Below are 226,634 nucleotides of genomic sequence, written 5' to 3' on the forward strand. Positions count from 1 at the left end.
GCCTTCAGGTCGGCGGCGGTCCCCTTGGCGGTGATCTCGTACGTCGTGTCGCCGGTGAGCTTCACCGTGACGTTGCCGTTCTGCGTCTTCACCACGAGCTCGGTCGCCGTCGCCGACACCACCGTGCCGATCGCCGCGCCACCGCCCTGACCGCCGCCACCCGGGAACTGGCCCTGCCCGGCGCCGTTCTGGCCCCGGTAGCCGCCGTACCCGCCGCCGAAGCCACGGCCGCCGGCCTGCGGCTGGTTCGACGTACTGTCCGAGGCGAAGGCCGCGTGCAGGCCCGCGCCACCGGCCAGGCCTACGGCCAGGACCACGATGCCGGCCAGGATCGCCGTCGCCAGCGGGAGGTTGAGGCTCTTCTTCGGCCTCAGCGCCGAGTCGACCTCCTCGTCGGACCCGATCTGGGCGAAGTCGTCGGGCGTTTGGTTGGACATCGGAGAGCCTCTTTCACTCGTGACGTAGTGCATCGATGGGACGAAGACCGGCGGCTCGGTGCGCCGGCATGCTGCCGAAGAACAGGCCGACCGCCGCGGACACGCCGAGCGCGAGTCCGATCGACGACGGCACCAGCACCGGCTCCACACCGGCCAGCTGGAAACGGGTGACGATCAGCGCCACGCCGACCCCGACCGCGCCGCCGATCAGGCTGAGCAGGGTCGCCTCGATCAGGAACTGGCCGAGGATCGTCCGGCGTCTGGCCCCCAGCGCCTTGCGGATGCCGATCTCGCGGGTCCGCTCGGTGACGGTGACCAGCATGATGTTGGTGACCCCGATCCCGCCGACGACCAGGCTGATCGCGGCGACGGTCGCCAGCAGCGCGGTGAACGTCGCCGCGGTGTCCTGGCTGGTCTGCAGGATCTGTGCCGAGTTGGTGATCCGGAACGGCGAGGTCTGGTCGGCCGGCACCTGGTGCCGCGCGGTCAGCAACTGCGTGACCTCCGCCTGCGCGGTGTCGACGCGATCGGTGGCCGCCGCCTGGACCACGATCTGGCTGAGTGCGCCGTATCCGGCCTGGGTCGCGCGGAGCGTGCTGATCGGCATGATCGCGGTCGCGTTCGGATCCGAGAACCCGGTGCTGTCCTTGCTCGCCAGCACCCCGCGAACGACGAAGTCGATGGCGCCGAGCTTGATCGTCTGACCGACCGCGCTCGCGGGCCGGGTGAACAGCTCGGTCGCGGTCGTCTGCCCGAGCAGGACGACCCGTTCGGAGTTGTCGACGTCCTGCTGGGTGAAGGACGCCCCGATCCCGACCGGCGTGTTCGTGGCCGGCAGGTACTCCGGCGTCGTACCGATCACCTGGCCCACCGTGTAGCTGGTGTCGCCGTTCGTCGCCGTCGTACCGCTGCTCGTCATCACCGGAGCGACGGCGGACACGTCAGGTGCCAGCCGATCGTCGGAGAGCGCGGCCACGTCGTCGAGGGTCAGGCTGTACTGCTGGGCCGCCGGCCCGGCCTGGCCGCGCTGGAAGCCGCCGCCACCGCCGGTCGTGGACACCGTGAGCAGGTTGGTGCCCATCGCCTCCAGCCGGGCCTGCACGGCCTTGCCCGAGCCGTTGCCGACAGCAACCAGGACGATGACCGCGCCGACGCCGATGGAGACGCCGAGGATGGTCAGCAGGGAGCGGAGCTTGTTCGCGTTGAGACCGCGCAGGGCGGCCCCGAACAGGTCGCGAGGTGACATCAGCGGGTCACCTCGTCGGCGACGATCCGGCCGTCCGCGACCTGGATCAGCCGCCGGGCCCGGGCCGCCACCTCGTGCTCGTGGGTGATCACGACGACCGTCCGGCCGTCGGCGTTCAACTGGTCGAACATGTCCAGCACCTCGTCGGTCGAGTGCAGGTCGAGATTGCCGGTCGGTTCGTCGGCGAGCAGGATCCGCGGTCCGGTCGCCAGCGCCCGGGCGATCGCCACCCGCTGCTGCTGACCGCCGGACAGCTGGTTCGGCCGGTGGCCGGCCCGGTCGGACAGGCCGACCAGCTCCAGCGCGCGGCCGGCCCGCTGCCGCCGCTCCGCGCGGCGCTGGTGGGCGTAGGTGAGCGGGAGCTCGACGTTCGCGAGCGCGGTGGTCCGCGGGATCAGGTTGAAGGACTGGAAGATGAACCCGATCTTGCGGCCGCGGACGAGGGCCTGCTGGTCCTCGGTCAGCCGGGCCACGTTGCTGCCGTCCAGCCAGTACTCGCCCCGGCTCGGGACGTCGAGGCAGCCGAGGATGTTCATCAGGGTCGACTTGCCGGATCCGGACGAGCCCATCACCGCGACGTACTCGCCGGCCCGGACCTGCAGGGACACCCCGCGGAGCGCGTGGACGGCGGTCTCGCCGCTGCCGTACGTCTTGGTGACGTCCCGGATGTCGATCAGGACGTCAGCGGCCACGGTTACCCCCGCCCGTGCCGACGCCCGGGAACTGGCCGCCGCCGGCGCCGGCGAACTGCCCCTGACCGAACTGGCCCTGCCGGCCCTGGCCGGTCTGGTTCGTGGTCCCGCCGATGGTGCCCTGGAGCAGCTCGATCCGGTCGCCCTCGTTCAGGCCGGAGACGATCTGGGTGTAGCTGTCGCCGCGGACGCCGATCTTCACCTCGCGGGTCCCCGAGCCGTCGGCCATCGTCACGGTGTACGTCGTACCGCTGGTTGCGACCGCCGTGGTCGGGACGTAGAGGGCGTTGGTCGCCTTCGCGGTCTGGACGGTCACGTTCGCGGTCTGGCCGATCCGCGCGTTCGCCGGGAGCTTGGCCAGCGAGAAGGTGGCCGAGTAGGAGACGACGCCGTTGGTGGTGGTCGGGACCGGCGAGACCGAGGCCAGCGACGCGGTGAGCGTCGTACCCGGTTCGGCGTTGAGCGTCACGGTGGCCGACTGGCCGGCCTTGATCTTGATCGCGTCCGCCTCGGCGAAGGCCGCGACGACCTGGAGCGCCTTCAGGTCGGAGATGTCGACGAAGCCGGAGCCGGAGGAGGTCGTCGTACTCGAGGTGCTGGACCCTGAACCTTGACCTGAGGTCGAGCCTGAACCACTGCCGGAGCCTGACCCCGATCCGGAGCTCGAGCCGCCGGTGACGGAGCCGACCGAGCCGTTGATCGCGGTGATCGTGCCGGCGATCGGCGCCTTCAGCGTGGTCGCGTCGACCGCGGCCTGGGCCCCCTCGACGTCCTGGTCTGCCTGCTCCTTGTCCGCCTTGGCCCGGGCCAGGCTCGCCTCGGCGTTGCTCACGGCAACTTCCGGGTTCTGGGTCTGGCCCTGGTTCTGGCTCTGCTGCTGCCCGTTGGTGGGCGTCGGGGTCGGCGAGGCGGAGGCCTCCTCCGCGGCCTGCTCGGCGTCCTCGGCGTCGTCGAGCGACTCCTGCGCGGCGGTGACCGAGTTGGCCGCCGCGATCTGGTTCTGGTCGGCGATCCGGAGCTGGCGCTCGGCGGCGGACGGGTCGACCTTCGCGATCGCGGCGCCCTTGGCCACCACCTGGCCGACCTTCACCAGGATCTGGGTGACCGTGCCCGAGGTCTCGAACTGCGGTGACGCGGTCTGGGAGCTCTGCAAGGTGCCACTCGAGCTGACGCTCGCGGTCACGTCGCCACGGGCCACCTCCGCCGTCGGACGCGTCGCGCTGGCGGCCGGCGGATCCTTGCGGAAGAACAGGAAGTAGGCGGTGATGGCGATGGCCAGGACGATGGCCACCAGGGCCACATTGACGAAGCTGAGGCCACGGAGTTTGTGGCGGGGTAGCACCATGGGAGCAGACGCTAGGGCGGTTTGCTGAGGAACTGATCCTCGATTCCTGGCAACTGCCTGTGAACTGTGCATCGGTTCGGTGCGTCGTACCTCGGTCGGTTCGCGACACACCGTGAGGTGTGAACGCGCGATGACAGGGCGTCACGACGGTGCTGTCAGGTGCGTACAGAGGGCTCGGGCATGCCAAAATGGGAATGATCCGGGCCGGCCGACCGTTGGCACGGATGACGATCTCGGAGGTTTGACATGTCTAATCGCGTACTGCGTGGTTCGGGGCTGGGTGGGGTCAGCTTCGAGGATGACCGCGGCGTCGAGTTCGCTCCGCGCCAGATGATCACGTACGACTGCCCCCGCGGCCATGTGGTCGAGGTCACCATGGCGCACGACGCCGAGGTGCCCGCGGTCTGGGAGTGCCCGCACTGCGGCAGCGAGGCCGCCCGGTCGACCGGCGAGAAGCCGGAGCCGAAGCAGGAGAAGCCGGCCCGTACGCACTGGGACATGCTGCGCGAGCGCCGCAGCATCAGCGAGCTCGAGGAGCTCCTGGCCGAGCGCGTGGAGCTGCTCCGCAAGGGCGAGATCGGCCCGGCGCACCTGCACCGCACCAAGCGCACCGCCTGATTCACGGCCCCGACGGGCTCTCACCGCAATGGCGCAGTGGGAGCCCGTTTTTCATGCCCGTTTCCTGCCCGGTTCCTGCCCCGTTCCTGCCCGGAGAGGTGTCCGACGTGATCACGACTGCCATCACCGCCGAGCTCCTGCGCGGCGCGCTCGACCTGGAGCCGACTTCTCGCGGCCTGCTGCCGCATCGGTTGCCGGGGTGGGCGCGGAAGCAGTACGACGACGGGCAGCTGGAGATGGCCGAGTCTCAGCCGTCCGGCGTACGGCTCGTGTTCGGGACCCGGGCGACGGTCGTGGAGCTGGAGACGCTGCCGACCAAGCGGGAGTATGTCGGGGCTCCCCCGCGGCCGGATGGTGTTTACGACCTCGTCGTCGACGGGAAGTTGACGGCGCAGGCAACTGCCGCGGGTGGTGATGTCATCACGATCGACCTGGTCACCGGGGCGGCCGAGCGCCGGCCGGGTGAGTCGGCCACGCTGCGTTTCGACGGACTGAGCGACGTACCGAAGACCGTCGAGATCTGGCTGCCGCACAACGAGACGACCGAACTCGTTGCCCTGCGCACCGATGCTCCCGTTGAGCCCGTGGCCAGTGGCCGGCGGGTGTGGTTGCATCACGGCAGCTCGATCAGCCACGGGTCGGACGCCACCAGCCCGACCGCGACCTGGCCGGCGCTGGCCGCGGCTCAGGGTGGGGTGGAGCTCATCAACCTCGGCTTCGCGGGCAGCTCGTTCCTGCAGCCGTTCGTCGCCCGGACCATCCGCGACACGCCCGCAGACCTGATCAGCCTGAAGCTCGGCATCAACATCGTGAACACCGACTCACTCCGGCTCCGCAGCTTCACCCCCGCCGTCCACGGCTTCCTCGACACCATCCGCGACGGCCACCCCGACACGCCGCTCCTGGTCATCTCCCCCATCCTCTGCCCGATCCACGAGGACACCCCCGGCCCCACCGGCTGGGACCTCTCCGCCCTCGCCGAAGGCCAACTCCGCTTCACCGCGACGGGCAACCCCGAAGAGATCCCCGCCGGCAAACTAACCCTCTCCGTCATCCGCACCGAACTCGCCCGCATCATCGCCCAACGAGCCGCCGAAGACCCCCACCTCCACTACCTCGACGGCCGCCTCCTGTACGGCGCCCCCGACAACGCCGCCCACCCCCTCCCCGACGACCTCCACCCAGACGCCGAAACCCACCGGGTCATGGCCACCCGCTTCACCACCCACACCTTCACCCCCAAGTCCCCCTTCGCAGCAACCGTGGACTAACCCACGCGTGCTACGCAGCCGCTCCTCCGTCGCGCCCGCTACGCGCGCTCCCACCCACCCGAAGCACCTAGCAGGCTGCCGCCTGCGCCCTGCAGGGCTACCGCCCCGCACCCCGGCGTGACGACGCGCTCATGCCCTCCCCGGACGTACCGTCCGCGCCCGCTTGCCGATGACCGACCGGCCCACAGGCGACCGCACCGATCACATCGGAAGTTGCCTGCACCCTTGTGCGGCATGCGCTCGACCGGGTTGGTGCAATCTGGTCAAGTTCCTCGAGGACGCTCTCCCCGCGCCGTAGGCGTGGACTGCTGTTCCGCCAACCGCTCTCTCTTCTCGCGCTCGCGCCGATCCATCCGCCGGAACAGTGCCCGATCCGCAAAGAACACGTAGATCCTGAGCCCAATCCCGATGACCGCGCCGAGGGGTAGCAGAACGAACAGGACAAAGTAGGTCACTAGCTGGATCACGAGGTCCTCCCCCGCTGACATCTCTGATCAAGCCCACCGTGTTACATCGTCGCGGCGGCGCGGCGACCCACCAACGATCACCAGCGGCACCCGTAGACCTGCCGCGCGGTGCGACTTGGCACCCGGTGGTCGGGCTGGTTAGGCGGCCGCGGCTGGGGTGGGTTGCAGGATTTGGCGGAGGGATTTGCGGCTTCGGTGGAGGCGGGACATGACGGTGCCGGGTGGGACGCCGATCATGGTGGCGATCTCGCGGACGGTGAAGCCTTCGAGCTCGAAGAGGAGGAGGGCGCTGCGGTAGTGCTCCGGCAGGGACGCGAGGGCCTGGCGGAGGTGCTCGTCGAGCATCGGGCCGAGGACCGCGGCTTCGGCTGAGGCCTCGGCGTGGCGGCGGTCGACGGCGTTGTTCGGCTGCCAGGCGCCCGGGATCGTCTTCGGCTCGTGCAGACGCTTGCGATAGCCGTTGATGAACGTGTTCCGGAGGATCCGGTAGAGCCAGGCGGTCAGGTTCGTCCCGGAGCGGAACCCGGAGAATCCGCAGTACGCCCGCAGGTAGGTCTCCTGCAGCAGATCGTCCGCGTCGGCCGGGTTCCCGGTGAGTCGGAGCGCGGCGGCGCGGAAGCGCGGCAGCAGCGGGATCGCCTCGGCTTCGAACCGGGCCTTCAGCTCTTCCGCGGTGGACGACGTCACACTACGAGAGTCACCCCGGTCCGTCTCGTTGTCGTCGCGGAGAGCCTCCATCCCACCCTCCCACTGACCGGACGTCGGACTACCTGCTGGCAGGCATCCCGTCACCTCGGTTAGCGTTCGTCCAAGGGAAGCGTGGTGGGATGGAGCGTGGCCGGACGAATTCAGCGGTCGTCCGCCGGCTGACTGGATTGCTCGCAGCCGGCCTGCTGGTCGCTGCCGTGACCGGGGTCATCAAACTCGCCGAGCCGCACGTCCCGACCCTCAGCCTGCTGGTGCTCTATCTGCTCGCCGTACTGCCCATCGCGATCTTCTGGGGTACGGCGCTCGCCGTCGTCACGGCCGTGCTCAGCGTGTGGGCGTACGCGTCCTTCTTCGTCAGCCCACTCGCCGACGTGCAGAACGCGATCGGCCTGGGGGTGTTCCTCGTGGCGGCGGTGGTCGTCGGCGAGCTGGCGGCCCGGCTCCGGCGGGCGGCACTGCAGGCGCGGCGACTGTCCGACGAGCAGTCCGCGCTCCGGCGGGTCGCCACCCAGGTCGCTCAAGGAGTGTCGCCAGGTGTCCTGTTCGACACCGTAACCGAGGAAGTGGGGCGACTCTGCGACGCCGATCTCGCGCGGATGGAGCGCTACGAACCGGACGGGACGGTCACCGGTGTCGCGGCCTGGAGCCGGGTGCCCGCCCACCTGGTGGTGGGGGAACGCTTCGACCTCGACGGGCTGAGCGTCGCCCGTGAGGTACGCTCCCGCGGCGAACCGACCCGGCTGGACACTTTCGCCGGCGCGTCAGGCACCATCGCGGAGGAGGCGCGGGCCCTCGGGATTCGTTCCTCGATCGGCTGCCCGGTCACGGTCGGCGGCCGCCTCTGGGGCGTCGTCGCCGCCTCCACGACCAGGGACACGCCGTTCCCGGCCAAGACCGAGGCCCAGATCGCGGCCTTCACCGAGCTCGTCGCCACCGCGATCGAGAACGCCGAGGCCCGGGCCGAACTGATGGCATCGCGCGCCAGGGTGGTGGTCACCGCCGACCGGACCCGCCGCCAGATCGAGCGCAACCTGCACGACGGCGCCCAGCAACGGCTCGTCTCACTCGCGCTCCGGCTGCAGACGACCCAGGCGAAGGTGCCGCCTGAGCTGGTCGAGCTGACCGGGGAGCTGGACCAGGTGCATCGCGGACTGACCGACGCGCTGGACGAGCTCCGCGAGACGGCGCGCGGCATCCACCCGGCGATCCTCGCCGAGGGCGGCCTCAGTCCAGCACTGAAGTCGCTGGGCCGCCGGTCGGCGATCCCCATCCGCCTGACGCTCCGCGCGGAGCCGCGGCTGTCGGAGCGGCTCGAGGCGAGCGCCTACTACTTCGTCTCCGAGGGTCTGACCAACGCGGCGAAACACTCGCGTGCCTCGCTGGTCGCGGTCACCACCGACATCACCGGCGACGCACTCCGGGTCGAGATCCGCGACAACGGGCAAGGCGGCGCGGACTTCACCCGCGGCACCGGGCTGATCGGCCTCCGCGACCGGGTGGAGGCACTCGGCGGCCGGCTGGACCTCCACAGCCCTCGCGGCGCCGGGACCACCCTGACCGCGGAGTTCCCGCTCGCCGGCACCTGACAGTCCCTACGGTGGGTGGCCGGACGGACAGAGAGTCGCGTTAGCCGGAATGCGCAGGCTCACCCGCCGCGTGATGCTGGGGCCATGGCCTTGCGCTGCTTCATCGTCGACGACAGCATCGAATTCCTCGAGGCTGCCCGGTTCCGGCTCGAAAGTGACGGGATCACCGTGGTCGGTGTGGCCTCGACGATCGAGCAGGCTCTCCGGCAACTGGACGACGCCGCGCCTGACGTCGTACTCGTCGATGTGAGCCTCGGCAGCGAAAGCGGCCTCGACCTGGCCCGGCGGATAGAGACCGAGACGGACGTGGATCCCGCGCGGGTCATCCTGATCTCCACCCACGCGGCCGAGGACCTGATCGACCTGGTCGAAAGCGTGCCGGCCGCGGCTCTGCTGCCCAAGACAGCGTTGTCGGGCGTCGCAATTCGCCGGATCCTCGACGTCACGTAGAACTGGGTCCTTGCACTGCGGCGGATGATCTCTACCGTGAAGACATGACGATCGACTCGGCCGGCGAGCGCGACGCGGCCCGGACCCGCGTGCTCCTGGCCGAGGACGACGTACTCCTGCGCCAAGGGCTGGCCAGCCTGCTCGAGCAGTCCGGGTTCGAGGTCGTCGGGCAGACCGGCGACAGCGCGTGGATCCTGCCGCTGGTGCGGGAGCTGACGCCCGACCTGGTCGTGGTGGACATCCGGATGCCACCGACGCACAGCACCGAAGGGCTGGACGCCGCGCGCGAGATCCGGCGGGAGTTCCCCGACGCCGGGATCCTCGTCCTGTCGGCCCACGCCGAGGTCGAGCACGCGATGGAGCTGCTGGCGTCCGGCCAGCGGATCGGCTACCTCCTGAAGAGCCGCGTGACGGATGTCGGCGACTTCATCGAGACGCTGGAGCGGATCCTCCGAGGTGGCTCGGTGATGGACCCTGCCCTGGTCCAGGAACTGGTCCAGGCCCGCCGGGCCGACGACCCGCTCGCCGAGCTCAGTCCGCGGGAGCACGAAGTACTCGCGTTGATGGCCGAGGGTCGCTCCAACGGCGGCATCGCGCGCCAGCTCTGGGTGACCGAAGCGACCGTGGAGAAGCACGTCCGGCACATCTTCGCCAAACTGCGGCTTCCCGAGAGCAGCGCCGACCACCGCCGGGTGCTGGCCGTGATCACGTACCTCGACTCGCACTGAGTACCGGTCAGCCAGCCCCGGGGTTCCGGTTAGCGGGTACTCCGTCTGGACGCTGGCCGTGCAGACGCCCGCCGTCCGATCCCGGATCGTAGTGACGAGACCAGCGGCCTGGGGACGACCAGAGGGACCGATCGCGATGTTCACGACAAGGCCCCGGCGCGGAGCCGACTGGTGGCGCACGGCCGTCATCTACCAGGTCTACCTGCGCAGCTTCCACGACTCCGACGGCGACGGTGTCGGCGATCTTGCCGGCGTGCGCGCGAAGCTCCCGTACCTGCGGGCCCTCGGAGTCGACGGCATCTGGCTCAACCCGTTCTACCCGTCACCGCAGCACGACCACGGGTACGACGTCTCCGACTACTTCTCGGTCGACCCCCGCTACGGCACCCTCGACGGTTTCGACCGTCTGGTCCAGGACTCGCACCGGCTCGACCTGAAGGTCCTCATCGACCTGGTCCCGAACCACTGCTCGACCGAGCATCCCTGGTTCGCCGCGGCGCTGGCCGCCGGCCCGGGGAGTCCCGAGCGCGAGCGCTTCCACTTCGCCGACGGCCAGGGAGAGAACGGCGAGCTGCCGCCCAACAACTGGCGCTCCATCTTCGGCGGCCCCGCGTGGCAGCAGGCTCCCGACGGTCAGTGGTACCTGCACAGCTTCGCGCCGGAACAGGCCGACTTCAACTGGCGCCATCCGGACGTGGCGGCGTACTTCGAGCAGGTACTGCGCTTCTGGTTCGAGCGCGGCGTGGACGGCATCCGGATCGACGTGGCGCACGGGTTGCACAAGGCAGCCGGCCTGCCGGACCACGAGCAGGCGATCGACGACGAGCTCACCGGCGACCCGGTCAACCCGCACGCATGGAACCAGCCCGAGGTGCACGAGGTCTGGCGCCGGTGGCGGCAGATCGCGGATGGATACACGGTCTTCACCGGCCGCGAACGCGTGCTGGTCGGCGAGGTCGGCGTACTCGATGCGCGGGAACTCGCGCTCTACCAGCGCCCGGACGAACTGCATCAGACCTTCTACTTCGAGTTCCTGCGCGCGCATTGGGACGCACAGATCCTGTCCGACGTCGTCGACCGCGGGCTGGGCACGATCCAGGACGCCGGCTCCGCGGTCGCCTGGGTGCTGAACAACCACGACATGCCGAGATCCGTCACGCGCTATGGCGGCGGGGCTCCGGGAGCTCACGCCGGTGACGTCGATCTCGGGACGGCTCGGGCGCGGGCGAGCGCGTTGCTGATGCTCGCGCTGCCGGGAGCGGCGTACCTCTACCAAGGCGAAGAGCTCGGTCTGCCCGAGGTCACGGATCTGCCGGAGAGTGTGCTGACCGATCCGATGTTCCACCGCAGCAACGGCGTACGCCGGGGCCGGGACGGCTGCCGGATTCCGTTGCCCTGGGCAGCCGGCGAGGACGCGTTCGGATTCTCCCGGTCGGATCCGTGGTTGCCGCAGCCCGACTGGTTCGCCGCGCATGCTGTGGACCAGCAGTTGAGCGGGAGCGAGTCGATGCTGCAGCTGTACCGCGAGGCACTCAGTTTGCGGGGGCGGCTTCCGGCACTCGCCTCGAATCACTTCGGCTGGCTGGCGACGGAACCCGGCGTACTGGCCTTCACCCGCGGCGATGGTTTCTGCTGCGTGGTCAACTGCTCGTCGCGAGTCGTCGCTCTGCCGGTCGACGGCGAGCTACTGCTGGCGAGTCATCAGGAAGCCGGCGACAAGCTTCCGCCCAACAGCGCGGCGTGGTACCTGCACACGCCGTCGACCCCCACCAGGCTGGCGGGCCTGGCGTCTTGAGAGAACCCCTCCAACACCTCGGCGCCAGGCCTGCCCTCCACAGGAGTTCCCCATGCGACAGATTCGGATAGCGAAGGTCAATCGCAGAAAAGACAGACGGTACGACGACGACGCCGTGCTCCCGCTTGACGCCAGGGACCCGGACATCGTCAAAGCCAAACAAGCCCGCCTCAGACGCGAAGAACACCTCCGGTAGCGCCGGTTCCGTGGACCGGCTGACCAGACACGGCACTGAGGTCAGAGCTGTGTTCGATCTCCTGGGACACGACGAGAACGATCTGACGGCTGCGCTCGGATTCACGCTCGCGAACTGTCCTGCCCTGCTGGAGGCGATCGTCCGCCGGACAGCGCCGGGGCTCGGACGGCTTGCGCCCGACGCGATCACCATCGACCTCGAGGTCCGTGACAAGGTCGGCCGCACGGACTTGGAGATCGTTGCTCCAGGCGCCGTACTCGTCTTCGAAGCCAAGCGCGACTGGCTGCTGCCGTCCGTCGAGCAGCTCGCGAACTACGCGCCCCGGATCCGGGCCCACGGAGGCGGAGTCCTCGTCACCCTGTCGCAGGCCAGCGAGGCTCTGGCCGGAGCTCAGTTGCCGCCCGAGATCGACGGCGTACCGGTGATCCATCTGCCGTGGCGGCGTGTTCTCGCCGACATCGCCGCGGTCCGGTCAGACTGCCGCGGCCGCGAGCGCTTCTGGCTCGACCAGCTCGATACCTACCTTGCGGGAGTGGTCAACGTGCGCAGCGTGGCAGACAGCTGGACGTACTGCGTCGTCCTCAACGAGGAACGTCCTGGCGGCGGAGGCGCGCTCACCTTCCGCCAGTTCGTCACCGACGAGCTGTGCTACTTCCATCCGTACGGCGTCGGCGGCTGGCCGACCGATCCGCCCAACTTCATGGCCTTCCGCTGGGGCGGGTCGGTACACCGGATTCACCGGGTCGTCACCGCCGAGGTGGTGCCCAGCCTCCTTGATCGGTGGCCGGACACCCCGGCGACCGAGGACACGACGCGGCCGCATGCGATCTACGCGCTCGGTCCGCGCATCCCGCCGTTCGACCCGATACCGAACGGCGCGCCGTACCGCGCAAATCGGCTGTGGGTCCTACTCGACCAGCTGCAGACCGCCCCCACTCTCGCGCAGGCACACGAACAGTCGAAGGCATTGAACAGCTGACGATCAGGCTTCGCCGCCGGAGCCTAGTTGGGTGAGGGGATGGCATTCGCCGGCTCCTGCGAACCGCTCCCCCAATCGGCCGATGCGAATTCCGATGCGCGGGCTACTGGTCGCGGTTATGGTCCGTTCGTGGCCCCGACCGACGACGACATCGACGCTTTGCGCCCGATCTCGATCAGGGACGGCATCGTGACCAGACCCGCTTCGTCCTGGTCGCCGACCGTCCACGCATTCCTGCGGTACTTGCGCGGACAAGGACTCGCGTGCGTACCAGAGCCGATCAGTGTCGACGGCAACGTCGAACGGCTCGTGGTCATCGAGGGTGAGGCCGGCGCGGACGGCTGGGCGCACCAGCACTCCGAGGCTGGGCTACGCTCAGCGGCCCGGCTGCTGCGGACGCTCCACGACGCGTCGATCGGCTGGGAGCCACCACCGGATGCGGTCTTCTGCGCGCCCGACGTGGAATCCGAGGCCGAGACCGTCTGGTGTCACGGTGATGTCGGCCCCTGGAACATGGTGTGGCACGGCGACGAGGCCGTCGGCCTGATCGACTGGGACTTTCTGCATCGCGGACCGCGGCTCGATGACGTCGCCTACGCACTCCAGTGGTTCACACCCGCCCGCAGCGACGAGATGGCGCTGACCTGGCACCACTTCCCCACTGTCCCCGACCGGGCCGCGCGCGTACGCGTCTTCCTGCAGACCTATGGCGGACTGCCGTCCTTCGACGTCGCCGAGGCGATCGCCACCCGGATGGAGGCAACCATGGCCATGGAGTTGTCGCTGGCCGAGGCCGGCGTCGAGCCGCAGCGGACCTGGGTCGCCGACGGCAGCCAGGAGTGGGCCGCCGGCGAGGCACGATGGGTGCGCGAGCACGCCCAGCTGCTGACGCCCTGATCCGTTCTAGAAGCCCGGTTCCTGACGACTGCGAAACGTCAGAAGGCCTTCGATCCCGCGCAGGAATGTCTCGCAGACGGGGTTCGGATCCGTCAGGCAGCCGGCGGCCATCGCGCCGTCGCGCAGCATCACGAAGTGCCGGGCCGCCGGTTCTGCGTCGATCTTCCCGGTGCCGGCGAAGAGCTCGGTGATCGTTGCCAGGAACCACTGCCGATGCCTGAGCACGGCCTGGTGGACCGGATGGGCCGGGTCAGGGTATTCGGCGGCGGCGTTGAGGAACGCACACCCCCGGAAGCCGGGTCTCTGGATGTCACCGGCGATGGACCGGCCGACGCTTCGCAGGATGTCGTCCGGGCTCGCGTCCGGAGTCCGCGCGGCGCTCACCTGCGCACGGAGTGCCTCGTCGGCCTGCGTCAGGTAGGCGACGATGAGGTCGTCCTTGCTCGGAAAGTGCCGGTAGAGCGTGGCCCGCGTGACCTGTGCCTTCGCGATGACGCGGTCGACGCCCACGGCATGGATGCCTTCGCCGTAGAAGAGCCCAGTGGCCGTGTCGAGCAGTCGAGCCCGTGCTTCCGACATTCCGTTCCCGTCCGATCTCTGAAGTGCTGTGGCGAGCGTAGCAGATAGAACGATCGGTCTTGACAACGACAGACACGCTGGTGCAAGCTCCCGGTGTACCGATCGTTCTATCTATCCCTTTGAGAGAAGGATCCGATGTCCAGCTCAATCGAAGCCGTCGACGCGGGCCGCGCCGGCACCGCGGCTGATGCCACCAGCAGCACCAAGACGCTCCGCACTCTGTACTACGTCCGCTTCGGATTCGCCGTCAGCTGGGCGATCCTGATGATGGCGATCGGCAAGACGATCAATCCGGGAACTGTCGCCCTGCTGGTGATCTACCCGCTGTTCGACCTCGCCGCGGCCGTGATCGACGTCCGCTCCTCGGGCAGCACTCGGCCGAAAGCGCTGCTCTACATCAACATCGGTCTGAGTCTGCTCACCGCCATCGGGTTGTCCGTCGCGGTCGCCTCCGGGATCCCGAGTGTGCTGCGGGTGTGGGGCCTCTGGGCGATCACCGCGGGCATCGTGCAGTTGATCGTCGCCATCGTGCGCTACCGGCTCGGTGGCCAGTGGGCGATGATCCTCAGCGGCGGCATCTCCGTCATCGCCGGCAGCAGCTTCATCCTGATGGCGGGCGGGCCGAAAGCTTCACTCACCACAGTCGCCGGCTACGCGATCCTGGGCGGCGTCTTCTTCCTGATCTCCGCCATCCGTCTGCACCGCCTTGCTGCGAAGGCGAACTGAGATGACGAACTCCGACTTCGACGTCGTGGTCATCGGCGCCGGACCGGTCGGCGAGAACGTTGCCGACCGGGTGGTGCAAGGTGGCCTGACCGCGGCGATCGTGGAACGCGAACTGGTCGGCGGGGAATGCTCCTACTGGGCCTGCATGCCGACCAAGGCGCTGCTCCGCGACGCCGCCGCCGTACGCGCCGCTCGTGCACTGCCGGCCGCGGGCCAGACCGTCACGAGTGACCTCGACCCGGCCACGGTGCTGGCTCGGCGCGACCGATTCACCTCCGGCTGGAACGATTCCAGCCAGGTCGAATGGCTGAACCACGCAGGGATCGCCCTGATCCGCGGACACGGACGCATCACCGGCACCCGTACCGTCACCATCACCCACGCCGACGGCACAACCACAGCGGTGCACGCACGCCACGCGGTCGTGATCGCCACCGGCAGCAGCGCCCACATGCCACCCATTCGAGGACTGGCGGACGTGGCACCGTGGACAAGCAGGGAGGCCGCCGCCGTCCAGACCATCCCGAATCGGCTGGCCGTCATCGGTGGCGGCGTCGTCGGGTCCGAGATGGCCACCGCGTTCAGCGCCCTCGGCTCGCAGGTGACACTCGTCTCCCAGAGCCGGCTGCTGCCGGGTGTGGAGCCGTTCGCCAGTGACCATGTGGCCGCTGCCCTCCGAACGGCCGGAGTGTCGGTTCACCTGGGCGTCGACGCCATCGAGGCCCGCCGGGACGAGTCCGGCACGGTGCACCTCACCCTCTCCGACGGCACAACCGTCGAGGCTGACGAAGTTCTCGTCGCCACCGGACGTACACCCAACACCAAGAACCTCGGCTTGGATCAGCTCGATCTCTCCCCCGGAGACTGGCTGCACGTCGACGACACGCTCACCGTTGTCGACGACGCGGGCAAGCCTGTGGACGGTGGCTGGCTGTATGCCGCGGGCGACGTGAACAAGCGAGCCGTCCTCACCCATCACGGCAAGTACCAAGCTCGCGCCCTGGGAGACGCGATCACCGCACGAGCCCGCGGCGAGAAGCTCGACCTCGATCCGTGGGGACGCCATGCGGTCACCGCCGACGAACGCGCCATCACCCAGGTGATCTTCACCGATCCCGAAGTTGCCGCCGTCGGCCTGTCCGCCGAGGCCGCCTCGGCGGCCGGCAAGGAGATCCGGGTCGTCGACCAGGACCTCGGGGCGGTCGCCGGCGCCGCACTGCACGCCGACGACTACCGCGGCCAAGCCAGGATGATCATCGACGACGACCGCAACACCCTCATCGGCTTCACCGCCGTCGGCCCCGACGTCGCCGAACTTCTCCACGCCGCGACCATCGCGATCACCGGCGAGGTCCCGCTCGACCGGCTCTGGCACGCCGTCCCCGCCTACCCGACCATCAGCGAGGTCTGGCTCCGCCTCCTCGAAACCGACGGGCGCGACCGGTAAGTCCAGCGCACGAGGGTCATCCACCCGAGGCGGCGAGCCCCGGACGGCTCAGGGGTCGCGTGGACTCATCCACGGTTCCTCTCACCACAGTCGCTCGTGGGAGAGCGCCGACCTCGGCAGTCGACCGCGCGATCAGCGCGCCCGCGGGCGCGAGCCCCGCAGGTCGCGGAGCACGCGTGGGAAAGAAACTACTTGTCGTCGGGGTCGATGACTTCGCCCTGGATCACGTCGTCGGAGGACGACGGCGGCCGGGGTTGCGTGGGGCCGGGGATGAAGTTGCCCAGGTTGGTGGTGCCGAACTGCGTGGCTACGCGGCGGTTGAAGAAGCCGGACAGGGCTCGGCGGGCCAGCGGGCGGGTGAACGGGAGGACGAAGAAGAAGCCGAAGATGTCGGTGACGAAGCCGGGGGTGAGCAGGAGGGTGCCGCCGACCAGGACGAGGGCCGCGTCGGAGAGTTCGCGGCCGGGCATCTTGCCGGACTGGAACGAGGTCTGCAGTGCGTTCCAGGCACGCTTGCCTTCACGCTTGATCAGCCACGCGCCGAGCGCGCTCTCCACGAGCAGCAGCCCGACCGTCGGCCAGCCGCCGATCACCTGGCCGACCTGGATGATCACGTAGATCTCCAGGATCGGCACCACCAGCAGCGCGAGCGCCACGAACCACGGCATGTCCTACCCCTTCCGGCCTAAGACACCAGCGTACGGAACGGGTGGGTACGGCGGACCCTGAGCGGACCCTGGCTCAGACCGGAACCTTCTCGCGGCTGGGCGTCGCAGCCGGCGGAGTTTGCGGACCGTCGGTACGCCGCCGGCGCCGGGCGACCAGCGCCAGCACGATGCCGAGCAGTCCGAGGCCGGTCAGGATCCACTGCGGCCACCCGCCGATCGTGGTGGCGAGCGTGTGCGTGTCGCGCACCGGGACCGTGGCGACGTACACGTCCGGCACGAACTGCGCCGACTTGTGCTCGACGGTCCCGTCGGGCCGGATCACGCCGGAGATCCCGCTGGTGGACGCGATCAACACGGTCCGGCCGGTCTCGATCGCGCGCATCCGGGTGATCGCGAACTGCTGTTCCGGCTGCCCGGTCCCGCCGTACGTCGCGTTGTTGGTCTGCACGATCAGGACCTGGGCGCCACCGTTCATCAGGTCCGAGATCACGTTGTCGTAGGCGAGCTCGAAGCAGATGATGTCGCCGTACGTCACACCGTTGATCGGCATCACGCCCGGGACCTTGCCGGGCGCAGTCTGCCGGCCGATCATCTCCAGCCGCTTGATGTAGGGCAGCAGCTGGTCGCGGAACGGGATGTACTCACCGAACGGCACCGGGTGCCGCTTCGCGTACCGCTGGCCGGGGCCGGTGACCGGGTCCCACACGATGCCCGTGGTCTGCCGCTCGTCCGGACCGGGGCCTTCGGTGACGGCACCGACCAGGATCGGTACGTCGACGGCCTTGACCGCCTCCTCGATGTCGGCGCGGGTCTCGTCGTCCTTGTACGGGTCGATGTCGGTCGAGTTCTCCGGCCAGATCACCAGGTCCGGCTTCATCTCCGTGCCGTCCTGGACCCGCTTCTCCAGGTCGAGGGTCGCGCTCAAGTGGTTGCGCGTGACCGTACGCGCGCGGCCGAGGAACTCCAGCCCCTTCCCGGGGACGTTGCCCTGCACCATCGCGGCCTTCACCGTCTTGCCGTCGCCCTCGGTCGACAGGGTGATCAGCGAGCTGCCGAAGACGATCGCCAGGCCGGCCACGAGCGCGACGGCCCGGAGCCGCAGGCGGCTCGCCGGCCGGAGTACGGCGTACAGCAGGACGCCGACGAACGCGATCACGAAGCTCAGCCCCGGGATGCCCACGAAGGCGGCGAGCTTGCCGAGCGAGAGGTCGGAGAACGCCCAGGCGAGCTTGCCCCACGGGAAGCCGCCGAACGGCACCGAGGCGGTGGCGAACTCGGTCGCCACCCACAGGCACGGGATCCACAGCATCCACAGCTTCAGCTTCAGCACCTGGGTCGCGAACAACCCGAAGACGGCGTAGAAGAGCCCCTCGAGGATCGCCAGCGCGACCGCGGCGTCGCCACCGATCACGGTGATCCACGGGATCAGGACCGCGTAGTAAGTGATGCCGAAGCCCGCACCGATCAGGAACCCGCCCTTGGCGGAGGCACCGTTCAGCGCGGCCAGGAACAGGGGTACGGCGACGATCGCGAGCCAGGGGTGGTCATGCGGTTCGAAGGCCAGACCGAGCAGCGCGCCGGCCGCGACCGCCACGGCAACCCTCGGCAGCAACCGCCCCAGAGCCTTCAACCGGTGCACGCGGTAACCCCTTGTCCTCACTGATCCGGCGGACGCCGGTCGCACGACCGTACAACGTCCCGGACACGCAAATGTATCCGGTCAGTAGCCATTCGGCACCGATCGCGGAACGTGAGGATGTCGTCACGAAAGAGGAAAGAGGCTCGGCGCTCCTTCGGACCAACCGCCGGCCCGCTGGCTGCGAACCGCCCGGCTGTTGTCTACTGGGCGCCGAACCTCTTCCACCTCTGCCCCGCGGGGGGCTCACCACCGGCGATCTCAGCCCCCGTCGACTCAAGCCTGGCTCTGGCCTGGTCAGCGTCGCGGGATCATCCGGTGGCCGAACTTCATGTGACCGTTGATGAAACGGGATATGACGACTCCCAAAACGATGCTCGCTGACGGCGACCGTGTCAACCTCTGCACCGGCTCCTTGAGCCCGTTGTAACACGATCGGCCGCCTCGCAAGGGAAAACGAGAATCTCTCAGCCCCGTCACGTTACAGAGCCGTCTCGGCACTCCACGTGATCGTTACCCAGGGCAACTAATCGTCACCCAACCGGTACGACGACCGTCCCCTTCGCGCGCGTGATCACCAGCGGTTCGGCCAGGACCTCGGCGGCCGACTCGGACCGGTCCGACCGGCCCCGGCAGACGACGTACGCGCTGAAGTCGAGGTCGCGGCTGCGGTTGCCGACCCGGGTGATCGTTGCCGTTACCTCCACCACGTCACCGGCGCGCAGCGGCTGCAGGAACTGGACGTCGGAGTACGACGCGAACAGGCCCTCGTCGCCGTCGGCCTGGATGCAGACCTCGGTCGCCACGTCACCGAACAGCGCGAGCACGTACGCGCCGTCGACCAGGTTCCCGGCATAGTGCGCGTGGCTGTACGGGATGTACCGCCGGTGCGTCGCCGTCAGTCCGATAGTTGCCTTTGACACCTTTTATGCCGTCTTCCTGTGCGGGGTCCGCTTGGTCACGAGTGCGTCGACCAGATAGCTGGCCACCTCGCCAGGCGTCGTACCGCGGCCGAAGACCCGGTCCACGCCGAGCTCGCCGGCCATCTGCTCGGTGAAACGGGGGCCTCCGGCAACCAGCACCGGCCGCGCGTCCTCGGCGTACGCCTCCCGGAACGCGGCCGACATCTCCTTGGTGTTGAGTACGTGCGCCTCCCGCTGGGTCACCACCTGCGACACCAGGATCGCGTCGGCCTTCTCCGCCCTCGCCCGGCGGACCAGCTCCGGTACGGCGACCTGCGCGCCGAGGTTCACCACCTTGAGCTCGCGGTAGTACTCCAGGCCCTTCTCCCCCGCGAACCCCTTGATGTTCATGATCGCGTCGATACCGACGGTGTGCGCGTCGGTGCCGATACACGCACCGACGATGGTCAGCCGGCGGCGCAGCGTCTTGCGGATCGCGAGGTTCACCTCCTTCGGCGACAGCAGCGGGTAGTCGCGCTCGATCACCTCGACCTTGCTGGTGTCGACCAGGTGGTTCACCGGGCCGTAGACCACGAAGAAGGTGAAGTCCGGGCCCATCGCCTTCGAGTGCACGACGAGCGCCGGGTCCATGCCCATCTTGTTCGCGAGCTGGACGGCGGCGCCCTCGGCCCGCTTGTCGTGCGGGACCGGCAGCGTGAACGACAGCTGCACCATGCCGTCGCCCGTGGTGTCGCCGTACGGCCGGATGATGCTCACTGGTCCTCCTCCAACAGCTCGATCGCCGGGTTGTAGTACTCCATGGACCGGCGGGCCACTCCGTCCAGACCGCGGCCCGCGTCCTGCGGGCGCTTCATCAGACCGAAGGTGCCGTCGCCGATCGCGTTCAGCAGACCGTCGTCGACGATCTCCTCGAGCAGTTCCACCGACTCCCCCAGCACCTGCCGGGCCCGGGACGCGATGAAGCCGTCCGGGGCCGGCCGGAAGTCCTCATGAAGGTTGCCGGCGGCACCCAGAACGTAGCGGACGTTCTGCAGGGCCAGGTCCCGGTCGGAGATCCACGGCGTGACCACCGCCTCGGTCATCATGCCGACCAGCAGGATGCCCTGCCCGGTCATCGCGCCGACCAGGTTGAAGAACCCGTCCAGCAGGTACCCACGGAACACGTCGCCGGTCATGTGCCGGGTCGGCGGCATCCACTTCAGCGGCGCGTCCGGGAACAGTTGCCGGGCCAGCATCGCGTGCGCCAGCTCGAGCCGGAACGAGTCCGGCAGGTCGGGGTTGATCTCGAACGCGTGCCCGAGCCCGAGCTGCCAGTCCTGCAGCCCGGCCTCCTTGGCGAAGTACTCGTTCAGCAGCTGCGACACCGTCACCGTGTGGGCGGCCTCGACCGCGTCGGCGGTGGTCAGGTAGTTGTCCTCGCCGGTGTTGATGATGATCCCGGCCCGGGCGTGGATCTGCCGGCTGAACCGCTGGTCGACGAAGGTGCGGATCGGGTTGATGTCGCGGAACAGGATCCCGTACATCGAGTCGTTCAGCATCATGTCCAGCCGCTGCAGCCCGGCCAGCGTCGCGATCTCCGGCATGCACAGCCCGGACGCGTAGTTCGTCAGCCGGATGTAGCGCCCGAGTTCCTTCGACGACTCGTCCAGCGCCGCGCGCATCAGCCGGAAGTTCTCCTGCGTCGCGTACGTCCCGGCGAAGCCCTCGCGGGTGGCGCCTTCCGGCACGTAGTCCAGCAACGACTGCCCGGTCGAGCGGATCACGGCGATAACGTCGGCGCCCGCCCGCGCCGCTGCCTGGGCCTGCGGGATGTCCTCGTAGATGTCGCCGGTGGCAACGATCAGGTAGATCCACGGCCGCTGCTCCGGGTCGCCGTGCCGCTTGATCATCCGGTCGCGCTCACGCCGCCGCGCGTCGACCTTCTTCAACCCGGCGGCGGCCGCCTTCCGCGCCGCCGCTCGCGCCCGTACGGCGTCCCGTCCCTCGGGCAGCCGGAACGTCACCGACCCCGAGGCGGCCTTCTGCGCCAGCACAGCCAGGTCCTCCGCCTCGCCACGGACCAGCGCGTCCCACACCGGCAGGGCAAGGCCGTGCTCCAGCCCCACATCCGCACGGACCGTGTCCGCGAGCCGGTTGACCCACGGGATCCCTTCCGTGTCCGCGCCGGCCAGCCCGGCCAACCGCAGTACCGCTCGCTCGACCGACACCGTCGTGTGCTGCTTGGCCAGGTTGACGATCGGGCGTCCGGCCTTCCGGGCCAGGCTCCGCGCCTTCCGGACGGTGACCGGATCGAGGTCGAGCTTCTTCTCCGCACGCGTCACTGCGACCATCCTTCGGCTTCATAGACCACGCGGCCGCCGACGGCGGTACGCAAACAAGTGGGGATGCCCTCGCTCAGATCCGGCAGCACCGGCACCCCGGCACGCGGGTCGGTCGACCAGGCGGCGACGCGCTCGTCCGGCGTCTGCACGACCAGGTTCGCGTCGCTGTGCCAGATCGCGTACGTCGCTGCCGTGCCCGGCGCGAGGACGCCCGCGTCATCGATCCCGGCCGCCCGCCACCCACCGCGGGTGTGCGCCTGGAACGCGGCCCGCACGGTCACCCGCTCGGACTTCTCGTGATGGAACGCGGCCGCCCGCACCGCCTCCCAGCCACCGAGCTCGGTGACCGGCGAGTCCGAACCGAACGCCAGGACGACGCCGGCCCGGGCCAGTGAACCGAACGGGTTCATCCCCTGCCACCGGTCGCCGACGCGCTCGGCGTACATCCCGTCCGGGCCGCCCCAGAGCGCGTCGAACACCGGCTGCACGCTGGCGACGACACCGCAGCGGGCCAACGTCGCGATCGTTGCCTCGTCGACCATTTCGACGTGCTCGAGCCGGTGCCGGGCGGCGACGAGTGCTTGCACGCCGACCTTCTCGGCGGCGAGCTCGAAGCCGCGGGCGATGTTGTCGAGGGCCTGGTCGCCGATGCAGTGGAAGCCGGCCTGGACGTTCCGCTCGGTGCAGGCGATCACATGCTCGGCGATCTGCTCGGGCGTCAGGTAGGCGTGACCGCGGCGGTCCGCGCGATCGGCGTACGGCGTCCGCAGCGCGGCCGTCCGCGAGCCGAGGGCACCGTCCGCGTTCAGGTCACCTGCCAGGCCCGCCAACCCGTAGGTGCCGATGTGCTCGAAGACACCCGGCTCACCCCAGTAGAGCGTCGCCGACAGACCGAGCTCGCCGGCGATCTCGCGGACGAGCGGCAGCTCCCAGAGCGGCCCGATGTGCGGGGCGGCCATCTCGTGGAAGGCGCCGATACCCTTCGCCGCCATCGCCTGCAGCGCAGCCCGGATGTCCTGCCGGCGCTGATCGGGACCGATCAGTTCGCTCAACGCGTCCCGGACCGCGTGATGCGCGTCCCGCTCCACTCGGCCGCTCGATTCGTAGCCGTCGCCCACAGCCGACGGCACCAGCGCCGAGGAGATCACTCCGGAGTGGCCGTCGACCCGGGACAGGTACACGCGGCGACCGCCCGCCGCACGGTCCAGCTCCTCTGCCGTCGGAGGGCGACCTTCCGGCCACTTGGTCTCGTCCCACCCGGCACCATCGATCACCGCATCGGCCGGGAGCTGCGCCGCGAAGCCGGCAAGGCGATCGAGGGCCTCGGCCAACGTGCCAGTGCCGGCGAGGTCGAGGCCGGTGAGCAGCGCGCCGGTCTGCGCGGTGTGGACGTGGGCGTCGACGAAGGCCGGCGTGACCAGCTTGCCGTCGAGGTCGATCACCTCGTCGGCGCCGTCGGCGTACGAACCCGCGCCGGTGTCGTCACCGAGCCAGGTCACCACACCGTCGTCGAAGGCGATCGCGGTGGCGTGGGGGTCGACGGGTGAGTAGACGGAACCGTTCGTCAGAAGTGTGCGCACGAACTAATCCTCCGCCAGCCTGCTCTCGAACAGTCCGCGGACACCCGGCTCGGCCCGCAACAGCTCGATCGCGTAGTCCGCGTGACCGGGCACGTACCCGTTGCCGACCAGCATCGTCACGTCCGCCGCGAGACCTTCCGCGCCGAGTGCCGCGGCGGAGAAGGACGTGGCCATCGAGAAGAAGATCACCGTCCCGCCGGCCGCCGTCGAAAGGACGGCTCCGTGCTCACAGCCCGGTACGTCGACGCAGACAACGGTGATGTCCGCCGGTCCCCCGGCCTCCTCGACCGCCTTCGCCAGCGCTACCGGATCACGGGCATCGGCCAGGGTGACCGCGTCAGCGATCCCGGCCGCGGTGAGCCGCTCGGCCTCGGCCGCTACGGGAACGATTCCGATCGTGCGAGCGGCGCCGGCGGACCGTGCCGCGGCCAGCGACAACGACCCGGATTTGCCTGCGCCGCCAATAACTGACACGACAGGCTTTGTGCCTTTGTCGACATACTGGCGCACCACGCGAGCGGTCAGCGCCGGTGCGCCGCAGACGTCCATGACGGCGAGCGACAGCTCGGGCTTGAGGTCGTCGGGCAGCTTCGCGACGATTGACCGGGCGAACAGGATCGCGTGGCCCTGCGCCGGCACCTGCTCGCTCTTCCCGTCCCAGCTCGCGAGCTCGTCGGTGATCCGCAGCGGCGTCAGGGTGAGCGACACGAGCGTGGCGACGCGGTCACACTTGCGGACACCGAGGGGCGACTCCGGGCCGACCTCGTCGACCACGCCGACGAGCATGCCGCCGGAGCCGGTAACCGGGTTCTGCATCTTGCCGCGGGTCCCGACGATGTCGAGGACCGCCCGGCGGATCGCCGTACCGTCGCCGCCGTGGGCCTCGGCGAGCTGGCGGTAGGACGCGGCGTCCAGATTCAGCCGCTCGACCGCGATCCGGATCTCGTCCGGCCAGATCTCGGCGCGCGCGTCCAGCGTCTCCGCCGCCTGCGGCAACACGCCGGACGGCGCGAGTACGCGATGCAGTCCTACCGGGCTCGATGACACGGATCCTCCTCGTTGCGGTCAGGCAAAATACTACTGATAGAGCTGTGTGACGAGAATTCTTGCGGCGTACTGTTGGATCTGAGGGAAGTTCTATCGCTATCCTCACATGTGACCGCATCACCCCTGAAGCCCCCCGGAGCCCGAATGACTGACTTGATCAGCCCCGATGTCGCCGTACCGGAGCCTGCCGACCTGGCCGGCCAGCCGTACGCGTACCGACGGGCCGAGCTGGTGGAGCCGGACTGGACCCGGCTGCCCGGGTGGAAGGACGTCACGGCCGAGCAGTGGCGCTCGGTGCAGTGGCAGCGGTCGCATTGCGTGAAGAACGTCAAGCAGTTGCGTGACGTGATGGGGGACCTGCTCGAGGAGCGCGTCTACGAGGATCTGACCCGGGACCAGGCCGAGCGGGCGACGATGTCGATGCTGCTGCCGCCGCAGATGCTCAACACGATCGTGCCGAACGGCGCCGCGGACTACACCGAGGCGTTCTACGCCGACCCGGTCCGCCGCTACATGCTGCCGGTGTTCAGCGACCGTCGCGCCGACTGGCCGTCGCACCCGCACGCAACCCGGGACTCGTTGCACGAGCACGAGATGTGGGCCACGGAGGGGTTGACCCACCGGTACCCGACCAAGGTCCTTGCGGAGATCCTGCCCACGTGTCCGCAGTACTGCGGACACTGCACCCGCATGGACCTGGTCGGGAACTCGACCCCCGTGATCGACAAGCTCAAGTTCGTCGCCAAGCCGCAGACGCGGCTCGACGACATGCTCGACTACCTGCGTCGTACGCCGGGCGTCCGCGACGTCGTCGTGTCCGGTGGCGACGTGGCGAACATGCCGTGGCCGCGCCTCGAGGCGTTCCTGACGAGCCTGCTCGAGATCGAGAACATCCGCGACATCCGGCTGGCCACCAAGGCACTGATGGGGCTGCCGCAGCACTGGCTGTCGGACGACGTCCGCGCCGGGGTCGAGCGGGTCGCTCAGCTCGGACGTCAGCGCGGTGTGATGATCGCCATGCACACGCACGTTAACGCGGCCCAGTCGGTGACGCCTTTGGTGGCTGAGGCAACGAAGGCGATGTTCGAGGCCGGTCTCCGCGACGTCCGCAACCAGGGCGTGCTGATGCGCGGCGTGAACGACTCGGTGCCGCAGCTGCTGGACCTGTGCTTCGCGCTGCTCGATGGCGCGACGATCACGCCGTACTACTTCTACATGTGCGACATGATCCCGTTCTCCGAGCACTGGCGGGTATCGGTCAAGGACGCGCAGCACTTGCAGCACGGCATCCTCGGCTACCTCCCCGGCTTCGCCACCCCGCGGATCGTCTGCGACGTCCCGTACGTCGGCAAGCGGTGGGTGCACCAGTTGTCGGAGTACGACGAGGTCCGCGGCATCTCGTACTGGAAGAAGAACTACCGCACCGGGATCGAGCACCAGGACCCCGAGGCGCTGAACCGCACGTACGAGTACTACGACCCGATCGACACGCTCCCGGCCGAGGGCCAGGAGTGGTGGACGCAGCACGCCGGCACCTCGCTGGCCGAGGCCGAGAAGCACGCCGCCGCCTCGCGCTCCACCGCCGAGGCGCAGAAGTTCCTGCAGATCAACTGACCCCCGTTCCGCCTTCGGTGCCACCAATGCAGGGGGTGGCACCGGGGGTGTTCTCTCGTTGCCTGCCGCAACTTGCTCGCTCCGTCGCCGGCGGTGCACCGGCTGAGCGCTAGTCTTCCGTGTCGTCCATCGTTCGGCATGTCTGGGGCATGCCGAGAGCTCGGGAGTCTGTGTGCGGGTCGTCCGCTCTGTCGTTGGTGTTCTGCTCGCCCTCATCGGTCTTCTCGTCGGTCTGGCCGGCGCCGCGGCCGCGTTCTGGCTGATCGGTCCGGACGACACGGTGAAGTCGGGTGATCAGCACCTGACCAGCAAGGGGCTTGCGATCGCGAGCTCGCCCGAGTTGCTGGACCGGCACGGGCCGGTGCTGCACGTCGAAGCCCGGTCCACTGATGGCAAGCCGGTGTTCGTCGGCGTCGGGCGGGACTTCGATGTGGCCAGCTATCTCAAGGGGTTCGCGCACACGTCGCTGGTGCAGGTGCAGTACCCGATCTCGCTGACCACCCAGGAGAAGAAGGGGACCGCTGGTCCGCTCGCAGCACCGGCTGGGCTCGACTGGTGGGTTGCCAGGGCGAACGGGGCTGGGACTCAGTCGATCGAATGGCCGATCAGTGACGGGCCGTACGACGTGGTGATCATGAGCGCGGACGGGAAGACGGCGCCGGATGTGCAGGTGGATCTGGGGATCGAGATTCCGCACGCGTTCGTGGCTGCGCTCGGTGTGTTCCTGGCCGGAGTGATCTTGGTTGCCGTCGGCATCTTGCTGATCCTGTTCCGGCGGCGGCGGCCGACTTCAGCGCAGCCGGTGTTCGCGGGGTCCGCCGTACCCGGGCCGCCGCCGTACGTCCAGGGGCCTCCGTCCCAGCCGGTGCGGCGGGTTGTGGGGATCGGGGTGGCGTTGAGTCTCGTCACCGGGTGTTCGGCGATCCCGCAGCGGGACACCGTCGAGAGCCTCACCCGTCCGGCGGTTAGCGACGAGACCGCGGCCGCCGTGGTCAAGCACTACAACGAGGTCAACAACGCCGCCAACCGCCGCCGCGACGACAAGCTGATCGCGACCGTCGAGGCCGGGAACGTGGTTCGGGAGAGCCAGGCCGGCTACACGATCAGCCGGACGCTGGACAAGGCCGGCAAGGACCTGATCAAGCCGTTCACGTACACCAAGCCCGTCGTCGGCGCACCGACGTACGGCACGTACCCGATGCACTTCGTCGTGTCCGCGGGCATCTCCGACACCAAGGACTACCGCTACCTCGGCGTGTGGGAACGCACCACCGCGGGCAGCCCGTGGATGCTGACCTTCGCCGCCGCTCCCCCGGTCGCGGTCAAGGTCCCGGACATCACCGGCCTGCGCACCGTCACGAACGCCGACGCCAGGCGACTGACCGCCGCGCCACAAGCCGCCGCGACCGCCCTGGCCGAGTACCTGACGGTCGGCGCGAAGTCCCCGCGCGCGGCGTCGTTCACCCCGAATGCCAGCGTCACCAAGGTCCTCGCGAGCGTCGCCGACTGGCGCAAGAGCGCGGCGAAGGAGCCGAAGATCTACCAGAACGTGACCGAAGAGTTCAGCATCGACACCCCACCGACCGCGTTCGTCACCAAGTCCGGCGCGGCCCTCGTCTTCGCCACCGTCACCGAGGACTTCAAGCTCGAGATCGGCTCCAACTACACCTTCAACTGGTCCAGCGGCGACCCCATCGGCTTCAGCCCTGCCTCCGTCAAGTACCAAGGTGGCCTCACCCGCACCACCCTCCACGACGCCGTCCTCCTCGTCCCCGCCAAGGGCGCCGGCAAGATCACCATCCTCTCCTTCGAATCCCAACTCATCGACGCCGGCGGATACTGATACGAGGCAGCTGAGTACGCCGACGACGTCGATGCCGTCTACCTCGGGCTGGCCCAGTCGTTCTTCCTCGGATCGGACATCAACACCGTCGGCTCCGGGACCGAGGTGTACTCGCTGATCCGCGCCAGCGACCGCGCACCCGGGGACTACCTCAACACGTTCTTCGACACTGGGACGGAGTACCAGCGCGACGTCCAGTAGCCGACAATGGTGGTGTGAGCGCATTCGTGGTGGGCGTCAGCCGGGATTCCGAACATCGGTTCAGCAAGCCGGCCGCCGACTCGATCCGCGTGGTCGAGGGCATCGGCGTCGAGGGCGACTCGCACGCCGGCCGGACGGTCCAGCACCTGCACCCGATGCGCCTCGACCCCACCCGGCCGAACCTGCGCCAGGTCCACCTGATCCAAGCCGAGCTGCACGACGAGCTGCGGGAGCTCGGGTACGACGTGAAGCCCGGCGAACTCGGCGAGAACATCACCACCCGCGGCGTCGACCTCCTCACCCTCCCCCGGGGCACGCGCCTCCGGATCGGAGCCGAAGCCGTCCTCGAGGTCACCGGGTTGAGGAGCCCCTGCCACCAGATCAACGACTTCCGCCCCGGCCTCCTCAAGCAGGTCATCCACACCGACCCCGACGGCAACGTCATCCGCAAGACCGGCGTCATGTCCATCGTCCTCACCAGCGGAGACATCACCCCCGACGACCCGATCGAGGTGGTCCTCCCCGACGGTCCCCGGGTGCCGCTCGAGGTGGTCTAGCCGGGCACGCCCATCAACTCGGGCAACTCGGCGAAGGACTTCACGGTTGGCCCGGGCCAGGCGGGGTGGCTGTCGGCGTGCTCGAGCGTCCGGATCGCGTGCATGCCGAGCCCAGCCGCGGCCGCGAGCTCGTTGTCCCGACCGTCTCCGACGAACACGCAGTCCCCCGGCGACACTCCCAGAGCACCGCACGCAGCCAGGTAGATCGCCGGCTCAGGCTTCGCCGCGCCGATCTCAGCGGAGAAGGCCGTGGTGTCGAAGTACGGCGCCAGTGGACTGTCCGCCCATTGCATCTGCGTCTCCGCCGTGATGTTGCTGACCAGTCCGATCCGCCATCCAGCCGATCTGAAGACCCCCAACGCGGCGAGCGTCCCGGCCGGCGCCGCAGCGAGCAGCCGTCGGGACAGCCCACGCCGCAAGTTCGTTGCCTCCCGCACCTGCTCCTCCGCCGGCGTCACCTCACAACGCCCCACGATCACCCGAACCGTGGCCGCCAGATCGCCGTACGCCCCCACGAACCGCTCGTACGCCGTGACCTCGAACTCGCGAGCGAAGTCCCCAGGATCAACCCCCAGCAACCGCGCCATCTCCGCATGAACCACGTCCCGCTCGGTGTCACCCCCGGGCACCAACGTACTGAACAAATCCGTCAGAAGAACTCGGCGCACGCACCCGACCCTATCCCCGCTTCCCGGAACAAAACCGCCACCCACAGCAAACTACTTACCGCAAACCACCAACACCCCAGCCAGAAACCACCCGTCCGGGACACTGCCCTCCTAGCATCTGCCTGCGCTGCCCCAGCGCCACACACGCACGTCGCCAATACCCTCACCGCCCGACCACATGGCCCTCTCCGATCACGCCGAGCCGTAAACCGATCCGCGCCGCCGGCGGAGCCGGCCGACAGAACTGCCGCCGCCGAAGGCGGTGTCCTTTGGGAGACGTTGGGTTAGAGGGCTGGGGGGCGGCGTTCGTACGGGGTGCTGAGGACGATTGTGGTTGTCGTGGAGACGTTGGCTCGGGCTCGGATGACGGCCAGGAGGTTTTCGAGGGCCCCGGGGGAGGCGACGCGGACTACGAGGATGTAGCTGGAGTCGCCGGCTACCGAGTAGCAGGACTCGATCTCGCGGACCTCACGGAGGCGTTCGGGCGAGTCGTCGGGCTGGGACGGGTCGATCGGGCGGATCGAGATGAGCGCGGTGAGCGGGAGGTCGAGGGCGGTGTGGTCGACGGTTGCGGCGTACCCCTGGATGATGCCGCGCTGCTCCAGCCGCTTGACCCGCTGGTGCACCGCCGACGTGGACAGGCCGGTCGCCTTTCCGAGGTCGGTGAAGCTCATCCTGCCGTCGCTGGCGAGCAGCCCGACGATCTTGCGGTCCAGGTCCTCCATCCTGGAGACACTACTTGAGTACGGCGCGCGCCCGCATGCGTTCTCACGTCAGCGAGACAGCGTCAGCACCACCCCGGCATGGTCGGACGGCCACAAGCCGGTGACCGGATCCTTGGCGCTGCTGTCCGCACCCGTCACCTCGCCGGCGATCACGCGAACGTGCTCACCGGGTGCCGGCCGGGCGAAGATCATGTCGATCCGGTGGTCGAACGACGGCGGCGCCGGTTCGTCGACAGTCTCGTTCAGTCCGGACGTCCACCCCTCCGAGGCGGGCCGCCAGGTCAGCCAGAGATCGGTGAACCCGCCGGGACCGGTGATGAAGTTGTACGGCCCGTTGTGCGGCGTCCTGAGCGGATCCGTCGGTTTGACCGAACTGTTCAGCGGATCGGAGTTGCAGTCGCATCCGATGATCGTGGTCCGCCCGCGATCGCCCGCCGGGCCGGTCAGCAACTCCACCGCCTGGGCCAGCGCCAGATCCGAGCTGAACGCCTCGAGATGAGTGTTCACGAACCGGAACGACCGCCCCGAGCCGTGCGCGACATCCACCCAGTTGAAGCCGCGAACGAACGACGCTTGCAGACCGGCCACCGAGAGCACGAGTTTGTGGTCGTACTGCCCGCTTCCCGAGTCGAGCACCCGCAGGTTGCTCGAGGCACGCAGCAGGATCACATCGCGCATGGTGAGCCGCACGTCCCGCCCGTCGGTCGCCGAACCCGTGAACGGGTTGCCGAGGAAGGCCGGCGCCTCCACGTCGGATTCCTGCTGTACGACGACCGCCTTGTACGGAACGCCTTGCCGGCGGAGATCCTGGAGCAGGATCGCCAGGAAGTCGTAGTCGACCGTGGTCGCGTTGAGCGCCCCTGGACTGCCCGAACCCGGCAGCTCCAGCGGGCCGTGCCGCCACAGCGCCACCTCCTGGACGCCGATCAGATCCGGCTTCGCCCCGGCGATCTCACGGGCGAGGAGTTGACTGCGGCGCGGGAAGTTCGTCCGGTCGACGATGGCCCGGGTGAGGTGGTTCGCGTTGCCGAGGGCGACGAATGCCGCGGCGCCGGTCAGCCCGGCGGTCGCCTCGATCGGTCGCTGGATGTCGGCACCCAGATAGATGTTGCGTGTCATCACGCTGACCGGCTTGTCCACGACGGCTCCGGCAGGTGCGGCCTGCAGGGGTACGGCGATCAGCCCGAAGACTGCGATGGCGACAGTGAACCTGTACAACCGTGACCGGCGCATACGATCCCCTCCCTGGGTGACGCTGACCCGATCCTTGGCCGGTCCTGGCGGTGTGGCAAGAGCTCGTCGCAGTTGTCGGCGCGCTGTGAAAGCATCTGCCCATGGCTGACAGACCTCAGCGGTTGATGCTGCTGGACACCGCGTCGCTCTACTTCCGCGCGTTCTTCGGCGTGCCGGACACGATGAAGGCCGCCGACGGGACGCCGACGAACGCGATCCGCGGGCTGCTCGACTTCATCGCCCGCCTGGCCGAGAACCACCGGCCGACCCATCTGGTCGCCTGCTGGGACGACAACTGGCGCCCGTCGTGGCGGGTCGCCCTGATCCCGTCGTACAAGGCGCAGCGGGTCGAGTTCGTCACGCCGAAGGGTGAGCAGGTCGAGGACGTCCCGGACCGCCTGGAGGTTCAGGTGCCGTACATCCGGGCCTGCCTGGAGGCCCTCGGCATCGCCGTGGTCGGCGCGCCCGACCACGAGGCCGACGACGTGATCGGCACCCTCTCGCACCAGGCGACCATGCCGGTGGACGTGGTCACCGGCGACCGCGACCTGTTCCAGCTGATCGACGACAGCCGCGGCATCCGCGTCGTCTACACCGCCGCGCGCGGCGTCGGCCGGGCCGATGTGTACGACGAGAAGGCACTGCTCGCCAAGTACGACGTCCCCGCGAACCGGTACGCCGACTTCGCCACCCTTCGTGGTGACGCCTCCGACGGACTGCCCGGGGTGAAGGGCATCGGCGAGAAGACCGCCGCCTCCCTCGTCACGGCGTACGGCGACCTGGACTCGATCCGCGCGGCCGCGGCAGACGCGAGTACGCCGATGTCCGCGTCGGTGAAGCGGAAGATCCTGGAGGCGGCCGACTACCTCGATGTCGCGCCGAAGGTCGTCGCGGTCGCCAAGGACGCGCCGGTCGGCTCGTTCGACCCGGCGATCCCGCACGAGGTGAAGGACCCGGAGCGCTGGCTCGATCTGGTCGAGCTGCTCGAGCTCGGTGGGAGCGCGCAGCGGGTCATGACCGCGCTCAACCTGGGACCGAAGGCATGAGCGCTACCCGCGAGCTCGCCGGGCGGTTCGGCGAGGAGATCGTCACGCTCCGGCGCGCGCTGCACCAGGTTCCGGAGTACGACCTCGAGCTGCCCAAGTCCCAGCGTCTGATCCTCGACGCGCTGGAGGGTCTGCCGTTGGAGATCACGCTCGGCAAGGAGCTGTCGTCGGTCACCGCCGTACTGCGCGGTGGTCGCGGACCGGGTCCCGTCGTGCTGCTGCGTGGCGACATGGACGCGCTGCCGGTGACCGAGCGCGTCGACGTACCGTTCGTGTCCCAGCATCCCGGGATGATGCATGCCTGCGGCCACGATCTCCATGTCGCGGGGCTCGTCGGCGCGGCCAAGATCCTCTGCTCGCTGCAGGCGGAGCTGCCCGGTGACGTGGTGTTCATGTTCCAGCCCGGCGAGGAGACGTCCGGCGGAGCGCCGATCATGATCCGCGAAGGGGTTCTCGACGCGGCCGGCCGGCGCGCGGATGCGGCGTACGGTCTGCACGTCGGGTCCGCGGGCCAGCCGTTGGGGATGTGGAGCAGCCGGCCCGGCTCGTTCATGGCCGCGGCCGACCAGTTGCACGTGCGCGTGGTCGGAGCGGGTACGCACGGATCGATCCCGTACCGGGGCAAGGATCCGATCCCGGTGCTCTGCGAGATGGTCGGGGCGTTGCAGACCATGGTGACGCGGCAGTTCGACGTGTTCGACCCGGTCGTCCTCACGGTCGGGCGGATCGCGGGCGGGACGAAGGAGAACATCATCCCGGACGACGCGTTCTTCGACGCGACGGTACGGACGTTCTCCGCCGAGGCTCGCGCCAAGGTGCAACTGGCCTCGGTGCAACTGGTCGAGTCGCTGGCGGCCGCGCACGGGCTGACCGCGGAGGTGGACTACCAGATCGGCTACCCGGTGACGGTCAACGACGCCGCGGAGTTCGAGTTCGCCCGGGACACGATCGTCGACCTCTTCGGCCCCGACCGCTTCCGCGAACGCCGCAATCCGCGGTGCGGCGCCGAGGACATGTCGTACGTCCTGCAGGAGGTCCCCGGCGTCTACCTGAACCTCAGCGCCTGCCGCTCCGCCGACCCGGAAGCCGCCGCCGACAACCACTCCCCCTTGGCCGACTTCGACGACTCCATCCTCCCCGACGCCTCAGCCCTCCTGGCCGAACTCGCCGTACGCCGTCTCGCGCGGACCTGACGCGCCGGAGCCCGGGCCAAAAGCCCCGGCTCAGCGGCCGAGGCCGGCGTTGCGGGCTCGGATGATGGCTTCGGCGCGGTCGGCGACGTGGAGTTTGGCGAAGATGTTCGAGACGTTGTTGCGGACGGTCTTCGGGGAAAGGAAGAGCTCGGTGGCGATCTGGGCGTTCGAGCGGCCGGCCGCCACCAGGGCGAGGATCTCGTGTTCGCGGGTGGTGAGCTGCGGGAAGGGGCTGCCCGGGGTCGCGGCCGGGGCGGCGGCGAAGAACTCGGCGACCCGCCGGGCGATCGCCGGTCCGAAGATCGCCTCGCCCTGCGCGACGGCCGTGATCGCGCGGACGATCTCCGCCTGGTTCGCACCCTTCAGCAGGTAGCCACGGGCGCCGGCCCGCATCGCGGCGAACAGGGTCTGGTCCTCCTCGGCCATCGTGAGTACGACGACGCCGATATGTGGACTGTCCGCGGTGATCGCCCGCGTCGCCTCGATCCCGTCCAGTCGCGGCATCTGCACGTCCATCACCACGACATCCGGCTGCACCTCCCGCGCGCGGTCCACGGCCTCCACCCCGTCGGCCGCCGTACCGACGACCTCGACGCCGTCCAGCGACCCGAGCAACGCGGCCAGCCCGTCGCGGTAGACGGGATGATCGTCGGCCAGCAGCACCCGCACGCTCTCACCCATGAACACCCTCCGGTACGGCGTCGAGCGGCAACCGGACCCGTACGACGGTGCCGCCGCCCGCCGGACACGTGACACTGCAGACTCCCCCGAGCTCGGCGGCCCGTTCCCGCACCGACAGCATCCCCACCCCCGCCTGCACCTCCGCGCCGATCCCGATCCCGTCATCGCTGACGGACAACTCGAGCGCCGATCCGTCCAGCTGCAGGGTGATGTCGCACCGAGCGGCGGCCGCGTGCCGGGCCACATTCGTCAACGCCTCCGAGGCGATTCGGAACGCCGCCACCTCGACGCCCGCCGGCAGCGCGCCGAGCTGGTCCGCGTCGACAGACACCGCCAGACCGCTCAGCCGGAACCGCTCCGCCTGCTGCTCGATCGCCCGTACCAACCCGAGCTCGTCCAGCGCCGGCGGCCGCAGATCGTGAACCAACCGGCGTACGTCGGCCAGCGCGGCGGCGACCTCCATCGTCGCCTGCTCCAGCATCCGATCCGCCTCGGCCGGAGCCGACTTCGCCAGGTTCCGGGCAGTCTCGATGCGCAGTGCCACCGCGCCCAGGCTCGGGCCGAGGCTGTCGTGCAGGTCGCGCCGGAGCCGCCGCCGCTCCTCCTCGCGCGCCGCGACCAACCGACTGCGGCCCTGCTGCAATTCGGTGCTCAGCTCACTGGCCCGCGCAGCCGCAGCGGCCTGCCGGACAAGGTCACCCAGTAACCGCTGGTCCCGCTCAGACAACGCCGTACCGCGGCCCGGGCAGAACACCAGCCGACCGACCGACTCGCCGCGATAGCCGACAGCCAGCGCGTGGGTCGGGCCAACCTCCCGGCCGTGCTCGACGATCGCCAGCCCTCCGCCGGACCGCTCGATCTCCACGCGTACGTACGGCAACCGGAATGCCTCCGCCACCGTGCGGGCGACGGCACGCAGCTGCTCGTCCGGGTCGGCCGCCGACTCCAGCCGTTCGGCCAGCGCGGACATGGTCGCGTACGGATCGTCACGGGAGCCGCGGACGAGACGTCGTACCCAGCGCCAGAGCCGGCTCCGCAGCGGCGCGTAGACCACGGCGACGACCGCGATCGCCACCAGCGCGGCATCGCGCTCACCCAGCACACCGCCGGCCACCGCGAACACGGCCAGGTCGACCCCGACCACGAGGACCGCGAGGACGCCGTACAGGAAGGTGGCCGAGAGCAACCGATCTACGTCGTACAGCCGATGCTTGCTGACGGCGACGACGATCGCGGCCGAGGTCAGCGCGATGGCGAGGGCGAACAGGAGCGCCGAGACCGCGGGTGGATTCTCGAGTGGCACGACCAGCACGATCAGGTCGACCAGGGCGGCCCACATCAGCCAGCGGATCTGCGCCCGGCGTTCTCGCGACGCGGCCCGGTAGCGGTGGACGGTCACGGCGAACGGTACGACCAGGCTGACGATCACCCCGGCGTACGCAACCCGGAGCAGCGCGGCCCAGACGTCGTACGGCAGATCGACGCTGAACGGGTCGAGGTTCAGCGCCCGGATCTCGGGTGGGAGCGCGGCGGACTGATAGCGCTCCATCACGTCGATCGGTGCGACGAGCAACAGCAGCGGGAGCAGGGTGGTGAGGGCGAGGCTGGCGATCGACAGACCGCGCCACAGTCGCGCGGTGGGCAGCCTGCCGTCCGGGAAGAGCAGGATCAGCAGCGGCAGCCCGAGCAGGAGGAACGCACCGAACCGCGAGTAGAACCAGTACGCCGCTGACGCGCCGGGCAGACCCGGCGACGTGTAGATCGCGTACGCCGCCCAGCTCGAGGCGAACCCGTCGACGATCCACAACAGACCCGACCCGGTCAGGATCCAGGCGATCGGGTGCCGCGGGAGCCGATGCAGCAGGAGCAGACCGGGGATGACTTGAGCCAGTCCGGACAGGACGGCGGTCCACCCCGCGTCGAGCTCGGCCGCGGGCGGAATGTCGGTGCCGTTGCGCAGGTCGAGGACGACCGTCGCGACAGACAGCAGGAGCGCGACTGTACCGAGTACAGCCGGCCCCCATCCCCTCCGTGCGTCCTCCCCCATCGCTGCATTGTCACCCAAAGTGTGTCCCGCCGTCCCGGGTCAACTGTCCCGTCGTACGTCGGGACAGCTCGAGGGACCGCGGACCCTGTCTCGCGGGTCAGCCGGCCCCGAAGACTCGGAGGCCATGAGACAGACCTCAGGGGGAGGAACCGGAATGACTACAACACCTGCGAAGGCCCGCACCGATGTGGTGCCGTCGCTTCAGGTGCCGGCCGGTCCGGCCGAACGCACGATCCGCCGGCTCGGTCTCGGCCTGACGGCCGGGACGCTGACGTGGGCCGCGAGCATCTTCGCGTTCACCACGGTGACCGAAGGGGTGCCGGAGCGGATCGGCGATCTGACCGGGCTCGCGTTCCAGCTGGGCGTGTTCTGCCTGCTGGCGATTCAGTACCGGACCCGTGCGACCGGGACGTCGACCGTACTGCTGAAGGTGGAGGCGGTGATCCTCGGGATCGCGAGCGTCTGGTCGCTGCTGCACGGTGTGCTCCCGTCGAACCTGCAGGACGCGGCGTGGCTGGTCCCGATGGACATCTGCTGGCCGTTGTCGATGCTCGGTATGGCGGTGATCTCGGTGAAGATCGCGCTGGCCGGCCGGTGGCGGGGCGTCCTGCGCTGGTGGCCGCTGGTCGCGGAGAGCTGGGCGATCGTGACCGTACCGTCGATGATCCTCTTCGGCGACGGGGCTTCCCGGTGGATCGGCGGGACGCATCTGCTGATCGGGTACGCGACCTTGGGTGTCCTGCTCGCCCTCCGGCCGGACCTCGTCGTACCGAAGAACTGAGAACCGGGCGGCGCCACCCCTCTGTGGGGTGGCGCCCGCTCTAGTTCAGTTGGGCGTCGAGCCAGGACATGAAGGCGCCGTAGTCGGCACTGATCGACATGATGATCTCGGTGCCCTGCTCACTACGGCTCATCCGCGCGATGGAGTCGAGCGCGACCCGCTCCCGGGCGAACCGGATCCCCGGCCACAGAGTCGCGGCCGCGAGCGTGAGCGCGTCATGCTGCATCGAACCGGGATAGTGCTCCATCCACCGGTCGAAGTGCGCTCGCAGGACCTTCGCCCAGGTCGGCGTGTCCGCCTGAGCCCACCGCTGATAGATCGGCGACTCGCGCGTGATCTCCATCGCCGGGTTGAACGTCACGTCGGAGACAACCAGCGTGGGAAGCCAGGGCTCGAGCGCCGGCACCATCCGGATCGCGGCGTCCGGATCAACCCGGAAGTTGTGCTCCGCCCGCGCCGGATCCCGATACTCGATCGCCCCGCCCATCTGCGTGACAACCATCCGCGCAACCAACTCGGGCCGCTCCGCCTGCAACGCCGCCAGATTCGACAGCGGCCCCATCCCGACCCACCGGATCCGTCCCGACACCGACGCGCACACCGCGTCAACCGCCGAAACCACATCATCGTCCTGCTTCGGTACGCCGGCCGGAAACAACCCGTCGACGAAATACAGCCTGCTGTTCCCGAGATCCGACCCGGCCACCACCTTCACATCCGGCCGCCCCACCAGATCCAGCAGATACCGAACGAACCGCGCCCGCTCCCCGCCGTACTCATCACTGGTGATCACCAACGCCAACTCGGCCACCCGCCGAGCCGCCACCACCAACGCCACCGTGTCATCCGGATCCCCACCGGCATCGGTATCGATGATCATCGGCGCCCGCGCGATCGGCGGCGGTCCGGCCGGCGGTGGTGGCCCGCCCGAAGTCAGCGAGTCGGCGAGGTCGCCGAAGTCCTCATGACTCTCGCCCAGCCCAACGAGTGCCAACCAGTCGCTGGTCGGATCCCCTTCGCTCCGGCTGCCACCCATGCGTACCTCCGCCTGTCTGTGCTGAGCTGAGAACATTCTGTACGAACACCCGCTTGTCGTCGTCGCTGCCACAACGGTCGTAGGCAGCCCAGATCCGAGCGCCGGCATTCGCCGGAACCCGTGCGTGCGCCAGCGTTCGCTGGAGAAGCTCCGCGTGTTGCTTGTCGGTCCTGTGGACGAAGGAGTCGAGAAACTCCTTGAGCCGCGGATCGGTCTCGCCGCCGCCGATCCAGGCGCGAATCTCGGCACGGTATCGCCGGGCACCGGTCTCCAGTCCGGTCCGGTAGTCCATGCCCGAGTCCCGGAGCATGGCTGCGTGCTGCGCGCAGTCCGCAACCGCGAGGAGATTCACCACTTTCGCGCCTTCGCGCACTCGCAACTGCCGAAGCCGTGGTGAGACGCGTCCCTCGCTCAAGCCCACGAGCAGAGTCGGCTCGTTGCGTTGCCCGGTCTGTGCCGGGCCATCGGCGCCGATCCGCACCGGACTCGTCATCGGACCGTCGAGCAACTCTTCGACGCTGTTGAGCGCGAGCTGATGAGCGAAGGTCTTCGACTCGTCGGCAGGAAGGTCGTAGAACGGACGGCCTTGCCGCGACTCCGAGGCGGTCAGGTGAACCTCGTAGCCCTTCTTGCTGCCCGGGTGGGGATCGTGCGGTGATTCGCCGAAGAACGCGTACCGCCCCGTGAAGGTCGTCTCGGGGTAGACCGCCGCCAGTAGCTCCTGCACCGTGCCCTTGAAGCTGGTGTCGAACACCGAGACCCGGCTCTGCGGTAGGCCGACTGGCACGTGGTGCGCCTGCAGGTAGTCGCTGAGCACCCGGAATCCGCCGATCGTGTCCGCGGGGTCCACCCGGGGCGCCACGCGCCGGTAGCCGTGGACCTGAGGAAACTCCAGACCCTGGTGGTTCTCCAGATCCTGGAGTGCGTTCTCGACGAGCGCCCGGGACAGCACGACGTTCGAGACGTGCCGCTTGACGAACCGGGGGTCGAGCCTGGCCATCGCCAGCGCGAGATGGTGTCCGTCACGCCCGAGTGCGACGACGCGGCCGGTACGACGTGAGCCGACGTCGGCACGCAGGTCCGCCAGCATGTCGTCGGCGATCCTGACCATCATCGGCGCCGGAAACTCGTACGCGACAACGTAGGCGTCGCGCAATGTGTCGAGGTCGCCGTGGTCGGCGATCCCCAGTCTGGTCGCCACCCGGTACGCAGCCGCGGCGCCTCGGGCGCGGACGGATTCTGGAGCTTCGGTCGCCATGCCTCAAGTAGCGCACATTCGGCGCCGACGCCGCAGAAGTTATCCACAGGCTGCGCACCGAAGCTGCCTTCGCAGCGCCCTGCGGCGCCTCACCCGTCCCGGTCTCTTCCGGCCGCACCGACCGCCACCGCCTCAACCACAGCGCGCTGCCTCAAGCGCTACATCGCCCCGCGAACTCCTACCCCACATCCACCAAGCCCTCACCCCAACTGCTTGACGATCTATAGGAGCGTAGTGAAGATCCGGCTGGACCTCGGTCAGTCGATGCCTTCGACGATGCGGAAGTCGCGCTCGACGCCGTCGGAGAGGGCGACCAGCGCCTCCTGGTAGGCCGCACTCTCGTGCGCCGCGACGGCCTGCTCGAAGCTGTCGAACTCGACCAGGACGGTGCGCTCGGCGATTCCGGCGTCATGCGCCACGACCCGACCGCCACGGACGAGCGTCCGACCGCCCCCGGCCTTCACGGCCTGAGCGGCCAGCTTGTTGTAAGCAGCCAGCTTCTCAGGGTCTGAAATGGTGCGATAGGCGCTGACCCAGTAGCCCTTGGGCATGGAACCTCCAGTGTTGGGATGAGTGCATCTGACTTACGGGTTGGTCTCGGACGAGCGTCGGCGGGCGAGAGCGAGGCTTGTCAGCGTCGTGATCGCCATGGCGCCGATACCGACCAGCGCCGCGGTGGTGTAGGCGCTGTCGTCGGGGAAGAGGTGGCCGGGGCCGGTGCCCGCGGCGAGGATCAGGCCGCCGATGGCGCTGCCCAGGGAGTACCCGACGCTGCGGACGACGTAGTTGAAGCTCATGGCGCTCGACGTCTCGCTCTTGGGGGTGACGGCCAGGATGACGCCGGGCATCGCGGCCGAGAAGCCGCCGACGCCGAAGCCGAGCACGGCCATCGCCGCGAACAGTTCGGCCAGGTCCGACCGGGCCGCCGCGAACAGGGCGAACCCGCCGCCGACCACGACGGCGCTGCCGGCCAGGAGCAGGGGGTCGGCGATCCGCGTCCGGACCCGCGGCGTGAGCTTGCCGGCAACGAACCCCAGCACCGAGAACGGGATGAGGACCAGCCCGGCGACGAAGGTCGTCAGCCCGAAGCCGTAGCCGGCGCCGTGCGGCGTCTGCGCGTACCGGGTGATGAGCGTGAGCAGGAGGTACATGCCGATCCCGCCGACGAACATGGCGAGGTTCGCCCCGGCGACCGCCGGGTGCCGCACCGCCCGCACATCGACCAGGGGCGTCGTGCTGCGCAGCTCGATGACGGCCCAGACGCAGAGCAGCACCATCGCGACGACGGCGAGGCCCGCCGCCACGGCGAGGTGCCGGCTCCACAGATTCCGTTCGCCGGCGAGGAACAGCACCAGGAGCAGCGCAGCGGCCAGGACGGCCGCGCCTGCCACGTCCACGTGGGCGGAGCGGCCTTCGGGGGCTTCGGGCATGGAGCGCCACGCGGTCAGGAAGGCGACGGCGGTGACGACCAGGCCGAAGCCGTAGGCGGCGCGCACCCCGCCGAGTTCGGCGAGCAGCCCGGCGAGGGGGTAACCGACGCCGACCCCGATGATCGAGACCACCGAGATCAGGGCGATGGTGGCCGCGCTGCGCGGCTCCGGGAGATGGTCGCGGGCCACGCCCATCATCAGCGCCGTCAGACCGAGTCCCACACCTTGGGCAGCCCTGCCGACGAGCAGCCATCCGAACGGCAGTGGGAGCACGGTGAGCGCGCTGCCGGCGACGACGACCGCCAGCGTGACGAGAATTGTGGCTCGCCGGTGGGGGCCTGCTCCGAGCCGGCCGAGGACGGGCGTGGCGACGGCGCCGCTCAGCAACGCGATGGTCAACGTCCACTGCGCGCTGCCGAGCGAGACGTGGAACGTGGTCGCCACGCTGGTGATGAGCGGCGCCCCGAGGCTGGCGACCGCTGCCACGACCAGCGCGATGAACATCAGGGCGGGGACCAGCAGCCGCGCCTCGGAACGCGCCACCGGGAACGCCTTCACCGGGACCCCGCCGACCGGCTGCCCGGTCACTGCTTCGGCCCTTCGCGGTCCTGGCTTTCGAGCTCTGCCAGATGCTTCAGCGCCGGAAGGGCCGCCACCAGCGCCTCGACTTCGTCGCCGGTGAGCTCGCCGATCAACCGCTCGAACGCGTCGACGCCCGCCTGGCGCCGCGTCCGGACGTAGGAGGCGCCGGCCTCGGTCAGGCACACCAGCGTGACCCGCTTGTCGGACGCGTCGCCCCACCGCTCGACCAGGCCGGACTCCTCCATCACCCGGACCAGGGCGGTCATCGCGGGCTGGGTGACGCCCTCGACCGCGGCCAGATCGGTGATGCGCCGCGGGCCGGTCCGGTCCAGGGTGGCCAGGGTGGCGGCGGACGTCAGGCTCATGTCCCGGGGCAGGCGTCTCGTGGCCCTGGTGGCCAGGCCGTAGAGGGCTGCCCCGATGGCGGCGGACGCGCCAGGAGCGGTGTCTTGACGACTCATGCTCGAAGCATAACAGTTTTATATTCACAGCTTATGGACATGGTCGACCGGCGCGCCCAAGGCCTCACCCCAACTCCTTGACGATCTACAGGAGCGTCAGGCCTGGAAGGGGACGCCGGACTGGCGTCCCCTTCCTCGGTTATCGGCGGGCGGCTGGGGCTGCTAGTGGGGTGGCGATGGCGGATTCGTCGATGTCTACTACGGCGCCGCTGAACTGGGCGTTGTAGAGGCGGGCGTAGGCGCCGTCGGCGAGGAGGAGCTCGGTGTGGGTGCCTTGTTCGACGATGGCGCCGTTCTCCATGACGAGGATGAGGTCCGCGTCGCGGATGGTGGACAGCCGGTGGGCGATCACGAAGCTGGTGCGGTCGGAGCGGAGCGCAGCCATCGCTCGCTGGACCAGGACCTCCGTGCGGGTGTCGACCGAGCTGGTGGCCTCGTCGAGGATGAGGAGCTGCGGGTCGGCGAGGAACGCCCGGGCGATGGTGAGGAGTTGCTTCTCACCGGCGCTGACGTTGCTGCCTTCCTCGTCGATCACCGTGTCGTACCCGTCGGGCAGGCTGTGCACGAACCGGTCGACGTACGTCGCCTTGGCCGCGGCCAGCATGTCCTCCTCGGTGGCGTTCAGGTTGCCGTAGAGGATGTTGTCCCGGATCGTGCCGCCGAACAGCCAGGTGTCCTGCAGCACCATGCCGATCCGCGACCGCAGGTCGTGCCGGGTCAGCTCGGTGATGTCGACACCGTCGAGGGTGATCCGGCCGCCGTTCAGCTCGTAGAACCGCATCACCAGGTTGACCAGTGTGGTCTTGCCGGCCCCGGTCGGGCCGACGATCGCGACCGTCTGGCCGGGCTCGGCGACCAGGCTCAGGTCGGTGATCAGCGGCTTCTCCGGGTCGTACGAGAACGACACGTGCTCGAACTCGACCCGCCCGCGGGCATCGGTGACCTTCGCCGGTGTCGCGTCCTCCGGCACCTGCTCCTCGGCGTCCAGCACCTCGAAGACCCGCTCGGCCGAGGCGACCCCGGACTGCAGCAGGTTCGCCATCGAGGCCACCTGGGTGAGCGGCTGGGTGAACTGCCGCGAGTACTGGATGAAGGCCTGGACGTCACCCAGCGACATCGTGCCGGAGGCGACCCGCAGACCGCCGACGACCGCGATCACCACGTAGTTGACGTTCCCGATGAACATCATCACCGGCATGATCAGCCCGGAGATGAACTGCGCGCCGAACGCGGCCTGGTACAGCTCCTCGTTCTTCTGCGCGAAGCTCGCCTCGATCTCCTTCTGCCGGCCGAAGACCTTCACCAGCTCGTGCCCGGTGAACGCCTCCTCGATCTGGCCGTTCAAGGCGCCGGTATGACGCCATTGCGCGACGAACCGGACCTGCGACCGCTTGGCGATCGCCGCGGTCAGGATCATCGAGATCGGGATCGTGACCAGCGCGATCAGGGCGAGCAGCGGCGAGACCACGATCATCATCGTGACCACGCCGACCACCGTCAGCAGCGACGTGAGCAACTGGCTCAGGGTCTGCTGCAGGCTGGTCGAGATGTTGTCGATGTCGTTCGTCACCCGGCTGAGCAGCTCACCGCGGGGCGCGCCGTCGAAGTAGCTCAGCGGCAGCCGGTTCAGCTTGTCCTCGACCTCGGACCGCAGGGCGAGGATGGTCCGCTGGACCACGCCGTTCAGGATGTAGCCCTGGGCCCAGGACAGGAAGAACGCGCCGACGTACAGGCCGAGCACCATCATCAGGACGTTGCGCAGGGCATCGAAGTCGATGCCGACGCCCGGGATCAGGTCGATCCCGCCGAGCAGGTCGGCGAGCCGGCCGTTGCCGGAGGCCCGGGTCTGCTCGATCACCTGGTCCTTGGTCAGGCCGGCGGGCAGTCCCCTGCCGATCGCGCCGGCGAAGATGATGTCGGTGGCCCGGCCGAGGATCTTCGGACCGAGCACCGACAGGCTGACGCTGCCGACCGCCAGCAGGATGACGCCGGAGACCTGGAGCCGGGCCGGCCGCAACCGCCCGAGCAGCCGCTTGGCCGACGGGAGGAAGTTCAGCGACTTGTCCCCCGGGATCCCACCGGGTGGCCCGAACGCACGGCCGGTCGTCGGCCGCTCGGTCGCCTTGACGGTCGTCGCGCCGCCGGCCGGCGCCGGCGCCTGACCGTTCGGCGCCTGTCCGTTCGGCGCCTGACCGTTCGGTGCCTGTCCGTTCGGTGCCTGTCCGTTCGGAGAGGCGGCCGGGGCTTGCTTGTCCTCGCTCATGCCGCCTCCTCCGCGGATCGCTGGGACTCGACGATCTCGACGTACGTCGGGCAACTGTCGAGCAACTCCTGATGGGTCCCCTTGCCGACGATCGCGCCGTCCTCGATCACCACGATCTGGTCGGCGTCGATGATCGTGGACACCCGCTGGGCGACGATCACCATGCAGGCGTCCGCCGTGATCGGCCGGAGCGCGGCCCGCAGGCGGGCGTCCGTGGCCAGGTCGAGCGCCGAGAACGAGTCGTCGAACAGGTAGATCTCCGGTTTGCGGACGAGCGCCCGCGCGATCGCCAGTCGCTGCCGCTGACCGCCGGAGACGTTCGTACCGCCTTGCGCGATCGGCGCGTTCAGCCCTTCCGGCATCGCCTCGACGAAGTCCTTGCCCTGGGCAATCTCCAAGGCTTCCCACAGCTCGTCGTCGGTGGCCTCCGGGTTCCCGTACCGCAGGTTGCTGGCCACCGTCCCGGAGAACAGGTACGGGCGTTGCGGCACCAGGCCGATCCGCTCCCAGAGGGCCTCCGGATCGATGTCGCGTACGTCGATGCCGTCCACCAGCACTCGCCCTTCGGTGGCGTCGAACAACCGCGGGACCAGCGACAACAGCGTGGTCTTGCCCGCGCCGGTGCTGCCGATGATCGCCGTCGTCTGCCCCGGTGACGCAACGAAGTTGATGTTGTGCAGCACCGGCTCGGCGGCCCCGGGGTACTTGAACGAGGCGTTGTCGAAGACCAGCTGGCCGCGTCCGGTGAAGGTCGTGATCGGGGTGACCGGCGGCCGGACCGAGGACTCGGTGCCGAGCACCTCGGCGATCCGGTCCGCGCAGACCGAGGCCCGCGGCACCATGATCATCACGAACACGCCCATCATCACCGAGAACAGGATCTGGATCAGGTAGCTCAGGAACGCGGTCAGCGCGCCGACCTCCATCGTCCCGTTCTCCACCCGGGAGGCCCCGAACCACAGCACCGCGATGCTGGACAGGTTCAGGATCAGCATGACGACCGGGAAGACCAGCGCCATCAGCCGGCCCGCTCGGATGGCCGTGTCGGTGAGGTTCTGGTTCGCCACGCCGAAGCGCTCGACCTCGTGCGGCTCCCGGACGAAGGCGCGGACCACCCGGATGCCGGTGATCTGCTCGCGCAGCACCCGGTTCACCCCGTCGATGTTCTTCTGCATCTTCCGGAACTGCGGGACCATCCGGCTGGCGATGAACCCGATCGAGGCCGCCAGCAACGGCACGGCGACGGCCACCAGCCAGGACAGGCCGATGTCCTCGCGGACCGCCATGAACACGCCGCCGACCATCGTGATCGGTGCCGCGACCAGCATCGTGCAGGTGGTGACGACCAGCATCTGGATCTGGGTGACGTCGTTCGTGCTGCGCGAGATCAGCGTCGGTGCGCCGAACTGGTTCACCTCGCGGGCGGAGAACTCGCCGACCCGGTGGAAGACCGCGGCCCGGACGTCGCGGCCGAACAGCGCCGCCGTCTTGGCACCGAAGTACACCGCGATGACCGTGCAGATGATCTGCAGCAGGCTGACACCGAGCATCCAGCCGCCGGTGGCCATGATGTAGCCGGTGTCGCCCTTGGCCACACCGTTGTCGATGATGTCGGCGTTCAGGCTGGGTAGGTAGAGGGAGGCGATCGTCCCGACCAGTTGCAGGGCGACCACCAGGGACAGGTTTCCCACGTACGGACGCAAGTGCGTACGCAAGACGCTAACTAACATCAATCATCCCCAGAGTCGTGATGGCGGCCGCCGTCGAGCGCGGGCTCGGCGACGTCCCCGGTGGCCGGCGGCTGATCTCGATTTGGACAGCTCACCGCGTCCGGGCCGGTCGTGCGCTTGCGGACACCGTCGAAGGCGAAGTCGACGATCTCCTCGGCGGTCAGCGCCTTGCCGCCGGAAATCATTGGGTGGGTGGCCGAGAAGGTGAGCATGCCGATCATCCGGACCACCTCCTCGGGCGAGCACCTCAGCTGGTCCGCGTCCGGCCGGAGCAGCTCGGCGAACGCGGCGTTGGCGAGGTCCGACTGCCGCTTGCGGCGGGCCTCGTCCATCGGTGTGGACTTGAGATCGGGTGGGCGCCGCAGCCGCAGCGCGAACATCAGCTTGAAGACGCCGCGCAGCCGGTTCTGGCCGACCTCGACGGCGGCGATGGTCCGCTCCCGCAGCGGCAGCGAACGGTCGATCCGCTCGAGCGCCGTGATCAGGTCGCTGGTGTCCATGGCGGACGCCATCGTCGCGTCGATCAGCGCGTCCTTGCTCCCGAACGCGCGGAAGATCGTGCCTTCGGCGATCCCGGCCGCCTCGGCGATCTGCTTGGTGCTCACCTCGGTCCCGTACTCCTCCAGCAACGGCAGCGTGGCCCGCACGATGGCGGCGCGCCGTTCTTCGGGTGGGAGTGGAGTCGCTCGTGGAGTCACGCTTCGAGGTTAACTGAGTGAGTACTCACTCACAACTATATTCATACTTGTGGCGCAGACCGGTTCGCCACCAGCGTGGAAACGCCGTCCAGGAGCCGTTCCAGACCGTATTCGAACGCGTGATCGGAGTCGTACGGGGCGTCGAACTCATTCCCGACCGCGGTCCCGACCCGTGACGCCAGCGGGAACTTCTTGCTGTCGCCGATCTGGTCCAGGTGCGGTACGTGCGCCAGCCACCACTCCTTGTCCGTGATCCCGGACCGCTGGATCACCTGCCGCGCCTCCACCGCCGTACGCACGGCGCCGTGCACGTACCCGTTGACCAGGGCGACGGTGTCGTCCATCTCGATGTCGGTCAGCCCGATCCCGTCGACCGCGGCCAGCTCGTACTCGTACTTGGCCATCACGTTCGGGCCGAGCGGCGGCCGGCTGACGGCGACGTGCAGCATCCAGGGATGGCGGAGATACAGCTCGCGGTTCTCGCGGGCGACCTCGTCGAGCCTGGCCCGCCAGTCGCCGTCGACGTCGCGTCGCGGGAGTTCGCCGTACACGGCGTCCAGCATGACGTCGAGGAGCTCGCCCTTGCCGGGGAAGTAGCGGTACAGCGTCATCGCGCCGGACCCGACCTCGTCGGCGACGCGCCGCATCGACAGCGCGGCGAGACCCTCGGTGTCGGCGACCCGCAGTGCGGCCTCGACGATCTGGTCGACCGTCAGGGCCGGCTTGGGTCCGCGCGTCGGCTGCGGACGCCGGCGCCACAGCAGTTCGAGACTCTTCGCCGGGTCCCCGCTGCCGCTGTACTCCTGGTTCATGGGCGCGCTTCTTCCGGATTGGCTAGGTGGTCCGGTTACCTCGTACACTGTACCCAGTTAGGAAAGGGTTTGACCTCAAGGGTTGTCGAGGTTCTAGCGTCGGGTTTTGTCGGTGGTGTCCGGAATCATCGACTTCCCCGATCGACCGATTCATCGGAGCACAGCCGTGAGCATGGAGATGACCGCGTGGAACTCGCTGTACCACGCGATGCACGCCCAGGACGAGAAACGCCCGTTCTCACGGGCCACACTGAAACGCATCCTCGCCTTCGCGCGGCCGCACCGCAAGCAGCTGGTCTGGTTCCTGGTGCTGAGCGTCGTCGCGGCCGTCCTCGCGGTCGCCACACCGGTGCTGGCCGGGAGGGTGGTCGACGCGATCGTGGGCGGCAAGGCGTTCAGCGTCGTGCTGCAGCTGGCTGTGCTGATCGCGGTGATCGCGATCGCCGAGGCGGGGATCAGCATGCTCACCCGATGGCTGTCGGCCGGGATCGGTGAGGGCCTGATCCTGGACCTGCGGACGGCCGTGTTCGACCACATCCAGCGGATGCCGATCGCGTTCTTCACCCGGACCCGGACCGGCGCATTGGTCTCCCGGCTGAACAACGACGTGATCGGGGCGCAGCGGGCGTTCAGCGACACCCTGTCCGGCGTGGTCAGCAACGTGGTGATGCTCGTGCTGACGCTCGTGGTGATGCTCGGGGTGTCGTGGCAGATCACTCTGCTCGCGCTGATCCTGTTGCCGGTCTTCGTCGTACCGGCCCGCCGGATCGGGACCCGGCTGGCCGGGCTGCAGCGGGAAGCGGCCGACTACAACGCGACCATGAGTACGCAGATGACCGAGCGGTTCTCGGCGCCGGGCGCGACGCTGGTGAAGCTGTTCGGACGGCCGGCGCGGGAGTCGGCGGAGTTCGCGATCCGGGCGCGCCGGGTGCGGGACATCGGGGTGCGGACGGCGATGGTGCAGTGGATCTTCGTCACCGCGCTGACGCTGGTCTCGGCGCTGGCGCTGGCCGTGGTGTATGGGCTGGGCGGGTTCTACGCGTTGCGCGATCAGCTCGACGCGGGTGCGGTGGTGTCGATGGCGTTGCTGCTGACGCGGTTGTACTCGCCGCTGACCGCGCTCGCGAGCGCGCGGCTCGAGGTGATGACCGCGCTGGTCAGCTTCGAGCGCGTCTTCGAGGTGCTGGATCTCGAGCCGCTGATCAAGGACAAGCCGGACGCGGGCCGGGTGCCCGAGGGGCCAGTGTCGGTGGAGTTCTCCGGCGTCAGGTTCGCGTACCCGTCGGCGGACAAGGTCTCGCTGGCCTCGCTCGAGGAGGTCGCGAAGCTCGACACCCGCGGCGGGGTCGAGGTGCTGCACGACCTGTCGTTCCGCGCCGAGCCGGGGCAGATGGTCGCCCTCGTCGGCTCGTCCGGGGCCGGCAAGTCCACGATCGCGCAACTCATCCCCCGCTTGTACGACGTCGACGCCGGCGCGGTGAAGCTCGCCGGAGTGGACGTCCGTGACGTGTCGGCCGAGTCGCTGCGGGACACCCTCGGCATGGTCACGCAGGACGGCCATCTCTTCCACGACTCCATCCGGGAGAACCTGCTGCTCGCGCGGCCCGAAGCGACCGAGGACGAGTTGTGGGACGCGCTCACGCGGGCGCGGCTGGGTGAGCTGATCCGGTCGCTGCCGGATCAGCTGGACACGGTCGTCGGCGAACGCGGGTACCGGCTGTCCGGTGGTGAGCGGCAGCGGCTGACGATCGCCCGCCTGCTGCTGGCGCAGCCGCGGGTGGTCATCCTCGACGAGGCGACCGCGGCGCTGGACTCGACCAACGAGGCCGCTGTCCAGGCCGCACTCACCGAGGCTCTCGCCGGGCGGACCGCGGTCGTCATCGCCCACCGGCTTTCCACGATCCGTGCCGCGGACCAGATCCTGGTGATCGAGGCCGGCCGCATCCTCGAGCGCGGGACGCACACCGACCTTCTCGCCGCCGGTGGTCGCTACGAGGAGCTGTACCGCACTCAGTTCGACCAGCCCGACACCGAGGACACCCCGGAGGCACTCACGGTCTAGGCACGGTCCTTCCGTTCGAGTTGTGCCTTCTCCCCGGCGCAGACCAAGGGAGAAGGCACGAGGTCCTGGGGAGATCCCCTGATGTTGGTTGAGTAGGAGGGCGTTGGGTTGGTGGGTACGGGGCAGGAGTTGGCCGGGTGTGCGGTGGTGTTCAAGCCGGCGGATCCACCACGGGAGGGCCGGGTCGCGTTCTGGGATCCCGAGGGTGGGCCACTCCCCCTCGGCGTCGGTGAGCAGACCGAGCTCGACCTGGTCGTCGACGCGTCACCGCGCTCGGTCCGCGCCATCGAGCTCCCGATCGGCCAGGCCGTCCCCATCCTCGGCCGCGCCCGCCAGGCAGCCGCCGCCCACCCGTCCGCCGCCTTCTGGGGCGGCGCCGCCCTGATCGCCCTCCAGCTGGTTGCCCGAGGCAAGCTCCTCCCCGGCCTCTCCCCCACCGGCCACGACGCCTGGCGAGTCGGCCCCCTCGACCCCACCGACATCACCCGAATCCTCGAACTCGCCGAGGCCATGCCGCCGTCGGCCCGAGCCCTCCCCCTCCCGCCCGACGCATCCGTCCGTCCCACCGCCGGCTCCCCCGACAGCACCGGCACCCCTGTCGAGGCCGGAGGCTCCGCCACTCCAGCTCCGACGGCTGTGCGGCTGCCGGTGGCGGAAGATTTGTTGCGGGGGTTTCTGGATGCCGTGGCGGATGGCATGCCCAGGTCGCCGGCGGCTGCGAAGGCGCACCGGACCGGGGTGTTCGCGGGTGCCGCGCCGCAGCGGGCTGAACGTCTTCGGTCGTGGGCGGATGAGGTGTCGGTCGGGCTCGACACCGGGGTGCGGATCTCCTTGCGGATCGAGATGGCCGACTCGCTCGCCTTCAGCGCGGTCGTGCAGCTGCACAGCTTGAAGGATCCGACCCTCGTGCGTGACGCGTACGACGTCTGGGCCGAAGACGTCCCCGGCTTCGGACCGCGGGCCCGGATCGACACCACGCTCGCGATCCGCCGAGCGGCCCGCGTGTGGAACCCACTCGGCCGGCTGCTGGATTCCGCCGTACCGGATCGGATGGAGCTGGCCGACGAGGAGGTCGGCGAGTTGCTGGCCGGGTCCGCGCAGCGCTTGGCGTCGGCCGGCGTGGACCTGCACTGGCCGCGCAGCCTCGGGCGGGCGCTCACCGCGCGAGCGGCGATCACGTCGAAGAACGGACCGCCGAGCAACCTGCCCGGATTCTTCAGCGGCGGCGCGACCCTCGACTTCAGCTGGCAGGTTGCGCTCGGCAACGATCCCGACAGCGAGCCACTCACCGAAGCGGAGCTGGACCGGCTGGCCGAGGCGACCCGCCCGGTGGTCCGGCTGCGCGACCAGTGGATGCTGATCGAGCCCGACCTGGCCCGCAAAGCCCGGGAACGCATCCTCAAACCGGTCACCGCGATCGACGCCCTCGGTGCCGCGCTCACCGGCAGTACGGAGATCGACGGCCACCAGATCACCGTCACCCCGACCGCGTGGCTCGACGACCTGCGCGCCCGGATCGCCGATCCGGAGCGCGCCGACGAGCCGATCGACGCGCCGGCCGGACTCCAGGCCACCTTGCGCGACTACCAGCTGCGCGGACTGCGCTGGCTCGCCCGGATGACCTCCCTCGGCCTCGGCGGCTGCCTCGCCGACGACATGGGCCTCGGCAAGACGATCACGCTCATCTCCCTCCACCTCCATCGACAACAGTCGGACGACACCGCCGGCCCCACTCTCGTCGTCTGCCCGGCATCGCTGCTCGGCAACTGGGAGCGTGAGGTCCAGCGGTTCGCTCCGGGTACGCCGGTCCGGCGCTTCCACGGTTCGTCGCGGTCGCTCGACGATGCGCGGGAGGGTTTCGTGCTGACGACGTACGGGACCTTGCGGCGGGACGCCGTACGGCTGGCTGAGCATCGGTGGGCGCTGGTCGTCGCGGATGAGGCGCAGCACGTGAAGAATCCCTCGTCGGGTACGGCGAAGGCGCTGCGGACCGTCCCGTCGCCGGCGCGGGTGGCACTGACCGGCACCCCGGTGGAGAACAACCTGTCGGAGTTGTGGGCGATCCTCGACTGGACGACGCCGGGGCTGCTCGGACGATTGGGCACGTTCCGGACACAGTGGGCGACGCCGATCGAGGCGGACAAGGACGACGAGGTCGCGCAGCGGTTGGCGAAGCTGGTCCGGCCGTTCCTGCTCCGCCGGCGCAAGTCCGATCCCGGGATCGCGCCGGAGCTGCCGCCGAAGACCGAGACGGATCAGCCGGTGTCGCTCACTCGTGAGCAGGTCGTGCTGTACGAGGCGACCGTCCGCGAGCTGATGGCGGAGGTGCAGGCGAGCGACCGGATGGCGCGACGCGGCGCGATCGTCAAGCTGCTGACCGGGCTGAAGCAGATCTGCAACCACCCGGCGCAGTACCTGAAGGAGGGCGAGGACGCGCGCTTGACCGGCCGATCCGGCAAGCTCGAGCTGCTCGACGAACTCCTCGAGACGATCGTCGCCGAGGACGGTAGCGTGCTCGTCTTCACGCAGTACGTCGCGATGGCGCGGCTGCTCGAACGTCATCTGGCCGAGCGCGGGATCGGGACCCAGCTCCTGCACGGCGGGACGCCCGTACGGCGGCGCGAGGAGATGGTCGAGCGTTTCCAGGCCGGGGAGGCGCCGGTGTTCCTGTTGTCGTTGAAGGCGGCGGGGACCGGGCTGAACCTCACGCGGGCCGATCACGTCGTGCACTACGACCGGTGGTGGAATCCGGCGGTCGAGGACCAGGCGACGGACCGTGCGTACCGGATCGGTCAGACGCGGCCGGTGCAGGTCCACCGCTTGATCGCCGAAGGCACCATCGAGGACCGGATTGCGGCGATGCTCAGCAGCAAACGCGAGCTCGCCGAAGCAGTCCTCTCCGGCGGCGAGGCAGCCCTCATCGAACTCTCCGACACAGAACTAGCCGACCTGGTCCAACTCCGCGGAGGTCTCCGATGAGCCGGGGTCGCGTGGCTGCGCGAGGAGGTCTCCGATGACGGAAGCGCGGGGGTTTGTGGCTTTTGGGGCGCAGCGGCGGAGCACTCGGGGGCGGTCGTGGTGGGCTCAGGCTTGGGTACAGGCGCTCGAGGACACCTCGCTGGATGCGGATCAGCTTCGGAAGGGGCGGCGGTATGCCAACTCCGGGCAGGTCGGCGCGATCACGATCAGCGCGGGGCGGATCGCGGCGATGGTCTACTCACCCGACGACACGTACGAGGCCGTCGTCCACGTGGACGAGCTGACCGAGGACGCGTGGAGCCGGTTCCTCGATCAGGTCGCCGCACGGGCCGGGCACATCGCCGCATTGCTCGACGGTGACATGCCGCATGACCTGGTCGAGGCCGCCGCGGATGCCGGCGTACCTCTCCTGCCCGGCATCGGAGATCTCGACCCGAGCTGCACCTGCGACGGCTGGGAGCTGCCCTGCCAGCACGCGGCCGCGCTCTGCTACCAGGTCGCCTGGCTGCTCGACGACGACCCGTTCATCCTCCTCCTGCTCCGCGGCCGCTCCCGCGAAGACCTCCTGGACCAACTCCAAGCCCGAACCCGGTCCGCGACGACAACACGCGCCGACGGACCGGGGCGCTCACCGGCGGACGTGCGAGGTGACTCACCTGCCGACGGTCTGGGTAGGTCACCGGCCGACGCTCCGGGGGTCTCGCTCGGCGACGTGCTCGAAGCCTCGGTGCGCGCCTTGCCGCCGGTGCCAGATCTGCCGCCGAAGAGCACCGTCGACGACCTGGCCGTGAGCGGGATCGAGCCGCCGCACGGGTTCGCCCCGGCGACCCTCCCGCTGCTCGTCCTCGACGCCTCCCGCCGAGCCCGTGCACTCCTCAGCGCCCTGCTCCACGGCACAACGGAGCCGCAACCACTCGACGAATGGGCGGACGCGGTGCGCCTCGCGGCGGACTTCCCCGAGCTCACCACACCGTTGGCCGAGGCGACCGGACAAGATCTTGCCCTCGGCATCCAAGCCTGGCGGTACGGCGGCGCCCCCGGCCTCGACGTCCTCGAGCACACCTGGACGCCCGACCCAGCCGACCTCGCCCGAGCCCGCTCCGAGCGGCCGACGACGACCTCGCGATCAGCACCACCGGCAACCAGCTCACGGTCGGCAACGACCTCCAGCTCCGGCTGGACCACCTCGGCCGCTGGCATCCCTACCGCCAGGTCGACGGCACCTGGACCCCGTCAGCACCGGCCACGACGGACCCACTCGCCGCCCTGGCCACCGACTGGTAAATCCCGTGCGCCGCCGGCGACAGCCCACTAAGGTGACGAAGACTTCGGAGAAGGAGGTGAGTTGATGATTGCGCCGACCGGTGTCTTGGCATGCCCGATCGTCCAACTCACCGTGGGACCTGCCTGACGCAGCTCCCCCTTGCCCGAAAGGGATTCCGTTGTCCATCACCTGGAACACCCGCGTCGAGACTCCGGCCGACGTCGACACCCTCCGTGACATCACTCGCGATGCCTTCGGCCGGCAGTTCGAGGTCGACTTCCTCGACGCCCACCGCGCCGACCCGATCGCCTGGCTCCCCGGGCTCATGATCGTCGCGACCACCCCCGACGATCGGCCCGTCGCCTACGCGCTCCTCACCCGGTGTCACATCGGCGACACCCCGGTCCTCTCGCTCGGACCGGTCGCCGTGCTCCCGGCGTACCAGAAGCAAGGTGCCGGCAGCGCGGCCGTCATCGCCGCACTCGCCACAGCGCGTGATCGTGGTGAGCAGAGCGTGGTGGTGCTCGGGCACGCCGAGTACTACCCGCGCTTCGGGTTCCGGCAGGCGACCGGGTTCGGCGTGCATCATCCGGAGTACGACGGCCCGAACCTGATGGCGCTCGCGCTCGACGGTCTCGCCGTACCGGCCGGGGATCTGACCTACCCGGTCACCGCCTGACCGACACCCGCGCCGCCGGAGGCCGTGCTGCAGCGTCCGGCGGCCCGGGCGGCCGTCGGGTGTTGAACGTTCCACCCGGAGTACGGCGGGAGATCGTAAAAGGTTCAGCCAAACTCGCCGAATCACTTGCGCAGGTCCCTTGTATACATGAAACAGTCATCGGGACCGCCTACTCAGGAGCCCACGATGACTCGTCGACCTTCGTTCGCACTGAACCGCTCCAGTTGGAGCCACCGCCGCCGCACGGTGACCGCAACCGTCGCGGGGGTGATCGTGCTGGCCCTCGCCGGAACCGCCTGCTCCCCCGTCGAACCGGCCGGCAGCGACAGCGGTGGTGCGACCCAGTCGGCGTCCGGGCAGGACGTGTTCGGCGAGCCGGCCGACGCGGCGCAGGTCAAGCAGGGCGGCACGCTCACGGTCGCCCTGTCCGCCGACCCGGACAAGCTCGACCCGACGCTGTCGCGCAGCCTGTACTCGCGCTACGTCTTCCACACGATGTGCGAGAAGCTCTACGACCTCGGCCCGGACGCGAAGATCGTGCCGCAGCTCGCGACCGCGCTGCCGACCATCTCGGCCGACGGCCTCAGCCTGACCATCCCGCTCAAGCAGGGCGTGAAGTTCGCCGACGGCGGCACGCTCGACTCGAACGCGGTGAAGATCTCGATCAACCGCGGCCTGACGCTGGCCGGCTCCGGCCGCAAGAGCGAGCTCGGCCCGATCACCTCGATCGAGACCCCGGACCCGAACACCGTCGTGATCAAGCTGTCGAAGCCGTTCGCCCCGCTCACCGCGGCGCTGGCCGACCGGGCCGGCATGGTGCTCAGCCCGGCCGCGGTGGCCAAGCTCGGCGCGAACTTCTCCACCGCGCCGGTCTGCGTCGGCCCGTTCAAGTTCGCCAGCCGGGTCGCCCAGAACTCGATCAAGGTGGTCAAGGACCCGCTGTACTACGACGCCGCCAAGGTGCACCTGGACGCGATCGAGTACCGGATCATCACCGACTCGAGCATCCGCTCGGCCAACCTGAAGTCGGGTGACGCGCAGGTCGCCGACTCACTCTCGACGCAGGACGCGCCCACGCTGCAGAAGGACAGCAGCGTGACCGTGCTGCAGTCGCAGTCGCTCGGGTACCAGGGACTGACCATCAACATCGCCAACGCGAACGGGATCGGCAATCCGCTCAAGCAGCTGGACACCCCGATCGCGAAGGACCCGCGGGTCCGCCAGGCGCTCGCCCTGTCGATCGACCGCGAGGCGCTGGTGAAGTCGATCTTCAACGGACTGAACACGGTCGCCTGCTCGCCGATCTCGCCGAAGAGCGAGTTCACCTCCGACGCCGCGCAGGTCTGCCCGCCGCACGACCCCGCGAAGGCGAAGCAGCTGCTGGCCGACGCCGGCGTGAGTACGCCGTACAAGGTCACGATGATCACCTCGAACAACCCCGACAGCCTGCGGCTCGCGCAGGCGCTGCAGGCGATGGTCAAGGACGGTGGGTTCGACCTGGTGATCAAGCCGGTCGAGTACGCGTCGCTGCTGGACCAGCAGGACCGTGGTGACTTCGAGCTCCTGCAGCTGGGATGGTCCGGCCGGGTCGACCCGGACGCGAACATCTACAACTTCGTCGGCACCACCGGCAGCCAGAACGTGGCCGGCTACAGCAACCCCGACGTCGACAAGCTGATGACCGACGCCCGCCAGTCCACCGACAAGGCCCGGCGGATCAAGCTGTACGGCGACGTCGTCACGAAGCTCCAGCAGGACGACCCGCTGATCTACATGTACCGCCAACGCAACCTCACCGGCGTCTCCAAGAAACTGCTCGGCATCCAGGTCTACCCGGACGGCGTGATCAGGACGGCCTTCGCAGGATTCGCCAAGTGAGGGGGTATCTCCTCAATCGGTTGTGGCAGTCGGTCGTCACGTTGGTGCTGGCGACGATCGTGGTGTTCGCCGGCGTCCGCGCCCTGCCCGGTGACCCGGCGCTCGCGCTGGCCGGCGAGGACCGCGATCCGGAGTCTCTCCGCGCGATCCGGCAGCAGTACGGGCTGGACCAGTCGTGGCTCGTGCAGTTCTGGCAGTTCGTCAGCCACGCGGCGCGGGGAGACCTCGGGCAGTCGATCCGGACCGGTGAGCCGGTCCGGACGATGATCGTGAGCGCGTTGCCGGTGACGATCGAGTTGTCGGTGCTGGCGATCCTGGTGGCGAGCGTCATCGGGGTCGGCGCCGGCATCGTCGCCGCCGTACGACGTGGACGCCCGGCCGAGTGGGCCGCCAACGCGCTCGCCCTGCTCGGGCTCTCGGTGCCGAACTTCTGGCTCGGGCTGATGGCGATCCTCTACCTGTCCGTTGCCCTCGGCCTCTTCCCGGCGTCCGGCTTCGTGCCGTTCTTCACCGACCCGGTGGCGAACCTGCACCACCTGATCCTGCCCGCGCTCATCCTCGGCACCGGCCTGGCCGCGGTGATCATGCGCCAGACCAGATCCTCGATGCTCGACGCCCTGAGCGCCGACTACATCCGTACGGCGGAAGCCAAAGGCCTCCCGCCCCGCGAGGTGATCGGCCGGCACGCGCTGCGCAACAGCCTGATCGTGGTCGTCACGATCGTCGGCCTCCAACTGGGCGCGCTGATCTCCGGTGCGGTCGTGACCGAGCGGATCTTCGCGCTCCCCGGCTTCGGCAAACTCACCGTCGACGCCGTCTTCCAGCGCGACTACCCGGTGATCCAGGCCGTCGTCCTCGTCACGGCGACGGCGTACATCGTCATCAACCTGCTCGTCGACCTGCTGTACTCCGTCATCGATCCGCGGATCCGCGTCCGAGGTGATGCCTGATGGCCGTAGCCGAAGCTGTCACCGCCGGCACACCGCTGCGCAGCAATCGCAGCAAGGTGGTACGCCGGATCCTCCGCAATCCGCTCGCGATCACCGGCCTCGTCGTCCTCGGCATCGCCGTGATCCTCGCGGTGTTCGCCCCGTGGCTCGCACCGCACGACCCGACGCAGACGCATCTCGACCAGGCGTTCGCACCGCCGGGCACCGCCGGCCACCTGCTCGGCACCGACGACCTCGGGCGTGACGTCCTCACCCGGATCATGTACGGGCTTCGCGCCTCGCTCCACGTCGGCCTGCTCGCGGTCGCGACCTCGCTGGTCATCGGCGTACCGCTCGGCCTGATGGCCGGGTACTTCCGGGCGATCGACGCACTCATCTCCCGCTTCACCGACCTCGTCCTCGCGTTCCCGTTCCTGATCCTCGCGGTCGGGCTGGCGGCGATCCGCGGCGCGAGCCTCGGCAACGCGGCGATCGCGATCGGCATCGCGCAGATCCCGGGCGTGATCCGGATCGTGCGGTCCGAGACGCTGCGGCTGAAGTCGCTCGACTTCGTCTCGGCCGCGATCGTGGAGGGTGCCGGGGACGCCTGGGTGCTGGGCCGGCACATCCTGCCGAACGCGGCCTCGGTGATCATCGTCCAGGCGACCGTCGCGATCCCGGCGGCGATCCTCGGCGAGGCGGTGCTGTCGTTCCTCGGGCTCGGCATCCAGCCGCCCGCGCCCAGCCTGGGCACGATGCTGTCCGACGCCCAGCAGTTCGCGTCGCGGGCGCCGTGGGCCGCGGTGATGCCCGGCGTGGCGATCATGCTGCTGACCCTGGCCTTCAACATCGTCGGCGACAGTCTCCGCGACGCGCTCGACCCGAAAGCGAGCCGCCGATGACTGTGTCAACGAAGAGGCCAGTCCTGGAGGTCAAGGATCTGTCCGTCACCTTCCGGACCGAGGACGGCCCGCTGTCGGCCGTCGACCGGGTCAGCCTGGACGTCGGCGACGGCGAGGTGCTCGCGGTCGTCGGCGAGTCCGGCTGCGGCAAGAGCGTCACCGCGATGAGCCTGGCCGGCCTGCTCCCCCGGACCGCGACCGTCGAGGGTTCGGTGTCGCTCGACGGCACCGAACTGATCGGCGCGGACAAGCGCACGCTGCGGTCGATCCGCGGCCGCGAGGTCGCGTACATCTTCCAGGAGCCGATGACGTCGCTGAACCCGGTCTTCACGGTCGGCCACCAGATCGGCGAGGTGCTCCGCACCCACGTCGGCCTCGGCCGCCAGGCCGCCCGCGACCGGTCGATCGAGCTGCTCAAGCTGGTCGGCATCCCGTCCGCCGAGCGCCGGATCGGCGACTACCCGCACCAGCTCTCCGGCGGCATGCGCCAGCGCGTGATGATCGCGATGGCCGTGGCCTGCGACCCCAAGGTCCTGATCGCCGACGAGCCGACCACGGCCCTCGACGTCACGATCCAGGCCGGCATCCTCGACGTACTGCGTGGGCTGCGCGAGCGTCTCGGGACGAGCATCGTCCTGATCACCCACGACCTCGGAGTGGTCGCGGACCTCGCCGACCGGGTCGCGGTCATGTACGCCGGTCGCGTGGTCGAAACCGCCGACGTCCACCAACTGTTCGCCAACCCGCAACACCCCTATACAGCCGGCCTCCTCGGCGCATCACCGGCGGCCGGCCGCCATGCCGAGACTCATCGACTGAACGAGATCCCCGGTCTCGTCCCGGTGCTGACGGCGCAGCCCGACGCCTGTACCTTCGCCGACCGCTGCCGCAGAGCGGTCGACACCTGTACGACGTCCCAGCCGGAACTGACGGGTGGTCCGCACCGGGTCGCTTGCTGGAACCCGGTCCGAGAACCAGTGGAGGTGTGATGGACACCCACGCCCTGGAGGTCGAAGACCTCGTCATGCACTTCGGACCGGTTCGGGCCGTCGATGGTGTGACGCTGCGGATCCGGCAAGGCTCGGTCGTCGCACTGGTCGGCGAGAGCGGCTCCGGCAAGTCCACTGTCGGCCGGTGCATCGTCAGGCTGCTCGAACCGAGCGGTGGGACCGTCAGACTCGCGGATGCCGACATCACGCACCTCAACCGCCGCCAGCTCCGGCCGCACCGGCGAGACGTGTCCATCGTGTTCCAGGACCCGGCCGGCTCACTCGACCCGCGGCTGTCGGTCGGAGACATCGTCGGCGAGCCACTCCGGCTGATGCGCCGCAAAGACATCTCCACCAAGGTTGCGGAGTCGCTACGCCGGGTCGGACTCCGGCCGGAGGTCGCACAGCGGTCGCCGCACGAGCTGTCCGGCGGTCAGCGTCAGCGAGTGAGCATCGCCCGCGCACTGATCTCTGAACCGCGCCTCCTCGTGGCAGACGAGCCGACCAGCGCACTGGATGTGTCGGTGCAGGCAGCTGTGCTCAACCTGCTCGCGGACCTCCAGCGAGATCTCGGCTTCGCCTGCCTGTTCATCACCCACGACCTCTCCGCCGTGGAGTACCTCGCCGACGAGGTCGCGGTGATGTATCTGGGCCAGTTGGTCGAGCAAGGACCGCGGTCCCGCATCTTCGGCGCGCCAGCGCACCCCTACACCCAGGCGCTGCTGTCGGCGGCGCCCGTACCCGACCCTGCCGAGCAGCGGGCGCGGAAGCCCGTTCTGCTCGGTGACGATCTCCCCTCCGCCATCGACCCGCCGCCCGGGTGCCGCTTCCACACCAGGTGCCCGGTCGCCATCGACACATGCCGGACAGTCGTGCCGGAGTCGCGGGTGATCGGAGAGGGTGGACACCAGGTGGCCTGCCACCTCGTCAACGACGACGGCACCGGACCCGACGTACGCACAGTTCCCGAAGGAGCAACCCGATGACCTTCACCACCCGGCCCACGCTGCGCGGCACGTTCGGGATGGTCTCGTCCACGCACTGGCTGGCATCCCAGTCGGCGATGCGGATCCTCGAGCTGGGCGGCAACGCGTTCGACGCGGCCGTCGCGGCCGGATTCGTGCTGCACGTTGTGGAACCGCATCTCAACGGACCCGGCGGTGAGGTCCCGGCGATCGTCGCCACCGCGGACGACCCCACACCGCGCGTGCTGTCCGGTCAGGGCGTCGCACCGGCCGGAGCGACGATCGAGCACTACCGTTCGCTCGGTCTGACGCTCGTACCCGGCTCCGGACCGCTCGCGGCCACCGTGCCGGGAGCGGTCGACGCATGGCTGCTCCTGCTGCGTGACCACGGCACGCTGTCGCTGCGCGTCGTACTGGAGCTGGCTATCGAGTACGCACGCAACGGTCACCCCTTGGTGCCGCGCGTCGGTGACACGGTCAGCACGGTGCAGGAGCTGTTCGAGGAGCACTGGCCGACGTCTGCCGCGCTGTGGTTGCGGGACGGTCGCCCGGCGACGGGCAGGTTCCGCAACGAGGCGTACGCCGCGACGCTCGAGAAGCTCGTGACCGAGGGCGAGGCGGCCGGCGCTGACCGGCAGGCGCAGGTCGAGCGGGCGCGGAAGACCTGGCGGGAGGGGTTCGTCGCGGAGGCGGTCGACAAGTTCTCCCGGCTGCCGCACCGCGACTCCAGCGGCGAGGACCACGGCGGCCTGATCACCGGCGACGACATGGCCGCCTTCCAGGCGAGCTGGGAGGAGCCGGCGACGGTCGACTGGAACGGGTACACCGTCGCCAAGACCGGGCCGTGGGGCCAGGGACCGGGGTTGCTGCAGTCGCTCGCCGTACTGACCGAGCTGGGCGACGTCGACCTGGACAGCGCCGAGGGTGTGCACACGACGGTCGAGGTGATGAAGCTGTCGTACGCCGACCGCGAGGCCTGGTACGGCGACGGCGCCGACGTCCCGCTGAAGACGCTGCTCTCCCCCGCGTACGCCGCCGAGCGGGCCAAGCTGATCGGCCCGGACGCGAGCCTGGAATTGCGACCGGGTAGCCCGGACGGCCGCCGGCCCGTCCTGCCGTCGATTGCTGTGGGCAACGATCTCGGCGACGCGACCACCGGTGAGCCGACCGTCTCGTCCGGTGGGGTCACCCGCGGCGACACCTGTCACGTCGACGTGATCGACCGCTGGGGCAACATCATCTCCGCCACGCCGAGCGGCGGCTGGCTGCAGTCGTCGCCGACCATCCCGGAGCTCGGGTTCTGCCTCGGGAGCCGGGCGCAGATGTTCTGGCTCGAGGAAGGGCTGCCGGCTTCGCTGGCGCCGGGCAAGCGTCCGCGGACGACGCTCACGCCGACCTTGGTCCTGCGGGACGGACAGCCGGTGATGGCCTGTGGATCGCCGGGTGGCGACCAGCAGGACCAGTGGCAGCTGCTCTTCCTGCTGCGGCATCTGGGCAGTGGGATGGACTTGCAGGAGGCGATCGACGCGCCGGCCTGGCACACGACCGGCTTCCCGTCGTCGTTCTACCCGCGCACCACGGAGCCGGGCGGTCTGGTGATCGAGAGCCGCGTCAGCGCCGCCGTACGCGATGAACTCGCACGCCGCGGGCACGTCGTCACCGAAGGCGATCCGTGGAGCCTCGGCCGGTTGTGCGCCGTCCGCAAGGAGGCGGACGGCGTGCTGGCCGCGGCGGCCAACCCCCGCGGCATGCAGGGGTACGCCGTCGGTCGCTAAGCGCTTTCGGGCCGGCTGCTCATCGCGGCCTTGGCGGCGGCTGCCACGTGATCGCGTGCCGCGATGGTGGCCGCCGCCGAGTCGCCGGACTCGATCGTGTCGACCAGGCGGATGTGTTCCTCCCACGAGTGCGGGGCGCGCTGGGCGGCGCCGACGCGGAAGACCCAGTGGACGTGGTGGTACATCGCGGCCGAGATCGACAGCAGCCAGCGGTTGCCGCTGACCTCGATCACCGCGCGGTGGAAGGCGCTGTTCAGCTCGGCGACCTGGTCGAAGTCCTTCGCATCGGTCGCCGCGCTGGCCTCGTCGAGCAGCCGGCGCAACCGCGCCACGTCGGCCGTTGTCGCCCGCTCGGCCGCGAGTCCGCCCGCCAGCGTCTCCAACTGCTCCCGGACGGCGAACAGGTCGCGCACCGCGGTCTCGTCGAGGGTCGCCACCACGGCGCCCCGGCGCGGCAGGATGTGGACGAAGCCCTCGGCCGCCACCACGCGCAACGCCTCCCGCACCGGATTGCGCGACACCCCGAAGTCGTCCGCGAGCCGGGTCTCGGTCAGCCGTTCACCTTGCGCGTACTCGCCGTCCACGATCCGCCGGCGCAACTCCGCGAGTACTTGCTCGCGTAGCGCCACATGGTCGGCACCGATCGTACGCACGACGTCGTCACCCACACCCCCACCCGGCTGCTCCACCCCTTGCTCCTCTCCCCGTTCGGCTTCGCGCCACGGTAGCCGATGTGCCGAGCCTCGGCACGTGATCCCGGCGAGCGTTATGTTGACGACTTGAGCATCAGACTGACTCCCCTGGCGGATCCCGACTACCGGCCGTTCAGCCGCCGGATCGCCTGGCTCGCCGCGGACGCCGACGGCAACCCGGTCGGATCCGCCTTCCTCCGGCTCAACAGCCGGGAGACGCTGTCGCAGCTGGCCGAGCTCCAGCTGAACGTCCACCCGGCCGAGCGCCGCCGTGGTGTCGGCTCCCGGTTGCTCGATGCGGTCGTCGAGGCCGCCCGCGAGCACGAGATCCGGACGCTGCTCGCGGACGCGACGGCCGGCTCCCCCGCTGACCGGTTCCTCCAGCACCACGGCTTCGCCATCGGCCTCACGCTGATCTACGCGCGACGCCAGTTGTCAGACGTCGATCCCGTCGTCCCGGACGTGCCCGGCTACCACCTGACCTCCTGGCGAGGCGTCGTCCCCGATGAGCTGGCGGAGACGTTCACCGACGCGCGGACAGGTATGAACGACGCGCCGTCCGGCGACATCGAGTACGGCGACGACCCGTGGGACGTGGCGCGGACCCGGTACGCCGCCGAGGTGATCGAGCAGCGCGGCGAGCACCTCACCACGGTGGCAGCCGTCGAGGACGCCACCGGCACGATCGTGGGCTTCACCGAACTCGTCGTACCCGGTGACGGCAAGGGCGACGCCCAGCACTACGGCACCGCCGTACTCCAGGACCACCGGGGCCACGGCCTGGCTTTGTGGATGAAGGCCGAGCAGATCCGCCAGGCCCGGCGCGATTTCCCCGACCTGTCAGGTCTGCTCACCGACACCGTCAGCACCAACACCCCGATGCGCCGCGTCAACGCCCGCCTCGGCTACACGCCCGCCGAGACGGTCCACCGCCGCACCCTGGAGCTCTAGCTACTGCCCGAGGATCTTCTGGACCGCTGCGGTGGTGATCGGGTGGTAGCCGGGCCGGGCCTTGGCGAAGACCTCGGCGGCGAAGGCCCGGTCGGTGCCGGCGAGCGCCTGGTAGACGGGCAGGACCAGCTTCATCCGGCCGACGTTGGTGAGGAACTCGGCGAGCTCGGCGTACGCCGCCTCGTAGCTGCTGGCGGCGACGACCTGGTACCAGCGCCGGGCGATCTCGCCGTTCGCCGTACCGGTCAGGCCGAAGGCCCGGTCGAGCTGCTGCAGCAGGAGCGGGCTGAGTACGTCGGGGGCCGCGTCCAGGAACCGCAGCCACTCCTGCGTGGTCCACTCCTCGGCACCGGCCGGAAGCTCACCGGTCGTCAGCCACCGGCTCCGGGCGCTGTCGACCACCTGGAAGCGCTCCGACACCGCTCGGCGGGCGAACGACGGGATCCCGGGCTCGTCCAGCCAGGCGGCCAGCTCGGCGTCCGTCACCACGCTCGGGTGCGGATCGAGCAGGTGCTCCCGGAGGTGCTCGACGAAGTCGTCGGTGGTGATGCTGCGGAACGCGAACCGGTCGAAGTACCCGCGGAGGAACGGGTCGAACACCTCGCGCGAGAACCGCTCCTCCAGCCAGGACAGGAACCACGACCCCTTCAGCGGCCCGGTCGACGTCGTCCCGTGGTACTCGGACCGGTGGTTCAGCCCCGGCAGCTCGACCGCCAGCTCGGCCGGTGTCAGCGGGTCCAGCTTCACGACCGTCGCGTGCTGCTTGATCGCGGTCTCCATCACCGCGAACTCGGTGCCGTAGACCGCCTCGACGATCCGGTTCTCGACGTACGACGTGAAGCCCTCGTTCAGCCAGATGTCGTCCCAGCTGTCCTGCGTGACCAGGTTGCCCGACCAGCTGTGCGCCAGCTCGTGCGCGACGACGCTGACCAGCGACTTGTCCCCGATCACCACGGTCGGCGTCGCGAACGTCATCCGGGGGTTCTCCATCCCGCCGTACGGGAAGGACGGCGGCAGCACGAGCAGGTCGTAGCGGCCCCAGCGGTACGGACCGAAGAGCTCCTCGGTGACCCGCATCATCTGCTCGGTGTCGGCGAACTCGGTCGCCGCCCGCCGCGTCATCTCCGGCTCGGCCCACACCCCGGACCGCTCACCGATCGGCTCGAACACCAGGTCGCCCGCGGCGATGGCCAGCAGGTACGACGGGATCGGCTCGGGCATCACCACGTCGTACGAGCCGGTCCGGCGCGACGTCGTACCGTTGTCGGCGCTCATCAGGACCATCAGCTCCGGCGGAGCGGTGACGTGCGCGGAGTAGCTGAACCGCACGCCCGGAGTGTCCTGCACCGGCACCCAGCTGCGGGCGTGGATCGCCTGCGACTGGCTGAACATGAACGGCATCACGCCGCCCGACGTCATCGAGGGCTCGAGCCACTGCAGACCGGTCGCGGTCGGGGCCGTCCGGTAGCTGACCCGCACCCGCTCGTGCAGAGCCGTGCGGATCGTCAGCGCCGAGCCGAGCTCCTGGTCCGGCACCGCCAGGCTGTACTCCAGCGGCTCCCAGCCGTCGGCCGTCGCGCCTTCGACCGTGATGACGGTCAGGTCGCGGGTGTCGAGGACGAGCCGGTCACCGGAACCCGACCAGGCGAGTGTGTGGGTGGCAGTACCGGCCAGCACCTTCGCGCTGAAGTCCAGCTCGACGTCGAGTTCGAGGTGGGTGGTCCGAACCAGGGCAGGTTCGGCGTAGGAGTGGCGATCGTGCGTCACGGATAACTCCCCGAGTCAGGTGTCCGGGGAACAGTACCCACGCCACAGCCCGAACAGGCGGCCATTCTGAGCCAGCCGCACCATGGTGCCAAAACCCTGGTTTGATCCTGACGCCGATTGCGGAAACCGGGGTGGCTGCTAGCAGACTGTGACCATGATGTCGCAGGGAAGTCCCGAGCTGGTGCTCAAGCGGCGGCCGTTCGGTTCCTGGCTGCTCGGGCCGGCCGACCAGAGCACGCGGCTGCTGCGCTTCCGGCTGCAGGTCCTGATGACGACCTTCTCGATCGGGACCAACCTGATCGGTGCGCTGGTCGTGTTCGTGCTCGCCGTCTTCGTGCTGCCCGGGCCTCCCCTGCTCGATCACCTCAAGCTCTTCGAGGCGATCGCCATCCCGCTGTACTTCGTCCTCGCGGTGGCGATCGGCTGCATCTTGAGCACGCGGCTGACCCGGCGGGTGACCCGGTGGGTGGAGCAGGAGCGCCCGGCCACTCGCGAGGAGCAGATCGCCACCCTCCAGCTTCCACTGCGCCTGACGCTGATCGAGGTGCTGCTCTGGCTCGGGGCCGTGGTCATCTTCACGGTGATGACGCTGGTGCTCCAGCCGGAGAACGCGCTACGCATCGCGGTCACGGTCTTCGACGGCATGATCATCACGTGCGCGGTGTCCTACCTGCTGACCGAGTTCGCGCTCCGGCCGGTCGCGGCGCGCGCGCTGGTCGACTCACCGCCGCCGCGCCGCCTGCTCGCGGCCGGCCTGAAGGCGCGGACGGTGTTCTTCTGGGCGGTCGGTTCCGGGGTGCCGGTCGCCGGGCTGATGCTGGCCGCCATCCTCGCGTTGATCGAGAAGGACGTTTCGTCGACCCGGCTCGCGGTCGTGATCCTTGCCCTGGGCATCGTGGCACTGGGCAACGGCTGGCTGCTCACCATGCTGTCGGCGAAATCCGTGGTCGCACCGGTCCGCTCCGTGCGCACCGCCTTGAGTCTGATCGGTGAGGGGCAGCTCGACGTCAGCATCCCGGTCTTCGACGGCACCGAGCTCGGCTCATTGCAGGCTGGCTTCAACCGGATGGCGGAGGGTCTGCGAGAGCGCGAGCGGATCCGGGACGTGTTCGGGCGGTACGTCGGTCCTGGCGTCGTTCAGGAGGCACTCTCCAGCGATCAGCTCGGTGGTGAGGAGCGGTTCGTCGCCGTACTGTTCGTCGACCTGGTCGGGTCGACCGAGCTGGCCGCGGATCGGCCTCCGGCCGAGGTGGTCCGGCTGCTGAACCGCTTCTTCGAGATCGTGGTCGACGAGGTGGACCGGCAGGACGGGTTCGTGAACAAGTTCGCCGGCGACGCGGCGCTGGCGATCTTCGGCGCGCCGGCTGAGCTGCCGGACGCGGCGGGGAGCGCCCTCTGCGCGGGCCGCGAGCTGGCCCGGCGGCTGACCGAGGAGTTGCCGGAGGCAACGGCCGGCATCGGCGTGACGGCCGGGATCGTGGTCGCCGGCACGGTCGGCGACGTACGGCGGCACGAGTACACGGTGATCGGCGACCCGGTGAACGAAGCCGCCCGACTCAGCGAGCTGGCCAAGTCCGTCCCCGGCCGGCTGATCGCCTCGATGACCGCGGTGAACGAATCAGCGCCGGCCGAGGCCGGGAACTGGCAACCCAGCGACCAGGTCACCGTCCGCGGCCGCTCCGCGCCGACCCACCTCGCTATCCCTCAGTGATCAACTGGTGCAGGAGTGCCGCTCCGTGCAGCATCGCCTTGGTCTGGCGGTCGTGGGCGGCGCGCCGTTCCGCGATCGCGTTCCGCAGAGCCTCGGTGCTTCCGGTACGGCGAAGTCCGTCGAGCACCGGCTTGATCTGCTCGAAGTAGTACCGCCCTTGCCGCAGCATGTGAATGACCCGCGCATCCCGCACCTGCTCCGGACCGTACCGCCGGTACTTCGTCCCCGGCTCCCGTGTGGGCGCCAGCAACCCCGCGGCCTCCCAGACCCGCAGCGCCGACGTCCTGACACCCAACCGGTGCGCCAACTCCCCCACCAGCAACGACGGGCCGCTCACCGGCGACTCGTCCACGTACTCCGCGGCCATCGCACCGAGCGCCTCACTCGCCGCATCGGTCGCCAGTCGCTGCTCGTGCAGCGCCGCATGCGCCGCATCCACCAGCCGATAGGCCAGTGCCTCATCCCCGTCGTGCACGGCCCGCATGATCTCCGTGGCGGTGTCCGCACCGAACCCCGGAGCCAACGCCCGATAGGTCAGCAGCGCCGACAGATGTTCAGGACCGTACTGCCGATACCCGGTGTCGGACCGCGGCGCCGCCGGCAGGATCCCGGCCGCCTCGTAGTTCCGCACCAACTGGGTCGAGACCCCGGCTCGCCGCGCCAGGTCGACCGGCCGTAGTCCCATGACGCTAGCGTCCGCCGGACACGTCGACAGTTGTGCCGGTCATGTACGACGAGCGGCTGGAGGCGAGGAAGGCGATCACCTCGGCGACCTCGTCGGCCTTGCCGGGTCGGGCCAGCGGCGGCGTCGTACCGATGCGGTCGAGCCGGCCCGGCTCGTGGATGTCGGTCTCGATCAGGCCGGGGCGGACACCGAGCACCCGGACGCCCTCCTTGGCGACCTCGTTGGCCAGGCCAACGGTGAGCGCGTCGACGGCCGCCTTGCTGGCCGCGTAGTCGACGTACTCGCCGGCTGAACCCAGGACCGCCGCGCGCGACGACACGTTGACGATCACTCCGCCGGAACCGCCGTACGCCGTGGACATCCGTCGTACCGCGGCACCGGCGACCAGGAAGGCGCTGATCGAGTTGATCCGGAACACGCGGTCCAGCCGCTCGGCGTCGTACTCCGCGACCCGGCCCGACGGCGACACGATGCCGGCATTGTTGATCACGGCACCGATCGGCCCGAGCTCGGCGGTGACCGTGTCGAAGAGCCGCTCGATCTGGTCGGCCTCGACCACATCGGCCTGGACGGCGAGCGCCCGCCGGCCGAGCCCCTCACACGCCTTCACCACCCGCGCCGCCTCGTCCGCCCGGGTGCGGTAGTTGACCGCGACGTCCCATCCGTCCGCCGCGAGCGCCACCGCGGACGCGGCACCTATTCCCCGGCTCCCGCCGGTGACCAGCACGACCCCACTCTCAGTCATGCCCCTACCCTGTCATGCCTCAGGAAGCGGGACGCACCGTGAACTGCAGCTGGGTCTCCGTGTCGCTGAATCCGACCGCGCGGTAGATCCGGATCGCGAGGTAGTCCGGGTCCGCGACCATCACCAGCGTCCGCGCCCCACCCTCGGTCAGCCCGTACGTCGACGCGCGGTGGACCAGCGTGCTCGCGAGCCCGCGGCCGCGGTCCTCCGGCGAGGTCTGCACGTTCTGGAACCGGGCCAAGCCCTTGCCGTCGAACATCAGCCCGAGCGAGCTCTGCAACCGGTCACCGTCGAACGCTCCGAACCACTTCCCGTGCCCGGCCTCCACCAGCGCGCGCTTCGCCGCCAGCTTCCGCCGGGTGAACAGGATGTACGCGTCGTCCACCTCCATGTCGGCGGTTGCCAGGCTCTGCTGAATTAGCTGCTCCCAGTCGTCGTCACCGTCCAGGAAGCGGTACGTCGCCTCCTCGTTGGGCCGGCTCGGTGCGACGACCTCGCTCGCGGTCATCACCACGCTCCGCTCGATCTCGAGCCCGGCCGCGATCACATCGTCCTCGGCGCCGATCTCCGCGTCCACGCTGTCGATGCCCAGGGCAACGTGCTGCGCGGCCGGGAACTCCCGGCGGAAGGTCTCCAGGCGGGTCTTCGCGTCACCGGGCGCGAACGGCGTGCGGTAGAGCAGGAAGTTCCCCCACCAGAAGCCCGGGTTGTCCGGCGTGCGCACCACGACGTACTCGCCGGCATCATGGAAGACGCTCCCGCTCAACTCCAGCAGCAACAGGTCGGTCCGGTATCCGAGGCTCTTGATCTCCACGCTGCCATCCTCACCGAGCCGTCAACCGCATTCCGGTCGGCAGCGCGGTCCGGTCGGCATCGCGTTCGGTCGACATGGCGTTCCGGTTGACATGCAGCCAATTGGCTGCCTAATGTGGTTAGGCAGCCAGATGGCTGCATGAACGGATCGGAGCGGGATGGACGACGAGGTGTTCCGCGCGCTGGCCGACCCGAGCCGCCGGCAACTGCTCGACATGCTGAACGCGCGCAACGGGCAGACCCTGCGCGAGCTCTGCGCCGGCCTCGACATGGCCCGGCAGTCGGTGAGCAAGCACCTCACCGTGCTCGAGGCCGCGAACCTCGTCAGCACCGTGTGGCGCGGCCGGGAGAAGCTGCACTACCTCAACGCCGAGCCGATCAACGCCATCGCGGACCGCTGGATCAACCGGTACGACCGGCGCCGGGTCCAGCTGTTCGCCGATCTCAAAACGGCTTTGGAGGCCGAACCCATGAGCGACAACGACTTCGTCTACACCACCTACATCAAGACCACGCCGGAGCGGCTCTGGCAGGTCCTGACCGACCCGAAGTTCACCGATCAGTACTGGCACGTGCACCACGAGACCGACTGGAAGCCAGGCTCCGAGATGGTCTGGCACCTGGGTGACGTCGCGATGGCCGGCCCGGGTCAGGTGGTGCTCGAGCACAAGCCGTACAGCCGGCTCTCGTTCACCTGGCACCACATCACGCCGGAGTTCGCGAAGGCGGTCGACATGGACGACGACCTCTACGAGAAGGCCCGTCACGAGCCGCTGTCCACGGCGATCTTCGAGCTCGAGCCGGTCGACGACCAGGTCAAACTGACCGTCATCCACACCGGCTTCGAGCCCGGCAGCGCCATCCGCGAGATGGTCGGCGACGGCTGGATCCGGCTGATCTCCGACCTGAAGTCCTTCGCCGAGTCCGACCTCGCGGCGAAGTAACTACGAGCGCTTGTGGATGAGCACTACGGGCGCTTGTGAATGAGCAGTGGCAGGACGGCCGCGGCACCGGCCTCCCGGAGCTTGGCCGCGGCCACGGTGACCGGCCACTGCGACGAGCTCGCGTCGACAAGAAGGAGGACCGTCCGGGCAGTGACGGCCTGGGCGGCGGTGCCGTCGACCGACAGTCCGTCACGCCAGACCCTCGCTTCCTCAGCTGAGGACAGGTCATCGGTGAACCCGCTCCGGTCGACCGTCAGCTCCGCCCGGTCCAGGCGTCCGACCGTGGCAACGTGGTCCGCAACCGCGGACGTCAGCTCACGATGACCCGCGGCCGGTAGTGGTACGACGACCTCGGGACGGCCGGACCATGACCCGCGCCAGCGGGACAGCGCGGACACCGCGCCGGCCTTCAGTGCTTCGAGGGCATCCCCTGTCGGCGATCCGTTGAAAGCATCCTGCAGGACTTCGCGCCACTCGGGCGCGTCGGCGTACACGATGATCCGGCCGGGCTCGGCCGCGAGCTCGGCCGGGATCTTGCCCCGCGCTCCGAACGCGCCGCCCGGCCACATCTTGCGCGGCTCCAGCACATGCACCTCGCCGCGCAGCAGCCGCGTGATCGTCGCCACCGTGTCCGCATCGGGTCTGGCCGCCAACGGATCCGGCAACTCCCCCAGGCAGACCGAGCACCGGCCGCACGGCTCGGCCGACGGATCGTCCAGCGACTCCTGCAGAAGTTGCATGAGGCAACGGTCTCCGTGGGTGTACGCGCGCATGATGTCGGCCTCGCGGCGGCGGACCGCGACGATCCCGTCGTAGTGCGCCGCGTCGAAGGTCCACTCCGCCCCGGTCCGGACCCAACCCCGCTCGACCCGGTCGACGACTCCGTCCACCGCCAACTGCTTCAGCATGAGCTCGACGCGCGTACGACGCAGTCCGGTCTCGGCCTCCAGCGCCGGAACGGTGGCCGGTTGATCGGGCCCGTAGCCCTCCAGGCCGCGCAGCAAGCGCTGCACGTTCTCCGGCACCGGGATCGTCGCGGTGGCGAAGTAGTCCCACACCCCGGCGTCCGCGTCCGACGGCAGCAACGCCACCACGGCATGGTCGATGCCTCGACCCGCACGTCCGACCTGCTGGTAGTACGACACCGGCGACGGCGGCGAGCCCACATGCACCACGAACCCGAGGTCCGGCTTGTCATACCCCATACCCAACGCCGACGTGGCGATGAGCGCCTTCAACCGGTTGTCCCGCAGCGCGTCCTCGAGGTTCTCCCGCTCCCCCGCGTCCAAGCCACCCGTGTACGCCGCGACCGGTACGTCGCGACCGTGCACCTCCTGAATCACCGCCGCCAGCCGCTGCGCGTCGGCCACCGTCAGCGTGTACACGATGCCCGAGCCCGGCAGCTTCGGCAGGTGATCGACCACCCACGCGAACCGATCCAGCGGCGACAACGCATCGACCACCGCCAACTGCAGACTCGATCGCGCCAACGGCCCGCGCAGCACCAGCGTCGACTCCCCGAGCTGATGCGCGACGTCCTCGGTCACGCGCGAGTTCGCCGTCGCGGTCGTCGCGAGGACCGGTGTCTTCGGGTTGAGCTGCTGCAGGACGTCGGACACCCGCCGGTAGTCCGGCCGGAAGTCATGTCCCCAGTCCGACACCGCATGCGCCTCGTCGATCACCAGCAGCCCGACCTGACCGGCCAGTCCGTCGAGCACCCGGCGCCCGAAGCCGGGGTTCGCGAGCCGCTCCGGCGAGACGAGCAGTACGTCGATCGCGCCGGAGCGCAGGTCGTGTTCGATACTCGACCACTCGTCGATGTTGTTCGAGTTCAAGGTGGCGGCGCGCAGGCCGGCGCGGCTCGCGGCCGCGACCTGATCGCGCATCAACGACAGCAACGGCGACACGACGAGCGTCGGGCCGGCTCCCTCGGCCCGTCTGATCGCGGTCGCCGCCCAGTACACGGCTGACTTGCCCCAGCCGGTCGCCTGCACCACGAGCACTCGCGCGGCCGGCTCGCAGAGGGCAGCGACCGCGGTCTCCTGATCCGCCCGCAGCCGCGCACTCTCCCCCGCGATCGCCTGGATCACGCCGCCCGCGATCTTGGCGCGCTCGTCGGTCAGAGTGTGCGTCCCGCTGGTGTCAGCCATGCCGAAACCCTAGACGCCTTCACCTACAGTTCGCCGAGCCCGACGGCCGCTCTGTGGATAACCGCCCGGATCAGGCGCACTGGACCACTGCCTGGATCAGGCGCATTTCCCGGGGTGACACGGTTCGCCCTCGGCGGTCACCAGTCGCTGCGGACCCGGGCCCTTCGCCGCCAGAGCGTCGTACGGATTGGCCAGGGCACAGCGGTCGAGGGACAGGCAGCCGCAGCCGACGCAGTCCTTGAAGTCGTCGCGCAACTGCTCGAGGTGCAGGATCCGCCGGTCGAGCTCGGCCTGCCAGCACTCGGAGATGCGTTCCCAGTCCGCGCGCGTGGGCGTCCGGCTCTCGGGGAGCAACGCCAGGATCGCGGCCACCTCGGCGAGCGGGATCCCGACCCGTTGCGCGATCCGGATCAGTGCGACCCGGCGGAGCGTGTCCCGCTTGTACCGGCGCTGGTTCCCCGACGTACGGCGGCTCAGGATCAGGTTCTGCCGCTCGTAGAAGTGCAGAGCCGAGATCGCCACGCCACTGCGCTGCGACAGCTGTCCGACTGTCAACTCACCCGGCTCGATGTCCATCGCTCATCCCTCCAACCTCAACCTAGATCGAGGCTAGCCGACGAGCTAGGCCGTCACGAGTCGGCGCCCGATGCTCGCGGACATGAGCGCGGCCGCGGCGCACAGTCCGCCGGCCAGGTACCAGGCCAGGTTGTAGCTGCCCTGCGCGTCCCGGATCCAGCCGGCACCGGTCGCGGCCAGAGCCGCACCGATCTGGTGCGAGGCGAACACCCAGCCGAACACGATCGGCCCGTCGACTCCGAACCACTCGCGGCACAGCGCCACGGTCGGCGGCACGGTCGCGACCCAGTCCAGCCCGTAGAAGATGATGAACACCCAGACGCTCGGCTGAGCCGTCGGACCGAGTAGCGAAGGCAGCACCAGCAGCGAGAGACCACGCAGCGAGTAGTACGCGATCAGCAGGTACCGCGGGTCCCACCGGTCGGTCAGCCACCCGGAGACGATCGTCCCGCCGACATCGAACACACCGACGAGCGCCAGCAGCGACGCCGCGGTCGTCGCGGGCATGCCATGGTCGTGCGCGGCAGTGACGAAGTGCGTGCCGATCAGCCCGTTCGTCGACGCGCCACAGATCGCGAACCCACCCGCCAGCAGCCAGAACGCCGGCCGCCGCATAGCGGTCCGCAACGCGTTGAGCGCCCGCAGCGCACTGCTGCCGGTCGACTCGACCCGCTGACCGGCCGTGCTGCCCTCAGGGGCGCCGTACGCCCGCAGTCCGACATCGCTCGGGTAGTCCCGCAGGAAGAACAGCACCAGCGGTACGACGGCCAACGCCGAGCCGGCCGCGACGAGCGCCGGGACACGCCAGCCGTACTGGCCGGCCAGACTCGCAATGAGCGGCAGGAAGATGAGCTGACCGGTCGCACCGGCCGCCGTCAGGACTCCGGTGACCAGACCGCGGCGGTGCACGAACCAGCGACCGGTGATCGTCGCGACGAAGGTCATGGACATCGAGCCGGTCCCGATGCCGACCAGCAGACCCCAGCAGAGCAGCAGCTGCCACGACGCGGTCATGAAGACGGTCAGTCCGCTGCCGAGCGCGATCAGGACCAGCGCTCCAGTGACCACCCGGCGCAGACCGAGCCGGTCCATCAGCGCGGCGGCGAACGGTGAGATCAGGCCGTAGAGAAGCAGGTTGATCGACACCGCCGACGAGATCGTGGCATGCGACCACCCGAACTCGTCGTGCAGCGGATCCAGCAGCACACCCGGCACCGACCGGAAGCCGGCCGCCCCGATCAGCGTCACGAACCCCACCGCGGCGACTGCCCAGGCCAGATGCACCCGGGCAGCCTTCTTCGTCTCCAGAATCTGCGTCACGCGGACAGGGTGCCAGTTCGATCATGGTCGAACCAGTGGCCGGAATGCCATCATGTGTCAAGATATGGCCATGCCTGCGAAGCGTCACCTGAGCTCGGTCGGTCCCCACGTCGTCGCCGTCCTGGCGCTCGAGCCCGTCGTCGGGTTCGACCTGACCATCCCGCCGACCGTGCTCGGCGCGGCCACGAAGGCCGACGGCACCCAGCTGTACGACGTCCGGATCTGCGGGCTCGAGACCGGGCAGCCGGTCCGGGCCGGCGCCGGGTTCAACCTCATCCCCGACTACGGTCCCGAAGTCCTCGCCGAGGCGGACACCGTCATCATCCCGGGCACCTACATCGCCAAACCGCGCTACGAAGGCACGCTGCCGGACGAGCTGGCCGACGCGCTCGCGACCATCCGGCCGGGCACCCGGATCGCCTCGATCTGTACGGGCGCGTTCGTCCTCGGCGCGGCCGGGTTGCTCGACGATCGGCCGGCGACCACCCACTGGGAGCGGGCCGAGCTGTTCCGCAGCGTGTACCCGCAGGTGAACCTCGACGAGGACCGGCTGTTCATCGACGACGGCGACATCCTCACGTCCGCCGGGCTGGCGGCCGGCGTGGACCTCTGCCTGCACCTGATCCGCCGCGACTTCGGCAGCGAGGTCGCGAACCGGGCCGCGCGGCACTGCGTCGTACCGCCCTGGCGAGACGGCGGGCAGTCACAGTTCATCGAGCGCGTCGTACCTGAGGAAGGCAGCGAGGGCACCGCGCCGACGCGAGCGTGGGCGCTGGAGCGGCTCGCCGACGAGCTCAGCCTGCCGACGCTGGCCGCGCAGGCGCAGATGAGTGTGCGCACGTTCAGCCGGCGCTTCAAGGCCGAGACCGGGCAGTCGCCAGGCACGTGGCTGTTGCAGCAACGCGTGCGGCACGCGTGCCACCTGCTGGAGACGACCGACCTGTCCGTGGATCGCGTCGCCGAGTCCGCGGGCCTCGGCACCGCTTCCTCCCTGCGTCATCACCTCCGCTCCGAGCTCGGGGTCTCTCCCCTCGCCTACCGCAAGACCTTCCGCGCGGGCTGATCGCTCAGAGCACGACCAGCTCGTGCGGCCGGTTGTTCATCGACTCGACGCCGTCTGCGGTGACGACCACGATGTCCTCGATCCGCGCACCCCACCGCCCCAGCTGGTAGATGCCCGGCTCGACGCTGAACGCCATCCCCGGCTCTAGCGGCAACGCGTTCCCACTCACAACATATGGCTCTTCGTGCACGTCGAGCCCGATCCCGTGTCCGGTCCTGTGGATGAACAGGTCGCCGAACCCGGCTGCCGTGATCACGTCCCGCGCGGCCGCGTCGATCGACTCCGCCGGCACGCCCGGCCGGACCGCGTCCACGGCCGCTTGCTGCGCCTCCTGCAGTACGGCGTACGTCGCGGCGACATCGGCGTCCCGTGGTGCGCCGACGGCGTACGTCCGGGTCGAGTCGGAGTTGTAGCCCTCGGCAACGGGTCCGCCGATGTCGACGACCACCACGTCACCCGCCTCGATCACCCGGTCGGACAGCGCGTGGTGCGGGCTCGCGCCGTTCGGCCCGCTGCCGACGATGACGAAGTCGGCGAGCACGTGGCCCTCCTCGACGATCGCGGCCGCGATGTCGGCGCCGACCTCCGCCTCGGTCCGGCCGGGACGCAGCCACTCGCCGACGCGCGCGTGGACGCGGTCGATCGCCGCACCGGCCTTCCGCAGCGCCTCGATCTCCGCCGCGTCCTTCCGCATCCGCAGCTCACGGACGATCGGCCCGGCCAGCACCTGCTCGGCCTTCGGCAACGCGTCCCGCAGCGCGAGCACGTGCAGTGCCGGGGTGAAGTCGCTGACCGCGACCCGCTCGGCGGCACGCAGGCGATCCGCGGCGACGCCGTACGGATCGTCGCCGTCGACCCAGGTGACCACCTCGACGCCCAGCTCCTCCAGCGGCGAGCCGGCGAATCCGGGCGCTTCGAGCTTCGGTACGACGAGGGCCACCGGACCGTCGGCCGGGATGACCAGCGCGGTGAGCCGCTCGAACGAGCCACCGGCCTGTCCGATCAGATAGCGCAGGTCGGAACCCGGCGCGATCAGCAGACCGGTGCCGGCGGCGGCCTCACGGGCGCGATCCAACCGGGCACGCAGGACATTGGCTTCGGGAGCGGGACCTTGCGGTGTGCGACTCGACATGAGGCGACTCTAAAACTGTCGGCGAGGGTTGCTACAACTGGTCCGGCTTGGACGAGGATTGGCGAGAGGTGATCACGATGACACTGCACTTCGTGTCCTACGGCGACGGCGTTCCGGTGCTCGCGCTGCACGGCTGGACACCCGACCACCGCTTGATGACCGGTTGCCTGGAGCCGATCTTCGCCGAGCTGCCCGGATACCGGCGGCTGTACCCGGACCTGCCGGGCATGGGCAAGAGCCCGGCCGGCGACATCGACAGCTCCGACGGCATCCAGGCCGCCGTCCGGGCGTTCATCGACGAGCAGATCGGCGCCGAGCCGTTCATCCTGCTCGGCGAGTCGTACGGCGGCTACCTCGCGCGCGGGCTGGTCGCCGAGCGACCGGAGCAGATTCTCGGCCTCGGTCTGATCTGCCCCGTCGGCACGCTCAAGCACGCGGACCGGACCCTGCCCGAGCATGTCGTCCTGCGCACCGAGCCGGGCGTCCTCGAGTCACTGACCGAGGGCGAGGACTTCACCGACCTCGCGGTGGTGCAGACGGCGGCCGCACTGGCGGCGTACCGCTCTGATGTGGCACCGGGCCTTGCCGTCGCTGACACCGCGGCGCTCGACCGGATCCAGCAGAACTGGGTGTTGTCGATCGGCCCGGAGAGCGGACCGGTCTACCCGGGACCGACGCTGATCGTGTGTGGCCGCCAAGACTCGGTGACCGGGTACGCGGATCAGTACGCGCTGCTCCCGCACTACCCGCGCGCCACGTTCGCCGTGCTCGACGTCGCCGGGCACAACCTGCAGCTCGAGCAACCACAGTTGTTCGGTGCCTTGATCCGGGAATGGCTGCAACGCCTGCCATCGGCGGCTACCAGCGGGTAATGTCGGGCCCATGGTGACTGGGAAGCGTCCGATCGGGTGGCCGTTGCTGGTAGCACTGACCAACGGACGCGCCCGGATCTCCGACGAGCGGCTGGCCGCCGCCGTCCGGGATCGGGTCATCCTGGTGACCGGTTCGTCGTACGGGATCGGCGAGGCGACCGCGCGGCGGCTCGCCCGGGCCGGGGCGACGGTGCTGCTGGTGGCGCGGACGGCCGATCAGCTGGAGGTCGTGGCCGGTGAGATCCGGGCAGCCGGCGGGACGGCGTATGTCTACCCGGCGAACCTGGCCGACCCGGCGGCGGTCGAGGAGCTGGCGCGCGCGGTGCTGGCCGACCACGGGCGAGTCGACGTACTCGTGAGCAACGCGGGCAAGTCGATCCGGCGGTCGATCGCTGACTCGTACCAGCGCTTCCACGACATCGAACGGACGAACGCGGTCAACTACCTCGGCCCGGCCAAGCTCGTGCTCGAGCTGCTGCCGTCGATGCGCGAGCGTCGGTCGGGGCACATCGTGAACGTGTCGACGGCCGGCGTACGGACTCCGCCGATGGCGCGCTGGTCGGCGTACCTGGCCTCGAAGAGCGCGTTCGACGTCTGGCTGCGGTCCGTCGCGCAGGAGATCCGCGGCGACGGCGTGACCACGTCGACCGTCTACATGGGGCTCGTGCACACGCGGATGAGCGAGCCGACACCGCTGCTGAACAAGATGCCCGGGCTGACCCCGGAGCAGGCCGCCGACCAGGTCTGTACGGCGGTCGCCGAGCGGCCGCACAACATCACGCCGCCGATGGTCCGCCCGGCCGATGCCCTGGGCAACTTGTTGCGCGTCCCCACGGACCGGTTGTTCGAGCAGTACTTCCGACGTACCGGCGGTCGCAGCAAGCGAGGCAAGCCATGAGAACGCTCCGCCCGATCGGGCCGATGCGGCCGCCGGAGTGGCTGCTGCAGGGCGCGGCGGAGGTCGGCGGGCTGTCGCTCGCGCTGATCAAGTCCGGCGTCTGGCGATCGGCCCGGCCGGGGCAGCTGATCGCCGTCGAGCGCGCCCTGCGCACCTGGGGTCAGTCGATGGCCGCGCTCGGGGCGATCGCGGCGATCCGCTACCCCGACCGCGCCGCCCTCATCGAGGGCTCCGACCAGATCACGTACGCCGAGCTCGACCACCGCTGCGAGCGGATCGCGGCCGGCCTCCACGACCGCTACCAGATCGTTGCCGGTAGCAAGGTTGCGGTGCTGTGCCGCAACCACCGCGGCTTCCTGGAGGCGACACTGTCCGCATCCCGGGTCGGCGCGGATGTCTTGTTCGTGAACACCGAGTTCGCTCCCCCACAACTGCAGGCCGTTCTCGAGCGCCACCGCCCGGACCTCCTCATCCACGATGCCGAGTTCGCTCCCCCATCCGGCATCCGGTCCGTCCGCTCAGACCTCAATGACCTGGCTGGATCGACAGCTCCTCCCGCACCGGCGCCGGAGTCGCCCGGTCACATCACGATCCTCACCTCAGGAACCACGGGTACGCCGAAGGCCGCGCCCCGGGTGCCGACCGCGCTCGGTCTGGCCGGGTTGACGGCGAGCGCGCTCAGCCGGTTCGGTCTCCGGTCGGGTGAGCCGATGATCATCTGTCCGCCGCTGTTCCACGGGCTCGGGCTGCTCACCTCGATGCTCGCGCTCTTCCTCGGTTCGCCGCTCGTACTGCGTCCGCGGTTCGACCCGGCCACGGTGCTCGCGGATGCGGACGCGACCCGGGCCGGCGCGATCGTCGCCGTACCGGTGATGCTGCGGCGGATGCTCGACCTCGGGTCGACGGAGATCGCGGAGTACGACCTGCGGTCGCTGCGGGCGGTCATCTCCGGCGCGTCCGCGCTGGGCGCGGCGCTGGCCGAGCGATTCATCGAGCGGTTCGGGCCGGTCTTGTGCGATGCGTACGGATCGAGTGAGGTCGGCATCGCCACGATCGCGACGTCGGCCGACCTGATCGCGGCGCCCGGCACCGTCGGCCGCCCGTGTCTCGGCAGCTCGATCCGGATCCTCGACGACCACGACCGCCCGGTGCCGGCCGGCGAGACCGGGCGCATCTTCGCCGGCGGCGGCCTGGTCTTCGGCGGCTACTCCGACGGCTCCAGCAAAACTGTCGTCGATGGCCGGATGAGCACCGGCGACCTCGGCCACCTCGACGACGCCGGCCGCCTGTTCGTCGACGGCCGCGAGGACGACATGATCGTCTCCGGCGGCGAGAACGTGTACCCGGTTGAGGTCGAGGAATGCCTCGCCACCCACCCCGCCGTCGCCGAAGCAGTGGTCACCGGCGTCCCCGACGAGGAATTCGGCCAACGCCTCGTGGCCTACGTCGTACTGCACGAACCAGCCACCGAGGAAGAGCTCCTCGCCCACGTCAAAGCCAACCTCGCCCGCTACAAGACCCCACGCCAGATCGTCATCCTCGAGGACCTCCCCCGCAACGCCACCGGCAAGGTCCTCCGGAACAGACTCACCCCGCCGTGAACAGGGTGCGGAAACGGGTCATCCGCTCGAGGGCGTCACGCTCGTCGCCGAAGGAGACGGCCAGGGTCTCGGCACCGGCTTCGGCCAGCTCGTAGGCCGACTGGACAACCGGCCCGGGATCCCCGCTGGACCAGTCGAGCCGCGTCCCCACCCGCACCCCGCCGGCCGCCCGATCCGGGCCGCCGAACTCAGCTTCCAGTGCGCGGAGGCGAGCCACAGCCGCGGTGAAGCCGGGCGCGTCCAGGCCGAGGCCTTGCCACTCGTCGCCGAAGCGCGCGACCCGTCGCAACGCGGCGAGCGTCGTACCGCCGATCATGATCGGCAGCGGCCCACGCAACCTCGGCTCGAACACACCGCCCAGATCCTCGCCGGAGAACAAGCCTCGAACGATCGCGAGGCACTCGTCTGTCCGCCGCCCGCGATCCTCGAAGGACGCACCCACCGCGGCGAACTCGGTCGCGTCCCACCCGGCGCCGATCCCGAGGACGAGGCGCTCACCGGACAACCGGTGCAGCGTCGCGGCCTGCTTCGCGACGACGTACGGGCCGCGCATCGGCAGCACCAGCACGGAGGTGCCGAACCGGATCCGCGTCGTCCGGGCAGCCAGGAACCCGATCGTCACCAGCGGCTCGTACACACCGCCGTACGTCGGCCCGAACTCACCCGGCGGCAGCAGATGATCCGGCAACCACGCCGTGCCGTACCCGAGGTCCTCAGCGGCGACCGCGAGTTCGACCAACCGCTCCGGGGGCATCGCCGCCGATTCGTCGGGCAGGACCACCTGAAGCTCCACCATGCGACCGACCCTAACCGCCCGGCCCGAGCGCGGCGGTCGGCCTCGGTTCGGCGAGGACGAGTGACGGACGTGGGAGAGTGAGCCTGTGAAGATCCTGGTCGGTTATGTGCCAACTCCCGAGGGTGAGGCTGCGCTTACCGCGGCGGCCGCGGAGGCCGGGTTGCGGGGGGCGTCCGTACTGCTCCTCAACACCAGCCGCGGTGATTCCTACATCGACGCCCGCTACGCCAACGCCGATGAGCTGGCCGCAGCCGAGGCCAGACTTCGCGAGCTCGGCGTCGAGGTGTCGATCCAGCAGGCCGTCTCCAGCGGCGACGTGGCCGGCGAACTCCTCAAAGCCGCCGCGGCCGAAGACGTCGTCCTGATCGTCCTAGGCCTCCGCCGCCGCAGCCCCGTCGGCAAACTCATCCTCGGCAGCACCGCCCAAAGAGTCCTCCTCGAGTCCCCCGTCCCAGTCCTCGCCGTGAAGTCGACCCACGAGTAACCACCCTGCTCGCCGGCTGGTGGGTAAACCGGGTGAGGGGGTGGGGTGGGGCGCCTAAACTGGGGGGGTTATGCCTGATGCCCGGACCGAGTTGTCGAGTCCTTCCCCAGTCGCCGGTCCCGTGCAGGGACGATCAGTTGACGGTTCTTCGCAGGAGCCTGGTGTACGTCGCCGGCCGCGGCGTCGGCGCAAGCCGGGGGGTGCGCCACGGAGCGGCAACGGCTCGCCGGAGGCTGCCGCCGTGGAGAGTGGCACGACGGACGACCTGCCGGCTGAGAGTTTGGGTGCGGTGGCGGGGCGGCTCGAGGGGCTGACGGCTGCTGATCGGGAGCAGCTGGGGCGGCGGCTCGAGCGGGTTCGGACGACCAAGGACGCGGGGAAGCGCGAGCAGGCCCTGCGGAGTGTGATCGGCGCGGTCGAGCAGGCCGAGCGGCGGGTGGAGGTACGGCGGGCTGCCGTGCCGGAGATCTCCTATCCGGAAGAGTTGCCGGTCAGTCAGCTGAAGGACGAGATCGCGGCGGCGATCCGGGATCACCAGGTGGTGGTGATCGCGGGTGAGACGGGCTCCGGGAAGACGACGCAGATTCCGAAGATCTGTCTCGAGCTGGGCCGTGGCGTGCTGGGGATGATCGGGCACACCCAGCCGCGGCGGCTGGCGGCGCGGACGGTGGCGGAGCGGATCGCGGAGGAGCTCGGGACCGAGCTCGGCGAGACGATCGGGTTCGCCATCCGGTTCACCGACAAGGTCAGCGATCGCTCGCTGGTCAAGGTGATGACCGACGGCATCCTGCTGAACGAGCTGCAGCGCGACCGCGACCTGACCCGCTACGACACCCTCATCATCGACGAGGCGCACGAGCGCAGCCTGAACATCGACTTCATCCTCGGCTACCTCAAGCGGCTGCTCCCCCGCCGTCCCGACCTCAAGGTGATCATCACCTCGGCGACCATCGACCCCGAGCGGTTCGCCGAGCACTTCGCCGACAGCCAGGGCACGCCGGCGCCGATCGTCGAGGTCTCCGGCCGGACGTACCCGGTCGAGGTGCGCTACCGCCCGATCAACGACCCGGACGACCCGAGCACGATCGACCGCGACCAGACCCAGGCGATCCTGGACGCCGTCGACGAACTCGAGTACGAGGCCGACGGCGACGTCCTGGTGTTCCTCAGCGGGGAACGCGAGATCCGCGACACCGCCGACGCGCTGAACGACAAGTTCAAGAGCGATCGGCGGAACACCACCGAGATCCTGCCGCTGTACGCGCGCCTGTCGAACGCCGAGCAGCACCGCGTCTTCCAGCCGCACCCGAACCGCCGGATCGTCCTCGCGACCAACGTCGCCGAGACCTCGCTGACCGTCCCGGGCATCAAGTACGTGATCGACCCCGGTACGGCGCGGATCTCGCGGTACAGCCATCGCACCAAGGTCCAGCACCTGCCGATCGAGCGGGTCTCGCAGGCCAGCGCCAACCAGCGCACGGGCCGCTCCGGCCGGACCAGCGACGGCATCTGTATCCGGCTGTACTCCGAGGAGGACTTCGAGAACCGCCCGGAGTTCACCGACCCCGAGATCCTGCGCACCAACCTGGCGTCCGTCATCCTGCAGATGACCTCGATCGGCCTCGGCGACATCGCCGCGTTCCCGTTCATCGACGAGCCGGACAAGCGCAGCATCACCGACGGCCTGCAGCTCCTCACCGAGCTCGGCGCGATCGAGGCGGCCAAGGCCTCCGACCGCCACCGCCGGCTCACCCCGATCGGCCGCCAGCTGGCCCAGATCCCTCTCGACCCGCGGCTGGCCCGGATGATCGTCGAGGCCGACAAGCACGCGTGCGTCCGCGAGGTGATGGTGATCGCGGCCGGGCTGTCGATCCAGGACCCGCGCGAGCGTCCGACCGACGCCGAGGCGCAGGCCCAGCAGGCGCACGCCCGGTTCCGTGATCCGAACAGTGACTTCCTCGGGTACCTGAACCTCTGGAACTACCTGAAGAAGCAGCAGAAGGACCTCTCCGGCAACCAGTTCCGCCGGATGTGCCGCAGCGAGTACCTGAACTATCTGCGCGTCCGCGAGTGGCAGGACATCTTCGCCCAGCTCCGCCAGGTCGCGTCCCAGATCGGCGTGACGCTCAACAGCGGTGAGCCCGCGGACCCGCAGAGCGTGCACGTCGCGCTGATGTCCGGCCTGCTCAGCCACCTGGGCATGAAGGACCCGGCCAACCAGCACCAGTACCTCGGTGCTCGCGGCACCAAGTTCGCGATCTTCCCCGGCTCCGGCCTGTTCAAGAAACCGCCGCAGTTCGTGATGGCCGCCGAGCTGGTCGAGACGTCCCGGCTGTGGGCGCGGGTGAACGCGAAGATCGAGCCGGAGTGGGCCGAGGACATCGCCCAGCACCTGATCAAACGCTCGTACTCCGAACCGCACTGGGAACGCAAGGCCGGTGCCGTGATGGCCTACGAGAAGGTCACGCTGTACGGCGTACCGATCGTTGCCCGGCGCAAGGTCAACTACGGCAAGGTCGACCCGGAGGTGTCGCGCGAGCTGTTCATCCGGCACGCGCTGGTCGAGGGCGACTGGGACACCCACCACAAGTTCTTCCACGAGAACCGCAAGCTGATCGAGGAAGTCGAGGAGCTCGAGGAACGGACCCGCCGCCGCGACCTGCTGGTCGACGACGAGACGCTGTTCGCCTTCTACGACGAGCGGATCGGCGCCGAGGTGGTCACCGGGACGCACTTCGACACCTGGTGGAAGAAGGCCCGGCAGCGGGACCCCGACCTGCTCGACTTCGAGCGGTCGCTGGTGGTCCGCGAGGGTGCCGAGGTGCGGGCGGAGGAGTTCCCGCTGCACTGGACGCAGAACGGGATGACCTTCGACCTCACGTACGCCTTCGAGCCCGGTACGGACGCCGACGGCGTGACCGTGCACATCCCGCTGCTGGTGCTGAACCAGGTCACCGCGGACGGGTTCGAGTGGAGCGTGCCCGGGTTCCGCGAGGAACTGGTCACGACGCTGATCAAGTCCTTGCCGAAGGCGATCAGGCGGAACATCGTGCCCGCGCCGGACCACGCCCGGCAGATCCTCCCCCACCTCGACCCGGCGTCGGGGCCGCTGACCGACGCGATGGCCCGCGAACTGCGGAACCTGCGCGGCGTCGTGATCGAACCCGCCGACTGGGACTGGACCCGGGTCCCCGAGCACCTGCGGATGACGTTCCGGGTGATCGACGACCAGGGCAAGACGGTGGCCGAGAGCAAGGATCTCGCCAAGCTCAAGGAACGCCTGAAGCCGAAGACCACGGCGGCGATCTCCAAGGTCGCGTCGAAGGCGGTCAGCGGGCTGGAGCGGTCCGGTCTGACCGACTGGACCTTCGGCGATCTGCCGCGCAGCTTCTCCGAGCACCGCAACGGCCTGACCGTGGCCGGCTATCCGGCGCTGGTCGACGAGGGCAAGACGGTCGCGATCCGGCTGCAGGAGACCGAACGCGACCAGGCCGCCGCGATGTGGAACGGCACGCGCCGGCTCCTGCTGCTGACGATGCCGTCGGTGATCGACGTCGTCCAGCGGAACCTGACCAACCAGCAGAAGATGACGCTGATGGCCGGCCCGCACCGCAACGTCGGTGAACTGCTCGACGACGCGATCGCCGCGGCCGTCGACCAGCTGATGGCCGCGGCCCACGGCCCGGCCTGGAACCTCACCGCGTTCTCCGTACTGCGTGACGCCGTACGGTCGGAACTCGCGGACACCGTCCTGACGATCCTCCGCCAGGTCGAGCAGGTGCTGGCCCACGCGCGCGCCGTGGACAAACAGATCTCGCGAGCATCGAGCCCGGCGCTACTCGCGGCGTTGTCCGACGTCCGCGGTCAGTTGGAGAGTCTGGTCCACGCCGGCTTCATCACCGAGACCGGAGCCCAGCGGCTGCCCGACCTGGTCCGCTACCTGCGCGGGATGGAACAGCGCCTGGACAAGATCGGCGCCAACGCGATGCGCGACCGCTCCGGCATGGCGATCATCCAGAACCTCACCGACGAGTACCAGAAACGCCTCCAGGCTGTCCCCACCGGCAAGTACCCGAGCCCCGAACTCCTCGAAGTCCGCTGGATGCTCGAGGAACTCCGGATCAGCCTCTTCGCCCAGACCATCGGCACGCCGTACACGGTCTCGGAGAAGCGCATCCGCAAGGCACTGGCGGCAGCCTGACGGTCGTCGAGCCCGTGACGCGCCGCGGCTTGATCGATCGTTGATGTCGGGGCGGGATCGTCGGGAGATGACTGGACGGATGGTGAAGGTGCGGGCCCTCTGCGCGCTCGCTGCGCTTGTCATGACGCCGTTGGTGGCTGTGCCTGTGGCCCCGGCGAGCGCCGTCACGACCGGTGACTGGACCCAGTTCCGCAACGGGGCCGCTCACCAGGGCGTCAACACCGCCGAGGCCGCGCTCTCGGTGTCGACTGTCAGCGGGTTGCGGCAGGAATGGGTGACGAAGATCGGGGGCAGCGTCTGGTCCTCGCCGGCGACCGCCGACGGCCGGGTGTACGTCGGCGGGCTGGACGGCCGGCTGCACGCGCTCGCCGCGACCACGGGCCAGCAACTGTGGGCGAAACCGGACGACGCGTTGAGCGGCGACTGGACGTTCACGTCGCCGGCCGTCGGCGACGGCCTGGTCTACCTGGGAATCAACCGGCCCGCGGCCGAGATCTGGGCGTTCGACGCCGTCACCGGCGCGACCCGGTGGCGCACCGGAGCCTCGGTCAGCAACATCAACGGGTCGCCGGTGGTCGCCGGCGGAGTGGTGTACGCCGCCACCACCGAGGACCAGGTGCTCGCCCTGGACGCCGCCACGGGTGCGCGGATCTGGGACGTGAAACCGAACGGCGGCAAGGGATCCGGGTTCTACTCGGCCCCGACCGTTGCCGATGGCAAAGTCTTCGCGGCGTCGCTCAACCAGCGCGTCTACGCCCTCGACGCGGCGACCGGCGCAGTCCTGTGGTCGTTCCAGACCGGCGGCCACAACTCCTCGACACCGGCGGTCGTCGACGGCACGGTGTACTTCGGCTCCCGGGACGGCAACGTGTACGCCGTGAACGCCGAGACCGGCGTACAGCGGTGGAAGGTGCGGTACGGCACGAACATCCTCGCGTCCTTCCAGTCCTCACCGGCGGTCGCCGACGGCACGGTCTACATCGGCACGAACAACGACCGCCGGGTGCTCGCCCTGGACGCGGCGACCGGCGCCGTGCGGTGGAGCTTCCGTACCGGCGGCGTGGTGATGTCGTCGCCGGCGGTGGCGAACGGGGTGGTGTACGTCGGCTCGGACGACCGCGGCGTCTACGCGTTGCGGGCCACCAACGGGCAGCGGCTCTGGTCCGCCCGGGTGTCCGGCGCGGTCGACTCCGGTCCGGTCGTCGCCCAGGGCAAGGTCTACGCGGGGACGTACGGCGACAGCGGCGGCGGGAACGTCTACTCGTTCGCACTCAGGCGCTGACCGCTGCCGTGCGGTCCGGCCTGCTGAAGCGTCTCCCTGAGCAGTCGCAGGCACCGAGCCGCACCGCGCCGATCGTCGGTGCGTTCACAGATCGCCAGTGCGGCCCGCAGGCACTCCAGGGCCCGGCCGGACCGCCCGAGGTCGCGGTGGACGAGACCGAGGTGGGTCAGGCAATGCGCCTGGCCCGCCTCGTCGGTCAGCTCGCGGAACATCGCGAGCCCCGCGCTGAGCCCCGCGAGGGCCTCGCCGGGTGAGCCCGCAGCCTCGTAGACCTCACCGAGATTCGTCAACGCGGCCGCGCGCCCGCGGCGGTTGCCGAGTTCGGCGAAGATCGCCTCCGACTCGGCGAGGCAGCTCAGTGCCTCGTCGTACCGGCCCAACTGCCCCAGGACCGGTCCGAAGTTGTTCAGGTAGACGCCCTGGCTGTGCGGGTCACCGAGCGTACGGGCGATCGACAGCGCCCGCGACAGGCACTCGGCGGCCTGGTCATAGCGTTCGAGGCTGTCGTAGATGGTGCCGAGCCCGTTCAGACACGAGGCCCGGCCGCTGTCGTCCCCGGCCTCGGTGAACAGTTTCAGTCCGGCCCGCAGGTGATCGCTTGCCTGGTCGAAGTCGCCCTGCAGTTCGTGGGCCGCGCCCAGATCGCGGTGCGCGAAGCCTTCGCCGTACGCGTCCTTGGTACGACGTGCGACCGCCAACGCGGTCTGGTTGAGCCGGATCCAGTCGGCCCGATGACCGCGGATGTGGAAGAACGCGAACAACGCCCGGGCCAGCTGTCCCGGAATCTGGTCCGGCACACCGTCGGTCGTCGCCGCCTGCTCGGCCGTCGCGAGCAGGTTCGCCCGCTCGCTCTCGAACCAATCCAGCGCCGCCGTGACCCCGGTGAACGCCGAACCACCTTCAGCCCACGCACCGGCGGTACCCCGCCGCGGGTCGCCGGGCCGCAGCGTCGCGGACCCCGACCAGGCGGTCGCAACCTGCCAGCGCATCGCCCGGGTCAGTACCGCGGTGAGCTCGTCCTGCGAGCGCTTCGCCGCGACCTCGCGGGCCAGGAGTCGGAGCAGCTCGTGCAGCCGGTATCGGCCCGGCGCAGGGCTCTCCAGCAGTTGCGCGTCGACCAGCAGCTCCAGCACCGGCGTCGGATCAGTTGCGCCGAGCAACCGTTCGGCGAACGGCGGGCTCAGGTCCGCCGCATCGGGCAGGCCGAGCAGACCGAACGCCGCCGCGGCCGCACGCTCGTCGGCCGACCCGGCGGCCAGCGACCGGTGGCCGACCAGCAACGACGCCCGGACATCGAGGTCTCCGGCGCGCAACTCGTCGAGGCGGCCGCGGGCGTCCGCGAGCCGCCCCGTCAGGGTCCGGACCGGCCAAGCCGGGCGAGCGGCCAACCGCGCGCCCGCGATCCGCACCGCCAACGGCAGTCCACCGCACAGCGCGACCAGCTTCCGCGCGGCGGCCGGATCCGCGGCGATCCGGTCCTCCCCAGTGAGCCTGGCCAGCAGTGTCAGCGACTCCCTGGGAGCCAAGGGCCGAAGGTGCAGATACCGTACGCCGTCCACCGTCGCAAGCACCCGCCGACTCGTCACCAGGACCGCACACCCGGGTCCGGCGGGCAGCAGCGGCCGGACCTGGGCCGCGTCCGTCGCGTTGTCCAGGACGACCAGCACCCGCCGGGTCGCCGTCTCGGCCCGGAACCGGCCGGCTGCCTCGGCCACGTCGTACCGTCCGGCATCGGGGACGTCGAGCGCCCGCAAGAACCGTCCGAGGACTCCGATCGGCGTCCCGTCCGAGGACAGGTCGGCGTACAGCTGGCCGTCCGGGAAGCTGGTCGCGACGAGGTGCGCCGTGTGCAGGGCGAGCGCGGACTTGCCGATTCCCGCGACGCCGTCGATCGCGGCGATCGGCGGGGCGCGGTCGTCGGGCTCGCCGCACAGGATGCCCGCGAGCTCGGTCACCTCGGTGCCGCGGCCGGTGAAGGTGGCCACGTCCACCGGCAGATGGCGCGGGACCACGGTCCGTCGGGCCGATGACACCTGGTCCGGTAGATCGAGGACCGGGTCCGCGGCCAGCATCCGCTCGTGCAGGTCGCGGACGGCGCGAGCCGGTTCGGTGCCGAGCTCGCCGGCCAGCCGGTCGCGGAGCCGCCGGTACGCCGCGAGTGCGTCGGCCTGGCGGCCGGCCCGGTACAGAGCCAGCATCCACTGCTGCCAGAGCCGTTCGCGCAGCGGGTTCTCCTCGACCAGGGCGTGCAGCTCGGCGGCGAGCTCGGCGTGCTGGCCGAGGGTGAGACGGGCCTCGACCAGCGCTTCGCTGGCCGCGAGGCGGCGTTCCTCCGCCACGACGAGGCGGCCGTCGGGGTCGGCGTCGACGGGGACGTCCTCGAGCGGGCGCCCACGCCACAGGGCAAGTCCCTGGGTCAGCTGATGGGTGGCGGCGATCGGGTCGCCGTCGCGCAGCGCCTGCTCGCCGCGGGTCGTGAACTCCTCGAACGCGAGCAGGTCCAGGTCGGCGGCGCTCACGTCCATCCGGTACCCGGCGGCCTCGGTGACGAGTTGCGGGGGCCCGGCACTGAGTTGCAGCTCGCGGCGGAGCGTCGACACATAGGTGCGGAGCGCCCCGACGGCGGTCGGCGGCGGGCGTCCGGGCCAGACGGTCTCGACCAACCGGCCGGCGGTCAGCGGGCGGTTGGCGCTCACCAGCAGCACCGCGAGGACAGCACGCAGCTTCGGCGAGCCGAGCCGGACCGGATCGCCCTGCCCGTCGCGAATCTCCAGCGGTCCGAGCACCTTGAACCGCACAGTGCGCCCCTCCCGTCCTCACCTTCACCAACGAATCACCGTGCCGAGGGGTTCAGCGCCCGCATCCGCGAGAGTCAGGAATCGAGCAGGCGGCGGCCGTGGTCGTGGACGGCGGCTCGTAGTTCGGGCGGGTCGAGGATCTCGAAAGGCCAGTAGAGACGGGCCACTTGGGCTACGAGGGGGCCGAGCTCGTTCGCGGCGAAACGGACCTCGCAGGTGCTGGCGTCGATCGGGTCGACCACGCCTTGGTGGGGTGGGATCACCCTGCTCACCGTTGCGGCGCCGGCGTGCACGCGGATCCGGGCGACAATGTCCCAGGGCGCCACTCCGGTGCCTTCGGCAACGAGTGTGACCGGGTCGGGCGGGTTCTCGAAGCGGTAGCGGGCGCCGGTGAGGACCGGGTGCGCGATGCGGTCGACGCGAAAGGTTCGCCAGGCCTGCCGATCGCGGTCGCGCGCGACGAGGTACCAGCGCCGGCCGGTGTGGACGATCTGCAGTGGCTCGACGCTGCGCTCGGACTCGGTGCCGTCGTGGGTGCGATAGCGGAAGCGGATCCCTTCGACATCACGACAGCCGACGGCGAGCGTGACCAGCACCTCGCCGTCGACGGTCGGCAGCTCGCCCTGCGGCAACTGGGTGGTGTGCGCGCCGATCGCGGCGACCTGCGCGCGCAACCGGGCGGGCAGCACCTGATGGAGTTTGGTCAGCGCGGAGATCGCCGCTTCCTCGACTCCCGACACCGTCGTGGTCGTCGCGACGCGCAGGCCGACCGCGATCGCCACCGCTTCCTCGTCCTCGAGCAGCAGGGGTGGCAGCCGGCCACCGGGTCCGAGACGGTAACCACCGCCGATCCCGGCTTCGGCGTCGACCGGGTAGCCGAGTGATCTGAGCCGGGTGACGTCACGCCGTACCGTGCGGGGCGTGACGTCGAGCCTCGCCGCCAGTTCGGCGCCGTCCCACTGCGGGCGCGACTGGAGCAAGGACAACAGGCGGAGCAAGCGGGCCGCGGTATCCATCGCATCGTCATTCTGCCCGACCTGCGGACCGATCCTGTCCGCAGGTCGTCCTACGGTGGCCCCATGACGACGCTCTCGCAGAATCTCCTGGACCTCTCCGACTTCGCCTGGCAGCGGCTACGTGGCCGCGTCGAGGGCCTGACGGACGAGGAGTACTTCTGGGAACCGTTCGACGGCTCGTGGTCGGTCCGGAAGTCCGACGCCGGTTTCGTCGCCGACTCGGCCCGGATCCCACCGGAGCCGCCGCCGTTCACCACCCTGGCCTGGCGGATCACCCACATCGTCGACATGTTGCAAGGCGACCGGACCGCGACCTGGTTCGGCCACCAGCCCGCAGCGGAGGACGGCGTACCAGGCGTGCCGGAGAACGCGAAGAGCGCGCTCGCTGCTCTCGACCACGCGTACGACGTCTGGCGCCGGCGCCTCTCCGCGCTCAGCCAAGCGGACCTCGACCGGCCGATGGGTGAGATCGCCGGTCCGTACGCCGAGAGCGACGGCACCTCCTTCGCCCTGCACATCCTCGACGAGCTCATCCACCACGGCGCGGAAGTGGGAACCGTCCGCGACTTCTACCGAGGAGTGCGAGCAGAGGATCCCTTCGCGGCTGCCCTTGCCTGCGAGGTGACACCCACTGAGCGCCCGGCGCTGCTCGCCGAGGCCGCCGCGGCCCAGCGGTGGGAAGTCGTCCCGCAGCTCGCCGATCTGGGCTTCGGCATCAACGAGCGGACGGCGGACGGGGTCTCCGCGGCTCACCTGGCCGCGGGAACCGGCTCGCTCGAGACGCTGCGGTTCCTGGTCGAGCACGGCGCGGACCTGTCGGCGACGGATCCGCGGTTCGGTGCCGACGTCCTCGGCTGGGCCAAGTGGTTCCAGCAGCCGGAGGCGGTCGCGTATCTGGAGACGCTCTGATCAGGGCACGAACGCTCGTTGGGAGCGGTGGCGGAAGTCGCGCGGCGAGAGCTGGTGGGCTGTGGTGAAGCAGCGGGTGAAGTAGGACTGGCTGCTGAAGCCGCAGCGGGTCGCGATCGTGGCGACCGGAGCATTGGTTGCCGCTAGCAAGGAAGCGGCGTGCTCGAGGCGGAGGTCGGTGACGAAGGCCGTCGGCGTCACGCCATATGCCGAGCGCATCGAACGCGACAGGTGTGCCGGACTGACGCCGGCCAGTTCCAAGAGGCGCGGCACACCGCCACGGAGGTTGTCCTCGGCCCGCATCGCCGTACAGGCCTTGGCGAGCCAGCTCGGCGTGCCCGGACCCGCGGCGTCGTCCGCCGGCGCGAGCAGCTCGAGGAGGTCGATCCAGAACCGGACCAGGTCGTAGGGACCTGGATCGTCCTGGAAGCGTTCCAGTGCGCGATCGAAGACGGCGATCGCCTCAGCAGCGCGGAAGGTGACCGGCCGCCGCGCCGACGCCCAACTGGCGGTCGGGTTCGTCCGGGTCAGGTCGAGGAACCCCGACCAGGCCGAGCTCGGGAAGGCGACGTTGACGAACTCCAGCCCGTCCGGCGCCGAGCCACGGACCGCGTGCCGGTCGCTCGGCCGGACCAGGACCACGTCCCCGGCGCGGAGCTCCTCGACGCCGGTCGGCAGCAGGTGTTCGCCGCGGCCCGACACCACGCCCATGAACTCGTGGAAGTCCGCATGGGTGTGCAACTCGGTGTCCCGGGCCCGGGCCGGGATCCGCACGCGGGCCGCGTGATACGGCCGGCCGAACGCGTGCGACTCGAACCGCAACGCCTGATCCACATCAACACGCTACAAGTTCTCGTCAGTTCGCTGCTAGTGGGCGACCGGCCCCGGACAGCAGCATGGAGGCATGTACGAGACCGACGGCTATGTCATCTTCCGCACTGTCATCGACGACCAGCTGATCAAGGAAGTGAACGACCATGTCGAATGGTTGCAGGCCCGGCATCCCGACGTACGGCCCGAGCAGCTCGGGCACGTCTACCTGCGCGACGATCCGTTCTGGGTCCGGCTGATCAGCGACGAGCGGCTGCTCGACATCGCGGAACAGTTCGTCGGGCCGGATCTCGCGTTGTTCGCGTCGCACTACATCTCCAAGCCGCCGTACTCCGGTCAGCCGGTGCTGTGGCACCAGGACGCGGCGTTCTGGCCGCTCGATCCGATGAAGGTCGTGACGCTGTGGCTGGCCGTCGACCACTCGACGCCGGAGAACGGCTGCGTCCGGGTGATCCCCGGGAGCCATCGGGGCGAGGTGGCCGGGATGCGGGACAACACCGAGGTCGAGAGCGTGCTCGGGAAGGAGATCGCGGTCGAGGTCGACGGGTCCGCGGCCGTCGACATGGTGCTCGCGCCCGGCGACGTCGAGGTGCACCACCCGAACATCGTGCACGGGAGCAACGCCAACACCTCGCCGAACCGGCGATGCGGGCTGACGATCCGGTACATCCCGACCTCGACGCGGATCACCGACCCCGAGGTGCCCTACCCGAGTGCCTTCCACCTGCGCGGCGAGCCGGGCGTGAACAGCTACCAGCCACGACCGACGTACGTCGAGGGCCGCCACTTCGCGTTCACCGGTAGCAGCGAGTGGGCCTGAGACAGGCAGAAGCCCGCCCCGGCCGGGTGGCCGGGGCGGGCTCTGTGCGAAGGACTACTCGAGACAGATCCTGAACGGGTGTCCCGCGGGGTCGGCGTAGATACGCCAGCCGCGGGCGTTGTCGGCGGGTGGTGGATCCAGGGGGTCGAGCGGCTCGGCCCCGAGCGCGACCACGGTGGCGTGGCCGCTGGAGAGATCCTCGACGATCAGGTCGAGGTGGAGATCCTGCGCGTCGGTGCCGGGCCACGTGGCCGGCACGTACTCCTCCGAGCGCCGGAAGGCCAGCGTCGAGAACCCGAGCGACGAGCCGGGGCCGGTCAGGCTCCGCCAGTCGTCGTCACCGTTCTCGTCGATGTCCAGCCCCAGCAGCGCCGAGTAGAACTGGGCTAGCTCGAGTGGGTCCAGGCAATCCAGCACCACCGAGCCGAGCCGCCCGGCAGTACTGCCCGGCTGCTCTGCCACCTGCGTCATCTGTCCTCCAGCTTCTGTTTCATGACTGCCCGCCCGCGTCGGGGCAGGACCGGCCAGGGCCCATCTGGTCGGAAGGCCCGGCCGCCTACGATGACAGGTCGGACGGACAGTTCGCATCTTTCGACACGCCTTCTTGACCGGTCAGCCGGTCGCGGACAGTGAACGGCCGTTCCGATTACCGGTGAATACCCTCTACGGAGGTAGCACGGCGGCGCTCGGAGAGCTTGCGGATCTTGGCCCTGGTGCCGCAGTCGGCCATCGCGCACCAGCGGCGCGAACCGTTCCGGCTGCGGTCGAGGAAGAGCCAGCCGCAGCCGCCCTCGTCGACCGGACAGGTCCGCAGCTGCCGCGGCTCGACGGTCCGCACCAGGTCGACCGCGGCGAACACGAGCCGGTCCGGGATCATCAACGCCGGCGCCGTCCCGACGCGCAGGTCGGCGACCCCGGCGGCTCCGGTCGCCACATCGGTCCGGCCGACCATCATGGACCGGGCCGCGGCCGCGGCCCAGCGCAGCATCAGCCGCTCGTACGTTGACTCCTGGGCGGTTTCCGCCAGCACGGGTACGGCGCCGGCGGCACGCGGAGCCAGCACGAGATAGGCCGCCTCGCGGATCTCGCCGGTCGCGCGCAACGCCTTCTCGGCGAGGTCCGGCGAGCGCTCCCAGACGGCCGCGATCGCCTCCTCCTCGGCCGGATCTACGAGCTCGATCCGGCGGCTCCAGGCGAGCAGCTCGGCGGGCCGTCTCAGATAGTCGTAAACGTCGAGACTGCCGGGAACGCGGGGCGTTACCGTGTTCACGAGGTCCAGGGCGGGATGCCCACCGACAATCCTGAGCTCGTCGTGAAAACTGTCGGTCATGGGTGAGATGCTACCACCATAACGTCGTTCACTGGAATCACAGGTGAGATCATGCCCATCACATCCCGCCGGGCCAACGCGGCCCTGCTCATGCTCGCGCTCAGCACGTTCTCGTACGTGACCATCGAAGTCCTGCCGATCGGCCTGCTCACCGTCATCGCCGCCGACCTCGGCCGGTCCCGGTCCGACGTGGGTCTCCTGGTGACCGGGTACGCCACGGTCGTGGTGATCGCCTCGATCCCGCTCGCCCGGCTCACCCTCCGGCTCCCCCGCCGGCTCGTGCTGGGCAGCACCCTCGGCGTCCTGACCGTGTCCACCGCGCTCTCCGCCCTCGCACCGACGTACGAGATCCTCTTCGCCAGCCGGCTGCTCACGGCGCTGTCGCAGTCGCTGTTCTGGGCGATCGCCCCGCCGATCGCGACCAGCCTGTTCCCACCGCAGGTCCGCGGCCGGGTGGTGGCCCGCCTCGCGATCGGCACCGCCCTCGCGCCCGTCCTGGGCATCCCACTCGGCACCTGGCTCGGCGAACAGGCCGGCTGGCGGGTCCCGCTCGGCGTGATGGCCGGGCTCGGGGCCGTGGCCTGCGCAGGGATCCTCTGGCTGCTCCCGGCCGTCGGTGGCCGCAACGGTGCCACCGGTCTCGGCAGCTCGCCGGACCTCCGTCGGTACGTCGTGATCCTGGCCAGCTCGGCGATCGGCGTGACCGGCTTCCTGACGTTCAACACCTACGTCACGCCGTTCCTGCTGGACATCACGGGCCTGGCCCGGGATGCCCTCGGCCCGATGCTGCTCGCCAGTGGAGTGGGTGGCCTGGCCGGGACGCTGATCGTCGGCCGGATCCTCGATCGCTACCCGTGGGGATCGGTGGTCGTCTCGTACGCCGTTCTCAGCTGTGCACTCGCGGGCCTCTACGTCTTCGGCGGCCACCTGGTGGCCACCATCGCGCTGCTCGCCGTGACCGGCCTGGCCTTCAGCGGAATGGCCGTCGCGGTGCAGAACCGAACCCTCCTGGTCGCACCGGGCAGCACCGATCTCGCTTCGGCCGGCACCAGCTCCGCCTTCAACGTCGGCATCGCCGCCGGCGCCTTTGTGGGCGGTGCACTGATCGACAACGCCGGCGTGCGCAGCGTGGCCGTTGTGGGCGCTCTGCTGGCGGCCGCGGCGGTCCTGACACTCCTGTTCGAGCCGATGCTGGCTCGTCGCCGGGTGGCGGTGGCAGAGTGCGAGCATGACCGACCTGGGCGACAGGTTTGTGAAGAGGCGGCCTGACGCCCCGGCGGGGTTCTTCGAGGTCGAGGCGGCCGGCCTGCGGTGGCTCGCCGTACCCGCTGGTGCCGCCGTCGCGGAGCCGCTCGACGTCTCCCCCGGCCGGCTGACCACGGTCAGGCTCGACCTCGTTCCGCCGACCGGAGCCGCGGCTGACGACTTCGGCCGGCGGCTGGCCGTCACACATGACGCCGGCGCTCGGCACTTCGGCGTACCGCCGGACGGCTGGGACGGCGACGGGTACATCGGCACGATCGGACTGCCGCACGCGGCCGAGCCGTTGAAGTCGTGGGGCGAGTTCTACGCGAACCTGCGGCTCCGGCCGTACCTGCGGACGGCGTACCAGCACGGTGCGATCGACGGGCACCAACTGCAGGTCTTCGAGCGGGTCTGCACGCGGTTGGAGGCCGGGGAGTACGACGACCCGTCCGACGAGCCGTGCCGGATCCACGGCGACCTGTGGTCGGGGAACGTGGTCTGGGCGGCGAGCGGCGTACACCTGATCGACCCGGCCGCGCACGGCGGTCACCGGGAGACAGACCTGGCCATGCTCGGCCTGTTCGGCCTACCGCATCTCGAACGGGTGCTGCGCGCGTACGACGAGGCACACCCGCTCGTGGACGGCTGGCGTGACCGGGTCGGGCTGCACCGTCTGCACCCCCTCTTGACCCACGTGGTCATGTTCGGTGGAAGCTACGTTCCACAAGCCATTGCGATGGCTCACAAGTATGGCTGAGTCACGACCTCCGGAGGCCACCCTGATCCCCCAGCCCGTCACCCAGACCGCCCTGCCCGACCAGACCTTCACACTGCAGTCCGCTGCGACTGTCGGACTGGTCGGCACCTCCGAGGATGCAAGCAGGGTGGCTGACCAGTTCGCCGCCCAGCTACGCCTCTCCACCGGCTTCCCACTGCCCGTCGAGCCGGGCGCCGGCACCATCACGCTCTCCGCCGACGGACCGGACTCACTCGGCGCGGAGGGCTATGAACTCCGCGTCGACAGCACGGCAGTGACCGTCACCGCCGCCACCGCCGAAGGCCTCTTCCGCGGAGTGACCACCCTCCGGCAGCTCCTCCCGGCCAAGGCTGCCGCCGACACGGAGCAGGCGGGTCCGTGGGAGATCGCAGGCACCGAGATCTCCGACGCTCCGCGCTACCCCTACCGCGGCGTCATGCTCGACGTCTCCCGGCACTTCTTCGCGGTCGCCGACGTCAAGCGCTACATCGACCTCGCGTCGCTGTACAAGCTCAACCGGCTCCATCTGCACCTGTCCGACGACCAGGGCTGGCGGATCCAGGTGGACTCCTGGCCCGAGCTGACGAAGTTCGGCGCCGACTCCGAGGTCGGTGGCGGCGAAGGCGGTCACTTCACCAAGGCCGACTTCGCCGAGATCGTCCTGTACGCCGCCGACCGGTTCATGACCGTGGTCCCCGAGATCGACACACCGGGACACACGAACGCGGCGCTGGCGTCGTACGCGGAGCTCAACGCCAACGGTGAGGCACCGGCGTACTACACCGGCACCGAGGTGGGGTTCAGCTCGCTCACCGTGGACAAGGACCTCACCTACGAGTTCCTGGACGACGTGTTCCGGGAGGTGGCCGAGCAGTCCCCGGGCGACGTGATCCACCTCGGCGGGGACGAGGCGCACTCGACTCCGCACTCGGACTACCTCACGTTCGTGCCGAAGGCGGCCGAGCTGGTCGTCAAGCACGGCAAGCGGGTGATGGGCTGGCACGAGATCGCCGATGCCTCGCTGCCGGACGGCAGCATCGTGCAGTACTGGGGAACCGACGACCCCCGGGCCCAGGAGCTGGCCCACAAGGCCGTCGCCCAAGGGGCCGAGATGGTGATGTCACCGGCCAACCGCGCGTACCTGGACATGAAGTACGACCAGGACACGCCGTACGGCCTCGACTGGGCCGGGCTGATCAGCGTGGAGAAGTCCTACAGCTGGGATCCGGCCACGCTGATCCCGGACGTCCCGGAGAGCGCTGTGATCGGCGTCGAGGCGCCGCTGTGGACGGAGACCCTCGACGAGATGGCGAAGGTCGAGTTCATGGTGTTCCCGCGGCTGCCGGGGGTCGCCGAGCTCGGGTGGTCACCGGCGTCCGCGCTGGACTGGACGACGTACAAGGACCGGCTCGCCGAGCAGGGGTCGCGCTGGGACGTGCTCGGCGTGAACTTCTACCGCGCGCCGGAGATCGACTGGCGTTAGCGCTGCAGGACCCGCTCCAGGAGCCACGCCGTGGTCTGGTCCAGGTCCTGTTCGGCGATGGTGTGGTGCGTGGCGTCCGCGTCCGGGGCGGCACGCACCTCCAGCCGGTAGACGTACCGATCGGGCTGCGGCCGGCCGGATCCCAGGTCGGCGGCGTCGAGCGCCTGCACGGCCGCCTCGAGCCGGTCCGCGTCCGGCTCGGCGCTGGTGTCGAGCTCGCCGTGTGCCATCAGGCCGGCGAATCCTCCGCTGCGAGTCACTGTGACGATCAATCCAGCCTCCTTGCGGCTCACCCTTGCGTCCCGCGCAACGAATGTCCAGAGTCGCGCGACACGCCGGAAAAGTCGATCAGAATCACACGCCCATCACCCGGCGTACCGGTGGATTGTCCTTCGTTGCCATCCCGCCGCCCCGCGGTGGAACGGCGAATCAGCAGGTCGGCGCGGGGTTTCCGGGTCCGGGCCGGCCACGCCGGGACTGGATCCGGTCGGCCACGAAGCGTAGCGGGCGGCGACAATCAGCGACACGTGTTCGTGGTCACCCCTTCCACCAGGCCCCAGATCGGCTACAGTTATCGCGTTGCACTTTTGGACTCCCACTGACTTTCGCTGTGCTGCATGGCCGGTTCTGTCTTCTGGGGCCTTTCGGCGACACGTGGCTCATGAGGTGTGGGTCGCGGTTTGTTACAAGCCATCAAGGAGATAGACACAAATGGCTGTCGGTACTGTCAAGTGGTTCAACGCTGACAAGGGCTTCGGCTTCATCACCCCGGATGACGGTGGCGCGGACGTGTTCGCGCACTACTCGGCCATCCAGACCTCGGGCTTCCGTTCGCTGGACGAGAACCAGCGCGTCGAGTTCGAGATCACCCAGGGCCAGAAGGGCCTGCAGGCGGAGAACATCCGTCCGATCTGATCCTGGATCACCCTTCTAGCAAGTGATCGAAGGGCCGTACACCACACCGGTGTGCGGCCCTTCGCCAGCTCCGGGCGCCCGGTGCCCAACAATGGGACCGTGACCGAGCGCTACAGCCGCCCCGACGAGGACCCCGGCGAACGGCTGGACCGGCAGTGGAACGAGCTGCTCCAGGAGCTCCGGCTGGCCCAGACCGGTACGCAGATCCTGTTCGCCTTCCTACTCAGCATCGCCTTCCAGACCAAGTTCCAGGACGCCGACGCGTTCACCCACCACACGTACGCCGTGACGCTGATCGCGTCCGCGCTCGCGGTCGGCCTGTTCCTCGCGCCGGTGTCGTTCCACCGGATCGTCTACCGGCACATGCTCCGCGACCGGATGCTGCCGATCGCGAGCCGGATGGCGATCGCCGGCCTGGTCTTCCTGGTCCTGGCCACGGCAGGCGGCGTCCTGCTCGCCCTCGACGTCGTCCTCACCCGGATGGCGGCGATCATCATCACCGCCATCGTCCTGCTCTGGTTCGGCGTCTTCTGGTACGCCGTCCCCGCCTGGGTCCGCCGTACTAGCGCAACCGCGAACGGACGCACCTAGAAACGGCGCGCTCCAGGATCCAAATGCTCGAGCAGTGCCCGCACGTCGTCTTGGTCCATTCCTGCGGCCAACAGGGCCGGCTCTTCTTCCGGATCAGCTAGTTGTTTGACCGATGGGTCGTCCAGGATCTGCCCCATGAAGTCGAGCTTCTTGGCCAGCCGCTGCGCGACGATCTCGTCAACTGTTTCCGCCGATGCGAGAACAGTGACGCTGGTCTGAGTGCCAGGCGCGAGCCCCAGGCGGTGGATGCGGTCGAGGCTCTGCAGGTACCGGCCAGCCTGAAAGTCGCGGTCAACGAAGACAGCGTCGTGACAAACATGATGCAAGCTGATGCCTTCGCCGAGCGTGGCCGGGTTGGACACGAGGACTGCACAATCCGGGTCCTCCCGAAAGCGCTGGATCTCCTCGTCGCGGTTCGCCGTACCACCGTGTACCGCGGCCGGCTGGTACCGGCTGAGCAGCGCCTGGAGGGTCGCGATACTGCGGACGAAGCTGGCCCAGACGAGCGTCTTCCGTCCAGCAGCAGCGTTCGCCGCCACGATTGACATCGTCTCTTGATACTTGGGAGGGACCTCGTACTGCGGCAGGCGACGGAACAGGATCGACAGCGGGCCACCTTCTGGCACCTCGAGCGGCGGCACCTGGAACGAGAGAGGCTCGTACGGGCTCGATCCTTCGACGAGCAGGGCCGGACTCGTCGCAGCCATCAGCAGTCGGAGGACGGCCCGGCCGAGCGACTCGAAGTCCTTACTCTCTGCCGCCGCGCGGGCGGACATGTTGCCGATCAGCGCGTCGTAGATTTCTCGATGCAACGGAGGCATAGGCAGCTTGCGGATCCGGGTCTTCGCCGGCGGAAGACCAAGCTCGTGCTTCGTAGTGCGTGTATACAGCGGCCGAAGCACAGTGCTGGCGTAGGCAAGGTCACCACCATCGACCGCCTGCGTAACGACCCGGCGTCCGTATCCAGGCCAGACGAACGACAGCAGGTTCTCAAGGTCCTTTGCGCCGTTTGGAGCGGGCGTGCCGCTCAGGATCATCCGCACCCGACTGAGCGGACCGAGCGCCATGCACGCAGCTCCGTAGACGCCTGCACCGCCGAGCTTCATCCGATGCGCCTCATCGAGCACGAGCATCGCGGGGGCAGCCTTCAACCATTCGGACAGCACGCTGAGCGACCTGTCTAGCCGCTCATAGTTGATTAGCACGATGTCCACCCCCGCAGAAGGCCTCTTGTCCACAATCTCGACCGACAGAGGGTGCTCAAAACAGACCTCAGCCTCCTCTGACCACGCCTGATACGCGGACTTCGGACCGACCACGAGCATGCGTGACACCTGGCTGCGTTCCCGGAGGGCAGCGAACACGGCCAGGGAGACCCTCGTCTTCCCAGCACCCGGGACGCTGAAGTTCGCACCATGTTTGATCGACAGCAGCCTGGCTACGTCCCGTTCCTGAAACTTCGTGAGATCGCCAGTCCACCCCGAGCCCAGCATGCTCCGTACGCTCGCTGGGTCGATCTGCTCGCCGAGCGGAGCCCCGCTCAAGAGCTTGCCGACATCGTCAGCTGAGTCCAGAAGGTCCTGAATCAGGACAGCGAAGTCGGGCTCCCAGACCACACCCTCGGGATCCGGCCACTCCGCAAGTGCCGAGATGCCCGCGACGAACCCGTCGATGGGCACGGCCGCCGAGAGCTGGTCAACCATCCGGCCAGCCGGAAACCTCGACATCAAGCGGCCGAGCGCCGACCGATGAGCCACCACGCATCGCAGCAGAGCCTGGGTACGAGTGAAATCGAACCCGATGACGAGTCCTGCGCCGGGACCTGGTTCCACTCAGATGCCCTTCCCGAACTCCTCGAGCAGCCACGACACACCATCGCCCGGGTCCTGCACGGTGCGACGGGTTTCGAGTGCCAGCTTCTGAAGACTCTTGCGCAGACTCAGCAGGGCATCATCGAAAGCATCTTCATCCAGGCTCTGGGTGGCGCGCGAAAGCACCACATCAGTCACGCACTGATCGACGTCCGCGCTGGCATCCAGCAAGCGTCTCGGCGCAGCTTGCTTCCGCTTCATGACGCGTCCATCCCGGCCAGCCTTGTCGATCGCCTGTTCCATTGCCTGCCTTAGGTCACGAAGGTCGGGGCCGCCTTCGGCCTGTGGCCGGCCTGCGCCACCGTCGCTCGCCGCCCGAGCTCTAAGGATGGCGTCCGTGAATGCCTTCGCACTCTTCAAGGAGCCTGACTCCTGCCTGACCGAGCGACCAAGACCAGGGATTGCAACGCCCCCGGCGGGCGAATTGGAGGTCACGTCGGCCGGCACGAGCGACGCGAGGTACCTGTCCTCGAAGCCTGGCTCGATGAATCGCACGTCGGTCTTCGAGAAGCCCAGCATGATCGCAGCCACGCGGCTTTCGAGCAGGAGCTCTGCCTTCTCGGGGTTGGTGGCCTGAGTCTTCTCGTATGCGCGGTGCAGCTCGCGCAGCTTCTCTTGGTGGTCCTCGAAGGAGATCAGGGGAAGGCGAGCACCATTCACCTCGCTCCTCTGGATCATCGACTGGATGCATGCAAGAACCCACTGATCTTGCTTGCAGCGCGCCGCAGTGGTCCGGAACGTCGTCGCGATCATCGCCAGCGGCGTGCCGGCGTCGACCAGCTCCTGGACCGCCAGAAGACGGTTGATATAGGAGTAGTCCCGCCGGTGCTCCTTCCGGAGCTGCAGGGACAACTCGACGGCCGCGATGTCATCCCAGTCGCACGATCCCGGCAACACGGCAACCCGCATCTGGTGGGTGGGGCCATGCAGGTCGAGCAATGCCGCTCGGCGGGTGTTGCCGTTGACCAGCACTCCATCGTGCGTGACCAGACCGGGCTCGCTCTGGCCGTACTCTCGCAGGCTCTCGGCCAGCTCGATGAACTCTGGGTCTATGCGCGACGGATCCGAAGGCTGGGCCTTCAGCAAGCTTTCCAGATATGCCTGACTCCCCGTGCTCCAGGGGTCAGCCTCAAGCACCGCATCGCGGCTCGCATCGTGGCTTCGCTGAGCGCGGACCCGATGGGTGGCCGGGTTGTAGTGCAAGTCGCCAACTGGGAGCTGGATGACATCGAGGTGCCTCGGCAATCCACGCCACTCAATCGTCAGTGTCTCGCGCGGACCATCGCCCTCGTTAAGCTCCTTGAGCCGCCGCTTCACGAGTGCACGGTTCTCGTCCGCGTTGGCCGGCCGGCCGTAGTCCTTCGTCACGTGTGATCCTTGCCTGTCGTTCTCGTCAGCGGAGCTTCTCACAGATCAGCACTAGTCCACCCCGAGTTCGGCTCGGACCGCTGCGCGAGACTCCCCCGGCAGTGTTCTGTAGTTACTCCACAGCCGTTCCAGCCGGCTGAACTCCCGGGCGTCGGCGCCCACCCAGCCTGCCAGGATTCGGCGCTCAGCGACGCTCAATGCTCTGACGCTCGCTATCACCGTTGCCGCGCTCGCGTCGAGCTCACGTCCCCCGACGCGGCAACGGTTGCACTCCGTGATGAGCTCGATGTCCACACTACCGTCCGGTCTCACGACCTTGCGCCGTGCGATGTCAAGCTGAGCAGCCTCGTAGGTCCCGGCGTACAGCTCGCCCGGGGTGATGCCGCACGACCGGCACATGTGCCCGTCCGCGGAGAGCACCTGCCGGCGCCGGGTCGCACCGATCGCAGCGGTGCTCTTCGAGCGCTCGCCGGCCCGGCCCGGCTCCCACACCGCAACTCCGGGCGTCACGAAGCGTTGCTCGTGCGAGCCGAGGGCTGGGTCTTCTCGGTTGGTGTCGATCCGCCAACCGAAATCCCGCAGATCACGGAGACGGCGATCCACCTGCGATACTCCTGGAAACGCCCGCCGGAGCGACTCCTTCGTGAAATCATTCCCCTCGCCGACCACCTGAATCAGCCACAGTGCGACCCGCTTCATGGTGCCAAGCGAATCATCCTGCCACGACGGCGCGGCCATCTGTCCTCCACTGGTCAGTAACCGGTCACGCCCTCCGGCGCGAACGTACGAAGCAGTTCTAACACATCACACAACCCCCGGGAGCGGGTTTACAGCAAGTGTAAACACTTCTAGCCGCAAGCACCGTCTCCTAGTAGTTCAATTCCTCACTACAAACTCTGTCGCCACTGATTCCCGTGTCCCGCCGGAGATTGTCCACGACAGGGTCTACGATGCTGCAGGACAGGTGATCTAGGGCCTGCTGTGCAGAAGGGAGAACGATGGCTGCTCGCGGACAGATCGCCGCGCCGTACGCAGCGGATGCAACGCCTGAACAGTGCGAGCTCGCGGGCGCACTCCGCCTGCTGTACGCCGCCATCGAGCCGGCCAACATGCGTGCCTTTAGCAACGATCTCGGCTACTCCGTAGCCGCGGTCTCACACTACTTGCACGCGCGCCGGATTCCGTCGATGCGGACGATCGAGCGGATGTACGCTCTGGCGCTCAAGAGTCAGGCCGCGCGCGGGAAGGCCCGACTTCCTTGCAGCATGGACGATCTCCGTCAACTTGAGGCTGCGGTACGGCTCGAGGCTACGGTACGGCGCCACCGCTACTCATCCGGCCTTGTCAAGCTGGCCGTCCCGGTGTCACAGAAGGGGGACCGGCGCAACAGCCTGGCCGTCGACACTGGAGCGTCACGGGGGGACCGGCGCAACGGCATATCGCCGGGTCCGCCAGCCGCAGCACCGGCCGCGCCAAGCCTCTCGTCGGACTCGGTCGTAGACGAACTCCTCGACGCTCCGCCGGGCGATCGACTCAGCGCTCTGTGGCATCTCGGCGGCAGCCTGTCCGACGAGGAGCTGGCCGCCGCGCTCAGGAACCTCGTCCGCGCCGGGCTCAGCGATGAAGTCGACACGCTTCTGGGTGGCGCGCGGGACCACGGGAAGAACATTTCCGGGGTAATCAAGGTACTGGTACTGGTGGCGTAGAATCAGCCGGACAACCGAAACACGGATGGAGGAATGCTGGCAGCCAGGCAAAGCTGGATAACTGAATAGCGCAAGTGCGAGTCGGAATAGACATTGCCGATTTGCCTTGAGTTCATGCTCTCTCAAATATTGAGTTAGTCAGAGAGTTAATGCTACATGCCCTTCTCCAGAGCAAGAGAAGTGCCCAACCGTATAGGCGTGCAAACCACCGGCTGGGCACTCCCTTTTCTGGTCACTCATCCTCGCAATGGAAAGAGTAACCATGTCCAAGTATAGGCGGCGCAGGTCAAACGCCCGCTCGAACACCCGGCAGTCTGGCTCGGCTATCCGGCAGTCAGGGCGACGCCGGCGTCGCCAGACGCTCCTGCGCGGGATCCACAGCTGCTACTCGGCCCCGGGTGAACGTCTGCCGGACCGTATCGCCCGCTTCGTTGCCGGCGCCGTTGTTAAAGCGGCGGCGCTCTATCTGATCAAAGAGTTGGTGGAGTGGCTCCTGCCGATGCTCAGTCACTGACTGCGATCACGGTCCGGTGCTCCGGGTATGGCACCCGGGGCACCACTCCGTGCCCTAACCCTGCAGGAACCGGGCAGCGACCTCCTCGAGCACACGCTCGGAGCCCGCGTAGACGCCGTCAGGGCGGGGCCAGTGGGTGATGACGTCGGTGAAGCCGAGGGCGGCGGCGCGGCTGACGACGTCTTCGAAGGCGTCGGGGCCGGCCAGGGAGTAGCGGGCCGAGTCGAGGGCGAGGTACCGGTCGAACGGGCGGCCCTCGAGGACGTCGTCCAGCCGGTGGCTCAGGTCGGTGACGGCGGCGAACCAGGTCTCGAAGTCCGGGGATTTCGGGCCGGTCGTCACCCAGCCGGCGCCGTACTGCACGGCCAGGCGGAGTGACCGTGGTCCGTTGGCGGCCATGATGAACGGCACCCGCGGCTGCTGCACGCACCCGGGCAGCGTTCGGCCGTTGCGGGTCTCGAAGTACTCGCCCTTGAAGTCGACGCCGTCGGTGGTCAGCAGCTTGTCCAGCAGCTCGACGAACTCCGCGAACCGGTCCACCTTCTGCCGCGGACTCAGGTCCGGGCCGCCCTGGATCGTCGCGTCGAGGCTGCCGCCCGAGCCGATCCCGCAGAGGAACCGCCCGTCGGAGACGTCGTCGATGGCGAGGATGTCCCGGGTCAGCGCGAGCGGGTGCCGGAAGTTGGGTGAGGTCACGAAGGTGCCGAGCTTGATCGTGCTCGTGACCAGCGCGGCCGCGGTCAGCGTCGGCGTCGTCCCGTACCAGGGCGAGTCCTGCAGGCCGCTCCAGGTCAGGTGGTCGTAGGTCCACGCATGGTCGAACCCGTACTCCTCCGCCCGCCGCCACAACGGCGCGGCGTCCTTCCACCGGTACTCCGGCAGGATCGTGATCCCGAATCGCATGCCCGCACCCTAACGAATCTGCCCGGGACCACGATTCGTCGCGGTCAGACCCCCGGACGGCCAGGCGTCTCGAAGGTGGCCAGGGAGCTCGTGCCGATGCTTCCCAGCCACACCTTGCCGTCGCGTTCGCGGACGCCGGTGGGCATGTGGAAGCTGGGGTGCTTGGCGCGGAGGTCGTGGACCACGGCGCCGGTCTCGTCGTACGCCTGGATCTCGATGATGTCGGCGGCCTTGGGCTTCAACGCGTCCGGCAGGGCCCAGACGGCCTTCCGCAGGACGGGATGCTTCGGCAGCAGCAGATCCAGCAGCGCGTTGCGCGGCGAGCCGACGGCGACCCAGATGAGTCCGTCGGAGCCCCGGGCGATGTTGTCCGGCAGTCCCGGGATCGAGGCGACCTGCACAGGCTCGGCGTCGTCGACGGTGAGGTCGAGCTTGAACAGCCCGTACGCCGCTGTCTCGGCCCAGAAGAGGGTACGGCGGTCCGCACTGAGCGCAACGCCGTTCGGGAAGGCACGGCCGGTCGTCAGCCGGGTCACCTGCCCGTCCGGGGTCAGCCGGTACACGCTGCCGGTCGCGGAGTGTTCGAGCAGGTCGGCCATCCACTCGTCGATGCCGAACCGCGTGGACGAGTCGGTGAAGTAGATCGTGCCGTCCTCGGTCACGTCCGCGTTGTTGCAGAAGCGCATCGGCCGGCCGTCGATCTCGGCCAGCAGGGTCGCGATCCGGCCGTCCTTGTCCAGGGTCAGCAGGCCGCGGTTCGCGTCGCAGACCAGCACCTTGCCGTCGGGCAGCCACTCCAGCCCGAGCGGTCGGCCGCCGGTGTCGGCCACCGTGGTGATCGTCTTGCCGTCGGCGCTGACCCGCAGGATGCGTCCGTCGTACAGACCGGTCAGCACGCTGCCGTCGTCGTCGATCAGCGTGTCCTCGGGGCCCTCCCCCGGCAACGCGACCGTTTCCACGTCGACGTTCTTCGGGTGCCGCACCGGCGGCGTCGGCGGCGGAGTCCAGCGAACGGGCGCGATCGACGACTTCATGCCGCAGACCTTAGCGCGCTGCGTCCGGATGACCACAAGACGCCACAGCCCGGACCGATCCAGGATCGGTCCGGGCTGCGAACGACGTGCTTAGAAGATGACCTCGCCGCGGGCACGCCGGGCGCGGAGCTTCTCCAGGGCCTCCTCGAGGATCTCGGCCGCCTCCTGCTCGGAGCGCCGTTCCTTCACGTAGGCCAGGTGGGTCTTGTAGGGCTCGATCTTCGGCGGTGGCGGTGGGTTGTTCACATCGGTGCTGGTCGGCAGACCGCACCGCGGACAGTCCCACGCCTCCGGAATCGACGCCTCGACCGCGAACACCGTCGCGGTCTCGTGCCCGTTGGCACAGAAGAACACGATGCGCTGCCGGGGCGCGCTGTCGCCGCGCTCCGCCTCGCCCATCGGGCCGGCACCGACCCGGCTGCCACGAATCGCACTGCCACCACCCGCCACGGGAACCTACTCCCCCTCAGCCGAGCTTGTAGAGCAGGCCGAGCGCGACGATGGCGGCGAACCAGACCAGACCGATGCCGATGGTGATCCGGTCCAGGTTCCGCTCGGCGACCGAGGAGCCGCCCAGGCTGGACGACACACCGCCACCGAAGAGGTCCGACAGACCGCCACCGCGGCCTTTGTGCAGGAGCACGAGCAGCGTGAGCATGAGGCTGCAGACGATCACGACGATCGAGAAAGCGAGAATCACGAGGAGTAGCCTAACTGAAGGTCCAGGTAACGGCAGATACCGGCGAACTCGTCGGCCTGAAGGCTCGCACCTCCGACCAGGCAGCCGTCGACATCCGGTTGGGCCATGATGCCACCTGCGCTGGCCATCTTCACCGATCCGCCGTAAAGAATCCGTACCGAGTCGGCCACCGAGGGTGAGATCGTCTCCTCGATCCGGCTCCGGATCGCCGCGATGACCTCCTGCGCGTCCTCCGGGGTGGCCACCTCGCCGGTGCCGATCGCCCAGACCGGCTCGTAGGCGATGACGAGCTTGCGGACGTCGTCCGGCTTGATCCCGGCCAGCGCGCCGTCGATCTGCCCGATGCAGTGGTCGACGTGACCGCCGGCCTTGCGGATCTCCAGGCCCTCGCCGACGCAGACGATCGGGGTCAGGCCGGCCTCGAGCGCCTTGGCCGTCTTGGCGTTGACCAGCGCGTCGTCCTCGTTGTGGTACTGGCGGCGCTCGGAGTGACCGGTGAGCACGTAGGTGCAGCCGAGCTTGCTCAGCATGGCCGCCGAGATGTCGCCGGTGTAGGCCCCGGCGTCGTGGGTCGACACGTCCTGCGCGCCGTACTTGATCTTCATCCGGTCACCGTCGACCAGCGTCTGCACGCTGCGGATGTCGGTGAACGGCGGCAGCACCGCCACCTCGACCCGCTCGAAGTCGTGCTTCTTGTCCTGCAGCGTCCACGACAGCTTCTGCAGCAGGTGCACGGCCTCGACGTGGTTGAGGTTCATCTTCCAGTTGCCCGCCATCAACGGAGTCCGGGCAGCTGTGGTGTCAGCCATGTGGGTCAGTCCTCTTCCAGTACGGCGAGCCCCGGGAGCTCCTTGCCCTCCAGGTATTCGAGCGAGGCCCCACCACCGGTGGAGATGTGCCCGAACTGCTCGTCGGCGAAGCCTAGCTGGCGCACGGCCGCGGCGGAGTCACCGCCACCGACCACGCTCAGCCCGGTCACCTCGGTCAACGCCTGCGCGACGGCCTTGGTTCCGCCGGCGAACGCGGCCATCTCGAACACACCCATCGGGCCGTTCCAGAACACGGTCTTCGCGCCGGCGATCTCGGCCGCGAACGCCTTGCCGGACTCCGGGCCGATGTCGAGGCCGAGCTGGTCGGCCGGGATCGCGTCCGCGCCGACCACGGTCGCCGGCGAGTCCGCCTTGAACTCGGGCGCGACCACGATGTCGGTCGGCAGCACGATCTCGACGCCCTTGGACCTCGCGGTCTCCAGGTAGCCCTTGACCGTGTCCAGCTGGTCGTCCTCGAGCAGGCTCTTGCCGACCTCGTGGCCCTGCGCCTTCAGGAAGGTGAAGACCATGCCGCCGCCGATCAGCAGCTTGTCGGCCTTGGCCAGCAGGTTGTCGATCACGGCGAGCTTGTCCGACACCTTCGCGCCGCCGAGCACGACGACGTAGGGACGGGCCGGCTCCTCGGTCAGCTTCTTCAGTACCTCGACCTCGGCGAGCACCAGGCCGCCGGCGGCGTGCGGCAGCTTGCGGGCCACGTCGTACACGCTGGCCTGCTTGCGGTGCACGACGCCGAAGCCGTCGCTGACGAAGACGTCGGCCAGGGCCGCGAGCTCGTCGGCCAGCTGGTCGCGCTCGGACTCGTCCTTGCTCTCCTCGCGCGGGTCGTACCGCACGTTCTCGAGCAGCAGCACCTCGCCCTCGTCCAGCTCCTGTACGGCGGTCTGCGCGGAGTCACCCGTGACGTCGCCGGCGAAGTGCACGGTGATGCCCTCGGGCCGCAGCAGCTCACCGAGCCGCTCGGCCACCGGGGCCAGCGTGTACGCCGGGTTCGGCTCGCCCTTGGGGCGGCCGAGGTGCGCGATGACGATCACCTTCGCGCCGGCCTTGGCCAGCTTGATCAGGGTCGGCAACGAGGCGCGGATGCGGCCGTCGTCACCGATCACCTCGTCCTTGATCGGCACGTTCAGGTCGGAGCGGACCAGCACCCGCAGGCCGGCCAGGTCGCCGAGGTCTTCGATGGTCTTCACAGTTCGGCTTTCCTCAAAGAGACGCGCCTGCGTCCGGAGCCAGCACCAGGCTGTCCGGACGCAGGCTGTGGGTGAACGTCAGAGCGAGGCGCCGACGTGGTTGACCAGGTCGACGAGGCGGTTGGAGTAGCCCCACTCGTTGTCGTACCAGCCGACGACCTTGACCTGGTTGCCGATCACCTTGGTCAGGCCGGCGTCGAAGATGCAGGAGGCCGGGTCGGTGACGATGTCGGTCGAGACGATCTCGTCCTCGGTGTAGGTCAGGTAGCCCTTGAGCGAGCCCTCGGTGGCGGCGGCCTTGTAGGCCTCCTTCACCTCGTCGACGGTGACCTCGCGGCCGACGGTGACGGTGAGGTCGGTGGCCGAGCCGGTCGGCACCGGCACGCGCAGCGCGTAGCCGTCGAGCTTGCCCTTGAGCTCCGGCAGCACCAGGCCGATCGCCTTCGCGGCACCGGTCGAGGTCGGCACGATGTTCAGCGCGGCGGCGCGGGCGCGGCGCAGGTCCTTGTGCGGGCCGTCCTGCAGGTTCTGGTCCTGGGTGTACGCGTGGATCGTGGTCATCAGACCCTTGTCGATCGTGAACGCGTCGTGCAGGACCTTGGCCAGCGGGGCGATGCAGTTCGTGGTGCAGGACGCGTTCGAGATCACGGTGTGCTTCTCGGCGTCGTACAGCTCGTGGTTCACGCCCATCACCACGGTCAGGTCCTCGTTCTTCGCCGGGGCGGAGATGATGACCTTCTTGGCGCCGTTGTCGGCGTGCGTCTTGGCCTTGGTGGCGTCGGTGAAGAAGCCGGTCGACTCGATCACCACGTCGGCGCCGACGTCGGACCACTTCAGGTTCGCGGGGTCGCGCTCGGCGAACGCCTTGAAGCTCTTGCCGGCCACGGTGATGTCGTCGTCGGTGGCGGAGACCTCGCCCGGGAAGCGGCCCAGGATCGAGTCGTACTTCAGCAGGTGAGCGAGGGTCTGGTTGTCGGTCAAGTCATTGACGGCGACGACCTCGATGTCGGCACCGGACGCCTGCGCGGCGCGGAAGAAGTTACGGCCGATCCGGCCGAAGCCGTTGATACCTACGCGTACGGTCACGGGACTGCGTCTCCTCAAAACTAGCTGTCGAGCACTGCCGCTACAGCCCGAAGACTAGCCCAACAGCCCACTGGACCAACTGGTACCGTCCACATCAGACCACCATGACCGGCCGGTAGCTCCACGAGCAGACCACCCGCACGCGACACTGCCCCGGAAACCTCCCGGGGCAGTGGTTTGCATACCAGTTCTCCGCTGGTGACGTGGGATCAGGCGGGGTCGAGCATCTCGGGGGTGAGGTTGGCCTCGGTGTTGGGGATGCCGAGGTCGGCGGCGCGCTTGTCGGCCATCGCGAGCAGGCGGCGGATCCGGCCCGCCACCGCGTCCTTGGTGAGGGCCGGCTCGTGCAGCTGACCGAGCTCCTCGAGGCTGGCCTGCTTGTGCTCGAGCCGCAGCTTGCCGGCCACCTGCAGGTGATCGGGTACGTCGTCGCCGAGAATCTCCAGCGCTCGTTCGACCCGCGCGCCCGCCGCGACCGCCGCGCGGGCGGAGCGGCGCAGGTTCGCGTCGTCGAAGTTGGCCAGCCGGTTAGCGGTCGCGCGGACCTCGCGGCGCATCCGGCGCTCCTCCCAGGCCAGCACGGACTCGTGTGCGCCGAGCCGGGTGAGCAATGCACCGATCGCGTCGCCGTCGCGGATCACCACGCGGTCGACGTTCCGCACCTCGCGAGCCTTCGAACCGATGCCGAGCCGACGGGCCGCACCGACCAGAGCGAGCGCCGCCTCCGGACCCGGGCAGGTCACCTCGAGCGAGGACGATCGGCCGGGCTCGGTCAGCGAACCGTGTGCCAGGAACGCACCGCGCCAGGCCGCCACCGCGTCACAGGACGCACCGGACACGACCGCCGGTGGGAGACCCCGCACGGGCCGGCCGCGGTTGTCGACGAGACCCGTCTGTCGCGCCAGCGCGTCACCGTCGCGGACGACGCGGACGACGTACTTGGTCTGCTTCCGGATTCCGGACGGGGAGATCACCACGACGTCCGACGGGTGCCCGAAGATCTCGGCGATGTCCTTGCGCAGCCGCCGGGCCGCGGCACCGCTGTCCAGCTCCGCCTCCACGACGATCCGGCCGGACACCAGGTGCAGCCCGCCCGCGAACCGCAACACGGAGGACACCTCGGCCTTGCGGCAACAGGGTTTCGTGACCTGGATACTGGTCAGCTCGGACTTCACCTGTGCTGTCATCGCCATAGAAGGCATCCTCCCACCGTTGTCAAAGACCCTCGGGGGCCACATCACTCCAACGGAGTGACTAGTCACCCGTTACGCCGGTCTGCAACCTTTCGTGTGGCTGGTCGCGTTTCTCCGCCGACAGTGTGACAGGAGGGGCATGAAAGCACGGGACGAAGCCGAGTTCACCGAGTTCGCCGCGATCACCTTGCGCCGGCTGCGGCGTACGGCGTACTTGATGTGTGGCGACTGGCACCGGGCGGAGGACGCGGCCCAGGACGCGTTGGTCAAGGTGTACCGGCGCTGGAACCGGATCGAACGCAAGGAGAACCTGAACGGCTACGCGCACCGCGCCGTCGTGACGGCGGTCTTCGACCAGTCCAGGAAGCCGTGGCGCCGCGAACGCCTGCACGACCCGGACGACCACCACACCGCGGTGCCCGATCTGGCCGGACCGGTCGACGACCGCCTGCTCGTCGTGCAGGCACTCGCAACACTTCCGGCCAGCCAGCGGGCCTGCGTCGTCCTGCGGCACTACGCAGACCTCAGCCTCGAACAGACCGCCGATGTCCTCGGGATCGGCGTCGGCGGCGTCAAGAGCCAGACCTCCCGCGGATTGGCCCGCCTCCGCGAACTACTCGGACAGACCGAAAGGAGCGCCTCATGAGCACGGACATCGAACGCATGCTGGCCGCCGCCGCCGACGACTCGGACCGGCCACTGCGGACCGACGTCGACGACATCCTCGTCCGCGCGCGCCGGTCGGTCCGACGCGGCCGGATCGCCACCGTCTCCACCGCTGCGGTCACCACGGCCGCGATTCTCGGCGGCCTCGCGGCCTGGTCCGCGAACCGTCCCGAGAGCGCGGGACCGGCGGGCCAGACCATCACGATCGACGTGCAGACCGGCCGGATCATCGACAACGAGACCGGCAAGACCGCCACTCCGGCGCCTCCGGTGAGCCCGCTGTCCGATGCCGAGGTCCTCAGCCGCTGCACGAAGTACGACCACAGCTGGGAGCACCTCGTCCAGTCGCACAAGAAGACCATCGACATGGCCGGCCCGGTCGACGCGCGGTGGAAGCTCGTGGTGAAGAGCGGCGACCAGTCCGCGCTGAACGCTCTGTTCCTCTCGCCGGACCAGTCGATCGTCTCGATGTGCACCATGGCCGGTCCGGCGAAGCCAGAGAGCTTCGGGCGCACGAGCGCCTCCGAGGTCGTGGCCAGGAGTCAGATCCGGATGCCGGTGACCATGAACGACGGGCTCCGGATTCCGGTCCCCGGCGTCGCCCGCGTGCTGGTGGACGTCGCCGGCGAGAGCAATCCCCGGGAGGCCCTGGTCGGAACCGACGGATTCGCCACCCTCAGCCACCCCGGCCAGGACGACAAGCTGATCGTCCTGAACCGGGTTCGGGCCTACGACGCCGGCGGCACGAAGGTGTACGACCGGGTCACCAAGCCGCCCACTCCCCCGGCGCAGCCGACGGTCGACCCGTCGGTGACCGTCAAGACCGTCGCGCCGATCACGCCGCGGGTCGTGCTGACCAAGGATCCGCGGACCGGCAAGCCGCTCGCTGCCATGCCGCCGGTCAGTCCGCTGACCGACGAGCAGGTGACCACCCGGTGCCGCGGCGTCGACGACATCTACTTCAAGGACCTGGGCTCGCACGGAGCATCGACCCCGAGCACCGCGGTGATCAAGGCTGCCGGGCCGGTCACGAAGAACTGGCAGGTCGCGCTCAAGACCGGCACCGGCGACAAGCTCACCGCCGTCCTGGTCTCGCCGGACAAGCGGGTCTACGCCTGGTGTCACATGCTGACGCCGACGGCCAAGGGCGCGTACGACTACACCCGGGGGACCGTGCAGGCCAACGGGAAGTTCGCGGACGGCTTCGACTTCGCGATGGTGCCGGACGGCGTCGCGCAGATCATCGTCGACCTGCCGCAGGGACCGACCCGCGCGCTGCTCTCGAACGGCTACTACATCTGGGGTCTGACCGGCGGGAACTCGGGGATCAAGACCGTCCGGGTCCGCGGGTTCGATGCCGAGGGCAAGCAGGTGTACGACGCGAAGAAGTCGGTCGACGCCGACTTCGACTGAGCCGGCTAGGCGAAGATCTCGCGGTAGACCTTGGCGAGTTTGTCCGGGGCGTGGTGGAGGTGGCGGTCGTCGTCGGCGATGTCGGCGATGACCACCTCCGCGCCGAGGGATTCCGCCGTACGGCGCAGGGACGCGGGATCCGGGACGTGGCCCGCGTCGGCGAGGACGACGTCGATGCGCAGCTCGGGGGCGTGCGCGGCCAGCACCTCGAGGTGGGTCTCGGGTGAGAAGCCGTCGGTCTCGCCCTTCTGCTCCCCCAGGTTGAGCGTCAGCAGCCGGCGGGCGCTGGTCTGCTCGAGGGCGCGGGACAGCGCGGGCACCAGCAGGTTGGGGATCACCGACGTGAACCACGAGCCCGGGCCCACCACGACCCAGTCGGCTTCCGCGATCGCCACCAGGGCCTCGGGGCACGCGGGCGGGTCGGCCGGATCGAGCGCGACGTCGACCACCTGCCCCTCGGTCGTCGCCACCTCGGCCTGACCGCGGATCTCGGTGATCACCTCCGGATGCTCCGGATCCAGCCCGAGCACCCGCGCGGTGATGTCCAGCGGTACGGCGGACATCGGCAGCACTCGCCCTTGCGCGCCGAGCAACCGGGCCACCCAGTCGAGTCCGTCGACTGCTTCGCCGAGCAGCTCCCACAACGCGACGATCAGCAGGTTGCCGACCGCGTGGTCGTGCAGCTCACCGTTGCTGCGGAAGCGATGCTGCAGTACGTCGGCCCACGTCCGGCCCCACTCGTCGTCGCGGCACAGCGCGGCCAGCGCCATCCGCAGATCACCCGGTGGCAGGACGCCGAGCTCCCGGCGGAGGCGTCCGGACGATCCACCGTTGTCGGCGACGGTGACGACCGCGGTCAGCTGGTCGGTGACGTGACGAAGCGCGGACAGGGAGGCGGCCAAGCCATGTCCCCCACCCAGTGCGACAACCCTGGGAGCCCGAGTCACTCCCGCCCCAGATCCCGGTGTACGACCAACGTCGGTGACCCTCTCTCACGCAGCCTGCGGGCGATCTCCTCGGCCATCGCGACGCTGCGGTGCTTTCCCCCGGTGCAGCCGATCGCGACGGTGACGAAGCGCTTGCCCTCGTTCAGGTAGCCGGTCCGCAGGGTGTCCAGCACGTCCACGTAGTTGCGCAGGAACTGCTGGGCCAGCGGATGGCCGAGGACGAAGTCTGACACAGGCTTGTCCTGCCCGGTCATCGGGCGCAGGTCGGGCTGCCAGTACGGGTTCGGGATGAAGCGCATGTCGGCGACCACGTCGGCGTCGACCGGGATCCCGTACTTGAACCCGAACGACACCACGGTCGCCCGCAGCTCGGCGTTCTCCTCGTCGCCGAAGGCGTTCACGATCTTCGCGGCGAGCTGGTGGATGTTCAGGTTCGAGGTGTCGATGACCAGGTCCGCGCCGGCCCGGATGTCGCCGAGCAGCTCGCGTTCGCGCTGGATGCCGGTCAGCAACCGGCCCTCGCCCTGCAGCGGGTGCGGCCGCCGGACGCTCTCCTGCCGGCGCACGATCACGTCGTCGGAGGCCTCGAGGAACAGCGTCAGCGGCCGGTAGCCCTTCAGCCGCAGGTCGTGGATCGCCGAGCTCAGCTCCTCGAAGAACAAGCCGGTCCGGACGTCGACCACGACCGCGAGCCGTGGTGCCGCGCCGCTGCCGACGACCTGCTCGACCAGGGTGGTCAGGAACATCGGTGGCAGGTTGTCCACGACGAACCAGCCGAGGTCCTCCAGTACGTCGGCGACGGAGCTTCGTCCCGCGCCGGACATCCCGGACACGATGATGAGGTTGCCGCCAGTGTCGTCCATCAGCTCTCAGTTCTCCCTGGGTCCCCGTCGGGCGCCCCGGCCGGCGCCGGGACGTCGTCGCCCAGTATCTCGCCCGTGGCCGTGTTCACCGACGGCGCCCGGCCGGTTTCGGCCTTCGTTGCCGCAGCGTTCACCGCGAGTACGACGGACTCCGCGGTCCGCCGGCCGAATCCGGGCAGGTCGGCGACCTCGTCGATGGTGGCCCCACGCAACTTCTTCAGCGAGCCGAAATGCCGCAGCAGCGTCTTCCGGCGGACCTCGCCGAGCCCGGGGACCTCGTCCAGCACGCTCTCCACCATCGACTTCGACCGCCGGTTGCGGTGGTGGGTGATGGCGAACCGGTGCGCCTCGTCGCGCAGGCGCTGCAGCAGGTACAGCCCTTCGGACGTGCGGGAGAAGATGACCGGGTCCTCCTCGTCCGGCACCCAGACCTCTTCGAGTCGCTTGGCCAGGCCGACGACCGGGATGTCGCCGAGCCCGAGCTCGTCCATCGCCTGCCGTGCGGCCGCGACCTGCGGCGGACCACCGTCGACGACGACCAGTCCGGGCGCATAGGAGAACTTGCGCGCGCGCCCGGTCTCCGGGTCGATCAGGGCGGCCGAAGGATCCTCGTCCTCCTGCAGCGTGGCCCGCTCGTCGAGCAGTCGCCGGAACCTCCGGGTCAGCACCTCGGCGATGGACGCGACGTCGTTCTGCCCGTCCACCCCCTTGATCACGAACCGGCGGTACTCGCTCTTGCGAGGCAGGCCGTCCTCGAAGACGACCATCGAGGCGACCACTTCGGTCCCCTGCAGGTTCGAGACGTCGTAGCACTCCAGCCGCAGCGGCGCCTCGGGCAGGTCGAGCGCGGCCTGGATCTCCTCGAGCGCCTGGTTGCGGGTGGTCAGATCGCTGGCCCGCTTGGTCTTGTGCATGGTCAGCGTCTGCAGCGCGTTCCGCTCGACCGTCTCCATCAGAGCCTTCTTGTCGCCGCGCTGCGGGACCCGGATCGAGACCCGCGCGCCGCGGATCCCCTCGAGCCACTCGGTCAGCGCGTCGGCGTCCTCCGGCATGGTCGGGACCAGGATCTCCCGCGGGATCGCGTCGACCGAGTCGTCGGCGTACATCTGCTGGATGAAGCGGGAGACGAGGTCGCCGGTGGTCGCCGTACCGTCGGCCTTGTCGGCGATCCAGCCGCGCTCACCGCGGATCCGGCCGCCGCGGACGTAGAAGATCTGGACGGCGACCTCGAGCGGGTCCTCGCTGAGCGCGATCACGTCGGTGTCGGTGCCGTCGCCGAGGACGACCGCGTTCTTGGCCAGCGCCTTCTCCAGGGCGGCCAGGTCGTCGCGGATCTTCGCGGCCCGCTCGTACTCCAGCTCGGCCGCCGCGGCCTTCATCTCCTTCTCCAGCCGACGCACGTACGTCGCGGTCTGGCCGGAGAGGAACGCGGCGAAGTCGTCGACGATCTTGCGGTGCTCCTCCTGGCTCACCTGACCGGTGCAGGGCGCCGCGCACTTGCCGATGTAGCCGAGCAGGCAGGGCCGGCCGATCTGGCGGTGCCGGTTGAAGACGCCCTTGCTGCACGAGCGCATCGGGAACACCCGCAGCAGCAGGTCGACGGTCTCCCGGATCGCCCACGCGTGGCTGTAGGGACCGAAGTACCGCACGCCCCTCTTCTTCTGGCCCCGGCCGACCATCACCCGCGGGTAGTCCTCGTTGAGGGTGATGGCGAGCCACGGGTACGACTTGTCGTCGCGGTACTTCACGTTGAAGCGCGGGTCGTACTCCTTGATCCAGGAGTACTCCAGCTGCAGCGACTCGACCTCGCTGGCGACCACGGTCCACTCGACCTTCGAGGCCGTCGTCACCATCGCCTGGGTGCGCGGGTGCAGGTTGACCAGATCCTGGAAGTACGACGACAACCGGGCCCGCAGGTTCTTCGCCTTGCCGACGTAGATCACCCGCCCGGCGGAGTCGCTGAAGCGGTACACACCAGGCGAGTCGGGAATCGACCCGGGAGCGGGACGGTAGGAGGACGGATCAGCCACCCGACCACCCTAGTTCGGGATGCCGACAAATCCGGAATTCCGCGAAAGTCTCAAAGGCGACTTCAATGACAGACTTGAAGGCATGACTGTTGAAGAGATGGATCGACTGATCCGCGCCGACGACGGCATCCGGGTCCTCGAGGCCCCCGGACGCGATGAGCTGTCCCAATGTGCACTGCACGACTTGTTCTACCTTTACGACCCGGCGGCCGACCTGCCGCCGGAGCGGCAGCAGCCGTTCGCCACCATCGTCACCGGCGACCACTACGAGCACGTCTCCCGGCTCGACGAGCCCGGCGCCTGGCGGCTCAACCTCGGCCTGACGAAGGCGACGTACACGTCGTTGTTCGGTCCGGTGCCGACCGAGCGCGACGCCGACTGGGTGCTGGACTCCGGACATGACTACTCCGAGCGGGACAAGTTGATGCCACATCCGTTCTACGCCTCACAGCACTGGGTGTGCATCGTCTCCCCCACCGAACTGGCGCCACTGCGGCCACTGCTGACGGAGGCGTACGAGTTCGCCGCCCGCAAGTACGCCAACCACGCGGCCCGCCAAACCCAGTGAACGTTGCGGTCGTGTTGCGGGTTGGACCATAAGCCCGGTTTGACCCCCGGTTGGGATGAGCGCGGAACCTAGCCTGTCACGCAGGGTAGATCGGCAGGACCTTTGCGTGAGGCAACCGGGCCTTGCGCTGACTCGAGGGAGTTCCGCCCATGTTCCCCACCATCCGCGGACCGCGTGCCGTGCTGGGCGCGGTCGCCGCGTCCGCGCTCGCCGTCACCGGGATCGTCGCCACCGCGGCCGGGAGTGACGCAGCGCAGACCACCGCGGTCACCATCCGCGGCGCCGGCAGCCCGGAGGCCGTCCCCGGCAGCTACATCGTCGTTCTGAGCGGCCGGCGTTCGCAGGCCGAGACCAGGGCCACCAACGCGAGCCTGGCGACCAGCTACGACGTCAAGGTGCGCGATCAGTACGACGCCTCGATCAAGGGCTTCTCCGCGAACATGAGTGAGGACCAGGCCAGGAAACTGGCCGCGGACAAGCGCGTCGCCTACGTGCAGCAGAACCAGCGGATCACCGTCGCCCAGGACGACCCGCCGTGGGGCCTGGACCGGGCCGACCAGCGCGACCTGCCGCTGGACAAGAAGTACGAGGCGTCCACCACCGCGGACAACGTCAACGTCTACGTGATCGACACCGGGATCTACGCCGCACACAAGGACTTCGGCGACCGGGCCTCGGTCGGCACCGACACCGTCGGCGACGGCCAGAACGGCGTCGACTGCATGGGCCACGGCAGCCACGTGGCCGGCACCATCGCGGGATCGACGTACGGCCTGGCCAAGGGCGCCAAGGTGTTCGGCGTCCGGGTGCTCGACTGCAAGGGCTCCGGCACGACCGAGACCGTGGTGGCCGGGATCGAGTGGGTGACCAAGAACGCGAAGAAGCCCGCGGTGGCGAACATGAGCCTGGGCGGCGGCGCCGACGACGCGCTGGACGCGGCGGTGAAGGCGTCGGTCGACTCCGGCGTCACCTACGCCGTTGCTGCCGGCAACGAGAGCGCGGACGCCTGCCAGAGCTCGCCGGCCCGTGAGCCCTCGGCCATCACCGTCGGCGCGACCGACGACCATGACCAGAAGGCGACGTTCTCCAACTGGGGCAAGTGCGTGGACCTGTTCGCGCCGGGCGTCGACATCACCTCGGTCGGCATCACCGACCCCGACGCGACCGCCAAGATGAGCGGTACGTCGATGGCCACGCCGCACGTGGCCGGTGGGGTCGCGCTCTACCTGGCCGACCACCCGGACGCGACGCCGGCCGATGTCGCGACCACCCTGGTCGGCGCGTCCACGCCGGACAAGGTCGGCGACCCGGGCACAGGTTCCCCGAACAAGCTGCTGTTCGTCGGCAAGGTCGACCCGACGCAGAAGTAACCGTCACCTGACCACGAAGGGCCCGGCCTCGGGGTGGCCGGGCCCTTCGCGTGCGCTCAGGCGGACTGAACGATATTGCTGCCTTCCACGGCCACGGCCACCGCGGGGAGCGGCGACTGGGCCGGCCCACTGACCGGGCTGCCGTCGGCAATGCTGAAGTGGCTGTTGTGGAACGGGCAGACGATCTGCCCACCCTCGACCGATCCGATCGGGTTGCCCTGGTGAGTACAGACCGCGGAGAAGCCCTTGTACTGGCCCGCGGTCGGCTGGGTGACCACGACCTTGGCGTCCTTGAACACCTTCCCGCCACCGACCGGTACGTCGGACGTCGGGCCGAGGACCGTCCCCCCGCTGGCCGGCGCGCTGGAGGACGGCGCACTCGAGGACGGTGCGCTCGAGGACGGCGCGGTGCTCGTCGGGGCCGAACTGGTGCCGGTCGTGGCCGGCGCGGCGCTGGCGCCGCCCCCGCCCGCTTCGTCGCTGCCACCGCAGGCGGCGAGGATCGGGGCGCTGGCACCCGCCAGCGCGACCATCGCCGCGCAGCGGAGCACCGACCGCCGATCCCGCAGCGCCTCGGGCGCGGCTGCGCCGGACGGCTGCGTCGTGGGTGGTGCCGACATGGTGTCATCGCTCATGAATCTGGACCTCCAGGAGCCTGCGGGTCAAAGTAGTTGAACGCTTTTGCATCTTTGTTGTAGCCGACCCATCCAAACCGGCCGGATACCGAGTCAAACGACCGGATCAGCCGATCGGTTCAACCATCCACGGATTCAACCGCCGTTTGAGAGTTCGCTGTGAATCAGCTGACAGCGCGCGTGACCGGCCCGCGGGACGCGGGCGGCCTTCGTCCTCCTTGTGGAACCGATGCGCGAGACACTGCAGTGGTGGCAGAGGTCGAGACATGACGAGCACGAGCGAAAGTTTCGCTGTTGTCGAGGTGATCGCGGATCTCGCGCCGATCTGGCTACCCGGCTGTGTCGTGGACACCGAGGAGCGTACGGTCGAGGTCGGTTGGGGACGAGGCGCAGTGCAGATGTCCGCGGTCGTGGGCGTCGGCGAGATCGTCGATCGTTGCCTTCAGCTCCCCCATCGACGATGGCCGGAACAGATCGAGGCCTGGTTGCGGGCCGTCGTCGCCGAAGGCGAGCTCGCCACCGAGGAACACCGGTACGGCGACGTCGCCGAGCGGCAGCGCGCTCTGCTGGTGCAGCGCGGCTGGTCGGCGCGGACAGCCGGCCCGGTCGCGGACGCGTTGATCCCGTTCGGCGAACACTTCGAGGTGGTGGTGTTCATCCGAACGGGCGTGGAGCTCCGGCGACTGACCGTCGTACGGCGGTCGATGCTCGGGCTGGGCGATCCGGGCGTGCCGTCGCCGGTGCAACTGAGTCTGACGGAGATCGCGGACCTGGAGCCGGTCGACCACGACGGGTTCGCCGTCCTCAGCCGGGACGGCGATCCGCTGGTGTCGATGGCGATCGTCGACCGGGAGCACTTGTTGCCGCAGGCGGCATTGGGGGCGGGGGTGCTGGTCGGCGTGCCACGGTTGTGCACCGTTGCCTACTGCGCCGCCGATGCCGGACAGGATGAGGCCGACGCGTTGGCGCGGTTCGTCACCCAGACCTACCGTGACGCGCCGGACCAGTGCTGCCCGGATCTCTTCTGGTTGCAGGGTGACCGGATGGTTCAGGTGCCGGTGACGCTGGCGACACCGCCGACCGTCGTACTGCCGTCTGCCTTGAAGCCGCATCCGCGCCGGACCTGGCTGCGGCAACTGTTCGGCCAGGTCTTCGGCCGCTGAGCGTCAGCTGGCGGCGCGTCTCCTCGCCGGCGCCTTCTTGGCCACGGTCTTCTTAGCAGTGGCCGTCTTCTTCGCAGCCGTTGTCTTTGCGGGCGTGGTCTTCTTGGCCGCCACCGTCTTCTTGGCGGGTGCCGACTTCGCCGCCGCGGCCTGCTGCTTCGCGCTCGGCTTGGCCGCGCGACCCGCGAGGATCTCCGCGAGGAACTCACCCGTGTACGACGCCGGGTTCGCCGCGACCTCCTCCGGCGTACCTTCCGCGACCAGCGTGCCGCCCCGGCGTCCGCCGTCCGGGCCGAGGTCGATGATCCAGTCCGCGGTCTTGATCACGTCGAGGTTGTGCTCGATCACCAGCACCGAGTTGCCCTTGTCCACCAGGCCGCCGAGGACGCCGAGCAGCTTGCGGATGTCCTCGAAGTGCAGGCCGGTCGTCGGCTCGTCCAGCACGTAGACCGTCCGTCCGGTCGAGCGCCGCTGCAGCTCGGACGCCAGCTTCACCCGCTGCGCCTCACCACCGGACAGTGTCGGCGCGGGCTGCCCGAGCCGGACGTACCCGAGGCCGACCTCGACGAGCGTCGTCAGGTGCCGCGAGATCGCCGGGATCGCGGCGAAGAACTCCGACGCCTCCTCGATCGGCATGTCGAGCACGTCCGCGACCGTCTTGCCCTTGTAGTGCACCTCGAGCGTCTCGCGGTTGTACCGCGCGCCGTGGCACACCTCGCACGGCACGTAGACGTCGGGCAGGAAGTTCATCTCGATCTTCAGCGTGCCGTCACCCGAGCAGGCCTCGCACCGGCCGCCCTTGACGTTGAAGGAGAACCGGCCCTGCTGGTACCCGCGGACCTTCGCCTCCGGCGTGTCCGCGAACAGCTTGCGGACGTGGTCCCAGACTCCGGTGTACGTCGCGGGGTTGGAGCGCGGCGTCCGTCCGATCGGTGACTGGTCGACGTGGATGACCTTGTCGACCAGCTCCATCCCGGAGATCTTCGTGTGCCGGCCCGGCACCGCGCGAGCGCCGTAGATCTGCCGCGCGAGCGATGTGTAGAGGATGTCGTTGACCAGCGTCGACTTGCCCGAGCCCGACACTCCGGTGACGGCGACGAACACCCCGAGCGGGATGGTCACGTCGATGTCCTTGAGGTTGTTCTGCCGGGCGCCGTACACGGTCAGCTCGCGGCCGTCGGTCAACGGGCGCCGGACCGGGGGGATCGGGATCTCCCGCCGGCCGGACACGTACTGACCCGTGATCGAGTCCGGGTGGTTGCGCAGGTCCTCGACCGTGCCGGACACCACGACCTGGCCACCGTGCTCACCGGCACCCGGGCCGATGTCGACCACCCAGTCGGCGTGGTCGATGGTGTCCTCGTCGTGCTCGACGACGATCAGCGTGTTGCCCAGCTCCTTCAGCCGGATCAGGGTGTCGATCAGCCGCCGGTTGTCCCGCTGGTGCAGACCGATCGACGGCTCGTCGAGCACGTACAGGACGCCGACCAGTCCGGAGCCGATCTGGGTCGCCAGCCGGATCCGCTGCGCCTCGCCACCGGACAGCGAACCCGCCGGCCGGCTCAGCGCCAGGTAGTCGAGCCCGACGTCGAGCAGGAACCGGAGCCGCTCCCCGATCTCCTTGACCACCCGCTCGGCGATCTGCTTCTCCCGCGGCGACAGCTCCATCTGCACCAGGAACGCGTGCACCTCGTCGATCGACATCGCGCTGATCTCGGCGATGTTCTTCCCGCCGAGGGTGACCGCGAGCGAGATCGGCTTCAGCCGCGCACCGTTGCAGGCCAGGCACGGCACCTCGCGCATGTACTCCTCGAAGCGCTCCCGGCCGGTGTCGCTGGACGCCTCCGCGTGCCGGCGCTCGACGTACGGGATCACGCCTTCGAAGGTGGTGTAGTACGAGCGCTCGCGGCCGTAGCGGTTCTGGTACGAGACGTGGACCTGCTTGTCGTGGCCGGTGAGCAGCGACTTCTTAGCCTTCGCCGGCAGCTCGCCGAACGGCGTGCTCGTCTTGATCTTCAGGTCCTTCGCCAGCGCGGTCAGCAGGCGCTCGAAGTACTGCGAGACGTTCTGGCCGGACCAGGGCTGGATCGCACCCTCGTCGAGGGACTTCGACGGGTCCGGGATCAGCAGCTCCGGGTCGACCTCCATCCGGGTGCCGAGACCGGTGCACACCGGGCAGGCGCCGTACGGCGAGTTGAAGGAGAAGGACCGTGGCTCCAGCTCGTCGATCGCGAGCGGGTGATCGTTCGGGCAGGCGAGCTTCTCGGAGAACCGGCGCTCGCGGTGCGGGTCGTCCTCCGGGAGGTCGACGAAGTCGAGCACGACCAGACCGCCGGCCAGACCGAGCGCGGTCTCGACCGAGTCGGTGAGCCGCTGCTTGGCCGAGCTCTTCACCGCGAGCCGGTCGACGATCACCTCGATGGTGTGCTTCTTCTGCTTGTCCAGCTTCGGCGGCTCGGTCAGCTGGATGACCTCGCCGTCCACGCGAGCGCGCGAGAACCCCTGACCGGTCAGCTGGCGGAACAGGTCGACGTACTCCCCCTTGCGGCCGCGCACGACCGGCGCGACCACCTGGAAGCGGGTGCCCTCCTCGAGCTCCAGCACCCGGTCGACGATCTGCTGCGGGGTCTGGCGCGCGATCGGCTCACCGCACTCCGGACAGTGCGGGCGACCGGCCCGGGCGAACAGCAGCCGGAGGTAGTCGTAGACCTCGGTGATCGTGCCGACGGTGGAGCGCGGGTTCCGTGAGGTGGACTTCTGGTCGATCGAGACCGCCGGCGACAGACCTTCGATGAAGTCGACGTCGGGCTTGTCCATCTGGCCGAGGAACTGCCGCGCGTACGCCGACAGCGACTCGACGTACCGCCGCTGGCCCTCGGCGAAGATCGTGTCGAAGGCCAGGCTGGACTTCCCGGACCCGGACAGGCCGGTGAAGACGATCATGGCGTCCCGCGGCAGGTCGACCGAGACGTCCTTCAGGTTGTGCTCACGCGCTCCGCGCACGATCAGACGGTCAGACACAAGCTCACTCTCAGCCGTTCTCGAGGGGTATGCGGGACATGCCCGGTCATGCTAACGAGGCCCACCGACAAAAACTTCCGGCGCCGGATCCTGCCATCACCTTCGAAAGTATATTCGATCGCGGAGAGTGGTTCTGGCAACCCGGCCGGATGTGACCTGGCGGGTCCGGAGTGCGAGGATCGGCGGTATCACCGACATCTTGGGAGGGCGCATGCCGGAGTACCACGGGAACGTCAAGGTCGGCGGCCCGGCGCAGACGCACGAGCTGGCCAATCTGATGATCACCAAGGTCGCGGTCGGGCCGATGGACAACAACGCCTACCTGCTGCGCTGCCGGCAGACCGACGAGCAGGTCCTGATCGACGCCGCCAACGAGGCGGACACGCTGCTCACGCTGATCGGCGACGGCGGCATCGCCCGGGTCGTCACGACCCACCGGCACGGGGACCACTGGCAGGCGCTCGCCGAGGTCGTCGCCCGGACCAGCGCCACCACGGTCGCGGGCCGGTACGACGCCGAGGGCATCGAGGTCCCCACCGACCAGCTCGTCGACGACGGCGACCACATCTCGGTCGGCAAGTGCACCCTGCGCGTCATCCACCTGGTCGGCCACACCCCCGGCTCGATCGCCCTGGTGTACGACGACCCGGACGGTGCCCCACACCTGTTCACCGGCGACTCGCTGTTCCCCGGCGGCGTCGGCAACACCCAGGGCGACGCCGAGCGGTTCACCTCACTGCTCGACGACGTCGAGAGCAAGCTCTTCGGCACCCTCCCCGACGAGACCTGGGTCTACCCCGGCCACGGCTCGGACACCACCCTCGGCACCGAGCGCCCGCACCTGAAGGAGTGGCGCGAGCGCGGCTGGTGAGAGGTTCGATCGGGACTCGAGCGCGTCGAGTCGTCGCTCGGGACCGCACTGACGATCCGGCGTGACGGCGCGTCGCGATGAGATCACCCACAACGGACGATGCACGCCGGTCCGGAGGCTCCTTATCGTCGGGGCAACGGCGCGATGGCTGCGCAGGGAAGGAAGCCTCCGATGCGTTCCTCGTTCGACAAACTCATCTCGTGGACCGGCTTGTTGCTCGCCGTGACTCTGTTGCTGGCCGGCGCCCTGCTGACCTGGGCCTACGTGTTCATCAACAACGAGGTCGAGGGCCAGCTGTCCATCCAGGGCATCACGATGCCTCAGGGGCAGGCGCTGGAGTCGCTGCCCCAGGAGGACCGCGACGCGCTCGAGCAGTACGCCGGCAGCCCGCTGGACACCGGCCCCGAGGCCAAGGCCTACGCCGACCACTACATCCTCGTGCATATGAACGCCGCCTCCAACGGCCGCACCTACCAGGAGGTCAGCGGCGCGTACCAGGCCATGAGCCCCGCAGAGAAGGCCTCCCCGCAGGGTCAGGTGGTCGCCGGACTGCGCGAGACCTTGTTCCAGGGCAACACGTTGCGCGGTCTGCTGCTCTACGGCTACGCGTTCGCGACGATGGGCACCATCGCCGGCATCGCGGCGATCGCTGCGTACATCGTTGCGATCATCATGCTGGTTCTCGGCGTGCTGGGCCTACGCCACGCCCGCCGGGCCGCGGCAGCGGAGCAGGCGAGCCCGACCGGCTCGCGGGGTGGCGAGTCCAGCGCCCAGGCCTCACCGCCCATCACGACCTGAGACACCTCAGAACGGGACACGATGAGTGCGACGCCGGTGCCGGATCAGCACCAGCGTCGCCCCTCCGCACTGAGCGCCCCCACCCCGCCGATCGGCTGGTGAAGCGCTAGATCCGCGAGCGCGCCGCTTCCACCTGCTCGCGGACGTTCACAGCGCCGACCGAGGCCGCCAGCTCGGCCGCCTCGTCAGCCAGTGCATGTGCGTCGTCGGAGCGCCCTTGGGCGGTGGCCACGTAGACGAGGCCGACCAGGTTGGCCGCCACGCCGGCAGTGAAGCCGAGGGTACGGCGGAGTGCGGTGGACTCCTCGAGGAGCGCGCGGGCGTCGTCGAGATCACCGGCCATGTGGGCGGCGACGCCCAGGTGGCGGAGGGCGTAGGAGAGGGTCAGCTGGTCGCCGGTCTTTCTGGCCAGTTCGCTCGCAACAGTGAGGGGTGGGACGGCGGAGGTGTTGTCGTCGCGGACGACCTGGTGGAAGCAGCCGACCCAGAACTGGGCGTCCGCTTCGCCGCGCTCGTCACCCAGGGCGCGGTAGAGGTCGGCCGCCCGCTCGAAGGCCGGCAGCTCCTCGGAGTTCTCGACATGGGTCTCCAGGTAGCGGCCGTGCATGATCCGGCCACGACCGATCAGCAACGCGGCCTCGACCGCGTCGAGCTCACGATCGGCCTGCGGCAGTCCGGCGTACTCGCCGTTGAAGATCGCTCGCTCGTACAGTTCCTTGGCCCGCACCAACTGTTCCATCCGGCAGATCCTAGGCTGCCGGCGTGAGCAACTTCGCCGAATACGAGCCGGACGCCGGCCGGCAGGTCCCTGACAGTCCGGTCGAGATCCGCCCGATGGGCGCCGACGACCTCGACACCTGCGCCGAACTGATCGTCTCGCGCACCGGCGGACCCGTCGCGGAGCGCCGAAGCCGCCTGCTGTCCGACCTCCACGATCCGACCCGCTACTCCGTCGTCGCTTGCGTCGGGACCGAAGTCGTCGGCTACGCCGCCGTGATCCACCACGAGATCTCCCCCGACGACCCGCCAACCACCGCCCCCACCGGCTACTACCTCGTCGGGCTGATCGTGTCCCCCCACTGGCGACGCCACGGCATCGGCGAGCTTCTCACCACCGAACGCATCCGCTGGACGGCAGAGCGCTCCGACGCCGTCTACTACTTCGCGAACCTCGCGAACAGCCCAATCCTCGACCTCCACCAGAGCTTCGGCTTCACCGAGGTCACCCGCGACTTCACCTTCCCCCGCGCCCCTCTCAAACCCGGCACCGGCGTCCTCCTCCGCGCCGAACTGAGCTAGCGGTCGGTCAGTTCGGTGGGGTGGGCTATGACATCCACGAGGGCGTTGTTGCGGATGGCGGTGATTTCGGTACGGCGCGAGATGGCGTCGGCGAAGAGCAGTCGCTGGAGGGACTGGGCGTCGCGGAGCTGTACGCCGTCGACGGCGAGCACCAGGTCGCCGGTGCGGAGGCCCGCGTCGGCGGCCGGGCTGTTCGCGATCACCTCGACGACGCGCAGGGCCGTGCGCTGGTCGAACCGCTCGGCCAGCGCGGGGCGCAGCGGCGCCGGCGTCGTGACGAGTCCGAGGTACGCGCGGCGCACCCGGCCGTCATGCAGCAGTGAGTAGATGATCCGGCGCGTGGTCGGGTTGACCGGAACCGCCAGACCGAGCCCGATACCGGCCACCGCGGTGTTGATGCCGACCACCCGGCCGTTGCCATCGGCAAGCGCTCCGCCAGAGTTGCCCGGATTCAGCGCCGCATCCGTCTGGATCACGTCCTCGATGATCCGCTGCGCCGATCCGCTCCGCACCGGCAGCGCCCGGCCGAGCGCGCTCACCACACCCGCGGTCACACTCCCGGCCAGCCCCAACGGGTTGCCCACGGCAACGACGAGGTTCCCGACCTTCAGGTGGTCGGCGTCGCCGTACTCCGGCGGATCCGGGATCTCCCGGTCGGCCCGCAGTACGGCGAGATCGGACAGCCGGTCGACCCCGACCACCCGGGCCTGTGCCGTCGTCCCGTCCGCGAAGTCGGCGGTCGCCTGCTCACCCTCACCGACCACATGCGCGTTCGTCAGCAGGTGCCCGTCGCCGGTCAGCACCACGGCCGACCCGGACGAGTCGCCGCGCCGGCTGTGGATCCGCAGGCTCGCCACCCGCGGGATCAGGTGCTCGGCCACGCCCGAGACCACGCGGGAGTAAGCGTCCAGTACGTCGTCGTCGGCCATCTCGTCAGCCATGATCCAACCTCCCGAATTACATCATTACACCGCAAGCAAGCCCGGGCCATCGAGTGAGGCGGCCCACAATCCTGACCGATCGGTTGAAAACTGGCCGATCGGTCAGGATCATGACTGACATGGCAGTCACCACCCCGGCCCGGGAACGGACCCGGCACGAGATCGTGCGGCAGGCGATGGACCTGTTCCAGGCCAAGGGCTACAACGCGACGTCGCTGCAGGACATCGCGACCGCGGCCGGCTGCTCGAAGGCGACGGTGCTCTACCACTTCAGCGGCAAGGCCGCCGTCCTGGCCGCCGTGCTCGAACCGGCCACCGCCGACCTCGCCGAGCTCGTCGCGGCGGCGGAGAAGCTGTCCGGCGCCGCGGCGCAGGAGTTCGCGATCCAGCGCTTCATCGACCTGGCCGTGGTGCACCGCGGCGTGATCGACGTGCTGCAGGACATCATCCCGGTGATCGAGCAGGTGCCCGAGATCGCCGGACTGGTCGCGGACGGCATGCGCCTGACCGACTACCTGGCCGGCTCGGACGACCCGCTCGAGCGCGACCTGGCCAAGTTCGCCGTCAACGGCCTGCTCGGCGAGTGCCGGCATCCCGGCGAACGCACCGACGACGAACTGCGGAGACTCTGCGACATCGCCCTGCGGCGACTGCTCAGACGCGGCTGACCCGATCCCCCGGCCACCGGCACAGCGCCGGCGGACGGTTCCCCCTGCCCGTACGCCGTACCGACTCGAAACGGACGCACTTCCCGATGGCCACTCTGCTGTACCGGCTCGGCCGGTTCTCCTACCAGCGCCGGCGCCTCGTCGCCGCGGTCTGGACGTTGTTCCTCGTGCTGCTGGGTGTCGGCGCGCTGACGCTGGGCGGCAAGACCACGAACACCTTCTCCATCCCGGGCACCGAGTCGCAGCGCGCACTGGACGCCCTCAAGCAGGAGCTGCCGGCGGCCAGTGGCGCCTCGGCCACGGTCGTGGTGAAGGCGCCTGACGGCAAGACGCTCGCCGACCCGGCCGTGAAGGCCGCCGTCGGCACGATCGTCGCCGAGGTCGCGAAGGTGCCCGAGGTGGTCGCCGCGATCGATCCGTTCACCAGCAAGGCGATCAGCCCGGACGGCAGGACCGGTCTGATCAGCGTCCAGTTCGCCAAGCCCGCCGACGAGCTCGCCAAGGACAGCACCAAGGCGTACGACGCACTCAGCGGACTGAGCTCCGGCGATCTTCAGGTGGTCCCGGGCGGCCAGGTGGTCGGCGGCGTACCCGAGGTCGGTGCGACCGAGGTGATCGGGGTCGCGGTCGCGGCCGTCGTCCTGGTCGTCACGTTCGGGTCGCTGGTCGCGGCCGGGATGACGTTGCTGACCGCGCTGCTCGGCGTACTGGCCGGCATGGCCGGACTGTTCCTGGTCACCGCCTTCGTGGATGTGTCGTCGACCGCGCCGATCCTCGCGCTGATGCTTGGACTCGCGGTCGGCATCGACTACGCGTTGTTCATCAGCTCGCGGCACCGCAGCCAGCTTGCCGAGGGCATGGATCCGGAGGAGTCGGTCGGCCGCGCCACCGCGACCGCGGGGTCGGCGGTGTTGTTCGCCGGTGCGACCGTCGTGATCGCGCTGGCCGGGCTGAGCGTGGTCGGCGTACCGTTCCTGACCGCGATGGGCTTCGCGGCCGCCGCGACCGTCCTCACCGCGGTGCTGGTCGCGCTCACGTTGCTGCCGGCCATGCTCGGGTTCGTCGGGAACCGGGTGCTCCCCCGCAAGATCCGCAAGGCGCCGACGGCGGCGCCGGTCAAGGAGGGCTTCGGCTTCCGCTGGGGCCGGCTGGTGACCCGGTTCCGCGTCCCGATCGTTGCTCTCGGCATCATCGGGCTCGGAGTCCTCGCGATCCCGGTCAAGGACATGCAGCTCGCACTGCCGGACGGCGCCTCGGCCGCGGCCGGCACGAACCAGCGGGTCGCCTACGACCTCACCGCCGCCGCCTTCGGCCCGGGTGCGAACGGTCCGCTCGTCGTCGTGGTCAAGACCGACAACGCGGCGACCTCCGACGCACTGGTCAAGCAGGTACTCGCGAAGTCGCAAGGGCTCACGGATGTCGTGGCGGCCCAACCCGGCCCGGCGAGTGCGGACGGAACGACCCGGCTCCTGCAGGTGATCCCGAAGAGCGGGCCGGCGTCCGAGGAGACCTCAGCGTTGGTGAAGAACCTCAGGTCCGCGGTACAGCCGCTCGCCACCGGCGACGCGAGCATCTCGGTGACCGGCAACACCGCGGTCGGCGTCGATGTGTCGAACAAGCTGTCCGACGCGCTGCCGACGTACCTGCTGGTCGTCATCGGGCTGTCGTTCCTGCTGTTGCTGCTGGCGTTCCGGTCGCTGCTGGTGCCGCTGAAGGCGACGCTCGGGTTCGTGCTCACCGTCGGTGCGACGTTCGGCATCACGGTCGCGGTGTTCCAGCTCGGCTGGGGCGCGGAGCTGCTCGGGGTGGACTCGCCCGGTCCGCTGGTCAGCTTCCTACCGATCATCATGCTCGGCGTGCTGTTCGGGCTGGCGATGGACTACGAGGTGTTCATCGTGTCGCGGGTCCGGGAGGAGTTCGTGCACGGTAAGCACGCGACGGAGGCGACCATCGAGGGTCTCGGCCACGGCGCCCGGGTGGTGACGGCGGCCGCGCTCATCATGGCGTCGGTGTTCGCCGGTTTCATCATGGTGCACGACCCGATCATCAAGGCGATCGGCTTCGGCCTCACGATCGGCGTGCTGATCGACGCGTTCGTGGTCCGGATGACGCTCGTACCCGCGGTCCTGTCGCTGCTCGGCGACCGGGCCTGGTTCTTCCCGAAGTGGCTCGACCGGATCACGCCGACGGTCGACATCGAAGGCGACAGCCTGCGCGTGCCCGACGAGCCCGAGCCGAAGGAACTCGCCGGCGTCCACTGAGACGGCTGGAGCCGGGACGACGAGAGGGGCACCGACCGAAGTCGGTGCCCCTCTCAACGTCGGGCTGCCGAGATTTGAACTCGGGATCTCCTGTCCCCCAGACAGGCGCCTTACCCGGCTAGGCCACAGCCCGCAGCTCAACTCCGGGGAGGTGAGCGAAGTAAACCTTACCCCATCCGAGGGACCGGTTCTGACCGGGTCGGGTCAGCGCTTCTTGTTCTTCTGCCGGGCCCGGATCTGGACGTGCACCGGGCTGCCGACGAAGCCGAAGTCCTCGCGCAGCCGACGCTCGATGAACCGCTGGTACGACGCCTCGATCTGGCCGGAGGTGAAGATCGCGAAGGTCGGCGGCATCGTCGTCGCCTGGGTGCCGAACAGGATCTTCGGCTGCTTGCCCGACCGGACCGGGTGCGGGTGCGCGGCCACCAGCCGGCCGAGGAACGCGTTCAGCTGGCCGGTCGGGACGCGGGTCTGCCAGCCGTCCAGCGCCGCTTCGACGGCGGGCACCAGCTTCTCCATGTGCCGGCCGGTCAGGGCGCTGATGTTCACCCGCGGCGCCCACCGGAACTGCACCAGGTCGCGGTCGATCTCGCGCTCCAGGTAGTACCGCCGGTCCTCGTCGACCAGGTCCCACTTGTTGTACGCGATCACCAGCGCCTTGCCGGCCTCCTCGACCGCGTTCATGATCCGCAGGTCCTGCTCGGACATCGGCTCCGACGCGTCGATCACGACCACGACGACCTCGGCCCGCTCGATCGCGGCGTTGGTCCGCAGGGAGGCGTAGTACTCGTGGCCCTGCGCGTTCTTCACCTTGCGGCGGATGCCGGCGGTGTCGATGAACCGCCACTCCTTGCCGCCGAGCGTGATCAGCTCGTCGACCGGGTCGACCGTCGTGCCCGCGACGTCGCTGACCACGACGCGGTCCTCCTTGGCGACCTTGTTCAGCAGGGAGGACTTGCCCACGTTCGGCTTGCCGACGATCGCGACCCGGCGCGGACCACCGGACTCGGGGTCACGCTCCGGCGGCGCCTCGGGCAGCGCCGCCAGGACGGCGTCCAGCATGTCGCCGGTGCCGCGGCCGTGCATCGCGGAGACCGGGAACGGCTCGCCGATGCCGAGGCTCCACAGGTTCATCGCCTCGGACTCGACCCGCTGGTCGTCGACCTTGTTGGCCGCCAGCACGACCGGCTTGCCCGACTTCCGCAGCACCCGGACGACGGCCTCGTCCGCGTCGGTGATGCCGACGGTGGCGTCGACCACGAACAGGACCGCGTCGGCGGCGTTGATGGCGACCTCGGCCTGGGCGGCGACCAGGGCGGCCATGCCGACCGCGTCCGGGTCCCAGCCGCCGGTGTCGACGACCGTGAAGCCCCGGCCGGCCCAGTTGGCGTCGTACGACACGCGGTCGCGGGTGACGCCCGGGGTGTCCTCGACGACCGCCTCGCGGCGGCCGATGATGCGGTTCACCAGCGTGGACTTGCCCACGTTCGGCCGGCCGACGATCGCGAGCACCGGCAGCGGTCCGGCGTCCTCACGGTCGTGCGTAGGCTCGGCGAAGTCGTAGCCGGTGGGCAGGTCAGTCATCAGGGTCCTTCTTGTCTGGCACGCCCGGGAGGGGGTGGCCGGTGGCTGCGACGGCCGCCCTCACATGGGCCCGCAACACGTCGCCGATCTGGTCGGCAACCGCCCGTACGTCGGAATGCCTCCTGGGAAAGGGTACGCGGTCGATCGTGAAAGGCTCGCCATAGACCACGTCGACCCGGCTCCCGGCCGGTGGAAAACCCTCCACGTCGCCGTGCGGCAACCGGGTCCCGAGCAGGGCCACCGGCAGGATCGGAGCGCCGGTGACCATGGCCAGATAGGCCACTCCGACCCGGATCCGGCCGAAGTCGCCGGGGCCCCGGGTCCCCTCCGGGTAGATGTTCAGCACCCGGGCGTCGCGCAGCACCTTGATCGACTTCCGGATCGCGAGAACGTCGTACGACGACCGGTCGACCGGGATCTGGCCGATCCGGCGCAGGATCTTGCCCTGCAGGCCGCCGAAGGCCTCGATCTTGCCGAGCTGGTGCAGCATCCGGGGCGCGATCGCCCCGAGCAGCGGCCCGTCGAGCAGGCTCAGATGGTTCGGCGTCATCAGCACCGGACCGGTCCGTGGGAACCGGTCCTCGTGGTGGATGGTCAGCCGGTACTTGTGCCGGAAGTACGGCTTGGCGACCAGCCGCGCCGGCAGCGCGAGCCGGTAGGGCAACGAGGCCAGGTCGTCTGTGCGAGGCAACTCCAGGTGCCCCGTCAGTTCTGCTGTCATGACTCCCGGTCGCCGGTGACGGTGTGGGCCGCCTCGGCCTCCTTCGCGAGTCGGCTGATCACGTCGACGACCTCCTCCAGGGACAGATCGGTGGAGTCGATGGTGACCGCGCCGTCGGACGCGACCTGGAACTCCGAGACGGTCGCGTCGTCGGCGTCGCGGCGGACGATCTGGTCGCGCAACTGCTCGGCGGTGACCGACCCGGTCGCCAGCTCGGCGCCGCGGCGGGCCAGCCGGGCGTCGGTGTCGGCCGTCAGCAGCACCTTGAGCTCGGAGTCGGTGGCGACCACGGTCGCGATGTCGCGGCCCTCGACCACGATCCCGCCGCTCGGCTGGGCGGCGTCGATGATCGCCCGCTGGCGCGGGATCAGGTCGGCACGGACGTCCAGGTTGGTGGCGATCTTGGAGACCGCCTCGCTGATCCGGGGCTCCCGGATCGCGGCCGTCACGTCGGTCCCGTCGGCGATCACGAACTGCCGCTCGGGGTCGGTGCTGATCTCCAGCCGCAGCTCCCGGGACCGCTGCGCGACGGCCGCGGTGTCGTCCAGGTCGAGGCCGTGCTCGAGCGCCGACCAGGTCACCGCCCGGTAGGTCGCGCCGGTGTCCAGGTAGCGCAGACCCAGCCGGCTGGCGACGCCTCGCGCGGTGCTCGACTTGCCGGATCCGCTCGGGCCGTCCACAGCGATGATCATGCCCGAAGATTACCTGGGCCTGGGGACAACCCGGGCATCTACCGCCTGCCGGGGACTACCGGTGGACGACCCAGCCCCGCTCGGTCAGTACGTCGACCAACTGGTCCACCGATCCCGGTTTGACCGCCAGCTCGACCTCACCGACGGGGCGCCCCGGACTGTGGTCGATCCGCAGGTCTTCGACGTTCGCCCCGGACTCGGCCGCGTCGGCGAACAACCGGGCGAGCTGACCGGGCCGGTCGGGGATCGTGACCAGAACGGTGACCAGGTCGATGTGCGGCGTCCCGTGCTTGCCCGGCACGCGGACCGCACCCGAGACCCCCAGCCCGAGGATCGAGGTGAGCTCCTCGGCGGCCTCTTCCTTGCCCAAGGCAACGAGTAGGCGGTCGAGCTCGCCGCGGATCTGCTCCAGCAGGCCGGTCAGGGCGGTCGAGTTCGCGGACACGATCTGGGTCCACAGCTTCGGGTCGCCGGCCGCGATCCGGGTCACGTCCCGGACGCCCTGGCCGGACAGCTGCAGGTGCGAGCTCGGCGCGTCGGCCAGCGTGCCGGCGGCGAGCGCCGACATCAGGTGCGGCAGGTGCGACACCCGGGCGACGCCGAGGTCGTGGTCCTCGACCGACAGCTCGACCGTCCGCGCCCCGGCGGCCTCGGCCAGCCGCCGGACCAGCTCGACCGCCTCGGGCGCGCTCGTCTCGTGCGGGGTGATCGCCCAGGTCGCGCCGTCGAACAGGTCCGCCCGACCGGCCAGCGGACCGTTCCGCTCGGAGCCTGCCATCGGGTGACTGCCGACGTACCGGCTGAGGTCGCCGGTCAGCCGGCGGGCGTCGGCGAGCGGCTTGGACTTCACGCTGGCGGCGTCCGTGACGACCGCGTCGGTCTGCTCGAGCTGCTCGGCGATCACCGCGCCGACGTGATCCGGCGGTACGGCGACCACGACCAGCTGCGGCTCGATCTGGACCAGTCGCGATCCCGCGCCGATCCGCTCGGCCATCAGCGCGTTGTCCGGGTCGGCGTCGACGAGCTCGACCACGACTCCCAACCGCGCCAGCGCCAGGCCGATCGACGTACCGATAAGTCCGGTGCCGACGATCCGCACCGGCCCGCGCAGCTCACTCACTGGGCGCCTGTCAGGTCTGGACGGAGAGCGACGGCGCCGTGCAGGTAGACGTGCTGGATCTTCTCGCGGGACCGCGGGGTCTCGGTGTGCACCATCAGCCGGACCACCCGCGGCAGCGCGTGCGGCACGTCGATCTCCTGCATGCACATCAGCGGTACATCGGTGAGCCCGATCTGCCGGCCCGCCACGGCCGGGAACTCCGAGTGCAGGTCCGGCGTGACGGTGAACAGGATGCTGATCAGATCCTCGCTCTCCAGATCGTTCGCCTCCAGGACCGCCTTCACCAGCTCCGCGGACCGCGTGAGCAGATGCTCGCGCTCGTCCACCTCGAGCTGGGTAGCACCCCGGATCGCCCGTACCGCCACGTGCTCGCCTCCTTGGTTCGTCTACCTCAACCCTAGGGCAGAGTAGTCAAGGAGTGGACAGCCGTCTCGGATCCACGGATCCGGAAACCCCCCTCCCCGGATGGAGCACCTGATGCAGACCCTCCCGACCGGACCCGTCGACGCCACCGTGCAGCGCTTCCCCGAGGTCACCGACGAGTTCGTCGGGTCCTTCCGGCGGAACGGCTTCGCGGTCCTGGACCACGCCGTACCGCCTGAGCAGGTCGCCGCCCTGAACGCCGCCGCCGAGCAACTCTGCCGCGGGGAGCTCGGCCGGATCGCCGACGGGCCGCGGATCGGCCCGGGCGACGACGTACTGCGGCAGTTCCTGTGCATCCACTATCCGCACAAGGTGTCGGACGCCGCGCTCGAGGCGCTGCACGCGCCGCGGATCGTCCGGGCCCTGACCGCGGTCATCGGCCCGAACGTCAAGGCCATGCAGTCGATGCTGTTCATTAAGTCCGAGGGGAAGCCGGGGCAGGCCTGGCACCAGGACGAGTTCTTCATCCCGACCCGCGACCGCTCGCTGACCGCGGTCTGGATCGCACTCGACGACGCGACGGTCGAGAACGGCTGCCTGTGGGTGCTCCCCGGATCACACCACCGTGGCGTCATCTACCCCGACCGCGAGCAGGACGACCCGCGCTTCGACTGTACGTCGGAGGCGTACGACTTCCCGTACACCGACGACCAGGCGGTCGCCATCGAGGTCCCGGCCGGCTCGGCGGTGATCTTCAATGGCTACCTGCTGCACCGATCGCTGCCGAACAGCGGTCGGCACGGGTTCCGCCGGGCGCTGGCGAACCACTACATGAGCGCGGAGTCGCTGCTCCCCTGGCACTCGCTGCCACCCGGCGTTCACATCGCCAACCACGACTTCCGCGACATCGTCATGGTGGCCGGGACCGACCCGTACGCCTACAAGGGCATCGACGACGTGGCTCGGCCACACTCACGCCCGGACAAGGACGGTGGCTGCCACCGATGAGCTAGGAGGCAGCCGCCTCGGCGGCGTCGACGGCCTGCTCCAGCAGCAGGGCGATCGTCATCGGCCCGACGCCGCCGGGGACCGGCGTGATCAGGCGGGCGACCTGGACCGCCTCCTCGAAGTGGACGTCGCCGACGTTGCCCTCGTTGTAGCCGGCGTCGACGACGACCGCGCCCGGCTTGAGCCAGTCACCGCGGACGAAGTTCGGCTTCCCGACCGCGGCGATCACGATGTCCGCGGTCCGGACGATGTCCGGCAGGTCCGTGGTCCGCGAGTGCGTGTAGGTGACGGTCGCGTTCGATGCCAGCAGCAACATCCCGACGGGCTTGCCGAGGATCGGGCTGCGGCCGATCACCACCGCGTGCGCCCCGGCGATCGGTACGTCGTACGCCTCCAGCAGCCGGATGATCCCGCCGGGCGTCGCGGACCGGAACCCGGGATCGCCGAACGCCATCGCGGCGAACGACCGCATCGTCACGCCGTCGACGTCCTTGGCCGGGTCGATCGCCTCGAACGCGGCCCGCTCGTCGATCTGCGCCGGCACCGGGTGCTGGAGCAGGATTCCGTGCACCTCGGGGTCGTTCGAGAGCTTGTGAATCTCGGCGACCAGTTCCTCGGTGGTCGTCTCCGCGGGCAGGACGACGCTCCGCGACGCGATCCCGGCCTTCTTCGACCGGTTCTGCTTCATCCGGACGTACGTCGCCGACGCGGGGTCGTCGCCCACCAGTACGGTCGCCAGACACGGCTGCACGCCGGTCCGCTCCCGCAGTACGCGGGCTCGCTCGGCCGCCCGCGCCACCATCTCGGCGGCGAGGTCGGTCCCGATCATCAGTTCAGCGGTCATGGCGCGCTCCTTCGGGCGTCGACTACAGGTCAGCTGCCCAGGCGCGCGGCGCGGCCGGATGTCCGGCAGACCGTTCCCCGGTGGTCGTCCACCTCAACGCCAGTCGCGGTCCACCGCTCAGGATACCGAGTCGGTCACTCTGCTGATGAAAGCGTCGGCAACGCCGTCGCCGATCCGCGGGTGGGTGGTGGAGTGCGGGAGCCGGATGTCGCGAATCTCCTCGGCCTGCGTGACCAGGTGGCTGATCTGGTCCCGGCCGGTGGCGACATCCGAGCTGTTGCCCTCGGCGCCGGCTTCGAGGACGCGCAGGGCCTGGCGCAGCGCCTGCCCCCAGTAGAAGGCCGCGTCGAGCCAGGCGTCCGCCTCGTCGGCGAAGGCCGGGTCGATCACGCCCTCGCGGATCTGGGCCGGAGCGTTCTCGATCGCCTCGCAGTACGGCTCGAGGTCCGCGATCGCGCCGGCCAGGTCCCCGGCCTCCCAGGTCCGCCAGAACGCGGCGGTCTTCGCGGACAGCACCGGCGCGTTCACCAGGTGCAGCTTCCCGTCGTACGTCGTGAGGTCGGCGAAGACCTCCAGCGCCGCGATCGTCGCGGCGTCTCCCCCGGCGCGTTCCGCGATCGCCGCATGCCAGGACGCCTGCTCGTCGTACGTCGCGGGGTTCCAGCCGAACTCCGCGAACGAGTAGAGGGCGAGCTTGCTGGCCGCGGCCTGGTTCATCGGGTTCGAGATCACGCCGACGACCTGGTCGGCGAGGCCCGGCTCACGGCCGCTGTACGCCGCCAGCGGGATCCGCCCGTGCGCGTAGTCGTTGACCGGGTAGTTGTCCCAGATCAGGATGTCGTGCCCGAACACGGCCTTCGCCTCGGCCGCCTGCGCACTGGTGATCGTCTCCGGGACGACGCCGATACCGGTCCAGTGCACCACCACGGCACTGTCCATCTGCTCCCGCAGCGCCTGCTTGTACGGCGTCTCGTCGACGTTGTAGTACTCGGTCGGGACCATCTGCAGGGGCGCGAGGTCCGGCTTGGTCTCGACCCACTCGCGCTGGATCCGGTTCAGCAGCTCGCTCTGCGCCAGCCCGGCCCCACCGCCGCCGGGGCCGAACTTCTGCTCGTCCTCGGGGCTGTGCCACTGCTCGTACTCGATGTCGTCCAGCGCCACGTTGAACGCCCGCGCACCGAGCGCGTACAGCGCCTCGAACTTGGCGATCAGCGCCTGGAAGTCGGCGTCGTCGGTGTAGCGGATCGACAGGCCGGGCGAGAGCGCGAAGGTGAAGTCGACCTTGTTCCGGGCGGCGCGGTCGATCAGCTCGCCTAGCTCGGCCAGCTTGTCGGCCGGATACGGGTCGCGCCACTGCTCGCGGTGGTACGGGTCGTCCTTGGGGGCGTACTCGTAGGTGTTCATCCGGTGCGCGCCGAGGTAGTCCAGGTGATCGAGCCGGTCGGCGTGCGACCACGGCGTCCCGTAGAAGCCCTCGATCGAGCCGCGGTACCGCATCGTCGGCCAGTCGCGGATCTCGACGCCGTCCACCTGGTTGCCCTGGACAAGCTGTGCGAAGGCCTGCGCGGCGTAGAAGGTGCCGCGGGCATCGACCCCGTCCAGCACGACCTGCTGGGCGCCGACGGCGACGACGTACCCCTCGGCCGGCAGCAGACCCGCGGGCGCGACCCCGAGCTGCTCGAGCGTGTCGGCGCTCCCCCCGAGCCAGACGGTCACCTCCGCCTGTCCCTCGAAGACGGTCCGTACGCCGGCCTTCGTGAGCGTCTCGCGGACGACGCGCTCGGCGTCCGCGTCGGTGGTCGGGCCGTACATCAGCCCGACGGTGTCGCCGAGGCCGAAGCCGTCGTCGCGCGGGGTGGTCTGCTGAGGCTCAGGTGTCATCACAGCTCCTACGACCTAGAGAAGCCCTGCATGATCGAGGGCGAGGTAGGCGGCGTCGATCCCCGTCATCGCGCCAGGGGTGCGCAGCTCGGCGCGGAACGCGTCCAGCGTGAGCTCGACCGGGACACAGTCCTCGGTCTCGTCGAGCGCTTGTTTCCCGTCCGGACGGCAGCCGCGCGCGATCGCGACGTACTTGCGGTAGATCGACGACGCCGACGACCACTGCCACGTGACCAGGTCGAGCGACTCGCAGGTGTACCCGGTCTCCTCCTCGAGCTCCCGCGCGCCGGCGAGCGCCGGGTCCTCGCCCGGCTCGACCAGTCCACCCGGCAGGTTGGTGACGACCCGGTCAGGTCCGGCCCGGAACATCCGGATCGTGACGATCCGGCCGTCGGGGGTCAGCGGCAGCACGGTGATGCCGGAGGTGATCCCCTCCGCGGACTTCGGGCCGAAGACGTCCCACTCGACCTCGCGCCCGTCCGGCAGCCGGTACCGCCGCAGGTTCACGGTCAGGAACCGGTGGAACCCCGGCTCCTCGTCGAGCAACTCCCACGGCAGCGGGTCGCCGGGGCGAGACAGCGCAGCCGCCGCGGAGTCCGCGGCGGCTGCGCCATCGATCTGCTTGCTCACAGCGGCCGGTTGTCGCCGCCGGGCTCCTCCGGTGGAGCGACGGGAGCGTCGTCCTCCGGCGGGGCCACCGGTGCGTCGTCAACCGCGGCAGGTGTCGTGCTCTCCTCGGCGACCGGCGCGTCCTCGGTCGTCTTGGTGGGCTCGGAGTCCGGGCGGGACTCGGACAGGATGCGCTCGAGGGTCTCCTCGGAGATCCGCTTGAACTTGCGCACCTGGGTCCGGGTCCGGTCCAGGACCGCGACCTCGATCTGGTCCGGGGTCAGCTGGCGGACCTCCGTGCCGTCGTGACCGAGCGCGTCCACCGCCAGCCGGAGCGCCCCGGCCAGCGAGATGCTCTCTTTGAAGTGCTCGCCGACATAGTCCGCGACCTGGTCGGCCGGGCCACCCATCACGGCGTACCCGCGGACGTCCGCGATCGAGCCGTCGTAGGTGAGCCGGTAGATCTGGTCCTCGGCCGCGCTGGCGCCGATCTCGGCGACCAGGATCTCCACCTCGAGCGGCTTCTCACCGCCGGAGGAGAAGATCGCGCCGAGAGTCTGCGCGTACGCGTTGGCCAGCGCCCGGCCGGTGACGTCGCGCCGGTCGTAGGAGTACCCGCGCATGTCGGCGAGCCGGACGCCGGCGATCCGCAGGTTCTCGAACTCGTTGTACCGGCCGACGGCGGCGAACGCCATCCGGTCGTAGATCTCGGCGACCTTGTGCAACGCGGGCGAGCGGTTCTCCGCGACGAACAGGATGCCGTCGGCGTACTGCAGGGCGATCGCGCTGCGGCCCTTGGCGATGCCCTTGCGGGCGAAGTCGGCCCGGTCGCGCATCAGCTGCTCGGGCGAGACGTAGAACGGAACGCTCATCGAAGGTGTCGTCCTCTAATCAGTCGGTCGATCGGGATCAGGTCAGTGACGCCGAGGCCGGGCCGTCGGGACGCTGGTGCCGCGCGGCCCAGGCCCTGTCGACGATCGCGGCGACCTCGTCCTCGGGCAGCCGCTGGTAGCCGTCCGCGGTGACCACACCGACCACGGGGAAGATCCGCCGCAGCATGTCCGGACCGCCGGTCGCGGAGTCGTCGTCGGCGGCGTCGATCAGGGACTGGATCACGGCCGTGACGCACTCGGTCACGGACGCTTCCTCGTGGTAGAGCTTCTTCAGCGCGCCACGGGCGAACACCGAGCCCGAGCCGACACTGTGGAAGTGGTGCTCCTCGTAGCGCCCGCCGGTCGGGTCGTAGGAGAAGATCCGGCCACCCTTGATGTCCGGGTCGTAGCCCGCGAACAGCGGGACCACGGCCAGACCCTGCAGCGCCATCGCCAGGTTGCCCCGGATCAGCGCGCTCAACCGGTTGGCCTTGCCGTCCAGGCTCAGCGTCGCGCCCTCGAGCTTCTCGTAGTGCTCGAGCTCGACCTGGAAGAGCCGGACCATCTCGATCCCGAACCCCGCCGTGCCCGCGAACGCGACCGCGGAGTACTCGTCGGCGGGGAACACCTTCTCGATATCACGCTGGGCGATCACGTTGCCCATCGTGGCGCGCCGGTCGCCGGCCATCACCACGCCACCGGGGAAGGTGGCGGCGACGATCGTCGTACCATGCGGGACGTCGTTGGAAAAGTCGGCCTGCCCCAGGCTGCGCCGCCCGGGCAACAGGTCGGGCGCGTGCCCGGCCAGGAAGTCCATGAACGACGAGCCGCCCGGGGTCAGGAAGGCTTCCGGCAACCGGCCGGAGGCATCGAAAGTCATCGAGCGGTTCACTCCCCACCCTTTTGCACGAAGCCGCGGACGAACTCCTCGGCGTTCTCCTCGAGCACCTCGTCGATCTCGTCGAGGATCGAGTCGACGTCCTCGTCGAGTCGCTCCTTGCGCTCCTGGACGTCCTCGGACGCCTCGACCTGCTCGACCTCTTCCTCGGTCGACGAACGCTTCGGCTGCTTGTGCTGCTGACCGCCGTCCTTCGCCATGACACACCTCCTTGAACCGCTGGAGAGGCCGCCCAACCGACCTCTCTACAGCGACCCTACCCGGCCGCACCCCCAGTAATGGTGCGAACCAGGTCACTCGCGGTGTCGCATTGGTCGAGAAGGGCCCCGACATGCGCTTTCGTGCCGCGCAGCGGGTCCAGGGTCGGGATCCGCTGCAGCGATTCCTTGCCCGGCAGATCGAAGATCACCGAGTCCCAGGAGGCGGCCGCCACCTGCGGCGCGTACTGCTGCATGCAGCGACCGCGGAAGTACGCCCGGGTGTCGGTCGGCGGGTGCGAGACCGCCATCCGGATCTCCTCGTCGGTGACGAGCCGCTGCATCCGGCCGGACTTCACCAACTTGTAGTAAAGACCCTTGTCCGGGCGCAGGTCGGCGTACTGCAGGTCGACCAGGTGGAGCTTGGAGTCGTCCCAGTCCAGGCCGTCGCGGTCGCGGTAGGACTGGAGGAGTTTGTACTTCGCGACCCAGTCGAGCTGGTCGGACAGCTTCATCGGGTCCGTGGCCAGCTGGTCGAGCACCTGCTCCCAGCGGTGCAGCACGTCCTTGGTCTGCCGGTCCGCGTCGTCGCCGTACTTGTCCTCGACGTACTTGCGGGCCTGCTCCAGGTACTCCGTCTGCAACTGGACCGCGGTCAGCTTGCGGCCGTCCTTGAGCGTCATCAGGTGCGCACAGGTCGGGTCGTGGCTGATCTCGTGCAAGGCCGTGACCGGGCGGTCCACGCCGAGGTCGTCGGTCAGCCAGCCGTCCTCGATCATCGCCAGCACCAGCGACGTGGTCCCGACCTTCAGGTACGTCGAGATCTCGGAGAGGTTCGCGTCGCCGATGATCACGTGCAGGCGGCGGTACCGGTCCGGATTCGCGTGCGGCTCGTCCCGGGTGTTGATGATCGGGCGTTTCAGCGTCGTCTCCAGGCCGACCTCGACCTCGAAGTAGTCGGCCCGCTGGCTGATCTGGAAGCCGTGCTGGGTGCCGTCCTGGCCGATGCCGACGCGGCCGGCGCCGGTGACCACCTGACGGCTCACGAAGAACGGCGTCAGGTGCCGCACGATCGACGCGAACGGGGTCGACCGGCGCATCAGGTAGTTCTCGTGGGAGCCGTACGACGCGCCCTTGTTGTCGGTGTTGTTCTTGTACAGGTTCAGCGGTGGGGCGCCGGGAATCTGGCGGGCCTGCCGGGCGCCTTCCATGATCACCAGCTCGCCGGCCTTGTCCCACACCACGGCGTCGCGCGGATTCGTCGTCTCGGGCGCCGAATACTCCGGGTGGGCGTGGTCGACGTACAGCCGGGCGCCGTTGGTGAGGATCACGTTCGCCAGGCCGGTCTCCTCGTCGGTGAGCTGGCTGGAATCGGCCACCTCCCGGCTGAGGTCGAAACCTCGCGCGTCCCGCAGCGGGTGCTCCTCGTCGAAGTCCCACCGGGTCTTGCGCGCGAGCGGCTGCGTCTGGGCGTAGCCGTTCACCACCTGGCTGGAGGTCAGCATCGGGTTCGCCCCGGGCTGGCCTGGAACCGAGATGCCGAACTCGGTCTCGGTCCCCATGATCCGCCGAACACTCATGCGAACGAGCCTACGCGGTAGGAGCCACTAAAGCGGTTGCTGTGTCCACAGGGTTACGTGTGAAACTTCCCGCGTGGACGAAATGGTGGCGATTCTGGACGAGGACAACGTGGTCATCGGAGCGCGGCCCCGATCGGTCATGCGCCGCGAGAATCTGCGCCACGCCGCCACCGGCGTGGTCGTCCGGAATCCGGCCGGCGACATCTACGTGCACCGCCGTACGCAGACCAAGGACGTCTACCCGGGCCGGTACGACTTCGCCGCCGGCGGGGTCGTCGCGGCCGGCGAGGACCCGTACGACGCCGTCGTACGGGAGCTGGCCGAGGAGCTGGGGATCTCCGGCGTGGAGCTGACCGCGCTGCCGGAGGGTGACTACGCCGACGACAACACGACGTACCACGCGTACCTGTATACGTGTGTCTGGGACGGTCCGGTGGAACACCAGCCGGAAGAGGTCGAGTGGGGCGCCTGGATGTCCCCGGCGGAGCTCGTCGCGCGACTGGACGACCCCTCCTGGTCCTTCATGCCCGACGCCATCGGGCTGCTGGGAGCCTGGGTCCGGAGTCTGGTGTGACCATCGTCCAGGGCTGGGACAGCCACGCCTGGATCGACGGCCCCTGGATCCACCGCTCGCCGCGCCGCGCGGAGGTCCGCCCCCGGCTGCTGGCCGAGGCCACACTGCTCCCTTGGCTCGCCCCACAGCTCCCCCTGCCCGTCCCGGTGCCGGAGCTGACTGCGGACGGCGTACGCCATCTGATGCTGCCGGGCACGCCGCTGGAGGACGGCAGTACGGCGCTCGGCCGCGAGCTCGGCGCCTTCCTCAAGGCCTTGCACGCCGTGGACCCGGCGGAGGCGGTGGCCCATGGTGCCCAGGACGCCGAGACCGCGTTCGCGGCCAAGGACGTGTTCCTGTCGGAGTGCCGGGAACGCGTGGTGCCGCTGCTACCGGGCGAGCTGCGGACCAAGGCCACCGAGTTGCTGGACCGTGTGGCCCGCCGTCGGACGGCTCTCGTCCACTGCGACTTCGGTCCCGACCACATCCTGGTGACGGACGACCGGGTCACCGGCATCATCGACTGGACGGACGCCGAGATCGGCGACCCCGCGCTGGACCTGTGCTGGCTCTTGAACGACGCACCGGCCACGGTCCGCGACGGCGTGGCGGAGACCTACGAACCGACCGCTGAGCTGCGCGAACGATCCTTCGACTGGTCCAGGCTCGGTCCCTGGTACGGCGTACACCGCGGGCTCCTGCTGGACCTCCCCGAGGATGTCGAGCACGGACTCGGCGACATCCTGGCCGCGCTCTGATGCAACCATCGGGCCGGTATCCGGTCATTACCCGATGTGAAGATCATCCTGACTGACGATGTGGAGCCGGTCATGGCCACGGGATCCGATCCGGAGCTGTGGGACCGGTTGCGGAGCGGGGACCACTTCGCGCTGGGCGAGCTGTTCGACCGCTACGCGGACGACGTCCACGCCTTCGCGTTCCGGCGGACCGCGTCCTGGAGTACTGCCGAGGACGTCGTCCAGGCGACGTTCCTGAACACCTGGCGGCGCTTCCAGCGCAACCCGCCGGGCCCGCTGACCGGGCCGAGCGCCCGCGGCTGGCTGCTGATGGTGGCCGGCAACGAGTGCCGGGCCCTCTTCCGTACGGCGAGCCGGCTGCGCAGACTCCTGGACCGCCTGCCCGACCCGGCACCCGACGACGATCACGCCGGGGAGGTCGCCCGCCGGCTGGACGACGAGCGCCGGATGTCGGCGATCCGTCGTGCCACGGCCAAGCTCCCCCGGCACGAACGCGAGACCCTCGAGCTCGTCGTCTGGTCCGGCCTCACGATGGCCGAGGCCGCCGACGCCCTCGGCGTACCGGTCGGAACCGTGAAGGCCCGCCTGCACCGCACTCGTCGCCGTTTCCCCGACCTGCTGACGCGGGTCGCTCTCACCGAGGAGCTCTCATGACCACGCAGCTCGACCCGCCGCCCGTCCCCCCGCTGGACTCGTCCCGGCGGTCCCGGCTCCGCAACCAGGTGATGGACAAGTCGATGCCCGAGCGCGGCCACTCGACCCGGCGCTGGGTCGCCCCGGTGGTGGCCGTCGGAGCCGTCGCGGCCGTGGTGGCCGGCACGCTCGTCATCACCAGCCGGTCTTCGAGCGACCCGGGAGTTGCCGGAGTCGCCGCGACTCCGGCCCGGGTCGGAGTCGACCTCGGAGCGGTTCCGCGGGCCGACTGGTCGAAGCTCGGCAACGAATGCACGTTCCCGAGGGAGACGGGCACCGCCAGGGTGCTCTGGAGCCGCCACGTGCGAGGGATCACCAAGGACAGCACGGCGTCGGTCGCGGTGGCCGTGAACACGGCGGGAAGTCACCCCTCCATCGCCAAGCTGGGGTTCAGGGTCTGCATGACGCGTACGCCGGAGTCCGCCCGGCTCGGCGCTGTCGGAACGGTCGCTGTCATCGCCGACAAGGCCTGGAACGCCCGCCCGACGGCCGCGCAGGGCCTGGTGGTGCTCGGCATCAACGACACCGACCTGACGGCCGACAGCGGCACCCTGCAGGCGTGGACCATCTACCGGGCCCGCCCGGAGATCGCCAGGGTCGAGGCCCGGTACGTGTGGAAGGGTCAGGTCGGCGAGTGGACCAGCGGCGTCGTCGACCGAGGCTTCGCCTACACCGAGGTCCAGGCACCCGGAAAGTTCAAGAACGGCGACCGCCTCAAGCAGGAGGTCCGTGCCTTCGACGCCGCCGGCCGGCCGGTCCCGGTCAAGCTCTAGTCGCGTGGGGCGGGTCAGCGCCGGCGGTAGGCCGACCTGCCCGCCAGCCGCGAGAACGAGCGCGCCAGGTTGACCCCGACCAGACCACCCCAGCAGACGATCACCGCGATCGTGCCCTCCTGAGTGGCCGCGATCGCGGTGATCGGAACCCCCATGACCACGGACACGATGGCGAGCGCGAGACCACCCGGATCGTTCTCCCGGCTCTCTTTCACCGGCCTGGCCGGCGCGGCGACGGGGACCTGGGCAGCACGCGCATCCAGCTTCTCCAGGAAGCTGTCGATGAGCTCCGCTTCGTACTCCGGCCCCAACTCCTGCCGCGCGGCCACCGCCGCCCGCAGGTCCTTCCGCACCTCATCCGTCGCCATACCAGCAAGCTAAGCCCGGCCCACCATCCCCGTAATCAGGGAAACCCCGGTCGCACCCCTCAGGTGAGCCCGGACATCCGGTGCGCGATCGCGGCGGCCTCGATCCGGTTGGCCGCGCCGAGCTTCCGCAGGATGTGCGACACGTGGACGCCGACCGTCCGGACACTGATCACCAGCGCGGCCGCGATCTCGCGGTCGGTGCAGCCGCGGGACAGCAGGGTCAACACCTCGGCCTCGCGGGCTGTGAGCCCGAGATCCAGACCTTCGGCGGGTTCCGCCTCGGCCCCCGGGACCATGAGCCGCAGTCGGGCCAGTTCCGCGAGCAGTTCGAGTTCGCGCCTCAAGGGCTGCGCACCGATCCGGACCGCGACCTGATAGGCCGAGCGGGCCGGAATGCTCGCTTCGTCCCGGGACGCTCCGGCCGTGACCAAGGCCTCCGCCTGGCGCCACTGACAGTAGGCGGTGAGCGGTGCACGGTCCTGGTGCGCCCACCGATCCGCGGCGTCGGCCCACAACTCTGGACCGGCGCCACCCCGAGCGCGCTCGTACTCGGCCTCGGCCAGCCCCAGCCAGGCAGTGCTGACCGGCGTGACCGACACCGCGTCCTCGGCTGCGCGACGGGCGTTCGCGACCAGTTGGTCAGCGCGGTCGAGCACGCTCCGCTCCGCGTCGGCATCGCGCCGGGTCCTGGCCACCGCGGCGAGCTCAGCCTGTGCTCGCAGCCCCTTGGCACAGAACCACACCCGAAGCTGGCCGGCCTCGACGGAGCCCATCCGTTCCAGCGCCGCGCTCGCGTGCTCCGCAGCGTCGGCCCATCGCCGTTCGCATAACGCCAGTTCGGCCAGGTCGATGTCGTAGATGCCCAAACCCCGGTCCGGACGCAGCGTCTCGAGGGCGGCGTCGATGTGCTCCCGAGCCGCCTCGAAGTCACCACGGCCGACCTCGAGATCGGCGCGCAGCATCAGCAGCATGTACGGGAAGCTCGCCATCGTCGACCGCAGCGCGGCCGCGCTCAGCGCATCGGCCTCGTCCCACTCGCCCAGCGCCAGCAATGCCTCGATCAGATTCGAGACCAGTACGGCGCTGTCGATGCCGTACCGGTGGATCGCCTCCAGACCCCGGCGGCCGACCTGGACGGACTCCCGGAGCCGACCGAGCATCGTCAGGGCGTCGGTCAGATTGACGTACACCCGATCCAGCCCGACCCGGTCGCCGATCTCCTCGGCCAGCCGCAGCGCCTCGCGGAGATCGGCCAGGCCTTCCTCCGTCCGGCCCAGATAGACGAGGTCGGCGCCATGCACGGTCAGCGCCCGAACCAGAGCCTCGCCGGCATCGGCCTCACGCGCGAGCGCCAACGCCTTCTCAGCGAGCAGGACGGACTCCGCATGGCTCCAGGCGACCATCAGTCCGCCGGCCAGCGAGGCGAGCACGTACGCCCGATCCGGCAACGGCTCAGCCGGTGCGAGCTCGACCGCCCGCGCCAGCGCCGCGAGTCCGGCCAGATCGCTGCCGATCTCGTGGAGGTATTCCCCCAGGCGCACCTGCAGCAGCGCCGCCCGACGCCGATCGCGGACGCCGGCCAGGTCGATCGCGCGCCGGGCGAGCTCGACCGCCCGCGGGCCCTCGCCGGTGTCGCTGGCGAGCTCGGCGGCCCACGAACAGAGACCGCCCAGATCGGACCCGGCGAGCTCGGCCGCGTTCGCCACCGCCGGCCACAGCGAGATCGCTCGTTCCAGATGCGCCCGCGCCTCGGCGAGACCGGCGACCGCCACCGCCTCATGGGCAGCGGCGACCGACGCGGCCAGCGCCTCCGCCGCGCGCCCCGCGGCCGCCCAGTGCGGTGCCAGCTCGGCCGGCGCGACCGAGCCGCTGCGAGCGAGCTCCTCGGCGAGGCGTTCGTGGATCTCCTCGCGCTCCCCCGGCAGCAGGGTCGAGTACACCGCCTCGGCCAGCAAAGCGTGCCGGAACCGAAAGCTGCTCGTCGCCGCTTCGGCGACCAGTACGCCGTGCTCGACCGCCTGCCGCAGCGCCGCACGAACGTCCTGTTCGGGCATCACCGCCACCGCTCGCAGCAGCGAGTATCCGACCTCCCGGCCGGCGGCGGACGCGATCCGGACGACCGCCCGGGCCTGCTGGTCGAGCCGGTCGACCCGTTGTAGCAGGAGCTCGCGCAAGCCTCGCGGCAGAGCACCACCGCCGGCCGCGGCGATGAGTTCTTGCGCGAAGAACGGGTTGCCCTCGGACCGGGCCACGATCGCATCGGCGTCGGCCCGGGGCGGGACGGCGTACGACGTGACCAGCGCGGCCACGTCGGCACGGTCGAGCGGCCCGAGGTCCACGAGCAGCGCCGATCCCGAACGCCGTACTCCGCTGGCGAGCCGGAGCATGCGCTCGGCCGACGACGGCTCGTCCGCCCGGTACGTCGCGACCAGCAGCACCGGCCGGTCGTCGACGTACTGCGCGAGATACACCGCGAGATCGAGCGTGGACGTGTCGGCCCAGTGCAGGTCCTCGAGGACGAGCATTACCGGCGCGGACTCCGCCCGGTCCGTGAGCAGATCCAGGATGTCCTCGAAGACACGGAACTGCTGGCCGTCCGCCCGCGGAAGGTCACCGAACGGACGCAGCGCCTGCGCGAACGGCTGGTACGGCAGTTCCGTGCCGACCAGGTCGATCGAGCGCCCGAGCAGAACTTCGAACCCGGCGTCCCGGGCGCGGGCGCACAGCTCGGACGTCAGCCGGGTCTTCCCGATGCCGGCTTCGCCCGCGATCAGGACCGCCCCGCCCCGGCCGGCCCGGGCAGCGTCCAGCACGCCCTCGAGCGCCTCGAGTTCACGGGCGCGCCCGACGAACACGTCGCTCGCGCGAGCCTTCATCCGGCCAGTATCACGCGGCCATCGCCGGATACGTAGGCGGCGAAGCAGGGATACGTAGCTCGTTCCCGATGCCGCACCGGCCGGCCCACGGTGACGATCGAGTCGACCGGACGAACCGAGGAGGGGCCATGACCGCAGTCATCGAGCAGCCGACGATCCACACCCTGCGAGGCGGCGGCGGTCTGCGCCTGCACGTGCGCGAATGGGGCCGGCCGGACGGGCCACCGATCGTGTTCATCCACGGCCTGTCGCAGAGCCATCAGTGCTGGTGGAAGCAGTACGAGAGCGCGCTCGCCGGCGAGTTCCGGCTCGTCGCGTACGACCTGCGCGGCCACGGCATGTCCGAGGCGCCGCTGGAGCAGGAGCACTACACCGGCGCCGGTCTGTGGGCCGACGACCTCGCCGCGGTCATCGAGCAGTTGCGCCTCGACCGGCCGGTCGTGGTCGGCTGGTCGTACGGCGCGTTCGTCATCTGCGACTACGTGCGCGCGTACGGCGAAGACCGGATCGGAGGCATCGACTTCGTCGGCGGCGCGGTCCGGCTCGGCCCGGCGGCGTTCGGCACCTTGATCGGCCCCGGCTTCCTGGACAACTTCCCCGATCTGATCGCGGACGACCTGCCGTCCAACATCCGCGGTGCGCGCGGCCTGATCAAGGCCTTCCCGGCCACCCCGTTCGCCGCCGACGACACCGAGTTGTTGCTCGCGGCGAGTATGTCCGTCCCGGCCCGGATCCGGGCCAACCTCGCGGCCCGCGAGATCGACGAGGACGACGTACTGCGGACCCTCACGGTGCCGCTGCTGGTCACCCACGGCCGGGCCGACACGGTGGTGCTCCCGGCGATGGCAGAACACGTGCTGGCGACCTGCCCGACCGCCGAGGCCGCCTGGTACGACGGCGTCGGCCATACCGTGCACCTGGAACAACCCGGCCACTTCAACCGCGAACTCGCCGAGCTGAGCCGCCGGGTCACCGGGTAGGCGGGCTCCTGGAATGCCGAACGGCCGCCGGCAGTCGAGAGACTGACAACGGCCGTTCGCCGGGTTTCGTTACAAGTACTGACCGGTGTTCGTGGCGGTGTCGATGGAGCGGCCGGGCTCGGTGCCCTGCTTGCCGGAGATGAGGGTGCGGATGTAGACGATCCGTTCGCCCTTCTTGCCGGAGATGCGGGCCCAGTCGTCGGGGTTCGTGGTGTTCGGGAGGTCTTCGTTCTCCTTGAACTCGTCCACGCACGCCTGCAGCAGGTGCTGCACCCGCAGGCCCTTCTGGTTCTCGTCCAGGTAGGCCTTGATCGCCATCTTCTTGGCCCGGTCGACGATGTTCTGGATCATCGCGCCCGAGTTGAAGTCCTTGAAGTACAGGACCTCCTTGTCGCCGTTGGCGTAGGTGACCTCGAGGAACCGGTTCTCGTCGGCCTCGGTGTACATCCGCTCGACGGTGCGCTGGATCATCCCGTTCACACACTCCGCCTTGTCGCCGCCGAACTCGCTCAGGTCGTCGGTGTGCAGCGGCAGGGTGGTGGTCAGGTACTTCGAGAAGATGTCCCGGGCCGCCTCGGCGTCGGGGCGCTCGATCTTGATCTTCACGTCCAGCCGGCCGGGCCGCAGGATCGCCGGGTCGATCATGTCCTCACGGTTCGAGGCACCGATGACCAGGACGTTCTCGAGACCCTCGACACCGTCGATCTCGCTCAGCAGCTGCGGGACGATGGTGTTCTCCACGTCGGAGGAGACACCGCTGCCGCGGGTGCGGAACAGCGAGTCCATCTCGTCGAAGAACACGATCACCGGCATGCCCTCGGAGGCCTTCTCCCGGGCCCGCTGGAAGACCAGCCGGATGTGCCGCTCGGTCTCGCCGACGTACTTGTTCAGCAGCTCCGGGCCCTTGATGTTGAGGAAGAAGGACTTCTGCCCGTCCACCCCGGTCCGCTCGGCGACCTTCTTGGCCAGTGAGTTCGCGACCGCCTTCGCGATCAGCGTCTTGCCACAGCCCGGCGGGCCGTAGAGCAGGACGCCCTTCGGCGGCTTGAGCTCGTGCTCGAGGAACAGGTCCTTGTGCAGGTACGGCAGCTCGACCGCGTCCCGGATCTGCTCGATCTGACCGCTCAGACCGCCGATCTGCGTGTAGTCGATGTCCGGGACCTCTTCGAGGATCAGCTCCTCGACCTCGGACTTCGGGATCTTCTCGTAGACATAGCCGGAGCGGGGCTCCAGCAGCAGCGAGTCACCGGCCCGCAGGGCCTGGTCCATCAGCGGCGAGGCGAGCCGGACGACCCGCTCCTCGTCGGCCTGCGCGATCACCAGCGCCCGCTCGCCGTCGGCCAGCAGCTCCTTCAGCATCACCACGTCGCCGACGACCTCGAAGTCGCAGGCCTCGACCACGTTGAGCGCTTCGTTCAGCATCAGTTCCTGGCCGAGCTTGAGTGCGTCCAGGTCGACCGACGGGCTGGCCGCGACCCGGAGCTTGCGGCCACCGGTGAACACGTCCAGCGTGTCGTCTTCGTTGCGTCCGAGGAAGGTGCCGAATCCGGACGGCGGTTGGGCCAGTCGGTCGACTTCCTCCTTCAGGGCGATGATCTTCTCTCGCGCCTCCCGCAGCGTGTCGGCCAGCCGCTCGTTCTGAGCGGTGACACTCGCCAAGGAGGCCTGGGTTTCGGACAGTCTGCTCTCGAGCGACCGGCTGTCCGCCGGGTGCTCGAGCAGCCGACGTCGCAACGCCGCGACCTCGGCTTCCAGGTACCGGACCTGGTTACGCAGCTCTGCCGCGGTAGGACTCTCGTCTCCAGCCACGATCATCACCTCACCATGTGGGGCTCGACCCTATGGACCTTACCCAGAAAACCTCGCCGGGCAAGCTGTATCCCATCACGTGTCGGTTGCGGATGAATCCGTTGCTCCCGGCATGTCTTCGGACTTTTCCGTACGACGAGGCCCTTGGTAATCGTCGCCGTACGCGCCGGGCGCCGGACGCCGCTTCTTCCGGGGTGCCTGCACCCCGTGCGCCATCCGCCGAGCCGTGACCAGGAACGCCGTGTGACCCTGCATCCGATGGCCCGGCCGCACTGCCAGGCCCTCTACATGCCAGTCTCGCACGAGCGACTCCCACGCGCGCGGCTCAGTGAACTCGCCGTGTGCCCTCAGCGTCTCCACGAACCGGCTCAGCTGCGTCGTGGTGGCCACGTAGGCACAGAACACCCCACCGGGTGAAAGTGCCTCAGCGACGGCGTCAACGCACTCCCACGGCGCGAGCATGTCCAGGACGACCCGGTCCACGTCGCGCTCGTTCAGCTTCTCGACCAGGTCGCCGACCTCGAGCCGCCAGGCCGGGTGCTCGCCGCCGAAGAAACCGGTCACGTTCTTCCGCGCCACCTCGGCGAAATCTTCCCGCCGCTCGAACGAGACGACCTGCCCGTGGACGCCGACCGCCCGCAGCAGCGCGGTGGTCAGCGCACCGGAACCGGCACCCGCCTCGACCACCTTCGCACCTGGGAAGATGTCGGCCATCGTGACGATCTGCGCGGTGTCCTTCGGGTAGATCACGGCCGCGCCCCGCGGCATCGAAACCGAGTAGTCGGCCATCAGGGGCCGCAACGCCAGGTACTCGACGCCGCCCTTGGACTTGATCACCACCGCGTCCGGCCCGTCGATCAGGTCGTCGTGGGCGATCCCGCCCTTGGTGGTGTGGAAGATCTTCCCGCGCTCCAGGAACACCGAGTGCCGGCGGCCCTTGGAGTCCTGCAGGGTGATCCACTCCCCCGCCTGCAACGGGCCGTGGTGGACCCCGGAGAACGCCTGGTCAGGAAAGTCACGCAAGTCAGCCATAAGGCGCTCACCTTAACTTCGGGCCGCCCGTCGGCAGTAATTCAGCGCCCGCGGAACGCGCGTTCGATATCCGTGGTGGCGAGGACGCCGTACACCGCGCCGTTCGCGTCGAGGACCAGGTACTCCGAGGCCGGGTGCTCGCGGAGCGTGGCGAGGATCTCCTCGCCGGTGTCGTTGATGCCGATGATGTGGCCCGCGCCGATGCGGGTCGCGACCTCGCTCACGGTGGTCCACGGACGCTGGTTCGGCGCGACCGCCGCGACCGCGGACTCGGACACCAGCGCGTGCGGCTTGCCGTCGCCGTCGATGACCACGACCGCCCCGGCCTGGGCCTCACCGGCGAGCCGGACCGCTTCGGAGATCGGCGTACCGGAGTGGACCGCGATGGCGCGGCGCGCCATCGTGCGGACCTGCAGCGCGGGGAGCTTGCGGCGCAGCCGGGCCTGCATGAGCGACGCCGTCGAGCCCATCCAGAGGAACCAGCCGACCAGCACCGCGATGACGAAGTCGATCAGGCTCGGTTGGCGGTCCCAGATCTCCTCGATCAGGACGGGCGCCGCCAGCACCAGCATCGCGAGCACCCGGCCGGCCCAGGCGGCCACGACCGTGCCGGTGTGCATGTTGCCGGTGATCTTCCAGACGACGGCCCGCAGCACCCAGCCGCCGTCCAGCGGCAGGCCCGGGAGCAGGTTGGTCACGCCGACGATCAGGTTCGCGATCCCGAGCTCCCAGAGCGCGACGTACCCGACGCCCTCGTCGATGGCGCGGGAGCCCAGGTAGGCGAGCCCGCCGACGACCAGTGAGGCGAGCGGGCCGACCACCGAGACGGCGAATTCCTCGAGTGGTGACTTCCGCTCGCCCTCGATGTGCGTGCCGGCCGCGAAGAAGCCGAGGTTGATCTCGGAGACCGGGATGCCGAACCGCATCGCCATCAGCGCGTGGGCCAGCTCGTGGAGCAGGATCGACAGGGTGAACGCGACCACGAACGCGAACGCGGCCAGGTAGCGCCAGCCGCCCAGGTCCGGGAACTGCTGGCCGATGATCGCGGCGAACCCGATCGCCAGCAGCATCGCCACCGGCAGCCAGGTGAACCGCATCGTGAGCTTGATCCCGCGGATACGACCGAGAACCCAGGTCCCCGGCGGTGGGCCGGCGGGCTGGGCGGGGTTCTGAGGATCACGCGGTTCTGGCATCGACCCAACGCTACTTGCCCGGAGGTAACACCGTGCTACATACCCGCCTCAAACGCCCACGTCGAGCGTGGCGACGTACCCCTTGCTGGTGTCCCCGGTGACGGTCGCGAGCTGATGTACGCCGTCGTCGTCGCCGAACACGTTGTCGTTCTCGAGCGATGTCTGCGCCAGGTTCTGCGCGCTGCCGTCGTACCCGTCGGTGGCGTACACGGTCTCGCAGGCGTCCTTGGGGAGGGCGAGCTGGGAGGTCCGGGTGATCTTCCCGGCCGCAGTCGCCTCGTTCAGGCTCGCGTAGACCTCGAAGTGGATGTGCGGCCAGCGGCCCATGTACGCGGCCGGGAAGATCGTGGTGAAGGTGACCTTGCCGGACCCGTCGGCCGCCTGGACGCCGCGGAGGTAGTTCTCGTCGGTCGCGCCGTCGGAGTAGAGCGAGTACCGGCCCTCGGCGTCGCAGTGCCAGAGATAGACGGCCGCGCCTTCCAGTGGCGTGTCTTTGTCGGCGTCGAGCACGGTCAGCTCGACGGTGAGCGGTACGCCGGTCGCCACGCCGGAGGCGGATCCGAAGGACTTGGTGATGTCGCTGCGGACGATGCCGGACTCGGTCAGCACGTTCGGCCCGTTGGAGCCGTCGCCCGGATAGGGTCCGCCGGTCTCCTCCGGGATCTCGTCGACCTCCGTCGTACCAGTGGTAGTGGATGCGGTCGGCGTACCGGACGTGGCGGTCGGCGAGGTCGTGGTCGTGGTGGGGTCGGCAGTGACCGAGTCGGTGTCGTCGGCCGAGCAGCCGGCCACCGCGGCCAGGCCGGCGCCGGCGAAGAGGCCGAGGAACCGCCGGCGGTGCAGCGTGCCGAGGTCGTACTCCAGGCCCAGATCGTGTTCACGGGGTGGCTTCGGTGGTGGCGTCATGCAACCAGCCTGACAAGCGCGGCCGATGGTCTTCCGAAAGTTCGCTGGGAGTTCGCTGTGAACGGTTTTCCACAGGTCCGGGTGGTGCGTACACGAAGTGTCGGTCGCAGCGCCTAGGGTTTCGGTATGAGCGTTGCAGCCGAGGTCGATGTGCATGGGCACCCGCGTGGCGCGTTGTCGCCGTCGCGGGCCGCGGACTTCATGAGCTGCCCGCTGAAGTATCGCTTCCGTGTCATCGACCGGCTGCCGGAGAAGCCTTCGTCCGCCGCGGTCCGCGGCACGGTGGTGCACGGGGTGCTGGAGCGCTTGTTCGACCTGCCGCGCGGTCAGCGGACGCTGGAGCACGCGGCCGAGATGCTCGAGCCGCAGTGGCAGCAGGTGCTGGAGGCCGAGCCCGAGGTCGCCGAGCTGTTCGCCGAGGACGCGAGCGGCGAGGAGCTGGCGAAGTGGCTGGCCGAGGCGCATCAGCTGCTCGGGAAGTACTTCACCCTCGAGGACCCGAACGCTCTCGAGCCGGCCGAGCGAGAGCTGTACGTCGAGACCGCCCTGGAGTCGGGCCTGGTCCTGCGGGGGTATGTCGACCGCCTGGATGTCGCGCCGACCGGTGAGATTCGCGTGGTCGACTACAAGACCGGCCGGTCGCCGTCGGAGTTCTTCGAGGCCAAGGCGCTGTTCCAGATGAAGTTCTATGCGCTCGTGCTCTGGCGGCTGCGCGGCGTCGTGCCCGCGATGCTCCAGCTCGTGTACCTCGGCAACGGCGAGATCGTTCGGTACGTGCCGGACGAGGCCGACCTGCGTGCCTGCGAACGCAAGGTCTCAGCACTGTGGACGGCGATCACCCGGGCACTCGAGTCCGGCGACTGGCGGCCCAGCCCCGGTCCGCTCTGCGAGTGGTGCGACCACAAGGCCCTCTGCCCGGCCTGGGGCGGCACGCCACCGCCGCTCCCGACCCGCTCGGTCGAGGAGGTCGCGGCCGAATCCGCCGGGGTGGATCTGGTCGGCGTCGACGGCTGAGGCCAGCCACCCGGCCGCGGAGGAACCCTGGGTGGATAGCGTTCGTCGCATGAGTGTGGGCGACACGGCTGCGGTGCGAGCTGTTGGGGTGTGGAAGCGGTACGGCGGCGGCCAGACACAGGTCGACGCGCTCGCCGACGTGACCGCCGACATCGGCACCGGCCGGTTCACCGCGATCATGGGTCCTTCGGGGTCCGGCAAGTCGACCCTGCTGCACTGCCTGGCCGGCCTGGACAAGCCGACCGAGGGACAGGTCTTCCTCGGCGACGTCGACCTCACCCGGCTGCCCGAGAAGCAGCTCACGCACCTGCGCCGGGACCGGATCGGATTCGTGTTCCAGGCGTTCAACCTGGTCCCGACCCTGACCGCGCTGGAGAACATCACGCTGCCCGTCGATCTGGCCGGCCGCAAACCCGACCACGACTGGCTCACCACGGTGATCGACACGATCGGCCTGTCCGACCGCCTCGGCCACAAGCCGTCGGAGCTCTCCGGTGGCCAGCAGCAGCGGGTGGCGTGTGCCCGCGCCCTCGTCTCCCGGCCGGACGTGGTGTTCGCCGACGAACCGACCGGCAATCTCGACTCGCGCTCGTCGGCCGACGTCCTCGGTTTCCTGCATCGCTCGGTCCGTGACTTCGGCCAGACCGTCGTGATGGTCACCCACGACCCGACCGCGGCCTCGTACGCCGACCGGGTCCTGTTCCTCGCCGACGGACGGCTCCAGTCCGAGCTGCACGACCCGACGGCCGACGCCGTGCTCGACACCATGAAGCAGCTCGACCCGGCCGTGGCCGGCTGATGCTCAAGCTCGGCCTCCGCTCGGTCCTCGCGCACCGGCTCCGCTTCGTGCTGTGCACGGTCGCGGTCCTGCTCGGCGTCGCGTTCGCGAGCGGCGCGATGGTCTTCACCGACACACTGTCCACCGCCCTGAAGAAGAACTTCACCACCAGTACGGCGGACATCACGGTGACGCCGGCCAGTCCGATCGAGGCCGCCACCAACCGGCCCGCGACCTTCCAGTCCTCCGTGGTCGACCGCGTCGCCGCCGTACCGGGAGTCGCTAGCGCGAACCCGCAGTTGCTGGTGAGCGACGTACAGATCCTCAGTCCGGACGGGGAGCCGATCGAGACCTACGGTCTGACCAGCTTCGGCGCCGCGTGGCCCCGGGACACCCGGAACGCGCCGTTCAAGGTGGTCGACGGCCAGGCGCCTTCGGGGGTGGCTGAGCTCGGCCTCGACCAGTCCACCGCGACGCGGGAGGGCTACGACCTCGGCGACCAGGTCCGGGTCGTCACGCCGACCAGAGCCGTCACCGCCAAGCTGACGGCGATCACCACGCCCGGTCTGTCCGGGGTGTCGGCCGGTGCGCCGCTGGTCACGTTCGACTCCGTGACCGCCCAGCTCCTCCTGCTCGGCAAGCCGGGCTGGACCTCGATCAGCGTGGCGGTCGCACCTGGCTCGGACCCCGGCACAGTGAGCAAGGCGATCGCCCGGACCGTCGGCGACTCGGTCAAGGTGCGTACTGCGTCCCAGGTCGCGGCCGACGGGGAGCACGACCTGGACAACACCTTCGGCGGCTTCAGCACCGTGCTGGTGATGTTCGCCGGCCTGGCCCTGTTCGTCGGCACCTTCCTGATCGTCAACACGTTCGCGATGGTCGTCGCGCAGCGATCCCGCGAGCTGGCGATGCTGCGGGCGATCGGCGCGTCCCGCGGCCAGGTCACCGGTGCGGTCCTCGCCGAGGCGCTCGTCATCGGTGTGGTCGGCTCGACGCTCGGCCTGCTGATCGGCATCGGCGTGGCCGCGGGCATCCGGTTCTTCTACCAACGTCTCGACCTCCAGATTCCGACGGCGGCGCTCCAGATCAGCCCGGCCACGGTGATCACGTGCTACGTGATCGGCGTCGGCGTCACCATCGCGGCGGCATTCCCGGCCGCTCGCCGGGCCGGGAAGCTCCCGCCTGTTGCCGCGATGCGCGACGACGTGGCGCTCCCGGAACGCTCACTGCTCGTCCGTGTCCTGATCGGCGGGTTCCTGCTGCTGATGGCACTCGTGCTCACCCTGATCGGCCTGAACGCCGGTGACCTTCCCGGCGCCGTACTGATCGGGCTCGGCGCCGGCCTCGCGGTCCTCGCCGTCGTGATGGTCAGCCCACTGATCAGCAAGTACGTCGTGCGCGCGCTGATGTGGCCGCTCGGTCGCAAGGCCGCGGTGACACTCGGTCGACGCAACGCGGAGCGCAATCCCCGGCGCACGTCCGCCACGGCCTCCGCGCTGATGATCTCGGTCGCGCTGGTCAGCGGCCTGCTCGTGATCGCCGCGTCGGCCAAGGCATCGATCGACAAGAACATCGCGGACGCCCTCGGCACCTCCGAGCTCGTCATCACGTCCGACGGCCCGGACAGCTTCAGCACAGAGGTCGCCGACCGGGTCGCGAAGGTCTCCGGCGTTCAGTCGGTCCACCAGGTCCGGCAGCAGGCGGCCCAGGTCGGCGACACGTCGGTGCAGGTCAGTGGCGTCGGAGACGGCACGCTCGACGGACCGATCGTCACGAAGTTCGACGCCGGCTCGGCGGCCGCGCTGCGCGACGGCCAGGCCGTGCTCCCCCGGAATCTGGCGAAGACCCTCGGCCTGAGCGTCGGCAAGACGTTCGATCTCGCCATGACCACGGGCAAGCACCGGCTCACCGTCGGCGGCATCCTGGCCCCGAACCGGCAGCTGAACACGATCGTGCTCTCGCTCCCGGCGTACGAGGCCGTCGGCGGCACGCCGAGCGACACGGTGCTGTACGTCGAAGTTGCCCAAGGCACCGAAGTGGGGCCGGTCGGGGCCGCCGTCCTCGGGCAGCTGAAGGACTATCCGTCGATCCAGGTCCGCGACCAGCAGGGGTACGCGGCCGGCGCGCGTGGACCGGTCAACGGCATCCTCGCCGCGATCGGCCTGCTGCTCGCGCTGGCGATCCTGATCGCGATCCTCGGCATCGTGAACACGCTCGCACTCGGCGTGGTCGAGCGGACCCGTGAGATCGGCCTGCTGCGGGCGATCGGGATGGACCGCCGGCAGCTGAACCGGATGCTGCGGGTCGAGTCGATCGCGATCTCCCTGCTCGGAGCCCTGCTCGGGCTGGTGATCGGCGTGGTGTTCGCGGCGTCGATCCAGTCCGCGATGGTCGACAACGGGCTCAACGTCCGCGACATCCCGGTGCTGCAGCTGGTCCTCGCGGGAGTGGTCGCCGCCGTTGTCGGCGTACTCGCTGCGGTCTGGCCGTCACGGCGTGCAGCCCGTCTCGACGTCCTGCGAGCGATCGCCTCGGAGTGATCGTGAAGTAAAGCCAGGCACTGTTTTCACAGGTAGCCTGCGATTGTGCCGGGGACTGTGCAGTCGATCGAGCGGGCTGCGGCCGTGCTGCGACTGCTGGCTGCGGCGCCCGACGGACTGGGGGTCGCCGACCTCGGCAACGCACTGGGGCTGGCCAAGACGACCGTGCACGGCATCCTCCGCACCTTGCACCAGGTCGGCTTCGTCGAGCAGGACCACAGTGGCGCGCACTACCACCTGAGTGACGCCTTCGGCCGGCTCGGCGAGAGCTATCTCGATCCGAACGAGCTGCGCAGCCGGGCGATCAACTGGGCCGACTCCCTCGCCTCCCGCAGCGGCGAGGTGGTCCGCGTCGGCCGCCTGCTCGAAGGCAAGGTCGTGGTCGTCCACCACGTCTTCCGCCCGGACGACAGCGACCAGGACCTCGACGTCGGTACGACGCTCCCGCCGCACGCGACCGCCCTCGGCAAGGCCGTGCTGGCGTTCGACACCAGCGGTGCCGCGCGGCCGCACAAGCTGGAGGCGTTCACCACCCGCACGATCACCGACCCGGCCCGGCTGGCCGACGAGCTGGCCGCGGTCCGCGCCCGCGGCTGGGCCGGTGAGTTCGAGGAGTTCACCGTCGAGCTGGCCGGCATCGCCGCTCCGATCCGCGGGCTCGGCGGCCTGGTCGTCGGCGCGGTCGGGCTGACCGGGCGGATCGAGCGGATCTGTGACAGCCGCCTGCGTCATCGCGCCGACCTGGTCAGCATGGTCCGCGCCACCGCCGAGGCGATCGGCCGAGACCTGCGGGAGGACACCTGATGGTTCGACGGGGGTGGCACGATGGCTGAGCAGTACGTGGCGGCCGTCGACCAGGGGACGAACTCGACACGGTGCATCCTGTTCGATCGGCGCGGCCGGCTGGTGTCCGTGGCGCAGCGGGAGCACCCGCAGCTGTTTCCACGGCCGGGGTGGGTGGAGCACGACGCCGGGGAGATCTGGAACAACGTGACCCGGGTGGTCCCGGCGGCGATCCGGCAGATCGGCGCCGTACCGTCCCAGATCGTTGCCATCGGCATCGCCAACCAGCGGGAGACCAGCCTGCTCTGGGACCGGATCACCGGCCGGCCGATCGGCCATGCGGTGGTCTGGCAGGACACCCGGACCGACCGGCTCGTCACCGAACTGGCCGGCGACGAGGGCCCGGACCGGTACGCGGACCTGTGCGGCCTGCCGTTGACGACGTACTTCTCGGCGCCGCGGATCCGGTGGATGCTCGACCACACGCCCGGCCTGCGGCAACGGGCCGAGCGCGGCGAGATCTTCTTCGGCACCATGGAGAGCTGGCTGATCTGGAACTTCACCGGCGGCGCGTCCGGCGGACTGCACGTCACCGATGTGACGAACGCCAGCCGGACCATGTTGATGAACATCGAGACGCTGGAGTGGGACGACAGGTTGCTGGAGGCGTTCGACGTACCGCGGGCGATCCTGCCGGAGATCCGGCCGTCGTCCGGGGTCTTCGCGACCGCGACCGAGGTGCTGCCCGGGGTCCGGATCGGGGCGGCGCTGGGCGACCAGCAGGCGGCGCTGTTCGGGCAGACCTGCTTCAGCGCGGGCGAGGCGAAGTGCACGTACGGCACCGGCTCGTTCCTGTTGCTGCACACCGGGCAGGAGATCGTCCGGTCGAAGCACGGCATGCTGACCACGGTCGCCTACCAGATCGGTGACCATCCGGCGTCGTACGCGCTGGAAGGATCGATGGCGGTGACCGGCTCACTGGTCCAGTGGTTCCGGGACGGGCTCGGGATGATCCACACGGCGGCCGAGATCGAGACACTGGCCCGGACCGTCGAGGACAACGGCGGCGCGTACATCGTCCCGGCATTCTCCGGCCTGTTCGCGCCGCACTGGCGCAGCGAGGCGCGAGGGGTGATCGCCGGGCTGACCGGCTACATCACCAAGGGACACCTGGCCCGCGCGGTGCTGGAGGCGACCGGGTTCCAGACCCTCGAGGTGGTCGACGCGATGAACGCGGACTCCGGGATCGCGCTGACGGCGTTGAAGGTCGACGGCGGGATGACGGCCAACAACCTGCTGATGCAGTTCCTCGCCGATCTGCTCGACGTCCCGGTGGTGCGCCCGATGGTGACCGAGACCGTCTCGCTCGGGGCGGCGTACGCGGCCGGCCTGGCCGTGGGGTACTGGCCCGATCTCGAAGGGCTGCGCAGCAACTGGCATCGCGCCGGGCAGTGGGTGCCGCACATGGATCCGGCCCGGCGGGCGACGGAGTACGCGAACTGGAAGGCCGCGGTGCAACGCACGTTCAACTGGATCCGCCCCGAGGACCAGGAGCTTTAGCAAGTCTTTCGGCGTGCCTCGAAGAGCGTCAGCCGTGATGCCGTTGTCAAACGCTTGATATCTGCCGCCGACAGCCTTGGGGAGGGCCGTCCCAGCCGGCCCTCCCCAACGAGTCGTCAGGCCGGCGAGACGATGTCCGGTGCCTCGAGGCGGACCTTGTCGGCGGACTCGTCGTCCGGCTGGTCCTGGGAGTCGCGTTCGGACTGGACGCGGCGGAGGTAGACGGACACCTCGCGCTCGATGGTCGCCTCGTCCCAGCCGAGGATCGGGGCGACCAGGCGGGCGGCGGCCTCGGCGGCGCCGACACCACGGTCCCAGGCCTCGATCGAGATCCGCGTCCGGCGGGCCAGGATGTCGTCGAGGTGCCGGGCGCCTTCGGCCTTGGCGCCGTACACGATCTCGGCCTTCAGGTAGTCCTGCGTGCCGGGCAGTTGCTCGCCGAGCGACGGGTCCTCCTCGACCAGGGCGAGGACCTCGTCGATCAGAGAACCGTACCGGTTCAGCAGGTGCTCGATCCGGGCCACGTGGAGGCCCGACCGCTGCGCGATCAGGTGCCGCTGGTTCCACTTCGCGTGATAGCCGTCGGCGCCGACCAGCGGGGTGGTCTTGGTGACCGACTTCGGCACTCGGCCGTCCAGGGCCGCCGCGGCCGCGTCGATCGCGTCCTTGGCCATCACCCGGTACGTCGTGTACTTGCCGCCGGCAACGACTACCAGACCCGGCGCGGCGTGCGCGACGACGTGCTCGCGGGACAGCTTGGACGTGCTCTCCGACTCACCGGCGAGCAGCGGCCGGAGTCCGGCGTACACACCTTCGACGTCCTCGCGGGTCAGCGGCGTCGTGAGTACGGCGTTCACGTGATCGAGCAGGTACTCGATGTCCTTGCTGGTCGCGGCCGGGTGGGCCTTGTCCAGGTGCCAGTCGGTGTCCGTCGTACCGATCAGCCAGTGCCGGCCCCACGGGATGATGAACAGCACGGACTTCTCGGTCCGCAGGATCATCCCGGTGCTGGACTGGATCCGGTCCTTCGGGACGACGAGGTGGATGCCCTTCGAGGCGCGGACGTGGTACTGCCCGCGCTCCCCCACCATCGCCTGGGTGTCGTCGGTCCACACACCGGTCGCGTTCACGACCTGCTTGGCCCGGACCTCGAACTCGCGGCCGCTCTCCAGGTCCTTCGCCTGCACTCCGGTGACCCGCTCGCCCTGGCGCAGGAAGCCTGTGACCTTGACCCGGTTCGCGACCAGAGCGCCGTACGACGCCGCCGTCCGGGCGACTTCCATCGTGTGCCGGGCGTCGTCGACCTGGGCGTCGTAGTACTGGATGGCGCCGACCAGGGCCGACTTCTTCAGGCTCGGCACCAGCCGCATCGCACCGCTCCGGGTCAGGTGCCGGTGGAGCGGCAGGCCGGCGCCGTGACCCGAACTGACGGCCATCCCGTCGTACAAGGCGACGCCGGCACCGGCGTAGAACCGCTCCCACCAGCGGTGCTGGAGCGGGTAGAGGAACGGCACCGGCTTCACCAGGTGCGGTGCCAGGCGTTGCAGCAGCAGCCCACGCTCCTGCAACGCCTCGTGCACCAGCCGGAAGTCGAGCATCTCCAGATAGCGCAGACCACCGTGCATCAGCTTGCTGGACCGGCTGGAGGTGCCGCTCGCGAAGTCGCGCGCCTCCAGCAGTCCGGTGGTCAGGCCCCGGGTCGCGGCGTCCAGGGCCGACCCGGTGCCGACCACCCCGCCACCGATCACCAGGACGTCCAGTTCCCGTCCGTCGGCCATCGCGTCGATCGCTTCGGCCCTCGCTTGCGGTGACAGAGCCACTACGCCCACTGTGCTGTTCCTTCCGATTCCGTGTCCTGCTGTACCGAACTGGCGTGCGTCAGTCGACGTCGACCCAGTCAAGGGTGCGCTGGACGGCCTTCTGCCAGCCGGCGTACCCCTTGGCGCGCTGTTCGTCGTTCCACTGCGGCTCCCACCGCTTGTCCTCGTTCCAGTTCTGGACGAGTTCTTCCTTGTTCTTCCAGAAGCCGACCGCCAGGCCGGCCGCGTACGCCGCCCCGAGCGCCGTGGTCTCCGCGACGACCGGCTTGCTCACCGCCACGCCGAGGATGTCGGCCTGCATCTGCATGCAGAGCTCGTTGGCGGTGATGCCACCGTCCACCTTGAGCACGTCCAGCTTGACGCCGGAGTCCTTCTCCATCGCGTCCGAGACGTCCTTGCTCTGGTAGCAGATCGCTTCCAGTGTTGCTCGGGCCAGGTGGGCGTTGGTGTTGAACCGGGACAATCCGACGATCGCACCGCGGGCGTCGGACCGCCAGTACGGCGCGAACAGACCGGAGAACGCGGGCACGAAGTACACGCCGCCGTTGTCCGCGACCTGCCGGGCCAGCGTCTCGGTCTCCGCCGCGCCGGAGATGATGCCGAGCTGGTCCCGCAGCCACTGCACCGCGGACCCGGTCACGGCGATGGAACCCTCCAGCGCGTAGACCGGCGCCTCGTCGCCGAACTTGTAGCACATCGTGGTCAGCAGGCCGGCCTTCGACCGGACCAGCTCGGTACCGGTGTTCAGCAGCATGAAGTTACCGGTGCCGTAGGTGTTCTTCGCCTCGCCCGGGTTGAAGCAGACCTGGCCCACGGTCGCCGCCTGCTGGTCGCCGAGGTCGCCGGTCAGCGGCACCACGCCTCCCAACGGGCCGTTCGCGAGGGTCTCGCCGTACTTGTTCGGGTCCGACGACGGCCGGATCTCCGGCAGCATCTGGCGCGGGATGTTGAAGAACGAGATCAGCTCGTCGTCCCAGTCGAGCGTCTCCAGGTTCATCAGCATCGTGCGGCTGGCGTTCGTCACATCGGTGACGTGGACGCCGCCTTCGGTACCGCCGGTGAGGTTCCACAACACCCAGGTGTCGGTGTTGCCGAAGACGGCGTCACCGGCCTCGGCGGCGGCGCGGACCCCGTCGACGTTCTCGAGGATCCATTGGATCTTGCCGGCCGAGAAGTACGTCGCCGGCGGCAGGCCGGCCTTCTGCCGGATCACGTCGCCCTTGCCCTCGCGCTCCAGCGCGGAGGCGATCCGGTCGGTCCGGGTGTCCTGCCAGACGATCGCGTTGTAGTACGGACGTCCTGTCTTGCGGTTCCAGACCACCGCCGTCTCGCGCTGGTTGGTGATGCCGAGCGCCGCCAGGTCGCTGGCCTGCAGACCCTGGGCGTTCATCGCGGTCCGGATCACCGAGCTGGTCCGCTCCCAGATCTCCACCGGGTTGTGCTCGACCCAGCCGGCCTGCGGCAGGATCTGGTCGTGCTCCAGCTGGTGGATACCCCGCTCGTTGCCGGAGTGGTCGAAGATCATGAATCGGGTGCTCGTGGTGCCCTGATCGACGGCACCGACGAAGTCAGCCATGGAAAGTCCTCTCCTCACAGTGCGCTGTGGTGCGATGCGTCATGCCGCGGTCTCCTCGTCGGGCACCCGGCCCGGCTCCTCGTCCACGTCGCTGACCGGCAGGTTCCGGCCGACCAGCAGGTCGTAGAGGAGCGCGCCGATGAGCGCGCCGATGATCGGTCCCACGATCGGGACCCAGAAATAGGGATCCCCGAACTGGTCTTTGAAGGCCCCTCCGTAGCCGGTCAGGTAGGAGGCGAGCCGCGGCCCGAAGTCACGGGCCGGGTTGATCGCGTAGCCGGCCAGCGTGCCCCACGCCATGCCGATGCCCACGACCAGCAGGCCGATGATGAACGGACCGAGATTCGCCGCGGGGGCGGTGTTGCGCAGGTCGACGATGGCCAGGATGACCATCATCAGGATCGCGGTACCGATGATCTGGTCGAGGAAGCCGCCCCACATGCCGACCCCGAGCTCCGTGCTGCCGTTGCCCGGCAGGGTGGAGAACACCCCCTGGCTCTTGATGGTCAGGCCGGGGTCGAACTTCTCCAGGACCTTGTCGTAGTTCCAGCGGACCACCAGAGCCGCCGCGAACGCGCCGAGGAACTGTGCACCGATGTACGGCAGCACCTTCCGCCAGGCGAAGCCGCGGAACGCCGCCAGGGCGATCGTCACCGCGGGATTGATGTGGGCGCCGCTGATCCGGGCCGACACGTACACGCCCATCGTCACGCCGATACCCCAGGCCCACGCGATCGAGTCGTGATCCCCGATACCCCCGGCCACCACTTGAGCCACCACGCCCACACCGAACAGGATCAGGATGAACGTTCCGGCGAACTCCGCGGAACACTCCCCCAGAAGGGTTCTTGCTTTGACCGCTTCGGTCGTAGCCATGCCGAACCTCCCTTCCACGCCGTGACGACCACGGCTGGCTGGAATGTAGAAGCGTTCGCGAGGCGGCACAACGCTCGTCGTTCGACATTGTCGAACGCTCTCCGCCCGGCCGGTCGCTGCGACACTCGGTGACGTCACAGCAGCGAACAGGTACCTCCCGGCCCGGCGATCACGGCCCGCAGCCCCGGCTCGCCGGCATCGACGGGCAGCTCCACCCGCAGCGCGTCGAGTACGGCGCGCACCTCGTCCGGGTGTGGATGCGTGGCCCCGAACTCGACCAGCTCCGCCGCCGGCAGCCCGGACGCGGCCGGATGACGACTCGAGCCCCAGTCGATCAGGAACGGCACGATCCCGTCGTACGGCGCCCGCTCTGCGACCGTCAGCCGCCAGCTGAGCACGTCACCGGTGGGAGTGGTCCGCGACATCGGCACGATCGGCCCGAGGTCCGCGCCCGCCTGCCGGGCGGCCGCCGCCGCGGCCTCGATGTCGTCCGGGTGGATCGCCCAGGTCACCAGCCGCTCGCCCTCGAGCTCGTCGACGCCGAACGGCACCGGCTCCGTCGTCGCCGGGTGTTCCAGGTCCGGGCCGATGATCTCCAGGTAGGCGGTCGGACCGAGCCCGACGAGGTAGTTCCGGGTGCCGCGACCCTCGTGCCGCCCACCGTCGGCCGGCTGGACCCCGGTCGCCTCGGCGAACCAGGCGACGGTCGCGGCCAGATCGTGGGTGGCGAAGGCGAGGTGATCCAGCGGACTCGGCATGTCCCGACAGTACGACTCCGGGTGGACCAACCATTTGAGACGCTCAGGACGTCAGGGCAGGTGACGATGTCCGACGGAGGGGACTTGATGGGCGACGCCGGGGAGTTCGCGGAGTTTGCTCGGGGGCGGCACGGCGCGTTGTACCGCTATGCGTACCTGCTGGCCGGAGAACGCGGGCTGGCCGAGGACCTGGTGCAGGAGGCGCTGGTGAAGACGTACGTCGCCTGGCGGCGGCTGCGGGACCCGGGGAACGCCGAGGCGTACACGCGAAGGGTGATCACCACGACCGCGATCAGCTGGTGGCGGCGGAAGTCGTGGAACGCCGAGCGGCCGAACGACGATCTGCCCGAACAACTGGCGCCGTCCGAGGACACCACCGCGCGGGTCTGGCTCTGGCACGAGCTGCGGCAGCTGCCGCCCCGGCAGCGGGCGGCGATCGTGCTCAGGTACTACGAGGACCTGACCGAACCGCAGACCGCCGAAGTCCTCAACTGCTCCGTCGGCACTGTGAAGAGCCAGGTCTCGGCCGCGTTGAAGAAGCTCCGCGCCCGCCTCGGCGACGACGCAATCCTCCTGGACAAGGCCGGAGTCACCCGATGACCGATCTGCTCAAGGACACCCTCACCGACCGGGCCGCCGGCGCCGAGCCGCCGGAGCTCGACCTCGACGCGGTCATCGCGCTGGGCGAGCGCCGCCTCCGCCGTCGCCGCACCGGCACCCTCCTCGGTACGGCGTTCGTCGCGCTCGCCGTGATCGCGGCCGGGCTGACCGCGGTCCGGATCATCCGGGCCGACCCGGAACCGGCGGCCAAACCACCCCTCACGTTCACCGACCGGCGGGTGACGTACGCGCTGAACGGCATCATCCACTACGGCGACGCGGAGATCGCGACCGGCACTGCCCGCCTCGCGCGCTTCGTGCAGACCGACGCCGGCTTCGTCTTCGCCGACGGCGGCGAGATCAAGCTGGCCGACGGCCGGACCACCCGGAAGCTGGCCGACGCCACCAGCACCAGCCCGTTGGCCGCGTCCGGCCCGCTGGCCGGCTGGGAGGAGCCGACGAGCACCGGCTCCCGCACCGTCATCCGGGACCTCCGCACCGACAAGGTGGTGTACGACGTCAACCACCCGGGCGGTCTGCACACCACCCCGGCCGACGCGCCGACCAGCCTGGTCGCCATCGACGGCGACTCCGCGTACTTCACCACGGCCGGCGGACTGCTGCAGCTGGACGTGCGCACCCATGTCGGACAGGTGATCCGGCCGACGCACACAGTGTTCAAGTCCCTCACCGTTTCCTCCAGCATCTACGTCTACCTGACCAACGGTCCGGAGGGCATCGGAAAGTACGTCTCCATCAAGCAGCCTCCGAATCAGCGCGTCGGGCGGGCCCTGCAGGAGTACAGCTCCGCCCCGCTCACTGTGGGCGTCTCGACCGTGGGCTCGTCCATCGTTGTCGCCACCAGCGCCAGCCTTCGGGTCTACGACAGCAAAGGCCGTCCGCATGTGACCGTCACCGGCGCGCAGCCGAAGACGTTCGGGCAATGGCTGAACGACACCACCTTCACGGCCGCCGACGCGCCGGGGCGCGACCAGCCCGTCAACCTGCTCAAATGCTGGGTGCCCGCAGGCCTCACCCTGAGCTGTGGCATCGCGAAGTCCGCTGTCGCCGCGAACCCGGAAGATCTCACCTTCCCGTCGAACTGATCGCCGCTGCCAACCGATCGGCCCGGCTCCGCGTCCAGGGAGTTGGATCTTCTCGGCTTTGGAGGGGTTGGATGAGTGTGTCGCTGCTCGGAGGCTGGTTTCCGGCGCTGCTGGATGTCGTGGCCGCCGGGACTCTACTGGCCGCGGTGGGGTGGCGGGACGGGCGGTGGCGCCGGCGGACCGTCCCGCTCGTCGCGGGCGGTGCGGTGCTGGGGACGCTGCTTGCGGCGTACCCGGGAGCGCGACTGGTCGGGATGAACGATCCGCTGCCGTTCCGGGTGTGGCTCTGGTTCGGTTTCGGCCTGGCCGCACTGGTCGTGCTGGCCGTCGGCTGGCGCAGTGCGCGGTGGTGGCGGCGCGGAACGGCGGTCGTCGCGATCGCGCTCGCCTCCCTGGTCTGCGCGAACCAGATCAACCAGTTCGTCGGGTACTACCCCACCATCTCAGCGGCTGTGAACGACTGGACCGACACTCCACTGCCCGGTCAGGAGTCGATGGCCGGGCTGGCTCACCAGGCCGGTACGGCGAAACTCCCGCGGGCCGGTCGACTGGTCGCGGTCAACATCCCCGCGACGTACAGCGGTTTCCGGCACCGGCAGGAGCTCGTCTACCTGCCGCCGATCTGGTTCCGCGGCCGGCATCGCCCGGCGCTGCCGGTGGTGGAGATGATCGGCGGCGAGCGTGGTGGCCCGGGTGACTGGGTCCGGCTCGGCAACGCCGTACAGGTCTCGGACGCGTACGCCCGCCGGCACCACGGGTACGCGCCGATCCTGGTCTTCACCGACCCGATCGCGAGGTTCGACAACGACACCGAGTGCGTGAACGGCCCGCGCGGCAACTCCGCCGACCACCTCGACCAGGACATCCCGCACTTCCTCCAGAACACCTTCGGCGCCTCGAAGAATCCGCACCAGTGGGCCGTCGCCGGGTTCTCGATGGGCGGCACCTGCGCCCTCGACCTGGTGGTCGAGCATCCGTCGATCTTCACCCACTTCATCGACATCTCCGGCGACCTGGCCCCGTACACCGGCGACCCGGCCCAGACCCTGTCCGACCTGTACGGCGGCAACGTCGCGGCCGAGCACGCGAACGAGGCGCTCCTGGTGATGCATGCCCACGGCCCCTACCAGGGGGTCAGCGGCCAGTTCCTCACCAGCACCGCCGAGCTCAGGCATCAGCACGAGGCCGCGGAGCTGTCCAAGGCGGCCGCCAAGGTCGGGATCTGGTCCCGGGTCACAGTCTCCCCCGGCACCCACGTGTGGCAGTTCGCCGGGCCCGCCTTCGCGTCGGCCTATCCCTGGCTGGCGAACCAGCTCGTCACGAAATCGGCGTGATCCCCAGACTGCGACGGTTCACCACCGCGCTGCTCCTCGCCGTCCTGGTCAGCACCCTGGCCGGCGGAGCGCCGCCACAATTGCCGATAGCAACGACCACGCAGCTCCAGGTGGTGGCACTCGGCGACTCGGTCACCTCCGGCACCGCCTGCCGCTGCGCCGCCTTCCCCGCGATGTACGGCGTACTCCTGCACGAGCACACCGGCGACACCGTCTCGGTCGACAACCTGGGCGCCGGTGGGCTCGACTCCACCGGCCTCCTCAATCGGCTCGACCAGGCCGGCTCCCGCACCGAGACAGCGACCTCGACGGCCGACGTCGTACTCCTCACCATCGGTGCCAACGACTTCGGCGACCACCACGACGACATCACCACCGGCCGGTGCACCGACACCGACTGCGTCGCCGACGAGCTCGAGCAGCTCAGCACCAACCTGCACCGGATCCTCGACCGGATCGGAGCACTCCGCGCCGGCCGCGCGACCACCGTCCTCGTTACCGGCTACTGGAACGTCTTCGAGGACGGCGAGGTCGCCCGCCGTACCTTCCCCGCCACCGGCCGGGCCGCGACCACCGACCTGACCCTGCGCGTCAACGCGATCATCGCCGACGTCGCCGCCTCGACCGGTGTCACCTACGTCGACCTCTACGCAGCCTTCGAGCGACCCGGTACGGACGTCACAGCCCTGCTAGCCCCGGACGGCGACCATCCCAACGCGGCCGGCCATCAGCTGATCGCCCAACGGCTCGCGAACACAGGCTTGCCCAGGGCAACCTTCCACTGACCGTCAGCTGGGGTCGGTGTCCGGGCTCGGGGCTGGGGCGACCGGCTTGTCGCTGGGCTGGTTCTCCGGGAAGTGGCACGCGGTCTGGTGCCCGGGAGCCAGCTGGAGCAGCGGCGGCTCGGTGGTCTTGCAGATGTCCTGGGCCTTCCAGCACCGGGTGTGGAAGCGGCACGCGGGCGGCGGGTTGATCGGGCTCGGGACGTCGCCCTGCAGGCGGATGCGCTCCTGCTTGCCCTTGCGCTTGGTGTCCGGGACCGGGACGGCCGACAGCAGCGCCACAGTGTAGGGGTGCATCGGCTTCTCGTACAGGTCGACCCGGTCGGCGAGCTCGACGATCTTGCCGAGGTACATGACCGCGACCCGGTCCGACACGTGCCGTACGACGGACAGGTCGTGGGCGATCATCACGTAGGTCAGGTCGAACTCGGTCTGCAGGTCCTCCAGCAGGTTGACGACCTGGGCCTGGATCGACACGTCCAGCGCGGACACCGGCTCGTCGGCGACGATCAGCTTCGGCCGGAGAGCGAGCGTCCGGGCGATGCCGATGCGCTGGCGCTGCCCGCCGGAGAACTCGTGCGGGTAGCGGTTGTAGTGCTCCGGGCTCAGGCCGACCAGCTCGAGCAGCTCCTGGACGGACTTCTTCACGCCGTGCTCGGTCTTCACGTGCTGCAGCCGGAACGGCGCGCCGACGATCTTGCCGACCGTGTGCCGCGGGTTCAGCGAGCCGTACGGGTCCTGGAAGATCATCTGCACGTCGCGCCGCAGCGGACGCATCCGGCCCTCGCGGAGGTGGCTGATGTCCTGGCCTTCGAGGATGATCGTGCCCGACGTCGGCTCCAGCAGGCGGGTCAGCAGCCGGCCGGTCGTGGTCTTGCCGCACCCGGACTCCCCCACCAGCGACAGGGTCTCGCCGCGGGTGACGTTGAACGTCAGACCGTCGACCGCCTGGACGGCGCCGACCTGGCGCTGCATCAGGCCCTTGCGGATCGGGAAGTGCTTCACCAGGCCGCTGACCGACAGCAGTTCCTCGCCGATCTTCGGCGCGACAACGCCCGGGACGGCGGTGGGGTCGGTGCTCGCAGTCGTCACAGTCGTCGTCCTGTTCACAGCTTCGGCTTGATGTCGGTCTCCCAGGCTTGCTTGCGCTGCTCCGGGGTGAGATGGCAGGCGACCATGTGACCGTCGCCGATGTCCAGCAGCTCGGGACGCTCGGTCTCGCTGGCGCCGCGGGTCAGGTGCGCGTAGTCGCAGCGCGGGTTGAAGGGGCATCCGCTCGGCACGTTGATCAGGCTCGGCGGCGTGCCCTTGATCGGGATCAGTCGCTCGCTGCGCTCCCGGTCGATGCGGGGCATCGAGCCGAGCAGACCCCAGGTGTACGGGTGCTGCGGGCGGTCGAAGATGTCCTCCGCGGTGCTGTACTCGATCGCCCGGCCGGCGTACATCACCTGGATGTCGTCGGCCAGTTCGGCGACCACGCCCAGGTCGTGGGTGATGATGATGACCGCCGAGTTGAACTCGCGCTGCAGGTCCCGGATCAGGTCCAGGATCTGCGCCTGCACGGTCACGTCGAGCGCGGTGGTCGGCTCGTCCGCGATCAGCAGGTCGGGGTCGCAGGACAGCGCCATCGCGATCATCGCGCGCTGCCGCATACCGCCGGAGAACTCGTGCGGGTACGCGTCCACGCGCTTGTCCGGCTGCGGGATGCCGACCCGGTCGAGCATCTCGATCGCGTGCTTGCGCGCGACCTGCTTGCTGACGTGGTTGTGCACCCGGTACGCCTCGATGATCTGGTGCCCGACGGTGTAGAACGGATGCATCGCGGAGAGCGGGTCCTGGAAGATCATCGCCATCCGCTTGCCGCGGAGCTGCCGAACCTCCTCGGGCGTCGACGAGACCAGGTCCTGGCCGTCGAGGAAGATCTCGCCGCTGATCTTGGCCGCACCCCGTGGGTTCAGGCCCATGATCGACAGGCTGGTCACACTCTTGCCCGAGCCGGACTCGCCCACGATGCCGAGCGTCTTCCCGCGCTCGAGCTTGAACGAGATCCCGTCGACCGACTTCACCACTCCGTCGTCGGTCGGGAAGTGCACTTTCAGATCGCGCACGTCGAGGAACGCCTCGCCTCGCTCGATCCGCTGCACGGTGTCTTGTTTCGGCTCGGTCACGAGATGCGCACCCTCGGGTCGACGATGGCGTACATGAGGTCGACGATCAGGTTCGCCAGCACGATGAAGAACGCGGCGACCAGAGTCACGCCGAGCACCTTGGGCAGATCGTTGGCCCGCAGTGCGATGACGGCGTACTGACCGATGCCGGGCAGCGAGAACGTCGTCTCGGTCAGGATCGCACCACCCAGCAACAGGCCGAGGTCCAGGCCGAAGATGGTCAGAATCGGGGTCAGTGTCGCCCGCAGGCCGTGGCGGGTCACCACGGTCCGCTCGGTCAGGCCCTTGGCCCGAGCGGTCCTGACGTAGTCCTCGTTCATGGTCTCCAGCATGCCCGCCCGGGTGAGTCGTGCATACGCCGCGGCGTACAGGAACGCGAGTGTGGTCCAGGGCAGGATCAGGTCGTAAGCCCACTCGAGCGGATTGGACGCGTCCATCGGGTTGGCCCCGCCCTGCGCGGTCCAGCCAAGACCGTAGCTGAAGATCGACAGCGCGAGCAGACCGGTGAAGAAGATCGGTAGCGAGACACCGGCCAGCGCCACTGACATCAGTGATCGGTCCAGCACCGATCCACGTCTGAGCGCCGAGATGACACCGGTGCCGACACCGGCGATCAGCCAGATCACGGCAGCACCGACCGCCAGCGATATCGTGACCGGTATTCGGTCGACAAGGTCCGGCCAGACCGGCTGCTGGGTGAGGAACGAGTAACCGAAGCACGGCGCCGGGCAGCGCTCGGTGGAGGGACCGTAGTTGTAGTCCTGGCCGACGACCAAGCCCTTGATGAAGCGGCCGTATTGTTCGTACAGCGGGTCGGTGAAGCCCAGCTTGACCGCCGTCTCGTGGATCTGCGCCTCGCCGGCGCTCTTGCCGACATAGCGCGACGCCAGGTCGTCCGCTGTCGCGCCGCCGAACCGGGGAACCAGGAAGAAGATCGAGAACGTGACGGCCGTGACGATGAAGAGCAGGACCACTGCTCCGATCACCCGGCGGACTAAGTATGCAAACACCTGGTCGGCGTGGTGGCCGGTGGTCCCTGGGGATCACCGGCCACCGCTAGCCTTCACCTACCTCTGATTGGGAAGTGTCGATCGAACGGCGGGCCGACTACTTCGGAGCCACGCCGAGTGCGGTGTAGTCGTACATGTTCTGGCTGTCGCTGATGAACACGTTCGTGAGCGTATCCGGCCGGTACAGCAGGCCCTTGGCCCAGATGCCCGGCAGGACGGCGGCCTGCTCCATGACCTTCTTGTCGACGTCGACCCAGATCTTCTCGCGGGCCGTCTTGTCGGTGGTCTCCAGGGCCTTGTCGATCAGCTGGTCCACCTCAGGGATCTTGATGCCGAGGTTCGTGTTACCACCGGCGGCCCGAATGACCCGGCTGTCCACGATCTGGCTCAGGAAGCCGAAGCCGTCCGGCCAGTCAGCACCCCAGCCGTAGACGATCAGACCGAGGTTGTTGGCCTTCGCGAAGTCCGGCTTGCCGGCGTACAGCTTGGTGTAGTCACCGGTCGGGTAGGGCTTGGTGGTCACGTTGATGCCGACCCGCTTCAGCGACTGCTGCAGCGACTCCGCGGTCGCCTTCTCCTTCGGCCGGTCCGCGCGGTAGCTGATGTTGGTGCTGAAGCCGTTCGGCATTCCGCACGCCGTCAGCGCTTCCTTGGCCTTGTCCAGGTTGCCGTTCTTGTCGGTCTCGAAGCCGTAGTCGTCGAACTTCTCCGCGCCCGCGACCAGCGGCGGCATCAGGTTGGTGGCGATGTCACCACCGACCGGACCGCCGTACGCGCGCTGGTAGCCCTCGTGGTCGGCGGCGTACAGCACGGCCTTGCGGCAGTTGATGTTGTCGAACGGCTTGACGTCGCTGTTCAGCACGGTGAACCACAGCCGGGGGGCTGCGGCGTTGTCGGCGTGAGCCTTGAGGTCCGGGTTCGCCAGGACCTTCGCCTGGGTCTCCGCGGTGACGCCGGTGCCTGCGATGTCGACGTCGAGGTCACCGGACTGCAGCCGGTTGTCGATGTCGGCGCTGTTCACGTTGTACGCGACGGTGATCTTGTCCGGCAGCGCCTTGCGGCCCGAGTCCGGGTCGGTCGCCGGGTCGTACTGATCGTTGCGAATCAGCGAGATGCCCTTGTTCGGGTCGTTGCTCTCGAACTTGTACGGACCGGTGGCGATCGGGTGCAACTGGTACTTCGTTCCGGTGTCCTTGGCCTGCGGCACCGGAGCGGTGGACGGCAACTGGGCGAAGTAGTCGAAGCCGGCGAACGGCTTGTTCAGGTGGAACACGATCGTCTGGTCGTCCGGCGTCTCGATCGCCTTCGCGATGCCGGCGAGCGCAGTGTCCTTGTAGGGGCTGAAGTCCTTCGGAACGTCCAGCAGGAAGTCGTTGAAATACGTCGGGCCGTTCGGGAAGGTCGTCTTGTCCATCGAGCGCGCGACGGCGTACTTGACGTCCTTGGACGTCACCGGCGTGCCGTCCTCGAACTTCACGCCCTTGCGGATCTTGTAGGTCCAGGTCTTCGCGTTGTCGCTGGGCACGCCGAGGGTCTCGGCGAGGTCCGGAACGACTTCCGTGCCGCCCGCGCCGGGAGCCGACTTGAAGACCGTCAGCGGCCGGACGTAGTTGCGGATGAGGTTCCAGGACAAGCCGTAGTAGGTGTCACCCGGGTCCGTGGAGTCCCACTTCTCGGTGATGGCCATCCGGAGCGTGCCGCCCTTTTGGTCGGTCGGCTTGAACACCTTTCCGACGGCCGCGTTGTACTCGGCCTTGGTGGCACCGGCGGTGCTGGTGCCGCCCCCGGCGTCGTCGGAGCCCCCGCAAGCCGCGAGGCCCAGTGCGACGACCGCACTGACGGCGGTTGCCGTCGTGATGCGATTCCATCTCATCTCTTGTTGCACCCCTTTTTTCGTGAGAGCCAGGCTCCCTGGTTGGAGGTAGGTCTCAGTGCGAGCGTGGGTCGAGGGCGTCCCGCAGCCCATCACCGAACAGGTTGAAGGCCAGCACCGTGATGAAGATGGCCAGGCCGGCAGGCACCATGTAGAGCGGCTCGACCTGGTACCAGTTCGCGGCCCCGGACAGCATGTCGCCCCAACTGGAGGTCGGCGGCCGGACCCCGACACCGAGATACGACAGACCCGCTTCGAACAGCACGTTCGTCGGAATCAGCAGAGTCGCGTAGACCAGGATCGGTGCGACCAGGTTCGGCAGCAACTCGGTGAACAAGATGTACGGGCGCCGCGCACCGAGGCTGCGGGCGGCGTCGACGAACTCCCGTTCGCGCAGCGACAGCGTCTGGCCGCGGATGATCCGTCCGATGTACGGCCAACTGAAGAACCCGATGATGAAGACGATCAGCGCGACCCGCAACGAGTCTCCCTGGAGGCCGAAGGCCGAGTCCGGGATCGCACCGACCAGGGCCAGCGCGAACAGCACCAGCGGGAAGGCGAGGAAGATGTCCATCAAGCGACTGATGAGGGTATCCACCACGCCGCCGAAGTAGCCCGCGATGACGCCCATCACGACCCCGATCACCACCGCCACCAGAGTGGCCAGGAAGGCGATCAGCAGTGAGATCCGGGCGCCGTACACGATCCGGGCGAAGATGTCGCGACCGTTCACCGGCTCGATCCCGAACGGGTGGTCCCAGCTGATCCCGTTCCACTTGCCGATCGGCGTCTGCAGCGACGGGTCGACGAGGTCCTGGTGGAAGTCGTTCGGTGTGACGCCGACGATCTTGCAGATCAGCGGCGCGAAGACCGCGACGAGGATCAGCAGGAGCACCACGACGCCGCCGGCCATCGCGACCTTGTCACGCTTGAGGCGCATCCAGGAGATCTGCCAGAGCGAGCGGCCTTCGATCCTGCGTACACCCGCGACGACGGCCTCCGGCTCGGCTGCCGACGATCCGGGTTCGACGTCGAGTGGGGTAGTCACGCGATGGGTTCCCCTGCCTGATTCAGTACGGACCGGTACGAGACCGGTTTGGCTGGCTGCCGCCTAAACCTGCCGCCATTACAGTGCGGAGTCAAACGCCGGAAGGGCTGCGTTGCCCGATCGTGATCGTCAGGAAATCGTCCCGTATCGTGGACAATCCGCAGTAAACCACGGCGCCACACCCACGGTCGCCGCCACCTCGCGAACCGTTACTGTCATGGCATCTTTGTGTCATTTCCGCAGCGCGGACAGATGCAGGAACGAGAGCGGGTCGACCGCCGCCGGGATATTCTCCACATCCTTGCCCGCAACTACGGTGAGTCGCCCCTGCCAGCTCGGGACGACCGGCGCCTCGTGGGCGAGCACGCCCTGGAGCTGCCCGACCAGGTCGTCGCGCTTCAGCCCGTTCTGCTCGGTCGCTTCCTGCTGCAGCAGCTTCGCGGCCGCCGCCGAGCGGTAACCGTTCTGGAACGCTCCGTTGCCGGCGACGAACGGCGCCAGGTAGTCGTCCGCGTCCGGGTAGTCCGGGATCCAGCTCCCCTGGAACAGGTCGTACGCCCCGGCCCGGGTCAGCTGCTGGTACTGCGGCCACTCCGCGCTCCGCAGCGTCACCCGGAACAGCCCCGAGGCCTCGAGCTGCCGTTTCAGCTCGAGCACCTCGGCCTTCGCGCCGGCGCCGTACTGCGTCGGCGTCCAGCCGACCGTGAGCGGCACCGGCACGGTGATGCCCGCGTCCTTGAGGATCGCGGCGGCAGCCGTCTTGCTCGGCTGCTTGTACTCGGTCTTGAACGCGTCGACCTGCCCGCCGAACCCCGGCGGCACCACGGAGTACAGCGGACTGACGTGGTCGCCGTACGCCTTCTTGGCGATCGCCGGGCGGTCGATCAGCTGGGCGACCGCCCGCCGGACCGCCGGCTGCCGCGCGACCAGGGACTTCATGTGGAAGGCGAAGAACCGGATCTCCGCGTAGTCCGACTCGGTCACCTGAACCTGGTCCGACTTGCGCAGCTTGTCCAGCAGGCTCGGGCCGAAGCCGTGGAAGGCGAGGTCGGCCTTGCCGGTGGTGATCGCCTGGTAGAGCGCGGTGGAGTCCTTCAGCTGGTCGATCTGAACGCCGTCGTTCTGCGCGCCGCGCGGACCGCGGTACCCGGTGAACTTCGCCAGGGTGAGCTCCTCGCCGGGCTTGTACGCGGTCAGCTGGTACGGGCCGCTGCCGATCGCCTTGCCCTCGAGCAACTTGTTCGCCGGGTACGACTCCTCGTCCACGATCGACGCGGCGGTCGTGGTCAGCAGGTACGGGAGCCGGGCGTCCGGGGACTTCAGGTTGAACACCGCGGTCAGGTCGTCCGGCGTACTCACCGACTTCACCGAGCCGAACAGGCCGGCCGCGCCACCGGGCGTCTTCAGCCGCAGCATCCGGTCGAAGCTGAACTTCACGTCCGACGAGGTCAACTCGTGCCCGTTCGGGAAGGTCAGGTGCTCCTTCAGGCTGCACGTGTACGTCGTCGGCGAGTCGAACTGGCAGTCCGCGGCGTCCGGCACCGGGGTCGGCTTGCCCGGCATGATCGTCAGCAGGGTCTGGTACAGGTTCGCCTGCACGGTCCGCGAGCTCACGTCGTACGGCCCGGCCGGGTCGAGGGACCCGATCGCGTCGGTGGTGACGAGCCGCAGCACCATCAGCTTCGGCGTCGGGTCACCCGGGTGCGGCGCGTTGTCGTCCGGCTGCCCGCACGCCGCCAGCGACACGCCCACCGAGCCCACCGCGACGGCCGCCGCAACCCGGCGCACCCACTCGCTCACCATCTCTCCCATCCCCAGCCCATGACCCGTTCAACGCCCCAAGTGTCCCGTGGTGATGGTTGCTCGAACGATTGCGGTGTCCAGGTGCGTGCATCGCAAGGCGGAGCGGCGTCCTCGATGCGGGTTTCATCGTGGACGCTGCTCCAACGCCGCGAGGCGCGTGCCTGGGTGCCGCAAGCGTCGAGCAACCATCACCACGGGACACTTCGGCACCAAGTGACGGTAGCTCGTCAACGGAGCAGGTCGCGAAGGGACTCCGGGGTGAGGGGTTCGAGGGAGGTGACCACGAGCCGGCGGGGCGCCTCCGGGATCGACACCCACTGCGGTACGGCGACGACGTACATGCCGGCCGCCGTCCCGGCCTGGGTCCCGGTGACCGAGTCCTCGATCACGACGCAGTGGGCCGGGTCGACGCCGAGCTTCGCCGCGGCGGTCAGGTACGGCTCCGGGTGAGGCTTGCCCAGCGTCACCTCGTCGCCCGCCACGATCACGTCGAACGGATCCGGCGGCAGGTGGCCGAGCACCGCGTCGATCATCACCCGGTACGACGCCGACACCAGCGCGCACGGTACTTCTTCCTTGCGCAGCGCCTGCAGCAGCTCCATCGCGCCCGGCTGGAAGGTCACCTCCCGGCGGAGCGACTCGACCACCTCGGAGAACATCCGGTCGGCCAGCTCCTCCGCGGTGATCACCCCGGCCGGGATCCGCGACATCCACACCTGCACCGCGTCCCGCAGATCGCTGCCGATCAGCCCGACGCAGTCCTCGACCGTCCAGGTCGCACCGAGCTCGGCCAGCAGCCGCAGCTGCACCTCCGCCCAGACCTTCTCGGAGTCGACCAACGTCCCGTCCATGTCCCACAGCACCGCTTGCAGGGGTGGCAACTCCAGCTCCTCCGAAAGGTCTCCCGCCCGAACACGTCGTACCCATTCTCCCGTCCCACCCCAGGTCAGGACATTCCGGGTCTCACCGACACGTTCCGCTGGACGTGAAACCCGGCGCAGCGAACCGTCCGAGCACGTAGGCTGGCAGTCCGGTTTCCGGCGACCCCGCCGGATGGCTACAGAGACGACAGGGGGCCTGCGAGTGGTTGACCTCGCGAACCTGAGGGACCCGGTCGTGATCGCCGCGTTCGAGGGCTGGAACGACGCGGCCGAGGCGGCCACCGGTGCGGTCGACCACCTGATCGACGAGTGGGACGCGGAACTCGTCACCGCGATCGACCCCGAGGACTACTACGACTTCCAGGTGAACCGCCCCCAGGTCGGCTTCGACGAGGACGGCGTACGGCGGCTCACCTGGCCGACCACCCGGGTGTACCTGGCCCGCCCCGAGGACAGCGACCGCGACGTCCTGCTGATCCGCGGCATCGAGCCGAACATGCGCTGGCGCGGCTTCTGCCAGGAGTTGCTCGAGGTCGTCGACGAGTCCAACGCGCAGATCGTCGTCGTCCTCGGCGCCCTCCTCGCGGACTCCCCCCACACCCGCCCGATCCCGGTCTCGGCCAGCTCGTCCGACCCCGAGCTCAGCGCGTCCTGGAGCCTCGAGCCGTCGACGTACGAAGGCCCCACCGGCATCACCGGCGTCTTCGCCGACCTCTGCGGGACCCTCGGCGTACCGTCGGTCTCGATCTGGTCCGCGATCCCGCACTACATCGCCGGCACCCCGTGCCCGAAGGCGTCCCTCGCACTCCTCGGCAAGGTCGAGGCACTGCTCGACCTCCCGATCCCGGAGGGCGAGCTGCCGGAGCTGGCGCGCGCCTGGCAGCGCGGGGCCGACGAGCTCTCCGAAGAGGACCCGGAAGTCGCCGAGTACGTCCAGTCGCTCGAGGAGCAACGCGACACCGCCGACCTCCCCGAGGCGACCGGCGAGGCGATCGCGGCCGAGTTCGAGCGCTACCTGAGGCGGCGCAACAAGAACCACCCGAGCGACTAGAGGTACTGGGTCCTTCCCACGCGAGCTCCAGCAGTCGCTCCTACGTCGCGCCCGCTCCGCGCGCTCCCACCCACCCGAGGTTCCTTTCGGGCTACCGCCCGCGGTGCGCGGGCTTGCGCCCGCCGGGTGGGCTGGCTTGCGCCGCCGGGTGGGCTGGCTTGCGCCCGCCGGTGTGCGGGCTGCCGCCCGCGTGTTTGCGCTCCTGCGTCGCGCGGTCGGCTGCCTGGCCGGCGCCGGTGAACGCGGCGACCCGGTCACACCGACCGCGCTGACGGCGTGACCCACGGAATCACCCACACCCAGCCTGCGGCTGCCCAGCGGAGCCGCTCGGCGCGCGGCCGGGTCTACAGCTCGCGGGCGGCGGTGGTGATGACGTCGTCCAGGACTGCTCGGGAGGTGGTGAGGTCGGCGATCATGCGGTCGATGCGGTCGCGTTCCGCCGTCAGCGACGTGACCAGCTCCGGGGTGGCGCGCTCGTTGGGGCCGCCGTCGGGGTCTCGCATGCACGGGAGCAGCTCGGCGATCTTCCGGCTGTGGAGGCCGGCCGCGAACAGCTCCTGGATCAGGATCACCCGGTCGACGGCGCGTTCGGCGTACTCGCGTTGGCCGCCGGGACTGCGGTCCGACACGAGGAGGCCCTGCTGCTCGTAGTACCGCAGCGACCGCTCGCTCACCCCGGTCCGCCGGGCCAGTTCCCCGATCCGCATCGCCGATCCTCCCGAAGGGACTTGAACCTGACACTGATGTCAGATTTTACCGTGCCGGTATGACGCTCTTCGACTACAGCCCGATCACCGAACGCCCGCGGCTGACCTGGCCCGACGGCAAGCGGGTCGCCTTCTACGTCGGCCTCAACATCGAGCACTTCCTCCCCGACCAGCCGTCGACCAGCATCTGGCCGCTCGACCTCACACCGGACCCGTTGAACCACGGATGGCGCGAGTACGGCGCCCGCGTCGGCATCTGGCGCACGATCGACATCCTCGACCGCCACGGCCTCCGCGCCAGCGCCCTGGTGAACTCGATGGTTGCCGAGCACAATCCACAGATCATCAAGGCCGGCGTCGAACGCGACTGGGCCTGGCTGGCGCACGGCTCGACCAACTCGATCCTGCACACCGGGTACGCACCGGATGAGGAACGCCGCATCCTCACCGAGATCACCGGCACCATCGAGACCGCCACCGGCCACCGCCCGCGCGGCTGGATGGGCCCGGGCCTGACCGAGACCCACAACACCCCGGAACTCCTGGCCGAACTCGGCTACCAGTACGTCCTCGACTGGACCAACGACGACCAGCCCTACCGCCTCAACGTCCCCGGCATGCTGAGCGTCCCGTACACCGTCGAGCTCAACGACCTCGGCCTGTTCCTCCGCGGCCTCACCGGCCCCGACTTCCTCCAGATGGTGAAGGACCAGTACGACGTACTCCGCGCGGACTCCGAGCACACCGGCCGGGTGATGGCCCTGGCGCTGCACCCGTTCGTGATCGGGCAGCCGTTCCGGGCGAAGTACCTGGACCTGGCGCTGGAGTACATTGCGTCCCAGAGCGACGTCTGGTTGACGACGAGTGACGACATCGCCGCCCACTATGAGACATAGTGACTGTGTCACCAACAGTGGCGCAATGGTGGTGATCGGCCTATTCTCGTCCGGACGAGGGGCCAGGGATCACGGGGAGCACGGACATGCGCAACGAGCGGGGCGGGAGCTCGGTCCCGGCCTTGGCGGTGCTCGTCCTGCTCGGCGTCGTCGCGGTGGTCGGGGTGTTCGGCGGCAAGAAGCACGAGGACGTCGACCTCACCACGCTGACGGCCTCGACGACCGCGACCACGATCACCACCGCGCCGCTCGACACTCAGCCCTTCGCCGGTACAGACGGTCTCGTTGTCCACCCGCGGGCGGAGACCGCGCTGTACAGCGCACCGGACGCGGACGCCTTCGCCAAGATCGAACCGACCCAGTTCGGACCGACCTGGCTGCCAGTGGTCGAGCGGACCGACGGCTGGGTCCGGGTGCTGCTGCCGTCCAAGCCGAACCGCTCCACCGGCTGGCTACCGGACGAGGATCTCGATCGCGCATCCTCGTCGTACCTGATCCGGGTGCACACCAGCTCGCGCACCATCGAGCTGTTCCAGCAGGGCAGGCGGCTCGGTGAGTGGAAGGCCGGCGTCGGCGCGAAGAAGACGCCGACTCCGCCGGGACGCACGTTCCTGCTCGGTTCGATCATCGACAACAAGCGGTCGGCCTCGCCGATCGTGCTGCCGTTGGGTGCGCACAGTCCCACTCTGGACACGTTCGGTGGCGGACCTGGTACGGTCGCGATCCACGGCTGGCCGCGTCCGGACGTGTTCGGAGCGGCGATCAGCGCCGGGTGTGTCCGCGTGCCCAAGATCGCGCTCGCCCATCTCCAGAAGGTTCCGCTCGGGACGCTCGTCCTGATCGACAGCAAGTAGAGAGCTGAGGACACCCGTGATGCGACCAGATCTCGCCCGGACCGTCACCACGGTCGCGGCCGTCGGCGGCGTCGTGGCGTTCACCCTGGTCGCGAGTGCGCCCGCGGGCAACGCGGCCGCCCGGCCGTCCTCGGCGTACGCCGTCAGCGCGGAAGGCCAGTTCCCGATCGCCAAGACGCCGTACGCCGAATCCCTCGACGGGAAGCGCCAGACGTCGTCCGCGCTCGAGCTGCCGAAGAACCCGCTGCTCTCGGTCCGGGCCGGGAACGCGACCGCCGGCAACGACTCGGCCTCGGTTGAGCTCTTCGACATCGTGGTCGGTCCGGACATCCTCAGTCAGGTGAAGATCCCGCCGGAGCTGAAGCAGAGGTGTGCCAACCTGCCCGCCCAGGGCGCTGACGACCTGCCGATCCCCGACCTGCCGCTGCCCGATCTCGGCCTACCGCTGCCGAAGCTGAATACGAAGGACCTGCCGGTCAAGAACCTGCCTGACCTGTGCAACCTGCTGCTCACGCCGCCGAGCTCGCTGCTCGAGATCGACGCCGTGAACGTCTACTGCTCGGGTGATGAGGGTGGTGTCGACATCGGCTCGCTGACGCTGCTCGGCCAGAAGCTCGCGCTGCCGTCCACGAAGCAGGGTGCGACGATCCCGGCCGCTCCGCTGGCGACGATCAAGGTCAACGAACAGGCCCAGCACTCGGACGGTTCGTTCACGATCACCGGCCTGACGATCGACCTCGGCGGCGGTACGCAGGTCATCCGGCTGGCCTCGGCCACCTGCGCCAAGCCCGCGGCGGAGCCGAAGCCCACGCCGAAGCCGACGCACCCGAACAACCCCGCTCCCCCGCAGCTCGACACGCCGCCGGCCGCGCCGGTCCCGACGCCGGTCAAGACCCACCAGCCGGTGACCGGCTAGAGCTTCACTCCGAGGAGAGCGTCGACGGCCTGGGCGACCAGGCCGGGCGCCTCGGTGTCGTCGCCGTTGGTCGAGGCCCAGGTGTCCACGGCCGACAACGCCGCGACCGTGTCGAGGTCGTTGGTGAGAGCCGCGCGTACGGCGTCAACCGTGGCGGCACCGTCGGGACCCGAACCGCGGCCGACCGCGCCGCGCCAGACGTCGAGGCGCTCCTGCGCGTCGAGCAGATCGGACGACGTCCAGAACCAGTCTGTGCGGTAGTGATGCGTGAGCAGCGCGAGCCGGATCGCCATCGGGTCGGCACCGGCGAGGCGTTCCTTCGACACCAGCACGAGGTTGCCCTTGGACTTGGACATCTTCTCGCCGTCCAGACCGACCATCGCCTGGTGCACGTACGCCCGCGCAAACGGGAACTGGCCCGTCGCCACCTGCGCACCGCTCGCCGACATCTCGTGGTGGGGGAAGATCAGGTCCGAACCGCCACCCTGGACGTCGAACGTCATGCCGAGATGTTCGAGCGCGATTGCCGAACACTCGACGTGCCAGCCCGGGCGACCACGGCCGAACGGCGAGTCCCATGCCGGCTCCCCCGGCCGCTCATGCCGCCAGAGCAGGCTGTCCAGCGGGTCGCGCTTGCCGTCGCGATCCGGGTCGCCGCCGCGCTCGGCGAACAGCTCCGCCATCGTCTCGCGGTCGTAGTTGGAGACGCTGCCGAACGCCGCGTCCGCCTTCACCGCGAAGTACAGGTCGCCGTCGACCGAGTAGACCGCACCGGCCCGCTGCAGGTCCTCGATCGCCCTCGACACCAGGTCGATCGACTCGACCACGCCGATGTAGTGCTGCGGCGGGATCACCCGCAACGCGGTCATGTCGTCGCGGAAGAGCTGGATCTCGCGGTACGCCAGCTCGGTCCAGTCGATGCCGGTCGCCGTCGCCCGCTCGAGCAGCGGGTCGTCGACGTCGGTGATGTTCTGCGTGTAGTGCACGTCGTACCCGGCGTCCCGCCAGAGCCGGTTGACCAGGTCGAACGTCACGTACGTCGCCGCGTGGCCCATGTGGGTGGCGTCGTACGGCGTGATGCCGCACACGTACATCCGGGCGGTTCCGCCGTCGGCCGGCGGCACCTCGACCAGCCCGCCCGAGGCGGTGTCATAGAGGCGCAGCCGCCGGGCCGGGCCCGGCACGACCGGGATGTCTGGTTTCGTCCACGCCTGCATGTGTCGGAGCTTATGCCAGTCCGGTTTTCAACGACGCGACACGGTTCCATTCCCTGGTCCGGCGGCCGGTGCGCACCTCGCGGCGGTTAACCTCGCCCCCGATGAGCGCAGACGTCAGCCCCGAGTTCCAGGCGCACGGCGGCTGCCCCGGCCGTGGCGCCAACCACGCCCATCCGCGACTTCGGCCCTGAACACGGCATCACCGAGTTCACCACCGACAGCCCCGACCTGAGCGCCTTCCCGCAAACGGCACCACCATCACCACCGACTTCGACCCCCACGGCCGCCTAGCAAACGTGAGCGTCCAGCCCGCCTAGAACGCCGGCCAGGGGATTGCGGGCCAGTCGTCGCTGGGTTGCGGGAAGGTGCCGGTCTTCAGGAGGGTTGAGCAGCGTTCTCTGGTTGCGGTCAGTTCGACGGCGGTGATGAGGTCGCAGAGTTGTTGGCCGAGGCCGCCGGCTAGTTGGTCGGCCAGGCGGCGTACGTCGTCCAGGAGGTCGGGCGGGATCGGGTCGCCCGCCCAGCCCCACAGGACAGTGCGCAGTTTGTCGTCGGCGTTGAAGGTGACGCCGTGGTCGACGCCGTACACGCGGCCGTCGCCCGGGTTCAGGACGTGGCCGCCCTTGCGGTCGGCATTGTTGACCACGGCATCGAATACCGCCATCCGCCGCAACGCGTCGTTGTCCGCGTGGACGAGCGTCACCGGGTTGTGCCGCCCGTCGAGCGCGTCGAGGACGCCGACCCAACCGTCGGGCACGCGACCCTGCGGGACGATGTCGACCAGCTCGGTCTCCCCCGGCCCGGCCTCGGCCTCGTCGATCCAGAGCTGCACCATGCCCTCGCCGAGCGGCCCGTCCCGCAGCAACGTCGGCGGCACGATGGACCACCCGAGCGCTTCGGAGACGACGTACGCCGCGAACTCCCGCTGCGCCAGCGTCCCGTCGGGGAAGTCCCACAGCGGCCGCTCCCCCTGGACCGGCTTGTAGACCACCGTCGCAGACTCGCCGGCGAGGCTCACCGAACCCTGGAAGGTCCCGTTCGACGCGGCCACCAGGCGTCCGTGCAAGGACAGCTCCCCGGTGGCGAGCAGGTCCGGATCGATCATTCCGGCAGGTGCCTGCGGTAGCCGTTGGCGCGGGGGCAGATATGGCCCTCGGCATCGATGGGCCGGCCGCAGAACGGGCAGCTCGGCCGCCCGGACGCGACCAGCGCGACCGCCCGCCGGGCGAACGCGCGGGCCTGCTCCTCGGTGATCCGGACGATGAACACCTCGGCGTCCTCGGACTCCATCGCGGCCGTGACCGGATCGGTCTCCTCCAGGTCGGCCTGCTCACCGGTGACGACCGCGAAGACCTCGATCACGACTCGCTCGGCATCGGCCTCCCAGGCCAGCGTCATCGTGCCGGCCCGGAACTCCTCCTCGATCGGCTGCTCGAGCGGATCGGTGTCGTCCACCGAGCCGGGCGTGATCGGGTCCCGGTCGAACCGCCGGGCGACCTCGTCCAGCATCACGTCCAGCCGCTCCGCGAGCGCCATCACCTGTTCCTTCTCACAGGCCACCGAGGTCAGCCGGGCACCGGCCCGGGCCTGCAGGAAGAACGTCCTCGCACCGGGTTCCCCCACGGTGCCGGCGACGAACCTGTCGGGTTCGTCGTACGAATGAACAACGCGCGCCATGTGTAGACCCTATTACCGTCCGCCGACCACCGCGTCGGAAGACTGTTTCTTGGTCCGGCCCTTGGCCGGGGGCTTCGGGATGAGGGATGCCAGTTCGCTGCCGGAGTCGTTCAGCCGGACCAGGAACGGGCGGGTCGCGGTGTACGTGATGATCGTGGTCGACGCGGTGTCCACCACGATCCGCTGGAAGGTGTCCAGATGCTGACCCAGCGCGTCCGCCACGATCGACTTGATCACGTCCCCGTGCGACACGGCGACCCAGATCGCGCCGTCGCCGTGGCTCTTGGCCAGCGCCGCGTCATGCGCCCGTACGGCGTCGACCGCGCGCTGCTGCATCGCCCGCATCGACTCGCCGTTCGGGAACGTGACCGCGGACGGGTGCTGCTGGACCACGGCCCACAGCGGGTCCTTCGCCAGGGTCGCGATCTTCTGGCCGGTCCAGTCGCCGTACCCGCACTCGGTCAGCCGCCGATCCGTTGCCGGACGCAACCCATCGTGGTGTTTCGCGATCGCGGCCGCGGTCTGCTTGCAGCGATCCAGCGGTGAGGTGACGAGCGCGGCCAGCGGCAGCTCGGCCAGCCGCTGCGCGACCGCCTCCGCCTGCTTGACCCCGGTCTCGTCCAGCTTCACTCCCGGCGTCCGGCCGGCCAGTGTGCCGGACGTGTTCGCGCCGGTGCGTCCGTGCCGGACCAGAATCACCGTGGGCATGAGGTGCACGTTATCCGGTCTGCTCAAACGGCGGTGCCATGATGGGGGCGTGATCGTGGACTGCGGCGTGTACGCCGAGGGGGAACGGCAGGACCTGCCCCGGGATCCCGAGACCGTTGCCCAGGCCATCGACGACGACGGCGAGTGCTTCGGGTGGGTCGGGCTGCACGAGCCGACGGACGCCGAGATGCGCCGGGTCCAGCGGCTGTTCGGCCTGCACGAGCTCGCGGTCGAGGACGCGCTGAAGGCCCACCAGCGGCCGAAGATCGAGCGTTTCGGTGACGCGATCGTCGTCGTCCTGCGGACGCTCTGGTACGTCGACGAGGGCGACGCGGTCGAGACCGGCCAGCTGAGCGTCTTCATCGGTCCGCGGTACGTCGTGACCGTCCGGCACGGGGAGGGCGGGGAGCTGGCCACGGCCCGGCACCAGCTGGAGGAGCGTGCGTCGCTGCTCGGCCATGGTCCGGCCGCCGTACTGTGGGCGATCTGCGACTCGGTGGTGGACGACTATGAGACCGTCGCGGAGTCGGTCGAGATCGACGTCGACGAGATCGAGAGCTCGGTCTTCTCGCCGGAGCGTACGAGCGACGCCGAGCGGATCTACAAGCTCAAGCGCGAGGTGCTGGAGATGCGGCGCGCGGTCCAGCCGCTCCGGGAGCCGATGGAGCAGTTCGCCCACGGTGTTCCCGGCATCAACCCGAAAGCCGCGCCGTACTTCCGCGATGTGGCCGACCACGTCAACCGCGTCTCCGACCAGACCGAGGGCCTCGACACGCTGCTCAGCTCGGCCCTGAACGCGCACCTGGCCCGCGTGTCGGTCCAGCAGAACGACGACATGCGCCGGATCTCCGCCTGGGTCGCCATCGCCGCGGTGCCGACCATGGTGGCCGGCATCTACGGCATGAACTTCGACAACATGCCCGAACTCCGCTGGCACTTCGGCTACTACGCCGTCCTCCTCCTGCTGGCTGTCACCTGCACCACCATGTACCGCTTCTTCCGCAAGGTCGGCTGGCTCTAGGTCGCCGTGATCGTGCTGGTGGCCAGGAGGATTATCAGGACGATGCCGAGGAGGATTCGGTAGAAGGCGAAGACCTCGATGGTGTGTTTGGCGACGAAGCGGAGGAGCCAGGCGATGGAGGCGTAGGCGACGATGAAGCTGACCACGGTGCCGACCAGGAGGGGGACGGCGCCGACGCTGCCGTTGAGGGCGTCTTTCAGTTCGTAGACGCCCGCGCCGACCAGGGCGGGGATGCCGAGCAGGAACGAGATCCTGGTGGCGGCCACCCGGTCGAGTCCGCGGAACAGGCCGGCCGAGATCGTCGCGCCGGACCGCGAGATGCCGGGGACCAGCGCCAGGCACTGGACCAGCCCCATCACCAGCGCGTCGACGAACGTGATCCGCGTCAGCGGCCGTGACTTGGTGCCGACGCGCTCGGCGGCGACCATCACGAACGACCAGCCGATCAGTGCCGCGGCCACCCACCACAGGCTCCGCAACGGCCCCGAGATGATGTCGCGGGCAAGGAACCCGACGAGGACGATCGGCATCGATCCGACGATCACGTACCAGCCCATCCGGTGGTCGAACTCGCCACGGTGCTCGGGCTTGACCAGCCCGCGCACCCAGGCGACCGCGATCCGCCGGATGTCTTTCCAGAAGTACAGGACGACGGCCAGGATCGCGCCGATCTGGATCACGGCCGTGAAGCCGGTGATCGCCGGATCGTCGATCTTCAGGCCGAGCATCTTCGACACGATGGTGAGATGCCCGGTGCTCGACACCGGGAGGAATTCGGTCAGACCCTCGACGATGCCGAGGATGATGGAGTCCCAGATCGTCATCAGTGGCCGGCTCCGGACAGCTCGAGGGCCTCGGCGACGGTGCGCAGGTCGGCGATCCGCTGGTCGACGGTGGAGGCGAACGGCGTGATCGCGACGGTCGTCGCCCCGGCCTCGGCGTACGCCGTGAGCTTCTCGGCCATCCGCTCCTTGCTGCCGAGCAGCGAGATCGAGTCGATGAAGCCGTGCGGTACGGCGGCCATCGCCTCGCGGTGCTTCTTGTCCAGATAGAGGTCCTGGATCTCCTTCGCCTCGTCGGCGTAGCCCATCCGGACCGCGAGCGCGTTGTAGAAGTTCTTCTCCCGGCTGCCCATGCCGCCGATGTACAGCGCGGCGTACCCACGGATCGGGTCGGCCGCGGCCTGCAGGTCGTCTCCGGTCATCACCGGTACGGACGCGACGACGTCGAAGCCGTCGAGCCCTTCCTGACGGACCTCGCGGCCCGTCTTGATGTGCTTCAACTGCTCTCCCAGATAGGCGGGGTCGTTGAGGATGCCGAGCCAGCCGTCGGCGATCTCGCCGGCCAGCTCGAGGTTCTTCGGGCCGACCGCGGCCAGGTAGATCGGTACGTGGTCGCGGATCGGCCGGACGGTCAGCTTCAGCGCCTTGCCGGGTCCGTCCGGCAGCGGCAGCGTGAAGTACTTGCCCTCGTACGCGACGGTCTCGCGGCGGAGGGCGGAGTTCACGATGGCAACGTACTCACGCGTCCTGAGCAACGGCTGAGAGAACCGGACGCCGTGCCAGCCCTCCGACACCTGCGGCCCGGAGACGCCCAGTCCGAGCCGGAAGCGGCCGTTCGACAACCGGTCCAGCGTGGCCGCGGTCATCGCGGTCATCGCCGGCGTCCGGGCGGGAATCTGGAACACGGCCGCACCGACGTCGATCGTGGTGGTCTGGGCCGCGATCCAGCTGAGCACCGTGGCGGCGTCCGAGCCGTACGCCTCCGCGGCCCAGGTGACCGAGTACCCGAGCCGCTCGGCCTCCTTCACCAGCCTCAGGTGGTCCAGATGGTCGTCGCCGCCGAAGACGAAGCCGATGTTGAGTCCGAGTCGCATGACTGGCGAGCCTAGCGAGCCGTTGTCGGTGGCCCGCAATAGGCTCGGGTCATGCAGCAGCGCTATCTCGGTCACAGTGGACTGGCGGTGAGCAGGCTCGGCCTGGGCACCATGTCCTGGGGCCGCGACACCGACGAGCACGAGGCGCGCGAGCAGCTCGCCGCGTTCGTCGCCGCCGGCGGCACGCTGATCGACACGGCGGCGGCGTACGGCGACGGCGACAGCGAGCGACTGATCGGGTCACTGCTCGGTGACGTCGTGGAGCGGGACGACCTGGTCATCGCGACCAAGGCCGGGTTCAGCGTCCGCCGGGGCGAGCGGATCACCGACACCTCCCGCGGTGCCCTGCTGCGTGATCTGGAGGGCTCGCTGCGACGGCTCGACGTCGACCACATCGACCTGTGGCAGCTGCACACCTGGTCGGACGACGTACCGCTGGAGGAGACGCTCTCCGCGCTCGACCACGCCGTCAGCTCCGGCAAGGTCCGGTACGTCGGAATCTCGAACTACGCCGGCTGGAAGTCGGCCCGGGCCGTCACCTGGCAGCAGGCGTGGCCCGGCCGCGCCGTGCCGGTGTCCAACCAGGTGGAGTACTCGCTGCTCGCCCGCGACGCCGAGGCGGACGCAATCCGCGCGGCCGGCGGGCTCGGGATCGGGATCCTGGCCTGGTCGCCGCTTGGCCGCGGTGTGTTGACTGGGAAGTACCGGACCGGGATCCCGGCGGACTCCCGGGCGGCGTCTCAGCATCTGTCCAGATTCGTCGACCCCTATCTCGACGGCCGCGGTTCGGGCATCGTGGAAGCGGTCGCACGAGCCGCCGACGGGCTCGGCTGGACCCCGCTCGAGGTGGCGCTGACCTGGGTGCGGGACCGGCCGGGAGTGTCGGCGGCGATCGTCGGGGCCCGGACGGCGATGCAGCTCAAGTCGGTCCTGGGTGTGGAGGAGCTCACGCTCCCGCCCGCGATCGTCGCTGCGCTGGAGGATGTGTCATAGGCAGTTGGAGGTGCGGATGGCCGAATACGAGTTGCAGCAGTTCGAGGTGTCCAGGACGGAATCGCGTGGCGCGGTCCGTCGTTTGCTGACCGAGCACGCCGAGTACGGCGGCTGGGAGCTGGCCCGGCTGAGACGCTACCCCGACGGCACCCGGCGAGTGTGGCTCCGCCGCCGCATCATCCGCGTGATGCGGACCCTCTGAGCAACGCGGTCACCAACTCCCGGCGACCGCCGACGCCGACCGCGTCGTACGCCGCTCGCACGTGCTCCTGCACCGTGCGCGGCAACAGCCACAACCGCCCGACGATCCGCCGCGCGGAGAACGTAGACCGACGGCTTTGTTGGTCTCAGTCGTGTTCATGGCACCGATGCTCCGACCGCCCGGCCTCCCGGCGTACCCCGATTAGTTGGGGTTTCGTGTCGCTGGAATATCTCTGCGACAGAGGTATTCTGAGGGGCATGAGCACCGACGTCCTCGCCGAGGAGTTGCTGGCCGCCATCGGCCTGGTGCGTCGTCACCTCCGCCGATCCGCGGGCCGGCCCGGGGCGCTGTCGACGCTGACCGCCTCGCAGGCCGAGCTCGTCCGGACGGTCCGCCGCAACCCGGGCATCTCGGTGACCGAGGCCGCCGCCGAGCTGGGCCTGGTCGCGAACACCGTGTCGACCCTGGTCGGCCAACTCAGCGAGCGCGGGCTGCTCGTGCGCGCCCCCGACGAGTCCGATCGCCGTGTCGCCCGGCTGACCCTGACCGAGCCGGCTCGTGAGCAGGTCGAGGCCTGGCGCGACCGGCGTACGGCGCTGGTCACCGAGGCGCTCGACGGCCTCGAGCGGGACGAGCGCGACGCACTGCGGGCCGCTTTGCCGGTGCTCGGCGTACTCGCGGAGCGGTTGCACCCCCAGCAAGATCAACGTGCCCTGGTCCAGCAGGGAGAGGAGCGAGGATGAGTGCGGACGCAGCGCCCGACGCAGTCCCGGCCGTCCAGATCGACGGCCTCAGCCATCGGTTCGGAGACCATCTTGCCGTCGACAATCTGGACCTCACCGTCTCACCTGGCGAGTGTTTCGGGCTGCTCGGTCCGAACGGTGCCGGCAAGACCACCACGCTGCGCGTCCTCAACACGCTCTATCCGCCGCAGACCGGCACGGTCCGGGTGTTCGGGCTGGACGTCCACTCCGACGCGATGTCGGTACGGCGGATGCTCGGGTACGTCCCGCAGCAGTTGTCGATCGAGGGGGCGCTGACCGCGCGGGAGAACGTGTCGTGGTTCGCCCGGCTGTTCGACGTACCGCGTCGGGAGCGGGCCGCTCGAGTTGCCGAGGTGCTCGAGATCGTCGACCTGACCGACGCGGCCGACCGGCTCGCGTCGACGTACTCCGGTGGCATGGTGCGCCGTCTGGAGCTGGCTCAGGCGTTGGTCAACCGGCCGGCTCTGCTGGTGCTGGACGAGCCGACGGTCGGGCTCGACCCGGTCGCCCGGGACTCGGTGTGGGCGCGGGTTCAGGAGATGCAGGAGCGGTACGGGATGACCGTGCTGCTGACCACGCACTACATGGAGGAGGCCGACCTGCTCTGCGACCGGGTCGCCCTGATGCACGAAGGCCGGCTGCGCGCGGTCGGTTCGCCGGACGATCTCAAGGCCGAGCTCGGACCGGACGCCAGCCTCGAGGACGTGTTCCGTCACCACACCGGCGAGAGTCTCGCCGCTGCCGAGAAGGGAGGCCTGCGCGATGTCCGTGGCACCCGTCGTACCGCCCAACGCATGGGCTGAGACCAGGCCCCGGGCCGCCGTCCGGCTGCTCTCCCGGATCGCCACGTTCTGCCTGGTCGAGCTGCAGAAGCTGCGGCACGACCGGACCGAGCTCATCACCCGCGCGATCCAGCCGATCCTGTGGCTGGTCATCTTCGGCCAGACGTTCAGCCGGATCCGGGCCATCCCGACCGGCGACGTCCCGTACCTGGACTACCTCGCGCCGGGCATCATCGCGCAGTCCGCGCTGTTCGTCGCGATCTTCTACGGCATACAGATCATCTGGGAACGCGACGCGGGGATCCTCACCAAGCTCCTCGTCACGCCGAGTCCGCGGTCCGCGCTGGTGGCCGGGAAGGCTTTCGCGGCCGGCGTACGGACGATCTCGCAGGCGATCGTCGTCATCATCGTCGCCGCACTGCTCGGCGTCAGCATGACGTGGAACCCGCTGAAGCTGCTGGCGGTCCTCGTGGTCGTCGTCCTCGGCGCGGCGTTCTTCTCCTGCCTCTCGATGACCATCGCCGGCCTGGTCCTCCGCCGCGACCGCCTGATGGGCATCGGCCAGGCCATCACGATGCCGCTCTTCTTCGCATCCAACGCGTTGTACCCCGTCAGCCTGATGCCCGACTGGCTCCGCGTCATCAGCCACGTCAACCCCCTCACCTACGAGGTCAGCGCCCTCCGCGGCCTCCTCATCGGCCAACCCACCAACTACTGGCTCGACTTCGGAGTCCTCACCGTCGCCGCCATAGCCGGCATCTGCGCCGCCGCTTCCCTCCTCGGCCGCCTCGCCCGCTAGACCTCCCGCACACACCCCCGCGTGCCACGCGGCCACTCCTCCTTCGCGTACGCCCACGCGTGCTACGCAGCCACTCCTTCGTCGCGGCCGCTCCGCGCGCTCCCACCCACCCCCGGCTCATCGCCGGTCTATCCCTTGCGGGCTGTCGCCCGCGCCCAGCGCGCTGCCGCGCGCGACCAACCACACCCGGGGAGCGCCCGTCGCGAGACGACCGCCGTCACGAGGACGGGTGACCGGTGACCGTGGACCGGGAACGGGGACCGAGAACGGGGACCGGTGACCAGGAACCAGGAACCGGGAACGGTGACCAGGAACCGGGAACGGGGACCGGCCACCGGTGGCCGGTGGCCGGGGTTCACAGGTCGTGCTGGATCCAGACGTTGGGCTCAACGTAGACGGCGTGGTTGTGTTGAACGTCGCAGTGGACCGGGACGAGGGCCTTGGGGACTATGACGTCGCCGGTGGTGTCGAAGGGGAGGCCGGTCCAGTCTCGCCACTCGGCCAGGGTGCCGGCGATAACCATGGACCTGGGGGCGATCTGGAGGATCTTGCCGCCGGCTTTGACGTGGACGCGGAGCCACGGGTCCGTGGGGAGGCCGTCGGGTCTGAGTTGCTGGATGTAGTCGGTCATCGGCTGGTTGGCGTCGGTCTTGCCGTTCGGGCGGACCGGCGCGAACAGGATCTGGTGGCCCTTGGCCTGCACCGCGGCGCGCATGGCCGCGAGCATCTGGTGGGAGAGGCCGCGGCCTAGGTGGCTGGGGCGGATCAGGATCTCCAGGGCACTCGACACGTTCGGGCGGCGGTCGTTGCGCAGGTCCCAGAAGCCCCAGTGCAGGACGCGGTCCCAGCCGCCGGTCGGCAGCTCGGTGCGGTTCTCGTCCGGGAAGACGAACGGGATGCTCCGGCCGTGCGCGACCAGCTCGCCGTCCTCGGTCGCGACCACGCACTGGTCGGGGAACTGGACCGGCACCTGCCCCATGAACGCGTTGCCGATCGGATCGTTGTGCATGAACTCCGGCCAGGCGTCGCCGAACTCGTACATCCGCTCGAGGTACTCAGGCCGCTCGGCCAACGTGGTGATCACGATCTCGGACATGTCTCGCAGTCTGGCACCGCAGCAGGACCACTGCCGCAACCGCGGTGGTGATCACGCCGGCTCCGACAAACGAGTGCTCGGCACCGGCCGCGGCGATGATCGGTCCGCCGGCCAGCAACCCCGCCGAGCTGCTCGCGCTCACCACCACGCTCTGGCCGGACAACAACGTCCGCCGCTCGGCCCCGGCCGACGACTCCGTGATCAGGACGGAGATCGCGGCGATCCCCAGTACGACGGTCAGCCCGGAGAGCCCGCCCATCACGGCGATCACCGGCGGGGTGGTCCACAGGCCCATGCCGACCCAGCACAGCCCCATGGTGGCCCAGGCGATCGACGCCACCGGGACCGGCCGGATCCGCCGGACGACGGCCAGCGAGATCGCGGTCCCGATCACCGAGCCCACGCCGTACCCGGTCATGCCGGCGGCCAGGTAGATCCCCGGCCGGCCGCGCTCCTCGCCGATCACCGACAGGCCGAGGGTGAACGCGAACCAGGTCACGCAGCCCGTGCCACGGACGATCCAGCCGTACCGGACATCCCGGCGTTCTCGGAGGCTCGCCCGGATCGACGGCGTCGCGAGGGCGTCGGGAGCACGCTCTCCACGAACACTGCACGCCAGCAGACCGGCGACGAGCACGGTGACCGCTTCCACCCACAGGAGCCCGTTGGTAGAGCCGGTGGCTACTGCCAACGCGCCGAGGACCGGTCCGAGCATCATGCCGATCCGGCGCAGACCGTCCTGCCAGGTGAGCAGTACGACGGCCTTGCCCGCACCCCAACGGTCTCCGGTGTCGGCCAGGAGGGCCGACCGTCCCGGGTTGGACAACGCGTCACCGCAGCCCAGCAGGAGACCGCTGACGACGAGCAGCGCTGGAGTCAGCAGACCGAGCGCTGCCGCCGTAGGCACCATCGCGAGGGCCACCGCCGACACTGCGGCAACCACGGCCAGCCTCGGGCCCGAGTCCACCCACTGGCGCGCCCTGCGTGCCCACCATGGCGAGAGCAGGACGGGTACGCCGGCGGCACCGCCGACCAGCCCGGTCGCCGCGACCGAGCCCGTCTCCCGCAGGATCACCAGCGGCAACGCGACCTGCGTGAACCGGAGCGCGAAGTCCGCCGCTCCCCCTCCGGCCAGCAGCGCCAGTGCCGCGGACCTTGGTCTCATGCCCTTGATTCTTCGGGTTCGGGGACACCTCAGGTACCCATCCGGTCTTTGGTGGTTGCCATAGGCTGAACCTATGGCTTCATTACCATCGGTCGACGACCTCCGGCTGGTCCAGGCCGTCACCCGGACCGGGGCGGTCGGTACCGCCGCCCGCGAGCTGCGCATCTCGCAGCCGTCCGCGTCCCAGCGCCTGAGCCGGCTCGAGCGCCTGTGCGGCACCAAGCTGTTCGAGCGCGACACCCGCGGCGCCCGCCCGACCCCGGCGGGCGCCGAGCTCAGCCGCCGGGCCGACCACATCCTCGGCCACCTCGAGGAGGTGTACGCCGCCACCCGGGCAGCCGCCGCCGGTCACCGTCTGGTGATCGGTACGTTCAGCAGCATCGCCCCGATCCTGTTCCCGGTCCTCGACGCGGGCCTCCCCGATCTGGAGATCGAGCAGCAGGTCGACCACGGTCATTTCCTGGTCGAGCGCGTCGCCGAAGGCACCATGGACGCCGCCTTCGTCGCGATCGCCGAGCAGATGACATTGCCCCGCGGCACGATCGCCCGTCGCGTCGGCCGCGACGAGCTCGTCCTGTTCACCCCGCCCGGCGCCCGCCCGCCGGGCCGCGGCCGGCAACCGCTGAAGGACCGCCCGATCGCCTTCTCCACCTAAGACCGAGGGGCCGAGGACATCCACGCCCGCCTGGTCGGCCTGGGTGCCATCCCGCGCCGCGGCGTCACGCTGAGCACGACAGTCGCGATGGCCCGCCGCCGCGCCCACCTGGCCATCGTCCCCCGCAGCGCCCTGGCCACCGAACTTCGCCCCGGCGAACACCTCACCCCCGCCCCCTTCCGGTACCGCCTCACCCTCTCCGTCGTCACCACCCCCACTCCACCCAAGCCACTGATCCGCCACCTGCCCCAACTCCGGACCACGTTGAACTTGTCGTGAACACCGGTGAGCCGCGGCCCGGTGTACGGCACACTCGGCCCTATGAACCTGGGGCGGTTGGCGCGCGGGCGACGGCTGTTGACGGCGTTCTCTGGTACGACGGTCGTGCAAGTGGCAGCCGTCGCCTTCGACGTCAAGATCCTCAAGCAAGCCAGCAAGGTGTCCCTGATGCCGCTGCTCTGGTCGTGGTCGCGGACCCAGGACGCACCACCACTCCTCCAAGCCGCCCTGCTCGCATCAGCCGCCGGTGACCTGCTCCTCGAAACCGACCTCCAACTCGCCGGCATCGCCGCCTTCGCCGCCGCCCACACCTGCTACCTCGCCGTGTTCCTCGCCACCCCGGCGGAACGCCCGTGGCGCGTGCTGGCGGCGTACACCGCTCTCTGGGCAGCCCTGATCGCAATCCTCTCGCCGGGCTTGGGCAACCAGCGGGTCCCCGTCGCCGCCTACGCCTTGTTGCTGACGGCAACCGCCATCGCCTCCCGCTGGCACAACCCGCGGAGCGGGCTCGGCGGCACGCTCTTCCTCATCTCCGACGCCCTGATCGCGCTGCGCCTGGCCGGCCGCGACTTCCCGGGCCGCGGTGCGCTCACGATGTCGACGTACGCCGTCGGCCAGTACCTCCTGACCTCCGGAGTGACCGCATCGCGAGCCGATCCTGACCGGTAGTGGTCACCGGCGTTGACCCTGCTCCGGGATCGCGATGGGCTGGCCGCATGGCGACCGTGAACGAGGTACGCAACCAGTTCCGGACACCGCCGCCCGAGGGGCGGCCGATGATGCGGTGGTGGTGGTTCGGGCCCTCGGTGGACCGGCGTGAACTCGACCGCCAACTGCAGGCGATGGCCGCGGCCGGGCTCGGTGGCGTCGAGGCCGCCTTCGTCTATCCCCTCGGCCCGGTCGACACGCCCTTCGGCTCGGACAAGTTCCTCGGCGACGTCGGCTACGCCGCCCAGCGAGCGCGCTCTCTCGGTCTCAGGTTCGATCTCACCCTGGGCAGCGGCTGGTCGTTCGGCGGTGGGCACATCGGACCGGACCTGGCCGCGCGCCGGCTCCACTGGGAGCGGCGAGAGATCACTCTCCAGGCGTACGACGTACCGGTGGTGGAGGCCTGGCCGGGAGACGAGCTGGTCGCCGCGTTCGTGGGCGATGGGTCCGCCGGCGTGCCCAGGACGTACGTCGAGGTTCCGGTGACGGACGGGATGATCCGGGTCCCGCGCGGAAACGGGCCGCGCGAGGTGTTGCTCGCGTACTCCCGGTTGACGGGCCAGAACGTCAAGCGGGCCGCGGCCGGCGCGGAAGGACCAGCGCTCGACCACTACTCGGCGGCCGCGGCGGAGGAACACATCAGGTGTGTCGCCGAGCCACTGCTGATGGCGGCCACCCCGGAGCTGGTCGGCTCGGTGTTCTGCGACAGCCTCGAGGTCTATCAGGCCGACTGGACCCCGGCCGTCATGGAGGAGTTCGAGCGCCGGCGTGGTTATGCGTTGCGACCGCGACTCTACGAGTTGCTCGTCGACACGCCCGGCTCGAAGCAACTGCGCATCGACTTCCACCGGATGCTGTCGGAGCTGTACGAGGAGAACTTCGTCGCCGTCTTCCAGCGCTGGGCCTCCGGCCATGGCGTACCGTTCCGGATCCAGAGCTACGGCGAACCGCCGGCGACGATGAGCAGCTACCGCTTCGCCGACCTGTTCGAGGGCGAAGGCTGGGGCTGGACCCGGCTGCCGGAGACCAGATGGGCCTCGTCGGCCGCGAGCATCCACGGCCGGTCGGTGGTGTCGGCGGAGGCCTGGACCTGGATCCACTCGCCGTCGTTCCGCGCGACCCCGCTCGACCTCAAGGGTGAGGCGCACGAGCACTTCTTGTCCGGGGTGAATCAGCTGATCGGCCACGGCTGGCCGTACTCGCCGTCCGGCGAACCCGGGCTCGGCTGGATCTTCTACGCCGCCGGCGCACTGGACGACCGCAACCCTTGGTGGCCGGTGGCAACGGATCTCTTCGGCTACCTGCACCGCCTGTCCTGGCTGCTGCAGCAGGGAACCCCGGTCCGCCCGATCAAGGTCTACGTCCCTGCTTCGGACGCGTACGCCGCGATGCGCGGAGACGTCGGCGAGTCACTCAACCTGTACCGCGTCGTGCGGCGGCTGATCGGTGACGAGATCCCGCGGATCATCCGGTCGGCGGGACTCGACTTCGACCTGATCGACGATGACGCGATCAGCGTGATCGATCCGGCTGGCGTCGAGCTGGTCGTCGTACCCCCGGGCGCGACGATGCCGACGGCAACCAAGCGCTGGCTCGACGCGGTCGGTGTGGTCGTCAGCGATCCTGCTGAGGCGGTGGCTCAGCTGCCGGGACCGAAGGTGGCCGCACACGAGGACATCGGTGTCGTGCACCGGCGACTCGACGACGGCGACGTGTACTTCGTCGCGAACACGGGCAACCAGACGCGGACCTTCCGCTTCGACGGGCCTGTTGAGCGGTGGGACGCATCCACCGGCGGTGTCGAGGTCGCCGACGGAGCGGAGGTGACCTTGCATCCGTACGAGGCGACCGTCCTTGTCCCGGTCGACTCGGCCGCCGAGCGCACGTCAGTCGACGAGGTGACCGTGGGCTCGGCCGGTGGCGCGTGGGTGGTCGAGTTCGCCGGCGAGACCACGCCCGTGACGCTTCCGCACCGCTGGGAGGACGACCCCGGACGGTCGGCGTACTCGGGGTCGGCTGCCTACGAGACCGAGATCGACCTGCCAGAGCTCGACACGACCACGCGCGTACTGCTCGACTTCGGCGCCGGCGACGCCGTACCAGACGGGACCGAGGACTACCTGCCGAGTAGCTCCTACCGGGCGATGCTGGTGCCGCCGATCGGAGTCGCCGCTGAGGTCTGGCTCAACGGCGGCCCGTGCGGTGTTCTCTGGGCGCCGCCGTACCGGCTCGATCTGACACCGGCAGCGAAGCCCGGGCCGAACGCCCTGCGCATCGTCGTCCACAACACCGCCGCCAACGCCTTGGCCGCGGATCCCCACCTCGCACCGCTCGTCGAGGCGGCGACAGTGCACTACGGCCGCCGCTTCGACCTGCAGGACATCGAGCACGCTGGGGACTTCCTGCACTCAGGCCTGCTCAACCCACCGGTGGTGGTCCTCCGGCATCAGGCCTGATCGAGGAAGCGGTCCAGGACGCGGGAGCCGAACTCCAGGGAACTCGTCGGCACGCGCTCGTCGATGCCGTGGAACATGCCCATGAAGTCGAGGTCCGGCGGCAGCTGCAGCGGTACGAAACCGAAGCAGCGCACGCCCAGCCGGCTCCACGACTTCGCGTCCGTGCCGCCCGACATCAGCAGCGGCGCGGTCCGGGCCTGCGGGTCCTCGGCCTCGAGGCACGCCTTCATCGCCTCGACCAGGCCACCGCTGAACTCGGTCTCCAGCGCGATGTCCTCGACCACGGTCTCGCGCTGGACCTTGTCGCCGATCAGCTCGTCGATGGTCGCGAAGAACTCGTCCTCGTACCCGGGCAGGAACCGGCCGTCGATGTGCGCCTCGGCGTCGCCGGGGATCACGTTCACCTTGTAGCCGGCATTCAGCATCGTCGGGTTCGAGCTGTTGCGGATCGTCGCGCCGAACATCCGGGCGAAGCTCCCCAGTTTCGCCACCGTCGCGGTCATGTCGTCCGGGTCGAGCTCGATCTCGAGCACGTCCTCCAGCGTCTTCAGGAACTCGCGGACCGTCGGCGTGATCCGCAGCGGCCACTCGTAGGTGCCGATCCGGGTGACCGCCTCGACCAGGTTGGTGACCGCGTTGTCGGTGTTCACCATCGACCCGTGCCCCGCCGTACCGCGGGCCTTGAGCCGCATCCAGTTCATGCCCTTCTCGGCCGTCTCGATCAGGTACAGCCGCAGGTCGTCCCTGATCGTGATCGAGAACCCGCCGACCTCGCCGATGCCCTCGGTGCAGTCGGCGACGGTGTCCGGGTGGTTGTTGATCAGCCACTGCGCGCCGTACACGCCGCCGGCCTCCTCGTCGGCGGTGAAGACCAGCCGGACGGGTCGCCGCGGCTTCGCGCCGGCCCGCTGCCGGGCCCGGACCACCGACAGCACCATCGCGTCGAAGTCCTTCATGTCGACCGCGCCGCGACCCCAGACGCAGCCGTCGAAGATCTCCCCGGCGAACGGGTCGACCTTCCAGTCCTTCGGATCCGCGGGTACGACGTCCAGGTGACCGTGGACGAGCAGCGGATCGGCCGACTGGTCCTCGCCCTCCCAGTGCGCGACCAGAGTGGCCCGGCCGGGCTCCGCCTCGTAGATCGTGGACTCGATCCCGACCTCGTCCAGCTTGGCCGCGACGTACTCCGCGGCCACCCGCTCACCGTTGCTCTTGCCGTTGCCGTAGTTCGTGGTGTCGATCCGGATCAGGTCGCTGCAGAGCTCCACCACCTCGGCGTCGGGGGTGTACGCCGTACGGTCGCTGGGGGTCGGAGTAGTCATGCGGCCCATCCTCCCCCACCGGGCGGTCCGGAACCGAGTCAGGTCAGGGTGATCGAGTCGCCGGTGACCGTGATCTGCTTCGGCGGGAGGGGTTTCGGCGCCGGCCCGTCGACCACGGAACCGTCGGCGATCGCGTACTTGCTGCCGTGGCAGTCACAGTTGATGGTGCCGTTCTCGACCGACGCGACCGGGCATTGCAGATGGGTGCAGATCGAACTGAACGCCTTGAACGTGCCCTGGGTCGGCTGCGTGACCACGACCTGGTTCGGGGCGAAGATCTTTCCGCCGCCGACCGGGATGTCCGCGGTCTTCCCGAGGACGGCGTTGGCGGGCGCCGAGGCCGCCGGCGTGTTCTTGGGTTCGCCGTACTTGGCGCAGCCGGCGACAGTGACGCCGAGTACGGCAGCAAGGACGGTGCGGCGAGCGGGTTCGTCCATGGCTCGTCCCTTCACCGGATGACTCCGAATGTGTTGAAGAACCAGAGCGACGAGGTCAGCCACAGTCCGACCAGGCCGGTGAACACGGCGCCGCCCACGACGGGCAGCAGCCAGGACGGCGCGTCCGTACGACTCAGTGTGAGCATCTTCGCGACGAATGCGCCGTAGAAGAAGCAGCCGAGGAGTGAATGGATCAGTACGCGCGGTTCGCCGTACTGGAAGCCCAATGCATAGAGGCAGTGGGCGACCACGGGGAGCGTGACCGCAACCGCGGCGCGACCCGACCAGCGGTGCACTGGGCCGACCCAGGCTCGGCCGGACAAGCCGCGGAAATGTCCGAACAGGGCCATCGCCGTCACGACCTGCAGCAGGCCGAGCACGAGCGCGAGGGTCGCCAGCCAGGCCTTCACCGACTGGAAGCTCGAGAACCCGGCGATGTTGATCGCGACACCGGTGGGATCGTGGACCCGGCCGTAGACGCCCAGAGCGACGGCGACAAGGGCACCGACCGAGAGGGGGATTGCGACCCTGCTCACGTGGTGGACCTGCACCGTGGTCATAGCACTCCTCAGAAGGTCTCGTCGCCGTTGATCGACCGCGCCGGGGTCGGTACGCCGGTGGCGAAACCAGTGGACGGATCGAGTTGCGGGGCCGGAGCGGGTGAGCCGTCGTTGTCGACGCCGACCTGGCTGCCGTCCGGCAGGACGATCCATCCGATGGTCCGGCTGCTGCCCGACGATCGGTAGAGGCCGGCCGGCGGCCCGGCCAGGTCGACTGCGAACTGCAGGGTGCGGCCGTCGAGCGTGAGCGATCCGGTCGCGGTGTTCGCATCGACTGTGGCTACCAGCTGTTCACCGGTGCGGGATCGCAGGGCGATCTGGCCGTCGGCGACCGTTCCGGTCAGCCAGGCCTCCAGGCGGCGGCCGTCGCAGACGTAGGCGACGGCCTGCTCGCCCTTCACCGCGATGGCGATAGTCGCCTCACGCTCAGTTGTCTTGCCTACGTAGACAACTGTGAGGTGCTGGGGGGTTGTCTGGGTGGCTGACGGCGGCGTGGGCTCGGTGGTCGGCGTCTCCGTCGTTGGTGGCTCTGTGGTCGGCGGCTCCGTGGTCGGCTCGGTGGTCGGCGGGGCCGTCGTTTGGGTCGCGGACGCGGTGTCCGTGGCGGTCGGCGTACCCGTCTGGGTGCTGTTCACCAGGAGCAGGGCGACGAGGCCCACGGCCGTGGCCGCGAGCGTCACCAACGGACTACGTTGCCCCATCTCGTGTCCCCCCGGAGCGCGTTGAGACGAGGATCCCGCCCAGCGCGCAACCGGTCAACGCCTGAGGTCAGAGCACCTTCAGGCCGTACATCTCCCCCAGCGGGTCGGCGATCAGCTCGATCCGCGCGCCATCGGGGTCCCGGAAGTAGATCGACGTACCGCTCTCCTCCATGTACTCCACGCCGGCCTCGTCGAGGTTCTTCTTCAGCTGCTGCCACTTGGCCGGCTCCACCGAGATCGCCATGTGGTGCAGTCCGCCCAGGACTTCGGCGTACGGACCGAGGTCGAGGCCCGGAAAGTCGAAGAACGCGAGCAGGTTGCCGTTGCCGATGTCGAAGAAGAAGTGGTTGGAGCCCTCGTAGTCCCGGTTCCCGACGATCTCGGTCAGCGGGAACTCGAGGACGCCCTGGTAGAACTTGACGGTGCGCTCGACGTCCGCGCACAGCAGCGCGGTGTGGTGCAGCCCGCGCGCGGAACTGGTCCCACCCGGTTTCAGGTACGTCGTTCTGATCCGGTCACGCTCGGCCTCGATCGCGGGCAGGTCGATATCGGTCATGGGTCCCCTCAGATCCGGAAGAACAGGTTCAGATAGCGATCGGCGACAGCCCGATCGCCCCGGATCGTACCGGCGTTGCTCCGGCCGAACGCGGTCAGGACGAAACTGCCCGGGTCGAACTCGAGCACGGTCGGCAGACCGGTCGCATCACCGGGCTCGTAGTCCATACCGTCCTCGCCGACCTGCACACGGGTGTCCCCCGCGTTCGGGCCGCTGGTGATCCGGATCCCGAGCTCGCACGGGTCCTTCGCGCCGGTGGTGTACTTCCACAGCACGAACATGAACGGCACCAGCAGGTCCGCGGCGTCGCCCGACAGCCCGTGCGCCCGCCCGGTCCCCTGCCGGATGTCCCAGGAGTGGACGCCGTAGTCCATCAACTGGAACGCGGGGAAGAAGAACGACGGCAGCGGCCCCATGTAGAAGTGCGGGACGTTGAACCCCGTCCACTCCTCCGGGCCCAGCGCGTCGAAGATCCCCATCATCTTGTCGAAGTCCACCCGCAGCCGGTCGACCAGTTCGGCCCGCGGCACGTTCCGCAGCGCGAGCGCCTGCTTGTCCACCCGCTCCGCCATCCCCGGCAGCCCGTACGCCGGTGGCACGTCCTCGCCACCCCGGGCCGCGTCGAAGGCCACGAAGTACGCCTCGGTCGTGTCCGTGATGTGCGCCACCACGTCCCGCACCTGCCAGTGCCCCGCCCCGGTCGGCGCCTCCCAGACGTCGTCGGAGTCCACCATCTCGAAGAACCGCCCGGCCTCCGCCCGGACCACCCCGAGGATCGTCTCCTTACCCTCGAAGGACATGCCGTTCCACCCGCTCACGCCCGCTCACCTCCCACCCGAGGACAACCACTTGAATTTCAAATTACGCCCCCACCACGCCGGCGTCACCACCCCAACCACCCGATGTGAATTCCACCCCTGGAGTTTGCTACTGTTCTCCGGTCGGCACCGCTGAGGCGGTCAGACCACTCGTCCGGGTGGCGGAATAGGCAGACGCGCTAGCTTGAGGTGCTAGTGCCCTTCGCGGGGCGTGGGGGTTCAAGTCCCCCCTCGGACACGCAGGCTAACCACACGCGGAGTTGGATTGATGGAAACATCAGCCACCCGCGTTTTGTGGTTGTAGGACACTTCCAGGGCCAGGGCGCCGTACAACTCAGCCAGGTCCGCTCGATCGGCCTGATCCAGCACCGCCTTCACAGCGCCCAGCTCCTGCACCATCGCACGGACGTCCACCGCACTCAGCCGCTCGGCCGGCTCCAACGCCTCCAGCCCCGCCAGCGCAGCCTTCTTCTCCGCCGTGGCAGCGTTGTATTGACTCGTCAATGCCTCGGGATCCCAGCCGGCCTCCAGAGCACGTTGAAGCCGCGTCATCGTCGCATCCGCGCCCGGGATCCTTCAACGCCCTCAACAGCCGGCTGGCCTCCTGACGCCGCTCCCAGGGCAATGACCGCAACTGGCCGATGTCGAAGAAGTCCTCGACGATCACCCCACCCAGCGGCCCCACAAACCGCTCCGCCTCCCCACCTGCCACGCGTTCGACGTCCTCGGATCCTGGTTGTCCTCCGTCGAACACCGCCCGTAGAACGCCAGCCGCCTGATCCCCTCCCCCGACACCGGCGTCTCAGCCAGCGCCTCATCCCCGACAAGTCATCCAGCGTCGACCACTCGTCGACCTCATCGCCGCTCAAGACGCCTCTCCTCCATCGCGGAAGCGTCGTCGGTCCCGCGCTCCACCTTCGCCAGCCGTACAACAATCCGGCACAGCACACGAGCCGCCTGTGGACAAAGCACCGGCACCACCACAGTTATCCACAGATCCGGGTTCCGGCTCGGCTCTTCTCGTTCGCTCGGGGACCGCCCAACCGTCATATCCGCTCAACGCCACCCAGCCGGCACGGTGCCCAACCATTCGCGTCGCTGACCATCGGAGTCCGAAAGCATGCGGTCCGCGACGACCCTTGCCGGGCCCTCACCGCGGCCGCATCGTGGGAAGCATGGACGTCAACGCGGCCGCCGTCGAGCTGTACGGGCTCACACCCGAGCAGTTCATTGCTGCCCGCAACGACCTCGCCAAGACAGCGACCGCCGCCGGCGACCCGCAGACCAGCGCGGCCGTCAAGGGACTCCGGAAGCCGACACTCGCCGCCTGGCTCGCCAACCAGCTGGTGCGAGCCGATCCCGACGGCATCAACAACCTCACCGAACTCGGCGAGGAACTACGCCAGGCCCACCTCACAGCCGACGGAACTCGCCTACGCCGACTGACTCCCCGCCGCCACGCTCTCGTCGCAGAACTGGTCAAGACCGCTCGGGCACACGCTCAGGAACTAGGCCATCCGGTGAGCGAACAGATCGCCCAGAAGCTCACAGAAACCCTCGACGCAGCCCTGATCGACCCCGGCGCCGCGCAAATCCTCCGCACCGGACACCTGACCAGCGCGCTGCGCCACGTCGGCTTCGGAGTCGTCGACGAAACCGGCCAACCAGCCCAGCTCGCGCCCCTCAAACCCAGAGTCGTACGCAGCGCCCGCCCAAAGCCGCCGGCGAAGCGGGTGGCACGGCGGGCGCGCTCGACCAGCACAGCCGACGATGCCCTGAACAGGCGCCGCGCAGAACTCGAGTCCCGCGCGCAGGAGGCAGAGGCTGACTACGCCCACGCCGAGTCCGAACGGGCGCAGGCCGAGGCAGAACTCGACGCACACGACCACCTCAAATCCGACCTCAAGGCGACCATCGAGCGCCTCACCGAGGAACTCGAGCACGCCCGCCAACAGCTCCGCGACGCCGAACGCCGCACCAGGCGCCTCCAACTCGAACGCGACCGCACCACCCGCAACGCAGCCGCCGCTCAGCGCCGCCGCGACACCAACCAGCAGCGCCTGGCGAACCTCGAAGGCTGATGGTAGCCATAAGACCGAGTAGAACATATGTTCGAACCCAAGCTATCGTGGACCCACGCTTGGTCGGTTCACGGTGCGCCCGTCCGACGACGGATCGACAGATTCGGCGTCTGGGACGGAGCGGTCAACGGCGAGTGGCTTGGCCGCGTCCGCGACAAGGACGGCCGGGTCACCTGGATCCCGGTACCGACTTTCGTCCTGCTGCCAGATAGGAGTGTCGGGTAGCACTTGAGTCACCGCGTCGATCGAGAAGCTGCGCATCCGTGCTGGCCTCGCCGCTCACCAAGGCACGTTGGCGGTCTTCTAGTCCGTTGGTCGCAGGTTCGAGTCCTGCCGGGCGCTCTAACTAATCCCGCTGGTCAGAGGCCGGTCTACCGACAAGCGCCTTCGCCACTACTGCTCCGCGTGGGGCTATCTGTGGTGCGAAGTGGGCGTGACATGGGTCAATTGGACCATCACCGGCCGGGTCTGACGACGCGCTCATGCCCGGCGGGTCTCAGTAGCGTGGTGGCATGAGCGCAGATGGGCGGACGCGGGCGTGGCGGTTTCGGCATGTCGCCACGCGGTACCTGAATCCTGTGTTGCGACATGTCGCGGGACGACTGCCGGGGTTCGGGATCGTGACTTACCGCGGACGGCGCAGCGGGCGGATCTACAGCACACCGCTGAACGTGTTCCGGCGAGACGACAAGTACGTCTTCTTTCTGACGTACGGGTCCGAGGCGCAGTGGGTGAAGAACATCCTCGCGGCCGGTTCGTGCTCGCTGAAGACCCGTGGCCAGGTCGTGCATCTGGTTGACCCCGAGCTGGTCACCGACCCCGAACTCCGCCCGGCACCGTTCCCGGTCCGGCTCATCGAACGCCGTGTCGCCGGAGTCACGCAGTACCTGACGATGCGGCCGGCGCCGAGCATCTGAGCGTGCCCTGCCAGGTACGGGAGCCCCGCTCCGATCCGAAGCACTACCCCGAAGCCGCCAACCACTCCGCGGCGACGGGCGCGTGAGGGGTCACAGAACGGCGATCGGGTTGATCGGCGACCCGGTCGCGGTCGGCAGCCGCAGCGGCGCGATGACGCACAGGAAGGTCCAGCGCGCCGTTTCCTCGCATATCCGCGCGAGGTCATCGAACTGGAGGTAGTCCAGCAGCATCACGCCGAGCGCGTGGACGGCAAGGACGTGGACGGGAAAGGCCACCCCTTCGGTCAGGCTCGGCGCGGTGTCATTGTTCCCATCACCGCCCAGAACCGCGATCTGCCGCTCGGCCAGCAGCGCCATCACCTCCGGGTGCAGCCCGGCCCGGACCGCGGCCGCATCCCAGGGCCCGCGCACTTCCCGCCGCTGCCGGTGACCCACCCGCACCAGCAGAATGTCGCCACGGCGGACGTGGACGCCTTGGTCGCGCTCCGCGGACAGCAGGTCGTCGACGGTCACGTGGTCGCCGGGGTCCAGCCAGGCCACCCCGCGAGACCGTGGTACATCGAGGAGCACCCCGCGGCCGACGATCCCGTCGGCGGCCACTCCGACGGACAGCTCGGTCGCGCCGCTCTCGGTGATGGTGTCCGCGGGCACCCCGTTGTACAGCTCGCCGTCGAAGATCACGTGGCACAGGGCGTCGAGGTGGCTGTCGGCGTTGCCGTGAATGTTCATCTCGATCCGGTCCATGCCGAACGCGACACCTCGGCCGGCCTCCGCGGCCGGTGGCCCTTTCATCTGGTGCCGGGCGGGTTCGGGGTCGTCAGGCGTCACCCGTCCCTCCACCGGTGCGGCGAGCGACACCGCGCGACCCAGCCTGACTTCACCTGCGCCGGCCACGGTTCCGGCGGAAGTGAGATAGTTCAACGCCCCTCGCCGGTCGTCCGGCCCCCAAGGCCGCTGGTTGCGCAGTTGCTCGTACAACGAACGGAACTCCGCCTCGGTCATCCGGCCCGGCGGGAGTCTGGCCTCCCCGGTGCCCGTAGGTCCCCTACCGGTCATGTCGTCAGCCTCCCCGTTTTGCGCGCCTGTGGGTAGCCCGTCGCCAGATGGCCTCTGCACCAGCGAGTCCGGCGATCGCACGGCCACCCAGAGCAGGCGCCGAACGACGCCGACGTCAAGCCCCCTCGGCCACTACGCGGTCGGGCCACGCCCGAGCCCCGACCCCGACGCCTCACTCGGCACGGCCCAACCCGGCCAAGAAGCAGAAACAGTCAAGCACCCCTGACCGGCCCCACTCCTTCAGGGATGACCTGGGGGTTTGGGTGGAGCCACCTGTCGGAATCAAACCGACGACCTTCTCATTACAAGGAGGAACGACAACGCCTCATGCGGCTCTCGACCAGCGACTTCAGTTACATTCGCGACCGCACCACGCCCCGGGGATCTCCATGAATGACACCATTTCGCACCACGAACAGCACCACGGCCGTGGGAGACACGGTCGGCGGCGCGGACTGCTCACGGCAACGTATGCGGCTCCCCTGATCTCCGGAAACGCCTCGTCCAATGTGATCCGACAGCAGGTTGATGTGGGGCGTCAGCGGTCCTTGTCGCTCGAGGATCCTCGGTGAGGCCTCGTGTTCGCTGACGTCGTGCGGCGTCTCGTCGGTGACCGATGAGCGGGTCGTCTTGGTGGTCCGGGCGGTGGCCCAGCGCGGGCGCGGCCCACGATCTACGCCAACGTCCGCTGGGGGTTGCTTCCGCCAGTGTGCTCGTCGATCCAGGTCTCGGTCGTCACGGTCCCACAGACGACGACGTGATTACCCTTCGCCAAACGACTCCACGACGTTCTCCGCCAGGATCTGGAGCGACGCGGGGCGACTGGGCTCGGGATCGACATCGCCAGGCGGTGCGCCGAGGCGAGCGGAGGGCGGGTCGACACGGTCGTGAGACCTCGAGTGGCCGCGTAGAGAGGTCGCTGGGTGGCAGACAGCGGTGACGACCCCGGCGTCCTCTCAGCCTGGTATCAACAGAAACTTGAGCTCGACTTGACGTCTTCTTGGGGTCGACCTGACCGCTCGGGCGGGACCTTGGTCGCATGACTGGCACAGGAGATCACTCCGACGGCGGCCGGGAGCGTGCCGCCGACGCGTCCCACGCTGCCTGCCGCCGCCGGCGCAGGTGGCTTCGCCGGTCGGCCGCGGCCGCGGCCGGTGTCACAGTCACCGGTGTGGCCGGCACCGGTCTGATCGTGCTGGGGTTGGACCAGGGCCCGCCGCCTTCTGGCTCCCAGGCAGGGGTCACCGCCACGCGCGGGGCTGACGACCAGCCGAACGCCGATTCGTCGCCGGCCACGATGCCGACGCCGGACTCCACATCCAACCAGCCGGTCTGCCCGCCGCCACAGGTGGCGACCGGACCAACGCCGGACCGAACCCGCACCGACCGGCCGGCTCAACCTCGCCACGACGGCGATCGTGACAGCGATGAGGGCGACGAGGATGGCGAGGACGCCGGCGCGCGCGACGCCGGTTACCGCGCGGCACCGACCAGCGTGGCGCGCGACCCTGTGGCGGCGATGCCATCGGTACCATCCGCACCGTCCGCGTGCCTGTCGCCGGCTCCGACCCAGGGCGGTCGATCCCAGCAGCCTTCCACGTCGCAGCCTCAGGTTCCGAACAACACCTCCGGGCTCGGTGGCGTCGGGCGCAACCAGCAGCCACCGGCAGGCAGGAGTAACGGATCATGACCGCGACCAGCAGGTGGTCGGACTGGAGTTGCACGGTCAGGCTGACCGTTGACGACCAGGCCGCGCTCGCCGCCACCTGTCGCGATCTGCGCGACCTGATGGGCCCGGTTGACCGCACGGGCAGCCGATTTCGGCCGGATTCCGATCTGTCCAAGGGCAACCGGAATGCCGGGATGCTGGTACCGGTCTCACGGTTGCCGACCCGGCTGGTCGGCACCGACGGCATGATCCGCGAACTCGGCGGCTGGTCGTCGGAACGGCGGGCCGCCTGATGACGTTGTGGCACCTGGCCCGCGCGGCCGGTGCGATGGCGCTGGTCTGCTTGAGCTTGTCGACCGTGCTCGGTGCGCTCGCACCGGCTGTGCAAGGCGCCGGCATGCGGTTCGGGCTCGGCTACGTTCACCGCGGGGCCGCGGTGACCGGTCTCGTGCTGATCGCCGCTCACCTTACCGCGGTGATCTCCGACAGTTACGTCGACATCAGGCCGAGCGCGCTGCTGTGGCCGCTCGGCTCCGGCTACCGCCCGGTCGCGGTGCTGGTCGGCGCGCTGGCGTTGTACGCGTTCGTGGTCGTGACCGTGGTCGGCGCGGCCCGGGGCCGGCTGGCGACGTCCCCCGTGTTCAGCCGGCGCTGGAGGCTGGTGCACGGCATTGCGTACGCCGGGTGGGCGCTGTCCATCGTGCACGGCCTCCTGGCCGGCACCGACCGCGGCTCCAGCTGGATGCTCGGACTCGACCTGGCCTGCCTGGCGGCCGTCGCGGTCGCAGTCACCATCCGGCTAAAGGCCGGCGCGGATCACCGCCGGTACCCGCTGACCGTCGCACGAGCGCGTGCGGGCCGAGATCCTAGGGAGTCAGCGATGACAGCGATCGCAGAACTGCGCCGTCCGGATCCCAGTGTGGACCATCGGTAGGCCGAGACTGCCGACCTGCTCGGACCGCAACGGACGGCTGCGATGGCCCTGCATCATGACCTGCACGGCCCGCTGCCGCAGATCGGCCGTGCTGCCCGCAGAACCTGACCGACGCCTCGGGCTTCGCGGCCGCGGCGACGCCGGCCTCCGGGTGTCGCGAAGCCCGCTGTGGGACCGCGTGGACGACCGTACGCGAAGTCAGCGCCGGGGCATCGCCGGGTTGAACCCATCCGCTTGGCCGTACCGAATGCACCGTCGGCCCGGGAAGATGAGAGCCGTCCAGGTGGATCGGCCCCCCTGAATTGCGGTCGAGGCTAGGGGGTGACGACGAAGGGTCGCATCATGTCGTTGTCCTCGTGCTCGACGATGTGGCAGTGGTGGACGTACTTCTGCGGTGTGGTGAGGCCTGCCGGGATGTCGAACTTGGCGCGGATGATCGTCACCTGGCCCGGGTTGGCGCGGACGGTGTCTTTGAATCCGCGCTCGCTGGGGTCGGCGGGCAGCATTGGTCCGGTATAGAAGGGACTTGGGTCGATGCCGCCGGATCCGCCCGGCCCACTCGGGGCGGCGGCCAGGTAGGCGGCGACGTTGAACGGGAACCGGGCCACGACCTGGAAGCCGACCAGGTGCGTGTGCATCGGGTGCGTGTCGCCGGTGAGGTTGATGTAGTACCAGTCCTCGATATCGCCGGCTGCAGGGGTCTCGGTGACCGGCGCGTCGGGATCCATGAAGCCGGACCCGTTCAGCGTCAGACGCCAGGCGGCGGTGTCCACGTTGACCTCGTTGAGGGTGATGAAGCGGCGTTTGCTCGCTGGTGGCGCCGGCAGATCCGCCTTGCGGCCGCCGACGAGCGCGGTCGGGATCGTGGGGACGACGGGTGTGCCCGCGGCGACCCGGATCTGCATCACCTGTCCCAGTGCCGGGGCCGGGGTCACGGCCGGTCTCGGCGGGTTGGTGTTCTTGACGACGAGTGTCTGTCCGGCCATGGCGCTGAAGTCGACCAGCACGTCGGCCCGCTCGCCGGGTGCCATGATCAGCGCCTTGATCGGTACCGGTGTGTCGAACATGCCCACCTCGGCGCCGATCTGCCACGTCCTCGCGCCGCCGAAGTTCATGTCCAGGATCCGCGAGTTGCAGCCGTTGATGAACCGGAACCGGTACAGCCGTGGCTGGACGTCGAGGAACGGCCAGACCATCCCGTTGACGAGCATGACGTCGCCGAAGTACTCGCCGATCCACGTCACGCCCGGGATCGGGCTGGTCGGGTACAGGAATGTGCCGTTCGCGTTGAACTGGCGGTCCTGCACCACGAGTGGGATCTCGAAGGGGCCTGACGGGAGCCCGTTCGCGTTGTCCGCGCCGCCCGTGTCGAACTGGTCGTAGATCAGGTAGGCGCCTGCGAGGCCGGCGAACACGTTCAGTCGGGTCGTCCCGAGCCCGTGATCGTGGAACCAGATCAGGCTCGCGGGCTGGTTGTTCGGATAGTGCGCGCTCTGGGTCTCGCCGGGGCGGTACAGGCCCGGCGTCGCGGCGGGGTTGCCGTCGCTGTCGCCCGAGACCACGCCGCCGTGTAGGTGGGTCAGGACGCGCACCTCGTTGCCGAACGGCGTCAATCGCGTGTCGACCGGGACCCAGACCGGATACGTTGCCGGCAGTTGGTGGGTGTAGCTGACGTCGATCGCGGCGCCGGTGCGCGCCACGATCGCCATCCCGATCGAGCCGACCTGCCCACCGAGGCCACTGCCGTCGTCATAGGCCCACAACGGCGTCGCCGGTAGCTGCGGGTGCAGCTGGCGACTGATCTCGCGCTGCGTGAACGCATACGTGTTCAGCGCTCCCGGCGACGCCACCACGATCCCGTTGCCAGGCACCGGCAGACGCGTCACGTACTTGGTGAGCTTGCCGCCCATCGCGGCCATCGCCGGGCTCGGGAGCGCCGACGGTGCGGCGAGCACGACGCCAGCCCCTACCCCATATTGAAGAAACCGCCTCCGTGTCAACTCAGACATTTCGGCCTCCCCTTCCACGCCACTTTCTTGAGAGATGTCATCCATGCCATTTGCTAAACCCGCGCCGGACAAGTCCTGACTCGGAGGTAAATCGGCCGCCAAGAAGCCACAGGACACGTACGGAGGCGGCGGCGCGCGCGGGAAAACAGTGGCGGGTCTCGAGCGCCACTCCTGCACGAGCTACGGCGGCCGCGACCAGGAACGTCGAAACCGGCTCGCGATGGTGGCAGGAGCATCACCGTTTGGCCGCGGGGTATGAATCGCCAGGTACGGGATTCCGGGATACGTCGACGGTATGCGCCCTGGTGGACCTTCGGTGGTGTGCATGCTCAGCCTTTGACAGCCTGTACCAAGAAGGCGCGGCCGTGGCGGTCGACGACCAGGGTTCGCTCCCCTCCCCCGGGATGGTCGTCGATCACCCTGTGACATGTCCCCTCCGTGGGGCCGCCAGGCCCTCAACCGACTCCCTCGCCGATGGGCCGGAATCCTGTCATTGCACAATGACACCGGCGGCGGAACTTGGGGCGAAAGTCCTCAGGAAAACCGACATTCGGCACTACCGCTGGAGGGCCGCCGAGTTTCTGCCCACTGGTTGAGTGACGGGATCATTGCAGCCGAGGAATCGGACGGATGGCAGCAACAGGCTCCGCAAAGGGAAATTGGAATACATGCGCAGTCAGGGACAGCACGATCGTCGATCCTGTCCAACTGCCCCTGCTTACCCAGCACGCGGACCACCCTCACCGACCAGGTGCACGCCCGCCGCGCGCCGCGTCTGATCGACAATCTTCCAAGCCAACAGCTGCGCGGCCCCACTGTCCTTCACTACGCGGGCGACGGTGAGCCGACCGTCTACCTGTGAGTCGATGACGTGACAGCGCATGTCGTCGCGGCCGGAGGCACTGTGGAGGAGTTCGTCGGCGACGGGTGGCGGCCCTCCGGAGAACGCAGAGAACAGATTGACTTGACCGAGCGGCGGATGCTGAATCGCCCGGGGTTTCGTGGAGACTCGGTTACTTGGATCCGACCTTGGTGAGGACGGGTGTTTCACGGTAGTGCCTGGTCGTGATGTCGGATCGGTGATTGGCATCGAACTCGGCCGGCGGGACGAGCCCGATCTCGCGGTGAAGGCGTCGATGGTTGAACCAGTCGATGTACTCGGCGACGGCGATTCCGACGTCGGCCACGTTCTTCCAGCCGCCGTTCGGACGGGTGACCGGGTTGCGGATCAGTTCGGCCTTGAACAGCGCGTTGAACGCCTCGGCCAGCGCGTTGTCGTAGCTGTCGCGCTTGCTGCCGACACTTGCGACGGCGTCGGCCTCGGCCAGTCGCTCGGTGTAGCGGACAAAGCGGGGCAACTCCACCTCGTACAAGCCCAGAGCCACCGTCGAGCGGCCATCCACCGGGGCGCAGCACGAACGGCTGCTTCAGCTTCTTGCCTCATTTGCCGACCTCGTCGGTCTCTACCACTCGTAGAAGGTGTCGACCGGGATCAGCGCCCGCTGCGACTTGAATGCGCGCCGGTAGGCCGACCAGCTTCGGGAGTTCCAGGCCGTTCAGCAGGCACATCTCCAAACCTTGCTGACACACCAGCCCAGAGCCCTCAGTTGACAGAGTTCGGTGACGGAGAACGTCCCGTTCGACTCGAAGGGGGCTCCCGCCCGGCATGCCGGGCTCGCCATGCAGCTGCCACCGCCATGACGGGCAGTGGCCAGGCTCATCCGTGCATCTCGCTCAACGTGGGTTACCGGGTCCGTACCAGGAAGTCCTCGAAAGAATTCCGGAGGCGGTGTCGGATCCGGCCAAAGGTGTTCGTAGCAGGGGTGAGCGGCCGCCCACGAGGGCGCCACACATCACAGGAGATGACACCATGTTCGGAACACCGTTGACGCCAGACTCGATCAAGGCGGAGACGGCGTACCGGCTGGAGCGGACCAAGCGTGCGTTCCGGTCGGCGCAGAGGCCCCCGGAGCAGGCCGGCCCGGCCCCAGCCGCGAAGGGCTCGCCGGCCCACCGCCGCGGCATGACCGGCTCGAACGCCGTCCCTGATCCGCCGCCCGAGATGAGGGACGGCGTTCTCACGTCCTGGGGTGCTGGTACAGGAACGTGTCACCAGCACCCCCTATTGCCGTCGCTTCCTCCGAGCCCGAAGCCACGAACGTGCTCTGGTGAGGACGACTCCGCATATCACGTAGGTGAAGAACACAGCAAAGCCGATCGCCTGCAGCAGCGAACTTCCGATCGAGTCTCCTGAGAACCACCCCAGGCAGAAGCCGATCAGTGCACCTAGTGGAGCACCGACCCGGACCAACGGGTCTCTGCCAGGAGGATTGTCAAAGGCAACCAAGAGCATGCGCACTCTTCTCGCTCTCTTCCTTCCACACGCGCTGCGTTACCTGACCCTGCGCCGGAAACACTAAACGTTCGCAGTCGGCATCGAGCAACCGCAACTCGCGCACTGCTGCGACTGTATCGGGTCGTGTCAGCCTTCAGCGGAGAGCGACTCCAGCAGCTCGGGGCCATTGTGCTTCACGTTGTTCACGGCCGGCCTTCTACACCGCGTACATGTCGAGGCTGTCGTCGACCGGTGGAGCCATCAGATCGCCGAGCTGGTCGACGTCGTGGTTGCGGGGATCGAGTCAATCAGCCCACCCGTCAGGGGTGATCGCCACGGGGCATGCGGTCGTGGATCCGGCCGAGTCACGGGGTATACCCGGAGATCAGGTCGGCGAGCTGCTCCGGGAGGCCTGGGGAAAAGTAGACGTGGCCCATGCCAGGGACGACATGCAGGTGTGCACCCGGGATGGCGGCGGCCAGAGCCTCGCCGTGGGCCAGCGTGAAGATCGGGTCCTGGTCACCGTGGACGATCGTGGTCGGGGCGGTGATCGTCGACAAGGGAGTGAGCAGGTCCGGGCCCTTCTTCCGGCCGATCAGGCCATGGTGGGCAGCGGCGGACGGGACGGTGGCCCTCGCCCAGCAGCGCTGGAGCATCGCTCTGACGGCCGGTTCGTCGAAGGGGCGGACATCGCCGTTCATGACCCGGAAGGTGGCTATGTCGGTTTCCACGCCCGGCGGGGCGCCGTCCGAGTCGGCCAGGTGCTGCAGGAAACGCGGGGTCGGCGGAGGCAGGTCGTCGGGGTCGGCGGGTTGCCCGGCCAGGGCTCGTTGCCAAACCGGACCGGGATCCTGACCCATGGGGGTGGTGGAGAGCAGGGTCAGGGAGCGTACGCGGGCCGGCTCGTGCACGGCCAGCCACTGCGCGATCACGCCGCCCATCGATGCCCCGGCGACGTGGGCCGACGGCAGCTCATAGGCGTCCAGGATGGCCAGAGCGTCGGCGGCCAGGTCGGACAGGCCGTACGGATGCCGGTCGAAGTCGATGATGCTCGAGCGCCCGGTGTCGCGATGGTCGAACCGGATCACCTGCACGCCGCGAACGACGAGGCGGTTGACCAGCGCGTCGGGGAAGGTGATGCCCTGAGCCGACGCACCCGCGATCAGCAGGACGGCGGGATGATCGGGGCTTCCGGTCCGTCCGGTCCACAAGCGCAGCGGACCGGAGGTCACGAAAGTCTCGGTCATGACACGTGACAATAGGCGATCCATCGGCGTGAGCCGACGGCATTTCCACCTCTACGGGCAACTCGCGAGCAGGCGCCGCTCACCACGAGGGTTCACCGTCCAGGCGGGCTAGGGACGCTCCTCCGGCTCCGTGGTCGAGGGTGCGGACCAGCTCGATGGGGCGGCCGCACGACAGGAGTTCGATGGCCTTGGCCACATGGCTGCTCATCTGGACAGCCAAGCCGGCAACTGACACAGACCGCCACGAGATAGCCGGCGAACTGCGGAGAGACTGCCCGGTGAACGGACCTTCCCTGTGATCGCAGGCACCCCGACGAGGGGATCAGGCGCGGACTCGGCTCTGCGGCTACAACGTCGACTCCCCGGTCACAACGGAGTACGCGGGCCCCTTCAAGTTCGCCGGCATCCTCCACGGGGTGACGGTGGACGTCAGCGGCGCCCTCATCGAGGACCCCGAGTCCGAACTACGAGCCCACATGGCGAGGCGGTAGTGGGACGCCATCATGACGGGGTGTCCGGCTGTTCAGCGGCGACTTCACGGGTTGGCGGGCGGGTGAAGAGAATGACCACGCTGACGAGGAGAACCCAAGCGGGAAAGGCTAGTTGGATCCACCGGTGTTCACCGGCGGCCACAAGTAGCGCCGCTGCGACGAGATAACCGAGGATTGCCACCCACCGGGGGAAGGCTGAAGTGCGCAGACCCACGGTACTCACCGAGATGGTGAACACTGCGGCCATGCGCATGGCGTAGACGGAAATGAGCGCCTGCGTGCTGGTCTGGCCGTACGCCCAGACGTCGGCGTTGACCTCAGCTCCCGCGAGCATCGCCGTCATGCTGGACGCGTTGACGGCGCCGATGAAGAGCATGGCCAGGAAGAGAAGCCCACTGCCCAGGAAGACGGTGGAGAACAGCCGGTCCTCGACATCGCCCAGCTGATCGCGAACGACCCCGATGAACCACAGAAAGGCGATTCCGGCGAACGGCACGAGGTGGAGACTGATCTGGATCAGCCGACGTCGCGCTGCGTCGGATTCGAGCGACTGAAGGCTGTCCGCAGAGAGTGCGACGCGGACCATCGTCAACGCTGCCAGGAGCAGCACCCCAAACACGATCCCGGCGACGGCCGCTGACCGTCGAGTTCGCCAGAATCGTGCCTCCAGCCTCGGCGCGGCGTTCATCTCGGCCCTGCCCGCGCAGTCAGCAGGGAGGCTTCGTGAAGCCCATCAAGCCAAGCAGAACCACGTGACCGAACCATGTGCCCCCCGTTCGTCAAGCTACGCCGAAGCGGCCTCCAGGGGCAACGGTCCGCCGATGTCCGGCCGACGGGGAGACGGACTGCTGCTCGGCTTCGTCGTGTCCGGACTCGGCAGGGTTCTGCTGCAGTGACATCAGATCGACCGTGCGACGGACACCAGCATGCGGTTGGTGTCCGTGAGAACCACGTCCCACGCGTCCTTCAGCGCCTCGACGCACACCGTCACTGTGACGTTGTGGATCGACTCGACCCCAGTCATCGTCGTACACCGGCCGACGATCGAGATGACGGCGCCGTTCTGCGCGTACCGGCCTGAGAAGTCCATCCGCGCCTGGCCTGCGATGTTCGAGTTCGCCGGGCTGAGGCTCTTGACGGGGTTCATCCGGACAGCGCTCAGGCGGTCGGTCTCGACCAACTGCCGCGTGACCGACCGCACGGCGGTGGTCGCCGGGTAGCCGATTGGGTTCACCAAGACGATGACCACGCCGTGTTTGGTCGGGGAAGCGACGTCGACCGAGTACTTCGTTCTGCGGTCCTTGCGCCACCCACTCGCCGGGTTCACGTACACGTCGTCGTACACCTGGATGCCCTGATCGATGTCCCGCAGCGTCCGACGGCGCTCCGCCGTCGGAGTGGGCGTCGGGGTCGGTTCAGGCGTGTACGACGGCGGTGCGGTTGGCGACGGGGTTTCGCTGGATGTCACGCCGTCGGAGTACGTCGCGGTCGGCATCGGACCGCCGACGACGGCGTCACCGCTTCCGCGCGTCGTCAAGACGACGACAGTGCCGGCTACCAGTGCGAACACCAGGGTGAGCGCGCCGGCCAGCAGCCATAGGGTCTTGCGCTTGGCGGGCGGCTGGTGGGGTGGCGGGTATTGCGGTCCACCGGGATGCAGCTGGGGCGGCGGCGGACCGCCGTACTGCGGAGGCTGGCCGCCGTACTGCGGAGGCTGGCCGCCGTACTGCGGAGGCTGGGTGTACTGCGCAGGCTCGCCGTACTGCGGTGGTCGGGCGGCGTACTGCGGTAGCGGCGCAGTGTGCGGCGGCGGTGGAGCGCCGTACGGGCGGTTCGGGTCGTTCTCCGGGGTCCAGGCAGGCGGCTGGGGGTCGCTCACTGCGAAGCCTCACTAGATCGTTCACATTTTGGGCTGGACCGGTCCCCGGCACCGGCCGCCTGAGGCTATCTCAATCGACAGACATTGGCCTGCGCTTTGCAGCAACTGGCAATGCTCAGCCGTAACCGAGCTCGTGGAGGCAGGCGTCCTCGATGCCGAAGTGGTGGACGATCTCGTGCATCACGGTGATGTGCACCTCGTCGATGACGTCGTCGACCGTGTCGCAGATCCGCAGCGCCGGTCGTGATGCGGTCCCGGAGAACGCCGCCTTAGCAGTGACCGCGTTCGGTCAGCGGGATGCCCTCGTAGATCCCGAGCGTGGCCAGTGGTTGTCCCCGGCCTCCCACGGGAGTTGGACCGGACGACTGGATGCTGCGCTGCGCAATATTGGCTACCTCTTACCCCGTGGCAAGATCTCGTGATGCTACAACTCACGGATTTCATCATCGACTGCCCGGATCCGATGAAGCTGGCGGCCTTCTACGCCGCGGTGTCAGGCCGCCCCATCAAGAACAGCCACGACAAGGACAACTGGGCCGGCATCGCCTTCGGCGAGATCGAGCTGGCCTTCCAGCGGGTGGACGGCTACCGCGCCCCGCGCTGGCCCGACGACGAACACCCCAAGCAGTTCCACCTCGACTTCGAAGTGGACGAGATCGAGCCCGAACAGCGCCGCGTCGTCGAACTCGGCGCGACACTGCAGAAGGACTTCATCGGACCCGAGGGCTACGGCTGGCGGGTCTACACCGACCCGGTCGGGCATCCCTTCTGTCTGTGCCGCAACAAAGGGGTCACGTGGACCGACAAAGGGGCGGTGTTTCCCCACTAAAGAGCTCGTTTCCTCCCCTCCTGTCGACTCCATCATGACCCGACACGTCCGGGGTGCACCGCCCGCCTTCGCGGTCCCTACGAGGTTCCAGCAGTTGCGCCCCGGCCGCTTACGGGTCCGGATTCCGCTCGCCAGGAGGGACCGGAAACAGTCGGCCAGACCAGAGCGTCGACGGCCCGCCATCTGGCAGGAACAGGAGTCCCGTGACTTCCGGATCTGCAGCGACGACCACGATGGCGCGTTCTGGGCGACTGGGCATCGACGCAGTACAAGTTCCCCGCACTGGCCCGCTGGATCGAGGTATGTCGGCGCCGCGGCCAGATCCCCACGGCCGAGAACTACTGGCAACACGTCCAAGTCAACCCCGACGACCAGTTCACCGAAACATTGATGATCTCGTTCACTCCGTCGGCGGCGAGTTGGTGGATCGGGGTCCGACCGACCTCGACTACCGCTACGTACTCCGCAGCGAGTCGTCAGCATCGCGCAGCATCCGCAGAAGGCCCGGTGAATATGCAGCGCGGCGGGACCACGACCTAACCAGCAGCGAGCGGGAGTCGGCCTCGACCGAAACGAGGCCGACTCCCCGAGCATCGAGCGAAGCTGGCCCGGTTCGCAGCCTCGGGCATCGAGCCCTCACCAGGGAGCTACGGCCCTCCAACTCCCTCTGAACAGCCGCACCAGCCCGCCAGGTGGCGCGGGAAACAGATCCAGCCGCCGGCGACCAGGAACCCGTCGGACTACGCAGCGACTCGGCGTCTCCTGGGCGGGCGCGTGCGGTCACTGCACGGCCGTTGGTTGGCCAAGCTCTCATGCCGGTAGGTGGGTGCGGAACCAATCGCGAGCCAGTTCGGCGACCCGTTCGAGTGCGCCGGGCTCGGAGAAGAGGTGGGTAGCACCGGCCACTACCTCGAGCTGGTTGACACACCGTAGCTTCCGTTGCGACTCACGATTGAGCTCGAGTACGTCGGTGTCCCGCTCGCCGACGATCAGCAGGGTCGGCGCCGTCACGTGGGGCAGGCGTTCTCCGGCCAGATCGACCCGGCCTCCGCGGGAGACCACAGCGCTCACGTCGTCGGAGCCGCCGCCCGCCGACCACACCGCGGCGGCTCCTCCGGTACTGGCGCCGAAGTACCCGACCGCGAGATCGCCGACTCCGTTCCTTCCGAGGGCCCAGTCGTGCGCCGATGTCAATCGCTCGGCCAGCAAGGGGATGTCGAAGACGTTCCTCCGATCGGACGCCTCCTCGCTCGACAACAGATCGAACAACAAGGTGGCGAGGCCTGCCCTGTTGAGGACGTGGGCGACGTACTGGTTCCGAGGACTGTGACGGCTGCTGTCACTGCCGTGCGCGAAGATCACCAGGCCGTTCGCCGGTGAGGGCACGACCAAGTCGCCGGGGAGGGTCCCGCCCGGGATGTCGATGGTCACCCGCCGACTCGTCACGATCGCTGCTGCGGTCCAGATCCGTCGGGAGAGGGCCGGCCGGCCGGGTGCTCCACTAGTGCGACTACCCGGGAGGTGATGAAGCGGGCGGTCCGGACCGGCGTACCAGAGCGGGTGACCTCGACGACCTCGGTCAGGTTCCGGGTCGTGTTGATCTCCACCCGGCGGCCGGCCTTCGTCGCGGTGATCTCGTACGTCGACACGCCGCTGCCCGTGTCAACGACGATTTCAACCCGGTCACCTTTCATGCCGCACCTCCATTGCCCACCACGCGGCGTGCGACCGCGACACATCCACTTTGCGCTTGTCGGCGCGCATTCAGATTTTCGGGGTGCGGCGCGATGCCGAGCAACCAGGCAAGGAACAGGCAGAGCGGCCACCGCCCCGGCTGCTGCCGCAGCCACCGCTGCAACCAGTGGCCCATTTTCGGCGTCCGCGCCGGTCGCGTTCGCGGCGGCGGCGGCGCGGGATCGCCACTGTCCCCTTCCGTCTCGCTCGGGCACAGTGAAGCTGCACCCCCGAATCCAGCGTGCCCGTGCGGACAATGACTGTCTACTACCGGCGACTTCGGTCTCGGCCCGACCGCCGTGCAGGTCGGGGCAGTTCCGTAAACCATCGAGAGGAAGAACGTCGACTGACCAGCCAGGCCTCGGCCACGTCGATCGTCAATGCATATTGACGTTGGTAACAGCTGTCCGCGACACCCTCCTGCCGAACAACGGCAGCAAGGTGTACTGCGGCAAGTGGAGCGCGGCGACGAGGTCCGCAGGCGTCCAGGTCAAATGGATGCGGGTTGCCACTGAGGGAGGGTCACTGTGACGAGGACGTCGTTCCACACCGACTCGCCGTGGCGGCTCTCGCTGCGAAATCGCACTTGGGCGCCTTCGGCCCGGTCGTAGTTCGACGTCCACAGCGACAGTGAGTGGTGGGTGCGGTCAGGGCTGACGGCTGTGATGGCGCTGCCGAAGGGAGGCGCCGATCAGTCCGGCGGCGGGGCCGGCGGCGAGCAGGATCGCCAGCGAAGCGTAGCCATAGTTCAGGGCTGCGGCCGTGGCGATCCCCGCGACCAGGAGCGGCCCGCCGGCGTCGCCGAGCTCGCGACCGAGTTCGGCGGTCCCCATGGTTTGACCAAGTCGTTCTGGCGGCGTCGATGCTGCCAGGGCAGCGAACCCCAACGGGGTGATCATGCCCGTGCCGACGCCGATCAGCACCGCCGCGAGGAGGACACCGACCAGGCCGGTCAGAGTCGCACACGCCAACCCGGCCGCCGCGAGTACCAGGCCGGTGCCGATGCCGGTCCGCGCGCTCAGGCGCCCGGTGTCCAGAGCCCTGCCGGCGCGGGGCTGGACCAGCGCCGCTGTGGCGGCCAGCACCGACACTGCGGCACCGGTCGCGACCGGCCCCAGACCCGCCGCCGCGCCAGTCACCGGGAGGAAACCGACACCCACCGACAGAGCCGCGGTCGCACCAGCCAAAGCGGCCGTCGGCCGCAGGAACAGTGGATCGGTGACCCGGCGAGCCAGGTCCAGCACCGTCTGCCGGGTCCGCGGTAGCGGCGGCACAACAGGCACGGCCACCAGGGCCCAGGCAGCCACCGCCAGGCCGAGCGCCGTCATCACCGCGAACAGCAGCCGGAGCCCACCGAGCCACACCAAGGCGCCGCCGAGCAGCGGGCCGAGGGTGTAGCCGATGGTCTTGTAGAAGCCGTAGCTGCCGAACGCCCGGCCATGCTTGGCGGCTGGGTTCAGCCTGGCGACCAGCGCCGAGGCCGCCGGTGAGAACGCCGACGCCGCGGCACCCTGGCCAAGGCGCGCTGCCCACAGCCAGCCGGGGCTATCGGCGATCACGTACAGCGCAGACGCCAGCGCGAAGCCGACCAGCCCGGCCAGCAGCACCGGACGCGCGCCGATCCGGTCGGCGATGGTGCCGAACACCGGCTTCAGCAGCACCTCGGCACCGTCGTACAGGGCAAGCAGGGCTCCGAGCGTCAGCAGCGATGTGACCGCATCCCCGGAGAACCCACCGAGGTTCGCTGCGACCGCATGCGCACCGAATGCCGTGGTGAACCCGGCCGCATAGAGCGGCCACATCCACCCGCCCGGTGCTGCAGCCGTGGAAGTCGTCGGCCTGGTCATCCTTGGCCGCTATGGCGCGAGGAGTTGTGGGAGGTTGCGTGCGGTGAGGGCGACGCGGGTGAGGCTGGCTGGAATTGCGCATGCCATCGTCCAGGTTGGCGACGGCGCGGCGGCGACCAGCGCGATGAGCATGCTCAGGTCGAGCAGGATCAGCCCGAGGCCGGCGGGTGCGGCGCGGCGCATCGTCGACGGATCATTGCTTCTGACAACTGTTACGAGCGTCGCCACAACGGCGAGGAGAATGACTCCGAAGGAGATGGCGGCGGCGAGTGGGATGTGCCATGTCCAGACCTTGCTGCTGATCAAGGTGGATCCCCACAGGACGGCGAACGCTGGGCTCGTTGCCAGTAATGCGAATGCGGTACGTCGCCCAGCGGATTGGCGGGCAAAGGCCGACGTGACCTGAGCCGGCCGGCCGAACTCCTCGATCGCAGCGGCGACCGCAGCCGCGGGCGCCAGGCCGCGCCGGAGGTAGTCGTCGACTGTCTCCTCCAGACCGTCCGCCAACTCCTCGACCGCGTCGGGTGGCAGTCGCCGGGCGAGCGCGGCCAGGTAGCCATCGATCAGGTCGCGGTCGGCCATGGCTCCGGCTCCAGCAGCCTGGTGACAGTCTGTGCGAACTCGCGCCAATTGGCCCGCTCCCCCGCGAGCTTGCGCCGGCCGTCTGGGGTGAGTTGGTAGCTGCGGCGCCGCCGGCCGTCCACCACTGACCATGATCCGCTGATCAGTCCTGCTCGTTCGAGGCGGTGGAGCGCGGGATAGACGGTGCCGGTGGGCAGGTCGAAGCGGCCGTCGCTGCCGTCCCGTAGCGCTTCCTTGATCGCATAGCCGTGTCGCGGTCCATCACCCAAGGTGGCGAGCAGAAGTACGTCGAGATGACCCTTCAGCACTTGCGCGTCCACCCTCATAGGTAGCTATGCTACACCAATCGGATAGGTAGTAATGCTAGCTATGGGTGGTATGTGATGAGCGAGCTCGCGATCGCGGCCGACGGGGTGGTGAAGCGATTCGGCGCGGTTGAAGCACTGCGTGGGGTCGACTTGCACGCTCCGGTCGGCGCAGTACTCGGCCTGCTCGGCCCGAACGGTGCCGGAAAGACCACGATCGTGCGAATCCTGGCGACGCTGCTCCGGCCCGACGCCGGCACCGTCCAGGTGGCAGGCCTGGACGTCGTCAGGCAACCCAAGGCAGTCCGCCGATTGATCGGCCTGTCCGGTCAGTACGCCGCGGTCGACGCTTACCTGACGGGTCGGGAGAATCTGCGGATGATCGGCCGCCTGTCCGGTCTGGGCCGCATCGACACCGCTCGCAGGGCGATCGAACTGCTGGATGCGTTCGATCTCCTGTCCGCGGCCAACCGAGTCGTTCGCGGCTACTCCGGCGGGATGCGCCGCAGGCTCGACGTGGCCGCGAGCTTGGTGGCAAAGCCGTCAGTACTGTTCCTCGACGAGCCGACCACCGGATTGGACCCTCGCGGCCGGATCGGGCTGTGGGCAACGATCCGGGCGTTGGCTGCCGAGGGAACCACCGTGCTGCTCACCACGCAGTACTTGGAGGAGGCAGACCAATTCGCGGACAGCATCGTGGTGATCGACGCCGGCCGTGTGATCGCCGCTGGAACAGCCGACGAGCTCAAGGCTCAGGTGGGTGGTGACCGGCTCGAATTGCTTCCGGCGCCAGGCATCGATCCGCAACTCCTGGCGGCAGCAATCGGCGACCTCGGATCGGGTTCGCCGATCGTGGACGAGATCGACGGACGAGTCGTCCTGCCGGTAGCGAACGGGCGGGATCTGCTCGGCGAAGTCGTGGCCCGCTTGACGGCTGCCGACGTACAGATCACCGACCTCGCGCTGCGCCGCCCGTCTCTCGACGACGTGTTCCTCGCCCTCACCGGAGAACCCGCAAGTGCTTCAGCGGCGGCACAATCCGGGAGCCGGCCATGACGACCGCGATCTCCGAGATGCAGGTCGCGTCGGTCGGTGACATCCGCGGGCTCACCTGGCTGCTGGGCGATGTGACCGTGATGACCGGGCGAAATCTGCGTCGACTGGTGCGGGTGCCGACCTTGATCGCGTTCGCGACCGTGCAGCCGGTGATGTTCGTGCTGCTGTTCACCTACGCCTTCGGAGGCGCGATTCACCCACCGGGGGTGGACAAGTATGTCGACTACCTACTGCCCGGGATCTTCGTCCTCGCGATCGCCTTCGGAGCCTCCCAAACCGGCGTGGCGATCGCCGACGACCTCGCCACCGGCATGATCGATCGCTTCCGCGCGCTGCCGATGACCAGGTCGGCGGTGCTGGCCGGGCGGACGCTGGCCGATGCCGTCCGCAACGTCTTCGTCCTGTTGCTGATGACCGGCGTCGGGTACGCGATCGGCTTCCGATTCCACGCGGGTACGGCGAACGCCGCTGCCGCGATCGGGCTCGCAGTACTCGTAGGTGTGCTCTTCTCGTGGATCAACGCCCTCGTCGGGTTGCTCGTCCACGACCCCGAATCTGCCGGGCTGGCCGGGTTGATGCCCGTCATAGCGCTCGTCTTCACCAGCTCGACGTTCGTCCCGGTGGCGACCATGCCAGGCTGGCTGGAGGCATTCGCGAAGGTGAACCCGATCACGATCACCGTCGACGCTCTCCGAGCCCTTGTCCTCGGCGGACCAACCGCCCAGCCGGTATTGCGAGCACTGGCCTGGATCACCGGTCTACTCCTGGTGACGGTTCCGGTAGCGGTGCACCGCTACCGACGTACCACTGCTGATTGAGCTCAAGGCGACCGGATGGCCGTGCATGTGGCCCTCTCAGCTGACGCGCGTGTTCAGCCCCGGGGTGCGTACATGATGATGCCGACGCCAGCCAGGCAGATC

At 69.2% G+C, this 226,634-nt stretch carries 210 protein-coding genes, 2 tRNA genes, 2 pseudogenes and 1 riboswitch (2 of these 215 only partly in view); of the genes and pseudogenes, 92 read left to right on the plus strand and 122 right to left on the minus strand.

Annotation, left to right across the window (positions count from 1 at the left end; all coding sequences use genetic code 11):
• The 4 genes in view from ACZ6O0_RS01670 to ACZ6O0_RS01685 are tightly spaced (at most 13 nt apart) and all read right to left on the minus strand, a layout consistent with a single transcriptional unit that may run on beyond the window.
• A protein-coding gene (locus tag ACZ6O0_RS01670; RefSeq protein ID WP_465762876.1) for a hypothetical protein crosses the window boundary here: on the minus strand, positions 1-437 show its 5' portion. The gene continues 121 nt to the left of window position 1, outside the view; the window shows 437 of its 558 coding nt (coding positions 1-437); it begins with the start codon at positions 435-437; its stop codon lies beyond the left edge, outside the window.
• Between the two features lie 13 nt (positions 438-450).
• On the minus strand, positions 451-1,683 hold the full coding sequence (locus ACZ6O0_RS01675; protein ID WP_465762877.1) for an ABC transporter permease: 1,233 nt from the start codon (positions 1,681-1,683) through the stop codon (positions 451-453).
• Positions 1,683-2,375 carry an ABC transporter ATP-binding protein gene (locus ACZ6O0_RS01680; RefSeq protein WP_465762878.1) on the minus strand — a complete coding sequence of 231 codons (693 nt, stop codon included), beginning with the start codon at positions 2,373-2,375 and terminating at the stop codon, positions 1,683-1,685. Before ACZ6O0_RS01680 ends, ACZ6O0_RS01675 begins: the two co-directional genes overlap by 1 nt.
• Entirely contained in the window at positions 2,365-3,720 is a 1,356-nt protein-coding gene (locus ACZ6O0_RS01685) for an efflux RND transporter periplasmic adaptor subunit (RefSeq protein ID WP_465762879.1), read from the minus strand. Before ACZ6O0_RS01685 ends, ACZ6O0_RS01680 begins: the two co-directional genes overlap by 11 nt.
• A gap of 246 nt (positions 3,721-3,966) precedes the next feature.
• On the opposite strand from ACZ6O0_RS01685, the gene ACZ6O0_RS01690 reads away from it, so the two are divergent.
• Entirely contained in the window at positions 3,967-4,338 is a 372-nt protein-coding gene (locus tag ACZ6O0_RS01690; RefSeq protein ID WP_130448290.1) for an RNA polymerase-binding protein RbpA, read from the plus strand.
• A gap of 107 nt (positions 4,339-4,445) precedes the next feature.
• Entirely contained in the window at positions 4,446-5,609 is a 1,164-nt protein-coding gene (locus tag ACZ6O0_RS01695) for a GDSL-type esterase/lipase family protein (protein ID WP_465762880.1), read from the plus strand.
• A 605-nt stretch (positions 5,610-6,214) separates the two neighbouring features.
• On the opposite strand, the gene ACZ6O0_RS01700 is transcribed toward ACZ6O0_RS01695, so the two are convergent.
• Entirely contained in the window at positions 6,215-6,814 is a 600-nt protein-coding gene (locus tag ACZ6O0_RS01700) for a sigma-70 family RNA polymerase sigma factor (RefSeq protein ID WP_465762881.1), read from the minus strand.
• Between the two features lie 89 nt (positions 6,815-6,903).
• Here ACZ6O0_RS01700 and ACZ6O0_RS01705 point away from each other — a divergent pair, with 89 nt between their 5' ends.
• From ACZ6O0_RS01705 to ACZ6O0_RS01730, 6 genes are all read left to right on the plus strand, one after another.
• Complete coding sequence (locus ACZ6O0_RS01705; protein WP_465762882.1) at positions 6,904-8,370, plus strand: sensor histidine kinase; 1,467 nt, start codon at positions 6,904-6,906, stop codon at positions 8,368-8,370.
• Between the two features lie 84 nt (positions 8,371-8,454).
• Complete coding sequence (locus ACZ6O0_RS01710) at positions 8,455-8,820, plus strand: response regulator (RefSeq protein ID WP_465762883.1); 366 nt, start codon at positions 8,455-8,457, stop codon at positions 8,818-8,820.
• A 44-nt stretch (positions 8,821-8,864) separates the two neighbouring features.
• Positions 8,865-9,548 (plus strand): response regulator, encoded by a 684-nt coding sequence (locus ACZ6O0_RS01715; protein ID WP_465762884.1) that lies wholly within the window; start codon positions 8,865-8,867, stop codon positions 9,546-9,548.
• A 136-nt stretch (positions 9,549-9,684) separates the two neighbouring features.
• On the plus strand, positions 9,685-11,343 hold the full coding sequence (locus ACZ6O0_RS01720; protein WP_465762885.1) for a glycoside hydrolase family 13 protein: 1,659 nt from the start codon (positions 9,685-9,687) through the stop codon (positions 11,341-11,343).
• A gap of 245 nt (positions 11,344-11,588) precedes the next feature.
• A complete protein-coding gene (locus ACZ6O0_RS01725; RefSeq protein WP_465762886.1) occupies positions 11,589-12,518 on the plus strand; it encodes a hypothetical protein in 930 nt (309 codons plus the stop codon).
• Between the two features lie 129 nt (positions 12,519-12,647).
• Entirely contained in the window at positions 12,648-13,415 is a 768-nt protein-coding gene (locus ACZ6O0_RS01730) for an aminoglycoside phosphotransferase family protein (protein WP_465762887.1), read from the plus strand.
• Positions 13,416-13,421: 6 nt separating this feature from the next.
• On the opposite strand, the gene ACZ6O0_RS01735 is transcribed toward ACZ6O0_RS01730, so the two are convergent.
• Complete coding sequence (locus ACZ6O0_RS01735) at positions 13,422-13,994, minus strand: TetR/AcrR family transcriptional regulator (RefSeq protein WP_465762888.1); 573 nt, start codon at positions 13,992-13,994, stop codon at positions 13,422-13,424.
• A 135-nt stretch (positions 13,995-14,129) separates the two neighbouring features.
• Between ACZ6O0_RS01735 and ACZ6O0_RS01740 the strand changes: the two genes are divergently transcribed.
• Positions 14,130-14,720, plus strand: coding sequence for a hypothetical protein (locus ACZ6O0_RS01740; protein WP_465762889.1), 591 nt, complete (start codon positions 14,130-14,132; stop codon positions 14,718-14,720).
• Between the two features lies 1 nt (position 14,721).
• Positions 14,722-16,167, plus strand: coding sequence for a dihydrolipoyl dehydrogenase family protein (locus tag ACZ6O0_RS01745; protein WP_465762890.1), 1,446 nt, complete (start codon positions 14,722-14,724; stop codon positions 16,165-16,167).
• 188 nt (positions 16,168-16,355) lie between these two features.
• Here ACZ6O0_RS01745 and ACZ6O0_RS01750 read toward each other — a convergent pair whose 3' ends face one another.
• The 7 genes from ACZ6O0_RS01750 to kdd form a co-directional block, all read right to left on the minus strand.
• Entirely contained in the window at positions 16,356-16,835 is a 480-nt protein-coding gene (locus ACZ6O0_RS01750) for an FxsA family protein (protein ID WP_465762891.1), read from the minus strand.
• 73 nt (positions 16,836-16,908) lie between these two features.
• Positions 16,909-18,474 carry an apolipoprotein N-acyltransferase gene (gene lnt / locus ACZ6O0_RS01755; protein ID WP_465762892.1) on the minus strand — a complete coding sequence of 522 codons (1,566 nt, stop codon included), beginning with the start codon at positions 18,472-18,474 and terminating at the stop codon, positions 16,909-16,911.
• A 530-nt stretch (positions 18,475-19,004) separates the two neighbouring features.
• The gene (gene kal / locus ACZ6O0_RS01760) at positions 19,005-19,394 is read right to left on the minus strand and encodes a 3-aminobutyryl-CoA ammonia lyase (protein ID WP_465762893.1); all 390 of its coding nucleotides are present in this window, start codon (positions 19,392-19,394) and stop codon (positions 19,005-19,007) included.
• Positions 19,395-19,397: 3 nt separating this feature from the next.
• Positions 19,398-20,150 carry a lysine 5,6-aminomutase subunit beta gene (kamE, locus tag ACZ6O0_RS01765; RefSeq protein ID WP_465762894.1) on the minus strand — a complete coding sequence of 251 codons (753 nt, stop codon included), beginning with the start codon at positions 20,148-20,150 and terminating at the stop codon, positions 19,398-19,400.
• Positions 20,147-21,715 carry a lysine 5,6-aminomutase subunit alpha gene (gene kamD, locus ACZ6O0_RS01770; protein ID WP_465762895.1) on the minus strand — a complete coding sequence of 523 codons (1,569 nt, stop codon included), beginning with the start codon at positions 21,713-21,715 and terminating at the stop codon, positions 20,147-20,149. Before kamD ends, kamE begins: the two co-directional genes overlap by 4 nt.
• A complete protein-coding gene (locus ACZ6O0_RS01775) occupies positions 21,712-23,295 on the minus strand; it encodes an amidohydrolase (RefSeq protein WP_465762896.1) in 1,584 nt (527 codons plus the stop codon). Before ACZ6O0_RS01775 ends, kamD begins: the two co-directional genes overlap by 4 nt.
• 3 nt (positions 23,296-23,298) lie before the next feature.
• Positions 23,299-24,342, minus strand: a complete 1,044-nt coding sequence (gene kdd / locus ACZ6O0_RS01780; protein ID WP_465762897.1) for an L-erythro-3,5-diaminohexanoate dehydrogenase — start codon at positions 24,340-24,342, stop codon at positions 23,299-23,301.
• A gap of 144 nt (positions 24,343-24,486) precedes the next feature.
• Here kdd and ACZ6O0_RS01785 point away from each other — a divergent pair, with 144 nt between their 5' ends.
• The 3 genes from ACZ6O0_RS01785 (at position 24,487) to ACZ6O0_RS01795 (ending at position 28,557) form a co-directional block, all read left to right on the plus strand.
• On the plus strand, positions 24,487-25,956 hold the full coding sequence (locus tag ACZ6O0_RS01785; protein ID WP_465762898.1) for a KamA family radical SAM protein: 1,470 nt from the start codon (positions 24,487-24,489) through the stop codon (positions 25,954-25,956).
• Positions 25,957-26,128: 172 nt separating this feature from the next.
• Positions 26,129-27,799 (plus strand): resistance to Congo red protein, encoded by a 1,671-nt coding sequence (locus ACZ6O0_RS01790; protein ID WP_465762899.1) that lies wholly within the window; start codon positions 26,129-26,131, stop codon positions 27,797-27,799.
• A gap of 215 nt (positions 27,800-28,014) precedes the next feature.
• A complete protein-coding gene (locus ACZ6O0_RS01795; RefSeq protein ID WP_465762900.1) occupies positions 28,015-28,557 on the plus strand; it encodes an MOSC domain-containing protein in 543 nt (180 codons plus the stop codon).
• On the opposite strand, the gene ACZ6O0_RS01800 is transcribed toward ACZ6O0_RS01795, so the two are convergent.
• From ACZ6O0_RS01800 to ACZ6O0_RS01810, 3 genes are all read right to left on the minus strand, one after another.
• Positions 28,554-29,225, minus strand: coding sequence for an HAD family hydrolase (locus tag ACZ6O0_RS01800; RefSeq protein WP_465762901.1), 672 nt, complete (start codon positions 29,223-29,225; stop codon positions 28,554-28,556). The genes ACZ6O0_RS01795 and ACZ6O0_RS01800 overlap by 4 nt on opposite strands.
• A gap of 284 nt (positions 29,226-29,509) precedes the next feature.
• Positions 29,510-29,950, minus strand: a complete 441-nt coding sequence (locus ACZ6O0_RS01805; RefSeq protein WP_137256794.1) for an Lrp/AsnC family transcriptional regulator — start codon at positions 29,948-29,950, stop codon at positions 29,510-29,512.
• 48 nt (positions 29,951-29,998) lie between these two features.
• Positions 29,999-31,183, minus strand: a complete 1,185-nt coding sequence (locus ACZ6O0_RS01810) for an endonuclease/exonuclease/phosphatase family protein (protein WP_465762902.1) — start codon at positions 31,181-31,183, stop codon at positions 29,999-30,001.
• Between the two features lie 125 nt (positions 31,184-31,308).
• Here ACZ6O0_RS01810 and ACZ6O0_RS01815 point away from each other — a divergent pair, with 125 nt between their 5' ends.
• On the plus strand, positions 31,309-32,229 hold the full coding sequence (locus ACZ6O0_RS01815; RefSeq protein ID WP_465764050.1) for a 5'-3' exonuclease: 921 nt from the start codon (positions 31,309-31,311) through the stop codon (positions 32,227-32,229).
• Positions 32,226-33,422 (plus strand): M20 metallopeptidase family protein, encoded by a 1,197-nt coding sequence (locus ACZ6O0_RS01820; RefSeq protein WP_465762903.1) that lies wholly within the window; start codon positions 32,226-32,228, stop codon positions 33,420-33,422. The genes ACZ6O0_RS01815 and ACZ6O0_RS01820 overlap by 4 nt, the downstream gene beginning before the upstream one ends.
• Before the next feature lie 30 nt (positions 33,423-33,452).
• Here ACZ6O0_RS01820 and ACZ6O0_RS01825 read toward each other — a convergent pair whose 3' ends face one another.
• On the minus strand, positions 33,453-34,103 hold the full coding sequence (locus ACZ6O0_RS01825; protein WP_465762904.1) for a response regulator transcription factor: 651 nt from the start codon (positions 34,101-34,103) through the stop codon (positions 33,453-33,455).
• The gene (locus tag ACZ6O0_RS01830; protein WP_465762905.1) at positions 34,096-36,150 is read right to left on the minus strand and encodes a sensor histidine kinase; all 2,055 of its coding nucleotides are present in this window, start codon (positions 36,148-36,150) and stop codon (positions 34,096-34,098) included. Before ACZ6O0_RS01830 ends, ACZ6O0_RS01825 begins: the two co-directional genes overlap by 8 nt.
• A gap of 154 nt (positions 36,151-36,304) precedes the next feature.
• Between ACZ6O0_RS01830 and ACZ6O0_RS01835 the strand changes: the two genes are divergently transcribed.
• On the plus strand, positions 36,305-36,931 hold the full coding sequence (locus tag ACZ6O0_RS01835; protein ID WP_465762906.1) for a hypothetical protein: 627 nt from the start codon (positions 36,305-36,307) through the stop codon (positions 36,929-36,931).
• Positions 36,932-36,971: 40 nt separating this feature from the next.
• On the opposite strand, the gene ACZ6O0_RS01840 is transcribed toward ACZ6O0_RS01835, so the two are convergent.
• Complete coding sequence (locus tag ACZ6O0_RS01840; RefSeq protein ID WP_465762907.1) at positions 36,972-37,967, minus strand: nucleoside hydrolase; 996 nt, start codon at positions 37,965-37,967, stop codon at positions 36,972-36,974.
• Positions 37,894-39,225 carry a hypothetical protein gene (locus ACZ6O0_RS01845; protein ID WP_465762908.1) on the minus strand — a complete coding sequence of 444 codons (1,332 nt, stop codon included), beginning with the start codon at positions 39,223-39,225 and terminating at the stop codon, positions 37,894-37,896. The genes ACZ6O0_RS01840 and ACZ6O0_RS01845 overlap by 74 nt, the downstream gene beginning before the upstream one ends.
• A 47-nt stretch (positions 39,226-39,272) precedes the next feature.
• Here ACZ6O0_RS01845 and ACZ6O0_RS01850 point away from each other — a divergent pair.
• Positions 39,273-39,452 (plus strand): annotated as a pseudogene (locus ACZ6O0_RS01850) (hypothetical protein); the annotation flags it as partial.
• A gap of 30 nt (positions 39,453-39,482) precedes the next feature.
• On the opposite strand, the gene ACZ6O0_RS01855 reads toward ACZ6O0_RS01850, so the two are convergent.
• The 7 genes from ACZ6O0_RS01855 to ACZ6O0_RS01885 all read right to left on the minus strand — a co-directional run bounded on the left by ACZ6O0_RS01855 (position 39,483) and on the right by ACZ6O0_RS01885 (position 47,201).
• Positions 39,483-39,776, minus strand: coding sequence for a DUF1330 domain-containing protein (locus ACZ6O0_RS01855; RefSeq protein WP_465762909.1), 294 nt, complete (start codon positions 39,774-39,776; stop codon positions 39,483-39,485).
• Between the two features lie 33 nt (positions 39,777-39,809).
• Positions 39,810-41,243, minus strand: a complete 1,434-nt coding sequence (locus ACZ6O0_RS01860; RefSeq protein WP_465762910.1) for an MFS transporter — start codon at positions 41,241-41,243, stop codon at positions 39,810-39,812.
• Complete coding sequence (locus ACZ6O0_RS01865) at positions 41,240-41,698, minus strand: MarR family winged helix-turn-helix transcriptional regulator (RefSeq protein WP_360456572.1); 459 nt, start codon at positions 41,696-41,698, stop codon at positions 41,240-41,242. The genes ACZ6O0_RS01860 and ACZ6O0_RS01865 overlap by 4 nt, the downstream gene beginning before the upstream one ends.
• 139 nt (positions 41,699-41,837) lie before the next feature.
• Positions 41,838-43,961, minus strand: a complete 2,124-nt coding sequence (locus ACZ6O0_RS01870) for an ABC transporter ATP-binding protein (RefSeq protein WP_465762911.1) — start codon at positions 43,959-43,961, stop codon at positions 41,838-41,840.
• Positions 43,958-45,691 carry an ABC transporter ATP-binding protein gene (locus tag ACZ6O0_RS01875; protein WP_465762912.1) on the minus strand — a complete coding sequence of 578 codons (1,734 nt, stop codon included), beginning with the start codon at positions 45,689-45,691 and terminating at the stop codon, positions 43,958-43,960. The genes ACZ6O0_RS01870 and ACZ6O0_RS01875 overlap by 4 nt, the downstream gene beginning before the upstream one ends.
• On the minus strand, positions 45,691-46,389 hold the full coding sequence (locus ACZ6O0_RS01880) for a TetR/AcrR family transcriptional regulator (RefSeq protein ID WP_465762913.1): 699 nt from the start codon (positions 46,387-46,389) through the stop codon (positions 45,691-45,693). Before ACZ6O0_RS01880 ends, ACZ6O0_RS01875 begins: the two co-directional genes overlap by 1 nt.
• A gap of 41 nt (positions 46,390-46,430) precedes the next feature.
• The gene (locus ACZ6O0_RS01885; RefSeq protein ID WP_465762914.1) at positions 46,431-47,201 is read right to left on the minus strand and encodes a TetR/AcrR family transcriptional regulator; all 771 of its coding nucleotides are present in this window, start codon (positions 47,199-47,201) and stop codon (positions 46,431-46,433) included.
• A 178-nt stretch (positions 47,202-47,379) separates the two neighbouring features.
• Between ACZ6O0_RS01885 and ACZ6O0_RS01890 the strand changes: the two genes are divergently transcribed.
• The 10 genes from ACZ6O0_RS01890 to ACZ6O0_RS01935 all read left to right on the plus strand — a co-directional run bounded on the left by ACZ6O0_RS01890 (position 47,380) and on the right by ACZ6O0_RS01935 (position 61,623).
• Positions 47,380-49,263, plus strand: coding sequence for an ABC transporter ATP-binding protein (locus ACZ6O0_RS01890; RefSeq protein ID WP_465764051.1), 1,884 nt, complete (start codon positions 47,380-47,382; stop codon positions 49,261-49,263).
• A gap of 111 nt (positions 49,264-49,374) precedes the next feature.
• Positions 49,375-52,242: a DEAD/DEAH box helicase gene (locus ACZ6O0_RS01895; protein ID WP_465762915.1), complete on the plus strand. Its 2,868-nt coding sequence runs from the start codon at positions 49,375-49,377 to the stop codon at positions 52,240-52,242.
• Positions 52,243-52,276: 34 nt separating this feature from the next.
• Complete coding sequence (locus ACZ6O0_RS01900) at positions 52,277-53,557, plus strand: SWIM zinc finger family protein (RefSeq protein ID WP_465762916.1); 1,281 nt, start codon at positions 52,277-52,279, stop codon at positions 53,555-53,557.
• A gap of 127 nt (positions 53,558-53,684) precedes the next feature.
• Positions 53,685-54,185, plus strand: coding sequence for a GNAT family N-acetyltransferase (locus tag ACZ6O0_RS01905; RefSeq protein ID WP_465762917.1), 501 nt, complete (start codon positions 53,685-53,687; stop codon positions 54,183-54,185).
• A gap of 186 nt (positions 54,186-54,371) precedes the next feature.
• The gene (locus tag ACZ6O0_RS01910) at positions 54,372-56,063 is read left to right on the plus strand and encodes an ABC transporter substrate-binding protein (protein ID WP_465762918.1); all 1,692 of its coding nucleotides are present in this window, start codon (positions 54,372-54,374) and stop codon (positions 56,061-56,063) included.
• Positions 56,060-57,013: an ABC transporter permease gene (locus ACZ6O0_RS01915; protein ID WP_465762919.1), complete on the plus strand. Its 954-nt coding sequence runs from the start codon at positions 56,060-56,062 to the stop codon at positions 57,011-57,013. The genes ACZ6O0_RS01910 and ACZ6O0_RS01915 overlap by 4 nt, the downstream gene beginning before the upstream one ends.
• Positions 57,013-57,894, plus strand: a complete 882-nt coding sequence (locus tag ACZ6O0_RS01920) for an ABC transporter permease (RefSeq protein ID WP_465762920.1) — start codon at positions 57,013-57,015, stop codon at positions 57,892-57,894. The genes ACZ6O0_RS01915 and ACZ6O0_RS01920 overlap by 1 nt, the downstream gene beginning before the upstream one ends.
• Positions 57,891-58,883: an ABC transporter ATP-binding protein gene (locus ACZ6O0_RS01925; protein WP_465762921.1), complete on the plus strand. Its 993-nt coding sequence runs from the start codon at positions 57,891-57,893 to the stop codon at positions 58,881-58,883. The genes ACZ6O0_RS01920 and ACZ6O0_RS01925 overlap by 4 nt, the downstream gene beginning before the upstream one ends.
• Positions 58,883-59,869 (plus strand): ABC transporter ATP-binding protein, encoded by a 987-nt coding sequence (locus tag ACZ6O0_RS01930; RefSeq protein WP_465762922.1) that lies wholly within the window; start codon positions 58,883-58,885, stop codon positions 59,867-59,869. The genes ACZ6O0_RS01925 and ACZ6O0_RS01930 overlap by 1 nt, the downstream gene beginning before the upstream one ends.
• Entirely contained in the window at positions 59,866-61,623 is a 1,758-nt protein-coding gene (locus tag ACZ6O0_RS01935; RefSeq protein ID WP_465762923.1) for a gamma-glutamyltransferase family protein, read from the plus strand. The genes ACZ6O0_RS01930 and ACZ6O0_RS01935 overlap by 4 nt, the downstream gene beginning before the upstream one ends.
• On the opposite strand, the gene ACZ6O0_RS01940 is transcribed toward ACZ6O0_RS01935, so the two are convergent.
• Positions 61,620-62,312: a GntR family transcriptional regulator gene (locus ACZ6O0_RS01940; RefSeq protein ID WP_465762924.1), complete on the minus strand. Its 693-nt coding sequence runs from the start codon at positions 62,310-62,312 to the stop codon at positions 61,620-61,622. The two genes, ACZ6O0_RS01935 and ACZ6O0_RS01940, sit on opposite strands and share 4 nt — an antisense overlap.
• 90 nt (positions 62,313-62,402) lie before the next feature.
• On the opposite strand from ACZ6O0_RS01940, the gene ACZ6O0_RS01945 reads away from it, so the two are divergent.
• Positions 62,403-63,266: a GNAT family N-acetyltransferase gene (locus ACZ6O0_RS01945; RefSeq protein WP_465762925.1), complete on the plus strand. Its 864-nt coding sequence runs from the start codon at positions 62,403-62,405 to the stop codon at positions 63,264-63,266.
• Here ACZ6O0_RS01945 and ACZ6O0_RS01950 read toward each other — a convergent pair whose 3' ends face one another.
• Positions 63,267-65,033: a M1 family metallopeptidase gene (locus tag ACZ6O0_RS01950; protein ID WP_465762926.1), complete on the minus strand. Its 1,767-nt coding sequence runs from the start codon at positions 65,031-65,033 to the stop codon at positions 63,267-63,269.
• Between the two features lie 154 nt (positions 65,034-65,187).
• Here ACZ6O0_RS01950 and ACZ6O0_RS01955 point away from each other — a divergent pair, with 154 nt between their 5' ends.
• Entirely contained in the window at positions 65,188-66,744 is a 1,557-nt protein-coding gene (locus tag ACZ6O0_RS01955; protein ID WP_465762927.1) for an adenylate/guanylate cyclase domain-containing protein, read from the plus strand.
• On the opposite strand, the gene ACZ6O0_RS01960 is transcribed toward ACZ6O0_RS01955, so the two are convergent.
• Genes ACZ6O0_RS01960 through ACZ6O0_RS01970 form a run of 3 tightly spaced genes read right to left on the minus strand, consistent with a single transcriptional unit; the run spans position 66,731 to position 68,988 of the window.
• Positions 66,731-67,429, minus strand: coding sequence for a MerR family transcriptional regulator (locus ACZ6O0_RS01960; protein WP_465762928.1), 699 nt, complete (start codon positions 67,427-67,429; stop codon positions 66,731-66,733). The two genes, ACZ6O0_RS01955 and ACZ6O0_RS01960, sit on opposite strands and share 14 nt — an antisense overlap.
• 4 nt (positions 67,430-67,433) lie before the next feature.
• Positions 67,434-68,174 (minus strand): SDR family oxidoreductase, encoded by a 741-nt coding sequence (locus tag ACZ6O0_RS01965; RefSeq protein ID WP_465762929.1) that lies wholly within the window; start codon positions 68,172-68,174, stop codon positions 67,434-67,436.
• A 19-nt stretch (positions 68,175-68,193) separates the two neighbouring features.
• On the minus strand, positions 68,194-68,988 hold the full coding sequence (locus ACZ6O0_RS01970; RefSeq protein WP_465762930.1) for a GNAT family N-acetyltransferase: 795 nt from the start codon (positions 68,986-68,988) through the stop codon (positions 68,194-68,196).
• Between the two features lie 157 nt (positions 68,989-69,145).
• On the opposite strand from ACZ6O0_RS01970, the gene ACZ6O0_RS01975 reads away from it, so the two are divergent.
• Positions 69,146-69,931, plus strand: coding sequence for an ArsR/SmtB family transcription factor (locus tag ACZ6O0_RS01975; protein WP_465762931.1), 786 nt, complete (start codon positions 69,146-69,148; stop codon positions 69,929-69,931).
• Positions 69,932-69,954: 23 nt separating this feature from the next.
• On the opposite strand, the gene ACZ6O0_RS01980 is transcribed toward ACZ6O0_RS01975, so the two are convergent.
• From ACZ6O0_RS01980 to ACZ6O0_RS01990, 3 genes are all read right to left on the minus strand, one after another.
• Positions 69,955-72,081: a RecQ family ATP-dependent DNA helicase gene (locus ACZ6O0_RS01980; RefSeq protein ID WP_465762932.1), complete on the minus strand. Its 2,127-nt coding sequence runs from the start codon at positions 72,079-72,081 to the stop codon at positions 69,955-69,957.
• Between the two features lie 96 nt (positions 72,082-72,177).
• On the minus strand, positions 72,178-72,657 hold the full coding sequence (gene soxR, locus ACZ6O0_RS01985; RefSeq protein WP_465762933.1) for a redox-sensitive transcriptional activator SoxR: 480 nt from the start codon (positions 72,655-72,657) through the stop codon (positions 72,178-72,180).
• Between the two features lie 45 nt (positions 72,658-72,702).
• Positions 72,703-73,977, minus strand: a complete 1,275-nt coding sequence (locus ACZ6O0_RS01990) for an MFS transporter (protein ID WP_465762934.1) — start codon at positions 73,975-73,977, stop codon at positions 72,703-72,705.
• 70 nt (positions 73,978-74,047) lie between these two features.
• Here ACZ6O0_RS01990 and ACZ6O0_RS01995 point away from each other — a divergent pair, with 70 nt between their 5' ends.
• Complete coding sequence (locus ACZ6O0_RS01995) at positions 74,048-75,040, plus strand: GlxA family transcriptional regulator (protein WP_465762935.1); 993 nt, start codon at positions 74,048-74,050, stop codon at positions 75,038-75,040.
• Between the two features lie 4 nt (positions 75,041-75,044).
• Here the strand turns inward: ACZ6O0_RS01995 and ACZ6O0_RS02000 are convergent, their stop codons facing one another.
• Positions 75,045-76,172 (minus strand): M24 family metallopeptidase, encoded by a 1,128-nt coding sequence (locus tag ACZ6O0_RS02000; protein WP_465762936.1) that lies wholly within the window; start codon positions 76,170-76,172, stop codon positions 75,045-75,047.
• 77 nt (positions 76,173-76,249) lie between these two features.
• Between ACZ6O0_RS02000 and ACZ6O0_RS02005 the strand changes: the two genes are divergently transcribed.
• Genes ACZ6O0_RS02005 through ACZ6O0_RS02015 form a run of 3 tightly spaced genes read left to right on the plus strand, consistent with a single transcriptional unit; the run spans position 76,250 to position 79,543 of the window.
• Entirely contained in the window at positions 76,250-77,044 is a 795-nt protein-coding gene (locus ACZ6O0_RS02005) for an alpha/beta fold hydrolase (protein ID WP_465762937.1), read from the plus strand.
• Positions 77,045-77,054: 10 nt separating this feature from the next.
• Complete coding sequence (locus ACZ6O0_RS02010; RefSeq protein ID WP_465762938.1) at positions 77,055-77,942, plus strand: SDR family NAD(P)-dependent oxidoreductase; 888 nt, start codon at positions 77,055-77,057, stop codon at positions 77,940-77,942.
• On the plus strand, positions 77,939-79,543 hold the full coding sequence (locus ACZ6O0_RS02015) for an AMP-binding protein (protein ID WP_465762939.1): 1,605 nt from the start codon (positions 77,939-77,941) through the stop codon (positions 79,541-79,543). The genes ACZ6O0_RS02010 and ACZ6O0_RS02015 overlap by 4 nt, the downstream gene beginning before the upstream one ends.
• Here the strand turns inward: ACZ6O0_RS02015 and ACZ6O0_RS02020 are convergent.
• Positions 79,530-80,339 carry an LLM class flavin-dependent oxidoreductase gene (locus tag ACZ6O0_RS02020; RefSeq protein WP_465762940.1) on the minus strand — a complete coding sequence of 270 codons (810 nt, stop codon included), beginning with the start codon at positions 80,337-80,339 and terminating at the stop codon, positions 79,530-79,532. The genes ACZ6O0_RS02015 and ACZ6O0_RS02020 overlap by 14 nt on opposite strands.
• Positions 80,340-80,424: 85 nt before the next feature.
• On the opposite strand from ACZ6O0_RS02020, the gene ACZ6O0_RS02025 reads away from it, so the two are divergent.
• The 3 genes from ACZ6O0_RS02025 (at position 80,425) to ACZ6O0_RS02035 (ending at position 86,306) form a co-directional block, all read left to right on the plus strand.
• On the plus strand, positions 80,425-80,823 hold the full coding sequence (locus tag ACZ6O0_RS02025) for a universal stress protein (RefSeq protein ID WP_465762941.1): 399 nt from the start codon (positions 80,425-80,427) through the stop codon (positions 80,821-80,823).
• 241 nt (positions 80,824-81,064) lie between these two features.
• On the plus strand, positions 81,065-85,024 hold the full coding sequence (hrpA, locus tag ACZ6O0_RS02030) for an ATP-dependent RNA helicase HrpA (RefSeq protein ID WP_465762942.1): 3,960 nt from the start codon (positions 81,065-81,067) through the stop codon (positions 85,022-85,024).
• Positions 85,025-85,091: 67 nt separating this feature from the next.
• Positions 85,092-86,306, plus strand: coding sequence for an outer membrane protein assembly factor BamB family protein (locus tag ACZ6O0_RS02035; RefSeq protein ID WP_465762943.1), 1,215 nt, complete (start codon positions 85,092-85,094; stop codon positions 86,304-86,306).
• Here the strand turns inward: ACZ6O0_RS02035 and ACZ6O0_RS02040 are convergent.
• Complete coding sequence (locus tag ACZ6O0_RS02040; RefSeq protein ID WP_465762944.1) at positions 86,282-89,104, minus strand: AfsR/SARP family transcriptional regulator; 2,823 nt, start codon at positions 89,102-89,104, stop codon at positions 86,282-86,284. The genes ACZ6O0_RS02035 and ACZ6O0_RS02040 overlap by 25 nt on opposite strands.
• A 74-nt stretch (positions 89,105-89,178) precedes the next feature.
• Entirely contained in the window at positions 89,179-90,120 is a 942-nt protein-coding gene (locus tag ACZ6O0_RS02045; protein WP_465762945.1) for a helix-turn-helix transcriptional regulator, read from the minus strand.
• A 63-nt stretch (positions 90,121-90,183) separates the two neighbouring features.
• Between ACZ6O0_RS02045 and ACZ6O0_RS02050 the strand changes: the two genes are divergently transcribed.
• On the plus strand, positions 90,184-91,029 hold the full coding sequence (locus ACZ6O0_RS02050; RefSeq protein ID WP_465762946.1) for a DinB family protein: 846 nt from the start codon (positions 90,184-90,186) through the stop codon (positions 91,027-91,029).
• On the opposite strand, the gene ACZ6O0_RS02055 is transcribed toward ACZ6O0_RS02050, so the two are convergent.
• Positions 91,030-91,863 carry a helix-turn-helix transcriptional regulator gene (locus ACZ6O0_RS02055; RefSeq protein WP_465762947.1) on the minus strand — a complete coding sequence of 278 codons (834 nt, stop codon included), beginning with the start codon at positions 91,861-91,863 and terminating at the stop codon, positions 91,030-91,032. It abuts the gene before it with no gap.
• 70 nt (positions 91,864-91,933) lie between these two features.
• Between ACZ6O0_RS02055 and ACZ6O0_RS02060 the strand changes: the two genes are divergently transcribed.
• Complete coding sequence (locus ACZ6O0_RS02060) at positions 91,934-92,680, plus strand: phytanoyl-CoA dioxygenase family protein (RefSeq protein WP_465762948.1); 747 nt, start codon at positions 91,934-91,936, stop codon at positions 92,678-92,680.
• Between the two features lie 54 nt (positions 92,681-92,734).
• On the opposite strand, the gene ACZ6O0_RS02065 is transcribed toward ACZ6O0_RS02060, so the two are convergent.
• Complete coding sequence (locus ACZ6O0_RS02065) at positions 92,735-93,151, minus strand: VOC family protein (protein ID WP_465762949.1); 417 nt, start codon at positions 93,149-93,151, stop codon at positions 92,735-92,737.
• 175 nt (positions 93,152-93,326) lie between these two features.
• On the minus strand, positions 93,327-94,010 hold the full coding sequence (locus ACZ6O0_RS02070; RefSeq protein ID WP_465762950.1) for a CGNR zinc finger domain-containing protein: 684 nt from the start codon (positions 94,008-94,010) through the stop codon (positions 93,327-93,329).
• A 51-nt stretch (positions 94,011-94,061) separates the two neighbouring features.
• On the opposite strand from ACZ6O0_RS02070, the gene ACZ6O0_RS02075 reads away from it, so the two are divergent.
• The 3 genes from ACZ6O0_RS02075 to ACZ6O0_RS02085 are packed head-to-tail and all read left to right on the plus strand — an operon-like array spanning position 94,062 to position 97,495.
• Positions 94,062-95,279, plus strand: a complete 1,218-nt coding sequence (locus ACZ6O0_RS02075) for an MFS transporter (protein WP_465762951.1) — start codon at positions 94,062-94,064, stop codon at positions 95,277-95,279.
• Positions 95,239-96,012, plus strand: coding sequence for a fructosamine kinase family protein (locus tag ACZ6O0_RS02080; protein WP_465762952.1), 774 nt, complete (start codon positions 95,239-95,241; stop codon positions 96,010-96,012). The genes ACZ6O0_RS02075 and ACZ6O0_RS02080 overlap by 41 nt, the downstream gene beginning before the upstream one ends.
• The gene (locus ACZ6O0_RS02085) at positions 96,005-97,495 is read left to right on the plus strand and encodes a beta-N-acetylhexosaminidase (protein WP_465762953.1); all 1,491 of its coding nucleotides are present in this window, start codon (positions 96,005-96,007) and stop codon (positions 97,493-97,495) included. Before ACZ6O0_RS02080 ends, ACZ6O0_RS02085 begins: the two co-directional genes overlap by 8 nt.
• On the opposite strand, the gene ACZ6O0_RS02090 is transcribed toward ACZ6O0_RS02085, so the two are convergent.
• Positions 97,492-97,767, minus strand: coding sequence for a protealysin inhibitor emfourin (locus ACZ6O0_RS02090; RefSeq protein ID WP_465762954.1), 276 nt, complete (start codon positions 97,765-97,767; stop codon positions 97,492-97,494). The genes ACZ6O0_RS02085 and ACZ6O0_RS02090 overlap by 4 nt on opposite strands.
• A 439-nt stretch (positions 97,768-98,206) precedes the next feature.
• On the opposite strand from ACZ6O0_RS02090, the gene ACZ6O0_RS02095 reads away from it, so the two are divergent.
• Entirely contained in the window at positions 98,207-98,410 is a 204-nt protein-coding gene (locus tag ACZ6O0_RS02095) for a cold-shock protein (protein WP_012921273.1), read from the plus strand.
• Between the two features lie 99 nt (positions 98,411-98,509).
• The gene (locus tag ACZ6O0_RS02100) at positions 98,510-99,001 is read left to right on the plus strand and encodes a DUF6328 family protein (protein WP_465762955.1); all 492 of its coding nucleotides are present in this window, start codon (positions 98,510-98,512) and stop codon (positions 98,999-99,001) included.
• Here the strand turns inward: ACZ6O0_RS02100 and ACZ6O0_RS02105 are convergent.
• The 3 genes from ACZ6O0_RS02105 to ACZ6O0_RS02115 all read right to left on the minus strand — a co-directional run bounded on the left by ACZ6O0_RS02105 (position 98,998) and on the right by ACZ6O0_RS02115 (position 102,978).
• Positions 98,998-100,704: a DEAD/DEAH box helicase gene (locus ACZ6O0_RS02105; RefSeq protein ID WP_465762956.1), complete on the minus strand. Its 1,707-nt coding sequence runs from the start codon at positions 100,702-100,704 to the stop codon at positions 98,998-99,000. The genes ACZ6O0_RS02100 and ACZ6O0_RS02105 overlap by 4 nt on opposite strands.
• A 129-nt stretch (positions 100,705-100,833) precedes the next feature.
• Positions 100,834-102,240 carry a hypothetical protein gene (locus tag ACZ6O0_RS02110; protein WP_465762957.1) on the minus strand — a complete coding sequence of 469 codons (1,407 nt, stop codon included), beginning with the start codon at positions 102,238-102,240 and terminating at the stop codon, positions 100,834-100,836.
• A gap of 51 nt (positions 102,241-102,291) precedes the next feature.
• Complete coding sequence (locus ACZ6O0_RS02115; protein WP_465762958.1) at positions 102,292-102,978, minus strand: hypothetical protein; 687 nt, start codon at positions 102,976-102,978, stop codon at positions 102,292-102,294.
• Positions 102,979-103,238: 260 nt separating this feature from the next.
• Here ACZ6O0_RS02115 and ACZ6O0_RS02120 point away from each other — a divergent pair, with 260 nt between their 5' ends.
• Positions 103,239-103,946: a hypothetical protein gene (locus tag ACZ6O0_RS02120; RefSeq protein WP_465762959.1), complete on the plus strand. Its 708-nt coding sequence runs from the start codon at positions 103,239-103,241 to the stop codon at positions 103,944-103,946.
• A gap of 568 nt (positions 103,947-104,514) precedes the next feature.
• Here ACZ6O0_RS02120 and ACZ6O0_RS02125 read toward each other — a convergent pair.
• The 8 genes from ACZ6O0_RS02125 to whiA all read right to left on the minus strand — a co-directional run bounded on the left by ACZ6O0_RS02125 (position 104,515) and on the right by whiA (position 111,393).
• The gene (locus tag ACZ6O0_RS02125) at positions 104,515-105,363 is read right to left on the minus strand and encodes an LLM class flavin-dependent oxidoreductase (RefSeq protein ID WP_465762960.1); all 849 of its coding nucleotides are present in this window, start codon (positions 105,361-105,363) and stop codon (positions 104,515-104,517) included.
• Positions 105,364-105,407: 44 nt separating this feature from the next.
• On the minus strand, positions 105,408-106,397 hold the full coding sequence (locus ACZ6O0_RS02130) for an SMP-30/gluconolactonase/LRE family protein (RefSeq protein ID WP_465762961.1): 990 nt from the start codon (positions 106,395-106,397) through the stop codon (positions 105,408-105,410).
• 90 nt (positions 106,398-106,487) lie between these two features.
• Positions 106,488-106,847, minus strand: coding sequence for an RNA polymerase-binding protein RbpA (locus ACZ6O0_RS02135; protein WP_465762962.1), 360 nt, complete (start codon positions 106,845-106,847; stop codon positions 106,488-106,490).
• A gap of 16 nt (positions 106,848-106,863) precedes the next feature.
• Positions 106,864-107,097 carry a preprotein translocase subunit SecG gene (gene secG, locus ACZ6O0_RS02140; RefSeq protein ID WP_209695429.1) on the minus strand — a complete coding sequence of 78 codons (234 nt, stop codon included), beginning with the start codon at positions 107,095-107,097 and terminating at the stop codon, positions 106,864-106,866.
• Entirely contained in the window at positions 107,094-107,906 is an 813-nt protein-coding gene (gene tpiA / locus ACZ6O0_RS02145; protein WP_465762963.1) for a triose-phosphate isomerase, read from the minus strand. The genes secG and tpiA overlap by 4 nt, the downstream gene beginning before the upstream one ends.
• Positions 107,907-107,911: 5 nt before the next feature.
• Positions 107,912-109,114, minus strand: coding sequence for a phosphoglycerate kinase (locus ACZ6O0_RS02150; protein WP_465762964.1), 1,203 nt, complete (start codon positions 109,112-109,114; stop codon positions 107,912-107,914).
• Between the two features lie 78 nt (positions 109,115-109,192).
• Positions 109,193-110,200, minus strand: coding sequence for a type I glyceraldehyde-3-phosphate dehydrogenase (gene gap / locus ACZ6O0_RS02155; RefSeq protein ID WP_465762965.1), 1,008 nt, complete (start codon positions 110,198-110,200; stop codon positions 109,193-109,195).
• Between the two features lie 209 nt (positions 110,201-110,409).
• Positions 110,410-111,393, minus strand: coding sequence for a DNA-binding protein WhiA (gene whiA / locus ACZ6O0_RS02160; RefSeq protein ID WP_328520667.1), 984 nt, complete (start codon positions 111,391-111,393; stop codon positions 110,410-110,412).
• 139 nt (positions 111,394-111,532) lie between these two features.
• Here whiA and ACZ6O0_RS02165 point away from each other — a divergent pair, with 139 nt between their 5' ends.
• Both ACZ6O0_RS02165 and ACZ6O0_RS02170 read left to right on the plus strand, forming a co-directional pair.
• Positions 111,533-112,039 (plus strand): SigE family RNA polymerase sigma factor, encoded by a 507-nt coding sequence (locus ACZ6O0_RS02165; protein WP_465762966.1) that lies wholly within the window; start codon positions 111,533-111,535, stop codon positions 112,037-112,039.
• Positions 112,036-113,472 carry a hypothetical protein gene (locus tag ACZ6O0_RS02170; RefSeq protein ID WP_465762967.1) on the plus strand — a complete coding sequence of 479 codons (1,437 nt, stop codon included), beginning with the start codon at positions 112,036-112,038 and terminating at the stop codon, positions 113,470-113,472. The genes ACZ6O0_RS02165 and ACZ6O0_RS02170 overlap by 4 nt, the downstream gene beginning before the upstream one ends.
• 5 nt (positions 113,473-113,477) lie before the next feature.
• Here ACZ6O0_RS02170 and ACZ6O0_RS02175 read toward each other — a convergent pair whose 3' ends face one another.
• From ACZ6O0_RS02175 to uvrC, 3 genes are read right to left on the minus strand one after another with little or no spacing between them, the layout of a single operon-like run.
• The gene (locus ACZ6O0_RS02175; RefSeq protein ID WP_465762968.1) at positions 113,478-114,419 is read right to left on the minus strand and encodes a gluconeogenesis factor YvcK family protein; all 942 of its coding nucleotides are present in this window, start codon (positions 114,417-114,419) and stop codon (positions 113,478-113,480) included.
• Positions 114,416-115,282, minus strand: a complete 867-nt coding sequence (rapZ, locus tag ACZ6O0_RS02180) for an RNase adapter RapZ (RefSeq protein WP_465762969.1) — start codon at positions 115,280-115,282, stop codon at positions 114,416-114,418. The genes ACZ6O0_RS02175 and rapZ overlap by 4 nt, the downstream gene beginning before the upstream one ends.
• Positions 115,282-117,312 carry an excinuclease ABC subunit UvrC gene (gene uvrC / locus ACZ6O0_RS02185; protein ID WP_465762970.1) on the minus strand — a complete coding sequence of 677 codons (2,031 nt, stop codon included), beginning with the start codon at positions 117,310-117,312 and terminating at the stop codon, positions 115,282-115,284. The genes rapZ and uvrC overlap by 1 nt, the downstream gene beginning before the upstream one ends.
• A gap of 82 nt (positions 117,313-117,394) precedes the next feature.
• Here uvrC and ACZ6O0_RS02190 point away from each other — a divergent pair, with 82 nt between their 5' ends.
• Together ACZ6O0_RS02190 and ACZ6O0_RS02195 are read left to right on the plus strand one after the other, a co-directional pair.
• Positions 117,395-117,880 (plus strand): DUF6194 family protein, encoded by a 486-nt coding sequence (locus tag ACZ6O0_RS02190; RefSeq protein WP_465762971.1) that lies wholly within the window; start codon positions 117,395-117,397, stop codon positions 117,878-117,880.
• A gap of 149 nt (positions 117,881-118,029) precedes the next feature.
• Complete coding sequence (locus tag ACZ6O0_RS02195; RefSeq protein WP_465762972.1) at positions 118,030-119,250, plus strand: S8 family peptidase; 1,221 nt, start codon at positions 118,030-118,032, stop codon at positions 119,248-119,250.
• 56 nt (positions 119,251-119,306) lie between these two features.
• Here the strand turns inward: ACZ6O0_RS02195 and ACZ6O0_RS02200 are convergent, their stop codons facing one another.
• On the minus strand, positions 119,307-119,885 hold the full coding sequence (locus tag ACZ6O0_RS02200; protein WP_465762973.1) for a Rieske (2Fe-2S) protein: 579 nt from the start codon (positions 119,883-119,885) through the stop codon (positions 119,307-119,309).
• A 266-nt stretch (positions 119,886-120,151) separates the two neighbouring features.
• Here ACZ6O0_RS02200 and ACZ6O0_RS02205 point away from each other — a divergent pair, with 266 nt between their 5' ends.
• Positions 120,152-121,048, plus strand: coding sequence for a hypothetical protein (locus ACZ6O0_RS02205; RefSeq protein ID WP_465762974.1), 897 nt, complete (start codon positions 120,152-120,154; stop codon positions 121,046-121,048).
• Between the two features lie 3 nt (positions 121,049-121,051).
• On the opposite strand, the gene uvrA is transcribed toward ACZ6O0_RS02205, so the two are convergent.
• Entirely contained in the window at positions 121,052-124,069 is a 3,018-nt protein-coding gene (uvrA, locus tag ACZ6O0_RS02210) for an excinuclease ABC subunit UvrA (RefSeq protein WP_465762975.1), read from the minus strand.
• A gap of 211 nt (positions 124,070-124,280) precedes the next feature.
• Here uvrA and ACZ6O0_RS02215 point away from each other — a divergent pair, with 211 nt between their 5' ends.
• Positions 124,281-124,940 (plus strand): MBL fold metallo-hydrolase, encoded by a 660-nt coding sequence (locus tag ACZ6O0_RS02215; RefSeq protein ID WP_465762976.1) that lies wholly within the window; start codon positions 124,281-124,283, stop codon positions 124,938-124,940.
• 171 nt (positions 124,941-125,111) lie between these two features.
• Positions 125,112-125,738 (plus strand): hypothetical protein, encoded by a 627-nt coding sequence (locus ACZ6O0_RS02220; protein ID WP_465762977.1) that lies wholly within the window; start codon positions 125,112-125,114, stop codon positions 125,736-125,738.
• A gap of 106 nt (positions 125,739-125,844) precedes the next feature.
• On the opposite strand, the gene ACZ6O0_RS02225 is transcribed toward ACZ6O0_RS02220, so the two are convergent.
• Positions 125,845-126,477, minus strand: a complete 633-nt coding sequence (locus ACZ6O0_RS02225) for a tetratricopeptide repeat protein (RefSeq protein WP_465762978.1) — start codon at positions 126,475-126,477, stop codon at positions 125,845-125,847.
• 23 nt (positions 126,478-126,500) lie between these two features.
• On the opposite strand from ACZ6O0_RS02225, the gene ACZ6O0_RS02230 reads away from it, so the two are divergent.
• The gene (locus tag ACZ6O0_RS02230) at positions 126,501-127,037 is read left to right on the plus strand and encodes a GNAT family N-acetyltransferase (RefSeq protein ID WP_465762979.1); all 537 of its coding nucleotides are present in this window, start codon (positions 126,501-126,503) and stop codon (positions 127,035-127,037) included.
• Here the strand turns inward: ACZ6O0_RS02230 and ACZ6O0_RS02235 are convergent.
• Positions 127,034-127,978: a S1C family serine protease gene (locus ACZ6O0_RS02235; RefSeq protein ID WP_465762980.1), complete on the minus strand. Its 945-nt coding sequence runs from the start codon at positions 127,976-127,978 to the stop codon at positions 127,034-127,036. The genes ACZ6O0_RS02230 and ACZ6O0_RS02235 overlap by 4 nt on opposite strands.
• A 110-nt stretch (positions 127,979-128,088) precedes the next feature.
• On the opposite strand from ACZ6O0_RS02235, the gene ACZ6O0_RS02240 reads away from it, so the two are divergent.
• A complete protein-coding gene (locus ACZ6O0_RS02240) occupies positions 128,089-128,646 on the plus strand; it encodes a TetR/AcrR family transcriptional regulator (protein ID WP_465762981.1) in 558 nt (185 codons plus the stop codon).
• Between the two features lie 86 nt (positions 128,647-128,732).
• Positions 128,733-130,907 (plus strand): MMPL family transporter, encoded by a 2,175-nt coding sequence (locus ACZ6O0_RS02245; RefSeq protein WP_465762982.1) that lies wholly within the window; start codon positions 128,733-128,735, stop codon positions 130,905-130,907.
• 59 nt (positions 130,908-130,966) lie between these two features.
• On the opposite strand, the gene ACZ6O0_RS02250 is transcribed toward ACZ6O0_RS02245, so the two are convergent.
• The 6 genes from ACZ6O0_RS02250 to aroH all read right to left on the minus strand — a co-directional run bounded on the left by ACZ6O0_RS02250 (position 130,967) and on the right by aroH (position 135,389).
• Positions 130,967-131,040 (minus strand) — tRNA-Pro (locus ACZ6O0_RS02250).
• Positions 131,041-131,111: 71 nt separating this feature from the next.
• Positions 131,112-132,491 (minus strand): ribosome biogenesis GTPase Der, encoded by a 1,380-nt coding sequence (gene der / locus ACZ6O0_RS02255; RefSeq protein ID WP_465762983.1) that lies wholly within the window; start codon positions 132,489-132,491, stop codon positions 131,112-131,114.
• The gene (locus ACZ6O0_RS02260; protein ID WP_465762984.1) at positions 132,484-133,212 is read right to left on the minus strand and encodes a lysophospholipid acyltransferase family protein; all 729 of its coding nucleotides are present in this window, start codon (positions 133,210-133,212) and stop codon (positions 132,484-132,486) included. Before ACZ6O0_RS02260 ends, der begins: the two co-directional genes overlap by 8 nt.
• Positions 133,209-133,904, minus strand: coding sequence for a (d)CMP kinase (cmk, locus tag ACZ6O0_RS02265; protein WP_465762985.1), 696 nt, complete (start codon positions 133,902-133,904; stop codon positions 133,209-133,211). The genes ACZ6O0_RS02260 and cmk overlap by 4 nt, the downstream gene beginning before the upstream one ends.
• A 55-nt stretch (positions 133,905-133,959) precedes the next feature.
• Positions 133,960-135,024, minus strand: coding sequence for a prephenate dehydrogenase (locus ACZ6O0_RS02270; protein WP_465762986.1), 1,065 nt, complete (start codon positions 135,022-135,024; stop codon positions 133,960-133,962).
• Positions 135,021-135,389, minus strand: coding sequence for a chorismate mutase (gene aroH, locus ACZ6O0_RS02275; RefSeq protein ID WP_465762987.1), 369 nt, complete (start codon positions 135,387-135,389; stop codon positions 135,021-135,023). Before aroH ends, ACZ6O0_RS02270 begins: the two co-directional genes overlap by 4 nt.
• 112 nt (positions 135,390-135,501) lie before the next feature.
• Here aroH and ACZ6O0_RS02280 point away from each other — a divergent pair, with 112 nt between their 5' ends.
• Positions 135,502-136,395 (plus strand): phytanoyl-CoA dioxygenase family protein, encoded by an 894-nt coding sequence (locus ACZ6O0_RS02280; protein ID WP_465762988.1) that lies wholly within the window; start codon positions 135,502-135,504, stop codon positions 136,393-136,395.
• 1 nt (position 136,396) lies between these two features.
• Here ACZ6O0_RS02280 and ACZ6O0_RS02285 read toward each other — a convergent pair whose 3' ends face one another.
• The 7 genes from ACZ6O0_RS02285 to dop all read right to left on the minus strand — a co-directional run bounded on the left by ACZ6O0_RS02285 (position 136,397) and on the right by dop (position 143,276).
• Complete coding sequence (locus tag ACZ6O0_RS02285) at positions 136,397-137,239, minus strand: bifunctional 5,10-methylenetetrahydrofolate dehydrogenase/5,10-methenyltetrahydrofolate cyclohydrolase (RefSeq protein ID WP_465762989.1); 843 nt, start codon at positions 137,237-137,239, stop codon at positions 136,397-136,399.
• A gap of 28 nt (positions 137,240-137,267) precedes the next feature.
• Positions 137,268-137,356, minus strand: a riboswitch (ZMP/ZTP riboswitch).
• Positions 137,357-139,120, minus strand: coding sequence for a beta-N-acetylhexosaminidase family protein (locus tag ACZ6O0_RS02290; protein ID WP_465762990.1), 1,764 nt, complete (start codon positions 139,118-139,120; stop codon positions 137,357-137,359).
• Between the two features lie 15 nt (positions 139,121-139,135).
• On the minus strand, positions 139,136-139,750 hold the full coding sequence (locus ACZ6O0_RS02295; RefSeq protein ID WP_465762991.1) for an NUDIX hydrolase: 615 nt from the start codon (positions 139,748-139,750) through the stop codon (positions 139,136-139,138).
• A complete protein-coding gene (prcA, locus tag ACZ6O0_RS02300) occupies positions 139,747-140,601 on the minus strand; it encodes a proteasome subunit alpha (RefSeq protein WP_465762992.1) in 855 nt (284 codons plus the stop codon). The genes ACZ6O0_RS02295 and prcA overlap by 4 nt, the downstream gene beginning before the upstream one ends.
• Positions 140,602-140,638: 37 nt before the next feature.
• A complete protein-coding gene (gene prcB / locus ACZ6O0_RS02305; RefSeq protein ID WP_465762993.1) occupies positions 140,639-141,481 on the minus strand; it encodes a proteasome subunit beta in 843 nt (280 codons plus the stop codon).
• A gap of 8 nt (positions 141,482-141,489) precedes the next feature.
• Positions 141,490-141,699 carry a ubiquitin-like protein Pup gene (locus tag ACZ6O0_RS02310; RefSeq protein ID WP_130448384.1) on the minus strand — a complete coding sequence of 70 codons (210 nt, stop codon included), beginning with the start codon at positions 141,697-141,699 and terminating at the stop codon, positions 141,490-141,492.
• A gap of 56 nt (positions 141,700-141,755) precedes the next feature.
• On the minus strand, positions 141,756-143,276 hold the full coding sequence (dop, locus tag ACZ6O0_RS02315; protein ID WP_465762994.1) for a depupylase/deamidase Dop: 1,521 nt from the start codon (positions 143,274-143,276) through the stop codon (positions 141,756-141,758).
• 82 nt (positions 143,277-143,358) lie between these two features.
• On the opposite strand from dop, the gene ACZ6O0_RS02320 reads away from it, so the two are divergent.
• From ACZ6O0_RS02320 to ACZ6O0_RS02335, 4 genes are all read left to right on the plus strand, one after another.
• On the plus strand, positions 143,359-143,850 hold the full coding sequence (locus ACZ6O0_RS02320) for an NUDIX hydrolase (RefSeq protein ID WP_465764052.1): 492 nt from the start codon (positions 143,359-143,361) through the stop codon (positions 143,848-143,850).
• Positions 143,847-144,587 carry a phosphotransferase gene (locus ACZ6O0_RS02325; RefSeq protein WP_465762995.1) on the plus strand — a complete coding sequence of 247 codons (741 nt, stop codon included), beginning with the start codon at positions 143,847-143,849 and terminating at the stop codon, positions 144,585-144,587. The genes ACZ6O0_RS02320 and ACZ6O0_RS02325 overlap by 4 nt, the downstream gene beginning before the upstream one ends.
• Positions 144,588-144,659: 72 nt before the next feature.
• Entirely contained in the window at positions 144,660-145,241 is a 582-nt protein-coding gene (locus tag ACZ6O0_RS02330) for an RNA polymerase sigma factor (RefSeq protein ID WP_465762996.1), read from the plus strand.
• Positions 145,238-146,053, plus strand: a complete 816-nt coding sequence (locus ACZ6O0_RS02335) for a hypothetical protein (RefSeq protein ID WP_465762997.1) — start codon at positions 145,238-145,240, stop codon at positions 146,051-146,053. Before ACZ6O0_RS02330 ends, ACZ6O0_RS02335 begins: the two co-directional genes overlap by 4 nt.
• A 14-nt stretch (positions 146,054-146,067) precedes the next feature.
• On the opposite strand, the gene ACZ6O0_RS02340 is transcribed toward ACZ6O0_RS02335, so the two are convergent.
• Together ACZ6O0_RS02340 and ACZ6O0_RS02345 are read right to left on the minus strand one after the other, a co-directional pair.
• Positions 146,068-146,421: a hypothetical protein gene (locus tag ACZ6O0_RS02340; RefSeq protein ID WP_465762998.1), complete on the minus strand. Its 354-nt coding sequence runs from the start codon at positions 146,419-146,421 to the stop codon at positions 146,068-146,070.
• A gap of 59 nt (positions 146,422-146,480) precedes the next feature.
• Positions 146,481-149,297: an ATP-binding protein gene (locus tag ACZ6O0_RS02345; RefSeq protein ID WP_465762999.1), complete on the minus strand. Its 2,817-nt coding sequence runs from the start codon at positions 149,295-149,297 to the stop codon at positions 146,481-146,483.
• A 128-nt stretch (positions 149,298-149,425) separates the two neighbouring features.
• Here ACZ6O0_RS02345 and ACZ6O0_RS02350 point away from each other — a divergent pair, with 128 nt between their 5' ends.
• Entirely contained in the window at positions 149,426-150,277 is an 852-nt protein-coding gene (locus ACZ6O0_RS02350; protein ID WP_465763000.1) for an alpha/beta fold hydrolase, read from the plus strand.
• A 69-nt stretch (positions 150,278-150,346) separates the two neighbouring features.
• Here ACZ6O0_RS02350 and arc read toward each other — a convergent pair whose 3' ends face one another.
• The 4 genes from arc to ACZ6O0_RS02370 all read right to left on the minus strand — a co-directional run bounded on the left by arc (position 150,347) and on the right by ACZ6O0_RS02370 (position 155,217).
• Positions 150,347-152,092: a proteasome ATPase gene (gene arc, locus ACZ6O0_RS02355; protein ID WP_465763001.1), complete on the minus strand. Its 1,746-nt coding sequence runs from the start codon at positions 152,090-152,092 to the stop codon at positions 150,347-150,349.
• A 69-nt stretch (positions 152,093-152,161) separates the two neighbouring features.
• Complete coding sequence (locus ACZ6O0_RS02360) at positions 152,162-153,118, minus strand: tRNA (adenine-N1)-methyltransferase (RefSeq protein ID WP_465763002.1); 957 nt, start codon at positions 153,116-153,118, stop codon at positions 152,162-152,164.
• Positions 153,119-153,159: 41 nt separating this feature from the next.
• Positions 153,160-154,311 (minus strand): site-2 protease family protein, encoded by a 1,152-nt coding sequence (locus tag ACZ6O0_RS02365; RefSeq protein WP_465763003.1) that lies wholly within the window; start codon positions 154,309-154,311, stop codon positions 153,160-153,162.
• Positions 154,312-154,359: 48 nt separating this feature from the next.
• The gene (locus ACZ6O0_RS02370) at positions 154,360-155,217 is read right to left on the minus strand and encodes an intradiol ring-cleavage dioxygenase (protein ID WP_465763004.1); all 858 of its coding nucleotides are present in this window, start codon (positions 155,215-155,217) and stop codon (positions 154,360-154,362) included.
• Between the two features lie 126 nt (positions 155,218-155,343).
• On the opposite strand from ACZ6O0_RS02370, the gene ACZ6O0_RS02375 reads away from it, so the two are divergent.
• Genes ACZ6O0_RS02375 through glpK (ACZ6O0_RS02395) form a run of 5 tightly spaced genes read left to right on the plus strand, consistent with a single transcriptional unit; the run spans position 155,344 to position 161,892 of the window.
• A complete protein-coding gene (locus ACZ6O0_RS02375) occupies positions 155,344-156,231 on the plus strand; it encodes a RecB family exonuclease (protein ID WP_465763005.1) in 888 nt (295 codons plus the stop codon).
• A gap of 49 nt (positions 156,232-156,280) precedes the next feature.
• Positions 156,281-157,030, plus strand: coding sequence for an ABC transporter ATP-binding protein (locus ACZ6O0_RS02380; RefSeq protein WP_465763006.1), 750 nt, complete (start codon positions 156,281-156,283; stop codon positions 157,028-157,030).
• Positions 157,030-159,549, plus strand: coding sequence for an ABC transporter permease (locus ACZ6O0_RS02385; RefSeq protein ID WP_465763007.1), 2,520 nt, complete (start codon positions 157,030-157,032; stop codon positions 159,547-159,549). The genes ACZ6O0_RS02380 and ACZ6O0_RS02385 overlap by 1 nt, the downstream gene beginning before the upstream one ends.
• A gap of 45 nt (positions 159,550-159,594) precedes the next feature.
• Positions 159,595-160,353 (plus strand): IclR family transcriptional regulator, encoded by a 759-nt coding sequence (locus tag ACZ6O0_RS02390; protein ID WP_465763008.1) that lies wholly within the window; start codon positions 159,595-159,597, stop codon positions 160,351-160,353.
• Positions 160,354-160,374: 21 nt separating this feature from the next.
• Positions 160,375-161,892, plus strand: coding sequence for a glycerol kinase GlpK (glpK, locus tag ACZ6O0_RS02395; protein ID WP_465763009.1), 1,518 nt, complete (start codon positions 160,375-160,377; stop codon positions 161,890-161,892).
• 116 nt (positions 161,893-162,008) lie between these two features.
• Here the strand turns inward: glpK (ACZ6O0_RS02395) and ACZ6O0_RS02400 are convergent, their stop codons facing one another.
• From ACZ6O0_RS02400 to ACZ6O0_RS02415, 4 genes are all read right to left on the minus strand, one after another.
• Positions 162,009-163,721 carry a glycerol-3-phosphate dehydrogenase/oxidase gene (locus tag ACZ6O0_RS02400; RefSeq protein WP_465763010.1) on the minus strand — a complete coding sequence of 571 codons (1,713 nt, stop codon included), beginning with the start codon at positions 163,719-163,721 and terminating at the stop codon, positions 162,009-162,011.
• A 49-nt stretch (positions 163,722-163,770) separates the two neighbouring features.
• The gene (gene glpK / locus ACZ6O0_RS02405; RefSeq protein ID WP_465763011.1) at positions 163,771-165,288 is read right to left on the minus strand and encodes a glycerol kinase GlpK; all 1,518 of its coding nucleotides are present in this window, start codon (positions 165,286-165,288) and stop codon (positions 163,771-163,773) included.
• Positions 165,289-165,327: 39 nt separating this feature from the next.
• On the minus strand, positions 165,328-166,164 hold the full coding sequence (locus ACZ6O0_RS02410) for an MIP/aquaporin family protein (protein ID WP_465763012.1): 837 nt from the start codon (positions 166,162-166,164) through the stop codon (positions 165,328-165,330).
• Between the two features lie 134 nt (positions 166,165-166,298).
• The gene (locus ACZ6O0_RS02415) at positions 166,299-166,922 is read right to left on the minus strand and encodes a VOC family protein (protein ID WP_465763013.1); all 624 of its coding nucleotides are present in this window, start codon (positions 166,920-166,922) and stop codon (positions 166,299-166,301) included.
• 66 nt (positions 166,923-166,988) lie between these two features.
• On the opposite strand from ACZ6O0_RS02415, the gene ACZ6O0_RS02420 reads away from it, so the two are divergent.
• The 4 genes from ACZ6O0_RS02420 (at position 166,989) to ACZ6O0_RS02435 (ending at position 170,747) form a co-directional block, all read left to right on the plus strand.
• Entirely contained in the window at positions 166,989-167,522 is a 534-nt protein-coding gene (locus ACZ6O0_RS02420; protein WP_465763014.1) for a SigE family RNA polymerase sigma factor, read from the plus strand.
• Positions 167,519-168,628 (plus strand): hypothetical protein, encoded by a 1,110-nt coding sequence (locus ACZ6O0_RS02425; RefSeq protein WP_465763015.1) that lies wholly within the window; start codon positions 167,519-167,521, stop codon positions 168,626-168,628. The genes ACZ6O0_RS02420 and ACZ6O0_RS02425 overlap by 4 nt, the downstream gene beginning before the upstream one ends.
• A 71-nt stretch (positions 168,629-168,699) precedes the next feature.
• The gene (locus tag ACZ6O0_RS02430; RefSeq protein WP_465763016.1) at positions 168,700-169,962 is read left to right on the plus strand and encodes an alpha/beta hydrolase; all 1,263 of its coding nucleotides are present in this window, start codon (positions 168,700-168,702) and stop codon (positions 169,960-169,962) included.
• Positions 169,959-170,747, plus strand: a complete 789-nt coding sequence (locus ACZ6O0_RS02435; protein ID WP_465763017.1) for an SGNH/GDSL hydrolase family protein — start codon at positions 169,959-169,961, stop codon at positions 170,745-170,747. Before ACZ6O0_RS02430 ends, ACZ6O0_RS02435 begins: the two co-directional genes overlap by 4 nt.
• A gap of 3 nt (positions 170,748-170,750) precedes the next feature.
• Here ACZ6O0_RS02435 and ACZ6O0_RS02440 read toward each other — a convergent pair whose 3' ends face one another.
• The 7 genes from ACZ6O0_RS02440 to ACZ6O0_RS02470 all read right to left on the minus strand — a co-directional run bounded on the left by ACZ6O0_RS02440 (position 170,751) and on the right by ACZ6O0_RS02470 (position 179,527).
• Entirely contained in the window at positions 170,751-171,836 is a 1,086-nt protein-coding gene (locus ACZ6O0_RS02440; protein WP_465763018.1) for an ABC transporter ATP-binding protein, read from the minus strand.
• Between the two features lie 14 nt (positions 171,837-171,850).
• Positions 171,851-172,912 (minus strand): ABC transporter ATP-binding protein, encoded by a 1,062-nt coding sequence (locus ACZ6O0_RS02445; protein ID WP_465763019.1) that lies wholly within the window; start codon positions 172,910-172,912, stop codon positions 171,851-171,853.
• Positions 172,909-173,922: an ABC transporter permease gene (locus ACZ6O0_RS02450; protein WP_465763020.1), complete on the minus strand. Its 1,014-nt coding sequence runs from the start codon at positions 173,920-173,922 to the stop codon at positions 172,909-172,911. Before ACZ6O0_RS02450 ends, ACZ6O0_RS02445 begins: the two co-directional genes overlap by 4 nt.
• Before the next feature lie 97 nt (positions 173,923-174,019).
• The gene (locus ACZ6O0_RS02455; RefSeq protein WP_465763021.1) at positions 174,020-175,795 is read right to left on the minus strand and encodes an ABC transporter substrate-binding protein; all 1,776 of its coding nucleotides are present in this window, start codon (positions 175,793-175,795) and stop codon (positions 174,020-174,022) included.
• A gap of 55 nt (positions 175,796-175,850) precedes the next feature.
• On the minus strand, positions 175,851-176,843 hold the full coding sequence (locus tag ACZ6O0_RS02460) for an ABC transporter permease (RefSeq protein ID WP_465763022.1): 993 nt from the start codon (positions 176,841-176,843) through the stop codon (positions 175,851-175,853).
• A 231-nt stretch (positions 176,844-177,074) separates the two neighbouring features.
• Positions 177,075-178,646, minus strand: a complete 1,572-nt coding sequence (locus tag ACZ6O0_RS02465; RefSeq protein ID WP_465763023.1) for an ABC transporter substrate-binding protein — start codon at positions 178,644-178,646, stop codon at positions 177,075-177,077.
• Between the two features lie 227 nt (positions 178,647-178,873).
• Complete coding sequence (locus tag ACZ6O0_RS02470; RefSeq protein ID WP_465763024.1) at positions 178,874-179,527, minus strand: HAD family hydrolase; 654 nt, start codon at positions 179,525-179,527, stop codon at positions 178,874-178,876.
• A gap of 202 nt (positions 179,528-179,729) precedes the next feature.
• On the opposite strand from ACZ6O0_RS02470, the gene ACZ6O0_RS02475 reads away from it, so the two are divergent.
• A complete protein-coding gene (locus ACZ6O0_RS02475) occupies positions 179,730-180,578 on the plus strand; it encodes a PAC2 family protein (RefSeq protein ID WP_465763025.1) in 849 nt (282 codons plus the stop codon).
• Positions 180,579-180,922: 344 nt separating this feature from the next.
• Here ACZ6O0_RS02475 and ACZ6O0_RS02480 read toward each other — a convergent pair whose 3' ends face one another.
• Complete coding sequence (locus ACZ6O0_RS02480) at positions 180,923-181,285, minus strand: MerR family transcriptional regulator (RefSeq protein WP_465763026.1); 363 nt, start codon at positions 181,283-181,285, stop codon at positions 180,923-180,925.
• Between the two features lie 59 nt (positions 181,286-181,344).
• Here ACZ6O0_RS02480 and ACZ6O0_RS02485 point away from each other — a divergent pair, with 59 nt between their 5' ends.
• The 3 genes from ACZ6O0_RS02485 to ACZ6O0_RS02495 all read left to right on the plus strand — a co-directional run bounded on the left by ACZ6O0_RS02485 (position 181,345) and on the right by ACZ6O0_RS02495 (position 183,951).
• Positions 181,345-182,181, plus strand: coding sequence for a polysaccharide deacetylase family protein (locus ACZ6O0_RS02485; RefSeq protein ID WP_465763027.1), 837 nt, complete (start codon positions 181,345-181,347; stop codon positions 182,179-182,181).
• Between the two features lie 86 nt (positions 182,182-182,267).
• Positions 182,268-183,035, plus strand: a complete 768-nt coding sequence (locus tag ACZ6O0_RS02490; protein ID WP_465763028.1) for a L,D-transpeptidase — start codon at positions 182,268-182,270, stop codon at positions 183,033-183,035.
• Between the two features lie 19 nt (positions 183,036-183,054).
• Positions 183,055-183,951, plus strand: coding sequence for a hypothetical protein (locus ACZ6O0_RS02495; RefSeq protein ID WP_465763029.1), 897 nt, complete (start codon positions 183,055-183,057; stop codon positions 183,949-183,951).
• On the opposite strand, the gene mshC is transcribed toward ACZ6O0_RS02495, so the two are convergent.
• From mshC to ACZ6O0_RS02515, 4 genes are all read right to left on the minus strand, one after another.
• Positions 183,948-185,168 carry a cysteine--1-D-myo-inosityl 2-amino-2-deoxy-alpha-D-glucopyranoside ligase gene (gene mshC / locus ACZ6O0_RS02500; RefSeq protein WP_465763030.1) on the minus strand — a complete coding sequence of 407 codons (1,221 nt, stop codon included), beginning with the start codon at positions 185,166-185,168 and terminating at the stop codon, positions 183,948-183,950. The two genes, ACZ6O0_RS02495 and mshC, sit on opposite strands and share 4 nt — an antisense overlap.
• 313 nt (positions 185,169-185,481) lie before the next feature.
• The gene (locus ACZ6O0_RS02505; protein ID WP_465763031.1) at positions 185,482-186,273 is read right to left on the minus strand and encodes an SCO1664 family protein; all 792 of its coding nucleotides are present in this window, start codon (positions 186,271-186,273) and stop codon (positions 185,482-185,484) included.
• Complete coding sequence (locus tag ACZ6O0_RS02510) at positions 186,270-186,845, minus strand: DUF3090 domain-containing protein (protein ID WP_465763032.1); 576 nt, start codon at positions 186,843-186,845, stop codon at positions 186,270-186,272. Before ACZ6O0_RS02510 ends, ACZ6O0_RS02505 begins: the two co-directional genes overlap by 4 nt.
• A 12-nt stretch (positions 186,846-186,857) precedes the next feature.
• Positions 186,858-187,553 (minus strand): histidine phosphatase family protein, encoded by a 696-nt coding sequence (locus tag ACZ6O0_RS02515; RefSeq protein ID WP_465763033.1) that lies wholly within the window; start codon positions 187,551-187,553, stop codon positions 186,858-186,860.
• Between the two features lie 49 nt (positions 187,554-187,602).
• Between ACZ6O0_RS02515 and ACZ6O0_RS02520 the strand changes: the two genes are divergently transcribed.
• Complete coding sequence (locus ACZ6O0_RS02520; RefSeq protein WP_465763034.1) at positions 187,603-188,574, plus strand: magnesium and cobalt transport protein CorA; 972 nt, start codon at positions 187,603-187,605, stop codon at positions 188,572-188,574.
• On the opposite strand, the gene ACZ6O0_RS02525 is transcribed toward ACZ6O0_RS02520, so the two are convergent.
• On the minus strand, positions 188,571-189,398 hold the full coding sequence (locus ACZ6O0_RS02525; RefSeq protein ID WP_465763035.1) for an undecaprenyl-diphosphate phosphatase: 828 nt from the start codon (positions 189,396-189,398) through the stop codon (positions 188,571-188,573). The genes ACZ6O0_RS02520 and ACZ6O0_RS02525 overlap by 4 nt on opposite strands.
• Positions 189,398-190,450: an LLM class F420-dependent oxidoreductase gene (locus ACZ6O0_RS02530; RefSeq protein WP_465763036.1), complete on the minus strand. Its 1,053-nt coding sequence runs from the start codon at positions 190,448-190,450 to the stop codon at positions 189,398-189,400. Before ACZ6O0_RS02530 ends, ACZ6O0_RS02525 begins: the two co-directional genes overlap by 1 nt.
• 51 nt (positions 190,451-190,501) lie before the next feature.
• On the opposite strand from ACZ6O0_RS02530, the gene ACZ6O0_RS02535 reads away from it, so the two are divergent.
• The 5 genes from ACZ6O0_RS02535 to ACZ6O0_RS02555 all read left to right on the plus strand — a co-directional run bounded on the left by ACZ6O0_RS02535 (position 190,502) and on the right by ACZ6O0_RS02555 (position 193,990).
• Positions 190,502-191,443, plus strand: a complete 942-nt coding sequence (locus ACZ6O0_RS02535; protein ID WP_465763037.1) for an aldo/keto reductase — start codon at positions 190,502-190,504, stop codon at positions 191,441-191,443.
• A gap of 16 nt (positions 191,444-191,459) precedes the next feature.
• A complete protein-coding gene (locus tag ACZ6O0_RS02540; protein WP_130448421.1) occupies positions 191,460-191,645 on the plus strand; it encodes a DUF5703 family protein in 186 nt (61 codons plus the stop codon).
• 257 nt (positions 191,646-191,902) lie between these two features.
• Positions 191,903-192,388, plus strand: a complete 486-nt coding sequence (locus tag ACZ6O0_RS02545; protein ID WP_465763038.1) for a MarR family winged helix-turn-helix transcriptional regulator — start codon at positions 191,903-191,905, stop codon at positions 192,386-192,388.
• Positions 192,385-193,212, plus strand: a complete 828-nt coding sequence (locus ACZ6O0_RS02550) for an ABC transporter ATP-binding protein (protein WP_465763039.1) — start codon at positions 192,385-192,387, stop codon at positions 193,210-193,212. Before ACZ6O0_RS02545 ends, ACZ6O0_RS02550 begins: the two co-directional genes overlap by 4 nt.
• Positions 193,172-193,990, plus strand: coding sequence for an ABC transporter permease (locus tag ACZ6O0_RS02555; protein WP_465763040.1), 819 nt, complete (start codon positions 193,172-193,174; stop codon positions 193,988-193,990). Before ACZ6O0_RS02550 ends, ACZ6O0_RS02555 begins: the two co-directional genes overlap by 41 nt.
• A 355-nt stretch (positions 193,991-194,345) precedes the next feature.
• On the opposite strand, the gene ACZ6O0_RS02560 is transcribed toward ACZ6O0_RS02555, so the two are convergent.
• Both ACZ6O0_RS02560 and ACZ6O0_RS02565 read right to left on the minus strand, forming a co-directional pair.
• Positions 194,346-195,086 carry an N-acetyltransferase gene (locus ACZ6O0_RS02560; protein WP_465763041.1) on the minus strand — a complete coding sequence of 247 codons (741 nt, stop codon included), beginning with the start codon at positions 195,084-195,086 and terminating at the stop codon, positions 194,346-194,348.
• Positions 195,046-196,251 (minus strand): MFS transporter, encoded by a 1,206-nt coding sequence (locus ACZ6O0_RS02565; RefSeq protein WP_465763042.1) that lies wholly within the window; start codon positions 196,249-196,251, stop codon positions 195,046-195,048. The genes ACZ6O0_RS02560 and ACZ6O0_RS02565 overlap by 41 nt, the downstream gene beginning before the upstream one ends.
• A gap of 73 nt (positions 196,252-196,324) precedes the next feature.
• On the opposite strand from ACZ6O0_RS02565, the gene ACZ6O0_RS02570 reads away from it, so the two are divergent.
• The 4 genes from ACZ6O0_RS02570 (at position 196,325) to ACZ6O0_RS02585 (ending at position 200,349) form a co-directional block, all read left to right on the plus strand.
• On the plus strand, positions 196,325-196,906 hold the full coding sequence (locus tag ACZ6O0_RS02570) for a LysR family transcriptional regulator (protein ID WP_465763043.1): 582 nt from the start codon (positions 196,325-196,327) through the stop codon (positions 196,904-196,906).
• A gap of 87 nt (positions 196,907-196,993) precedes the next feature.
• A complete protein-coding gene (locus ACZ6O0_RS02575; RefSeq protein WP_465763044.1) occupies positions 196,994-197,185 on the plus strand; it encodes a hypothetical protein in 192 nt (63 codons plus the stop codon).
• 42 nt (positions 197,186-197,227) lie between these two features.
• A complete protein-coding gene (locus ACZ6O0_RS02580) occupies positions 197,228-197,854 on the plus strand; it encodes a lysoplasmalogenase family protein (RefSeq protein WP_465763045.1) in 627 nt (208 codons plus the stop codon).
• 47 nt (positions 197,855-197,901) lie between these two features.
• Positions 197,902-200,349 (plus strand): glycosyl hydrolase, encoded by a 2,448-nt coding sequence (locus ACZ6O0_RS02585; RefSeq protein ID WP_465763046.1) that lies wholly within the window; start codon positions 197,902-197,904, stop codon positions 200,347-200,349.
• Here the strand turns inward: ACZ6O0_RS02585 and ACZ6O0_RS02590 are convergent.
• From ACZ6O0_RS02590 to ACZ6O0_RS02615, 6 genes are all read right to left on the minus strand, one after another.
• A complete protein-coding gene (locus tag ACZ6O0_RS02590; RefSeq protein WP_465763047.1) occupies positions 200,340-201,671 on the minus strand; it encodes a M20/M25/M40 family metallo-hydrolase in 1,332 nt (443 codons plus the stop codon). The two genes, ACZ6O0_RS02585 and ACZ6O0_RS02590, sit on opposite strands and share 10 nt — an antisense overlap.
• A 38-nt stretch (positions 201,672-201,709) precedes the next feature.
• The gene (locus ACZ6O0_RS02595; protein ID WP_465763048.1) at positions 201,710-202,108 is read right to left on the minus strand and encodes a Rieske (2Fe-2S) protein; all 399 of its coding nucleotides are present in this window, start codon (positions 202,106-202,108) and stop codon (positions 201,710-201,712) included.
• Positions 202,109-202,119: 11 nt separating this feature from the next.
• A complete protein-coding gene (locus tag ACZ6O0_RS02600; protein WP_465763049.1) occupies positions 202,120-202,668 on the minus strand; it encodes a DUF6529 family protein in 549 nt (182 codons plus the stop codon).
• An 8-nt stretch (positions 202,669-202,676) separates the two neighbouring features.
• Positions 202,677-203,369: a hypothetical protein gene (locus ACZ6O0_RS02605; protein WP_465763050.1), complete on the minus strand. Its 693-nt coding sequence runs from the start codon at positions 203,367-203,369 to the stop codon at positions 202,677-202,679.
• Between the two features lie 67 nt (positions 203,370-203,436).
• Entirely contained in the window at positions 203,437-203,925 is a 489-nt protein-coding gene (locus ACZ6O0_RS02610; RefSeq protein WP_465763051.1) for a VOC family protein, read from the minus strand.
• A gap of 8 nt (positions 203,926-203,933) precedes the next feature.
• Positions 203,934-204,743: a maleylpyruvate isomerase family mycothiol-dependent enzyme gene (locus tag ACZ6O0_RS02615; RefSeq protein WP_465763052.1), complete on the minus strand. Its 810-nt coding sequence runs from the start codon at positions 204,741-204,743 to the stop codon at positions 203,934-203,936.
• Positions 204,744-204,895: 152 nt separating this feature from the next.
• On the opposite strand from ACZ6O0_RS02615, the gene ACZ6O0_RS02620 reads away from it, so the two are divergent.
• Positions 204,896-204,981 (plus strand) — tRNA-Leu (locus ACZ6O0_RS02620).
• On the opposite strand, the gene ACZ6O0_RS02625 is transcribed toward ACZ6O0_RS02620, so the two are convergent.
• A complete protein-coding gene (locus tag ACZ6O0_RS02625) occupies positions 204,963-205,295 on the minus strand; it encodes a hypothetical protein (RefSeq protein WP_465763053.1) in 333 nt (110 codons plus the stop codon). The genes ACZ6O0_RS02620 and ACZ6O0_RS02625 overlap by 19 nt on opposite strands.
• 623 nt (positions 205,296-205,918) lie before the next feature.
• Here ACZ6O0_RS02625 and ACZ6O0_RS02630 point away from each other — a divergent pair.
• Together ACZ6O0_RS02630 and ACZ6O0_RS02635 are read left to right on the plus strand one after the other, a co-directional pair.
• Positions 205,919-206,824 carry a hypothetical protein gene (locus ACZ6O0_RS02630; protein WP_465763054.1) on the plus strand — a complete coding sequence of 302 codons (906 nt, stop codon included), beginning with the start codon at positions 205,919-205,921 and terminating at the stop codon, positions 206,822-206,824.
• A 512-nt stretch (positions 206,825-207,336) separates the two neighbouring features.
• Positions 207,337-207,741: a nitroreductase family deazaflavin-dependent oxidoreductase gene (locus tag ACZ6O0_RS02635; protein WP_465763055.1), complete on the plus strand. Its 405-nt coding sequence runs from the start codon at positions 207,337-207,339 to the stop codon at positions 207,739-207,741.
• A gap of 90 nt (positions 207,742-207,831) precedes the next feature.
• Here ACZ6O0_RS02635 and ACZ6O0_RS02640 read toward each other — a convergent pair whose 3' ends face one another.
• Positions 207,832-208,743, minus strand: a complete 912-nt coding sequence (locus ACZ6O0_RS02640) for a cyclase family protein (RefSeq protein ID WP_465763056.1) — start codon at positions 208,741-208,743, stop codon at positions 207,832-207,834.
• Between the two features lie 1,110 nt (positions 208,744-209,853).
• The gene (locus tag ACZ6O0_RS02645) at positions 209,854-210,180 is read right to left on the minus strand and encodes a hypothetical protein (protein ID WP_465763057.1); all 327 of its coding nucleotides are present in this window, start codon (positions 210,178-210,180) and stop codon (positions 209,854-209,856) included.
• A 303-nt stretch (positions 210,181-210,483) separates the two neighbouring features.
• On the opposite strand from ACZ6O0_RS02645, the gene ACZ6O0_RS02650 reads away from it, so the two are divergent.
• Together ACZ6O0_RS02650 and ACZ6O0_RS02655 are read left to right on the plus strand one after the other, a co-directional pair.
• Positions 210,484-210,759 (plus strand): hypothetical protein, encoded by a 276-nt coding sequence (locus ACZ6O0_RS02650; protein ID WP_465763058.1) that lies wholly within the window; start codon positions 210,484-210,486, stop codon positions 210,757-210,759.
• Positions 210,759-211,400: a ferric reductase gene (locus tag ACZ6O0_RS02655; RefSeq protein ID WP_465763059.1), complete on the plus strand. Its 642-nt coding sequence runs from the start codon at positions 210,759-210,761 to the stop codon at positions 211,398-211,400. The genes ACZ6O0_RS02650 and ACZ6O0_RS02655 overlap by 1 nt, the downstream gene beginning before the upstream one ends.
• 314 nt (positions 211,401-211,714) lie before the next feature.
• Here the strand turns inward: ACZ6O0_RS02655 and ACZ6O0_RS02660 are convergent, their stop codons facing one another.
• The 7 genes and pseudogenes from ACZ6O0_RS02660 to ACZ6O0_RS02690 all read right to left on the minus strand — a co-directional run bounded on the left by ACZ6O0_RS02660 (position 211,715) and on the right by ACZ6O0_RS02690 (position 219,557).
• Positions 211,715-213,454: a multicopper oxidase family protein gene (locus ACZ6O0_RS02660; protein WP_465764053.1), complete on the minus strand. Its 1,740-nt coding sequence runs from the start codon at positions 213,452-213,454 to the stop codon at positions 211,715-211,717.
• 968 nt (positions 213,455-214,422) lie between these two features.
• Positions 214,423-214,755: pseudogene (locus tag ACZ6O0_RS02665) on the minus strand (integrase core domain-containing protein); the annotation flags it as partial.
• A gap of 1,354 nt (positions 214,756-216,109) precedes the next feature.
• Entirely contained in the window at positions 216,110-216,991 is an 882-nt protein-coding gene (locus ACZ6O0_RS02670; protein ID WP_465763060.1) for an alpha/beta fold hydrolase, read from the minus strand.
• Between the two features lie 79 nt (positions 216,992-217,070).
• Positions 217,071-217,199: a hypothetical protein gene (locus ACZ6O0_RS02675; RefSeq protein ID WP_465763061.1), complete on the minus strand. Its 129-nt coding sequence runs from the start codon at positions 217,197-217,199 to the stop codon at positions 217,071-217,073.
• Between the two features lie 293 nt (positions 217,200-217,492).
• Positions 217,493-218,092, minus strand: coding sequence for a hypothetical protein (locus ACZ6O0_RS02680; RefSeq protein WP_465763062.1), 600 nt, complete (start codon positions 218,090-218,092; stop codon positions 217,493-217,495).
• A 288-nt stretch (positions 218,093-218,380) separates the two neighbouring features.
• Positions 218,381-219,361, minus strand: coding sequence for a hypothetical protein (locus ACZ6O0_RS02685; protein ID WP_465763063.1), 981 nt, complete (start codon positions 219,359-219,361; stop codon positions 218,381-218,383).
• A 115-nt stretch (positions 219,362-219,476) separates the two neighbouring features.
• On the minus strand, positions 219,477-219,557 hold the full coding sequence (locus ACZ6O0_RS02690; protein WP_465764054.1) for a metallopeptidase family protein: 81 nt from the start codon (positions 219,555-219,557) through the stop codon (positions 219,477-219,479).
• Between the two features lie 225 nt (positions 219,558-219,782).
• On the opposite strand from ACZ6O0_RS02690, the gene ACZ6O0_RS02695 reads away from it, so the two are divergent.
• A complete protein-coding gene (locus ACZ6O0_RS02695; RefSeq protein WP_465763064.1) occupies positions 219,783-220,190 on the plus strand; it encodes a VOC family protein in 408 nt (135 codons plus the stop codon).
• A gap of 810 nt (positions 220,191-221,000) precedes the next feature.
• Here the strand turns inward: ACZ6O0_RS02695 and ACZ6O0_RS02700 are convergent.
• The 5 genes from ACZ6O0_RS02700 to ACZ6O0_RS02720 form a co-directional block, all read right to left on the minus strand.
• Complete coding sequence (locus ACZ6O0_RS02700; protein WP_465763065.1) at positions 221,001-221,636, minus strand: dienelactone hydrolase family protein; 636 nt, start codon at positions 221,634-221,636, stop codon at positions 221,001-221,003.
• A complete protein-coding gene (locus ACZ6O0_RS02705; protein WP_465763066.1) occupies positions 221,633-221,884 on the minus strand; it encodes a hypothetical protein in 252 nt (83 codons plus the stop codon). Before ACZ6O0_RS02705 ends, ACZ6O0_RS02700 begins: the two co-directional genes overlap by 4 nt.
• Positions 221,885-222,571: 687 nt before the next feature.
• Positions 222,572-223,726, minus strand: a complete 1,155-nt coding sequence (locus tag ACZ6O0_RS02710; protein WP_465763067.1) for an MFS transporter — start codon at positions 223,724-223,726, stop codon at positions 222,572-222,574.
• Positions 223,727-223,780: 54 nt separating this feature from the next.
• The gene (locus tag ACZ6O0_RS02715) at positions 223,781-224,353 is read right to left on the minus strand and encodes a permease prefix domain 1-containing protein (protein ID WP_465763068.1); all 573 of its coding nucleotides are present in this window, start codon (positions 224,351-224,353) and stop codon (positions 223,781-223,783) included.
• Positions 224,335-224,679 (minus strand): PadR family transcriptional regulator, encoded by a 345-nt coding sequence (locus ACZ6O0_RS02720; RefSeq protein ID WP_465763069.1) that lies wholly within the window; start codon positions 224,677-224,679, stop codon positions 224,335-224,337. Before ACZ6O0_RS02720 ends, ACZ6O0_RS02715 begins: the two co-directional genes overlap by 19 nt.
• Positions 224,680-224,736: 57 nt before the next feature.
• On the opposite strand from ACZ6O0_RS02720, the gene ACZ6O0_RS02725 reads away from it, so the two are divergent.
• Together ACZ6O0_RS02725 and ACZ6O0_RS02730 are read left to right on the plus strand one after the other, a co-directional pair.
• Complete coding sequence (locus tag ACZ6O0_RS02725) at positions 224,737-225,714, plus strand: ATP-binding cassette domain-containing protein (protein ID WP_465763070.1); 978 nt, start codon at positions 224,737-224,739, stop codon at positions 225,712-225,714.
• The gene (locus ACZ6O0_RS02730; protein WP_465763071.1) at positions 225,711-226,532 is read left to right on the plus strand and encodes an ABC transporter permease; all 822 of its coding nucleotides are present in this window, start codon (positions 225,711-225,713) and stop codon (positions 226,530-226,532) included. The genes ACZ6O0_RS02725 and ACZ6O0_RS02730 overlap by 4 nt, the downstream gene beginning before the upstream one ends.
• A 53-nt stretch (positions 226,533-226,585) precedes the next feature.
• On the opposite strand, the gene ACZ6O0_RS02735 is transcribed toward ACZ6O0_RS02730, so the two are convergent.
• On the minus strand, positions 226,586-226,634 hold the end of the coding sequence (locus ACZ6O0_RS02735) for a YnfA family protein (RefSeq protein ID WP_465763072.1). Its footprint extends 284 nt past the window's final position; only the last 49 of its 333 coding nucleotides appear in the window; the start codon falls outside the window, past its right edge — the gene reads right to left on this strand; it ends in the stop codon at positions 226,586-226,588.

This window comes from Kribbella sp. NPDC048837 (assembly GCF_055586945.1).

Bases quoted from the DNA above. Each gene is read 5' to 3' on its own strand.
- ACZ6O0_RS02200 (WP_465762973.1), bottom strand. From the start codon at position 119,885: ATGAGCGATGACACCATGTCGGCACCACCCACGACGCAGCCGTCCGGC.
- ACZ6O0_RS02610 (WP_465763051.1), bottom strand. From the start codon at position 203,925: ATGACCGATATCGACCTGCCCGCGATCGAGGCCGAGCGTGACCGGATC.
- ACZ6O0_RS01830 (WP_465762905.1), bottom strand. From the start codon at position 36,150: ATGGGGGAGGACGCACGGAGGGGATGGGGGCCGGCTGTACTCGGTACA.
- ACZ6O0_RS02220 (WP_465762977.1), top strand. From the start codon at position 125,112: ATGCGTTCCTCGTTCGACAAACTCATCTCGTGGACCGGCTTGTTGCTC.
- ACZ6O0_RS02730 (WP_465763071.1), top strand. From the start codon at position 225,711: ATGACGACCGCGATCTCCGAGATGCAGGTCGCGTCGGTCGGTGACATC.
- ACZ6O0_RS01685 (WP_465762879.1), bottom strand. From the start codon at position 3,720: ATGGTGCTACCCCGCCACAAACTCCGTGGCCTCAGCTTCGTCAATGTG.
- ACZ6O0_RS01675 (WP_465762877.1), bottom strand. From the start codon at position 1,683: ATGTCACCTCGCGACCTGTTCGGGGCCGCCCTGCGCGGTCTCAACGCG.
- ACZ6O0_RS02505 (WP_465763031.1), bottom strand. From the start codon at position 186,273: ATGATCGATCCGGACCTGCTCGCCACCGGGGAGCTGTCCTTGCACGGA.
- dop (WP_465762994.1), bottom strand. From the start codon at position 143,276: ATGAGTGTTCGGCGGATCATGGGGACCGAGACCGAGTTCGGCATCTCG.
- ACZ6O0_RS02430 (WP_465763016.1), top strand. From the start codon at position 168,700: ATGAGTGTGTCGCTGCTCGGAGGCTGGTTTCCGGCGCTGCTGGATGTC.
- ACZ6O0_RS02480 (WP_465763026.1), bottom strand. From the start codon at position 181,285: ATGCGGATCGGGGAACTGGCCCGGCGGACCGGGGTGAGCGAGCGGTCG.
- ACZ6O0_RS02345 (WP_465762999.1), bottom strand. From the start codon at position 149,297: ATGAAGGCTCGCGCGAGCGACGTGTTCGTCGGGCGCGCCCGTGAACTC.
- ACZ6O0_RS02715 (WP_465763068.1), bottom strand. From the start codon at position 224,353: ATGGCCGACCGCGACCTGATCGATGGCTACCTGGCCGCGCTCGCCCGG.
- ACZ6O0_RS01910 (WP_465762918.1), top strand. From the start codon at position 54,372: ATGACTCGTCGACCTTCGTTCGCACTGAACCGCTCCAGTTGGAGCCAC.
- ACZ6O0_RS01900 (WP_465762916.1), top strand. From the start codon at position 52,277: ATGACGGAAGCGCGGGGGTTTGTGGCTTTTGGGGCGCAGCGGCGGAGC.
- ACZ6O0_RS02485 (WP_465763027.1), top strand. From the start codon at position 181,345: ATGACGCTCTTCGACTACAGCCCGATCACCGAACGCCCGCGGCTGACC.
- ACZ6O0_RS01750 (WP_465762891.1), bottom strand. From the start codon at position 16,835: ATGCCGTGGTTCGTGGCGCTCGCGCTGCTGGTGGTGCCGATCCTGGAG.
- ACZ6O0_RS01820 (WP_465762903.1), top strand. From the start codon at position 32,226: ATGAGCGCTACCCGCGAGCTCGCCGGGCGGTTCGGCGAGGAGATCGTC.
- ACZ6O0_RS02080 (WP_465762952.1), top strand. From the start codon at position 95,239: ATGACCGACCTGGGCGACAGGTTTGTGAAGAGGCGGCCTGACGCCCCG.
- ACZ6O0_RS02580 (WP_465763045.1), top strand. From the start codon at position 197,228: ATGAACCTGGGGCGGTTGGCGCGCGGGCGACGGCTGTTGACGGCGTTC.
- ACZ6O0_RS02575 (WP_465763044.1), top strand. From the start codon at position 196,994: ATGGCCCGCCGCCGCGCCCACCTGGCCATCGTCCCCCGCAGCGCCCTG.
- ACZ6O0_RS01965 (WP_465762929.1), bottom strand. From the start codon at position 68,174: ATGACTGAGAGTGGGGTCGTGCTGGTCACCGGCGGGAGCCGGGGAATA.
- ACZ6O0_RS01865 (WP_360456572.1), bottom strand. From the start codon at position 41,698: ATGAGTCGTCAAGACACCGCTCCTGGCGCGTCCGCCGCCATCGGGGCA.
- arc (WP_465763001.1), bottom strand. From the start codon at position 152,092: ATGATCGTGGCTGGAGACGAGAGTCCTACCGCGGCAGAGCTGCGTAAC.
- glpK (WP_465763009.1), top strand. From the start codon at position 160,375: ATGGCTGAGCAGTACGTGGCGGCCGTCGACCAGGGGACGAACTCGACA.
- ACZ6O0_RS02260 (WP_465762984.1), bottom strand. From the start codon at position 133,212: ATGACAGCAGAACTGACGGGGCACCTGGAGTTGCCTCGCACAGACGAC.
- ACZ6O0_RS02510 (WP_465763032.1), bottom strand. From the start codon at position 186,845: ATGGCGCGCGTTGTTCATTCGTACGACGAACCCGACAGGTTCGTCGCC.
- ACZ6O0_RS02060 (WP_465762948.1), top strand. From the start codon at position 91,934: ATGTACGAGACCGACGGCTATGTCATCTTCCGCACTGTCATCGACGAC.
- ACZ6O0_RS01815 (WP_465764050.1), top strand. From the start codon at position 31,309: ATGCTGCTGGACACCGCGTCGCTCTACTTCCGCGCGTTCTTCGGCGTG.
- ACZ6O0_RS02465 (WP_465763023.1), bottom strand. From the start codon at position 178,646: ATGGTGAGCGAGTGGGTGCGCCGGGTTGCGGCGGCCGTCGCGGTGGGC.
- ACZ6O0_RS02385 (WP_465763007.1), top strand. From the start codon at position 157,030: ATGCTCAAGCTCGGCCTCCGCTCGGTCCTCGCGCACCGGCTCCGCTTC.
- ACZ6O0_RS02245 (WP_465762982.1), top strand. From the start codon at position 128,733: ATGGCCACTCTGCTGTACCGGCTCGGCCGGTTCTCCTACCAGCGCCGG.
- ACZ6O0_RS02720 (WP_465763069.1), bottom strand. From the start codon at position 224,679: ATGAGGGTGGACGCGCAAGTGCTGAAGGGTCATCTCGACGTACTTCTG.
- glpK (WP_465763011.1), bottom strand. From the start codon at position 165,288: ATGGCTGACTTCGTCGGTGCCGTCGATCAGGGCACCACGAGCACCCGA.
- ACZ6O0_RS02675 (WP_465763061.1), bottom strand. From the start codon at position 217,199: ATGAGCAGCCATGTGGCCAAGGCCATCGAACTCCTGTCGTGCGGCCGC.
- ACZ6O0_RS02310 (WP_130448384.1), bottom strand. From the start codon at position 141,699: ATGGCGAAGGACGGCGGTCAGCAGCACAAGCAGCCGAAGCGTTCGTCG.
- ACZ6O0_RS01975 (WP_465762931.1), top strand. From the start codon at position 69,146: ATGGACGACGAGGTGTTCCGCGCGCTGGCCGACCCGAGCCGCCGGCAA.
- ACZ6O0_RS02085 (WP_465762953.1), top strand. From the start codon at position 96,005: ATGGCTGAGTCACGACCTCCGGAGGCCACCCTGATCCCCCAGCCCGTC.
- ACZ6O0_RS02525 (WP_465763035.1), bottom strand. From the start codon at position 189,398: ATGACGATCTGGGACTCCATCATCCTCGGCATCGTCGAGGGTCTGACC.
- cmk (WP_465762985.1), bottom strand. From the start codon at position 133,904: ATGATCATCGCTGTGGACGGCCCGAGCGGATCCGGCAAGTCGAGCACC.
- ACZ6O0_RS02410 (WP_465763012.1), bottom strand. From the start codon at position 166,164: ATGGCTACGACCGAAGCGGTCAAAGCAAGAACCCTTCTGGGGGAGTGT.
- ACZ6O0_RS01810 (WP_465762902.1), bottom strand. From the start codon at position 31,183: ATGCGCCGGTCACGGTTGTACAGGTTCACTGTCGCCATCGCAGTCTTC.
- ACZ6O0_RS01885 (WP_465762914.1), bottom strand. From the start codon at position 47,201: ATGAACCAGGAGTACAGCGGCAGCGGGGACCCGGCGAAGAGTCTCGAA.
- ACZ6O0_RS01955 (WP_465762927.1), top strand. From the start codon at position 65,188: ATGATGTCGCAGGGAAGTCCCGAGCTGGTGCTCAAGCGGCGGCCGTTC.
- ACZ6O0_RS02190 (WP_465762971.1), top strand. From the start codon at position 117,395: ATGACTGTTGAAGAGATGGATCGACTGATCCGCGCCGACGACGGCATC.
- ACZ6O0_RS02490 (WP_465763028.1), top strand. From the start codon at position 182,268: ATGCGCAACGAGCGGGGCGGGAGCTCGGTCCCGGCCTTGGCGGTGCTC.
- ACZ6O0_RS02705 (WP_465763066.1), bottom strand. From the start codon at position 221,884: ATGAAAGGTGACCGGGTTGAAATCGTCGTTGACACGGGCAGCGGCGTG.
- ACZ6O0_RS02005 (WP_465762937.1), top strand. From the start codon at position 76,250: ATGACACTGCACTTCGTGTCCTACGGCGACGGCGTTCCGGTGCTCGCG.
- ACZ6O0_RS02365 (WP_465763003.1), bottom strand. From the start codon at position 154,311: ATGCCAGAACCGCGTGATCCTCAGAACCCCGCCCAGCCCGCCGGCCCA.
- ACZ6O0_RS02640 (WP_465763056.1), bottom strand. From the start codon at position 208,743: ATGACCGAGGCGGAGTTCCGTTCGTTGTACGAGCAACTGCGCAACCAG.
- ACZ6O0_RS01925 (WP_465762921.1), top strand. From the start codon at position 57,891: ATGACTGTGTCAACGAAGAGGCCAGTCCTGGAGGTCAAGGATCTGTCC.
- ACZ6O0_RS02570 (WP_465763043.1), top strand. From the start codon at position 196,325: ATGGCTTCATTACCATCGGTCGACGACCTCCGGCTGGTCCAGGCCGTC.
- ACZ6O0_RS01700 (WP_465762881.1), bottom strand. From the start codon at position 6,814: ATGGAGGCTCTCCGCGACGACAACGAGACGGACCGGGGTGACTCTCGT.
- ACZ6O0_RS02360 (WP_465763002.1), bottom strand. From the start codon at position 153,118: ATGGCTGACTTGCGTGACTTTCCTGACCAGGCGTTCTCCGGGGTCCAC.
- prcA (WP_465762992.1), bottom strand. From the start codon at position 140,601: ATGAGCGTTCCGTTCTACGTCTCGCCCGAGCAGCTGATGCGCGACCGG.
- ACZ6O0_RS02120 (WP_465762959.1), top strand. From the start codon at position 103,239: ATGGCTGCTCGCGGACAGATCGCCGCGCCGTACGCAGCGGATGCAACG.
- ACZ6O0_RS01705 (WP_465762882.1), top strand. From the start codon at position 6,904: ATGGAGCGTGGCCGGACGAATTCAGCGGTCGTCCGCCGGCTGACTGGA.
- ACZ6O0_RS02280 (WP_465762988.1), top strand. From the start codon at position 135,502: ATGCAGACCCTCCCGACCGGACCCGTCGACGCCACCGTGCAGCGCTTC.
- ACZ6O0_RS02495 (WP_465763029.1), top strand. From the start codon at position 183,055: ATGCGACCAGATCTCGCCCGGACCGTCACCACGGTCGCGGCCGTCGGC.
- ACZ6O0_RS01740 (WP_465762889.1), top strand. From the start codon at position 14,130: ATGTCCAGCTCAATCGAAGCCGTCGACGCGGGCCGCGCCGGCACCGCG.
- ACZ6O0_RS02115 (WP_465762958.1), bottom strand. From the start codon at position 102,978: ATGGCCGCGCCGTCGTGGCAGGATGATTCGCTTGGCACCATGAAGCGG.
- ACZ6O0_RS02045 (WP_465762945.1), bottom strand. From the start codon at position 90,120: ATGGATACCGCGGCCCGCTTGCTCCGCCTGTTGTCCTTGCTCCAGTCG.
- ACZ6O0_RS01845 (WP_465762908.1), bottom strand. From the start codon at position 39,225: ATGGCGACCGAAGCTCCAGAATCCGTCCGCGCCCGAGGCGCCGCGGCT.
- ACZ6O0_RS01715 (WP_465762884.1), top strand. From the start codon at position 8,865: ATGACGATCGACTCGGCCGGCGAGCGCGACGCGGCCCGGACCCGCGTG.
- ACZ6O0_RS02370 (WP_465763004.1), bottom strand. From the start codon at position 155,217: ATGACGCCACCACCGAAGCCACCCCGTGAACACGATCTGGGCCTGGAG.
- ACZ6O0_RS02560 (WP_465763041.1), bottom strand. From the start codon at position 195,086: ATGTCCGAGATCGTGATCACCACGTTGGCCGAGCGGCCTGAGTACCTC.
- ACZ6O0_RS02555 (WP_465763040.1), top strand. From the start codon at position 193,172: ATGTCCGTGGCACCCGTCGTACCGCCCAACGCATGGGCTGAGACCAGG.
- ACZ6O0_RS02625 (WP_465763053.1), bottom strand. From the start codon at position 205,295: ATGACGCGGCTTCAACGTGCTCTGGAGGCCGGCTGGGATCCCGAGGCA.
- ACZ6O0_RS02590 (WP_465763047.1), bottom strand. From the start codon at position 201,671: ATGACTACTCCGACCCCCAGCGACCGTACGGCGTACACCCCCGACGCC.
- prcB (WP_465762993.1), bottom strand. From the start codon at position 141,481: ATGACTTTCGATGCCTCCGGCCGGTTGCCGGAAGCCTTCCTGACCCCG.
- mshC (WP_465763030.1), bottom strand. From the start codon at position 185,168: ATGCAGGCGTGGACGAAACCAGACATCCCGGTCGTGCCGGGCCCGGCC.
- ACZ6O0_RS02515 (WP_465763033.1), bottom strand. From the start codon at position 187,553: ATGCCCACGGTGATTCTGGTCCGGCACGGACGCACCGGCGCGAACACG.
- ACZ6O0_RS02070 (WP_465762950.1), bottom strand. From the start codon at position 94,010: ATGACCGACAGTTTTCACGACGAGCTCAGGATTGTCGGTGGGCATCCC.
- ACZ6O0_RS01785 (WP_465762898.1), top strand. From the start codon at position 24,487: ATGACTGACTTGATCAGCCCCGATGTCGCCGTACCGGAGCCTGCCGAC.
- ACZ6O0_RS02000 (WP_465762936.1), bottom strand. From the start codon at position 76,172: ATGTCGAGTCGCACACCGCAAGGTCCCGCTCCCGAAGCCAATGTCCTG.
- ACZ6O0_RS02585 (WP_465763046.1), top strand. From the start codon at position 197,902: ATGGCGACCGTGAACGAGGTACGCAACCAGTTCCGGACACCGCCGCCC.
- ACZ6O0_RS01855 (WP_465762909.1), bottom strand. From the start codon at position 39,776: ATGCCCAAGGGCTACTGGGTCAGCGCCTATCGCACCATTTCAGACCCT.
- ACZ6O0_RS02170 (WP_465762967.1), top strand. From the start codon at position 112,036: ATGAGCACGGACATCGAACGCATGCTGGCCGCCGCCGCCGACGACTCG.
- ACZ6O0_RS02425 (WP_465763015.1), top strand. From the start codon at position 167,519: ATGACCGATCTGCTCAAGGACACCCTCACCGACCGGGCCGCCGGCGCC.
- ACZ6O0_RS02215 (WP_465762976.1), top strand. From the start codon at position 124,281: ATGCCGGAGTACCACGGGAACGTCAAGGTCGGCGGCCCGGCGCAGACG.
- ACZ6O0_RS02660 (WP_465764053.1), bottom strand. From the start codon at position 213,454: ATGGATGACATCTCTCAAGAAAGTGGCGTGGAAGGGGAGGCCGAAATG.
- ACZ6O0_RS02565 (WP_465763042.1), bottom strand. From the start codon at position 196,251: ATGAGACCAAGGTCCGCGGCACTGGCGCTGCTGGCCGGAGGGGGAGCG.
- ACZ6O0_RS02335 (WP_465762997.1), top strand. From the start codon at position 145,238: ATGACCACGCAGCTCGACCCGCCGCCCGTCCCCCCGCTGGACTCGTCC.
- ACZ6O0_RS01720 (WP_465762885.1), top strand. From the start codon at position 9,685: ATGTTCACGACAAGGCCCCGGCGCGGAGCCGACTGGTGGCGCACGGCC.
- ACZ6O0_RS01805 (WP_137256794.1), bottom strand. From the start codon at position 29,950: ATGGAGGACCTGGACCGCAAGATCGTCGGGCTGCTCGCCAGCGACGGC.
- ACZ6O0_RS02165 (WP_465762966.1), top strand. From the start codon at position 111,533: ATGAAAGCACGGGACGAAGCCGAGTTCACCGAGTTCGCCGCGATCACC.
- ACZ6O0_RS02380 (WP_465763006.1), top strand. From the start codon at position 156,281: ATGAGTGTGGGCGACACGGCTGCGGTGCGAGCTGTTGGGGTGTGGAAG.
- ACZ6O0_RS02320 (WP_465764052.1), top strand. From the start codon at position 143,359: ATGGTGGCGATTCTGGACGAGGACAACGTGGTCATCGGAGCGCGGCCC.
- ACZ6O0_RS02420 (WP_465763014.1), top strand. From the start codon at position 166,989: ATGTCCGACGGAGGGGACTTGATGGGCGACGCCGGGGAGTTCGCGGAG.
- ACZ6O0_RS02225 (WP_465762978.1), bottom strand. From the start codon at position 126,477: ATGGAACAGTTGGTGCGGGCCAAGGAACTGTACGAGCGAGCGATCTTC.
- ACZ6O0_RS02655 (WP_465763059.1), top strand. From the start codon at position 210,759: ATGACGTTGTGGCACCTGGCCCGCGCGGCCGGTGCGATGGCGCTGGTC.
- ACZ6O0_RS02240 (WP_465762981.1), top strand. From the start codon at position 128,089: ATGACTGACATGGCAGTCACCACCCCGGCCCGGGAACGGACCCGGCAC.
- ACZ6O0_RS02075 (WP_465762951.1), top strand. From the start codon at position 94,062: ATGCCCATCACATCCCGCCGGGCCAACGCGGCCCTGCTCATGCTCGCG.
- ACZ6O0_RS02635 (WP_465763055.1), top strand. From the start codon at position 207,337: ATGAGCGCAGATGGGCGGACGCGGGCGTGGCGGTTTCGGCATGTCGCC.
- ACZ6O0_RS02725 (WP_465763070.1), top strand. From the start codon at position 224,737: ATGAGCGAGCTCGCGATCGCGGCCGACGGGGTGGTGAAGCGATTCGGC.
- ACZ6O0_RS02330 (WP_465762996.1), top strand. From the start codon at position 144,660: ATGGCCACGGGATCCGATCCGGAGCTGTGGGACCGGTTGCGGAGCGGG.
- ACZ6O0_RS02375 (WP_465763005.1), top strand. From the start codon at position 155,344: ATGAGCGTTGCAGCCGAGGTCGATGTGCATGGGCACCCGCGTGGCGCG.
- rapZ (WP_465762969.1), bottom strand. From the start codon at position 115,282: ATGGACGACACTGGCGGCAACCTCATCATCGTGTCCGGGATGTCCGGC.
- ACZ6O0_RS02415 (WP_465763013.1), bottom strand. From the start codon at position 166,922: ATGCCGAGTCCGCTGGATCACCTCGCCTTCGCCACCCACGATCTGGCC.
- ACZ6O0_RS02650 (WP_465763058.1), top strand. From the start codon at position 210,484: ATGACCGCGACCAGCAGGTGGTCGGACTGGAGTTGCACGGTCAGGCTG.
- whiA (WP_328520667.1), bottom strand. From the start codon at position 111,393: ATGGCGATGACAGCACAGGTGAAGTCCGAGCTGACCAGTATCCAGGTC.
- ACZ6O0_RS02455 (WP_465763021.1), bottom strand. From the start codon at position 175,795: ATGAGATGGAATCGCATCACGACGGCAACCGCCGTCAGTGCGGTCGTC.
- ACZ6O0_RS01935 (WP_465762923.1), top strand. From the start codon at position 59,866: ATGACCTTCACCACCCGGCCCACGCTGCGCGGCACGTTCGGGATGGTC.
- ACZ6O0_RS02595 (WP_465763048.1), bottom strand. From the start codon at position 202,108: ATGGACGAACCCGCTCGCCGCACCGTCCTTGCTGCCGTACTCGGCGTC.
- ACZ6O0_RS02125 (WP_465762960.1), bottom strand. From the start codon at position 105,363: ATGCGATTCGGGATCACGATCCTGCCGGAGTACCGGTGGAAGGACGCC.
- ACZ6O0_RS02530 (WP_465763036.1), bottom strand. From the start codon at position 190,450: ATGCGACTCGGACTCAACATCGGCTTCGTCTTCGGCGGCGACGACCAT.
- ACZ6O0_RS01870 (WP_465762911.1), bottom strand. From the start codon at position 43,961: ATGAGCGAGGACAAGCAAGCCCCGGCCGCCTCTCCGAACGGACAGGCA.
- ACZ6O0_RS02035 (WP_465762943.1), top strand. From the start codon at position 85,092: ATGACTGGACGGATGGTGAAGGTGCGGGCCCTCTGCGCGCTCGCTGCG.
- ACZ6O0_RS01995 (WP_465762935.1), top strand. From the start codon at position 74,048: ATGCCTGCGAAGCGTCACCTGAGCTCGGTCGGTCCCCACGTCGTCGCC.
- ACZ6O0_RS02235 (WP_465762980.1), bottom strand. From the start codon at position 127,978: ATGGCTGACGAGATGGCCGACGACGACGTACTGGACGCTTACTCCCGC.
- ACZ6O0_RS02095 (WP_012921273.1), top strand. From the start codon at position 98,207: ATGGCTGTCGGTACTGTCAAGTGGTTCAACGCTGACAAGGGCTTCGGC.
- ACZ6O0_RS01745 (WP_465762890.1), top strand. From the start codon at position 14,722: ATGACGAACTCCGACTTCGACGTCGTGGTCATCGGCGCCGGACCGGTC.
- ACZ6O0_RS02670 (WP_465763060.1), bottom strand. From the start codon at position 216,991: ATGACCGAGACTTTCGTGACCTCCGGTCCGCTGCGCTTGTGGACCGGA.
- ACZ6O0_RS02350 (WP_465763000.1), top strand. From the start codon at position 149,426: ATGACCGCAGTCATCGAGCAGCCGACGATCCACACCCTGCGAGGCGGC.
- ACZ6O0_RS02130 (WP_465762961.1), bottom strand. From the start codon at position 106,397: ATGAAGTCGTCGATCGCGCCCGTTCGCTGGACTCCGCCGCCGACGCCG.
- ACZ6O0_RS02605 (WP_465763050.1), bottom strand. From the start codon at position 203,369: ATGGGGCAACGTAGTCCGTTGGTGACGCTCGCGGCCACGGCCGTGGGC.
- ACZ6O0_RS01735 (WP_465762888.1), bottom strand. From the start codon at position 13,994: ATGTCGGAAGCACGGGCTCGACTGCTCGACACGGCCACTGGGCTCTTC.
- ACZ6O0_RS02205 (WP_465762974.1), top strand. From the start codon at position 120,152: ATGACGAGCACGAGCGAAAGTTTCGCTGTTGTCGAGGTGATCGCGGAT.
- ACZ6O0_RS01840 (WP_465762907.1), bottom strand. From the start codon at position 37,967: ATGGGTGGCAGCCGGAGCGAAGGGGATCCGACCAGCGACTGGTTGGCA.
- ACZ6O0_RS02065 (WP_465762949.1), bottom strand. From the start codon at position 93,151: ATGACGCAGGTGGCAGAGCAGCCGGGCAGTACTGCCGGGCGGCTCGGC.
- ACZ6O0_RS01835 (WP_465762906.1), top strand. From the start codon at position 36,305: ATGACTACAACACCTGCGAAGGCCCGCACCGATGTGGTGCCGTCGCTT.
- ACZ6O0_RS01930 (WP_465762922.1), top strand. From the start codon at position 58,883: ATGGACACCCACGCCCTGGAGGTCGAAGACCTCGTCATGCACTTCGGA.
- ACZ6O0_RS02285 (WP_465762989.1), bottom strand. From the start codon at position 137,239: ATGACCGCTGAACTGATGATCGGGACCGACCTCGCCGCCGAGATGGTG.
- ACZ6O0_RS02695 (WP_465763064.1), top strand. From the start codon at position 219,783: ATGCTACAACTCACGGATTTCATCATCGACTGCCCGGATCCGATGAAG.
- ACZ6O0_RS01920 (WP_465762920.1), top strand. From the start codon at position 57,013: ATGGCCGTAGCCGAAGCTGTCACCGCCGGCACACCGCTGCGCAGCAAT.
- ACZ6O0_RS02630 (WP_465763054.1), top strand. From the start codon at position 205,919: ATGGACGTCAACGCGGCCGCCGTCGAGCTGTACGGGCTCACACCCGAG.
- ACZ6O0_RS02050 (WP_465762946.1), top strand. From the start codon at position 90,184: ATGACGACGCTCTCGCAGAATCTCCTGGACCTCTCCGACTTCGCCTGG.
- ACZ6O0_RS02340 (WP_465762998.1), bottom strand. From the start codon at position 146,421: ATGGCGACGGATGAGGTGCGGAAGGACCTGCGGGCGGCGGTGGCCGCG.
- ACZ6O0_RS01890 (WP_465764051.1), top strand. From the start codon at position 47,380: ATGACCGCGTGGAACTCGCTGTACCACGCGATGCACGCCCAGGACGAG.
- der (WP_465762983.1), bottom strand. From the start codon at position 132,491: ATGACTGACCTGCCCACCGGCTACGACTTCGCCGAGCCTACGCACGAC.
- ACZ6O0_RS02010 (WP_465762938.1), top strand. From the start codon at position 77,055: ATGGTGACTGGGAAGCGTCCGATCGGGTGGCCGTTGCTGGTAGCACTG.
- ACZ6O0_RS02600 (WP_465763049.1), bottom strand. From the start codon at position 202,668: ATGACCACGGTGCAGGTCCACCACGTGAGCAGGGTCGCAATCCCCCTC.
- ACZ6O0_RS01690 (WP_130448290.1), top strand. From the start codon at position 3,967: ATGTCTAATCGCGTACTGCGTGGTTCGGGGCTGGGTGGGGTCAGCTTC.
- ACZ6O0_RS02020 (WP_465762940.1), bottom strand. From the start codon at position 80,339: ATGGTGGAGCTTCAGGTGGTCCTGCCCGACGAATCGGCGGCGATGCCC.
- ACZ6O0_RS02540 (WP_130448421.1), top strand. From the start codon at position 191,460: ATGGCCGAATACGAGTTGCAGCAGTTCGAGGTGTCCAGGACGGAATCG.
- ACZ6O0_RS02710 (WP_465763067.1), bottom strand. From the start codon at position 223,726: ATGTGGCCGCTCTATGCGGCCGGGTTCACCACGGCATTCGGTGCGCAT.
- ACZ6O0_RS02015 (WP_465762939.1), top strand. From the start codon at position 77,939: ATGAGAACGCTCCGCCCGATCGGGCCGATGCGGCCGCCGGAGTGGCTG.
- soxR (WP_465762933.1), bottom strand. From the start codon at position 72,657: ATGGACATCGAGCCGGGTGAGTTGACAGTCGGACAGCTGTCGCAGCGC.
- ACZ6O0_RS02550 (WP_465763039.1), top strand. From the start codon at position 192,385: ATGAGTGCGGACGCAGCGCCCGACGCAGTCCCGGCCGTCCAGATCGAC.
- ACZ6O0_RS02545 (WP_465763038.1), top strand. From the start codon at position 191,903: ATGAGCACCGACGTCCTCGCCGAGGAGTTGCTGGCCGCCATCGGCCTG.
- ACZ6O0_RS01980 (WP_465762932.1), bottom strand. From the start codon at position 72,081: ATGGCTGACACCAGCGGGACGCACACTCTGACCGACGAGCGCGCCAAG.
- ACZ6O0_RS02195 (WP_465762972.1), top strand. From the start codon at position 118,030: ATGTTCCCCACCATCCGCGGACCGCGTGCCGTGCTGGGCGCGGTCGCC.
- tpiA (WP_465762963.1), bottom strand. From the start codon at position 107,906: ATGGCTGACACCACAGCTGCCCGGACTCCGTTGATGGCGGGCAACTGG.
- ACZ6O0_RS02290 (WP_465762990.1), bottom strand. From the start codon at position 139,120: ATGACACCTGAGCCTCAGCAGACCACCCCGCGCGACGACGGCTTCGGC.
- ACZ6O0_RS02535 (WP_465763037.1), top strand. From the start codon at position 190,502: ATGCAGCAGCGCTATCTCGGTCACAGTGGACTGGCGGTGAGCAGGCTC.
- ACZ6O0_RS01710 (WP_465762883.1), top strand. From the start codon at position 8,455: ATGGCCTTGCGCTGCTTCATCGTCGACGACAGCATCGAATTCCTCGAG.
- ACZ6O0_RS01875 (WP_465762912.1), bottom strand. From the start codon at position 45,691: ATGTTAGTTAGCGTCTTGCGTACGCACTTGCGTCCGTACGTGGGAAAC.
- ACZ6O0_RS01825 (WP_465762904.1), bottom strand. From the start codon at position 34,103: ATGGGTGAGAGCGTGCGGGTGCTGCTGGCCGACGATCATCCCGTCTAC.
- ACZ6O0_RS02105 (WP_465762956.1), bottom strand. From the start codon at position 100,704: ATGGTTGACCAGCTCTCGGCGGCCGTGCCCATCGACGGGTTCGTCGCG.
- ACZ6O0_RS01960 (WP_465762928.1), bottom strand. From the start codon at position 67,429: ATGGGACTACGGCCGGTCGACCTGGCGCGGCGAGCCGGGGTCTCGACC.